Genomic DNA, 230,686 nt, shown 5'->3' with positions numbered 1-230,686 from the left:
GTAGGCCCTCAAGCAACGTGGACCAACCTAGGCCCCGGTGGGATAGCAACCAAACGCAGCCAAATCGCCTGCTATACAGACGCAAACATCATCGACGGGGAGCGAGTGGAAGGCACATTGTGCGCGTTTCCTACGTCCGGATTCCTGAGCGACGGCGAGCCTACCGTGATCGCAAGGATGGGATATGGGCAGAAATACACTTTGGAGTTCAGCAAGACGCTTGAGGGGTTTGAACTACCATTCGGCGATAAGAAGGGAGTTCTGAAATGCGATCCTATGAAGACTGAGCCAGGCAGGACAATGCCTGAGAGCTTTTGCACTCTCACGGTCAACGGCCAGAAATTGGTCAGCGCTAAGATACTTTTTGGTGGCATGTGACAATCACCGGTGCCGCACTCACCTGCGGCACACCTACCCGACCATGATCGCGGTTTGTGAATGAGCTTGCCCGTGTAGTACTGCGACGACAATTCCCTGAGGGAGCCCAGCAGCCTTGGCCGCGTCGATTGCCTTGGCGATGGCGCTATCCAGATCGGTAAGGGCCTTATTGATTTTCTGGCTCATCGGCAGCGCATGGCGCAGGCGAGTTACGTTGCTCACGGCGCTACCTCATACTGAAATGCCCGATCAGCAGGCATGGCCGTCACAAACCGGCAGCGATGGGCGTCGAACTCTTCCTGCGTGGCAATGGTGCGCTCATACCGGGAGTTGGTCTTGCCGGTGAACCGCTCGCGATGAACGACCACACCCTCACGCAGGAACTCGACCTCAGCCGATCCCAGAAGCTTGGTTACGATTACTTTCATGTGATCTGTCTCGCGCCACGATTTGGCGCATTCGAAAACGTGGCGCGGATTAATCGACCTTGCGACTGGGCAACTTGAAGTCAGTCACCCTGTCAGCAATCGACCGGATCTTCTCTACGCCCAGGAAGCCGACCCAGCCACCTGCGAAGGTGGCCATGCTCTGTGGCAGACCGAAGAAGTCCAGGCCACTGATTATGGTCAACGTCAGGCCGCCACAGATCGCGCCCTCCACCAGCATCTGGCGCCGCGTGCCGCCGCCGTAGGTGATGCGCAGGACGGCCATGGCGCAGGACAGCGCAGCCGCATAGAGGATTGGCGAATGCTGGCTCAACCACGCAAGCGCAATCGCCCATGTGTCTGGTTTGTCTGGCATGTTGGACATCTCGGTTCCTCCCCGTCAGGGAGTTATGAATATGACAGGCCATGACCTGCAGATTTGAATCAGCCCCGGCGGCCCCCCCAGCTCAGAGCGAAGGGTGTGGCGGGGCCGAAAACGAAAAGGTCCCCTACCAATGTCGAGACCTGAAAAGGTAGATTTGGAGCGGGCAGAGCTTACCTTCCGCTGGAAAATCTAAATATTTAGCCGAGCACAGGAAGAAAAACATGAAGAGAGGGGTAATTTTCACAGCGCTAACTGTTGTTACTCTGCTCAATATGCAGGGGTGCGAAACCCATGAGGCGCATGCAGTAAAAATGATTCGATGCGCCTTGGCCGGGAGCGGTGATCCAGATATTCCACATGCAGTGATAGCAACGTCGCTGAACAATACTGCTCTTTACATGAAAGAAAGCGGCATCAAGAAAAATCGAGAAGAGATAGTCGCGATGTTTGAGGGCGTAAAAGACGAAATATTGGGCCCTCCTGGTTCGTCGGGAAAGGAGCAAGAGGCCCGAGCAAAGAAAATCCTCGAAACTGAGTTTTGCACGGAATATCTAAATTCACTGCGTCTGGAACTGCGCCTGGAGTAGGTTCGCGGTCTTCCCACGCTGCCAGCCAAAGACCATCACGGCGTCGACGCCCCAGTGCATCGATCGCGCCGTTTCAGTCTCGCGCCACGCTGGAAGTCTGGTGTGAACAGAGCGCAAGGGCTGCCGGTGTTTTTCCGTAGCGCTGCACTACCGGCTTATCAGCGTCCAGGCATCCCCCGAAGGGCCACCCTGGCTGTGGCGAGCCTGAATCAGAAATGAAAAAGCCCAGCGCGACGGCTGGGCTCTATTACGCAAGGAGATAGAAGATCATGGAGTCCAGTAAGCAATCTTGCCGCCTGCACCAACAGCTATAAAATTGCCATTGCCGTAGGCGACGCTCCGGATATCGGTTCCTGCGAAAGTGTTGGCTTGCTGAACCCAGCCGATCCCATCCTCGGAAACGGCTGTCTTGCCGCCGTCGCCGACAGCTACATACTTGCCATTACCGTAAGCAATGTCGCGGATGATGGTTCCACCGAAACTGGTATCTTCAACAGCAGTCCAGCTAAGCCCATAGGATGAATATGCCATCTTGCCATCCGCACCAACGATAAACATTTTCCCGTTGCAAAGCTTCATGGAAAGGATGGTGCTAGTGCCGAAGGTGCTGGTTCTGGGCGTGAAGTTTTGCAGATTATCCGTCGCCACCTTCACAGCGCTAAGCAGCTTCCCATTCGATCCCGCAACCAACACAAAACTGTCAATGACGTTGACGCAGTAGACAGTCTCGCTAGAAGTGAAGGTCGTAGTGCGCCCCACCTGGCCTGACCAATCGCCATAACGGGAAAAGACTTTACCGTTAGACCCAACCAGTATCCAGGTCGTCTCGTTGCCGTTAGTTGCCTGATAAAACACAATGCCTTGCAAGTCTCCGGACGCGCGAACAGTTGCCGTAAGGTCTGTCCAAGCCCTTTCAGGGTGGTCTGCGCTGCCGAAGATCAGATTGCCGGATTGAGAAAGGGCTTGATCCGCCAGGCACCACAGGCCAATGAAAGCCAGCCGGTCAAATGCTGGAAGCTCGACAAGTAGCTCATTGCTGAACAGGCCGGGCTTTACGTTTCGTGCGCGGGCCATTACTTGCCTCCTTTGCCGACAAGGCCGGCCAATTCAAGGAAGCGATCCACATACCAGTGAGGCTGTGTCTCGCGGGGGCACTGGGGGCTGGTGAGATTCTTGCCGTAGGCCATGCCCTTCTCAGTCACGGACCAGAAGTCGACCATTTCCTGCTTGGAGTTTTTGCGCTGGAGCACCTTGAGGAAGCCGTGGGCCTCAAGTTCAAGGTTGAAGGCACGGGCGGTGCTGGCGATGGCGTGATCTTTGATCAGGGCGGTGATTGCCTTGGCGGGCATCGAAGACCCGCCAGCGGCATCAGGGGCGGCGTCCACGGCGTAACCTGGGAGGAATTTGGCATCCAGCCCGTTATTGGCGGCGATCTTGGCCAGCATCATCATCTTGCTAGAGTTGGCAGGCTTCAGCAGGCGGTCGAAGCATTCAAGAATCGCCAGCTCTCCGACGATCTTGGAGTTGTTCGGGCCTTGAGCGGAAAAGGTGCCGGTCTTGCGGATGCTCGGCAGCACCTGCCCGACCACCCACTCTTCAAACTTCTCGGCGGCCGGCAGCTTGGACTTCATCACCAGCCGGTACAGGTCTCGCTCCGGGATGATAGTCATGAAACCACCACCCTGTTTCGGGGTAGTGGTCGCAGCCTTGCAATGGCGGGACACTGCGTTCTCAGGCTTGGAATAGCCGAGGGCGTCAGCGACATCGCGGGCAACAAACCATGGATCTCCGAGCTTGTCGGTGATGACCCTGATTGCAGCGCCGTCGAAGTCGAACGGAATCACCGAGGAATTGCGCGCCACGTTTTCAGATTGCGGAAAACGTGGCGCGTAAGGTGGCGAATTGACAGTTTGGGTAGACATGGGCATTATGCGCTCCAGAACTTAGTTGTAAATGCTGCACAAAGAGCCAGGCCGTGAACCTGGCTTTTTTGTGCCTGCGATTTGGTGCTGCGGGTAAATTGGGTGTCCGGCGCATCCGTGGTAGCTTTCTGCTTCCACACAAGAAGGCCTAGGAGGCCGGACATGACTGAAGTCATTAATCTGAACAACACCGCTGCAACTGCGGCGCTACAGGTCGTTATCGAATTGATTCGTGCTGGCGATCTAAAAACCAACGGGGCTGGAGTAATAACCGCGTCCATTGTTGAGGCGCACACGCAACTCACGGAGCACTTCAAGAGCGCAGCCGGGAAAGGTGCGGGCTCAGTGCCTCTCACTCGGTAGTCGCCGATTTAGATAGCTCTTCAAAAGCGGCCCTGACGGCCTTGGCGTTCTCGATTGCCACGGTCGTCAGATCGTCAACGCCCGTACTTGGTAGCACCTCAATCAGTACGTCCCGTAGTGCTACCAGCTCTTCAAAATGGGGATCTCGATTGCTCATGGTCTTTCTCCGGTCGTGAAATTCAGGCTCTTGCCTTGTGCAACTCAATTACCGCCCCGATAGTCTCGAGGCTCGCCGACATGTACTTGGCGTGCAGGGCGCGGATCTTCTTTGCTTCGTTCGAATCGATTTCGCCGTCTTCCAGGGCGGAAGCCACCATCTGGTCAAGAGCGCCGCGCTGTGCAGATGCAGCCAGAGAGCGCTGATACAGGTCGACGTTGTCCAGCTCCCCCGCCTCCGGGATCTTTACGAACACACCGCCGTACATCGCGCAGATGTAGTCCGGCAGATGCTCGGTCTTTGTTTCGCTTTCCAGCACGAAGATCTCGGCATCGCTCAGCGGCTTGCACCCGGCGGTTTCGTAAATCTGGTTCTCCAGGCGTTTGTCCTTGATGCCAAGGCGAGCTGCCGCGCAATCCATCCCACCAGGGAAAGCGTTGGACACAGCAGCCATTACTTGGCGGCGGGTCTCTAGTACGGGCGTTTTCATGTCCTAGTTTTTCCTTGGGTCGATTGCGGTCAAGATGGCTTCAATGGAACAGCGCACAGGGATGTCGCTTAACATCGCACGCGAGTGGGGGATCACCGAGAGCAACCCGGCCGCCGGCGTGCGAAAGAACAAGGAAGTGCCGCGGGACTTTTACGCAACCGAGGAAATCTGGAGCGCCGTGTATGCGGTCGCGACCTCGGAGTTGCGCGACGCCATGGACCTGGCTTATTTGACTGGCCAGCGCCCGGCGGACGTGCTTTCGATGCGGGAAGCAGACGCGGTTAACGAGTTCCTCCAGGTTGCCCAGGGCAAGACTTCCAAAAAGCTACGAATCCGCCTGACTGCCGCCGGAGTTTTGAATGACTTAGGCGCACTGGTGGAGCGGTTGATAGAGCAGAGGCGTTCCCGCGGCGTGCGGAGCCCGTACCTGATTGTCACTGAGGATGGGCGGCAGGTGACCAAGCCGATGCTGCGGCTGCGCTTTGACGATGCCAGGAACCGGGCGATTGCGACAGCTCGCGAGAAAGGAGACGGGATTCTCGCCGCGAGCATTCGCCAGTTCCAATTCCGCGACATCCGACCGAAAGCCGCCAGCGAGATCCTCGACCTGGGCGATGCCAGCCGCCTCCTGGGCCACACGGACAAGCGCATCACGGAGACGGTCTACAGGCGCGTTGGAGAGATCGTGAAGCCGACTCGTTGATCTCGAATCTGGCAGAGTTGCGGAAACCGCCTGAAATGATGCGGAAACGATCAGATGTTTCACTGCCGACATTCCCAAGCCCCAGAAACGCAAAAGCCCCGCTAGTGCGGGGCTTTCGTGTAAATCTTGGCGGGAAACCAGGGATTCGAACCCTGGGAACGCTATTAACGTTCGCCGGTTTTCAAGACCGGTGCATTCAACCACTCTGCCAATTTCCCTTTTGCATCACAGGATTATAGCAGCCCATCCTGTCTCAGCGGGCGCCATAATACCCGAATGAAACACACTGTCAAACTCTCACCATCGCTTGTTACAGAGCGTCTGTTATGATCTTTGCGACTGAACGTTTCAAAATCGAAGGAGTGTCGCCATGCGCGAACAGAATTACGCAGTGAATGGTAACGCGCAGGCTGAGCAGCTTGAAGTCAGCCGCGTCTTGCGCAACACCTATGGCTTGCTCGCCCTTACCCTCGCATTCAGCGGCGTGATGGCGTTCATGGCCCAGCAGATGCGCGTCGGCTACCCGAATATCTTTGTCGTGTTGATCGGCTTCTACGGTCTGTTCTTCCTGACCAACAAGCTGCGCGACTCGGCCTGGGGCCTGGTGTCGGCATTTGCATTGACCGGTTTCATGGGGTTTATCCTCGGCCCGATCCTTAACCGTTACCTCGGCATGGCCGGCGGCGCGGAAGTGGTCAGCTCGGCGTTTGCGATGACAGCCCTGGTGTTTGGTGGTTTGTCGGCGTATGTGCTGATTACCCGCAAGGACATGAGCTTCCTGGGTGGCTTCATCACCGCCGGTTTCTTCGTGTTGCTAGGGGCAGTGGTTGCCGGTATGTTCTTCCAGATCAGCGGTCTGCAGTTGGCGATCAGCGCAGGCTTTGTGCTGTTTTCCTCCGTGTGCATCCTGTTCCAGACCAGCGCCATCATCCACGGCGGTGAGCGCAACTACATCATGGCGACCATCAGCCTGTATGTGTCGATCTACAACCTGTTTATCAGCCTGTTGCAGATCTTTGGCATCATGAGCCGCGACGACTGATTGCCAGCAGCATAAAAATGCCCCGCATCGCGAGATACGGGGCATTTTTGTTTCAGAGGGCTTTGTTCTGGGCTCAGTACTGGTTGGGCTCCATCTCCAGATCGACCTTGAAACGTTCGGCAATATCCTGCTGGATACGTAGCGCCAGGTTCGCGATGTCATGCCCTGTGGCGCCACCGTAGTTGACCAGCACCAATGCCTGCATCTTATGCACGCCGGCATCGCCATCACGAAAGCCCTTCCAACCGGCCTTGTCGATCAACCAGCCGGCGGCGAGTTTCATATGGCCGTCCGCCTGGGGATAGGCCACCAAGTCCGGATACAAGCCTTGCAGCTCAGCCGCCAACGCCTGGGATACCAGTGGGTTTTTGAAGAAGCTGCCGGCGTTGCCCAGCTCTGCGGGGTCCGGCAGTTTTTCCCGACGAATGCTGCAGACTGCCCGACTGACATCGCTCGGAGTGGCTTCGGTAATCCCCTGCCCGGCCAGGCGCTGTTGCACTGGGCCGTAGTCGAGCTTGAGGTGGCTGACGCGGCTCAAGGCAAACCGTACTCGCAGGATCAACCAACGCCCGATTTCGTGTTTAAACAGGCTGTCCCGGTAGGCGAAGTTACATTCTTCCAGGTTGAAATCACGCAACTCGCCGGTCTGGCGGTCCAGGGCCGTCAAGCCGGCGAACACATCCTTGATCTCCACACCGTAGGCGCCGATGTTTTGCATCGGTGCCGCGCCCACGGTGCCGGGGATCAAGCTGAGGTTTTCGAGACCGCAGAGGCCATGTTCCAGGGTCCACAATACAAACGGATGCCAGGCTTCGCCCGCTTCGGCCTCGACCAGCACGTGCTTGCCATCATCCTGCAGCACCCGAATGCCCCGGGTAGCCATGCGCAATACCAGGGCTGGAATGTCCCGGGTCAGCAGCAGGTTGCTGCCACCGCCGATCACCAGCAGCGGCACTGCCTGCGCAGCGGCGTAGGCCAGGGCTTCGCGAACATCCGCGTCGCTATGGGCCTCGGCGAAGAGCTGGGCACGCACGTCGATACCAAAGCTGTTGAATGGCTTGAGCGATACCTGCGCAAGCACGTGCAAGGTCATAACCGCCCCTTCAATTCGATCACCAATAAATCACAGGCTCGCTCGATCAGGTCCAGGACCCGCTCAAAGCCTTGTTCGCCTTCATAGTAAGGATCTGGCACCTCGTCCACTTCCGAGTCGTAGCGGCGCAGGAACAGGTCCAGCTCGGCCTTGCCCTGCCCCGGTTGCATGGCCTTGAGGTTGCGCAGGTTGCTGTGGTCCATCGCCAGGATCAGGTCGTAGCGCGCAAAGTCGGCGCTGCTGACCTGCTGAGCACGCTGGGCCGACAGATCATAACCCCGCGCCCGCGCTGCACGCTGGCTACGCTGGTCCGGTGGGTTGCCGACATGCCATTCACCCGTGCCGGCAGACGCCACGTCGACCTGGCCGGCCAAACCCGCTTCGTACAATTTATGACGCAATACACCTTCAGCGGTTGGCGAGCGGCAGATATTGCCCAGACAGACAAACAGAACCTCCATCAGGCCCCCAGCAGGCGGCGGACGCGGTCGAGGTCTTCCTGGGTGTCGACACCCGCAGGCGGTGCTTCCAGAGCATCGGCGACGTGGATGCGCACGCCGTGCCACAGGGCACGCAGTTGCTCCAGGGATTCGGTGTTTTCCAGCCAGCACGGGCCCCAACTAACGAAGTCCAGCAGGAAACCGGCGCGGTAGGCATAGATACCGATGTGACGGCGGTACGGCACGCCCTCTGGCAACAGGTCAGGGTTCCTGGCAAAAGCATCCCGCGCCCAGGGCAACGTCGAGCGACTGAACGTCAGCGCCAGGCCGTTGATGTCGCTGACCACCTTGACCACGTTCGGATTGAACAGGGTGTCGATATCTTCGATGGGTTCGGCCAGGGTCGCCATGCGCGCTTCACCATGGGCAGCCAGGTTGGCGGCCACTTGGTCGATCACGCTCGGCGGGATCAACGGCTCGTCACCTTGCACATTGACCACGATGGCATCAGGCGCCAGGCCAAGCTGTGTGGCCACTTCGGCCAGGCGGTCGGTACCGGAATTGTGGTCTTCGCGGGTCAGTACCGCTTCGGCACCGAAGGTTTTGCAGGCGTCGATAATACGTGGATCATCGGTAGCCACCACCACGCGCTCGGCGTTGCTTTTGCAGGCCTGTTCCCATACCAACTGAATCATCGGCTTGTTGCCGATCAGTTGCAGCGGTTTACCCGGCAGGCGGGTCGAGGCGTAGCGCGATGGAATGACAACGGTAAAGGCTGTAGTCATTTATCCAGACGCTCGTCGGTAGTCAGCGTGCGGGCTTCGCTTTCCAGCATCACCGGGATGCCATCACGGATCGGGTAAGCCAGGCCGGCGCCTTTGCTGATCAGTTCGGTCTTGTCAGCACTGAGCTTGAGTGGGCCTTTGCAGATCGGGCAAGCGAGGATGTCGAGCAGTTTGGTGTCCATGAGTGTTTCCTGGAATGAAGCGTTTAAGGCAAGAGACGGGAGGGCAACAGACGCATCAGTTGCGTGTCGAACCAGGCGACAAACGCCGGCGACGGCACCGCATCCACCGCAAGGTACCACCAGTCAGGCTGGGCAAAGACGCGGCACTTCACCGCGTCCTTCTCGGTCATGACCAGCGGCAATGATGGTGTGAAATTCAAGACCTCGGCGCTGTAGGGCGCATGGTCGGCAAAAACATGGGGTATCGGTTGCCAGTGTAGCGTTTCAAGGGTGTTGAAGAAACGTTGCGGGTTGCCGATCCCGGCGACCGCATGCACCTGCTGGCCTGCTGGGAAGTAATCGACCGGCTGGCGCTCGCCGGTTTGCAAGTTGACCAACGCCGTGGGCCGCAGGCAAAAGGCGAAGCCATCTTCGCGATCGGCCCCGGCGCCATTATAGAGCAGCGCATCCACGCTCTGCAGGCGCTCCACCGGTTCGCGCAACGGCCCGGCAGGCAGGCAGCGGCGATTGCCGAGGCCCCGAGCGGCGTCGATCAGCACCAGTTCAAGGTCGCGAGCCAGCCGGTAATGCTGCAGGCCGTCGTCGGAGAGGATCAGGTCCAGGGTTTCGCTGGCCAGCAGCGTCTTCACCGCGCGACTGCGGTCAGGGTCGATCATCAAGGGGACGCCGCAGCGCTGCACGATCAGCAAGGGTTCATCGCCAGCCACTTCGGCACTGTGGCCGGCCTCGACCCGCCACGGCAATTGCGGTGGCTTGGCGCCATACCCGCGACTGACCACGCCCACGCGCAAACCGCTACGTTGGCAGTGCTCAATCAACCACAGGATCAACGGTGTCTTGCCAGTCCCGCCCACGGTGATGTTACCGACCACCACCACCGGCACCGGCGATTGGTAGATCTCGCCCTCGCCCGCCAGGAAGCGCGCGCGCTTGCGCTGCACCACCGCGCGATACAGCGACTCCAGCGGCCGCAACAACGTCAGCGCCGGATGGCCCTCGTACCAGGCCTTGAGCAAACGATCGGACATGGCCATCAGGGTTGGCTCGCCGCCTCGACGGTGCTCATGCGCAAGTGGCTGAACCCCAGCTTGCCAGCAGCGTCCATCGCGGTAATCACCGCCTGGTGCTGGGTCTTGCCATCGGCACTGATGGAGAGTGGCATCTTGGTATCGCCACCGGACTCTTTCTGCAGGGCCTCCATCAGGCTGTTGAGGTCGTTCTTCTCGAGCAACTGGTTATTCACTGAAAACACGCCGTCGGCACTGATGGCGATATCCAGTTGCTTGACCTCCTGGTCCTCGGCCGGCGAGCCGCTGACCGCTTCCGGCAAATCGACCCGCAGCTCGGTCTGCCGTGTAAAGGTGGTGGTCACGACAAAAAACAGCAGCAGGATAAACACCACGTCGATCAGCGACGCGAGGTTGATATCAACATTTTCCCGTTGCTTGCGGCGAAATTTCACGCTTTGCCCCCGACCAGGTCCACGTCACGATCGCCCTGCACCACTTCCACCAGCTTGATGGCTTCCTGCTCCATGCCGACCACGAGCTCATCGATCCGGCGTTGCAGGAAACGGTGGAAGAACACCGAGGGAATACCGACCATCAGACCCGCCGCCGTGGTGATCAAGGCCTTCGAGATACCACCGGCCAGCACCGACGCGTTGGTGGTCATGCCCGAGCCCATGAACGAGCTGAAAATATCGATCATGCCCAGGACTGTGCCCAGCAGACCGAGCAACGGTGCCATGGCGGCGATAGTGCCGAGGGCGTTGATATAACGCTCCAGCTCATGGATAACCCGCGCCGCGGCCTCTTCAATGCACTCTTTCATGATCTCGCGACCATGCTTGGAGTTGGCCAACCCGGCCGCGAGGATTTCACCCAGGGGCGAATTGGCGCGCAGTTCCTTGAGTTTCTGCTTGTCGAGTTGCTTGTTCTTGATCCAGCCCCAGACCTGTCCCAGCAGATGCTCGGGCGTGACGCGACTGGCGCGCAGGGTCCACAGGCGTTCGGCAACGATGCCGAGTGCGGCGATGGAGCTCAAGATGATCGGCAACATCATCCAGCCGCCGGATTTGACCAATTCCCACACAGTGAATGTCCCCTCGAAAAAGTGCGCCACTTTACCATATAGGTCAGGCAGCGGGGCTCGTCGACCCACGACCCGCCTGTCGCAGGCTTCGGTCATTGGTAACGCCCGGTTACGGTAACGCTTCTCGCCAGAAGCGGCGTTGACTGCGCGCAACAATCGGTGGCGCGAAGGTCCCTAATCGCAAACGCACCGCACCCTGTTCGGCGCTGTCATACACCTGACTACCCAATGCTTGATAGCGTTCCACCACCTGCGGATGAGGATGGCCGAACGCATTGCCACGCCCTCGGGAAATCAGCACCGATTTCGGCGCCAGCCGCTGCAGAAAGGGCCCGGATGAAGAGCTGCGGCTACCGTGGTGAGGTGCTTGCAGCCAATCGGTCGGCACCGCCAGGGCCGAGGCCAGAAACGCCTTCTCAGCGGCACGATCGATATCGCCAGTGAGCAGCAGGCGTTCGCCATTGGCCTGCACCTGCAATACACAGGACTTCGGGTTGCTGCTAATGGCGTCGGGCCATTGCCAAAGTTCAAATGACACACCATCCCACACCCACTGCTCACCGCTGATACAAGGCTGAGTGTGAAGAAACGCCGGCAACCCTTCGGTTTCGCCACCGACGACCCGTTTGATCGGCAGCCCGCTGGCGACAGCTGCCGCACCGCCGGCATGATCGGCATCGGCATGGCTCAATAACATCATCTCCAAAGCGTCTATTCCGAGTTTCTTCAGCGACGGCAACACCACCCGCGCGCCGAGATCGGCCGCCCCGGAGCGCGGGCCGGCATCGTAGAGCAAGGTGTGATGGCGGGTGCGCAGGATCAATGCCTGCCCTTGCCCGACATCCAACTGCAACACATCCACCTGCCCGTGGGGCACCGGCTCGCGCGGCGGGAACACTGCCAACAACAGCATCGGCCAGCCCAGCAGCCGAAACGGCACGCCCTTGGGCAGCAGCAGCAACACCGCACCGATCAGGCTTACCAGCCAATACCCCACGGGTACCTCGGCCGGTATCCACGCAGGTAATTGCGCCGCCAGTAGCGCCAGGGCGTTGAACAAGCCGCCCAGCGCCCCACCCGCCAGCCATAACAAGCCCTCGCCCACGAACGGCAGCGCCAGCAGTGCAGTCCCTAGTAAAGCTAGGGGCAACACCACCAGACTGATCCACGGCACCGCGAATAGATTGGCCAGCGGCGCGCTGAGACTGATGGGCAAACCGAGCACCAGCAACACCGGGAAAAGACCGATGGCAATCAACCATTGCGGACGGGTCCATGCCTGCCAGACGCTCCACCGCCCCAATCGCCCACCGAAAGTCAGCGCCAGCACCGCCACCGCCGCAAAGGACAGCCAGAAACCCGGCTGCAAGCTGGCCAAGGGTTCAAGGATCAGCACACCATTGAACGCCAGCAACAGTGGCCACCAGATGCCCAAATGACGGAAACGCAAACGCCACAGCAACACCAGCCCCACCATCACACAGGCGCGCTGCACCGGCACGCCGAATCCCGCCAGCAGGCCGTACCCCAGCGCTGCGCTAAACGCCAGGCCACACGCCCACGGCAGCCACGGCCAGGTGCGCGGCCAGCAGCCGTAGCGCGCCAGAGCGGCGACGAGCGCGTAGATCAACCCCGCCAACAGGCCGATGTGCTGGCCGGAAATCACCAGCAAATGCACCGTGCCGGTGTCCTGCAAGACACGCCAGTCCTCGGCCGCCAGCCCCGATCCGTCCCCCAGCACCAGGGCCGCCAGTCCTGCCTCGCGCCCTTGGGCATCCACCGCCATCAAGCGCTGACGGACCGCGTCGCGCCAAGCATTGCGGGCCGGCGCCAGGCGTTCGCCGTCCTTCACCGAGCCGGTGGCGCCAATACGTTGGGCCAGCAGCCAGGCTTCATGGTCAACGCCATGGAAGTTGAGCAAGCCCGACGGACGTTTAAGCGTCACCGCGAGGCGCCAGCGTTCACCGCTGCGTACCGGTGGCCCACCGTGCCAGGACAGCCGAATCCGCGCGGGCAGCCGGGCTTTGCGCGACCGGCTGTCGGTCAGTTCGAAACGCACGCCGCTGTCGGTCTGCTGCGGCAACCCGGTCACGCGCCCCTCCAGCCAACGTGTCTGGCCGTCGAGCGCCGGACGCAAGCGGTCATCCAGCGCCCACTGCGCGCTCATGCACGCCCAGCTCAAGCCGAATAGGAAAAACGCCAGCGGGTAAGTACGAAACGGCAGCAGCATCAACGCCACCAGCACCAGGGCCAACAGCGCCCCGGTAGGCGGCAGTGCGGGTAGAAATCGCAGCGCAAGCAGCCCGAGTGCAAGCGCAAACATCCCTGTCCTCATGGATCATTCCTTTGAAGTGATCCACTCAGTCTTAGCCGCCGCCCGGGCACCGCCTATGATGTTTTGTCACAAAGTCTGAATTTTCTGTTTATAGAATGCGGGCATACTTGCCCCTCGATCTGACCTGGACCCCTTATGCCCCGGCGCTTATTCAAACGGTACATGCCCGACCCCACGAGTATCAGGGAACACAAGTCATTACAGTTTCTTGGCACTTTGTTGCATGACCCGAACCTCTGGCACCTGAATCGGCACTCGGTGGCACGCGCCATGGCGGTGGGCCTGTTCGCGGCCTTTATCCCGATCCCCTTGCAGATGCTATTGGCGGCAGTGCTGGCAATCACAGTGCGTGGCAATATGCCGATTGCCATCAGCCTGGTGTGGTTGACCAACCCGATCACCATGCCGGTGGTATTTCTGTGTACCTACATGACTGGCGCCTGGCTGATGAATGTGCCACCGCGCAGCCTGCCTCACGACCTGACCTGGGAGTGGATCAGCGGGCAGTTGAGCACGCTGTGGCAGCCGTTCCTGCTCGGCTCGGTGGTACTGGGCGCGGTGCTGGGCACGCTGGCTTATTGCCTGACCATGGGGTACTGGCGCTGGTGGGTCGCGCACCAATGGAAAAAACGCAAACAGCGTCGCGCTTGAGCCCTAGGCTGCCAGCAAACGCACATGCACACGCAAGCCTTGGCCGGTATTTTCCGCCCACAGGCTACCGTCCTGACGCTGCACCGCATTGCGCGCGATGCTCAACCCTAGCCCGAAGCCGCCGTCGCCAGGTCGTGAGCCATCCAAACGGGTAAACGGCGCGAAGATCCGTTCTAGGTCGCGCTCATCAATGCCCCCGCCCTGATCCTCCAGCCACAGGTGCCAGTATTCGCCATCACGGCGCCCATCCAGGCTGACGACACCGTCCACCGGTGAATGCCGTATGGCGTTGCGCAGGATATTTTCCAAGGCCTGGGCCGATGCGTTCAGATTGCCGCGTACCCAACAGTCTTGCCCCAGCAAGCATGGCAGCCGCGAGGCTGGCCAATCGCTTTCGAAACAGGCGTTTTCCTTGAGCATGTCCCAGAGCGCCTGAACCTGAATATCTTCGACAGGCAGCGGCGTCCGTTCGGTATCCAGCCAGGCCAATTGAAGACTGTCCTCCACCAGGCGCTGCATCGCGTCGATCTCTCGCCCCAACCGTTCACGCAGTTGCGCCAGATCCTGCTCGCTGTCACAAGCCACGCGCAAACGGCTCAGAGGGGTGCGCAGTTCATGGGACATGTCCCGCAACAACTGTTGCTGCAACACCACCGTGCCCTGCAAACGCTCGGACATATGGTCAAATGCCCGACCCAGCTCGCCCAATTCATCCTGACGACTGGTGGCTGCGTAGGACAGCCGTGTGTTCAATTGGTCGACACGCCAGGCATTGGCCTGCTCGCGCAGCTGGTTCAGCGGCACGATCAGCAGCCGATAGAGGCCGATGCACAACAACAGGGTAAACAGACCGGGAATCACGCCATTGGTCACCACCCGCCAAAACAGTTGGTAACGTCCCGGCATAAAGCGCTGGGGCAACTCGATCACCAGCGAGCCGACGCTGGGGTCCAGGGGAAACGGGATTTTCAACCATGGCAGGCCTTTGACGTGGCGGCTGACCGGCCAGTCCAGGCCACGCAGGAAGGTCAGGCGCTGACTTTCCTTGTCGGTCAACGGCGTGCTGCCAAGGGACTGCAGGTCGTTGCCGATCACGCCGATCCAGATGCTTTCACGCGCCGCCATCAGTTGCAGCCAGGCGTCCACGCCGGCACTGTCCTGGGTCCTCCAGGCCAACTCCGCTCCCGCCGCATAACCGCTGAGAATCTCGCGAGAGGTTTCGGACAGGTAGGCGTTCTGCTGCTCCATGTACCGACCCCAGGACCAACTGAGCCAGATCATCAACAAACAGAAGGCAATCAGCAGGCAGGCCAGTTTCCAGAATAACGAGTGTTTACCCGGCAGCCGTTTCAAGCCCCCTTCAAAGGCCGTCATCGTGACCGCTCAGCACATAGCCCTTGCCCCACACCGTGCACACTTCACGCTCGCTGTAGCCGATGGCTTTGAGTTTGCGGCGAGTCTGGCTGATATGCATGTCGAGGCTGCGGTCATGCGGCGCATAACCGCGCTGCAGCACATGCTGATAAAGGAAGGCCTTGCTCAGCACTTCCTCGCCGCTGCTGTGCAAGGTGTGCAGCAGGCGGTACTCGCTGCGGGTCAAGCCGGCCCAGTGTCGCTGGTAGAAGACGTCGGACAGTTCGTCGTCAAAGCGCAGGCTACGGGCGTCGTCGCGCACGGGCGGCAAACTCGCCAGCGGGCGGCGATCCAGGGCCACCCGGCGCAGGATGGCTTCGATACGCACCCGCAACTCGACCATGCTGAACGGCTTGGGCAGGTAATCGTCCGCGCCCAGGCGAAAGCCGTTCACGCGATCGGCTTCGGCGCCCAGGGCCGACACCAGGATCACCGGCACCGAATGGCTCTGGCGCAGGTGCGTGAGGATCTCCAGCCCATCCAACCCAGGTAGCAGAATGTCCATCAACACCACGTCGAAGGCTTGCTCGCGGGCCATTTTCAGGCCTTGCTGACCGTTCTGGCACCACGTGACCTGGAAGCCACAGCGCCCCAGATGCTCATGGATATAGGCGCCCAGCACGGGGTCATCTTCGATGGTCAGGATACTGGGTAGGCCAATTGCTGCGGGATTCATTAGCGTCTGCAAGTAATTCTCAATCACTGATTATTCAAGATTCCCCTCCGCCAGGCAATCGCCACGTCGTGCCAAATGGCTCGTAGATTGCCATCCGTGATTAATTTGCAAGATTCCAGACCGCGCAAATGGCTACACTGCGCGGGTGACGCGGGCCGGATGCCTGCACGGACGATTGATAACAACGTGGTTGCAGGAGAGTGGCGTGCTTACAAGAATGGGGATAAAAGGCCGCGTACTGTTGCTGACCTTATTACCGACCAGCCTGATGGCCTTATTGCTGGGGGGCTATTTCACCTGGATGCAGCTCTCGGAGTTGCAGTCCCAGTTGCTGCAACGCGGCGAAATGATCGCCGAGCAGTTGGCCCCGTTGGCGGCTCCCGCCCTGAGCAGCAAGAACACCGACCTGCTGGAACGCATCGCCACCCAATCTCTGGAACAACCGGACGTGCGCGCCGTTTCTTTCCTCGCACCGGACCGCTCGTCCATGGCCCACGCCGGCCCGACCATGCTCAACCCGCCGCCGGCGGGTAACAGCTCACACCTGTTGCAGCGCACCGGCAACGATGCCACCCGCTACCTGCTGCCGGTGTTTGGGCGCCATCGCAACCTTGCCGGCGAGCTGATCCCCGATGAAGCCGACCGCCTGCTCGGTTGGGTCGAGGTGGAACTGTCCCACAACGGCATGTTGCTGCGCGGTTACCGCAGCCTGTTCGCCAGCCTGCTGTTGATCGCCATCGGCCTGATCTGCACGGCGGCCCTGGCCCTGCGTATCAGCCGCACCATCAATTCGCCGATCGGCCAGATCAAGCAAGCCGTGGCCCAACTCAAGGACGGCAACCTGGAAACCCGCTTGCCTGCGCTGGGCAGCCAGGAACTGGATCAACTCGCCTCGGGCATCAACCGCATGGCCGAGACCCTGCAGAACGCCCGGGAAGAACTGCAGCACAGCATCGACCAGGCCACCGAAGACGTGCGCCAGAACCTGGAAACCATCGAAATCCAGAACATCGAGCTGGACCTGGCGCGCAAGGAAGCCCTGGAGGCCAGCCGCATCAAGTCGGAGTTCCTGGCCAATATGAGCCACGAAATCCGCACGCCGCTCAACGGCATCCTCGGTTTCACCCACCTGCTGCAAAAAAGCGAGCTGACGCCGCGCCAGTTGGATTACCTGGGCACCATCGAAAAGTCCGCCGATAACCTGCTGGGCATCATCAACGAGATCCTCGACTTCTCGAAGATCGAAGCCGGCAAGCTGGTACTCGACAGCGTGCCCTTCAACCTGCGGGACTTGCTGCAAGACACCCTGACCATCCTCGCCCCCGCCGCCCATGCCAAACAGCTAGAACTGGTGAGCCTGGTGTACCGCGACACACCGCTGGCATTGGTGGGTGACCCGCTGCGCCTCAAGCAGATTCTGACCAACCTGATCAGCAATGCGATCAAGTTCACCCGCGAAGGCACCATCGTGGCCCGCGCGATGATCGAGGATGAACAGGAAGACAGCGTGCAACTGCGCATCAGTGTGCAAGACACCGGCATCGGCCTGTCCAGCCAGGACGTGCGCACGCTGTTCCAGGCGTTCAGCCAGGCCGACAATTCGCTGTCGCGCCAACCGGGCGGCACCGGCCTGGGCCTGGTGATTTCCAAGCGCTTGATCGAACAGATGGGCGGCGAAATCGGCGTCGACAGCACACCGGGCGAAGGCTCGGAGTTCTGGATCAGCCTGAACCTGCCCAAGACCCGCGACGACGTCGAAGACCTGCCCTCTGCGCCGCTGCTCGGCCGCCGCGTGGCCGTGCTGGAAAACCACGAACTGGCGCGCCAGGCCTTGCAGCACCAACTCGAAGACTGCGGCCTGGAAGTCACGCCGTTCAATACCCTGGAAAGCCTGACCAACGGCATCACCAGCGCGCACCAGACCGAACAGGCGATCGACCTGGCGGTACTCGGCGTCACCGCCAATGACATCCCGCCCGAGCGCCTCAACCAGCATCTGTGGGACCTCGAACACCTGGGCTGCAAGGTACTGGTGCTGTGCCCGACCACCGAGCAAATGCTGTTCAACCAGTCCGTGCCCAACCCCAACAGTCAGTTGCAGGCCAAGCCCGCGTGTACGCGCAAGCTGCGCCGCGCCCTGGCCGACCTGATCAGCCCGCGCCCCTCTCGCTCCGAGCCGGGCGAGCCACTCTCCAGCCGCGCGCCCCGCGTGCTCTGTGTGGATGACAACCCGGCCAACCTATTACTGGTGCAAACCCTGCTGGAAGACATGGGCGCCAAAGTCCAGGCAGTGGAAAGCGGTTACGCGGCCATCGAGGCAGTCAAGCAGGAAACCTTCGACCTGGTGCTGATGGACGTGCAGATGCCGGGCATTGACGGGCGCCAAAGTACCGAGGCGATTCGCCAGTGGGAAAGCGAGCGCCACGGCACGCCGCTGCCGGTGGTGGCCCTCACCGCCCACGCCATGGCCAACGAAAAGCGTGCGCTGCTGCAAAGCGGCATGGACGACTACCTGACCAAACCCATCAGCGAGCGGCAATTGGCCCAGGTGGTGTTGAAGTGGACCGGCCTGGCCCTGCGCAACCAAGGGCCGGAGCGCCCGACCGAAGGCCTCGGCCCAGGCGTGCGATTGCTGGTGCTGGACCACGAGGAAGGCCTGCGGCTGGCCGCGGGCAAGGCTGACCTGGCGGCGGACATGCTCGCGATGTTGCTCGCCTCCCTGGAAGCCGACCGCCTGGCGATTACCCTCGCGCGCGAAGCCAATGACAACCACGCCTTGATCGAACGCGTCCATCGCCTGCACGGCGCCACCCGTTACTGCGGCGTGCCGCAACTGCGCGCCGCCTGCCAACGCGCCGAAACCCTGCTCAAGCAGGACGACGCCAAGGCCATGGCCGCGCTGGACGAGCTGGACATGGCCATTGCCCGGTTGGCCAGTGAAGCGCGGGTCAGCGCCTAACACTTTTTATGGAGGCGAACCCTGTGGGAGCGGGCGCGTTCGCTCCCACAGGGTTCGCGTTACCAAAACGTAGATTGCAGGGAGCATTTTAATGCGCGTCATTCTTTTCAGCAGCCAGACCTACGACCGCGACAGTTTTCTCGGCGTGCCGCTACCGCCCGGCCTGGAACTGCAATTCCAGCCCGCACGGCTCACCCTCGACACCGTGGCCCTGGCCGAACATCACGAAGCGGTCTGCGCGTTTATCAACGATGACCTCAGCGCGCCCGTGCTCGAGCACCTGGCCAAGGGCGGCACCCGCTTGATCGCACTGCGCTCGGCCGGTTACAACCATGTCGACCTCGCCGCCGCCAAGCGCCTGGGCCTGACCATCGTGCGGGTGCCCGCCTATTCGCCGCATGCCATCGCCGAACACGCCGTGGCGCTGATTCTCGCCCTGAACCGGCGCCTGCATCGCGCCTACAACCGCACCCGCGAGGGCGATTTCAGCCTGCACGGCCTGACCGGCTTTGACCTCGTCGGCAAGACCGTCGGCGTGGTCGGCACCGGGCAGATCGGCGCCACCTTCGCCAAGATCATGGCCGGCTTTGGCTGCCACCTGCTGGCCTACGACCCGTTTCCCAACCCGCTGGTCCAGGCTCTCGGCGCTCGCTATGTGAGCCTGCCCGAACTGCTGGCCGAGGCGCAGATCATCAGCCTGCACTGCCCGCTCACCGCCGACAGCAAGCACCTGATCAATGCGCGCTCCCTGGCGCAGATGCAACCCGGCGCGATGCTGATCAACACCGGGCGCGGTGGCCTGGTGGACACCCCCGCGCTGATCGAAGCGCTCAAGGACGGCCAACTCGGCTACCTGGGGCTGGATGTGTACGAAGAAGAAGCCCAGCTGTTTTTCGAGGACCGTTCCGACCTGCCCCTGCAAGACGATGTGCTCGCGCGCCTGCTGACGTTCCCCAACGTGATCGTCACCGCGCACCAGGCATTCCTCACGCGCGAGGCCCTGGCGGCGATCGCCGACACCACCCTGGCCAATATCGCGGCCTGGGCCGATGGCCGTGCGCAGAATCGTGTCGACGGATGATCAGCGGTCACATACCAGGCGCATGATCCGCAGGCGCGCGTGCTAGGATGCCGCGCCTATTTGGAGGAACCATGGCCGAACACGATTTCCGCTTCAGCTTGCTGAGCCCGCAACACACCCTGATCGAATGCCGCGCTCTGGTGCCGGGCCGTTACCAGGTCACCGGCAACGGTGGTTCGATCAAGCATGGCGACGTACTGATCGTCACCCTGCGCGGCAGTAAAACCCTGTCGATGCGCCTCACCGTCGAAGGTGACGCGCGCTACTCCATCCGCCCGGCGGGCCAATGGGTCGCCATGGCCCAAGGGCCGAAGTTCGGCGAACTGGAGATTCACACCTGGAACGTCAACTGCGACAGCTGCGAGGCCGTGCTGGAGTTTGAATTCGCGGTGGAGACCAAGCTGACCAAGGAACCGCTGCAACCGGCCGCCAATGCGCGCATTGCCGAATTGGGCTGGGCCAGCGAAGGCGCCAAGCACCGCTGCCCGAAATGCCAGAAGGCCGCGCAATGAAGGGCCTGCTTCTGCTGGCCGCCGTCGGTGCCGGCCTGATGGGCTGCGCCGGTGATGCGGTAAAGCTCAAGCAGGATCACAGCTACGTGGTGGAATGGATCGGTGAGCGGCCGCTGATGGATTACGCGCACCTGAGTGTCACCCTGGGCGCCGATGGTCGCGCCTACGGCAACGGCGGGTGCAACCACTGGTTTGCACCGTACACCGTGGAGGGCGAAAAACTCAGCTTCGGCAAGATCGGCAGCACCCGCAAACTCTGCGCCGACGCCCTGATGGAGCAGGAACACCGCTTCTTCCAAGCCCTGCAAGGCGTTGAGCGCTGGGACATCTCGCCGATCGAGCAGACCCGTTTCTGGCCTGCCGAAGGCAAACCCATTCGCCTGTGGCTTGAAGAAGGCTGATAGCGAAGCCCGCAGGCTCAATGTGATCTAACTGTGGGAGGGGGCTTGCTCCCGATGACGACCTATCAGTCAGCTCGTGTATCGACTGACACACCGCCATCGGGAGCAAGCCCCTCCTACATATTCAACCGCGCAGGGCCTTGAGTTTGGCCAGCACGCCTTGCGCCGTCTGCTCGCCCATCAACTGCTCACGCACCTTGCCCTTGTCATCGATGATGTAAGTCACCGGCAACGCTTCGCTGCGTGGAATATCAAAGATCCCGTCCGGGTTCTGTGCCAGCACGGTGAACTTGATGCCCAGCTTGTCGCTGGCGTCCTTCAGTTCTGCGCCCTGCACATTGTCGAAATTGACTCCGAACACGCCGACGTTCTGCCCTTTCAACTGTTCCGACAAGGCGTTGAGCTCAGGAATTTCCGTGCGACAAGGGCCACACCATTCCGCCCAGTAGTTGACCACCAGCCATTGCTTGTCCAAGCGCTCGGCCGCTACTTTCTGGCCATATTGGTCAACGCCGTAGTCATTACCGCAGCCGCTGAGCAGCAGGGTTGTGATGATCGCCAATGCACCGATCAGTCGCCTTGTCATGGGGTAATCCTTCGCAAAAATGAACGTTGGCTGCGGCTGATCGCCTCTTACGGTTTAAGGACCGGGCGCAGCGCAGGTAGAATACCCGCCACCTTACGCAAGATGCGACCCGCACATGACCGATCTGACGCTTTATCACAACCCGCGCTGCTCGAAATCCCGCGGAGCGCTCGAACTGCTGGAAGCTCGCGGCCTCGCCCCGACGGTGGTGCGCTACCTGGAAACCCCGCTGAATGCCGCGCAATTGAAAGCCCTGCTGACCAAACTGGGGCTCAGCGCACGCCAACTACTGCGCACCGGCGAAGAGGAATACAAAACCCTCAACCTGGATGACGCGACGCTCAGCGAAACACAGTTGATCGCCGCCATCGCCGAGCACCCCAAGTTGATGGAACGTCCGATCCTCGAAACCAGCGACAAAGCCATCATCGGCCGGCCGCCGGAGAACGTGCTGGAGATCCTGCCGTGAGTACGCCGTATGTGCTGGTGTTGTATTACAGCCGCAACGGCTCGGTCAGCGAAATGGCCCGGCACATTGCCCGAGGTATCGAACAAGGCGGGATGGAAGCACGCCTGCGCACCGTGCCGGCGATCTCCGCCGAGTGCGAAGCCGTAGCGCCGAGCATTCCGGCCGAAGGCGCGCTGTATGCCAGCCTGGATGATTTGAAGAACTGTTCAGGCCTGGCCCTGGGCAGCCCGACCCGCTTCGGCAATATGGCCGCGCCGTTGAAGTACTTTATCGACGGCACCAGTAACCTCTGGCTGACCGGCGCCCTGGTCGGCAAACCGGCCGGGGTATTTACCTCCACCGCCAGCCTGCACGGCGGCCAGGAAACCACGCTGATGTCGATGCTGCTGCCGCTGCTGCACCACGGCATGCTGATCACCGGCCTGCCTTACAGCGAACAAGCACTGCTGGACACCCAGGGTGGCGGCACGCCTTACGGCGCCAGCCACCATGCCGGGCCCGACGGCAAGCGCCTGCTGGATCAACATGAAATCGCCCTGTGCAAGGCCCTTGGCCTGCGCCTGGCGAAAACCGCTGTGCTGCTGGAGAACGGCCGTGGCCAAAAAACCTAAAATCCTGCCACCCCAGGCCTGGCTGGCGCCGCGGGTCAAAGTCGCACGCGCGCTGAGCCTGCTGGCGTTTTTCGGCCTGGTCGGTCTGCTCTGCGTGTATTACCTGTTCATCGCCGACCTGCACGGCGCACGCCCGTGGGTGATCCTGCTGATCGAGTTGGTGCCGCTGCTGGTGCTGGCGCCGGGGATGGTGAGCGGCAGCGCGCGCGGACACTCGTGGATGTGCTTTGTGGTGAACCTGTATTTCATCAAGGGCGCGCTGGCGGCCTATGACCCGAACCGCCAGTGGTTCGGTGTGCTGGAAATGCTCGCGAGCCTGGCGCTGTTCTGTACGGCGCTGCTGTATGTGCGCTGGCGGTTCCAGTTGGATCGGCGCTTGGCGGGCGAGGGTCAGCCAGCCTGACCCGCCGTCAGCGCGAGCAAGCCCCACGCTTGGAATGCAGTTCCTTGTGCTTGTGGGAGTGGGCTTGCCCGCGATGGCGTCACCTCGGTTTCAATGATTGACCGTATACGCCAGCATCATCGACAACTGGCACATCGGCCGCCCACTCTCGGCATGCCACTGGTTGAACGCCCCCTGCACCGTCGCCAGGTCGCGCAGGCTGGTGGGGGCCTTGTCGACGATCTTCTGCGCATGCAGTGCCGCGACCACGTCATCGCTCGGCACGAACGTATCCTTGCCCACCATGCGCAGAAAGCGCGGCGCCGACAGCCCGCCCAACTGATGACCGTGCTTGCTCAAGTATTTCCACAACCCGACGATGTCGGTCACCGGCCAATCGGCGATAAACGCGCCGAAACTGCCCTTCTCCTGGGCGATGTCGAGGATCATCTGCGCGTTGCGCGGCACGCTCTTGAGCTTGCCCAAGTGGCGGATGATGCGCGTGTCCTGCATCAAGCGCTCCAGGTGCTCGGCGCCCATCAGCACGACTTTTTCCGGGTCGAAGCCAAAGAACACCTGCTCGAACGCGGGCCATTTGGCATCCACCACGCTGTGCTTGAGCCCGGCGCGAAAAACCCGCAGCGCCAGGGTCGACAGGTAACGATCATCACTGATCTGGCGTAATTGCGCCGGGGTGTTGGGGACAGGCAGGTGGGCTTCCAGCTCGGCCGCCGAACCGAAGCGGTTCAGACAATATTCGTGCAGCCATTTGTAATCGCGCATGCCCTCTCCTGGGGATTGAAATGAAAACGGCGCCTGTGAGCGCCGTCGTTCAGAGCGTTGAAAAGCGTCAGAGGTTCACTACGTTGACGAAGCGCGAAGCGGCGCTCTCGTCGATACGCAGGCTGGTGAAGTCGAACAGGTTACGGTCGGCTAACTGCGATGGGATCACGTTCTGCAAGCTGCGGAAGATACTCTCGGTCCGCCCCGGGGTCTTGCGTTCCCAGTCCTGGAGCATCTCCTTGACCACCTGGCGCTGCAGGTTTTCCTGGGAGCCGCACAGGTTGCACGGGATGATCGGGAATTGCTTGAAATCGGAGTAGGCCTGGATGTCCTTCTCGTTGCAATACGCCAGCGGGCGAATCACCACGTTGCGTCCGTCATCGGCGCGCAGCTTGGGCGGCATGGCCTTGAGGGAGCCGTTGAAGAACATATTGAGGAAGAACGTCTCGACGATATCGTCGCGGTGATGCCCCAGGGCCATCTTGGTCGCACCGATCTCATCGGCAAACGTGTAGAGCGTGCCACGGCGCAGGCGCGAACACAGCGAGCAGGTGGTCTTGCCCTCCGGGATCAGTTCCTTGACCACCGAATAGGTGTCTTTTTCAACGATGTGGTACTCGATGCCCAGTGCCTTGAGGTAGGCCGGCAGCACCTCTTCGGGGAAGCCCGGTTGTTTCTGGTCCATGTTGACGGCGACGATCTCGAACTTGATCGGCGCGACCTTTTGCAGGTGCAGCAGCACGTCGAGCAGGGTGTAGCTGTCTTTGCCGCCGGAGAGGCAGACCATGACTTTGTCGCCGTCCTCGATCATGTTGAAGTCGGCGACCGCTTCACCGGCCAGGCGACGCAGGCGTTTTTGCAGTTTGTTCTGGTTGACCGTAAGAGTGCCCATGGCGCTTGGATCCGCTAGAGGTGTGTGACGAAAAGCGCGGTATTTTACCGGTAAGGTTGACCAAGTTCCAATGTGGGAGGGGGCTTGCTCCCGATAGCGGGGTGTCAGCCACCCATTTGTTAGTGACAGACTGCCATCGGGAGCAAGCCCCCTCCCACACTTGACTGCATTGCCAACCTACAGACCGCGCCGCGATTAAGCCCGCTGTTTACAGCGCAATTTGCTCTAAAGCCCTACGGTTTTTCCGGTCATCACTTCCTATACTGCGACTTGAGGTCGCACATAACTATCCAGACCTTTCAGGCCATCTGGCCCGTGGGCGCTCCGATGGGGGGCGATGGTAATAACGACAGGAGTGACTGGCATGATCCATCACGTCGTGGGGCTTTTTACCCATCCCGACCAGGAATGGCGGGAAATTCGTGGCGATAAAGAAGAAAGCGTCGGCCACATGTACCTCACACACACCTTGATTCTTGCGGCGATCCCCGCCGTATCAGCCTTTATCGGCACCACCCAGGTCGGCTGGGTCATCGGCAACCGCTCCCCGGTCATGCTGACCCAGGAAAGCGCCTTGTGGATGACCCTCATGTCTTACGTGGCGATGCTCGGCGGCGTAGCGGTCATGGGCGCCTTCATTCACTGGATGGCGCGCACCTACGACGCCAGCCCCAGCATGGCGCGTTGTGTCGCCTTTGCCACCTACACCGCCACACCGCTGTTTATCGGCGGGCTGGCGGCGCTCTACCCGCACATGTGGCTGGGGATGGTCGTCGGCACGGCGGCGATCTGTTACACGGTGTACCTGCTGTATGTGGGGTTACCGACGTTCATGAGCATCGATCCGGACGAGGGCTTCCTGTTTTCCAGCTCGGTGTTGGCCGTGGGCCTGGTCGTGCTGGTGGCAATCATGGCGTTTACGGTGATCGTCTGGGGCTTGGGCGTTGGCCCGATCTATACCAACTAAGCGGTTTCACCCAGCAGGCAAGGCCACCGCAAGGTGGCTTTGTGCGTCATGCACGACCATTCGGCGCCTGACCGATTCGGAAACACCCGCCTTTGCGGCATACTGAGCGCCTCTGGAGATAGGTACAGCATGCCTGAGCAACTCAATACCCGCGTCGAAGATTGTTTCCTGCTAGCCGAATCCTTTTTCAAACGAAACTTCAAACGCCCTCAGGTCAGCCTCAAGCTGCGGGGCCAGAAGGCCGGTGTCGCGCATTTGCACGAGAACCTGCTGCGCTTCAACCCACAGTTGTACCGAGAAAACAGCCAACACTTCCTGAAACAGACCGTGGCCCATGAAGTGGCGCACCTGATCGCCCACCAATTGTTTGGCGAACGCATCCAGCCCCATGGCGAAGAATGGCAACTGATCATGCGAGGCGTGTATGAACTGCCGCCGGACCGTTGCCACACCTATGAAATCAAGCGCCGCCAGGTGACCCGCTATATCTACCGCTGCCCGTGTGCCGACAGCGACTTCCCGTTTTCGTCACAGCGCCATGGGCTGGTGAGGCAGGGGCGGCGTTATCTGTGCAGGCGCTGTCGGCAGACGTTGGTGTTTACCGGGGAAACCCGCGTCGAGTGAAAGGTGCGGTGCCTGTAAGCGCCTCATCGGGGGCTTGCTCCCGATAGCGCCCGCCCAGTCACTACACAATCACCTTGGCGCTGCGCAGTTCGCTGATGCGCTGTGGGCTCAAGCCCAACTCCATCAGCACTTCATCACTGTGTGCGCCCACAGCGACCCCAATATGCCGGGGCGCTGGCAACCCCTCGGAGAACTTAAGCGGGCAAGCCATTTGCGCCTGGGTCGAGCCGTCGGCCCGAGGCACCTGGGCGACCAACTCCCGCGCCTTCAACTGCGGATGCTCCACGCCTTCGCTCAGACTCAACACCGGTTCCACGCACGCATCCACCCCGGCAAACAACTCGCACAGTTCCTCAAAACTGCGCTTCTCGAACTCAACCTGCAGCGCCTGCTTGAGCGCCTTTTGCTGCGCAGGCTTGGGCGACAAGCCTTGTGCCGCCAACTCCGGTCGTCCCAACGTTGCACACAATTGCTGCATAAACGCCGGCTCCAGACTGCCCACCGACATCCAGCGCCCATCACGGGAGCGGTAATAATCGTAGAAACTGCCGCCATTGAGCACATGGGTCTCCCAACCGGGCTCCACGCCACAGGCCAGGTATCCAGCGCCGGCCATGGCATTCAAGCTGAACGAGCAGTCGGTCATGCTCACATCCAGGTATTGGCCGACGCCGCTCTGTTGTCGCGCAATCACCGCCGCGAGCAGGCCCACCACCGCGTGCAGCGAACCGCCGGCGACATCTGCCAATTGCACGCCCAAGGGCAGCGGCCCGCTGTCCTGACGCCCGGTATGGCTGGCTATTCCGGCCAACGCCAGATAGTTGATGTCGTGCCCGGCGCGATCCTTGTAGGGGCCGGTCTGACCGTACCCGGTGATCGACACATAAATCAGCCGCGGGTTGATCGCCTTCAACGCCGCATACCCCAGGCCCAGGCGCTCCATCACCCCCGGGCGAAACTGCTCGAGCACGATGTCGTAGCCCTTGACCAGCTCGCGCACAATCTCCAGCGCCTCGGCCTGCTTCAGATCCAGGGCGAGACTGCGCTTATTGCGATTGAGGTAAGCATGGCTCGCCGAGGTGCCCTGATCATGGGGCGGCAGCACGCGTAGCAGGTCCATGCGCGTGGGCGATTCGATGCGCAGCACCTCGGCGCCCATGTCCGCTAGCATCAGCGAAGCGAACGGACCGGGCAGCAAGGTGGAAAAATCCAGTACTTTAAGGGACGCCAAGGGACCTGACATGGAGACTCCGTTTCCGATTCGACTGACGACAGCGTAGTCAGCCTTCAGCGCCCAGGGCAATCGTCAGAACGATCATCGGACGTGACCGTTTTGATCACGGCGGGCTTTTTCCTGACGGCGGCCTTATCATTGGCCCACGTTTGCTTGCAGGGTGTTCCATGAAATTCGCGATAGCAGTGTTTTCCGCCGCCCATGCGCCCTCCTCGCGTCGCGCCTTGCTGTTCGCCCAGGCGGCGCTGGCCGGCGGGCATGAGATTGTGCGGCTGTTTTTTTATCAGGATGGCGTCTACAGCGCCTCCAACACCATCGTTGCGCCACAGGATGAGCAAGACATCGCCCGCCAATGGCGTGAGTTTGTCAGCGCACAACAGTTGGACGCCGTGGTCTGCATCGCCGCCGCCCTGCGCCGTGGTGTGCTCAACCGTGAAGAAGCCGCACGCTACCAACGCAGCGCGGTGAACGTGGATGCGCCATGGGAGCTGTCGGGCCTTGGGCAATTGCACGACGCGAGCCAGACCGCCGACCGCTTGATCTGTTTTGGAGGGCCGTGACATGTCCAAATCCTTGCTGGTGATCAGCCGCCAGGCACCGTGGTCCGGGCCGAGCGCGCGGGAAGCGCTGGATATCGTGTTGGCCGGCGGCGCGTTCGATCTGCCCATCGGCCTGCTGTTTCTGGATGACGGCGTGTTCCAACTGGCACCGCACCAGGACGCCAAGGCCGTGCAGCAAAAAGACCTCGGCGCCAACCTGCAGGCACTGGGGCTGTTCGGTATCGACGCGGTGTTTGCCTGCGAGCACAGCCTGGCCGCGCGCGGGCTGACGCACCCCGTCAATGCACAGCCGCTGAACAACGAACAGATCTCCCAGTTGATTGACCGTTACGACCAGGTGATAACCCTCTGATGTCGACTTTACATGTGGTGTCCCACTCCCCGTTTACCGATAGCCGCCTCGACAGTTGCCTGCGCATCTGCGGCAGCGACGATGCGATCCTGCTCTGTGGCGACGGCGCCTATGGGCTGCATCACCCGGCCCTGCAACTCAAGGGCGTGAAGGTGTTTGTGCTGGCCGAAGACAGCCTGGCGCGCAACCTGCCGCTGCCCGACTGGGCCGACTGCGTGGATTACCCGGGTTTCGTGCAACTGTCGATCGACTACGACAAGGTCAACACCTGGCTATGAACACCCTGACCGTGGGCGCGCACGCCCTCGAACTGGACAAGGACGGCTACCTCGTCAACCTGAACGAGTGGTCGGTCGACGTGGCCAACGCCCTGGCCGCCGCCGAAGCCCTCGAGTTGACCCCGGCGCACTGGGAAATCCTCGAGCTGCTGCGCCAGTTCTATCAAGAATTCCAGCTGTCCCCCGCCACGCGCCCGCTGATCAAGTACACCGCCTTGAAGCTGGGCACGGACAAGGGCAACAGCCTGCACCTCAATAAACTGTTCAACGGCACTCCCGCCAAACTCGCCGCCAAGCTGGCGGGCCTGCCCAGGCCGACGAATTGCTTATGACCGATTTTGCCCCGCTGACCCTTGAAACCCCCGCCGAGCACCCGTTTGCGCCGTTCGTGCGCATCCTGGGCAAAGGCAAGCGCGGCGCGCGCAACCTGACCCGCGAAGAAGCCCGCGAAGCCATGGGCATGCTGCTTGACGAGAAAGTCGAAGACACCCAGCTCGGCGCCTTCCTCATGCTGCTGCGCCACAAGGAAGAAAGCCCGGAAGAACTCGCCGGCTTCACCGAAGCGCTGCGCGAGCGCCTGCACGCGCCGGCGCTGAAGGTGGATGTCGACTGGCCGACCTACGCCGGCAAAAAGCGCCACCTGCCGTGGTTCCTGCTGGCCGCCAAGTGCCTGGCGCAGAACGGTGTGCGCATCCTCCTGCACGGCGGCGGCGCCCACACCGCTGGCCGGTTGTACACCGAGCAATTGCTGGAAGGCCTGCAGATCCCGTTGTGCCGCAATTGGCAGCAGGTCGAGACGGCCTTCGAGCACGGCAACCTGGCGTTTATCCCGCTGGGCGACTGGGCACCGCAACTGCAACGCATGATCGATCTGCGCAACACCCTGGGCCTGCGCTCGCCGATCCACTCCCTGGCACGCCTGCTCAACCCACTGAATGCCCGCTGCGGCCTGCAAAGCATCTTCCACCCCGGTTACCAGGGTGTACACCGCGATGCCAGCGGCCTGCTCGGTGACAATGTGATTGTGGTCAAGGGCGATGGCGGTGAGATCGAGATCAACCCCGACACCATCAGCCACCTCTACGGCACCACCGGCGGCGAAAGTTGGGACGAAGAATGGCCCGCCCTCTCCGCCCAGCGTCATGTCAAACCGGCCAGCCTGGAGCCCGAGCAGTTGAAAGCGCTGTGGCGCGGCGACGTCGAGGACAGCTACCCGCAACTGGCCTTGATCGCCACCATGGCCCTGGCCTTGCGCGGCCTGGGTCATCCGCGAGAGCAAGCGTTCGAACTGGCCCAGCACTACTGGGACGCGCGGGATAAATCGATTTAATCGATCATTGCACCGCAGTTTTTGCGCTTTTAGTTCGAACTCATCCCTTTAGACTGGGCTCTAACGCTTATTAGCCAAGGAGCCAGTCATGGGTTTGCTGATCGAAGGACGCTGGCACGACCAGTGGTACGAAAGTAGCGCGGATGGCGCTTTCCAGCGGGAACAGGCACAACGCCGCCACTGGGTGACCGCTGACGGCCAGCCCGGCCCCAGCGGCGAAGGTGGCTTCAAGGCCGAAGCCGGTCGCTACCACCTGTATGTGTCGCTCGCCTGCCCATGGGCCCATCGCACACTGATCCTGCGCAAACTCAAAGGCCTCGAAGGTCTGATCGACGTGTCCGTGGTCAGTTGGCTGATGCTGGAAAACGGCTGGACCTTCGACAAGGCCCACGGCTCCAGCGGCGACACGCTCGATGGCTTCAACTTCATGCACCAGCGCTACACCGCCGACACGGCCGACTACACCGGGCGTGTCACGGTGCCGGTGCTGTGGGACAAACACCTCAAGCGCATCGTCAGCAATGAATCAGCGGAGATCATCCGCATGTTCAACAGCGCGTTCAACGGGCTGACCGGCAACACCCTGGACTTCTACCCCGAGGCTCTGCGCCCGAGCATCGACGCGTTGAACGAGCGCATCTACCCCGCCGTGAACAACGGCGTGTACCGCGCAGGTTTCGCCACCTCGCAGCAGGCGTATGAACGTGCGTTCGATGATCTGTTTGCCGAACTTGACCACCAGGAACAGCACCTCGGCGAGCATCGCTACCTGGCCGGTGAATACCTGACCGAGGCTGATGTGCGGCTGTTCACCACGCTGATTCGCTTTGATGCAGTGTATTACAGCCACTTCAAATGCAACCTGCGCCGGATTGCGGATTATCCGAATTTGTCGAACTGGTTGCGGGAGATGTATCAATGGCCGGGAGTGGCCGAGACGGTCGACTTTGAGCACATCAAGGGGCATTACTATGCCAGCCACCGCACCATCAATCCGACGGGGATTGTGCCCAAGGGGCCGTTGCAGGTGTTTGATGCCCCGCATGATCGTGGGCGGTTGAGCGGTAAGGGTGTCTGGAGCTAATCCGGAGGACTGGTTGGATCAAATGGCCTTATCGGGGGCAAGCCCCCTCCCACTTTTTGGAATGCATTCCAATGTGGGAGGGGGCTTGCCCCCGATGCATTTAGGCTCAGACTTGGGCCTGGGCGCCTTCAAACCATTTGAGTTTCTCGCGCAGCACTACCACCTCACCGACGATCACCAGCGTCGGCGCATGCACTTCATGCTCCGCCACCATGCGCGGCAAGTCGGCCAAGGTACCGGTGAACACGCGCTGGTTGGACGTGGTGCCCTGCTGGATCAAGGCCGCCGGGGTGTCCGCCGAACGTCCATGCTTGATCAACTGTTCGCAGATGATCGGCAAACCGATCAAGCCCATGTAGAACACCAGGGTCTGCGACGGGCCCACCAGATCACTCCAAGGCAGGTCCGAGGTGCCGTTCTTCAAGTGCCCGGTGATAAAGCGTACCGATTGCGCATAGTCGCGGTGAGTCAGCGGAATCCCGGCATACGCCGCGCAACCGCTGGCCGCCGTGATGCCCGGCACCACCTGGAACGGAATGCCATGGGCCGCCAGTTCTTCGATCTCTTCGCCGCCACGGCCAAAGATGAACGGATCGCCACCCTTGAGACGCAGCACACGCTTGCCTTGCTTGGCCAGGTCGACCAGTTGCTGGTTGATCTGGTCCTGAGGCACGGTGTGGTCAGCACGCCGCTTGCCCACGTACACGCGCTCGGCGTCACGCCGGCACAGTTCAAGAATCGCTGGCGCCACCAGGCGGTCGTAGAGCACCACATCGGCCTGCTGCATCAGACGCAAGGCGCGGAAGGTCAATAGGTCCGGATCGCCGGGGCCGGCGCCAACCAGGTAGACTTCGCCCGGCGCATTCGGCGGTGCGCCGTTGACCTTTTCAATCAACAGACGCTCGGCTTCATCGCCCTGCCCGGCCAGTTGCCGATCGGCAATCGGGCCCTGAAAGACTTCTTCCCAGAACGCGCGGCGTTGCTGCACATCCGGGTACAACCCTTTGACCTGGGCTCGAAAGCGCGCCGCCAGCCCGGCCAGTTGGCCATACGTGGACGGAATCCAGGTTTCCAGCTTGGCCCGGATCAAGCGTGCCAGCACCGGCGCATCGCCGCCGCTGGACACCGCGATCACCAACGGCGAACGGTCGACAATCGCCGGGAAGATCACGCTGCACAGGGCCGGCGCATCCACCACATTGACCGGCACGCAACGGCGTTTGGCATCGCTGGACACTTGCGCGTTCAGCGGTTCGTCGTCCGTAGCGGCGATGATCAGGGTGCAACCGTCGAGGTCGGCCTCCTGATAACCGCGCACGATCAGTTCCCCGCCACTGCCCTGCACCAGTTCACGCAACTGGTTTTCGATCTGGGGAGCAACCACCCGCAGCAGCGCGCCAGCGTCGGCCAACAGCCGGGACTTGCGCAAGGCAATCTCCCCGCCGCCGACGACCAACACACGACTGCCGCGCAGGTTATGGAACAGCGGCAGAAATTCCATTTAGCCGATGACCTCGATGCCCGCCATGTAAGGCTTGAGCACGTCCGGCACACGGATCGAACCGTCGGCCTGCTGGTAGTTTTCTAGCACGGCCACCAGGGTACGGCCTACGGCCAGGCCCGAACCGTTGAGGGTGTGCACCAGTTCCGGCTTGCCGGTTTCCGGGTTGCGGAAACGCGCCTGCATGCGACGCGCCTGGAAATCACCGCAGTTGGAGCACGACGAGATCTCGCGGTATTTGTCCTGGCTCGGCACCCACACTTCGAGGTCGTAGGTTTTCACGGCGCTGAAACCCATGTCACCCGTACACAGTGCCAGCACGCGGTACGGCAGTTCCAGCAGTTGCAGCACGCGTTCGGCGTTGGCGGTCAGGCCTTCGAGGGCCTCCATGGAGGTCGACGGCTCGACCACTTGCACCATCTCGACTTTGTCGAACTGGTGCTGGCGGATCATGCCGCGAGTGTCGCGCCCGGAGGCACCGGCTTCACTGCGGAAGCATGGCGTGTGGGCGACGAGCTTGAGCGGCAGCTGCTTGGCGTCGAGGATCTCGCCGGCCACGATGTTGGTCAGCGACACTTCGGCGGTCGGGATCAGGTACAGGTCGGCTTCGCCATCGCGGCTGATCTTGAACAGGTCTTCCTCGAACTTCGGCAACTGGCCGGTACCCTGCAGGGCCGGGGCCTGAACCAGGTACGGCGTGTAAGCCTCTTCGTAACCGTGTTCGCCGGTGTGCAGGTTGATCATGAACTGCGCCAGGGCGCGATGCAGGCGGGCAATCGGACCACGCAGCAAGGCAAAGCGCGCGCCGGACAGCTTGGCGGCGGTTTCGAAATCCAGGCCACCGCTGAGTTCGCCCAGGGCGACGTGGTCCTTGATCTCGAAATCAAAGGCCTTCGGCGTGCCCCAGCGGCGCACTTCGACGTTCCCCTCTTCGTCCGCACCGACCGGCACCGACTCGTGCGGCAGGTTCGGAATGCCTAGCAGGATTGAATCCAGCTCGCCTTGAATCTTGTCCAGTTCGACTTTGCCGTCGGACAGCTCGGTGCCCATGCGCTCGACGTCCGCCATCAACGGCGCGATGTCTTCGCCGCGCTGCTTGGCCTGACCGATGGATTTGGAACGCGCATTACGCTCAGCCTGCAGTGCTTCGGTGCGGGTCTGGACGGTCTTGCGCTGTTCTTCCAGCGCTTCGATGCGCGCAACATCCAAGGCAAAGCCACGGGATGCCAGGCGGTCCGCTACGTCCTGAAGGTTGCTACGTAACAGTTTGGAATCGAGCATGTCGGTCTCTCGTTTATCAAAGTTTGGTCAAGGACAGGCCGGCCCAGGTGGCGAGCAGCCCGCCGAATATGCTGATGCCTAGGTACCCGAAAGCGACCAGGGCTTGCCCGCTTTCCAGCAGGCGCAGCGTATCCAGTGAAAAGGATGAAAAGGTCGTCAGACCGCCTACAAAGCCGACAATCAAGCCGGTACGAATTTCAATCGGCACTTCCGGGCGCAGCAGGAACCAGCCGTACAGCAGCCCGATGATCAAGCAGCCCACCAGGTTGACCGCCAGGGTCGCCGCATAAAAATGCTTTGGCCAGTTGGCGTTTACCCAAGTACCGGTGGCGAAACGCAATAATGTACCAGCGATGCCGGCAACGGACACGGCAAGAATCGTCTTGAGCACTACTTTCTCCGCTGTTTGGGGCTGAGGCGATCGAGTTGAGCGAGGTGATTGAGCTTTTCACCGATCTTCAGCTCCAGGCCACGGGGCACCGGTTGGTAGAACGGCTGCGGCTCAAGCTCGTCGGGGAAGTAATCTTCGCCGGCGGCATAGGCGTCCGGCTCATCGTGGGCGTAGCGGTATTCATCACCGTAACCCAGTTGCTTCATCAGCTTGGTGGGTGCATTGCGCAGGTGCAGCGGCACTTCGAGGGAGCCATGTTCGGCCGCCGCGCGCAGTGCTGACTTGAAGCCCATGTACACCGCGTTACTTTTCGGCGCACACGCCAGGTAGGTAATCGCCTGAGCCACCGCCAACTCGCCTTCCGGGCTGCCGAGGCGCTCCTGAACTTCCCACGCCGCAAGGCACAGGCTCAGGGCGCGCGGGTCGGCGTTGCCGATGTCTTCACTGGCCATGCGCACCACGCGGCGCGCCAGGTACAGCGGATCACAGCCACCGTCGATCATGCGCGCGAACCAGTACAACGCGCCGTCGGGGTTGGAGCCGCGTACCGACTTGTGCAGCGCCGAAATCTGATCGTAGAACGCTTCGCCACCCTTGTCGAAACGCCGGCGTGTGTCGCCGAGCAGGCTTTGCAGGAGCTCGACGCCAATCTCGCTGCCGTCCTCGGCCAGGTCGGACGCGTTCTCCAGCAGGTTGAGAAAACGTCGCCCGTCGCCATCGGCGGCGCTGAACAGGATCTTGAAGCCTTCATCGCTGAGGCTCAACTGGCGCTTGCCCAAGCCCTTGTCTTCGCTCAAGGCGCGCTGCAGCAGCTTTCGCATCGCCGCGTCATCCAAGCTTTTGAGCACATACACCCGCGCCCGCGAGAGCAAGGCGTTGTTCAATTCGAAGGACGGGTTCTCGGTGGTTGCACCGATAAAAATCAGCGTGCCGTCTTCGACATACGGCAAGAACGCATCCTGCTGCGACTTGTTGAAGCGATGCACTTCGTCGACGAACAGGATGGTGCGCTTGCCATATTGCCCGGCCTGCTGCTTGGCCACTTCCACCGCCTGGCGGATCTCCTTGACCCCGGCCAGCACCGCCGAGACCGTTTCGAAGTGGGCATCCGAGACTTTCGCCAGCAGCCGCGCCAGGGTGGTTTTACCCACCCCCGGCGGCCCCCAGAAAATCATCGAGTGCAGCGCACCCTGCTCCAGGGCTTCGCGCAAAGGCTTGCCGCGAGCGAGCAGGTGTTCCTGACCGACGTACTCATCCAGGTTGGTCGAACGCAAGCGTGCGGCCAGGGGTTGAGCGATCGGATCACTTCGAAACAGGTCCATGGGCAGCGTTTGAAACCTCTAGGCAGGTTATTCCTGGATCACGTCGGCACCCTTGGGGATGTCGAACTTGAACTTGGAGGCGGGCACCGGCTCGTTGGCCTTGACCCCGGTGAACAGGATATTGGTGCGCTGGCCAACGCTGTCGACCAGTTGCATGTCATTGATCACACCGTTGCGGAACGACAGGCGCAGGCTGTCGAACAGCGTGTCCTTGGATTTCGGCTTGAGGGTGAAGTCGATCACATTACTGGCTTGCTTGGAGGTGATGTCGAAACTGTCGCTGATTTTCGATACATCGCCCGACAGCAGCAGCGCCGGGGTCTGGTTCAGGCGCGGGTCGAGCTTCTTGATGGTCGCCTGTTCCAGGTCCGGGTCCCACAACGTGACTTTTTGGCCGTCCGAGACGATGGTCTGCTCATTCGGCGCGTCGGTCTTCCAGTAGAACAGCCCTGGGCGCTGCACGGCCATTTCACCGGCGGTTTCCTGCAACTGGGTGCCGCCGCCGTCCAGGGTCAACTGGGAGAAGCGCGCAGTCAGGGTCTTGGATTTGTCGAGCAGGTTGGTCAGGCTGGCGACGGAGGCCGGATCAGCGTGAGCAGAAACAGCCGTCAGGGCCAGTACCGGCAACAACAGCATGCGGATAAGACGCATGGGAGTCCTCATTGAGTCGTTAGGGCGCGCCGCGTGCTGCCACGCGGCGCGTGATCAGTCGCGCATCTGCCCGGGAGCGATGACTTCGCGCGAGCCGTTGGTGTTCATTGCGGTGACGACACCGGCATTTTCCATGGATTCGATCATGCGGGCGGCCCGGTTGTAGCCGATTTTCAGCTTGCGCTGCACGGCCGAGATCGAGGCGCGGCGGCTTTCCAATACGAAAGCCACGGCCTCGTCGTACAGCGCGTCGGTTTCGGCATCATCGTCGCCACCGCTGCCGCCGTCGAAGCCGCTGCCGGCCTCTTCAACGCCCGCGAGAATGTCGTCGTTGTATTCCGGCGCGCCGCGCAGTTTCCAGGCTTCCACCACGCGATGGACTTCTTCGTCGGAAACGAACGCGCCATGCACGCGAATCGGCAGGCTGGTGCCCGGCGGCATGTAGAGCATGTCACCGTGGCCCAGCAGCTGTTCGGCTCCACCCTGGTCGATGATGGTCCGCGAGTCGATCTTGCTCGATACCTGGAACGCCATGCGCGTCGGGATGTTGGCCTTGATCAGACCGGTGATCACGTCCACCGACGGCCGCTGGGTAGCGAGAATCAAGTGGATACCGGCGGCACGGGCCTTCTGGGCGATACGTGCGATCAACTCTTCAACCTTCTTGCCGACGATCATCATCATGTCGGCAAATTCGTCGACCACCACGACGATGGTCGGCAACTTGGTCAGCAATGGCGCTTCGTCGTGGATGCTTTCGCGCTTGTACAACGGGTCGGTCAGCGGCGTGCCGGCGTCCTGGGCTTCCTTGACCTTGGCATTGAAGCCCGACAGGTTGCGCACGCCCATCTTCGCCATCAGCTTGTAGCGCCGCTCCATTTCGGCAACGCTCCAGCGCAGGGCGTTGGCGGCGTCCTTCATGTCGGTGACGACCGGGCACAGCAGGTGCGGAATGCCTTCGTAGATCGACAATTCGAGCATCTTCGGGTCGATCATGATCAGCTTGGCGTCTTCCGGGCCGGACTTGAACAGGATCGACAGGATCATCGCGTTGACACCTACCGACTTACCCGAGCCGGTGGTACCGGCCACCAGCAGGTGAGGCATTTTCGCCAGGTCAGTGATCACGGGCTTGCCGCCGATGTCGTGGCCCAGGGCCAGGGTGACCGGCGATTTGAAGTTGTCGTATTCCGGGGTCGACAATACCTCGGAGAAGCGCACGATCTGGCGGTCTTCGTTGGGAATCTCGATGCCCACAGTGGTTTTGCCGGGGATCACTTCCACCACGCGCACGCTGGTCACGGCCAGGGAACGGGCGAGGTCTTTGGCCAGGTTGGAGATACGGCTGACCTTGACCCCGGCCGCTGGCTGGATTTCGTAACGGGTAATCACCGGGCCGGGGTGGATCGAGTCCACCGAGACTTCGACGCCGAATTCCTTGAGTTTGATTTCCAACAAATGGCCGACGGCCGCCAGGGATTCAGGGGAGTAGTTGAGTTGTTTCTTCTCGGCCGGGTCGAGAATCGAGATCGGCGGCAATGTGCCTTCGACCGCGCTGTCGACAAACAACGGCACCTGTTTCTCTTTCTGCACGCGATGACTCGGCTCGGGAGCCTTGATCGGTGCCGGGGCGATGACCGGCGGCACTTGCTTCTCGCGGTCCGACATGTGCTTGCTCAGGGCTTGCTCGCGCTCGATCAGGCGTTCCTTGGCCTTGGCTTGTTCACGCCGGTCCGGCGTGCTCGGGGCCACGACCTCGTTGACGCGGGTGTCCACCTCGCGCAGTTGGGCCACCATGCGCTTGCGCTCGACCCGAGCCGACCACCAGCGGTTGGCGGCGCCCTGGAACAGTTCCAGCAGGTCGAGGGTGATTTTGCCGGTCACATCCATCACCTTGAACCACGACAGGTCGGTGAACACGGTGAGGCCAAACAGGAACAGCGCGATAAACATCAGCGTGCTGCCCTGGATATTCAGGGTCTTGCGGGCCAGGTCACCGAGACTCTCACCCAACGCACCGCCGGCTCCCGCCGGCAGGCCGGTTGGGGCATGGAAATGGATATGCGCCAACGCCGCACCGGACAGCACCAGGAACACCAGGCCGATCAGGCGCCAGGAAAACAGCCAGCCGCTCCACTGCCACGGCTCATGACGCTGGCGGAAGATCTGCCAGGTCTTGATCGCCAGCAGCAACGGGAAGATGTAAGCGAAATAACCCAGCACCATGAACAGAATATCGGCGCTGTAGGAACCGGCAGGCCCACCGAAGTTCTGCACGTCTTCGATCTTGCTGTTGTGGCTCCAGCCCGGATCGTCCTTGCCATAGGTGAGCAAGGCCATCATCAGGAACAGGCACAGGGCGCCGATGGCGATCAGTGCACCTTCCTTGAGCCGATAATGCAGGTGCTGACGCCAGGCCGGCACGACTGTTTTTTGTGTCGCGGTGGATTTCTTCAAAACGGGTCTTTTCCTGCGCCTTTAGCGCGTCCATCTGTTGAATGACTGCACACTGCCGCCCAATCCGAGCAGCTGAAAAAATATACGAACGTCGTTAAATCTACCTTTAACACCGAGCGATTGACGAGTGAAACGGCGATAACGCCAGAATGCCCGCATTGTACGGGTTTGTGTCCCTGATGCCACGCACTTGCCCCTTGCGCGGCAGCCTGAACAATTCAAGTGTCACATACTGTTCAATTTGAGCACGCATTGTCTTTGCTGACAAAGGCTTATGCGCTGTTTATAGCAATCCAGGCAAGGTTGGCAATTGGCCTGCATGGGGCAATCCCAAATACGACCACGTCTCTAAGAGAGAGTTGCAGAAACACCCGTTCACGCTAATCCACACCAATGCCCGATTCGGGCTGGCTCCCTGGCGCAGGGTCGACAATAATCAATCATCTACAGGGCAGGCCCCGTACCTGCCACTCCCCTCCCCTTCCGTAAGCCTGGATGCCATGCTGACCTGGTTACAACGCGACACTCTGACCTTCCCTCCGCTGGCCAAAGCCATGCGCGAACCCAATGGCCTGCTCGCCGCCGGTGGCGACCTGTCGGCCGAGCGACTGATCCAGGCCTATCGCCACGGCTGCTTTCCGTGGTTTTCGCAAGGTCAGCCGATTCTCTGGTGGTCACCGGACCCACGCACCGTGATCTTCCCCGACGAACTGCACGTATCCCGCAGCCTCGGCAAATTATTGCGCCAGCAGCGCTACAGCGTGACCTTCGACCAGGACTTCGCCGCAGTCATCCAGGCCTGCGCTGCGCCACGCGCCTACGCAGATGGCACCTGGATCACCGAGGGCATCCAGAGCGCCTACCAGGAGCTGCACGCGCGGGGTTACGCGCATTCGGTAGAGGTATGGGACAACGGCGAACTGGTGGGCGGCCTGTATGGGCTGGCGATGGGCCGGTTGTTTTTTGGCGAGTCCATGTTCAGCCGCGCCGACAACGCCTCGAAGTTCGGCTTTGCCACACTGACCCGACAGCTACAGGCGTGGGGATTTGTGCTGATCGACTGCCAGATGCCCAACGATCACCTGCACAGCCTGGGTGCGCGCGCCATACCGCGCAGCGACTTCGCCGGCTTCCTGCGCGATTATCTGGACCAACCCAGCACTGGACCGTGGGTTTCCTAGGCGACTTCCTCGCACCTGGCTTACACTTATTTCAAAGCTTATCCGAGGGTTGATCATGACCGAGCTGGCGCGATTGAAGTTTTATGCCACTCAAGCCCACGCTTGCAGCTATCTGCCCGACGAGCAGGCCACCACGCTGTTCCTCGATCCCAGCCAGCCGATGGATGTGCATGTGTATGCCGACCTCTCGGAAATGGGGTTTCGGCGCAGCGGCGATCACCTATACCGACCGCACTGCCAAAACTGCAATGCCTGCGTACCGGCCCGAATTCCGGCGGCGCAGTTTGTCCCAGACCGCAACCAGAAGCGCATCCTCAAGCGCAACGCGGACCTGACTGTCACGGCGGCCAATCCCAGGTTCAGTGAAGAGTATTTCGACCTTTACCAGCGCTACATCGAACAGCGCCACGCCGACGGCGACATGTTCCCACCCAGTCGCGACCAGTTTTCCACCTTTCTGGTGCGTGAACTGCCCTTCTCACGCTTCTACGAATTTCGACTCGACGGGCGCTTGCTAGCCGTCGCCGTGACCGATTTGCTGCCCAATGGCCTGTCGGCGGTGTACACCTTCTATGAACCGGCCGAAGAGCGGCGCAGCCTGGGACGCTTCGCGATCCTCTGGCAAATCAGCGAGGCCCTGCGCCTGGAACTGGAGGCGGTGTACCTTGGATACTGGATCAAAAACTGCAAAAAGATGAACTACAAGACCCAATATCGCCCCATTGAACTGCTGATTAATCAAAGATGGGTCACGCTTAACTAGAACCCCTTGGCTTAAACACCCTTTTTCGGGCACAATGCACGCCGCTTTTGCCTGGCGCAGTTGCACCGGGCCATTCACTGGATACCGAGGGCTTTACTGCATGTCGAAAGAAGACAGCTTCGAAATGGAAGGCACTGTCGTCGACACCCTGCCCAACACCATGTTTCGTGTGGAGTTGGAAAATGGGCACGTCGTAACCGCGCATATCTCCGGCAAGATGCGCAAGAACTACATTCGTATTCTTACCGGTGACAAAGTGCGCGTCGAGCTGACGCCCTATGACCTGAGCAAAGGGCGCATCACTTACCGCGCCCGTTAATCAAGTCAATACAAGACGCCCGGTTATGCCGGGCGTTTTTGTGTGCGCGCAGGATTTACCTGACACCCAAAACCCAATGTAGCAGGGGACTTGCTCCCGATAGCGGTCACTCAACAACAAATTTAGTTGCCTGACCCACCGCTATCGGGAGAAAGCCCCCTCCCACACTGGACTTCCATTGTTCTGGAAATTGCATCTCAAGACAGCAAAAAGGCGCCTTTCGGCGCCTTTTGCGTAGTTGCAGAACAATCAGGCCATTTCGGCCGTGGTTTCGAACTCGAAGGTCAGCTCGCCGTCCTTCAGGTCGATATGCACCACGCCACCGTGGTCGGCAAGTTCGCCAAACAGGATCTCTTCGGCCAATGGCCGCTTGATCTTGTCCTGGATCAGACGCGCCATCGGGCGAGCGCCCATTGCCGCGTCGTAACCACCCTCGGCCAGCCAGTTGCGCGCCGCGTCCGTCACCTCCAACTGCACGCGCTTGTCTTCCAACTGCGCTTGAAGCTCGGTGAGGAACTTGTCCACCACGTTTTTGATGACCTCATGACTGAGGCGACCAAACTGGATAATGGTGTCCAGGCGGTTGCGGAACTCCGGCGTAAAGCTCTTCTTGATCACTTCCATCGCATCGGAAGAGTGATCCTGATGCGTAAAGCCGATCGAAGCCCGCGCGGCGGTTTCAGCACCGGCGTTGGTGGTCATGATCACGATCACGTTGCGGAAGTCCGCCTTGCGCCCGTTGTTGTCGGTCAGCGTGCCGTGATCCATGACCTGCAGCAGCAGGTTGAAGACTTCCGGGTGTGCCTTCTCGATTTCATCGAGGAGCAATACGCAATGCGGTTGCTTGGTGATCGCCTCGGTCAACAGACCGCCCTGGTCAAACCCGACATAGCCCGGAGGCGCACCGATCAGGCGCGACACGGTGTGACGCTCCATGTATTCGGACATGTCGAACCGCACCAACTCAATACCCATGGCCTTGGCCAACTGCCGGGCCGCTTCGGTCTTGCCAACGCCGGTCGGACCGGCGAACAGGAACGAACCGACCGGCTTGTCCGGCGACTTGAGGCCCGCCCGCGACAACTTGATCGCAGTGGACAGCGAGTCGATGGCCGCATCCTGGCCAAACACGGTGAGCTTGAGGTCGCGCTCCAGGTTACGCAGCAGCTCTTTGTCGGAACTGCTGACGTGTTTTGGCGGAATCCGCGCGATCTTGGCCACTATCGCCTCGACCTGAGACACATCGATGCGCTTCACACGCTTCTCGACCGGCTGCAGGCGCTGATAGGCACCCGCCTCGTCGATCACATCGATGGCCTTGTCCGGCATGTGCCGATCATTGATGTAGCGCGACGCCAACTCGGCAGCGGCACGCAGCGCTTCATCGGTGTACTCAACGCCATGGTGCGCTTCGAAACGCCCCCTGAGGCCACGCAGGATACCGATGGTGTCCTCAACCGAAGGCTCGGACACGTCGACTTTCTGAAAACGACGCGCCAGGGCGCGGTCTTTCTCGAAGATCCCGCGAAACTCCTGGAATGTGGTCGAGCCGATGCAGCGGATATCACCGGACGACAATAACGGCTTGAGCAGGTTGGAAGCATCCATCACCCCACCAGACGCCGCACCAGCACCAATGATGGTGTGGATCTCATCGATAAACAGGATCGCCTGCGGGCGTTTTTTCAGCTCGCCGAGCAACGCTTTGAAGCGCTTCTCGAAATCGCCACGGTACTTGGTCCCGGCGAGCAACGCGCCAAGGTCAAGGGAGTAGACGACGCTGTTGGCCAACAGGTCCGGCACCTGGTTGTCGACGATACGCTTGGCAAGGCCTTCGGCAATCGCGGTTTTACCCACGCCTGCCTCGCCCACCAGCAACGGGTTGTTCTTGCGACGACGCGCGAGGATCTGCGCCACACGCTCAACCTCAGACTCGCGCCCCACCAGCGGATCGATCCGCCCCTGGCGCGCCAGCTCATTGAGATTGCTGGCATAGGCATCCAATGGATTGCTCGAAGAAGAAGACTCACCGCCCTCGTCGTCCTGCATATCTTGCTCACCCTCGGAATGTTCGCCGTGCCCAGGCACTTTGGAGATACCGTGGGCGATATAGTTGACGACATCGATACGGGCAACGCTCTGCTGTTTAAGCAGAAACACTGCCTGGCTTTCCTGTTCACTGAAGATGGCGACGAGCACATTGGCGCCCGTAACTTCACGCTTACCGGAGCTCTGCACGTGGAAAACAGCACGCTGCAATACCCGCTGAAAGCCTAGGGTCGGCTGGGTTTCACGGTCCTCGTCATGCACGGGGATCAGTGGCGTCGTGGAGTCGATGAACTCCTGCAGGTCATGCTTGAGTTTGTCGAGGTTGGCGCCGCACGCACGCAGAACGGTGGCGGCAGCTTCGTTATCCAAAAGTGCCAGCAGCAGGTGCTCGACGGTCATGAATTCATGACGCTTCGAACGAGCCTCCTTGAAGGCAAGATTGAGGGTGACTTCGAGCTCGCGGTTTAACATAGCTTCACCTCATACCCAAGTGGTCGGCGTTAACCGTCCTTCTCGATTTCACAGAGTAGCGGATGCTGGCTTTCCCTGGCGTACTGGTTGACCTGCATGGCCTTTGTCTCGGCGATGTCGCGGGTAAACACTCCACATACTGCCCGTCCTTCTGTGTGAACGGCCAGCATTACCTTGGTCGCCAACTCGCGGTTCAGGTTAAAAAACACCTCGAGCACTTCGACGACGAAATCCATCGGTGTGTAGTCATCGTTGAACAAAACCACCTTGTACATCGGCGGCGCCTGTAGAGCAGGCTTAGCCTCCTGAACAGCAATGCCTGCAGAACCGTCGTCATCGTGTTCGTGATCCGGGCGATCCTGATTGAATGTTAGTCGAATCTGGCTGATTGCATGCATGGAAAGAAAGGTTCGTCAGTGGTTCAAATACAGTGGTGGGGGCGACCTGTCAGAATTTCAACTCTGACCGTTCGGTCACCTTGACTATCGGTAAATCGGTGTTACAACCAATAGAACCCACAGTGGGTAAAAAAGGTCCGCGCAGTCAACCTTATTATTCGGGTTAGGACGGATAAACTGGATGATACTCCAGTGATGGAGTCTGGTGCAGAGGGATATGGGTATGTCTGGCGTCAAGATCAGTGGCAAGGTCAAGTGGTTCAATAACGCCAAGGGATATGGCTTTATTAACGAAGAAGGTAAAAGCGAGGACCTTTTTGCGCACTATTCGGCGATCATCATGGATGGGTACAAAACGCTGAAGGCGGGACAAGCTGTGAGCTTTGAAATCATTCAAGGACCGAAAGGGCTGCACGCCGTGAACATTGATGCAGTGAAAGTTGGAACACCTGAAAAGCCCGCAGCATCGCACGCTCATAAAGAAAAGAAACAAACGGCCTGATTCGCCGCCGAGCATGCAGTCTTGCAATACGAAAACGGCCACCCCAGTCAATCCAGGGTGGCCGTTTTTTTATGCCACTTTGCTTACATATGCGAAATCAACGCATCGCCAAACCCCGACGAAGACAGCAACTTGGCACCGTCCATCAAGCGATGGAAATCATAGGTCACGGTTTTGGCCGAGATCGCGCCATTGGTGCCCTTGATGATCAAGTCAGCCGCCTCGGCCCAGCCCATGTGGCGCAGCATCATTTCCGCCGACAGAATCAATGAGCCCGGGTTGACCTGGTCCTTGCCCGCATACTTGGGCGCAGTACCGTGGGTAGCCTCGAACATGGCGATGGTATCGGACAGGTTGGCCCCCGGCGCAATGCCAATGCCCCCTACTTCCGCCGCCAGCGCATCAGAAAGGTAGTCGCCGTTGAGGTTCAACGTGGCGATCACATCGTATTCGGCCGGGCGCAGCAGGATCTGCTGAAGCATGGCATCGGCAATTGCATCTTTAACCACTACGTTCTTGCCGGTTTTTGGATTCTTGAACTGCATCCATGGACCGCCGTCGAGCAGCGTCGCGCCGAATTCTTTCTCGGCGATGCCGTAGGCCCATTCCTTGAAGGCACCTTCGGTGAACTTCATGATGTTGCCTTTGTGCACGATGGTCAGCGACTCACGATCGTTATCCACGACGTATTGCAGGGCTTTGCGCACCAGACGCTCAGTACCCTGCTTGGAGACCGGCTTGATACCGATGCCGCAATCCTGGTCGAAACGGATCTTGGTAACGCCCATTTCCTCCTTGAGGAACTTGATCACTTTGATCGCTTCTGGCGAACCGGCTTTCCACTCGATCCCGGCGTAAATATCTTCGGAGTTTTCGCGGAAGATGGTCATGTCCACGTCGCCAGGCTTCTTGACCGGGCTTGGCACGCCTTCGAACCAGCGCACCGGGCGCAGGCACACATAGAGGTCGAGCTGTTGGCGCAGGGCCACGTTCAACGAACGGATGCCACCACCGACCGGGGTGGTCAGAGGGCCCTTGATGGACACCACGTAATCCTTGACCGCGTCCAGGGTTTCTTGGGGCAGCCAGGTGTCCTGGTCGTAGACTTGGGTCGCTTTTTCGCCGGCGAACACTTCCATCCACGAAATTTTGCGCTTGCCGCCGTAGGCTTTTTCAACAGCTGCGTCGACCACCTTGATCATCACCGGGCTGATGTCGACGCCAATACCGTCACCTTCGATATAAGGGATGATCGGTTGGTCAGGAACATTGAGAGAATGGTCTGCATTGACGGTGATTTTGTCGCCGACTGCCGGAACCTGAATCTTCTTGTATCCCATGCTGAACTCCATCTATGGATTGAACATCTGGCTGCGTTCGAGCCTACTCCAGATAAATGACGACTGAAACCTCACGCCACGCTCATTTGCATCGAAAACAGCATATTTAGTTGCCTACTAGCTTGAAAGCAAAGGGAAAAGCGCCAATCTTGAGCACATCATGCGACTTTAGATGTAACGGGGTCCCTGCGACCTTTAGACCAATGGACGCCCCACCTTTTGTATGAGAGCTCGGCGTAAGCATAGCGACCTATGTATAATGCCGCCGCTGACCAAAGAGTCACGATGGCCGACCGCTTGCTTCTTCAATAGAAAGCATCGCCCTCCGCCTGAAAAAGCCGGACTAAACAATAGTCCACCCGCTTGACGCTCGACTGATGCAACCCAACATCACCGCGAAGAAATCTCGACCTTTCGCTCATGGATGACTTTGAACGAACGCGCTCTACCCGGCGCATCTAGAGTTTCTGCGCACGCTTTCAGCAAAGAAGAGAGTTAATCCGAATATGCCCACCCGCTCGAAGATCATCTACACCTTCACCGACGAAGCACCAGCCCTCGCCACCTATTCACTGCTGCCTATCGTAGAGGCCTTCACCGCTTCCGCTGATATTGCCGTGGAAACCCGCGACATCTCCCTCGCCGGGCGCATCCTCGCAAGCTTCCCCGAGCAACTGGGCGCCAAAGCCGTACCGGACCACCTCGCCGAACTGGGCGCCCTGGCCGTTACGCCTGAAGCCAACATCATCAAGCTGCCTAACATCAGTGCCTCGACCCCTCAACTGCAGGCGGCGATCAAGGAACTGCAGGCCCAGGGCTACGCCCTGCCGGACTACCCGGAAACCGTAACCACCGACGCGGAAAAAGAAACCCGCGCACGTTACGACAAGATCAAGGGCAGCGCCGTGAACCCGGTACTGCGCGAAGGCAACTCTGACCGCCGCGCACCGCTGTCGGTCAAGAACTATGCACGCAAGCACCCGCACAAGATGGGCGCCTGGGCTGCCGACTCGAAGTCCCACGTTGCTCACATGAGCCACGGCGACTTCTACGGCAGCGAAAAAGCCGTACAGATCGAGGCCGCCGACGCGGTCAAAATCGAACTGATCGCTAAAGACGGCACCGCGACCGTACTGAAGGAAAAAACTTCGGTACAAGCTGGCGAAATCATCGACAGCTCCGTGCTGAGCAAGAACGCCCTGCGCAGCTTCATCGCCGCCGAAATCGAAGACGCTAAGAAACAAGGCGTACTGCTGTCGGTTCACCTGAAAGCCACCATGATGAAGGTCTCCGACCCGATCATGTTCGGCCAGATCGTTGCCGAGTTCTATAAAGACGCCCTGACCAAGCACGCCACCGTGCTGGAGCAGATCGGCTTCAACCTGAACAACGGCATCGGCGACCTGTACGCACGCATCAAGGCCTTGCCGGCCGAGCAGCAAGCGCAGATCGAAGCCGATATCCAGGCGGTCTACGCCTCGCGCCCTTCCCTGGCGATGGTCAACTCCGACAAAGGCATCACCAACCTGCACGTGCCGAGCGACGTCATCGTCGACGCCTCGATGCCAGCCATGATCCGTGACTCCGGCAAAATGTGGGGCACCGACGGCCAACTGCACGACACCAAGGCCGTGATCCCGGATCGCTGCTACGCCACCATCTACCAAGCCACCATCGAAGACTGCAAGGCTCATGGTGCTTTCGATCCGACCACCATGGGCAGCGTGCCGAACGTTGGCCTGATGGCACAGAAAGCCGAAGAGTACGGCTCGCACGACAAGACCTTCCAGGTCAAAGCTGACGGCGTCGTCCGCGTCACCGACAGCAAGGGCAACCTGCTGATGGAACAGCCCGTCGAAGCCGGCGATATCTTCCGCATGTGCCAGGCCAAAGACGCGCCGATCCAGGACTGGGTCAAACTCGCCGTCAACCGTGCCCGCGCCAGCAACACCCCGGCCATCTTCTGGCTCGACCCACAACGCGCCCACGACGGTGCGGTGATCGAGAAAGTCCAGACCTACCTGAAAGACCACAACACCGAAGGCCTGGACATCCGCATCATGTCGCCGGTCGACGCGATGAAGTTCACCCTGGAGCGCACCCGCAAGGGCCTGGACACTATCTCGGTGACCGGCAACGTACTGCGCGACTACCTGACCGACCTGTTCCCGATCATGGAACTGGGCACCAGCGCCAAGATGCTGTCGATCGTGCCGCTGATGAACGGCGGTGGCCTGTTCGAAACCGGCGCTGGCGGTTCGGCACCGAAACACGTGCAGCAGTTGCTGGAAGAAAACTTCCTGCGCTGGGATTCCCTGGGCGAGTTCCTGGCCCTGGCCGCATCGCTTGAGCATTTGGGTGTGACATACAACAACCCCAAAGCCCTGGTACTGTCCAAGACCCTGGACCAGGCCACCGGCCAGTTCCTCGACAACAACAAGTCGCCATCGCGCAAAGTCGGCAACATCGACAACCGCGGCAGCCACTTCTACCTAGCGCTGTACTGGGCCCAAGCCCTGGCCGCGCAGACTGAAGACACCGCACTGCAAGCGCAATTCGCCACACTTGCCAAGACCCTGGCCGCGAACGAGGCAACCATCGTTGCCGAGCTCAACGCCGTACAGGGCCAGCCAGTGGACATCGGCGGCTACTACGCGCCGAACCCGGAGCTGATCAGCAAGGTCATGCGCCCAAGCAACACGCTCAATGCGGCGATTGCCAAGCTGAAGTAAGGTTGTAACGCTGCAAACAAGCCCCGGCCCAGTGCCGGGGTTTCTGTTTCCAGCGTTCAACTGAAGAAACCGAATCCAAATGTGGGAGGGGGCTTGCTCCCGATCGCGTTGAGTCAGTTACCAATAAGTCGACCGCCCCACCGCCATCGGGAGCAAGCCCCCTCCCACACTGACTGTAATCCTGCTTGAAGACCGCACCGTACTCAGAATCGAGAGGCATCCAATGACCTGGCAACCCCACATCACCGTCGCCACCATCGTCGAAGACAACGGCCGCTTCCTGATGGTCGAAGAACTCAAAGGCGGCCGTGCCGTGCTCAACCAGCCCGCCGGCCACCTCGACCCGCACGAAACCCTGACCGAAGCCGCCGTGCGCGAAACCCTTGAAGAAACCGGCTGGGACGTCGAAGCCACCGGCATCGTCGGCATCTACCTGTACACTGCCCCGAGCAACGGCGTGACCTACCAGCGGGTCTGCTTCACCGCCAAGGCGCTGAAACACCACCCGGACTATCAACTAGACGACGGCATCGTACGCGCCCGCTGGCTGACCCGTGAGGAGCTGATGGCCCTGCGTGACACCTGGCGCAGCGAGCTGATCATCCGCTGTATCGATGATTATCTGGCAGGCTTTCGCCACAGTCTCGAATTGATCCGACCTTCTCTTTAGCCTTGAAGGCTTGGGCCTGTTAGAATCGCGTCCTTTTTCAAGACACCCGTTGAAACCCTATGCGTGATCCAGCCCCTTCTGACACACAAAAGAAGCGCGTCATCGTCGGTATGTCCGGCGGCGTGGATTCTTCCGTTTCCGCCGTTCTGCTCATGGAGCAGGGTTATGAGGTGGAAGGCCTGTTCATGAAGAACTGGGAAGAAGACGATGGAACGGAATATTGCACCGCCATGGACGACCTGGCAGATGCCCAGGCCGTGTGCGACAAGATCGGTATCAAGCTGCACACCGCCAATTTCGCGGCCGAGTACTGGGACAACGTGTTCGAGCACTTCCTGGCCGAATACAAGGCCGGCCGCACGCCGAACCCGGACATCCTGTGTAATCGCGAAATCAAGTTCAAGGCGTTCCTCGACTACGCCATGATCCTCGGCGCCGACCTGATCGCCACTGGCCACTACGTGCGCCGTCGCGATATCGACGGGCGCACCGAACTGCTCAAGGGCCTGGACCCCAACAAGGACCAGAGCTACTTCCTGCACGCCGTCGGCGGCGAACAGATCGCCAAGACCCTGTTCCCCGTAGGCGAACTGGAAAAGCCCGAAGTGCGCAGGATCGCCGAGCAGCACGACCTGGCCACCGCCAAGAAGAAGGATTCCACCGGGATCTGCTTTATCGGCGAGCGCCGCTTCAGCGACTTCCTCAAGCAATACCTGCCGGCGCAACCGGGCGAGATCAAAACCACCGAAGGCGAGGTCATCGGCCGCCACCACGGCCTGATGTACCACACCATCGGCCAGCGCCAGGGCCTGGGCATCGGCGGCTTGAAAGACGCCGGTGACGAGCCGTGGTACGTGCTGGTCAAGGACGTGGAACACAACGAACTGATCGTGGGCCAGGGCAATGAGCACCCATGGTTGTTCTCCCGCGCGCTGCTCGCTTCAGACATCTACTGGGTCAACCCGGTGGACCTGAGCGCCCCGCGCCGCCTGACCGCCAAGGTACGCTATCGCCAGAGCGACCAGCCCTGCACCCTGGAAAAAACCGCCGACGGCTACCGCGCCACCTTCGATGACCCGCAGCGCGCGGTCACGCCTGGCCAGTCCGTGGTGTTCTACGATGGCGAGGTGTGCCTGGGGGGCGGCGTGATTGAAATCGCCGAACCCTGGAGCAGCCAGGCATGAGCCCGACCCAGGAGCAATTGACGGCGCTTGGCGGGGTATTCCTCGCCGCAGTGCTGGTGGACAAGATCGCCAAGACCGGCCAGGTCACCGAGGCCGGCCTGACCTGCATGCTCGGCAGCCTGCTGATTCGCGACCCCAAGGACACCCTGGAAGTCTACGGCGGTGACGACCTGGCGCTGCGCGAAGGCTACCGTGCGCTGGTCGGCGCACTGGAACGCGACCCGAGTACCTTGCAGCGCGAACCACTGCGCTACGCCCTGTCGATGCTCGGCCTCGAGCGCCAACTGGCCAAGCGTGACGACCTGCTCGAGACCATCGGCAAGCGCCTGCCGCAGATCCAGTCCCAGGTTGAACACTTCGGCCCGGCCCACGAAAACGTCATCGCCGCTTGCGGCGCGCTGTACCAGGACACCTTGAGCACATTGCGCCAGCGCATCCAGGTGCATGGCGATATGCGCAACCTGCAACAACCGAACAACGCCTCGAAGATCCGCGCCCTGCTCCTGGCCGGTATTCGTTCGGCGCGGTTGTGGCGCCAATTGGGTGGTCATCGTTGGCAGTTGGTCATCAGCCGTCGCAAATTGCTCAAAGAGCTTTACCCGTTGATGCGCAACGAATAAGTCGCAGCCACGGGCTATTTTCAAGCCGTTACGCGTAATACGCCGGTCAGTTGGCAACGGACCGGCGGATTTTTTCATGTATGATACGCGCCCCATTTCGTTGCCCGACTGTCCGAGAACACCCCATGCAGCTCTCTTCGCTCACTGCGGTTTCCCCTGTTGACGGCCGCTACGCCGGCAAGACCCAGGCCCTGCGCCCGATTTTCAGTGAATACGGCCTGATCCGTGCCCGCGTACTGGTTGAAGTGCGCTGGCTACAGCGCCTGGCCGCTCACCCTGCCATCAGTGAAGTGCCGGCGTTCTCCGCCGAGGCCAACGCTGCATTGAACACGCTGGCGGAAAACTTCTCTCTGGAGCACGCCGAGCGTGTCAAAGAGATCGAGCGCACCACCAACCACGACGTCAAAGCCATCGAATACCTGCTCAAAGAGCAAGCGGCCAAGCTGCCGGAACTGGCCAAGGTCAGCGAATTCATCCACTTTGCCTGCACCAGCGAGGACATCAACAACCTGTCCCACGCGCTGATGCTGCGCGAAGGCCGTGATGACGTGATGCTGCCGCTGATGCGCCAGACCGCCGAAGCCATCCGCGAACTGGCGATCCGCTTCGCCGCTGTGCCGATGCTGTCGCGCACCCACGGTCAACCAGCCTCGCCGACCACCCTGGGCAAAGAACTGGCCAACGTGGTGTACCGCCTGGAGCGCCAGATCGCTCAAGTCGCTGCCGTCCCGCTGCTGGGCAAGATCAACGGCGCCGTAGGCAACTACAACGCCCACCTGTCGGCCTACCCGGAGATCGACTGGGAAGCCAACGCCCGCGCCTTCATCGAAGACGAACTGGGCCTGGGCTTCAACCCGTACACCACGCAGATCGAACCGCACGACTACATCGCCGAGCTGTTCGACGCGATTGCGCGCTTCAACACCATCCTGATCGACTTCGATCGCGATGTCTGGGGCTACATCTCCCTGGGCTACTTCAAGCAGCGCACCATTGCCGGTGAAATCGGTTCGTCGACCATGCCGCACAAGGTCAACCCGATCGACTTCGAGAACTCCGAAGGCAACCTCGGCATCGCCAACGCGCTGTTCCAGCACCTGGCCAGCAAGTTGCCGATCTCCCGCTGGCAGCGAGACCTGACCGACTCCACCGTACTGCGCAACCTCGGCGTGGGCTTTGCCCACAGCGTGATCGCCTACGAAGCCAGCCTCAAAGGCATCAGCAAGCTGGAACTCAACGAGCAGAAAATCGCCGCTGACCTGGATGCATGCTGGGAAGTACTGGCCGAGCCGATCCAGACCGTGATGCGCCGCTACAACATCGAAAACCCCTACGAGAAGCTCAAAGAGTTGACGCGCGGCAAAGGCATCAGCCCTCAAGCACTGCAAACTTTCATCGACGGCCTGGACATGCCCGCCGCTGCCAAGGCCGAGCTGAAACTGCTCACCCCGGCCAACTACATCGGCAACGCCGTGGCCCAAGCCAAACGCATCTGATCATAGCAAGCCCCTTTGAGACGCCCGGCCGCGCCGGGCGTTTTTATTTCAGTCTGAAAAGTGCTTTTTTTCAATAGGTTACACATGAATCCTGATATCCCTCTTCAACTTCTGGGCGGCATCACGGCACGGGAATTCCTGCGCGACTACTGGCAGAAAAAACCGCTGCTGATCCGCCAGGCCATTCCTGACTTCGAAAGCCCGATCGATGCCGATGAACTGGCCGGCCTGGCCCTGGAAGAAGAAGTCGAGTCGCGCCTGGTGATCGAACACGGCGAGCGTCCGTGGGAACTGCGCCGCGGTCCGTTCGCCGAAGACACCTTCAGCACCCTGCCCGAGCGCGAGTGGACCCTGCTGGTGCAGGCGGTCGACCAGTTCGTGCCGGAAGTCGCCGAACTGCTCGAGCAGTTCCGCTTCCTGCCTAGCTGGCGCATCGACGACGTGATGATCAGCTTCGCCGCGCCCGGCGGCAGCGTGGGCCCGCACTTCGATAACTACGACGTGTTCCTGCTGCAAGCCCATGGCAAGCGCAACTGGAAGATCGGCCAGATGTGCAGCTCTGAAAGCCCGATGCTGCAACACGCCGACCTGCGCATCCTCGCCGAATTCGAAGAGAGCGCCGAATGGGTGCTGGAACCGGGCGACATGCTCTACCTGCCGCCACGCCTGGCCCACTACGGCATTGCAGAAGATGACTGCATGACCTACTCGGTAGGCTTCCGCGCGCCTAGCGCTGCCGAAGTGCTAACCCACTTCACCGACTTCCTGAGCCAGTACCTTACCGACGAAGAGCGCTACACGGACGCCGACATTCAGCCGGCCAGCGACCCGCACCAGATCCAGAGCGACGCCCTCGACCGTCTCAAAAGCCTGCTGGCCGAGCACATGAGCGACGAGCGCATGCTGCTGACTTGGTTCGGCCAGTTCATGACCGAGCCGCGCTACCCGGAACTGGTCGCAGGCCCAGAAGAGCTGCAGGAAGAAGACGTGGTCGGCAGCCTGGAAGACGGCGGCGTACTGATCCGCAACCCAAGCGCGCGCATGGCCTGGTCCGAAGTGGACGACGACCTGCTGCTGTTTGCCAGCGGCCAGAGCCGTTACCTGCCCGGCAAATTGCGCGAACTGCTGAAAATGATCTGCGCAGCCGAAGCCCTGCACATCGACAACCTCGGTGAATGGCTGGCGGACGAAGATGCCCGCGATCTGCTGTGCGAACTGGTCAAGCAAGGAAGCCTGGGGTTTGCCGATGAATAGGATTCACGTAAGTGTCGCGGACTGGCATAAGGATATCGCCGAGATTCGGCGCATTCGTGAAGCGGTATTTATCGCCGAACAATCGGTTCCACCGGAACTTGAATGGGATGCAGATGACGCGGACGCCGTGCATTTCCTCGCGTTCGAGGGCGACTTTCCGATTGGCACCGCACGCCTGCTGCCCAGCGGAGAGATCGGCCGCGTGTCGGTCCTCAAGGACTGGCGCGGGCTGAAAGTCGGCGACAAGCTGATGGAAGCGGTGATTGGCGAAGCCGAAAAACGCGGCCAGCGCAAACAGTTCCTCAGCGCACAGGTCTATGCTGCGCCGTTCTATGAGCGACTGGGCTTCAAGATTGTCAGTGATGAATTCCTCGAAGTCGGGATTCCGCATGTCGACATGGTGCGCGAGGGCTGATCCGGGACCGCGTCGCGGCTATCGGGGGCAAGTCGAATCGTCGCACCGCCCCTCCCACACTTGACCGCATTCCAAGGGATGTCTCGGTCAAAATATGGGAGGGGCGGTGCGACGATTCGACTTGCCCCCAATAGCTATTTCAGCAGCACCACACACCCTGCCATCCATCGATGCCAGGGTGTTTTGCCGTCTACGATTCAACTTGCGACCCGCCAGGCCGACAAACTGGCACTATCAAGCCTTATGACTCGCAGAGATAACGGACATGTCCCTACGCACCCTGCTCACCGCCCTCCTCCTGACCGCCAGCTTCACGGCAGTGGCCGACACCGAAGTCGTCAACCTGAGCAACCGCACCAGCGCCGACCTGCTGCCCGTGGCGCAGAACTTCCTCGGCAAGGATGGCACCGTCAGCGCCTACGGCAATCAACTGATCGTCAATGCCGACCCTGCCAAGATCCAGGGCCTGCGCGCCCTGCTCGCGCAACTGGACACACCGGCCAAGCGCCTGCTGATCACCGTCGACACCAACGAAAACAACCAGCAAAACAGTGGCGACAGTCAAACCCGCATCATCAGCTACGGTACCGCCAGCCGCGACGGCGGGATCCAGCAGATCCAGGCCAGTGAAGGCGTGCCCGCACTGATCCAGGTGGGCCAGAGCGTGCCGCTGACCACCACCCAGCCCGACGCCTATGGCCGCCCGCAAAACCAGACCCAGTACCGCAACGTCACTCAAGGCTTCTACGTGACCGCCAGCGTGACAGGCGACACCGTACACCTGGCGATCAGCACCAACCGTGACCGCATGAGCCAGGAGCGTCCTGATGTAGTGAACGTGCAGAGCACCGACACAAGCGTCAGCGGCCGCCTGGGCGAGTGGATTCCGCTGGCCGGCATCAATCGCGAAACCCAGGCCGACAAAACCTCTCAAACCCGCACCTACACTACCCAGGGCCGCGACGACCTGACTTTACGCGTTAAAGTCGAGACCTTGAACTGAAGCACCAATAACTGACTGACGAGTCGTATGAGACTAAAGATGTAGTGCCAGAAAAAAAGCACTACAAAACATTTGACGATCCAAAAAAGCATGGGCATGATGGCGTCGCTCCCGCTAATCAGAGGCCCTGGCAAGGGCCTTCGGATCGTCACTCTAAGTTACCCACCTGAGCCGATTCGTGTCTGTACCGCCCACAAGGTGTGTTTGACGAGGTTGCGACTGGAACGAAGTTGTCCCGAGGGACGGAAGCTAACCAGGTAACGCGGCTACACACTGATGGATCGCCCAAAGGCCCACGATGCCCGAAGACCGTTCGCAGTTTGCCCTTACCTGCCCAACTCCCCTCTCGCCCTTCGTTCATCCCGTCGCCTCCCCGCCAGACTTGACTTGAACACCGGTGCTTCTGGTCAGCGAGCAGCCATGCCCACGCACTGTATACGTGGCTGGCAAACGGAATTTTCCACCCAGACCTATGCGACGAGGTTTATCTCCATGGCACTGACACGCGAACAGCAAATTGCAGCCCTTGAAAAAGACTGGGCTGAAAACCCACGCTGGAAAGGCGTGACCCGCGCTTACTCCGCTGCTGACGTCGTCCGCCTGCGTGGCTCGGTTCAACCTGAGCACACTTTTGCAAAACTCGGCGCCGAGAAGCTGTGGAACCTGGTCACCCAGGGCGCCAAGCCTTCCTTCCGTCCCGACAAAGATTTCGTCAACTGCATGGGCGCCCTGACCGGTGGCCAGGCAGTCCAACAGGTAAAAGCCGGTATCCAGGCGATCTACCTGTCCGGCTGGCAAGTGGCTGCGGACAACAACTCCGCCGAATCCATGTACCCCGACCAATCGCTGTACCCGGTGGACTCCGTGCCAACCGTGGTCAAGCGCATCAACAACTCGTTCCGTCGCGCCGACCAGATCCAGTGGAAAGCCGGTAAAGGCCCGGGCGACGAAGGCTACATCGACTACTTCGCACCGATCGTGGCTGACGCCGAAGCCGGTTTCGGCGGCGTGCTGAACGCCTACGAGCTGATGAAGAGCATGATCGAAGCAGGCGCTGCCGGCGTTCACTTCGAAGACCAACTGGCCTCGGTAAAAAAATGCGGCCACATGGGCGGCAAAGTACTGGTACCGACCCAGGAAGCCGTACAGAAGCTGACCGCTGCCCGTCTGGCTGCTGACGTTGCCGGTACACCGACCATCATCCTGGCCCGTACCGACGCCAACGCTGCCGACCTGTTGACTTCGGACTGCGACCCATACGACCAACCGTTCGTCACTGGCGAACGTACCCAGGAAGGCTTCTACAAAGTGCGCGCCGGTCTCGACCAGGCCATCGCTCGCGGCCTGGCCTATGCCCCTTATGCTGACCTGATCTGGTGCGAAACCGCCAAGCCGGACCTGGCAGAAGCCCGTCGCTTCGCTGAAGCGATCAAAAAGGAATACCCGGACCAACTGCTGTCCTACAACTGCTCGCCTTCCTTCAACTGGAAGAAAAACCTGGACGACGCAACCATCGCCAAGTTCCAGCGCGAACTGTCCGCCATGGGCTACAAGCACCAGTTCATTACCCTGGCCGGCATCCACAACATGTGGCACAGCATGTTCAACCTGGCGCACGACTACGCCCGCAACGACATGACCGCCTACGTGAAGCTGCAGGAGCAGGAATTCGCTGACGCCTCCAAGGGTTACACCTTCGTGGCTCACCAGCAGGAAGTGGGCACCGGCTACTTCGACGACATGACCACCGTGATCCAGGGCGGCAGCTCGTCCGTGACCGCGCTGACCGGCTCGACCGAAGAAGAACAGTTCCACTGAGTGACTGAGCAAACGGCCATTGCGGGCCCTATGAAAAGCTAACCGCAATGCCGCTCGATCTATGCCCCGACTGGTTCGGGGCGTTTTTTTGCCCGAAAAAACTCCCCCTGACACCACGCAAATCAAAAATATGGGAGGGGGCTTGCCCCCGATTACGGTGTGTCAGTCAATACTTCGTTGCTGATCCAGCGCAATCAGGGGCAAGCCCCCTCCCACATTGGGAAATGTGCCCAACCTAAAATTTTGGGCAAAACATTGATCCAAAGCGGTATTTTGTTCAGATAAATCGGATAAAAGATCCGCTCCGGCAACTAGCGGTATTCAAGCAAGTAACGACAACTTCCTGTGCCGAACCATGACCATCCGCTTAACGCTCACCCAAACAACATTCATTATCATTTGGACCATGAAAGCGTCGTTACAGGTTAAACAAAACATATTTGATAAAAAGCCCGCTAATGCCCGTAAATCAAGGGCTGCAGCCTCAAGGAGGTGTACTATGTGCTTATTCCACCGAATAATTTCGCTATAGGAATTTTACTTGCCCGGTGTTTAGCCATAAAATCACCGCGATTGATTCCGCTGCGACATATCGTCACTGCATTGTTACTTTTTCGAGCTCAGAGACCTTTGCTCTCTGTTAAGGATTACCAGCATGACCGAAGCGACAGGACTCATGGCCCACAACTGGGGCTTTGCCATTTTCCTCCTCGGTGTTGTCGGCCTCTGTGCCTTCATGCTCGGCGTCTCCAGCCTACTCGGGTCAAAAGCCTGGGGCCGCAGCAAAAACGAACCGTTCGAGTCCGGCATGCTGCCCACAGGTGGCGCCCGCTTGCGGCTCTCAGCCAAATTCTATCTGGTCGCGATGCTGTTCGTGATCTTCGATATCGAAGCCCTCTTTCTCTTTGCCTGGTCTGTGTCCGTCCGCGAAAGCGGCTGGACCGGATTCGTCGAAGCCCTCGTTTTCATAGCAATTCTGTTGGCAGGCCTTGTCTACCTATTTCGAGTGGGCGCCCTTGATTGGGCTCCGGAAGCTCGTCGCAAGCGGCAAGCGAAGCTGAAACAATGAGGCTTTGGCGATGCAATACAATCTCACCAGGATCGACCCGGATGCTCCTAACGAGCAGTACCCCATCGGCGAACGGGAAACCGTTTCCGATCCGTTAGAAGACCAAGTCCACAAAAACATCTACATGGGCAAGCTGGAAGACGTGCTGAGCGGTGCGGTCAACTGGGGGCGTAAAAACTCCCTGTGGCCGTACAACTTCGGTCTGTCCTGCTGCTACGTGGAAATGACCACCGCCTTCACGGCGCCCCACGACATCGCGCGCTTTGGCGCCGAAGTGATCCGGGCATCGCCGCGTCAGGCGGATTTCATGGTTATCGCCGGAACCTGCTTTATCAAGATGGCGCCGATCATTCAGCGTCTCTACGAGCAAATGCTCGAGCCAAAGTGGGTTATCTCCATGGGTTCGTGCGCCAACTCCGGTGGCATGTACGACATCTATTCCGTTGTTCAGGGGGTGGACAAGTTCCTGCCCGTGGACGTCTACGTGCCTGGCTGCCCGCCCCGCCCTGAAGCATTTTTGCAAGGCTTGATGCTGTTGCAGGAATCGATTGGCAAGGAGCGTCGCCCACTTTCCTGGGTTGTCGGAGATCAAGGCGTTTACCGCGCCGAGATGCCGTCACAAAAGGAACAGCGCCGCGAACAGCGTATTCAGGTCACCAACCTGCGCAGCCCCGACGAAGTTTGATCCAGAGCCGCTTCTTTTATAGAACGAAAACCTGGCTTCATTCTTTACGTTGACCGAAAGCGATAAAAAACCATGACTACAGGCAGTGCTCGACGCATCCCGCCTTATAAGGCAGACGACCAGGATGTGGTCGTCGAACTCAATAACCGTTTTGGCCCTGACGCCTTCACCGCCCAGGCCACACGTACCGGCATGCCGGTGCTGTGGGTGGCGCGTGCCAGGCTCGTCGAAGTCCTGACCTTCCTGCGCAACCTGCCCAAGCCATACGTCATGCTCTATGACCTGCATGGCGTGGACGAGCGCCTGCGCACCAAACGCCAGGGACTGCCGAGCGGCGCCGATTTCACCGTGTTCTACCACCTGATGTCGCTGGAACGTAACAGCGACGTGATGATCAAGGTCGCCCTGTCCGAGAGCGACCTGAGCGTCCCGACCGTGACCGGTATCTGGCCAAACGCCAACTGGTACGAGCGCGAAGTGTGGGACATGTTCGGCATCGACTTCCCGGGCCACCCGCACCTGTCGCGCATCATGATGCCGCCGACCTGGGAAGGTCACCCGCTGCGCAAGGACTTCCCTGCCCGCGCCACCGAATTCGATCCGTTCAGCCTGACGCTTGCCAAGCAGCAGCTTGAAGAAGAAGCCGCACGCTTCCGTCCGGAAGACTGGGGCATGAAGCGTTCCGGCACCAACGAGGACTACATGTTCCTCAACCTGGGCCCGAACCACCCTTCAGCGCACGGTGCCTTCCGCATCATCCTGCAACTGGACGGCGAAGAAATCGTCGACTGCGTGCCCGACGTCGGTTACCACCACCGTGGTGCCGAGAAGATGGCCGAGCGCCAGTCCTGGCACAGCTTCATCCCGTACACCGACCGTATCGACTACCTCGGCGGCGTGATGAACAACCTGCCTTACGTGCTCTCGGTCGAGAAGCTGGCCGGCATCAAGGTACCGGACCGCGTCGATACCATCCGCATCATGATGGCCGAGTTCTTCCGGATCACCAGCCACCTGTTGTTCCTGGGTACCTATATCCAGGACGTCGGCGCCATGACCCCGGTGTTCTTCACCTTCACCGACCGTCAGCGCGCCTACAAGGTCATCGAAGCCGTCACCGGTTTCCGCCTGCACCCGGCCTGGTACCGCATTGGCGGTGTCGCCCACGACCTGCCCAATGGTTGGGAGCGCCTGGTCAAGGAATTCATCGACTGGATGCCCAAGCGTCTGGACGAGTACCAGAAAGCCGCCCTGGACAACAGCATCCTCAAGGGCCGCACCATCGGCGTCGCGGCCTACAACACCAAAGAGGCCCTGGAATGGGGCGTCACCGGTGCAGGCTTGCGTTCCACCGGTTGCGATTTCGACCTGCGTAAAGCGCGTCCGTACTCCGGCTACGAGAACTTCGAATTCGAAGTCCCGCTGGCGGCCAACGGCGATGCCTACGACCGTTGCATCGTGCGCGTCGAAGAAATGCGCCAGAGCCTGAAAATCATCGAGCAGTGCATGCGCAACATGCCGGCCGGCCCGTACAAGGCGGATCACCCGCTGACCACGCCGCCGCCGAAAGAGCGCACGCTGCAGCACATCGAAACCCTGATCACGCACTTCCTGCAAGTTTCGTGGGGCCCGGTCATGCCGGCCAACGAATCCTTCCAGATGATCGAAGCGACCAAGGGTATCAACAGTTATTACCTGACGAGCGATGGCGGCACCATGAGCTACCGCACCCGGATTCGTACTCCAAGCTTCCCGCACTTGCAGCAGATCCCTTCGGTGATCAAAGGCGAGATGGTCGCGGACTTGATTGCGTACCTGGGTAGTATCGATTTCGTTATGGCCGACGTGGACCGCTAAGCATGAATAACACGCTTATCCAGACAGACCGTTTCACCTTGAGTGAAACCGAGCGCTCGGCCATCGAGCACGAGCTCCATCACTACGAAGACCCGCGCGCGGCGTCGATCGAAGCCCTGAAGATCGTCCAGAAGGAACGTGGCTGGGTGCCGGACGGCGCCCTCTACGCCATCGGCGAGATACTCGGCATCCCCGCCAGCGATGTTGAAGGCGTGGCCACGTTCTACAGCCAGATCTTCCGCCAACCCGTGGGCCGCCACATCATTCGCGTATGCGACAGCATGGTCTGCTACATCGGTGGTCACGAGTCGGTGGTCAGCGAGATCCAGAACAAGCTGGGCATCGGCCTCGGCCAAACCACCCCGGACGGCCGCTTCACGCTGCTGCCGGTGTGCTGCCTGGGCAACTGCGACAAGGCGCCGGCGTTGATGATCGACGACGACACATTCGGTGACGTGCAGCCTGCTGGCGTGACCCAATTGCTCGAGGGCTACCCATGACCCTGACTTCCTTCGGCCCGGCCAACCGCATCAAGCGGTCGCCCGAGACTCACCCGCTGACCTGGCGCCTGCGTGACGATGCCGAGCCTGTATGGCTCGAGGAGTACCAGGCCAAGAACGGTTACGCGGCTGCGCGCAAAGCGTTTGCCGACATGGCTCAGGACGATATCGTCCAGACCGTGAAGGACGCCGGCCTCAAGGGCCGCGGCGGTGCAGGCTTCCCCACTGGCGTGAAGTGGGGCCTGATGCCCAAAGACGAATCCATCAACATCCGCTACCTGCTGTGCAACGCGGATGAAATGGAGCCGAACACCTGGAAAGACCGCATGCTGATGGAGCAACTGCCCCATCTGCTGATCGAAGGCATGCTCATCAGTGCACGCGCGCTGAAAACCTACCGGGGCTACATCTTCCTGCGTGGCGAATACACCACCGCCGCCAAGAACCTCAATCGAGCAGTGCTAGAAGCCAAGGCTGCAGGCCTGCTGGGCAAGAACATCCTCGGTTCGGGTTTCGACTTCGAACTGTTCGTACACACCGGCGCCGGGCGTTATATCTGCGGTGAAGAAACCGCACTGATCAACTCCCTCGAAGGCCGCCGCGCCAACCCGCGCTCCAAGCCGCCCTTCCCTGCCGCCGTTGGCGTGTGGGGCAAGCCGACTTGCGTGAACAACGTCGAAACCCTGTGCAACGTGCCGGCGATCATTGCCGACGGCGTGGACTGGTACAAATCGTTGGCCCGCGAAGGCAGTGAAGACATGGGCACCAAGCTCATGGGGTTCTCTGGCAAGGTCAAGAACCCTGGCCTGTGGGAACTGCCATTCGGCGTGACCGCGCGCGAGCTGTTCGAGGACTACGCCGGCGGCATGCGCGACGGCTACACCCTCAAGGCCTGGCAGCCAGGCGGCGCCGGCACCGGCTTCCTGCTCCCCGAGCACCTCGACGCACAAATGTATGCCGGCGGCATCGGCAAGGTCGGCACCCGGATGGGGACTGGCCTGGCGATGGCGGTGGACAACACTGTGAACATGGTCTCGCTGCTGCGCAACATGGAGCAGTTCTTTGCCCGCGAATCCTGCGGTTTCTGCACCCCGTGCCGCGACGGTCTGCCGTGGAGCGTCAAGCTGCTGATGGCCCTGGAAAAAGGCGAAGGCCGCGAGGGTGACATCGAAACCCTGCTGGGGCTGGTCGGCTTCCTCGGCCCAGGCAAGACCTTCTGTGCTCACGCACCGGGCGCCGTGGAGCCATTGGGCAGCGCAATCAAATATTTCCGCTCGGAGTTCGAAGCCGGCATCGCGCCCACCAGCGCCGCCGTCCCGCCTCTGGCGAGGCCGATCGTAGTCGGCGCGTAACGCTTAAACCGGCGAAGGGTCCGTGCCCCTCGCCTCGTCATGTGCTGACGCCGTCAAGGCTGTGTTGATGCACATGAATAACAAGATTCCATTAGCCACGCCCGCTGACAACGGGCCAACGAAGAACTTTGAACCATGGCCACTATCCACGTAGACGGCAAAGCGCTCGAAGTCGATGGGGCGGACAACCTGTTACAGGCGTGTCTGTCACTAGGCCTCGACATCCCTTATTTCTGCTGGCACCCCGCTCTTGGTAGCGTCGGTGCCTGTCGCCAGTGTGCGGTCAAGCAGTACACCGACGAGAACGACACCCGTGGTCGTATCGTCATGTCCTGCATGACCCCAGCCACCGACAACACCTGGATCTCCATCGACGATGATGAATCCAAGGCGTTCCGCGCCAGTGTCGTCGAATGGCTGATGACCAACCACCCGCACGACTGCCCGGTCTGCGAGGAAGGCGGTCACTGCCACCTGCAAGACATGACGGTGATGACCGGCCACAACGAGCGCCGCTATCGCTTCACCAAGCGCACCCACCAGAACCAGGAGCTGGGCCCGTTCATTTCCCACGAAATGAACCGCTGCATCGCCTGCTACCGCTGCGTGCGTTTCTATAAAGACTACGCCGGCGGCACCGACCTCGGCGTATTCGGCGCCCACGACAACGTGTACTTCGGTCGCGTTGAAGACGGCGTACTGGAAAGCGAATTCTCCGGCAACCTCACCGAGGTTTGCCCAACCGGCGTGTTCACCGACAAGACTCACTCCGAGCGCTACAACCGTAAGTGGGACATGCAGTTCGCCCCGAGCATCTGCCATGGCTGCTCCAGCGGTTGCAACATCTCCCCGGGCGAGCGCTACGGCGAACTGCGTCGCATCGAAAACCGCTTCAACGGTTCGGTCAACCAGTACTTCCTGTGCGACCGTGGCCGTTTCGGCTATGGCTACGTCAACCGCGAAGACCGCCCACGTCAGCCACTGCTGGCCGGCGGCGCGAAGCTGAACACCGACGAAGCCCTGGATAAAGCCGCCGACCTGCTGCGCGGTCGCAACATCGTCGGCATCGGTTCGCCACGCGCCAGCCTCGAAAGCAACTACGCGTTGCGCGAACTGGTCGGCGCCGAACACTTCTACTGCGGTATCGAAGCCGCTGAACTGGAGCGCATCCGCCTGGTCCTGCAAGTGCTGAACGACAGCCCGCTGCCGGTGCCGAACATGCGCGACATCGAAGACCACGATGCGATCTTCGTGCTCGGTGAAGACCTGACCCAGACCGCCGCGCGTATGGCTTTGTCGCTGCGCCAGTCGGTCAAAGGCAAGGCCGAAGCCATGGCCGACGCCATGCGCGTGCAGCCTTGGCTCGACGCCGCAGTGAAAAACATCGGCCAGCACGCGCTGAACCCGCTGTTTATCGCCAGCCTGGCCGAAACCAAGCTCGACGACATCGCCGAAGAATGCGTACACGCAGCGCCAGATGACTTGGCCCGCCTCGGTTTCGCCGTGGCCCACGCCCTCGACGCCAGCGCGCCTGCCGTTGAAGGCCTGGACGCTGAAGCCGTGGCACTTGCCCAGCGCATCGCCGACGCCCTGCTGGCGGCCAAGCGCCCATTGATCATTGCCGGCACCTCGTTGGGTTCCAAGGCGCTGATCGAAGCGGCGGCCAACATCGCCAAGGCCTTGAAGCTGCGCGAGAAGAACGGTTCCATCAGCCTGATCGTGCCGGAAGCCAACAGCCTCGGCCTGGCCATGCTCGGTGGCGAGTCCGTCGACAGCGCCCTGCAAGCCGTGATCGATGGCAAAGCCGACGCCCTTGTGGTGCTGGAAAACGACCTGTACACCCGCACGGATTCGGCCAAGGTCGACGCCGCGCTGAACGCCGCCAAAGTACTGATCGTTGCCGATCACCAGAAGACCGCCACCAGCGAGCGTGCTGACCTGGTATTGCCGGCTGCGACCTTCGCTGAAGGCGACGGTACTTTGGTCAGCCAGGAAGGCCGCGCCCAGCGCTTCTTCCAGGTGTTCGATCCGAAGTACATGGACGCCAGCATCCTGGTTCACGAAGGCTGGCGCTGGCTGCATGCCCTGCGCTCGACCCTGCTGAATCAGCCGATCGACTGGACCCAGCTCGACCACGTCACCGCAGCCGTCGCTGCGAGCGCCCCGCAACTGGCGCGCATCGTTGACGCAGCACCGTCCGCCGCGTTCCGCATCAAGGGCATGAAACTCGCCCGTGAGCCGCTGCGTTACTCCGGTCGTACCGCCATGCGCGCTGACATCAGCGTGCATGAACCGCGTACTCCGCAAGACAACGACACCGCGTTCGCCTTCTCCATGGAAGGTTACTCGGGTTCGGTCGAGCCACGTCAGCAGGTGCCATTTGCCTGGTCGCCGGGCTGGAACTCGCCGCAGGCCTGGAACAAGTTCCAGGACGAAGTCGGTGGTCATATCCGCGCTGGCGACCCGGGCACCCGCCTGATCGAAACCCAGGGCGACGCGTTGAACTGGTTCGCCGCCGTACCGCGTCCGTTCAACCCAGCCCAGGGCACCTGGCAGGTTGTACCGTTCTTCCACCTGTTCGGCAGCGACGAGACCTCGTCCAAAGCCGCACCGGTTCAAGAGCGCATCCCGGAAGCCTACGTGTCCGTGGCCAAGTCCGAAGCCGACCGCCTGGGCGTCAACGACGGTGCCCTGCTCAGCTTGACCGTGGCCGGTCAGACCCTGCGTCTGCCGCTGCGCATCAACGACGAGTTAGGCGCCGGCCTGGTTGCACTGCCAAAAGGCATCGCCGGTATTCCACCGTCGATCTTTGGCCAAACCGTTGACGGTCTGCAGGAGGCAGCGCAATGACCTGGTTCACCCCTGAAGTCATCGACGTGATCATTGCGGTCGTCAAGGCCATCGTGATCCTGTTGGCCGTGGTCGTGGCGGGCGCTTTGCTCAGCTTCGTCGAACGTCGTCTGCTCGGCTGGTGGCAGGACCGTTACGGTCCGAACCGCGTTGGCCCGTTCGGCATGTTCCAGATCGCTGCCGACATGCTGAAAATGTTCTTCAAGGAAGACTGGACGCCACCGTTTGCCGACAAGGTGATCTTCACCCTGGCACCGGTGGTGGCCATGAGCGCCTTGCTGATCGCCTTCGCGGTCATCCCGATCACCCCGACCTGGGGCGTGGCGGACCTGAACATCGGCCTGCTGTTCTTCTTCGCCATGGCCGGTCTGTCGGTCTACGCGGTACTGTTCGCCGGTTGGGCCAGTAACAACAAGTTCGCCCTGCTGGGCAGCTTGCGGGCCTCGGCCCAGACCGTGTCCTACGAAGTGTTCATGGGCCTCGCGCTGATGGGCATCGTGGTGCAGGTCGGCTCGTTCAACATGCGCGACATCGTCGAGTACCAGGCGCAGAACCTGTGGTTCATCATTCCGCAGTTCTTTGGCTTCTGTACGTTCTTCATCGCTGGCGTCGCCGTGACTCACCGTCACCCGTTCGACCAGCCGGAAGCGGAACAGGAACTGGCCGACGGTTACCACATTGAATATGCCGGCATGAAGTGGGGCATGTTCTTCGTCGGTGAGTACATCGGCATCATCTTGATCTCGGCCCTGCTGGTCACGCTGTTCTTCGGCGGCTGGCACGGTCCGTTCGGCATCCTGCCGCAGCTGGCGTTCTTCTGGTTTTTCCTGAAGACCGCGTTCTTCATCATGCTGTTTATCCTGCTGCGCGCTTCCATTCCGCGTCCACGGTATGACCAGGTGATGGATTTCAGCTGGCGCTTCTGCCTGCCGCTGACCCTGATCAATTTGCTGGTGACTGCTGCCGTTGTGTTGTTGAACACGCCAGCGGGCGCGGTTCAGTGAGGATTTGACCCATGTTCAAATATATTGGCGACATCGTTAAGGGTACCGGTACCCAGTTGCGAAGCCTGGTGATGGTGTTCGGTCACGGCTTTCGCAAACGCGACACCCTGCAATACCCGGAAGAAGCGGTGTACCTGCCGCCGCGCTATCGCGGCCGCATCGTACTGACTCGCGACCCCGATGGCGAAGAGCGTTGCGTAGCCTGCAACCTGTGCGCCGTGGCATGCCCGGTGGGTTGTATCTCCCTGCAGAAAGCTGAAACCGAAGACGGTCGCTGGTACCCGGACTTCTTTCGCATCAACTTCTCGCGCTGCATTTTCTGCGGCCTCTGCGAGGAAGCTTGCCCGACCACCGCGATCCAGCTCACACCGGATTTCGAGATGGCCGAGTTCAAACGTCAGGACCTGGTGTACGAGAAAGAAGATCTGCTGATCTCTGGTCCCGGTAAAAACCCTGATTACAACTTCTATCGTGTTGCAGGTATGGCCGTTGCCGGTAAGCCGAAAGGCGCCGCACAAAACGAAGCCGAACCGATCAACGTGAAGAGCTTGCTGCCTTAAGGAAGAAAGATGGAATTCGCTTTCTATTTCGCATCGGGTATTGCAGTGGTGTCCACGCTTCGCGTGGTCACCAACACCAACCCCGTGCACGCCCTGCTCTACCTGATCATTTCGCTGATCGCCGTGGCCATGACCTTTTTCAGCCTCGGCGCACCGTTCGCCGGTGTACTGGAAGTGATCGCCTACGCTGGCGCCATCATGGTGCTGTTCGTGTTTGTGGTGATGATGCTAAACCTCGGGCCGGCCTCGGTCGCCCAGGAACGCGTTTGGCTCAAGCCCGGCATCTGGCTCGGCCCGGTGATCCTCGCCGCGCTGCTGCTGGCTGAACTGCTGTATGTACTGTTCGCTCACCAGAGCGGCCAGGCCATCGGCCACACCACCGTTGACGCGAAGGCCGTGGGCGTTAGCCTGTTCGGCCCGTACCTGCTGGTGGTCGAACTGGCTTCGATGCTGCTGCTCGCCGCAGCCATCACCGCCTTCCACTTGGGCCGTAACGAAGCCAAGGAGCAATGACGATGCCTGCTATCCCTTTGGAGCATGGTCTGGCGGTCGCCGGCATCCTGTTCTGCCTTGGCCTGGTCGGCCTGATGGTTCGCCGTAACATTTTGTTCGTGTTGATGAGCCTGGAAGTCATGATGAACGCTGCGGCACTGGCGTTCATTGTTGCGGGTAGCCGTTGGGGCCAGCCGGATGGACAAGTCATGTTCATCCTGGTGATCAGCCTGGCAGCCGCCGAGGCCAGTATCGGCCTGGCGATCCTGCTGCAACTGTATCGTCGCTTCCACACGCTTGATATCGACGCTGCCAGTGAGATGCGCGGATGAACATGATCTTTCTGACTTTCGTATTTCCCCTGATCGGTTTCCTGCTGCTGTCGTTCTCTCGCGGACGCTGGTCGGAAAACCTCTCGGCCCTGATCGGCGTGGGCTCCATCGGCCTGTCGGCGATTGTCACCGCCTACGTCATCTGGCAATTCAACGTCGCACCGCCCGAAGGCGGTCACTACACCCTGGTGTTGTGGCAGTGGATGTCGGTGGAGGGCTTCAAGCCCAACTTCGCCCTCTACATCGACGGCCTGTCGATCACCATGCTCGGCGTGGTGGTGGGTGTAGGCTTCCTGATCCACCTGTTCGCGTCCTGGTACATGCGCGGTGAAGCCGGTTACTCGCGCTTCTTCGCGTACACCAACCTGTTTATCGCCAGCATGCTGTTCCTGGTGCTGGGCGATAACCTGTTGTTCCTGTACTTCGGCTGGGAAGGCGTGGGCCTGTGCTCGTACTTGTTGATCGGTTTCTACTACAGCAACCGCAACAACGGTAACGCAGCACTCAAGGCCTTTATCGTCACCCGGATCGGCGACGTGTTCATGGCCATCGGCCTGTTCATCCTGTTCCAACAGGTGGGCACGCTGAACATCCAGGAACTGCTGGTGCTGGCACCGCAGAAGTTCCAGGTCGGTGACTTCTGGATCACCCTGGCGACCCTGATGCTGCTGGGCGGCGCCGTCGGTAAATCCGCACAACTGCCGCTGCAAACCTGGCTGGCGGATGCGATGGCCGGTCCTACCCCGGTGTCGGCACTGATCCACGCCGCCACCATGGTGACCGCCGGTGTCTACCTGATCGCCCGTACCCACGGCCTGTTCACCCTGGCGCCGGACATCCTGCACCTGGTGGGCCTGGTCGGCGGCGCGACCCTGGTACTGGCCGGCTTCGCCGCGCTGGTACAGACCGACATCAAGCGGATCCTCGCCTACTCGACCATGAGCCAGATCGGCTACATGTTCCTGGCCCTGGGCGTCGGTGCCTGGGACGCGGCGATCTTCCACCTGATGACCCACGCCTTCTTCAAGGCCCTGCTGTTCCTGGCCTCAGGTGCGGTGATCGTTGCCTGCCACCACGAGCAGAACATCTTCAAGATGGGCGGTCTGTGGAAGAAATTGCCACTGGCTTACGCCAGCTTCATCGTCGGTGGTGCCGCACTCTCGGCCCTGCCATTGGTGACCGCCGGCTTCTACTCGAAAGACGAAATCCTCTGGGAAGCCTTTGCCAGCGGTAACCAAGGCCTGCTGTACGCCGGCCTGGTGGGTGCGTTCATGACCTCGCTGTACACCTTCCGCCTGATCTTCATCGCCTTCCACGGTGAAGCCAAGACCGAAGCACACGCAGGCCACGGCATCTCCCATTGGCTGCCGCTGTCGGTGCTGATCATCCTGTCGACCTTCATCGGCGCCTTGATCACTCCGCCACTGGCCGGTGTACTGCCGGAAAGCGTCGGCCATGCCGGCGGCGACGCCAAGCACAGCCTGGAGCTCGCCTCAGGCGCCATCGCGGTGGCCGGTATCATGCTCGCAGCCCTGCTGTTCCTCGGCAAGCGTCGTTTCGTCACCGCCGTCGCCAACAGTGGCATTGGTCGCTTCCTGTCGGCCTGGTGGTTCGCCGCCTGGGGCTTCGATTGGATCTACGACAAACTGTTCGTCAAGCCTTACCTTGCGATCAGCCACGTACTGCGCAAAGACCCGCTCGACCAGACCATCGGTTTGATCCCGCGCGCCGCCAAGGCTGGCCACACCGCCCTGAGCCGCAGCGAGACTGGCCAATTGCGTTGGTATGCAGCTTCCATGGCGGCGGGTGCCGTTCTGGTGATCGGCGCCATCGTTGTGGTAGCGGTCTGACCATGTCTAAGTACATTGCGAACTTTGCGAACTTGCGAAAGGAAACGAGCCCGTCATGATTCTGCCCTGGCTAATCCTGATCCCCTTTATCGGCGGCCTGCTCTGCTGGATGGGTGAACGCTTCGGCGCCACCCTCCCCCGCTGGATTGCGTTGCTGACCATGTCCCTGGAACTCGCTCTCGGCCTCTGGCTGTGGGCCCATGGCGACTATTCATTTGCTCCGGCGCCTGGCGCCGATCCGACCTGGGCGCTCGAGTTCAAGCACGTCTGGATTCAGCGCTTCGGCATCAACGTACACCTGGCCCTCGACGGCCTGTCGTTGCTGATGATCCTGCTGACCGGCCTGCTGGGTGTCCTCTCGGTACTCTGCTCCTGGAAAGAGATTCAGCGTCACGTGGGCTTCTTCCACCTGAACCTGATGTGGATCCTGGGCGGCGTGGTCGGCGTGTTCCTCGCCCTCGACCTGTTCATGTTCTTCTTCTTCTGGGAAATGATGCTGGTGCCGATGTACTTCCTCATCGCGCTCTGGGGTCATAGTTCTTCGGACGGCAAGAAAACCCGGATCTACGCGGCGACCAAGTTCTTCATCTTCACCCAGGCTTCCGGCCTGATCATGTTGGTGGCGATCCTGGGTCTGGTATTGGTCAACTTCAACAGCACTGGCGTGATTACCTTCAACTACGCCGACCTGTTGAAAACCAAGATGTCCCTGACCACCGAGTACATCCTGATGCTGGGCTTCTTCATCGCCTTCGCGGTGAAGCTGCCGGTGGTGCCGTTCCACTCCTGGCTGCCGGATGCTCACGCCCAGGCGCCGACCGCCGGTTCCGTGGACCTGGCCGGTATCCTGTTGAAGACGGCGGCCTACGGCCTGCTGCGTTTCGCGCTGCCGTTGTTCCCGAATGCCTCGGCCGAGTTTGCGCCGATCGCCATGACCCTGGGTCTGATCGGGATCTTCTACGGTGCGTTCCTGGCCTTCGCGCAAACCGACATCAAGCGCCTGATTGCCTTCTCGTCCGTTTCCCACATGGGTTTCGTACTGATCGGCATCTACTCCGGCAGCCAACTGGCATTGCAAGGCGCCGTGATCCAGATGTTGGCCCACGGTATTTCGGCCGCCGCGCTGTTTATCCTCAGCGGCCAGTTGTACGAACGCCTGCACACCCGTGACATGCGTGAGATGGGTGGCGTGTGGTCGCGCATCGCCTACCTACCGGCGATCAGCCTGTTCTTTGCCGCCGCGTCCCTGGGCTTGCCGGGCACCGGTAACTTCATCGGCGAGTTCCTGATCCTGATGGGTACCTTCGCACAAACGCCGTGGATCAGCGCCATCGCCACTTCCGGCCTGGTATTCGGTTCGGTTTACTCGCTGATCATGATCCACCGTGCGTACTTCGGTGCGGCCAAATCCGACACCGTCCTGCACGGGATGGATACTCGCGAACTGATCATGGTGCTCGGTCTGGCGGTCCTGCTGATCTACATCGGCGTGTACCCACAACCGTTCCTGGACACTTCTGCCGCAACGATGCATGGCGTGCAGCAGTGGTTCGGCACCGCCTTCTCTCAACTCGCTTCGGCCCGGTAAGAGCGCTATGGAATTCACGATCCAACACTTTATCGCGCTTGCGCCGCTGCTGATCACCAGTCTCACCATTGTGGTGGTGATGCTGGCGATCGCCTGGCGTCGCAATCACGCGCAAACCTTCCTGCTGTCCTGCGCGGGTTTGAACCTGGCTTTGCTGTCGATCATCCCGGCACTCAAGGTCGCACCCCTGGCGGTGACCCCGCTGATGATGATCGATGACTTCGCGCTGCTGTATATCGCGTTGATCCTCGTCGCCACCCTGGCCTGCGTCACCCTCGCCCACGCCTACCTCGGCGAGGGCGGCACCGGCTACCCGGGCAACCGCGAAGAGCTGTACCTGCTGATCCTGCTGGCTGCAGCCGGCGGTATCGTGCTGGTCAGCGCGCAGCACCTGGCGGGCTTGTTCATCGGCCTGGAACTGCTGTCGATCCCGACCTACGGCCTGGTGGCCTACGCCTTCTTCAACAAGCGTTCCCTGGAAGCCGGCATCAAGTACATGGTGCTGTCGGCCGCCGGTTCCGCGTTCCTGTTGTTTGGTATGGCCCTGCTCTACGCCGAAGCCGGCAGCCTGAGCTTCACCGGTATCGGCCACGCCCTGGCGGCCACTAGCATGCCTGCGCCGATCGCCCAACTGGGCCTGGCGATGATGCTGATCGGTCTGGCCTTCAAACTGTCGCTGGTGCCTTTCCACCTGTGGACGCCGGACGTGTACGAAGGCGCTCCGGCGCCGGTGGCTGCGTTCCTGGCCACGGCGACGAAAGTGGCGGTGTTTGCGGTGGTGGTGCGTCTGTTCCAGATCTCCCCGGCGGCCAATACCGGCGTGTTGAGCGACGTACTGAGCGTGATCGCCGTTGCATCGATCCTGTTCGGTAACCTGCTGGCGCTAACCCAGAACAACCTCAAGCGTCTGCTGGGCTACTCGTCCATCGCCCACTTCGGCTACCTGCTGATCGCCCTGGTGGCGAGCAAAGGTCTGGCCCTGGAAGCGATCGGCGTGTACCTGGTCACCTACGTGATCACCAGCCTCGGCGCCTTCGGGGTCATCACCCTGATGTCCTCGCCTTACAAAGGCCGTGACGCCGACGCCCTGTACGAGTATCGCGGCCTGTTCTGGCGCCGTCCGTACCTGACCGCCGTGTTGACCCTGATGATGCTGTCCCTGGCTGGTATCCCGCTCACTGCGGGCTTTATCGGCAAGTTCTACATCATCGCGACCGGGGTTGAAGCGCATCAATGGTGGCTGGTTGCCTCACTCATCTTGGGTAGCGCCATCGGCGTGTTCTACTACCTGCGCGTGATGGTCACCCTGTTCCTGATCGAGCCAAACCTGCGCCGTGTGGATGCTGAGCTGCACTGGGAACAGAAAGCCGGCGGCGTGATGCTGCTGGCTATCGCCCTGCTCGCCTTCTTCCTCGGCGTGTACCCACAACCGTTGCTCACGCTGGTGCAGCACGCGGTACTGGGCGTTTGATCGCTTAGCGGTATGTGGTAAACAAAAACGGCACCTTTGGGTGCCGTTTTTGCATTTATGGGGCAGAGAACACGCTATCTCAAAGATTCTAAAGATCGGCCAATACTAAACCATCGAGCGTTTCGCGAAGTCGCTGATGCACCGGCAGGCGAAGGCCAAAGGTGCCGCGCAGCAAATCAAGCAGTTCATCGGCACTCGCTATCGCACGTTTTTCGCTCGGACCTTCCAGGGAGTGCACCGCGTAGTGGCCGTTGTTCAAGGTATGACGCTTACCCGGCGCTAACAGCGCCACTTTCAACTGACCGAGAAACGGCGAACCCGCATGCGTGGAGACATACCAGTTACCGATTTCATAGTCGATGTCTGCCTGCACCAGCAGGTCGAACACATATAAGCCACGCCACTCCCCGCCGACCTGGGCCCACAAGGTGTAGCTGCCTTGCTTGCAGGTCAGGCGATAGGGTTCGTGGGCAGTCGCCTGGATCGCTTCGCTGTCCAGGCGTAACGGGCTGCTCGCCACCATGCCGCCAAAGCCGACGTCGCAGATATAGCGCACACCGTCCACCGTCACCAGACTCAGGCGATGGGTGCGCGCGGTGTGTGCGTCCGGCGGCCCGCCCATCACAACCCGTCCGGTGATACCGCGTGCGTCGAAGCCCAGTTCTTGCAGCAGTTCCAGGAACAGTTGATTCAGTTCATAGCAATACCCACCACGGCCATCGAGCAACACTTTTTGCTCGACACTGGGCAGGTCGATCGGCACTGGCAAGTGCAGCAGGGTCGACAGGCTTTCAAAGGCGAACGTACACACATGCCGCAATTGCAGGTCTTGCAAGGTTTGCAGGGTCGGCGGCGGCGGTGCATCGTAGCCCAGGCGTTGCAGGTACAGCTGGCTATGGGTCAGGCGGGACATAACGCGATCCTTGGGCGCGTGGCGAAGGCCTCACTATGACGCCCGGCGCAGTAATTTGTCATTTTGAATGAACCTTTTTGAACGCTTTCCTATCCATCTATAACAAGACAGGGAGGCAACATGATTACCGCAAAAATCTACACCATTACCTACCAACTGCACGGTCAACCGAAGTCCTTCGTAGTGCGTGCCGAAGTGATGAATAACGCCGAGGCCTGGCACTGGGCAGCGGTTGATGCCGATATTGCGCACGTCAGCCGCATTGGTCGGGTCGGCCATGAACAAGTGAAAAAAACCACCCGGCCCTGGGCCGAGAAGTACGGCATCAGCGACGTCACCTGGACACCGCCCAAATAAGCAAAAGCCCCTTCAATGCGACCTGTACCCTAATGGCACATAGTTTTGTGGATAGGTACAGGAGGTCTAGCAGGCGGAGGCTTTCGAACACCGACACCTTGCGCTGCAAAAACACATCGCAAGCCATTGCAACGTCTAAGCGCTGACAGCGATGTCGGCGCTTTTTATTACGGCTTTCATACTCATGTAGTGCTTTGTGTCCCGACTTCAACCACAGCCCCTCAGTCTCAGCTAAGTGTCTCTGCGTATCTTCCCCTCTACGCAAGTTCAGCGCAGATCAGCAGAGGCTACTCGCACATGAATCACATAAAAGCCGGATGGCTCAATAAAGTGCCCGAAGTGACACTGTCTTTCTGGGTCATCAAGATTCTGTCGACGACCGTGGGTGAAACCGGCGCTGACTTCCTGGCAGTAGATGCAGGTTTCGGCGCGGGCTGGACCAGCATTGGCATGGCGCTGTTACTGGCGGGCGCAGTATTTTTTCAGATGCGTAAAACAGCTTATTCGCCTTGGATCTACTGGTTGACCGTGGTGCTGGTGAGCGTCGTTGGCACGCAGATCACTGACATCATGACCGACATGCTCGACATCAGTCTGTACGTCAGCACGGCGGTCTTCTCGGTCCTGTTGGCGATCAATTTCCTGCTCTGGTACCGCGTGGAGCACAGCCTGTCGATCCGCGACATCGACACCCCACGGCGCGAGTTTTTTTACTGGACCACCGTACTCTGCACCTTTGCCCTAGGCACCGCCGCCGGGGACCTGGCCACTGAAGCGCTGGGGTTGGGTTTCACCGTCGGCAGCGTGATTTTCGGCGCACTGATTGGCGCGACGCTGCTGGCCTGGCGCCTAAGGGCCAATGCAGTGCTGACGTTCTGGATCGCCTACATCCTGACCCGCCCGTTCGGAGCTTCCCTCGGTGACTTGCTGACCCAAGCCAAGACCTATGGTGGTTTGGGTATGGGCGCGGCCTGGACCAGCGCCATCTTCCTGACGGTCATCGTGCTGTTGGTGGCCGTCGCGCAAATCAGCCTCGGCAATCGTAAAACCGTCACTCAATAACCGTTCAGACATCTCTCAAAGGAATCAACATGCGCTCGTTCCAAACAGCTCTTCGCCACGTAGCGATCATCTCGTCTCTGGTGCTGCTCGGCAGCATGGCCGGCTGCTCGAAACCCGCCGACAAACCCGGCACCGGCGCACCCACCACGTCTGTCAGCGTGCCTGCTCAGGCAGGCTCAAAACTGGGTGACCTGAGCGAGTTCCGGGCAATCGCCGTCGACGTTGCCGCGCTCGTCGAGAAGAACGACCTGCCCGGTGCCAAGGCCCGCATCAAGGATCTGGAAACCGCCTGGGACTCCGCCGAAGCAGGCATCAAACCGCGTGCGGCCAGCGACTGGCATGTACTCGACAAAGCAATAGACCATGCACTCGATGCGCTGCGAAGCAATCCTGCGAAGCAAAACGAATGCACGGCGGCAATGGGTGATCTGCTCAAAACCTTCGATTCGATGAAAGGCAAACCGTGAGCATGCACGGAACCGGTGGCGGACAAACACCGGTTCAAGTGCTTCAATACAGCGGCGATGGTTGTGAGCGTCGCGCCTTTTTCTGCCGGAGCGTGCATGCGGACTTTACTGGTCGAAAATGACCTGATGATTGGTGATGCCATCGAGGGTGCGCTCAACGATGCGAGCTACGCCACCGACTGGGTGAAAAACGGCCTCACCGCCTTGGCGGCTCTGGACACCCAGACCTATGATCTGGTGCTGCTCGACCTGGGTCTTCCCGGCAAAGACGGGCTTGATGTGCTGGACGCCATTCGTGCGCGTAACAACCCCGTTCCATTGATCATTATCACCGCACGGGATGACCTCGACGATCGCTTGCGTGGCCTCGATGGCGGCGCTGATGACTTCTTGCTCAAACCGTTCCCGATGGCCGAGTTGTTGGCGCGCATGCGCGCGGTATTGCGCCGCCGGGGCGGTAATGCTCAATCGGTACTGAATAACGGAACGGTGTCGTTAAATCTCGTCTCTAAGCAAGCAACCACCGCCGAAACCACCGACGTGCAACTCTCCAGTCGAGAATTCGCGCTATTGCAGGCACTTTTGATAAGGCCTGGCGCCATTCTGTCTCGCAGCGAACTCGAGGACCGTATTTACGGCTGGGGCAATGAAGTGGAAAGCAACGCAGTAGAGTTTCTTATCCATTCATTGAGACGCAAGCTGGGCAGCCACGTCATTAAAAACGTCAGGGGTATGGGATGGATGGTTTCAAAAGGCGCTTGAGGGACTCGGTACAGTTAAGGCTCTCTATAACGCTGTCACTCGCCATCCTGATCGTCGCCGTCCTGGCCGGTGCATTCGCGTTTGTCTCCGCCTTCGATGAGGCGCACGAAATGCAGGACGACGTCCTACGTCAAGTAGGGGCATTGTTTGATCGACAGCACATGACGCTGCAGTATCCCAGCGCAGACCCGATCGTCAGCGACGACGACGACGCCAAGGTCATCGTGCAATACCTGGCCGACAGCGAGAAAGCGAGCGGCAATAACGACGCCGTCATACCCCTGCCCTTTCCCACAACGCTGGCCGATGGTTTATCGACGTTGACCATCGCGGGCGAACAGTTTCGGGTACTGGTCAGAACCACTGCTGAAGGCCGACGTATCGCGGTAGCCCAAGAAGCAGACGTGCGCGACAAGGAAGCACGCGAAAGCGCGTGGCGCAGTCTTTTGCCCTTCCTCATTCTCTTTCCGGTGCTGCTGGTGGTGGTGGGCGACTTGGTGCGCAAGCTGTTCCGTCCGATCGCGACGCTTTCGGCAGAAATCGATCAGCGCGATAAACAGGCGTTGCATCCTATCAACGAGAGTCACCTGCCGACGGAGATCCGGCCTTTCGTTGTGGCGATCAATCGATTGCTCAAGCGCGTCGAGCAGGCCATGGAAGCACAACGGCGTTTCATTGCCGACGCAGCCCACGAATTACGATCGCCAATGACGGCGCTGTCACTCCAAGCGGAGCGATTGAAGGCTACGCAAATGTCAGCCGACGCCGCAGAACGCTTTTTGCCATTGGCTCAGGGGATCGAGCGCAGCAGAAAACTGATCGAACAACTGCTGGCCTTGGCAGCCGCACAATCGATTACCGAGCGACCACAAGCATCGGTATCCATACATGCCGTTTTTCGCCGGGTGCTGGAGAACTTGCTGCCATTGGCAGAGCACAAGAACATTGATATCGGTGTTGAAAGTCTCATGGATGTTCAGATCATCATCAACGAGATGGACCTGTTCATCCTCCTCAAGAACCTGGTCGACAACGCCATTCGCTATACCCCTTCTGGTGGCCGTGTCGACCTTAAGGTCGGATTGGATCGGGGGACAGTCATTATCGAAATCAAGGATTCGGGGCCGGGCATCAGCGTTGCGGAACAACTTCTAGTATTCGACCCGTTTTACCGCAGCCTGGGTACCGACGAAACGGGTTCCGGGCTGGGTTTATCCATCGTCATGGCGATCGCGGATCGTACCGGAGCACGCATCCAATTGAGCTTTTCAGATGAAGTGAAGCAGAGCGGATTGCGTGTTTCTGTCTGGTTAAAAAGGCGTTAGACCCCATGGGGATTGTGGCCTACACCGATTTAGAGAACGCCGCATCAACCATCGTTCAACTTGTTTAGCGCACACCGCGTCGTCAAGCATGAGAAGATGCCGCCCTGCTCTATCCCCTACAAACGCCAAGGAGATTCCCCCCGGATGTTCGAGCTCAAACCCTGCGACCCCATCACCTACCGCCAGCAGACCCGCCGCAGTACGTTAATCGTGGCTGTGTTGTTCGTGGCCCTGGCGATGCTGTTGTCGAGCCTGGCGGTGATGCTGTTCGGCGAAGCTGGCGGCGACAACTTTCGCTACAACGTGGGTGGGGTGTTTGCCGGGGTGTTGATCACCCTCGCCCTGGTACGCGGCCCGTTCTGGACCCAGCCATGGCTGGCGCCGGCGGTGTATGGCTGGCAGCTCAAGCGCAACCTGATGCGCGTGACCAACGTGATGCACAAGGTCACCGACCGCGTGCAGGCCAATGACCCGATGGCGCTCAAGGTCCTGCGTTTCTATCACCTAGGGTTGACGCAGATGCATGAGCTGGACGCCAACTCCAGCGCCCAGGCGCAGTTGGTCGGCGAGATCGAGGCACATAAGGCGAAGATGCAAGCGTTGGGGCTCGATACCGAGCAAACCCGTTTCGACCCGTCCTGGCTGGTCAGTTTCAAAGGCGCTTAAGCCAACACCCCAATGCGCTGCGCATCCGGCCAGAACAGCGCCGCCTGCCCACACGGCAGGCCGGCGGCATCGAGCAACGTCCACACCACACCGGCATGGATCATGAACGGCTGCTGATGCGCATCCACCCGCCAGCCGCTGTAGCCATCGGCGATGCCGTTGGCGCTGACGTGCTCCAGCAATACCTGGCGCGCGGCGCGGTCAAGTTCCGACGCACTGAAGCGTGACGGCATGCCGATGAAGGTCTCGCGCGGGTATTTGAAGCACTGCAGGGCGCACGCATTGGCGTAGGTAAACCGCGGGTCCGCCGCGCCGTCATGGGCCAGCAGGCTGTAGGGCGCATCAGCGTGCAGCCAGCTCAGGCGTTGCTGTGCGTCCAGATGCTCGGGGGCCGGCAAGCCCTGGCCGGTCCAGTGTCGGTAGGCGTCATCCAGCACGCGCACGAAGTCTTCTTGTCGGCTCACACTCTACCTCTCATTGTCAGTTGGAACGCTTTGCCCGCCAGCAAAACACGGCGCTGACGGCTATCGCTGCGCCCGCCAGGCCAAACACCCAAGGAGCTGCGGCGACCGGCAGTAACAGCCCCGCCAGCAGCGGCCCGAGGCCGGCGCCAATATCGCGCCACACCGCGTTGGAGGCCAATGCCGACACGCGCATCGAACCGGGGTTGCGCTCGGCCACCAAGGTCGTCACCAGGGGCAATTGCAACGCCCGCAACACCAGCACTGCAGCCGCGCCGACGATCACCCAATAACTGCCGAAAGCCGCCAGGGCCAACGCGCTCAGGAATGAAAACAGCAACAGCATCGACGTTGCACCGAAGCGTTGCGCCGCGCGACCGCCCAACGGGCTCAAGAGCATTTCCGAGACATAACGCAAAGCCATCAAGCCACCGGCGATCAACACTGCGTCGCCACCGAGGAGTTTCTGTGCCTGGATCGACAGGCCAAAGATAAACAGCCCATCCAGCGCCACACCTTCGATAAACGACCACAGCGCGACACTGTCGGGCCACTTGAAACGGCGCCCCGGACTGCTGTGCAAATCGTGGCCGACAGTAGGCAACCCCCGCGCCATCCACAAGCCCAGCAGGCAGCACGCGGCGAGAATCAGAAAGATCGGACGCGGCCCGACCGATAAGGTCAGCCAGCCCCCGAGTGGCAATGCAAGCATCGGCCCGAGGGCGATCAATGCCCGCGAGCGCCCCGCCCGGCGCGCGGCGCCCGTCGGCTCGGCGGTCGCCAGCACTTGGGTCGACAGGTTCAACGCCGCAAAACACAGGCCCCAGACCAGCCGCAACCCCAACAATGCAGCGAAGCCCGACAGCATCGAGTTACCCAGGGCACACAGCATCGCGGCACCGGCGGCGATCATGCAGGTCAGACGATCGCCGTGGCGGGCATAGAAATTAAGCACATGCCGGTAACCGAAAATCCGCACCAGTCGGTTGGCCGCCAGCAGCACCCCGGCCTGGGCCAACGTGATACCGAACGCCTGGGATTCCATAGGCAGCAGCAGATAAAGCAACACATCACTGGGTAGGCATAAAGCCAAGGTCAGCGCGGCGCGGCGGGAGGTAATGTCGGCAGTGCGTTGGGCCTGGCTTGACATAAATCTGAAACATCCCGAAATATTCAGGTCGCCACCGTAGCCTTCTCGAATGGCTTTTTACAACGATCCATTAAACCTTTTTGTCATAAGGCAACAACCGCAGGCCGCTGGCCAGGGACCTGCAAGGCGATCGAAGGTATGCGCAGCCATGGAAATGACCGGCAATGTGCGTAGGCCCAACATCGGCGCCAGCAACCCCAGCGGCACATTGATCAGGTACAGCCAGTGCCAGCCCGCGACCGACAGAATCGCCGACGCAGGCAAGTGCCAGGCCTGAGGCGTGATTACATCAACACGGTGCTGAGGTCCAGGCGCCCGTCCTTGAGCGGCGGGCACCAGTAATAGCCGCCGGTCAACGGTGTGCTGATGCGGTACAGGCCGTCGACGATACCGTCTTCCAACCCACTCATGCGGCGCAGTTGTGCTTCAAACGCATCGAAGGAATGCCCGAACGCGAGGAACATCAAGCCGGCCTGGCCGTTTTCCGCCCACGGCATCGAGCGGCGGACCACAAACGCTTCCGGGGTGAAGCTTTCCTGGGCGGTGCGTTTGGTGTGGGCGGATTCGGGCGCATCTTCCAGTTCTTCGTTGTCGCCATGGCGGCGACCGATGATGTGGTCGCGTTCCTGGGCAGGCAACGCGGCGAAACCATCGAGGTCGTGCTGCCATTGCTGGATCGCGGCGAAGCTGGCGCCGCTGTCGGTCAGTGCGGCTTCGACGGCGGCATCGTCGTGGGGGTTTTCGGTGCCGTCTTCGTAATCGGTCAGGTCAAAACCGCTCTTGTAGCGGAAGCCTTCGGTCGACTGCACCAGGCGGAACGCCGGGGCCAGGGCTTTCTCGAGCGCACGGCTACGCAAGAGCAATTCACCGCGATCCACGCCATGCAGCCACACCCACAACGCCTGCTGGGTGGAGGGGTTATGCGCGCCCGGCCCGCTGACGGCAGGAAAGGCGCGCAGCCCTTCAATCTGCGCGCCCAGTGCGTTGACCAGCGGCTCACCCAGGCCGACCACTGCCGCCGAATCCGCCCACTGCACCAGTGCGTCCAACGCGGCAGGGACAGCGGCCAGGGAGTCCACGGCAAAAAACAGATGGCGTGCCTGCAAAGGCACCGGTGCGGCAAGAATGCCCGGCTGGTACTGACTCATGTGAACTCCTTCAAGTAAGCCGCGCAGTTTACCCGCCACGCGCCGCCGTGCGTACAAGAAAGCGCGCAAGCCTTGCCACAGAACCCGTTGTTGGGTGACTCTCTAGTCATGTTTTGCAACTATTCCAGGGGTAGCAACATGACCACCGATAACCTGCTCGCCCAACTGTTTCCCACCCGTGCCGCCGATATTCCCGAGCAATTTCGCCTGGCCGCGCCCATCGAACAGCGTGATTACCTGGTCGACGGCCAGTTGCAGGTCTGGAACGGCCCCTTGGCCCAGGTCCTCAGCCCGGTGCAACTGGGGGACGAACGCGTGAACATCGGCAGCACGCCGCTGCTGGATGCCGACACCGCCCTCACCGCCCTCGACGCCGCCGTGCGCGCCTATGACCGTGGCCAGGGTGAATGGCCGACAATGCGCGTGGTTGACCGCATCCGGCACGTCGAAGCGTTTTTGCGGCGCATGCGCGAACAGCGTGATGCGGTGGTCAAGCTGCTGATGTGGGAAATCGGCAAAAACCTCAAGGACTCGCAGAAAGAGTTCGACCGCACCTGCGACTACATCACCGACACCATCAATGCCCTCAAGGAACTCGACCGTCGCAGCAGCCGCTTCGAGCTGGAACAGGACACGCTCGGCCAGATCCGCCGCGTACCGATGGGCGTGGCGCTGTGCATGGGGCCTTATAACTACCCGTTGAACGAGACGTTTACCACGCTGATCCCGGCGCTGATCATGGGCAACACCGTGGTATTCAAGCCGGCCAAGCTCGGCGTGCTGTTGATCCGCCCGCTGCTGGAAGCGTTCCGCGACAGCTTCCCGGCCGGGGTGATCAACGTGATCTATGGCAGCGGCCGCGAAACCGTCAGCGCACTGATGGCCAGCGGCAAGATCGATATTTTCGCGTTCATCGGCACCAACAAGGCCGCCAGCGACCTGAAAAAACTGCACCCACGTCCGCACCGCCTGCGTGCTGCGCTGGGCCTGGACGCGAAGAACCCAGGCATCGTGCTGCCCCAGGTCGACCTGGACAATGCCGTCAGCGAAGCCGTCACCGGCTCACTGTCGTTCAACGGCCAGCGCTGCACCGCGTTGAAAATCCTGTTTGTGCATGAAGACGTGGTCGACAGCTTCATCCAGAAATTCAACGCCAAGTTGGCGACATTGAAGCCCGGCATGCCGTGGGAAGACGGCGTGGCACTGACGCCGCTGCCGGAAGCCGGCAAGGTCGATTACCTCAACGCGCTGGTGGCCGATGCGGCCCAACACGGCGCCCGCGTGATGAATGCCAATGGCGGCGTCAGTCGCGGTACATTTTTCTACCCGGCGGTGCTGTACCCGGTAAACCCGCAGATGCGCGTGTACCACGAGGAACAGTTCGGCCCGGTGGTGCCGATCGTGCCCTACCGTGACCTGGAAACAGTGATCAATTACGTACTGGACTCGGATTTCGGCCAGCAACTGAGCCTGTTCGGCACCGACCCGGCCGAAATCGGACGGCTGGTGGACGCCTTTGCCAACCAGGTCGGCCGCATCAATATCAACGCCCAGTGCCAGCGTGGCCCGGACGCGTTCCCCTTCAACGGCCGCAAGAACTCGGCCGAAGGCACGCTGTCGGTACATGACGCCTTGCGCGTGTTCTCGATCCGCACCCTGGTGGCGACCAAGTTCCAGGACAATAACAAGGCGCTGCTCAGCGAGATCCTGCGCAACCGCGACTCGAACTTCTTGACCACTGACTACATTTTCTAGAGGACGGCTTGCCGTTGATTAACCTGCATTTGCCTGTGTTTGCGCGGCGCTTACTGCGCCCGCTGCTCGACCCTTACCGCCGCTATCGCCACGCCAAGCTGATCCACGCCGTGCGCGTGTCCATCGGCTTGCTGGCGACGATCCTGCTGACCACCGGCATCAACCTGCCCCACGGCGAGTGGGCGTCGGTGACCATGCTGGTGGTGATCGGCGGCCTGCAGCACCACGGCAATATCGGCAAGAAAGCCATGGAGCGCGCCTACGGTACGCTGATCGGCGCCAGCGTCGGTTTGCTGCTGGTGGTGCAGGAGGCGTATGTGGGGCAGCCGCTGTTGACCTACTTGTTAATGTCGGTGGTGTGCGGGTTCTTCTCCTATCACGCCATCGGCAAGGGCGGGTACACCGCGTTGTTGTCGGCGATCACCGTGTTTATCGTCGCCGGGCATGGCGACAATCCGCTGTCGGACGGGTTGTGGCGCACGGTCGACATCCTGATCGGTATTGCGTTGGCCCTGGCGTTTTCCTTCGCTCTGCCGCTGTATGCCGTGTACTCCTGGCGCTACAACCTGGCCAGCGCCTTGCGCGACTGTGCCGCGATTTATAGCCGCATCATCAGCGGCCAATCGGTCACCGACGACGAACACCTCAAACTGCTCAGCCGCGTGAATACGGCGATGCTGCAATTGCGTTCGTTGATGCCCTCGGTGTCCAAGGAGGTGCGGATCTCCATGACCGAACTGGACACGATCCAGCGGCATTTGCGCATGTGCATCAGCACCCTGGAGATTCTTGGCAACACCCGGCCGGACCCTCGCGACGAACAGGCGATGGCGCGGATGCAGGTGATGTTGAAAGCCGAGCACCGGCAGATTCGGGTGCAATTGGTGGGGATGGCGCGAGCGCTGAGGTCTGGCGTGACACCCCGGTTGGAGCGGCCGAGCCAAGCCGTTGCCAGCGAGCCGACATTGGATGCGCCGGTCTACAGTGCATTGGATGGGTATCGGTTGTTGACCGTGCAATTGGCGGCGAATGTGGATGAGATGCGCCAGCGGTTGGCCAAAAGCGCTGGCCATTGGAAGATCTAATCCTCAGGGGTTTTAACGCGTTTACCCGCGACAACACTTTCACACTTTCTCTTACATATTTTTCACGATTTATTCACATGGCGAGCCGTAGGGTGAAGCCTCATCCGTTACAAACGTTGCACATCAAGCCCGCCGCCCCAGCGGGCTTTTTTTTGCCCCGGATTCGGGCTAGCGCGCCGCCTTGCCGACGGGCGCTGTCGCTTGCTCGCGAATCGCGCGCTGGGTGTCGAGCACCTTGGCCAACGCCGTTTGCGCCTCAGGGCTTTGCTGCGGCACGCGAATCGCCGCCGAGACCAGCGTGATCAACTTGGCCATCACTTCGGCATCCGTGGCCGGGCGGCCCAGGCTCATGGAGTTCATCAACAGGCGCAGTTCGGTACCGGCCATCACGCCGGAAATTGCCTTCAGGGCAAACTGCAGGCGTACCCCCAGTTCGTTGCGCGGCAAGTCCGGCAAGGCCAGGGCGAAGGCTTCGAAGAAGCGCTGGAACACCGGCTGGTAATGCACCTTGAGGTATTCCTGGATAAACGGCGACGTATCGCTGTAGACCCGCCCGAGGAAACGAATGAACGAACGCCCTTCCCCGCTCGCCGGATCACTGCGCTCCAGGCCCATGGCCGGAGCGAACAGTACGCCGAGCAGCGTGTCGCAATCGAGGGGGCCGTCGGATTCGGCTTCACAGCGTGCCAGCAATTCCAGGCGCTGCTCGTTGAGCGGCTCAAGGCGCTGCATCAGCAGGGTTTTCATCAGGGAATCCTTGTCCCCGAAGTGATAGTTCACGGCGGCCAGGTTCACCTGGGCACGTTCGGTAATCTGCCGTAACAAAACGGCGTCATAACCATATTTGATGAAGAGAGCCTCTGTCGCATCCAGCAATCGAGTCTTGGTAATGTTTGGAGAGCTGACTTTCTTCACGACCATAAAAGTTCCACGCGGGAAATATTGTTTTAAAAATAAATTTGATTTTTTATACCGGGGCCATCGTTCGAAAGCAAGCAGTGACACGCCACCATAGCATCGCAAGCCCTTGCAGCCCGGCTCGTTGAAGCTCGCCAACGGGTTTTTGAGCCGTCGATTTCGCCGCCGGTGCATTTATTTCAAAGGGTAAAAACCCTCTACAACGATGGCTGGCGGAGCTGGTTGAACGCGGTTAGTATTCAAACAATATTTTAAAAACAAGAAATCAAACCAGTCCGTGACGCGTTCCAGGCAACCCCCGAACTTGTTACAAATTTTTACCGGGGCGGCACGACGGCGTCGAGACTGCAGGCGTAGTCATGATGACAGACACCCCCGCGCACCCAGGCTTGATCTCCCTGCAAGGCATCGGCAAAAGCTATCAGCTCGCCGGTCAGCACCTGTCCATCCTCAATGATGTGTGCCTGTCCATCGCCCGCGGCGACAGTTGCGGCATTCTCGGCGCCTCCGGCTCCGGCAAAAGTACCCTGCTCAACATCCTCGGCCTGCTGGACTTGCCCGACGGCGGCCAGTACCGCTTTGCCGGCCACGATATTTTCAGTGCCAGCCCCGATGAACTGGCGGCAATCCGCAACCAGCAGATCGGCTTCGTATTCCAGAGTTTCAACCTGCTGCCGCGCCTCAGTGCCCTGGACAACGTCGCCCTGCCTCTGAGTTATCGCGGGGTGTCGCGCCATGAGTCGGTGGAACAGGCGCTGCGTATGCTCGAGCAGGTCGGCCTGGCCGAGCGCGCCCACCACCGCCCCGCCGACCTCTCCGGCGGCCAGCGCCAGCGTGTGGCGATTGCACGTGCGCTGGTGGGCAAGCCCTCGGTCATCCTGGCCGACGAACCCACCGGCAACCTCGACAGCAGCACCGCCCAGGACATCATGGACCTGCTCCTGGCGCTGAACCGCGAGCAACAGGTCACGCTGATCATCGTCACCCACGACGCGCACATCGCCGAGCGCCTGGAGCGCAAAATCCTGGTGCGTAACGGCGTGGTGCACGAGGCCGGCCGCCCATGAGCCTGCGCGTCGAGCAGAGCCTGAGCCAATTGCTGCATGAAGCATTCGTCAGCCTGCGCACCCTGGGTAAACGCTCGATCCTCGCGCTGCTGGGCATCGTGATCGGCAGTTCGTCGGTGGTGGCGCTGATCAATATCGGCCATAACGCGGCGGTGGACGCCGCGCTGATTTTCAAGGAAATGGGCACCGACACCCTGATCGCGCAGTTTCCGCCCAAAGGCGACAGCCGCGCACCGATGCGCTCGCGCCTCGACCTCGACGCCGTGCGCCAGGCCGTGCCCGGGATCGCGCACATCGGCGCGCTGAGCCTGTTCAGCGGCCCCGTCGTGTTCCACGGCCGCAGTGTCAACGCCAACTTCGTCGGCAGCACGCCGGATATCCCGGCCGCCCTGCGCCTGGTGCTGCACGAGGGGCGCTACCTGTCGGCGTTCGACGCCAATGAAACCTACGGCGTGATCGGTGACCAGATCGCCCAAGCCCTTGGTGCCCCCGGTGAGCCGCTGAAACTGGGCGACCGCGTGCGCATCAACGACTACCTGTTCCTGGTGGTTGGCATCCTGCACAACCAGCCCCGGGCGATGCTGATGCCGGTGCAAGCCAACGAATCGCTGTTCATTCCCGCCGACGGCATGCGCCGCATCTACGCCAGCCCGCAAATCGGCAACGTGATCATCCGCGCCGCGCCAGGGCAGGACATGGAACGCATCGCACGGGACGCCGCTGCCGCGCTGCAACGCCAATTGACCGAGCACACCGTCGACATCACGGTGCCCCAGCAAATGATCGACGGCATGACCCGACAAACCCGCACCTTCGCCTACCTGCTGCTGGCACTGGGCGCAATCTCCCTGGTGGGCGGCGGTGTCGGGGTGATGAACGTGATGCTGATGAACGTCTCCGAACGTCGCCGCGAGATCGGCATTCGCATGGCCCTCGGCGCGCGCCAACGGGATATTCGCAACCTGTTCCTGCTCGAAGCCATCACCCTTACCGCCGTCGGTGCGCTGTGCGGCGCGGTGCTCGGCATGACCGCCGCCTGGCTCTATGCCTGGCTGTCGGGCTGGGCCTTTGCCCTGGCGGTCGCCGCCCTACCCCTGGGGGTGGGCAGCACATTGCTGGTGGGCTTGTTCTTTGGCATTTACCCGGCGGTCTCGGCCTCGCGGTTGCAGCCGGTGGAGGCGTTGCGCGATGAATAAACGCCTGCTGCTGCTCCTGGCCCTGTTCAGCCTGCCGAGTATCGCCGCCGACGTGGTGATCCGCCCCGCAGCGCCCAGCACCACGCGCAGTGGCTACGATCGCGGCGTCTCGCTGAATGCCCAGGTCACCGCCCTCACCCTGGGCGACGCGGTATACCTGGGCCTGCGCAACAACCCGGCGATTCGCAGCGCCTACCTGCAGCGGGTCGCGCAGAAGTTCGACCTGCGCGTGGCCGAAGACGTGTTCAACCCCAAGCTCAGCCTCAATAGCTATTACCGCAGCACCCGCGGCTCCGCCGACAACGCACGCAATGCCAACGTGGCACCGGCCACCAGCTTGCTGGGTGAGTACGGCACGCGCCTGAGCATGGCCTGGACCCAGCAACTGAATAACGCCAACCGTGCCGGTCGCTACCGCAGCGACGGCCTCGACCTGGCGCTCATCCAACCGCTGATGCGCGGCGCTGGCTGGGATGCGACCACCGCGCCGCTGCGCCTGTCGCGCCTGTCGGAGCAGGCCAACCGCCTGAACCTCAAGGCCACCGTGGCGCAAACCATCAGCCAGATCATCGCCACCTACCGCGAATTGCTGCGCGCCCAGGAGCAACTGAACATCGTCCAGGACGCACTGAAACGCTCCGGCACCTTACTGGACGTGAACAAGGCGCTGATCAGCGCCGGGCGCATGGCCGAGTTCGAGATCGTGCAGACCGAAGCCGACATCGCCACCCAGCAACTGGGCGTGGAAGAAGCGCAGAACCAACTCGACAGCAACCGCCTGGCCTTGCTGCGCCTGCTGGCCCTCGACCTGTCGACACCGATCCGCGCCACCGAGGCCCTGGAGGCCAAGCCCATGCAGGTCGACAAGCGCGAGGCGTTCAACCTGGCGCAGAACCAGCAACCGGAATACCTCGCCGCCCTGCTCGGCAGCCAGCAGGCCGACCTCAACCTGGTGATCGCCAAAGACTCCGGGCGCTGGCAAGTGGACTTGGTGGCCGGGGCGAACCAGTTACGCGACAACTACAACAACGACGCCGGCAGCGGCAACAACCGCAGTTGGGACAGCTACGCCGGGGTGCAGGTGCAAATCCCGATCGGCGACATCAGCACGCACCAGGCCGAAGTGCGGGCGCGGGTAAATGTGGAGGATCAGGCCATCCGCATCACCGACGCCCGCCAGGAACTGGAACGCAGCGTGAACAACGTGGTACGCGACCTCGGCACGCGCTGGCGCCAGTATGAAATCTCCCAGCGCGCCGTGGAGTTGTCGCGGCGCAAGATCGAGATCGAGCGCGAAAAGCTCAGCGCCGGGCGCTCCACCAACTTCCAGGTGCTGAGTTTCGAAACCGACCTGCGCAACGCCGAAAACGCGCGCCTCAATGCGCTGATCGCTTATTTGAACGCCCAGACCCAGCTCGATCTGACCCTGGGCATGACGCTGGAAAGCTGGGAAATCGCCCTCAATGACTACTAACCAAAAACGCCTGCTGGCGGCTGGATTGATCGTGCTGCTGGCGGGCGCGGGAATTGCCGTGCAAAGCCATCGCAGCGCCGCCGAACCGCTGAACACGACCGAGCAGTGGCTGGCGGTGAAGCCTGACGCGCTGGTGCACCAGATCGGCCTGGTGGGCAAAATCGAGCCCGACACTACCCTCATCCTCACCGCGCCGTTCGACGGCAATGTGCAGGCTAACCTGGTGGAGCAAGGCCAGCGGGTCGACGCCGGGCAAGTGTTGCTGCGCATGGACCCGGCCCTGCTCGAAGTGCAACTGCGCGATGCGCTCTCCGCGCAACTCAAGGCCCGGCGCACCGTGCAGGACATGCAGGACTGGGACAACAGCCCCACCGTCAGCCGTGCGCGCCGCAGCCTGCGCACCGCGCAAATGAGCGCCGGCAACACCCAGCGCAAACTCACCGAAAGCGAAAACCTGTTTCAGCGCGGCATCATCCCGCGCAACGAACTGGACGACCTCAAGCAACAGACCCAGCAACAACAGCTGGACCTGATCGCCGCACGCGATGAACTGCAACATGCACTGGAGCAAGGCAAAGGCGAATACCGACAGATCGCGGATATGGAGCTGACCAATGCCACGGTAAAGTACGACGCCCTGTATCAGCAGCTCGAAGGCAAGGAGGTCAAGGCGCCCTTCTCCGGCATCGTGGTGCCCGCGCCCGGAAGCGGCAACGCGGCACAAGGCGCTGGCAACACCAACGCCCCGGTGCAGGCCGGCAGCAAGGTCAGCCAGGGCCAGGTGCTGTTCGGCCTGGCCAATATCGAACGGCTGAAAATCATCGCCAAAGTCTCCGAGCTGGACATCAACCAACTGCACCAGGGCCAGGCGGTGGAAGTGATGGGCGATGGCTTCGACGGCGAGCGGCTGAACGGCTCGGTGAGTGTGGTCAGCGGCTTGGCGATTACCGGTGATACCCAGGGCAGCGCGCAGTTTCCGGTAACTCTATCGATCCCCAAGCTGACCCCGCAGCAATTGCAGCGGGTGCGGCTGGGGATGAGCGCGCGACTGACCATCGTCACTTACAACAATGCACAGGCGATCGTGATCCCGAGCCAGGCGATCCAGCCGGACATGACGGTCGAATATCGGCCGGCGATGGACAAGCCGGTAGAACGTGTGACCGTGACCACCGGGCAATCGACGCCGCAGGGCGTCGAGGTATTCGGGCTAAAACCCGGCTTTGTGAAGACCCCTAGGTAGAAGGAATTCCCCTCTGGGAGGGGGCTTGCCCCCGATGGCGGTGGGTCAGTCCGCTTGTTTGTAACTGATCCACCGCCATCGGGGGCAAGCCCCCTCCCACATTTGGATCTCCATGGATCAGATAGATCTCATTTGGCTTTTGATATTGGCGAGGCGGCCCTATAGCTGACCTGGTACTGGAAGCCGAGCGCGGTCAAAAAGGTGGGAGGGGGCTTGCCCCCGATAGCGGTGGGTCAGTCCGCTTGTTTGTAACTGATCCACCGCCATCGGGGGCAAGCTGAACTGGTCAACTAATTTTGGACACCAGTTAAGGTTTCACGCCGCCAGTTTCTCCATAGCTACCGGCGACCGGTAGCCGTTGTAGCTGTGGAGCCTGACGTTGTTGTAACGCATCAAATAACGCTGCAAATCCACTCGGGCTTCATGCTCTGAGCTGTAGCCATCTTCTGGTACCCATTCTGATTTAAGGCTCCCAAAGAAACGCTCCATCGGGGCGTTGTCCCAGCACTCACCTTTGCGACTCATGCTTTGCAGGAGTCCATGCTTGCGCATTTCATTCCTGAATTTGTGGCTGGTGTACTGACAGCCTTGGTCGGAGTGAAACAGCACCTCTTTTGGACGGCCTCGCAACTCGACCGCCATTCGCAACGCTTCGCAGGTCAGCGTGGCATCGGAAATCATCGAAAACGACCACCCCACAATCCGGCGAGCGAACAGATCCAGAACTGCCGCGAAATACATCCAGCGCTTGCCGACTTTGATATACGTCACATCGCCACACCACACCTGGTTGATCGCTGTGACATCAAACTGGCGCTTGAGCACATGCGGCGCTACCAGCGCTTCCACGCCGGATGATTTGTACTTATGCCGCCGGCGTTGACGACTGATGACGCCCGCTTCACGCATCAGGCTGCGCGCCATGTACCGCCCGACGCGATGCCCCTTGGCTTGCAGTTCCTTAGCTAAAGTGCGCGATCCAGCAGATGCTCTGGACTCCTTGTGATGCTCGACCAGGGCGGCTTTGAGCTTTTCCCGCTCAGGTTTCACCTTGCCTTGGCGCTGACGCCAGGCGTAAAAGCTGCTGCGGTTAACACCGAACGCCCGACAGCAATTGTTAACGCCGTACTGCTCGTCCAGCTCACAGATCAACGTGAATGATCTTTGGCGTCCAACAGCAAGAGAGCACTGGCCTTTTTTAGGATTTCGATGTCCAGGTCTTTTTGCCTGAGTAACGCTTTGAGCTGCTGAATCTCTCGTTGATCGGCGGTAATAGCCTTGGCGCCAATCGGAGTCGAGCCCAGCCGCTCTTTGCGAACCTGATCGACCCAGCGGCGCAACGCAGTCGGGCCAATATCCAGACTGGCACAGACGTCGGGAACCGACTGCCCCTCGTCCAGCACCATGCTGGCCGCCTTGAGTTTGAACTCACTCGAATAAGATTTACGCATATCCAAACACCTCAGATTTGGGCGCCATCATAGCGCCCGATTGAAGTGTCCAAAATCATTAGGCCAGTTCAGCTTGCCCCCGATGGCAATGGCACATTCAACATCGTCGTTGGCTGACACACCGCTATCGGGAGCAAGCCCCCTCCCACAGTTTGAAGCGCGTTTATTCAGCCACGAATCAGCCCTGCTCATCGTCGAAACCAGGGCGCTGCAACGCAGCCTAATCCACACCACCGAACCCAATGTGGGAGGGGGCTTGCCCCCGATTGCAATGGCACATTCAACATCGTCGTTGGCTGACACACCGCTATCGGGAGCAAGCCCCCTCCCACAGTTTGAAGCGCGTTTATTCAGCCACGAATCAGCCCTGCTCATCCCCGAAACCAGGGCGCTGCAACGCAGCCTACTCCACACCACCGAACCCAATGTGGGAGGGGGCTTGCCCCCGATGGCAATGGCATATTCAACATCGCCGTTGGCTGACACACCGCTATCGGGAGCAAGCCCCCTCCCACATTTGAATCGATTTACACTTGAAAAAACTAGGGTGCCAGCCCTTCCACGATGATGATCTGCGCCTGCCCCACGCCCTCACGGTGGGCCTTCGCCGCCTGATATTCGGCGGATTCGTAACACGCCACCGCCTGCTCGTAGCTATCGAACTCAATCACCACGTTACGCTGCCGTGCCGGCCCGCCTTCCATCGCTTCGCTGCGCCCGCCCCGGGCCAGAAACCGCCCGCCAAACTTCGCAAACGCCGCCGGGGCGCGCTGGGTGTACTGCGTGTACTGCTCTGCATCGGACACATCTACATGGGCAATCCAATAGGCCTTCATCGTGACATTCTCTCGCCTGATTTTGTGGTATACCATAATACATACAACCAACAAGTCGAGCACCCAACATGTCCTTCAACAGCATCGCAGACATCATCGAAGACTACCGCCAAGGCAAGATGGTGCTCCTGGTGGACGACGAAGATCGGGAAAACGAAGGCGACCTGCTGCTGCCTGCAGCGTGCTGCACCGCCGAGACTATCAGTTTCATGGCCCGCGAAGCCCGTGGCCTGATCTGCCTGACCCTCACCGACGAACACTGCCAGCGCCTGGGCCTGGAGCAGATGGTGCCGAGCAATGGCAGCGCGTTCAGCACCGCGTTTACCGTGTCCATCGAAGCGGCCAGCGGTGTGACCACCGGTATCTCTGCCGCCGACCGCGCACGCACGGTGGCGGCGGCCGTGGACGTCAACGCGGGGCCTGCCGATATCGTGCAGCCGGGGCATATCTTTCCGTTGCGCGCCAAAGATGGCGGCGTGCTGACTCGCGCCGGCCACACCGAAGCCGGCTGTGACCTGGCCCGCCTGGCCGGGCATACACCGGCCTCGGTGATCGTCGAAGTGATGAACGACGACGGCACCATGGCCCGCCGGCCTGACCTGGAGATCTTCGCGCGCAAGCATGGGATCAAGATTGGCACTATCGCCGACCTGATTCACTACCGCCTCAGCACCGAACGCACCGTGGTGCGCATTGGCGAACGCGACCTGCCCACGGTGCATGGCACGTTCCGCCTGATTACCTTTGAAGACCGCATCGACGGTGGCGTACACATGGCCATGGTGATGGGCCCATTGCGCCGCGATGAACCTACGCTGGTGCGCGTGCATGTGATCGACCCGCTGCGCGATCTGGTCGGCGCCGAGTACAGCGGTCCGTCCAACTGGACGCTGTGGGCCGCCCTGCAACGCGTCGCCGCCGAAGGCCGTGGCGTGGTGGTGGTGCTGGCCAATCATGAATCGTCCCAGGCGCTGCTGGAGCGCGTACCGCAACTGACCCAGGCACCGCGCCAGTTCCACCGTTCGCAGTCGCGGATTTATTCGGAAGTCGGCACCGGGGCGCAGATATTGCAGGATCTGGGCGTCGGCAAGTTGCGTCACCTCGGCCCGCCCCTGAAATACGCCGGGCTGACCGGCTACGACCTGGAGGTGGTCGAGAGCATTCCCTTCACCGAATGACGGATAACCGGTAAGGCAAAATGCTTGCACAAAGTTTGGAATACCATAATATGATATTCCATAGACCGAACGCTTTCGCCAAGTGCGCCCGCCAGGGACAGCACCAATAACAGCCCTTGGCACGGTCGCCTTTTGGGTCTCGATTAGAGGCTCCGATGGACCTACTGCTCCCGATAGGCGGGCATTACCAAGCCCGCTCAATAACAAAACAAATGAGGGCGTGAAAATGGTGTTGAACAAACGTGCAACCGCTGTGCTGTTCGCGGGTTTATTGGCTACGGCCACTCACGCGGCCCTGGCGGCCGAAAGCGTGAATTTCGTGAGCTGGGGCGGTAGCACCCAGGATGCGCAGAAGCAGGCGTGGGCCGACCCTTTCAGCAAGGCCAGCGGCATCACCGTTGTACAGGACGGCCCGACCGACTACGGCAAGCTCAAGGCCATGGTCGAAAGCGGCAACGTGCAGTGGGACGTGGTGGATGTCGAGGCCGACTTCGCCTTGCGCGCCGCCGCCGAAGGCCTGCTCGAACCCCTGGACTTCTCGGTAATCCAGCGTGACAAGATCGACCCACGCTTCGTCTCCGACCATGGCGTCGGCTCGTTCTTCTTCTCCTTTGTGCTGGGCTACAACGAAAGCAAACTCGGCGCCGGCAAACCCCAGGATTGGACCGCGCTGTTCGACACCAAGACCTACCCCGGCAAACGCGCCCTCTACAAATGGCCCAGCCCTGGCGTGCTCGAACTGGCCCTGCTGGCCGACGGCGTACCGGCCGACAAGCTCTACCCCCTGGACCTGGACCGCGCCTTCAAGAAACTCGACACCATCAAAAAAGACATCGTCTGGTGGGGCGGTGGTGCGCAGTCGCAGCAATTGCTGGCCTCCGGCGAAGTCAGCATGGGCCAGTTCTGGAACGGTCGCATCCACGCCCTGCAGGAAGATGGCGCACCGGTGGGCGTCAGCTGGAAGCAGAACCTGGTCATGGCCGACATCCTCGTCGTGCCTAAGGGCACCAAAAACAAAGCCGCCGCGATGAAGTTCCTGGCCAGTGCCAGCAGCGCCAAGGGCCAGGCCGATTTCTCCAACCTGACCGCCTATGCACCGGTGAATATCGACAGCGTGCAGCGCCTGGATTCAGTCCTGGCGTCCAACCTGCCGACGGCGTATGCCAAGGACCAGATCACCCTCGATTTCGCCTACTGGGCCAAGAACGGTTCGGCCATTGCGACACGGTGGAATGAATGGCTAGTCAAATGAAAATGACGGCAGCCACACCGACCGGGAGCGCCCTCGGCGCTGCCGGCGCGGTTTGCAGCAACGCCGTATCGCCGTCCCTGGCCCAGCGCTGGCGGGGGGCGGGCAACCTGATCCCGGCCCTGCTGTTCCTCGGCCTGTTCTTCCTCGCACCGCTGATCGGGCTGTTGCTGCGCGGTGTACTGGAACCGGTGCCGGGCCTGGGCAACTATGAACAGTTGTTCGCCAACTCGGCCTACGCCCGGGTAATGCTCAACACCTTTTCGGTGGCGGGCCTGGTGACCCTGTTCAGCCTGTTGCTGGGCTTCCCGCTGGCCTGGGCGATTACCCTGGTGCCACGCGGCTGGGGCCGCTGGATCTTGAATATCGTGCTGCTGTCGATGTGGACCAGCCTGCTGGCCCGCACCTATTCCTGGCTGGTATTGCTGCAAGCCTCCGGGGTCATCAACAAGGCGCTGATGGCCCTGGGCATCATCGATGTGCCCCTGGAGATGGTGCATAACCTCACCGGCGTGGTGATCGGCATGAGCTACATCATGATCCCGTTCATCGTGCTGCCGTTGCAGGCGACCATGCAGGCCATCGACCCGATGATCCTGCAGGCCGGCTCCATCTGCGGCGCGAGCCCGTGGACCAACTTCTTCCGGGTGTTCCTGCCGCTGTGCCGGCCGGGGTTGTTTTCCGGCGGGTTGATGGTGTTCGTGATGTCCCTCGGTTACTACGTCACCCCGGCGCTGCTCGGCGGTGCGCAGAACATGATGCTGCCCGAGTTCATCATCCAGCAGGTGCAATCGTTCCTCAATTGGGGCCTGGCCAGTGCCGGTGCCGCGTTGCTGATCTTCATCACGCTGGTGCTGTTCTACTTCTACCTGAAACTTCAGCCGGAATCCCCGGTTGGCGCGAGCAATGCGAGGTAAGCCGTCATGCTGCTGACTCCGAATGCCATGAGCCGCAGGATGCGCCTGGGCCTCTACACCACCACCGGTTTGATTGGGCTGTTCCTGCTGCTGCCGATCGTGTTTATCGTGCTGCTGTCGTTCGGCTCGTCGCAATGGCTGGTGTTCCCGCCACCGGGCTGGACGCTGAAATGGTACGGCCAGTTCTTCTCCAACGCCGACTGGATGAACGCGGCGCTGGCCAGCCTCAAGGTCGCCGTGCTGACCACCGTGTTCGCCGTAGCGCTGGGCCTGCCCACGGCATTTGCCCTGGTGCGCGGGCGCTTCCCCGGCCGCGAGCTGCTCTACGGCCTGTTCACCCTGCCGATGATCGTGCCGCTGGTGATCATCGCCGTGGCGGTGTACGCGCTGTTCCTCAAGCTCGGCTACACCGGCACGATGTTTGCCTTTGTGGTCAGCCACGTGATTGTCGCGTTGCCGTTCACCATCATTTCGATCATCAACTCGCTGAAGCTGTTCGACCAGTCGATTGAAGACGCGGCGGTGATCTGCGGTGCGTCGCGCCTGCAGGCGGTGTTCAAGGTGACCTTCCCGGCGATTCGTCCGGGGATGGTGGCCGGTGCGCTGTTCGCCTTTCTTGTGTCATGGGACGAAGTGGTGCTCAGCGTGATGATGGCCAGCCCGACCCTGCAAACCCTTCCCGTAAAAATGTGGACCACCCTGCGTCAAGACCTGACACCGGTGATCGCCGTCGCCTCGACGTTGCTGATCGGCCTCTCGGTGCTGGTCATGGTCATCGCCGCCGCCGTTCGCCGGCGCACAGAAACCCGCGCTTGAGCGCCCAGGAGCAGAACATGAGTGCAGTGATCCAAGATGCCGCGCAGAACCCGGGCCAACCCCTGGTCAGCCTGCGCAACCTGAACAAGTACTATGGCGAATTTGCCGCCGTGGACAACATTTCGCTGGACATCAAGGACGGCGAATTCCTCACCTTCCTCGGCTCCAGCGGCTCGGGCAAGAGCACCACCCTGTCGATGCTCGCCGGCTTTGAAACGCCCAGCAGCGGCGAGATCCTGGTGAGTGGTCAATCGCTGGTCAACGTACCGCCGCACAAGCGCGACATCGGCATGGTGTTCCAACGCTACTCGCTGTTCCCGCACCTGTCGGTACGCGACAACATCGCCTTCCCCCTGGCAATCCGCAAACTGGCCAGCGCCGAGCGCGAGAAGCGCGTCGACGCCATGCTCAAGCTGGTGCAGCTGGAACAATTCGCCCATCGTCGCCCGTCGCAACTGTCCGGCGGCCAGCAACAGCGCGTCGCCATCGCCCGGGCGCTGGTGTACGAGCCGCGCATCCTACTGATGGACGAACCCCTCGGCGCCCTCGACAAAAAACTGCGTGAAGACTTGCAGGACGAGCTGCGCCAGTTGCATCGGCGCCTGGGCATCACCATCGTCTATGTGACCCACGACCAGGAAGAAGCGATGCGCCTGTCGCAACGCATCGCGATTTTCAGCCATGGCAAGATCGTCGGCCTGGGCAGCGGTTTCGACCTGTACCAGAACCCGCCGAACGCATTTGTCGCCTCATTCCTCGGCAACTCCAACTTCCTCAAGCTCAAGGCCCAGGGCAACGCGGCGGCATCATTCGAAGGCCAATCCCTGTCGATCCGCCTGACCGGCGGCCTGCGCACCGAGCAGGATGTGCTGCTGATGGTGCGCCCGGAAAAAGCCCTGGCGCTGAGCGTCGAACAGGCCGCCGAGCAGCCCCTGGCCGCCGGTTGGAATGAGGTGTCGGCGATCGTCGGCGAAGTGCTGTTCCTCGGCGAAAGCCAGACCTGCAGCGTGAAAACCCTGGGCGGCACCTCGATGACGGTCAAGGCATTGTCCGCCGCCGGCATGCCGCTCAAGGCCGGCGACCCGGTGCGCGTGCGCTGGGCTACGGCGGATGCCTGTGTGTACACCGAGTGGGCCGAAAGCGATCTGAACAAGGCCGCCGGCGCTCATTGAGTCACCCATGTGGGAGGGGCGGTGCGACGGTTCGACTTGCTCCCGATAGCGGAGGAACAGTCAACTTATCTGTAGCTGACCCACCGCTATCGGGAGCAAGCCCCCTCCCACAGTTTGAGAACCTCATCGTGCCCCAGCAGAACGCCGGGCCACTGGTGTATTGCCACGGCAAGATGGGCGCCCTGCCCATGCCGGCCTAAGCCACACACAAAACTTTGTGGGAGGGGGCTTGCCCCCGATTGCGGTGGGTCAGTCAGCTTGTTTGTATCTGATCCACTGCCATCGGGAGCAAGTCGAATCGTCGCACCGCCCCTCCCACATTTTTTAACTGCATTTACCCGTTAAATCCTACGCTCGAAAATCGCCCCCTCGATGCCCAGCACCTCGCAGGTATCGGCATAGATCCCCACGCCCTTCTCCCACACATGCTTGATCGACTGGTCGGCGCAGCGGATCTGGTAATTGAGCTCGAACGGTTCATGGCGCGACAACGCATATTGCACCTCGCGCCACACGTAGTCGGCGTCCTGGGCCAGGATCAGGCTGTTGTAGGTGAATTCATGGTTGTCCACCAGCCGCTCGGCGGGGTAGCCGGTCAATTGCAGGCAGCCGGCACTGACGAACTCCATGGTCCAGTCGCGGTTGTTACGGCCGCGATAGATCAGCCCTGGCATGCTGTCGAGCAAGCTCATGCTGCTGCGCTGGCTGGCTAGCAAGGCGATTTCGCGGCGCTTGTGCGCAGTGACATCCCCGGCCACCAGGTAGAAGCCCTGCGGGCCGCGCTTGAGGCTGATCTCGAACCAGCGCAGCTCGCCGCACGGATGCACGAAGCGCAGGCGCTGGTTGAACGAGGTCTCGGGGCGTCGGCGCAGTTCATGCAAGGCCTGGCGCCACAGCGGGCGGTCTTCCTGGTGCACGTAGTCGACGAGGTTGCGCTCCGCGCCCGGCGCGCCCATCAACTCGGCCCAGGCCAGGTTGAAGTGGGCGATCTGGCCGTTGTCGCGCAGGTGCAGCAAGGCGGCGGGAAAACAATCCATCGGGTACGCGGGCGGTGTCTGTACCAAAGCGTCAGGGCTTTCCCTCATCTAATGACGCTCCTCGTGTTTGAGCAACGCGCCGCTGTGTACCCGGGCCGCCAGCTCCAGGCGCGAATGCAGGTTGAGTTTCTGCAACAGGCTGCGCACGTAGATTTTCACCGTGCCGTCGCTGATCCCCAGCTCCCTGCCGATCTGTTTATTGCTCATGCCGGCGGCGATCAGCGCCAGGGTCTGGCCTTCGCGTTCAGTGAGGTTCTCACCGCCCGGCGTCTCGCCGTGTGGCCTGGGCTCGGCCGGGTCGGCGAGCAAGGCGATCAGGCTTGAGTCGAGCATGATCGCGCCCTTGTGGCAGTTGCGCATATACGCCAGCAATGCCTCGGGCTCGGTTTCCTTGAGCACGTAACCGCTGGCGCCCAGGCGCAAGGCGCTGAGCAATTCGGCGCGGTCCATCGACGCCGTGAGCACCACCACCTGGCAGTCCAGGCGCAATTGGCGCAGTTCGTCCAGCACCTGCAGGCCGCTGAGGCCAGGCATGTGCAGATCCAGCAAGACCTGCTGCGGCGTCAGGCTCACGGCCAGGTTGATGCCTTCTCGGCCACTGGCCGCCTGCCCCACCACTTCGAAGTCGTCGCTGGCATCGAACAGTTGCGCCAGGCCTTTGCGAAACAGCGGGTGATCATCGATCAGTAATAAGGTCGTGCAGTCCATCGAGACTCCCGTGTGGCAGGTCGTGGTGGCGGCGCAGGCCAAGGTGCACGCGCACGCCGTGCGGGCGGATCGCTTCAATGCTCAGCCGCGCGCCGATGCTGGCGGCGCGCTCGCGGATAATTGCCAGGCCGAAATGGTTCTGCTCATCGCACGCCGGGCTCAAGCCGATGCCATCGTCCTCCACCGACACCGAGGCATCGCCGTCCTGGGTCTGGCGCAGTTCAATACGCACATGCCGCGCGTGGGAATGGCGCACCGCATTGGCCAGGGCCTCGCGCACGATCTGCAGGATCTGCAACTCGGTTTCCGGGCTCAGGGCATCGTCGGCCAGGCGGTTGTCCAACTCGAACACGATGATGCAGCGCCGCGAAAACTCCGCGACCGAGTCGGCCAAGGCCTGGCGCAACGAGCGTCCGTCCATGGTCAGGCGCGCGCTGGTGATCAGCTCGCGCACCTGGCGCTGCAACTGGCTCAGGCCGGCGCACAGGTCCTGCAGGACGGGCGCGCCCAACTGTGACTGCAAGCCGTGAGCCTGGAATGCCAGGTAACCCAACTGCTGCGCCACCGAATCGTGCAACTCACGGGCCAGCGCGCCGTGACGCGACGTTGCCTGTCTGCGCTGCTGCTCACGGTTGTCGCTGCGCAGACGCACGGTGACCGCCACGGCGTGCGCCGCTTCCTCCAGCAACTGACGCCAACTGGCACCGGCCCGTCTGGGGGTATCGAGCAGTAACGCGCCCTTTTCACCCTCGGGCAAAGCGCACACCAATCGGTGCACCCCCCGTTGCCGGCAAGGGCCGCAGGCCTGGGGCGTGTCCATCGCACTCGCGTCGCGCCAGGGGCAGTGCGCCACGCCCTGGCAGCCCTCGATCAAGCCACGTCGCGTCGGGCCGAGGTCTTCGCCGCCCAGGATCAGGTTGAGCCTGGCGGCGGGCAGCAGTGCGTCGAAACGGTCCAGAAAACCCGACAAGGCACCGTCAGCGTGCAGGGGCAACCCGGCCAACAGCCTGCGCACGCTACGCGCCTGTTCGGGGCGCACAGGCCCCAACCAGAGCGGCCAGCCCTTCGGTCGTGTTCGCACTCTTCGATAACTCCCCGTCCGGTTGCTGAGCGTTAACGCAAGACCAGCAACTTCCATGCCCCGAACGGTGGTGCGGCAAGGCTTATCTCCAAAGGCATAGCCCTTTTTCCAGATTGAGAAAATTTTCCTCATAGGAAAGTATCTCTCCCAGCAGGAAACAAAACGCACCTTGGAGAGCCCGCATGACGCACACCCACAACCGCCCCATCGTGGTGATGCAATCGGCAACCGCCTTCACGCAGGGGGGCATCGAACTGGACAACCCGTTGCTGCTGAGCGGCGAACAACCCGACTTTGCCCGGCGCTTGCAACAGGCATTGGCCAGCGCCACCGTGGGCTGTCGGCTCTACCTGTTGGGCGACGAAGCCTTTGTCTGGCGCATTCACGCTGAGGCCAGCGCCGCTGGCCTGGAAGACGCCGAGATCCACATGACCTGCACGACGCCCGGCCTGCGCCAGGTGTATTGCGCCCATTGCGGGCTGACCCAGAGCGCAGGCCCAGCGCCGGTGTTGAACTGCATCGGCTGCAACGTCGGGCTGGAAGTGCGCACCCATTTTTCCCGGCGCCTGGGCGCTTACCTCGGCGTGTGCAGCAACCCCGACCAGCCCTATGCGGGGTTCCAGCCATGAGCGCCGCCCTCAAGGTCCGGGTCAGCGCGGCCAGAATGCTCACGCCCGTGGTGCGCGAGTTCACCCTGACCGCCTGCGACGGCGCCCTGCCCGCTTTCTCGCCCGGCAGCCACGTCCAGGTGCATCTGCCGCTGGCCGAGGGCACGCTGCGCAACGCCTACTCGCTGACCGGCGACCCGGCGCACACGCACCACTACCGCATCGCCGTGCGCCTGCAAGAGGCTTCTCGCGGCGGTTCGCAGTACTTGCATCGCCAGGTACAGGTCGGCGACACCTTGCAGATTTCGCCGCCAGCCAATCTGTTCGCGCCCCATGGCACCGCACGCCGGCACATCCTGATCGCCGCCGGCATCGGCATCACGCCGTTCATGGCCTATATCGCCGCGCTGGAACAGCAGCAGGCCGATTTCGAACTGCATTACCTGTTCCGCCCAGGCCTCAGCGATGCCTACCTCGATGAGTTGCAACAGCGCCTCGGCCCGCGCCTGCATGCCTACGACCGCCGCCCGGACCTGAGCCGCATCCTCACCAACCGGGCGCTGGGCAGCCACGTCTATACCTGTGGCCCGCCATCCTTGATCGAGGCGGTCGAGCAACACGCCGATCGCCTCGGTTGGCCGCGCAATCGGCTGCACGCCGAGGCGTTCAAAGGCGCGCAACCGGGCCAGCCGTTCGACCTGCAACTACTGCGCAGTGGCCGCACCCTGCGCGTGGAGGCCGAGCAGAGCCTGCTCGAAGCCTTGGAACACGCGGGGTTGCAGGTGCCCAACCTGTGCCGTGGCGGGGTCTGCGGCCAGTGCATCACGCGCCATCAAGGCGGCGCCATCGAACACCGCGACAGTTTCCTCAGCCCGGCCGAGCAGGCCGAATTTCTGATGCCCTGCGTCTCGCGCGGCAGCGGCCCCTGCGTTTCGCTGGACCTATAGGAGTGAGTGCCATGCCCCTGCAATCGAGCCCTGTGCTGAGCTATCGCGACGACTTCAGCTTTCGCAACAGCCCGGCGGCGATCCGTCGCTTCCCCTTCCCGTTTATCGAGGACAGCTACCTGTACTCGGTGAATATCGAACCGGCCACCTCCCGCGACCCTGGCTCCATTTATGAGCACGCCTTCGACATCGACGAGCACTACCGCTCGGAAATGGCCGAACGCGCGCTGATCCTGGACAACGACCCACGCCGCTACCTGGTGATGCCGCACATGCAAGCGGCGGCCTGGGATGCGCTGCAAATGCTCATGGAAAACCTCGCCATCGACTACCCGCAGTGGTTCAGCCTGGTGCGTGACGGCGACCGCTGGCACTGGCGCAACCACCTGCTGCAGATCGATCAGCCCTTCATCTTCGGCGATGCCGCCAGCCTGCCCTGCGCACCGCTGGAATACATCGGCCGCCAGGTACAAGGGGATTTCGCCCTGCTCGACCAGCGCGACGGCGACCTGTACATGGACGCCGGCCTGGTCACCAGCCCGGCCGACTGGTCGCTGGCGTTCGATGCCGGCATGAGCTTCAAGCAGTGGCATGCACCGGTGCCCATGGCCAACCAGATGGGGGTGTTCGACCGTGCGCTGAAGTACCTGCTCAACCTGCAGGCCGGCCAGCCGGTCCGGCGCCTGAACTGGACCCTGACCATCAACCCGCGCCTGGATTCATCTCCGGAAACCTTCCATCAATGGGGTGCCGACCGCGGTCGGATCACCGCGCAGAACGTCGGGCAACAGGTACACCTGCGGGTCGAACTGCAAGTGATGGCGCGCCTGCCGCGCAGCAACGCGGTGATGTTCAGCATTCGCACCTACCTGATCAGCCTGGACGAACTGGTCACCCAACCCGGCTGGGGCTGCCGCCTGCACCGCGTGCTGCGCGACCTGCCCGATGCCATCGCCGACTACAAGGGCATGACCCGCTATCGACAGCCACTGGTCGAGTGGCTGAGCCAGTTCGATCCATTCGCCTGACCTTCTTTTCCCGACAAGGAACATCACATGACCCACTCCTGGCGTATTTCTGCATTGGCCGAGCGGCACCGCGCCCTCGGCTCGAACCTCGAAGACTGGAACGGCATGGGCACCGCCTGGACCTACAACAGCGCGCTGGCCGACCACCACGAAGCAATCCGCACCCGCGCCGGCCTGATGGACGTATCGGGCCTGAAAAAAGTCCACTACGTAGGCCCGCACGCCGAAAGCCTGTTGCAGTGGGCCACCACCCGCGACATCGCCAAGCTCTATCCTGGCAAATCGGTGTATGCGTCGATGCTCGACGAGGACGGCAAATTCGTCGATGACTGCATCGTCTACCGCACCGGCCCCAACGCCTTCATGGTCGTGCATGGCGCCGGCACCGGGCATGAAATGCTCGTGCGCTCGGCCCAGGGCCGGCAAGTGGCGGTGCTGTTCGACGACGACCTGCACGACCTGTCGCTGCAAGGCCCGCTGGCGGTGGACTTTCTCGCCGAGCACGTGCCTGGCATCCGCCAGTTGCCGTACTTCCATCACCTGCAAACGCGCCTGTTCGAGCGCCCGGTGATGATCTCCCGCACTGGCTACACCGGCGAGCGCGGCTACGAGATTTTCTGCAAGGCGGCCGACGCACCGTTTCTGTGGGACAGCATCCTCGAACAGGGCGCGAGCCTGGGCATTATCCCCTGCGCCTTCACCGCCCTGGACTGGCTGCGGGTGGAAAGTTCGCTGATGTTTTTCCCCTACGACAACTCGCAGATGTACCCCTTCGCCGACCAGAAGGCCGGCGACACCCTGTGGGAAATGGGCCTGGACTTCACGGTTTCGCCCGGCAAGCAAGCGTTCCGCGGCGCCGAGGAACACCTGCGCCTGCGCGGCCAGGAGCGCTTCAAGATCACCGGCGTGCTGCTCGACGGCGTGCGCCCGGCCGAGGCTGGCGACACCTTGTGGCAAGGCAACCAGCAAGTCGGCGTGATCACCTGCGGCATGTATTCGCGCCTGAGCAAACGCTCGATGGCCCTCGCGCGCATGAGCGTTGCCTGTTCCGTCCCCGGCATCGCATTGCAGGTGCGCGGCAGCCTCGAAGGCGCCGCCGCCACCCACGCCTTGCCCTTCGACGACCCGGAAAAAACCAAGCGCACGGCCAAGGGCTGAGTCTTCCTTCATCTTATTCAGGAGCCTTCGATGGACGCCTCCAGCGAACATTACATTCTCAAGATCACCTGCCCGGCAGCGTCCGGGATCGTCGCCGCGATCAGCGCCTGCCTGGCCCGGCAGCAGTGCTACATCAGCGAGCTGGCGCAATTTGACGACGAGTTCACCGGGCAGTTTTTCATGCGCGCGGTGTTCCGTTTCAACACCGGCGTCAGCGGTGATGTCGGCGCCCTGCGCGAAGACCTGGGCGGACTCGCCGGCGGCTTCGACATGCAGTGGCAGTTGTTCAGCTCACGCCAGCCGACCCGCGTGCTGCTGATGGTCAGCAAGTTCGACCATTGCCTCACCGACCTGCTCTACCGCCACCGCAAAGGCGAGATGGACATGACCATCACCGCCGTGGTCTCCAACCACCTGGACCTGCGGGCAATGGCCGAGCGTGAAGGCATCCGCTTCATCTACCTGCCCATCACCAAGGACACTAAGGCCAGCCAGGAAGCCGAACTGATGCGCATCGTCGAAGACACCCAGACCGACCTGGTGGTGCTCGCGCGCTACATGCAGATCCTGTCCGACGGCCTGTGCCAACAACTCTCGGGGCGCGCGATCAACATTCACCACTCGTTCCTGCCCGGTTTCAAGGGCGCCAAGCCGTATCACCAGGCCTATGACCGGGGGGTGAAGCTGATCGGCGCCACCGCCCACTACGTCACCAGCGACCTCGACGAGGGGCCGATCATCGAGCAGGAAATCCAGCGCGTCGACCATACCCACTTGCCCGATTCCCTGGTCGCCATCGGCCGCGACACCGAAACCGTAGCCCTTTCCAAAGCCCTGAAATACCACCTGGAACACCGGGTGTTCATCAACCACGACAAGACAGTGATCTTTCGCTGAAACCCTTCAGGAGACACGTTCATGACGCTACGTGTAGCAATCATCGGCGCCGGCCCATGCGGCCTGGCACAACTTCGCGCCTTCCAGTCGGCCCGCGACAAGGGCGCCGCCATTCCCGAGCTGGTGTGCTTCGAGAAACAGCAGGACTGGGGCGGCATGTGGAACTACACCTGGCGCACCGGCCTGGACGAAAACGGCGAGCCGGTGCACGGCAGCATGTACCGCTACCTGTGGTCCAACGGCCCCAAGGAATGCCTGGAGTTCGCCGACTACACCTTTGAAGAGCATTTCGGCCGGCCCATCGCCTCCTATCCGCCCCGCGAGGTGCTGTGGGACTACATCAAGGGCCGGGTGGAAAAGGCCGGCGTGCGCGACTACATCCGCTTCAACAATGTGGTGCGCCAGGTCACCTTCGACGAACAGACCCAGCGCTTCACCCTGTACGCCCACGACTACACCCACGACACCTTGACCTGTGAAGAATTCGACTACGTGATCAACGCCTGCGGCCACTTCTCCACGCCCATGGTGCCGTACTTCGACGGCTTCGAGCAGTTCGCCGGGCGCATCCTGCATGCCCATGACTTTCGCGAGGCCCTGGAATTCAAGGACAAGGACCTGCTGATCGTCGGCAGCAGCTATTCGGCCGAGGACATCGGCTCGCAATGCTACAAATATGGCGCGCGCAGCATCACCAGCTGTTACCGCAGCGCGCCCATGGGCTATGCCTGGCCGGACAATTGGGAAGAAAAACCGCTGCTGCAGCGCCTGGAAAACAACCGCGCGTTCTTTGCCGATGGCAGCAGCAAGCACGTCGACGCGGTGATCCTGTGCACCGGCTACAAGCACCACTTCCCGTTCCTGCCGGATGAGCTGAGCCTCAGGACCGACAACCGCCTGTGGCCGATGAACCTCTACAAAGGCGTGTTCTGGGAACCCAACCCACGGTTGATCTACCTCGGCATGCAGGACCAGTGGTACTCGTTCAACATGTTCGATGCCCAGGCCTGGTATGCCCGCGATGTGATCCTGGGGCGTATCACGCTGCCCAGCCAGGCCGAGATGATCGCCGACAGCCAACAATGGCAGGCACGCGAACAAACCCTGGAAACCAACCAGCAGATGTTCGAGTTCCAGGGCGCCTACATCCAGCACCTGGTGGACGCCACCGACTACCCGAATTTCGACATCGCCGCCGTCAACCAGACCTTCCTGCACTGGAAGCACGACAAGGCCGAAAACATCATGGGTTATCGCGACAAGTCCTACCGCTCGCTGATGACCGGCACCCAGTCGCCGCCGCACCACACCCCGTGGCTGCAGGCCCTGGACGACTCGATGGCGGCGTACCTGGGTGAGCCTGCGACGCCCATCAAGTCAGTCGGCTGAGCGGGCGCCCATGATGAATGCTCCGCGTGTTTCCCACCCGCGAGAACCCGGGCTGTTTGCCCGGGCGCCGAACCTGGAGCGCTACCGCGTGGCCGCAGGCGGTGTGAGCCTGGTCGACCTGCAGCCCGGCGACGGCCTGCAGGTGATCGACGTCGAAGGCCGGCAACCCTGCGCATTGCTGGCCCTCGACGCTAACGGCCGCAGCGCCCTGGCGAGCTGGGGGCTGAGCGGCTCAAGCGCCTGCCGCGTGCCCCCGCGTGTCGGCCAGGCGCTCAAGCGGCGTGGCATCGACGCCCAGGCATTGCCCCTGGCCGCCGCGCTGTGGGACGACGACAGCCCGCCCGGCCACGCCCGGCAGTTCGTCGCCGATGAGCGCCTGCTGGTGATCGTCGCCGCCCCTGCCAGGCCCACCGCCGTCGACCGGCAATACCGGCCCAGCGAACTGCGCCTGCAGGTGACACGGGCCAACCCGTCGCCCCTGCTGGTGCCCGTCCTGCCCGAGCCATTGGGCGAGGTGCTGGACGAGTTCACCCTGCGCGCGGGCACCGCCCGCAGCTACACCGTCGCCAAGGGCCAGTACGTGCAGGTGCTGGACGTCGCCGGCCGCCAGTGCTCGGACTTCGTCGCCCTCGACCGCCGCGCCCTGGATCGCGGCATGGAGTTGGACCTGGACCAGACCGTGACGCGCACGCTGAACGGCAGCGCCTACCCCGCACCGGGGCTGTTCTCGAAGTTTTTCGACCGTCGGATGCAGCCGATGCTGGAGGTGGTGCAGGACACGGTCGGGCGTCACGACGCCTTCGCCCTGGCCTGCGCGGCGCGCTACTACGAATCCCATGGCTATTTCGGGCACGACAACTGCAGCGACAACCTCAGCCGCGTACTCGCGCCCTACGGCGTGCAGGCGCGCAATGGCTGGCCGGCGATCAATTTCTTCTTCAACACCGGCATTGATGCACACCAACAGATGACCCTGGATGAGCCGTGGTCGCGGCCCGGCGACTACGTGCTGCTGCGGGCCATGACCGAACTGGTGTGTGGCAGTACCTCGTGCCCGGATGACATCGACCCGGCCAATGGCTGGAACCCGACCGATATCCATGTCCGTATCTACAGCGAGAAGGAGCGTTTTTCCATCGCCATGAGCACTCGAACCACGGCCGATGCCGACCCGATACTGACCCGTGAGACCGCGTTCCACTCACGCACCAGCGCCCTCACCGGCAGCTTCACCGACTACCGCAACTGGTGGCTGCCGCTGCGCTACGACGGCTACGGCGCCACCGAGGAATACCTCGGCTGCCGCGAACGCGTGGCCGTGATGGACCTGACCGCCCTGCGCAAGTTCGAGATCATCGGCCCCGACGCCGAAGCCCTGCTGCAGTACTGCCTGACCCGCGACGTGCGGCGCCTGGCGGTGGGCCAAGTGGTCTATTCGGCGATGTGCCACGCGCACGGCGGCATGCTCGACGACGGCACCCTGCTGCGCCTGGGCCCGGACAACTTCCGCTGGATCTGCGGCGAAGACTACGCCGGCGTGTGGCTGCGCGAGCAGGCCGAAAAACTGGGCATGAAGGTGTGGGTCAAGTCCGCCAGCGAGCAGATTCACAACCTGGCGGTGCAAGGGCCGCTCAGCCGCGAGCTGCTCCAGCAGATGGTCTGGACGCCGCCCACCCAACCGAGCGTGGAGAGCCTCGGCTGGTTCCGCTTCCTGGTCGGCCGGCTGGACGGCTTCGAGGGCTGCCCGTTGATGATTTCGCGCACCGGCTACACCGGTGAACTGGGCTTCGAGGTGTGGTGCCAGCCCGAAGACGCCGAACGGGTGTGGGACCGCATCTGGCAACTCGGCCAACCTTTGGGCCTGGTGCCCCTGGGCCTGGAAGCGCTGGACTTGCTGCGCATCGAAGCCGGGCTGATTTTTGCCGGCTACGAGTTCAGCGACCAGACCGACCCGTTCGAGGCCGGCATCGGGTTCAGCGTGCCACTCAAGAGCAAGACCGATGACTTTATCGGCCGCGACGCCCTGTTGCGGCGCAGCGCCCATCCCAGCCACAAGCTGGTCGGCCTGCACCTGCGCGGCAACGAGGCCGCCCATCACGGCGACCCGGTGTACCACGGCCGCGCCCAGGTCGGGGTCATCACCAGTGCCTGCCGCTCACCGTTGCTGGCCAGCAATATCGCGCTGTGCCGGGTGGACGTGAGCTGCGCCGAGCCCGGCACCCTGCTTGAGATTGGCAAAGTCGATGGCCTACAGAAGCGCATCAGCGCCACGGTCAGCGCAGCGATTTTCTATGACCCGGACAAGAGCCGCGTGCGTAGCTGATCGTCCCAATAGCGATGTGTGCCACCCCACTTTGACTGCCCACTTTGATTGCCCTTCTTAACCGCTACTCAGACATGGGAATACGAAGATGGAAGCGACGACGTTCGAGGCTGTACCGCAGGCTGCCAGCTCAGTGGGCAGCCTGCACCGCAAGATCGATTGGCGCGGTGCATTCTGGGTCGCCAGTGGCGTACCCGCGCTGGTGCTGTTCTCCATCGGCGCGATTGCCGCCACGGTGGGCAAACCGGCCTGGATCGTGTGGATCCTGTCGATCCTGTTCGGGTTTATCCAGGCCTTCACCTATGCCGAGATCGCCGGGCTGTTCCCGCACAAGTCCGGCGGTGCCTCGGTGTACGGCGCGGTGGCCTGGGTGCGCTACAGCAAGTTGATCGCACCGGTGTCGGTGTGGTGCAACTGGCTGGCCTGGTCGCCGGTGCTGTCCATCGGCTCGGGGCTGGCGGCGGGGTATATCCTCACCGCGCTGTTTCCCGCCGATGCGCTGATCAACACCTGGCAACTGACCCTGCTCGACCTGGGCTGGGTCAAGAGCGGCCTGTCGTTGCGCATCAACGCGACATTCGCCATTGGCCTGTTGATTCTGCTCACGGTGTTTGCCGTGCAGCATGGCGGCATCCTGCGCTCGGCGCGCCTGACGCTGGTGCTCGGCGTCACCTCGCTGATCCCGCTGTTGCTGGTGGGCGTGGTGCCGTTGTTCACCGGGGACGCGACCCAGGCCAACTTCCTGCCGCTGTTCCCGCTGGCGCATGACGCGGCCGGGCAAGTCATCGACGGCCCTTGGGATATGTCCGGCTGGTCGCTGATGGCCGGCGGGCTGTTCATGGCCGCGTGGTCCACCTACGGGTTCGAAACGGCGGTGTGCTACACCCGCGAGTTCAAGGACCCCAAGCGTGACACCTTCAAGGCGATCTTCTACGCCGGCCTGCTGTGCATCCTGGTGTTCACCCTGGTGCCGCTGGCGTTTCAAGGCAGCCTGGGGCTCGGCCAACTGGTGACCCCGGCGGTGCTCGACGCCAGCGGCGCGGTGGTGACACCGGCGGTGTACAGCGGCCTGCTGTCGCCGGCGATCTACAGCGGCATGGGCGTTGGCCAGGCGATGGCCGACAGCATCGGCGGCGGCAAGGTGGTCGCCAATATCGTACTGATCATGCTGGTGTTGGCCACGTTGCTGGCGATCATGACCTCGATGTCCGGCTCGTCGCGCACCCTGTATCAGGCATCGGTGGACGGCTGGCTGCCCAAGTACCTGGGGCGCACCAACGAACACGGCGCGCCCACGGCGGCGATGTGGACCGACCTGTCGTTCAACCTGCTGTTGTTGCTGATGTCGGACTACGTGTTCGTGCTGGCGGCCTCCAACGTCAGCTACATCATCTTCAACTTCCTCAACCTCAACGCCGGCTGGATTCACCGTCTGGACCGCCCCGACTGGGTGCGCCCGTACAAAGCCCCCACCGTGCTGCTGGCGGCCGGCGGCGTGCTGAGCTTCGTCAACCTGGCGTGCATGGGCCTGGGCGCGGATATCTGGGGCGCGGGCACGCTGGTCACCGGCTTGCTGCTGGCGCTGCTGATCCTGCCGGTGTTCTGCTACCGCCACTATGTGCAGGACAAAGGCCGCTTCCCCGCGGCCATGCTCAGCGACCTGTATATCCAGGCTGATGACGGTCAACGCCGCGCCGGCTGGCTGCCCTATGCCACGCTGATCGCCGGTGTGATGGTGGTGTATGCCTGCCATCAACTGGTAGCCTGAATGCCCTGGGCGGCTTATCGCTGAGGGATTTATCCCTCAGCTCCCCTATTTTTCCAGACATCGGTGACGCTTTTGACCAGCACACTCTCCCCCCTTGCCCGCGATATCGACGGCAAGGCCATTTCTGCCCAGGTTCTCGACGAGGTTCGCGACGAGGTCCTGCTGCTTGCCACGCAAAAAATCTTCCCGGCCCTGGCCGTCGTGCTGGTGGGCGACGACCCGGCCAGCGAAGTGTATGTGCGCAACAAACTGCTGCGGGCCAAGGAAGTCGGGATTCGCTCCCTTGAATACCGGCTGCCGGATGACGCCAGCCAGGCGCAAGTGCTCGACCTGCTTGCCCAGTTGAACGCCGACGCTTCGGTCAACGGCGTGCTGGTGCAGTTGCCGTTGCCGGCGCATATCGACGAGGCAGCGGTGATCCATGCGATTGACCCGATCAAGGACGTGGACGGTTTCCACCGTGAGAACGTCGGCGGCCTGGTGCAAGGCATCGAGGTCCTCACGCCCTGCACGCCCAGCGGCTGCATGCGCCTGCTGCATGAAACCTGCGGCGACTTGACTGGCTTGCACGCGGTGGTGATTGGTCGCTCGAACATCGTCGGCAAACCGATGGCGACCCTGCTGTTGCAGGCCAACTGCTCGGTCAGCGTCGTGCACTCGCGCAGCGTCGATGCACCGGCGTTGTGCCGCTTGGCCGATATCGTCGTCGCCGCCGTCGGTCGGCCGCAGTTGATCGATGCCAGCTGGCTCAAGCCGGGCGCGGTGGTGATCGACGTGGGGATCAACCGCATCAGCACCGAGACCGGTACTCGGTTGGTGGGCGATGTCGACTATGCCAGCGCACGCACCGTGGCCAGCGCGATTACGCCGGTGCCGGGCGGTGTCGGGCCGATGACGATTGCCTACCTGCTGAAGAACACCCTGGTGGCCAGCCAGTTGCAGCGCAGCAAGGCAACTGTGGGAGGGGGCTTGCCCCCGATGGCGGTGGGTCAGCTACAAACAAGCTGACTGTTCCGGCGCCATCGGGAGCAAGTCGAATCGTCGCACCGCCCCTCCCACATTTTGAGCTGCGTTTACTCAGGGAGAGGATCAGTGGTTGTAGGCCCGCCCGTTATGCTCGGCCAGGTCCAACCCCATCCACCGTGGCGCAGCAAGGCAAATGTGGGAGGGGGCTTGCCCCCGATGGCGGTGGGTCAGCTACAAACAAGCTGACTGTTCCGGCGCCATCGGGAGCAAGTCGAATCGTCGCACCGCCCCTCCCACATTTTGAGCTGCGTTTACTCAGGGAGAGGATCAGTGGTTGTAGGCCCGCCCGTTATGCTCGGCCAGGTCCAACCCCATCCACCGTGGCGCAGCAAGGCAACTGTGGGAGGGGGCTTGCTCCCGATGGCGGTGGGTCAGCTACTAACAAGCTGACTGATCCGGCGCCATCGGGAGCAAGTCGAATCGTCGCACCGCCCCTCCCACATTTGAGCTGCGTTTACTCAGGGGGAGAATCAGTGGTTGTAGGCCCGCTCGTTATGCTCGGCGAGGTCCAGGCCCATCTCTTCCACCGACTCATGGGCGCGCAGGCCGACCAGGGCATTGACCACCTTGAGGATGATCCAGCTGACCACGAAGCAGTACACGGTGGTCAGCGCCACCCCTTTGAGCTGTGCCACCACCTGCGCGCCCATGGTCACGCCTTCCACCAGGCCGCCCATGGACGGCACGCAGAACACACCGGTGAGCACGGCGCCGATCATGCCGCCGATGCCGTGCAGGCCGAATACGTCGAGGCTGTCGTCGTAGCCGAAGCGCCGCTTCAATACGGTCACGCTCAGGTAGCAGAACACCCCGCACAGCAAGCCGATGGCCAACGCGCCGCCGACGCCCACATAGGCGCACGCCGGGGTGATCCCCACCAGGCCAGCCAATGCACCGCTGGCCAGGCCCAGGGCGCTAGGCTTGCCGACCTTGAACCACTCGGTGAACATCCAGCCGAGAATCCCCGCACAGGCGCCCAGTTGGGTGTTGAGCATGACAATCCCCGAGGTGCCGTTGAGGCCGCCGCCGGAGCCGATATTGAAGCCGAACCAGCCGACCCAGAGCATCGCCGCACCGGCCATGGTCAGGCTCAGGTTATGCGCGGGCATCGGCGTGTTCTGGTAACCCTTGCGCTTGCCGAGGATCAGGCATGCGGCGAGCGCGGCCACACCGGCGTTGATGTGGACGGCGGTGCCGCCGGCAAAGTCGAGCACGCCCCAGTTATGCATCAAGGCCCCCGAACCGCCCCAGACCATATGCGCCACCGGGGCATACACCAGGGTGAACCAGATGGCCATGAACAGCAGCGCCGCCGAGAACTTCATGCGTTCGGCAAAGGCGCCGGCGATCAGCGCCGGGGTGATGATCGCGAAGGTCATCTGGAAGGTCACGAATACGCCTTCCGGAATATCCCCCACCAGGCTGGCGGGGGTCATGCCCGCCAGGAACGCGCGGCCCAGGCCGCCGACAAAACTGTTGAAGGTCACCTGCCCTTCGACCATGCCCGTGGTATCGACCACCATGCTGTAGCCGTAGATCACCCACAGCACGCCCACCAGGGCGGCGACGCCGAAGCACTGGGTGAACAGCGAGAGCATGTTTTTCGCACGGACCAGGCCGCCGTAGAACAGCGCGAGCCCCGGCAGACACATGAACAGCACCAGCACGGCGGCGGTGATCATCCAGGCGGTGCTGCCGGTGTTCAAGGTCGGAGCATCGGCGGCCTGGGCCAAGGGTGCGAAGGCACTGGCCGCCAATAAGCCGAAGAGGGATTTGCCGAGAAGACGATTGATCATGTTCAAAGCTCCTGCAAAAGATAGGGGAGATGCATGTAGGAGCGAGCTTGCTCGCGAAAACCGTCCAGACAACGCGGTCATCCAGGATGCCCGCGTTATCGTTAACGACCTTCGCGAGCAAGCTCGCTCCTACAGGGGTGGAACGCCGTAGCAGCCGGCAAGCCGGCTCGTAACTCAGTAACCGGAACCCGGCACCCAGTTGGTCCCTGCCAACGGCACCCGTGCCATGGCGGCCGACTCCACCGTCAGCGCAACCAGGTCCTCGGGGTCGAGGTTGTGCAGGTGCGACTTGCCGCACGCACGGGCCATGGTCTGGGCTTCGAGCACCATCACCCGCAGGTAGTTGGCCAAGCGCCGCCCGCCTTCCACCGGGTCGAGGCGTTTCGATAGCTCCGGGTCCTGGGTGGTGATGCCGGCCGGGTCGCGGCCGTTCTGCCAGTCGTCGTAGAAGCCGGCGGCCGAGCCGATCTTTTTCAGTTCCGCGTCCAGTCGCGGGTGGTTGTCGCCCAGGGCAATCAGCGCGGCCGTACCGATGGCCACCGCATCCGCGCCCATCGCCATGGCCTTGGCCACATCGGCGCCGTTACGAATCCCGCCCGACACAATCAACTGGACCTTGCGGTGCATGCCCATCTCTTGCAAAGCCTGTACCGCTTGGGGGATGGCCGACAGAATCGGGATGCCGACATGCTCGATAAACACTTCCTGGGTGGCGGCTGTGCCGCCTTGCATGCCGTCGAGCACGATCACATCGGCACCGGCCTTGACCGCCAGCTTCACGTCGTAATACGGCCGGCTGGCGCCGATTTTCACGTAGATCGGTTTTTCCCAATCGGTGATCTCGCGCAACTCGGCAATCTTGATCGCCAGGTCGTCCGGGCCGGTCCAGTCCGGGTGGCGGCAGGCGCTGCGCTGGTCCACGCCGATCGGCAAGGTGCGCATGCCGGCCACGCGCTCGGTGACTTTCATGCCTAGCAACATGCCGCCACCGCCGGGCTTGGCGCCCTGGCCGAGGACGATCTCAATCGCGTCGGCCTTGCGCAGGTCATCGGGGTTCATGCCGTAGCGCGACGGCAGGTACTGGTACACCAGGTGCCGCGACTGGCCGCGCTCTTCCGGGGTCATGCCGCCGTCACCGGTGGTGGTGCTGGTGCCGGCGATGCTCGCGCCACGGCCCAGGGCTTCCTTGGCGTTGGCCGACAACGCACCGAAACTCATGCCGGCGATAGTCACCGGGATCTTCAGGTGGATCGGTTTCTTGGCGAAGCGGTTGCCGAGGATCACGTCGGTGCCGCACTTCTCGCGATAGCCTTCCAGCGGGTAACGCGACACGCTGGCGCCGAGCAGCAGCAAGTCATCGAAGTGCGGCAGCTTGCGCTTGGTACCGCCGCCGCGAATGTCGTAGATACCGGTTTCGGCGGCGCGCTGGATTTCCTGGATGGTCAGGCGATCGAAGGTGGCCGACTCGCGCAGTACCGGAGGGGTTTGTTCACTCATGTTGTAGCTCCTGAATCAGTAGGCGGAGGCGTTATCGACTTTGAAGTTGTACAGCTGGCGGGCCGAGCCGTAGCGCTTGAAATCCGCAGCGCGGTGGGCGAAACCGGCGCGATCGAGCAGCTCTTGCAGCTCGTGCAGGTGCTCGCTGCGCATCTCTTTTTCGACGCAATCGGAGCCCAGCGACTCCACCGTGCCCTTCACGTAGATGTGGGTTTCGTACAGCGAGTCGCCCAGCGCATCGCCGGCATCGCCGCAGACGACCAAACGCCCGGCCTGGCCCATGAAGCAGCTCATGTGGCCGATGCTGCCACCGACCACGATGTCGATGCCTTTCATGGAGATGCCGCAACGCGCGCCCGCGTCGCCTTCGATCACCAGCAAGCCGCCATGGGCCGTGGCCCCGGCCGCCTGGGACGCGCTGCCTTTGACGCGCACCGAACCGGACATCATGTTCTCGGCGCAGCCCACGCCGACGTTGCCGTGTACGGTGATCGACGCCTGTTGGTTCATGCCCGCGCAGTAGTAGCCGGCGTGGCCCTCGATATCGATGGACACCGCCTGATTCACCCCGACCGCCAGGTTGTGCTTGCCGTTGGAGTGGGTGACGCGCCATTCGTTGTCGATGGCCTGCGCGTGCAGCGCCTGGTTGAGGTCACGCACGGTGGCGGTGGAAAGATCGATGGTTTTCATGTGTGCGCTCCTTAAGCTGACTGGCGTTCCCAGATGTACAAAGTGGCCGGTGCGGGCTCCCAGATGCGGGCGTTCTCGATGCCTGGCAGGCTCGACAGCGCCTGGTACTCGGAGGCCATGGCGACGTAGTCGTCGGTCTCGGCGAGGATCGCCGGCTTGCACGCGATCGGGTCGCGGATCACCGCAAAACCGTTGCGCGTGCCGATGGCGAAGGTGAAGAAGCCGTCGAGGTCTTCCAGGGCGTGGTCCAGCGCCTCTTTGAGCGAGTCGCCCTGTTGCAGGCGCCAGGTCAGGTAGCCGGCGGCGACTTCGGTGTCGTTGTCGGTTTCAAAATGGATGCCTTCGCGCTTGAGTTCCTGGCGCAGGCGGAAGTGGTTCGACAGCGAACCGTTGTGGACCAGGCACAGGTCGGCACCGGTGGAAAACGGGTGGCTGCCTTCCATGGTCACCGCGCTTTCAGTGGCCATGCGGGTGTGGCCGATGATGTGGCTGCCTTGCATGCTCGCCAGGCCGAAGCGCTGGGAAATTTCCTGGGGCAGGCCCATGCCCTTGAGGATCTCGATGCTCTGCCCGGCGCTCATGATGCGCACGCTCGGCGCCAGTTCGGCCAGGGCCTGGCGCACCGGGGCTTCGTCGGCGTGGATCTTCAACACGGCGGCGCTGGCGTTCTGAAACCAGTCCAGCGAACAGCCCAGGCGCCCTTCCAGTGCGCCCATCAGGGCTTTCCAATCGAAGGCCTCGGTGGTCGCTTGCAGGGTCAGCTTGACCCAGCCGTCGGCGACTTCATCACCGTAGATGGCAAAACCCGCACTGTCCGGGCCACGGTCGGTCATGGCCTGCAACATCGGTTCAAACAGCTGGCCGAGCTGGGGTTCCAGTCGGGGGTTTTTCAGGTACAGACCTACGATTCCACACATATCAAGTCTCCGTCACACGGTGTCAGAAAAATTCGGTATAGCGCTGGACTTCCCAGTCGCTCACATGGCGGCTGTATTCCACCCACTCCATGCGCTTGAGCTTGATGAACTCACCCACGATCTGCGGGCCCAGCACCTCGGCGAACAGCGGGTCGGCTTCCAGCGCGTCGCAGGCTTCCTTGAGGGATTGGGGCAAGGTCTTGATGCCGCGCTCGGCGATCTGCTCCAGGCTCAGGCTGTAAAGGTTTTCATTGCAGACGTGGTCGATTTCCAGCTGGCGATCGATACCGTCCAGGCCCGCCGCGATGATCGCGGCGCTGACCAGGTAAGGGTTGCAGCCGGCATCCGGCAGGCGGAACTCCAGGCGGCCGTAAGGCACGCGCACCATGGCCGAACGGTTGTTGGCGCCAAACGCGATAAAGGCCGGGGCCCAGGTGGCGCCGGACAGCGAGTTGCCCACCACCAGGCGCTTGTAGGAGTTGACGGTGGGCGCGGCGAACGCACACAGCGCCGGGCCATGGGCGAGCAGGCCGGCGGCGAAGTGATAGGCCAGTTTCGACAGGCCCATGCCGCTCGGGTCGCTGGCGTCATGGAACAGGTTCTTGTTCTCGGCGCTGCTGATCGACAGGTGAAAGTGCATGCCGTTGCCGGCGCGTTTCGGGTCGGGCTTGGGCATGAACGAACAGATCATGCCCAGGTCGTTGGCGATCTCGCCGGCGGCCATGCGGAAGAAGGTAAAGCGGTCGGCCGAGGTCAGGGCGTCGCTGTAGGTGTAGTTGATCTCGAACTGGCCGTTGGCGTCTTCGTGGTCGATCTGATAGACCTCGAAATCCACCGCCTGCAAGGCTTCGGTCAGGCGCTCCAGGAACACCCGCGAGCGCGACAGGCCCTTGTAGTCGTAGCAGGGCTTGTCGAGGTTGTCGCTGGGGTCGACCAGTTGCAGCTTGCCCTGCTCGTCGCGGCGCATCAGGTTGAATTCGGGTTCCAGGCCGGTGTTCAGCGTCCAGCCCTTGTCTTGCAGGCGCTGCACCTGCTGCTGCAGCACGTAGCGGCTATCAAAGGGATGGGGCTTGCCGTCGACATGCCCGACGCACACCACGCGCCCGTAACCCGGCTGCCAGGGCACCGGGGTCAGCGTGGACAGGTCGCCCCGCGCCATGAAGTCCGGGCCGTGGGGTTCCATGCCCATGCCGCTGATGGCAAACCCGGCAAACCCGGCGCCCTCTTCGGCCACCGTCTTGAGCCCGCAAATCGGCACCGACTTGGTCTTGGCCGCACCGTGTATATCCACAAACTGCGCAAGCACGTACTTGATGCCGTACTTGTCGATGATGCGCTGGGTTTCTGCTGGCAACATTGCGTGTCACTCCTCGCGAAAGGCAAAACCGTGTGGGTGGGCCTAGACTGTCTTTTTATTCTTAAAAAGAAAGTTAGTTTCCCCACAGGAATGCAATACCCTTGCCAGATTCGCGAGCGGCCGATTGAAGTGCCGGTGAAAGCGCTTTTGTGCTGTATATATGGGAAAATTCTTTTCCCCGTGGGAATACGTGCCGGGGCACGGCCGCCAAGCGCCGCCACTTGCACTTTCCTAGTGCGAAACTAATATTACTGAACGGAAAGCGTGCAGGATCTGATGACTATGTCCACCGAAACCGCCCCCCGCCTCAAGCTGGAGCAATACCTGGGTTTGCAGATCAAACGCCAACGCCAGGCCCAGGACCTGAAGCTGTCCGACGTGGCGAAGATTGCCGATATCAGCCAGGGCATGTTGAGCAAGATCGAAAACGCCCAGGTGTCCACCAGCCTCGACACCCTGAGTCGCCTGTGCGACGTGCTCGGGCTGCCTTTGTCGAAATTGTTCGCCGAATACGATCAACAAGATGGCAGTGCCTTGCTGGTCAAAGCCGACCAAGGCATGGAAGTGGTGCGCCGGGGTACGGAAAAGGGGCATACCTACCATCTGCTCAACCATACGCGGGGGCCGAAGAAGAGCTTTGAGGCGTACATGGTCAGCATGGATGACGCCAGCGAGGAGTTCCCGACCTTTGCCCACCCGGGAACCGAGTTTCTGCACTTGCTGGAAGGGGAGCTGATTTATCGGCATGGGAATCAGCTGTATCGGATGGAAGCCGGCGACAGCCTGACGTTCGAGGGCGAAATTCCCCATGGGCCGGAAGAGTTGGTGCGGGTGCCGATTCGCCTGCTGTCGATCATGAATTACGGCAACGACAAGGAATAATCCGGACTCGCGATACACCTGAAGCACAGAGATCCAACTGTGGGAGGGGGCTTGCTCCCGATGAGGGAGTGTCAGTGAATGCATCTTTCATTGACCCCCCCTCATCGGGGGCAAGCCCCCTCCCACATTTTTGACCGCGCTCGACGCCGTCCTCCCCGATAAAAATTCCCCTCAGTTAAAAAACTTTCCCAAAACCCCTAGACGCCCCGCGTCCATTCCCCTATAAAGCCAACTCAGGAATATTTTATTCCTCACAAGAAAATGCGCTCACGGAACGAGCCTGCTGTCCTCTGACATTTTTTCGCTATGCGATGAGCTGCCGCCATCATCCCGAGGACGTGTCATGCAACACGAAAAAAACCATTTCATCATCAAGGTCACTTGTCCCGCGGTGTCCGGCATTGTCGCTGCCGTCACCACGTACCTGGCGGACAACGCGTGCTACATCGGGGAGATGGCGCAGTTCGATGATGACTTCAGCGGTCGCTTCTTCATGCGTGCCGTGTTCCGTTTCAACGATGGGCACGCAGGCGATCTGGAACAGATCCGCGCCGGTTTCGCCGACGTCGCCCAGGCCTTCGACATGCAGTGGGAGCTCTACGACACCCGCGAGCCGATGCGCGTGCTGCTGATGGTGAGCAAGTTCGACCACTGCCTCACCGACCTGCTCTACCGCTACCACAAGGGCGAGATGGACATGACCATCACCGCCATCGTCTCCAACCACCTCGACCTGCGGCCCATGGCCGAGCGCGAGGGCATTCGTTTTATCTACCTGCCGGTGTCCAAGGACACCAAGGCCGCGCAGGAAGCCGAGCTGATGAAGATCGTCGACGACACCCGCACCGAACTGGTGGTGCTGGCGCGCTATATGCAGATCCTCTCCGACGACCTGTGCCGGCAACTGTCGGGGCGCGCGATCAATATTCACCATTCGTTCCTGCCCGGCTTCAAAGGCGCCAAGCCCTATCACCAGGCCTATCAACGCGGCGTGAAGCTGATCGGCGCCACCGCGCACTACGTCACCAGCGACTTGGATGAGGGCCCAATCATCGAGCAGGAAGTGCAACGCGTCGACCACGTGTACAAGCCCGACGACCTGGTTGCTATCGGCCGTGACACCGAGACCGTGGCCCTGTCCAAGGCGGTCAAGTACCACCTGGGGCACCGGGTGTTCCTCAACCAGGACAGAACGGTGGTGTTCCGGTGAGCGAGCCTAAACTGATCGATGGCAAAGCCGCCGCTGCGCGGGTGCTGTTGCAGGTCCGCGAGGACGTAGCGCGTCTGCATGCGCAAGCTATTCATCCGGCCCTGGCGGTGATCCTGGTGGGCAACGACCCGGCCAGCCAGGTCTACGTGCGCAACAAGATCCTGCGTGCCGAAGAAGTGGGCATCCACTCCCTGGAGCACCGGCTACCCGACGATACCAGCACCGAACAACTGCTGATCCTGATCGGCCAATTGAACGCCGACCCGGCGATTCACGGCATCCTCCTGCAATTGCCACTGCCGGCGCAGATGGACGAACTGCGCGCCCTGGAAGCCATCGCACCGGACAAGGACGTGGACGGTTTTCACAGCCAGAACGTCGGCGGCCTCAGCCAGGGACGCGCCGTGCTCACACCCTGCACCCCCAGCGGTTGCCTGTATCTGCTGGAGCAAACCTGTGGCGACCTGCGCGGTAAACACGCGGTGGTGGTCGGTCGGTCGAACATCGTCGGCAAGCCCATGGCGGCGCTGCTACTCAAGGCCGATTGCTCGGTGACGGTGCTGCATTCGCGCAGCCACAACGCCCAGGCGCTGTGCCGCCAGGCGGATATCGTGATCGCCGCCGTGGGCCGCCCACGCTTGATCGATGCCAGTTGGCTCAAGCCTGGCGCGGTGGTGATCGACGTCGGTATCAACCGCATTGACGACGACGGCCGCAGCCGCCTGGTCGGCGATGTCGACTTCGCTGCCGCCCTGCCCCACGTCGCCGCCATCACCCCGGTCCCCGGCGGTGTCGGCCCGATGACCATTGCCTTCCTGATGAAAAACACCGTGACCGCCGCCCTTGCGCAACATCACGCCCTACGCAGCCAATCGGAGGCCGTATGCCATTCAATCTATTGAAATACGGGCTGAGTTCGGAATACCCGGTGGAGGTGGATCTGCCACCGCCCAAAGAGCTCAAGTCGAGTTACGACGTGGTGATCATCGGCGCCGGCGGCCACGGCCTGGCGACCGCCTACTACCTGGCCAAGTACCACGGCATCAGCAACATTGCCGTGCTGGAAAAGTCCTACCTGGGCGGCGGCAATACCGCGCGCAACACGGCAGTGATCCGCTCCAACTACCTGACCAGCGAAGGGGTGCGCTTCTACGCCGAGTCGGTGAAGATGTTCCAGGCGCTGTCCAATGAATTCGATTTCAACATCATGTACTCCGAGCGCGGCCAACTGACCCTGGCCCACACCGACGCCACGGTGCGTTCGTTCCGCCAGCGCGCCGAGGTCAACAAGCATTTCGGCGGGCGCACCGAGATGCTCGACCGCCAGCAGATCCGCGAACTGGTGCCCAGCCTCAACCTCGACCCCGGCCACCTGCCGGTGCTCGCCGGGCTCTGGCACATCGACGGCGCCACCGCGCGCCATGATGCAGTGGCCTGGGGCTATGCCAAGCAGGCGGCCAAACGCGGCGTGGAAATCCATCAGCTCACCGAAGTGCAAGACCTGATCATCGAGAACGGCGCCATCACCGCCGTGAAAACCAATCGCGGCACCATCCGGTGCGGCTGCGCGGTGCAGGCGATTGCCGGGCACAGTTCGCTGCTGATGGCCAAGGCCGGTATCCGCTCGCCGATCCAGACCTTCCCGCTGCAGGCCATGGTCACCCAGCCGTTCAAGCCATTCCTCGACCCGCTGGTGAGTTCCTCGGCCCTGCACTGCTACGTGCAGCAAACCAGTCGCGGCGAAGTGGTGTTCGGCGGCGGTTCCGATCCCTACCCGCTGTTCAACACGCGCTCGACCCTGGACCTCAAGGAAAGCCTGCTGGCCCATGCCATCGAGATGTTCCCGTTCCTGGCCAACGCCAAGTTGATGCGCCAGTGGGCCGGGATCACCGACATGACCCCGGACTACAGCCCAATCATGGGCCTGTCGCCGGTGAAAAATTACTACCTCGACGCCGGTTGGGGCACCTGGGGCTTCAAGGCCACGCCGATCTGCGGCAAGACCATGGCCGAGCTGGTCGCCAGCGGCGGCAAGGTGCCGGAGCTGATCAAACCCTTCGGCCTCGAACGTTTCTCGACCTTCCAGCAAGTCAACGAAATGGGCGCCACGGCGGCCAGCCATTAATGGAGAGCGGACTATGAAAATCATGATGTGCCCGCTCAACGGGCCGCGCAATATCAGCGAGTTCAGCTACGGCGGCGAGTTCAAGCCCATGCCCGATCCGGTCAACTGCAGCGACGCCGAATGGGCCGACTACGTGTTCAACACCGACAACCTCGCCGGTGTGGTGCGCGAATGGTGGATGCACACGCCGTCCAGCTATTGGTTCCTCGTCGAGCGCCACACCGTCACCGATGAAATCCAGCGCACCTTCGACCCCAGGGAAGTGTTCAACACGCGTGTCGACTTCAACACCGCCAAGGAGATCGCCGGATGAACCGCCTCCCCGCCCCCATGGGCTTGCTGATCCAGCGTGATCAGCCACTCGATTTCAGTTTCGACGGCCAACCCTACCAGGGCTTGCAGGGCGACAGCATCGCCAGCGCCCTGCTCGCCAACGGGCGCTTCCTGATGTCGCGCTCGTTCAAATACCACCGTCCACGCGGCCCGCTGAGCATGGCCGGCCAGGACGCCAACAGCCTGGTGCAATTGCCCCAGGAGCCCAACGTGCTGGCCGATGCCCACGCGCTGTCGGCCGGCCTGGCGGTGAGCGCGCAGAACGTCAATGGCACGCTGGACAACGACCGCGATGCCTACCTGGGCAAGTTCTCCAAATTCATGCCGGTGGGGTTCTATTACCGCTCGTTCTACAAGCCCAAAGGCATGTGGAAAGTGTGGGAGCCGATCATCCGTAAAAAGGCCGGCCTGGGCGTGCTCGACCTGAACTTCCAGCCCGAGTACTACGACAAGGCCTACCTGTTCACCGACCTGGCCGTCATCGGCGCCGGCCCCGCCGGTTTGCAGGCGGCGCTGACCGCCGCCGATGCCGGGGCCAAGGTGCTGCTGATCGAGCAGCAGCCGATCCTCGGCGGCTCGCTGACTTATGCGCGCTTTGATATCGCCGGCACCCGCGCCGACAGCCTGCGCCGCGAATTGCTCGGCGCGGTGCAGCAACACGCGAATATCCAGGTGCTCACCGAGGCCACCTGCAACGCCTGGTTCACCGACAACTACCTGCCGGTGATCCAGGGCAAGCGCATGTACAAGGTGCGCGCGCAGCAGTGCCTGGTGTGCAGCGGTTCGTTCGACCAGCCGGTGATCTTTCGCAACAACGACCTGCCGGGGGTGATGCTGACCAGTGCCGCGCAACGCCTGATGAAGCTCTATGCCGTCAAGCCCGGCAAACGCGCGGTGGTGCTGACCGGCAACGATGACGGCTACCTCGCCGCCCTCGACCTGCATGACCAGGGCGTGGACGTCGCCGCCGTGATCGACCTGCGTCATGCCGCCGCCGACCAGGCCCTGGCCGGCGCGCTGGCGCAGCGCAAGATCCGTTGCCTGCCCAACAGCACGGTGTTCGAGGCCTTGCATGAAAAAGGCCTGCGCCATGTGAAGGGTGTCGATGTGCGCCAGATCACCGCTCAAGGCCAGGTCAGCGACAATGGGCAGGTGATCGACTGCGACCTGCTGTGCATGTCGGCCGGCTATATGCCGGTGTACCAACTGCTGTGCCAGGCCGGCGGCAAGCTGGCCTATGAGGACTCGCGTGCGGAGTTCAGCCTCAGCGGCCTGCCGCAGAACCTGAATGTGGCCGGTTCGGTCCACGGTCGGCACCAACTGGACAATGTGCTGGTAGACGCGACCAACGCCGCCAACACCGTCGCCCTCGCCCTCGGTTTGATCACGGCCAGCGCGCCCGTACCGCTGCGCGCCGAAGCCCAGGTCAACTTCAACTGGCCGATCTTCCCGCACCCCAAGGGCAAGGATTTCGTCGACTTCGACGAAGACCTGCAAGTGGCGGATATCGTCAACGCCACCCGCATCGGCTACCGCGATGTGCAACTGGTGAAACGCTATTCCACCGTCGGCATGGGCCCGTCCCAGGGCCGCCACTCGGCGCTGCCGACCGCACGCCTGGTGGCCTGGGCGACCCAGCGCAACATCAGCGAAACCGGCGTCACCACCGCACGGCCGCCGTTTGTCGCGGAGAAACTCGCCCATGTGGCCGGGCGCGCCTTCGACCCTTACCGGCAAACGCCGATGCATGCGCGGCACCTGCAGGCCGGGGCGAAGATGATGCCCGCCGGCATCTGGCAACGCCCGGCCTATTACGGCAAGGCCGAGGACCGCGACGCCTGCATGCAGGCCGAAGCCCTGCATGTGCGCAACAAGGTCGGGCTGATCGACGTGTCGACCCTCGGTGGCCTGGACGTGCGCGGCCCGGATGCCGCCGAACTGCTCAACCGGATGTACACCTTCGCGTTTCTCAAGCAGCCGGTGGGCCGTTCGCGTTATGCGCTGATGACCAATGAACACGGGGTGGTGATCGACGACGGCGTGTGCGCGCGGCTGGCCGACAAGCACTTCTACGTCACCGCCACCACCAGCGGCGTCGACCGCATCTACCAGCAGATGCTCAAGTGGAACGCGCAATGGCGCCTGGACGTGGATGTGACCAACGTCACCGCCGCGATCTGTGCGGTGAACGTGGCCGGGCCGGATTCGCGCAAGGTACTGGAACAGCTGTGCAGCGACCTCGACCTGAGCGCCGAGGGCTTCCCTTACCTCGGTGTACGCCAGGGTACGGTGGCAGGGATCAAGGCGCGGCTGCTGCGGGTCGGCTTCGTCGGCGAACTGGGTTATGAAATCCACGTGCCTGCACGCCACGGCCTGGCGTTGTGGGATGCCTTGATGGCCGCCGGCAAAGCCTTTGACATTCGCCCCTTCGGCGTCGAAACCCAGCGTCTGCTGCGCCTGGAAAAAGGCCATGTGATCATCAGCCAGGACACCGACGGCATGACCCATCCGGCGGAAATCGACATGGGCTGGGCCGTGAGCCGTAACAAACCGTTCTTCGTCGGCCGCCGCTCGGTGGACATCCTCGAAGCCCAACCGCTGAAACGCAAACTGGTGGGTTTCAGCTTGCCTAAGGGCAGCGTGCAACCGCTGGAAGGCCACTTGGTGCTCAACGGCCCGGACATCAGCGGCAACGTCACCTCGTGTGAATACTCCGCCAGCCTGGGCCGGATCATCGGCCTGGCCTATGCCGGAATCGACCAGAGCACGCCGGGGCAACGCATTCCGATTCGCGTCGAGGGCGGCATCGTCGTCCAGGCCGAAGTGGTGCAGCTACCGTTCTTCGACCCCACCAACCAACGCCAGGAGGGTTAAGCCATGACCAGTCTGAAAGCCCACGAATTGATCACCCGGCCCTGCCATCTGGTCGACCAGACCGACCTGCCCCGGGTCGGCTTTCGCGGTGCACACAGCGCCGATTACCTCACGGCGCGCGGCTTCAGCCTGCCCGCCGCGGCCAACCAAGCCAGCGCGCAAGCGGACGGCGGTTGGGTGGCGCGCCTGTCGCAGAACGAATACCTGTTGCTGGGCAGCCCGAAGGATCAGGGCCTGCGCATCGCCGATGAAGAGGCGCGCTGGGAACTGGACCACCGCGCCCTCTACCTGCTGCCGCGCCAGGACAGTCACGCCTGCGTGTTGCTCAGCGGCGGCGCGATTGCCCAGGTGATGGCCAAGCTGTGCGGCGTCGACCTCAGTTTTCCGGCCTTCAAGCCGGGGGCGGTGGCGCAGACGGCGGCGGCGCGGATCAATGTGATCGTCATCCACTCGGGAAGCGTGGACGCGCCAGCGTTCCATATCCTCTGGGACCGCGCCTCGAAGGACTACTTCGAAGGCGCGTTAATGGATGCGTTGGAGGAGTTTGGCGGGAACGGCCTACACAGCAGATGAAGCATGCGTGCCCCCGTGGCCTAGGAACCAATGGGCATCTCATGTCGATATCGGTCAAACATGTGGGAGCGGGCTTGCTCGCGAATGCGGAGTGTCAGTCACTGTATTTAGCGACTGATTCACCGCATTCGCGAGCAAGCCCGCTCCCACATTTGAATCGCGGCGCATCAGACAGATCGCCGTCTTCAGTCGGTATAGCCTGCGTGCGCTGACGCGCCACCAGGCAGCAACCGATGAGGACCACGCCCGACAGCCCCACACGCACCCCAATTTTTTCACAAGACTAATCCGTAGTTCTGGCGCTCATCTGATCTGCTAGTGTGCCGCATGGCCAATAGCCATTTATCGCCTTTGCCTCAGTATTTATTGGTGACAAGACCAAGCACTGACGTTCATCGGGCGCTTGAAAAAGCAGTTGCATGCTTTGTATTACGGTATACCATCATACCTACAATCATATAAAAACCGCTCCACCGCCGAGGACCGTCCCATGATCGATGCCGCTATCTACAAACAAGTGATGGGTTCGTTTCCGTCCGGGGTCACCGTGATCACCACGCTCGATGACGACGGGCAAATCGTCGGGCTGACCGCCAGTGCTTTCAGTTCATTGTCGATGGACCCGGCGCTGGTGCTGTTCTGCCCCAACTACAGCTCCGACTCGTACCCGGTGTTGATCAAGAACAAACGCTTTGCCATCCATGTGCTCTCCGGCGGGCAGCAAACCGAAGCCTATGCCTTTGCGCGCAAGGGCAAGGACAAGGCCCAAGGCATCGAATGGACGCTCAGCGAGCTGGGCAACCCGATCCTGGCGAATGCCACGGCGGTGATCGAATGCGAGTTGTGGCGCGAGTATGAAGGCGGTGACCACGCGATCATGGTCGGCTCGGTGAAGAACCTCATCGTGCCCCAGCAGAACGCCGGGCCACTGGTGTATTGCCACGGCAAGATGGGCGCCCTGCCCATGCCGGCCTAAGCCACACACAAAACTTTGTGGGAGGGGGCTTGCTCCCGATGGCGGAGGAACAGCCAGCTTATCTGTAGCTGACCCACCGCTATCGGGGGCAAGCCCCCTCCCACAGTTTGATTGCGGGGTGTCAGCCCCGTCCCAGTGGCGTGAGCGACCACGCGATCATGGTCGGCTCGGTGAAGAACCTCATGCACGCTGAGGATGATCAGCACAGCCACCAAAATCACCGGTAGGCTGGCAATCACCGCAAAGGCCAGGATCAGTTTTTGTTTTATGTTCATCGAACTCACCGTCCTTGCGAGGTGAGGGTGTAACCGTTGGAGAGAAAAGTTTTGTGGATATTCCATATTATGGTATACCAACAATCAATCCGCCGAACAGTCGTTATCCAAGGCAAGCGTTACAACGGCGAGAGCACTTAAGGGCCCGCGGTCGACAGGCCGATCACAATAGATCCGAGGTAAGCGTCATGAAGTTTTCCCTGTTCGTACACATGGAACGTTGGGACGAGAGCATCAGCCACCGCCAGTTGTTCGAAGACTTGACCGAATTGACCCTGATGGCCGAAGCCGGTGGCTTCAGCACCGTATGGATTGGCGAGCACCACGCCATGGAATACACCATCTCGCCAAGCCCGATGCCGTTGCTGGCTTACCTCGCGGCCAAGACCACCACCATTCACTTGGGCGCCGGCACCATCATCGCGCCGTTCTGGCACCCGCTGCGGGTGGCGGGTGAATGCGCGTTGCTCGATGTGATCAGCAACGGCCGCATGGAAGTCGGCCTGGCCCGCGGCGCCTACCAGGTTGAGTTCGACCGCATGGCCGGCGGCATGCCCGCTTCCAGCGGCGGCCAGGCGCTGCGCGAAATGGTCCCGGTGGTGCGCGCGTTGTGGCAAGGCGACTACGCCCACGACGGTGATATCTGGAAATTCCCCACCTCCACCAGCGTGCCCAAACCCGTGCAGAAACCCAACCCGCCGATGTGGATCGCCGCCCGCGACCCGGACTCCCACAACTTCGCGGTGGCCAACGGCTGCAACGTGATGGTCACGCCGCTGATGAAGGGCGACGAAGAAGTCCTTGACCTGAAAAACAAATTCCAGACCGCCCTCGACAACAACCCCGGCGTGCCGCGCCCGCAATTGATGGTGCTGCGCCACACCCACGTACATGCCGCCGACGACCCGCAAGGCTGGAAAGTCGGGGCCAAGGCGATCTCCAAGTTCTATCGCACCTTCGATGCCTGGTTCGGCAACAAGGAGGTGCCGGTCAACGGTTTCCTGGCGCCGAGCCCGGAAGAGAAATTCGCCGCCCGCCCGGAGTTCGAGCTGGACAGCCTGCACAAGACCGCCATGATCGGCACCGCCGAAGAAATCATCCCGCGTATCCAGTACTACCAGGAACTGGGCGTGGATGAGTTCAGCTTCTGGTGCGACAACAGCCTGCCCCATGCCGAGAAGAAAAAGTCTTTGGCGCTGTTTATCGAGCAGGTCGTGCCAGCGTTTCGTTGATCGCTGAATAACCAAGCCGCTTGCCTCCTCACGGAGCAAGCGGCTTTTTTGCACCCGGCTATCATCACCCTAGCGGTAAGAGTCTATTACCGAGCTAAATGTACTAACCAGTTACTTATCTTGCTAAAATCGCGTTTTTGCCCTTCCCACTCGAGTCCTGTCGACATGAAACGAGCATCGCGCGCCACTGGCGCCTCTAGATTCCTCCTCCTGGGCCTGGGCGTGATCATCGCCCTGCTCGGCCTCGCGCTAGCCGTTGGCGGCTTCAAGCTGGTCAGCCTGGGCGGCTCCTGGTACTTCCTGATCGGCGGCGTGGTCATGGCCGTTTCCGGGCTGTTGATTGCCCAGTGCAAAACCGCTGGCGCGTGGCTGTTCGCGGCGTTCCTGGTGGGCACCGCGATCTGGGCGGTGGCGGACGTGGGGCTGGTGTTCTGGCCGCTGTTTTCGCGGCTGTTCATGTTCGCGGTGGTCGGCCTGGTGGTGGCGTTGGTGTATCCGCTGCTGGCCGGCCGACCTGCGCGCGGTGCTTATGGCGTCACCGCCGTCCTGGCGGTGGGGGTGGCGGTCGCGGCGGGCAATATGTTCGTGGCTCACCCAAGCGTAGCGCCGACAGGTAAAGGCCCTGGCATCACGCCAGTGGCCGCAGCCGATGCGCAGAAAGACTGGGCCCACTACGGCAACACCGAAGGTGGCAGCCGCTTTGCCGCGCTGGACCAGATCAATCGCGACAACATCGACACACTCAAAGTGGCGTGGACCTACCACACCGGCGACGTGGCCATCAGCGACGGCAATGGTGCCGAAGACCAACTGACGCCCCTGCAGATCGGCAACAAAGTGTTTATCTGCACGCCGCACAACAACCTGATCGCCCTGGACGCCGACACCGGCAAAGAGCTATGGAAGAACGCAATAAACGCCAAGTCGGCGGTATGGCAGCGTTGCCGAGGCATGGCGTATTTCGATGCCAGCGCGCCGATCGCACAGCCGACCCAGCCGAACAGCTCGCCGATCATCGCCGCCAGCGTGGCAGCCGGTGCGCAGTGCCAGCGTCGCTTGCTGACCAACACCATTGATGCGCGCCTGATCGCCGTGGATGCCGACACCGGCAAATTCTGCGAAGACTTCGGCACCCACGGCCAGGTGGATCTCAAAGCCGGCCTGGGCGATGTGCCCGACAGTTATTACCAATTGTCCTCGGCGCCGTTGATCGCCGGCACCACCGTGGTGGTCGGTGGCCGCGTGGCCGACAACGTGCAGACCGACATGCCCGGTGGCGTGATCCGTGGCTTCGATGTGATCAGCGGGCAAATGCGCTGGGCCTTCGACCCGGGCAATCCGGACGACAAACAAGCGCCGGCAGCAGGCAGCACCTATGTGCGCAGCACGCCCAACAGTTGGGCGCCGATGTCCTATGACCCGCTGATGAACACCGTGTTCCTGCCGATGGGCAGCTCGTCCACCGATATCTACGGTGTGGAACGCACCCAGCTCAACCACAAATACGGGGCTTCCGTGCTGGCGCTGGACGCCTCCACCGGTGCTGAAAAGTGGGTGTACCAGACCGTCCACAATGACCTGTGGGACTTCGACCTGCCGATGCAACCGAGCCTGATCGACTTCACCCCACCGGGCAGCGACAAAGCCGTACCGGCGGTGGTGATCGGCACCAAGGCCGGGCAGATCTATGTGCTCGACCGCGCCACCGGCAAGCCGCTGACCGACGTGCAGGAAGTGCCGGTCAAGGCGGCGAATATCCCCAACGAACCGTACTCGCCAACCCAGCCAAAATCCCTGGGCATGCCGCAGATCGGCGCGCAGACCCTGACCGAGTCGGACATGTGGGGCGCCACGCCTTATGACCAGTTGCTGTGCCGCATCGACTTCAAAGGCATGCGCTACGACGGCCTGTACACCGCGCCGGGCACCGACAAATCGCTGAGCTTCCCCGGCTCTCTGGGCGGCATGAACTGGGGCAGTATTTCCACCGACCCGGTACACGGTTTTATCTTCGTCAACGACATGCGCCTGGGTCTGTGGATTCAGATGATCCCATCGCAGAACAAGGCCCAGGCCACGTCCGGTGGCGAAGCGCTGAACACCGGCATGGGCGCCGTGCCGCTCAAGGGCACGCCGTATGCGGTGAACAAAAACCGCTTCCTGTCGGTGGCCGGCATCCCATGCCAGGCGCCGCCGTTCGGCACCCTCACCGCCATCGACATGAAGACCCAGAAAATCGCCTGGCAAGTACCGGTCGGCACCGTGGAAGACACCGGCCCCCTGGGCATCCGCATGCACCTGCCGATCAAGATCGGCCTGCCGACCCTCGGCGGCACGCTGTCGACCCAGGGCGGCCTGATCTTTATCGCCGGCACCCAGGACTTCTACCTGCGCGCCTTCAACAGCGGCAACGGTGACGAAATCTGGAAAGCCCGCCTGCCCGTCGGCAGCCAGGGTGGCCCGATGACCTATGTGTCGCCGAAAACCGGCAAACAGTACGTCGTGATCACTGCCAGCGGTGCGCGCCAGTCCACCGACCGTGGCGACTATGTGATCGCCTACGCCCTGCCATAACCCTGCCCTTTCGCGCGGTACCCCCGTACCGCGCGTTGTGTTTCTGGAAGACCACGCATGCCTCCTGCTTCTCACTTTTCACCCAACAACCTCGTTGGGCGCCTGCTGCTGGGCCTGGCGTTTGGTGCCGCCCTGCCCGCCCAAGCCGATGACACCACCCTGACCGGCGACTGGGGCGGCCTGCGCCGTGAGCTCGACGAGCAAGGCATCCGCTTTACCGGCGACTACAGCGGCGAAACCGCGTACAACGCCCACGGCGGCCTACACCGTTCGGCACGCTACTCGCAAAACCTCAAGCTGGGCGTGCAGTTCGACCTGGGCAAGTTGTACGGCTTGAACAACGGCGACCGCATCCAACTGACCATCAACGACCGACGCGGCAACAGCGCTTCCGAGGACCTGGTAGGCAACCGCCTGCCGATCCAGGAAAACTACGGCGGCCTCTACACCCGCCTGACCGAGTTGAGCTACGAGCGCACGCTGTTCACCCCGGCGTTGAACCTCAAGCTCGGTTATATGGCAATGGGCAACGACCTGGGCGGCCTGGACAGCGGCATCCTATGCAACTTCATGAACGCCGGTTTCTGCGGGCACCCGCTGAACATGTCCGGCGGCAGCGGCTGGACCAACTACCCGAATGCCCGCCTGGGCGCGCGGGTGAAATACGACTTTTCGCCGTCCTGGCAACTGCGCGTGGCCGCGTTCAACGTGGACCCGCAGAGTAATGGCAACGCCAGCCGCGCCTGGAAGCTGAGCCCCAAGCACACCACCGGCACGGTGGTACCGATTGAGTTGGTGTACAAACAGGCCGGCACGCTGCCGGGTGAATACAAGCTGGGCTATTACTACGACAGCTCCGATGTGAAACGCATCGGCAGCACGGAGAAGGTCAGCGGACGCGGCGGTCACTACCTGCTGATCGACCAGGCAGTCTGGGCGTCCAGCGCATCGGCAGGTCGCGTGCTCCACGCCTTCGGCCAATACTCCGCCGCCAGCGAAGCGGCCTCGCCGTTCACCAAGTGGTATGGCGCGGGCGTCGTGCTGTACAAACCATTCGAAGACCGGCCACGCGACACCCTCGCCCTGGGTTATGGCCGCGCCGTGCAGAACCCGCGCAGCCGCGATGTGCAGGAGCTGGCCGCCTTCAACGCCGGTACCAGCTACCCCAACCTCGACAACGCCGAACAACTGATCGAACTCAGTTACGGCTACCAGGCCACGCCATGGCTGAACCTGCGCCCGGATGTGCAATACATCCTCGAGCCTGGGGCGTTTTCCGGTAAGGACATCGACAACGCACTGGTATTGGGGCTGCAGGTAAAGGCGGTGTTCTGAATAAGGCTGGACCGGTGCGTGTCAGGAACCCACTTCATCGACGTATGATCGGAAGAACCAATCTGAAACATCTTCTGTGCGGTACTGGAGTCGGGTTCCGCCGGTAATTTCCGCCAGCAGTACGGAACTGTCACCGGAGTTATCGAAGATGTAGGCTCGATCACTCGCGGCAACCGCCTGCGGCAGCAGTTTCAACGATTTTATATATCGCTCACGCACTCTCTCAGGCTCAACCCCATGACCACCTTCCCGAACGCGGATTTCCACACGGTCAATGTTGATGTCTGAGTTTTCCGTTGAAACAAAATAGAGGTAGGTCCGATACCCGCGAGTCTGCGCGTCCTGCATGAACTCAACCTTGCTGGGGTGAGACATCACCGTTTCAAATGTGAAGCTCACACCTTTTTCCAGCAAACGCTGCCGGATGAAGTCAGCGATCACCGACGCAAAATACGAGTCGATCTGGACATTTCGATAGTCAACCTTAGAACCTTGCAGACCTAGCTTTTCAGCCTGGCCCATCAACCCCTTTTTAACGAGCAGATGGTGCTCGGTATGGAACGCGAGCAGTTCAGGCAGTGTAACTTCGATATCAAACGGCGAAAGATCGACGAAGCCACTGGCTTTGGCCTCTTTTTCCAGCTCGTCAGCGTTCACATACGTCTTGATTAAAGCAGGGTCCAATTCACCTTTGATCGTGCTTTTACCTGAGCCGTTAGGACCAGCAAATACACGAAGTCTAGGCACAACCACCTGCCGCATGCCTGTCGACCTTACGCACGGTGATCACTTCATCCACCGTGACTTTGCGACGTGGTTTGGCTTTCTCCACGATGATTTTGCTGCCGTCCTGCGCGACGCGGACCAAATTCCCGGCTTCAATGCATAGAACACCTCGCTGACTAACCGACAGTGCTCGAAAATACGCGGAGTGAGTGGCTTTACTCGCTTGGCTTGGAACCAAAAGTTCCAATGCCTCTATTTCGCGGTCTGAAACCTTCTTCGCTTCTTTTTTCATAGAGATTCTCCCGGCAAGCTGCACTGTTGCACCTCTGGGCTGGATGATAGCTCCGACGCCCCCCTTTAAAAAGGTTCTTCACGGAATCTCGGGAAACACAGAAACAAGAACGCCGATTTGGTTGATGATGTTCGTGCGAGCAAACACATCTAACAAACCGGCGTTCTTATGCGAGATATTAATACTTTCCTTCCCTTTTGGGAGGGCTTTTCTGTCGTCAACATCAAGCCTGACGGCGATGCCCTTCAGATCGACCTGATCCCCCATGCCACCCGGTTCCCATGTTGTGGCGGCTGTCAAAAGCTCTGCTCAACCACTCATGAGTATTGCGAGCGCATCATTCGTGATTTGCCTATTCTCGGCCATGCGGTGCGCTTGAGCGTTTTGCTCCGGCGCGTTGGTTGCCGCGATTGTGGCAAGCGTATGGAGGCCGTTAGTTGGCTGGATCGCTATGCCCGCATGACCCGGCGCCTGGCAGAGGCCGTCATTCAAGCGTGCGAGCGCCTTCCAACGCTGCACGTGGCGCAGATGTTTGGCCTGCATTGGGAGACCGTTCGTTTACTGGAGCGTCGAGCCCTGCAAGCAGCATTAAGCGTTTTGCCAAAGGCGAAACCGCGACGCTTGGTCATGGACGAGTTCGCACTCTTCAAAGGTCATCGTTATGCCACCGTTGTCCTGGATGCGGATACGCGACGGGTGCTGTGGATCGGCGAAGGCCGTAGTCGGGCGGCGGTTAGACCCTTTTTTGAAGAGCTGGGGCCCGAGGGCTGCGCGCTAATCGAAGCGGTGGCGATGGACATGAACACCGCTTTTGATCTGGAGGTTCGTCACCACTGCCCCAAAGCGCGAGTGGTCTACGACCTCTTTCATGTGGTGGCCAAATATGGTCGAGAGGTAATTGACCGGGTTCGTGTCGACGAAGCCAATCGACTGCGCCATGACAGGCCTGCACGCAAAGTCATCAAGCAGGCGCGATGGTTACTGCTGCGCAATCCTGAGAACCTGAAAAACCCAGAGCAACAGGTTCATTTGCAGGATCTGCTGGCGGCCAACCAGTCGCTGATGACGGTCTATTTAATGAAGGCTGAACTCAAAACGCTCTGGACGCCGAGCACCGCCTGGGACTGGAGATCAGCTTGGAACCAATGGCTGCGTCACGCCCATGAAAGCGAGATACCTGCCCTGATGCAGTTTGCCAAAAGACTAAAGGGTTACTGGCGAGGCATCGTCAGTCGGGTTCGCTGGCCAATGCACACCGGTCAGTTGGAAGGAATAAACAATCGAATAAAGGTGATCAAGCGTATGGCGTATGGTTACCGGGATAGCGAATTCTTTTTCATGAAGATCAAGAGCGTCTTTCCCGGTAATCCGTGAAGAACCTTTAAAAAGGGCCGTGCATCGACCTCAGCCAGCCTGGGCGTAAGCGCCTTGCTGATACTCCCGCGGCGTGCAACCAAATTCACGGCGAAACACCGTATGTAGGTACTGCGCCGACTTGAAGCCGCACTTCGCCGCAATATCAGCAATCGCCAGTTCGTGGCTTTCCAGGCCCTTGGCGGCGGCGGCGAGTTTGAAGCGCAGGATCTCGTCATGCACGCTGCACCCGCGCTCCTTGCGAAAGTGCGCTTCCAGGGATGAGCGCGACACGCCGACATAAGCCGCCACCTGCGCGGTCTTGATGCCCTGGCAGGCGTACTGGCGGATAAACAGCAGCGCCTGCATGACATACGGGTTGCCCAACGGCTGATGCAAGCTGGACGCCTGCACATTGATTGCCTCCGGCGGTACCAGGATCTGCGTGCCCGTGCAGGGTTTGCCGTGCAGCATCTGATGCAACAACGCGGCAGCCGTGCGGCCCATGGTTTCAGTGCCCTGGATCACCGAACTCAGCGGCACCCGCGTGAGGGTGCGGGTCAGCGGGTCGTTGTCGATGCCGATCAACGCGACTTGCTCCGGCACGGCAATACCGGCGGTGAGGCAGGCTTGCAGCAGTTGCCGGGCGCGGGCGTCGGTGACGGCGATGATACCGATGGGCTTGGGCAGGCTGTGCAGCCAGGCGATCTGCTGTTCCACGGCGCTGTCCCACAACGGTGCGCTGGTGCCCAGGCCGCGATACACCTCCACCGGCAAGCCGTCGCGTTGCAGCAGATGCTTGAAGGCCTTTTCGCGCTCTTGGGCCCAGCGATTGGCCTCGGCTTGCGGCAGGCTGAAACAGGCAAACCGGGTCAGCCCGGTTTCGATCAGGTGTTCATACGCCAGCTTCATCAGCGCATGGTTGTCGGTGGCCACATAGGGAATGCCCTTGGGGTAGGCGCATGCATCCTCATAGGAACCGCCCACCGCCACCACCGGCAACTTAATGTCGGCCAGCGCCTCGCCGATCAGCGGGTCGTCGAAGTCGGCAATGATCCCGTCGCCCTGCCAGCGCTCGATACCGCGCAGGCGACAGAGGAAATCCTCCTCGAGGAACAAATCCCAGGACGCGCGGGTGCTGCTCAGGTAATTGCCGATGCCGGTGATGATGCCGCGGTCGTAGATTTTGCTGCCGTTGAATAGCAAGGCGATGCGGTGGACGGGCGGTAGGGTTTTCATTGTTTTTGTCCTGAGGCCAGTGGCAACAGACTAGCCCTCGTCACTCAAAATCGCACTACACCTTGGTGATTTTCATAATCAGCAGGCCAGGTGCCGTTGCTAGTATCCAGACACCGCCAAGAACAATAAGGAAAACGCCATGCCGTACTTCCCCGGTGTCGAGAAGGTTCGCTTCGAAGGCCCCAGCAGCGATGCCCCCCTCGCCTTTCGTCACTACGACGCCAACAAGCTGATCCTCGGCAAACCGATGCGCGAGCACCTGCGCATGGCCGCGTGTTACTGGCACACCTTCGTCTGGCCCGGCGCCGATATGTTTGGCATGGGCACCTTCAAGCGCCCGTGGCAGCGCAGCGGCGAGCCGATGGAAGTCGCCATCGGCAAGGCTGACGCGGCCTTTGAGTTTTTCTCCAAGCTGGGCATCGACTACTACAGTTTTCACGACACCGACGTTGCGCCGGAAGGCAGTTCGCTCAAGGAGTACCGCAACCACTTTGCGCAGATGGTCGACCACCTGGAGCGCCATCAGGAACAGACCGGCATCAAGCTGTTGTGGGGCACCGCCAACTGCTTCAGCAACCCGCGTTTTGCCGCCGGCGCCGCCAGTAACCCGGACCCGCAGGTGTTTGCCTACGCTGCTGCCCAGGTGTTCAGTGCGATGAACGCCACGCTGCGGCTCAAGGGCGCCAATTACGTGCTGTGGGGCGGCCGCGAAGGTTACGAAACCCTGCTCAATACCGACCTCAAGCGCGAGCGCGAACAGCTCGGGCGCTTTATGCGCATGGTGGTGGAGCACAAGCACAAGATCGGCTTCAAGGGCGACCTGCTGATCGAACCCAAGCCCCAGGAGCCGACCAAGCACCAATACGATTACGACAGCGCCACGGTGTTCGGCTTTTTGCATGAGTACGGCCTGGAACACGAGATCAAGGTGAATATCGAGGCCAACCACGCGACCTTGGCCGGGCACAGCTTTCATCATGAGATCGCCACCGCCGTGTCCCTGGGGATCTTCGGCAGCATCGACGCCAACCGTGGCGACCCGCAGAACGGCTGGGACACCGACCAGTTCCCCAACAGCGTCGAGGAAATGACCCTCGCGACCTATGAAATCCTCAAGGCCGGCGGCTTCAAGAACGGCGGCTACAACTTCGATTCCAAGGTGCGCCGCCAGAGCCTGGACGAGATCGACCTGTTCCACGGCCACGTCGCCGCCATGGATGTACTCGCCCTGGCACTGGAACGCGCGGCGGCAATGGTGCAGAACGATCGGTTGCAGCAGTTCAAGGACCAGCGCTATGCCGGTTGGCAGCAGCCGTTGGGCCAGGCGGTACTGGCGGGCGAGTTCAGCCTTGAGTCCCTGGCCGAACACGCGTTTGCCCACGAGTTCAACCCGCAGGCCGTCAGTGGCCGGCAAGAAATGCTTGAAGGCGTGGTCAATCGGTTTATCTATCGGTGACATTTGCGCGACAAATCTGCGCACCGGGCGTCGAGGGACGCTCTACAGTTCTACCCGCATCACGCTGTGTCTTTCCAACAACAATAAAAGGACGCACCACCATGAAATCATTCAAACGCACGCTGCTCGCCAGCGCCCTGGCCCTGCTTGCCCTGCCGGTGATGGCCGATTCCGCCCATCCGAAAATCGGTTTTTCCATCGACGACCTGCGCCTGGAACGCTGGTCCCGCGACCGTGACTACTTCGTCGCGGCGGCGGAAAAACTCGACGCCAAGGTCTTCGTGCAGTCAGCCGATGCCAACGAGCAAAAGCAGATATCCCAGATCGAAAACCTGATTTCACGCGGCGTCGATGTGATCGTGATCGTGCCGTTCAACGCCACCGTGCTGACCAACGCCGTCGCCGAAGCCAAGAAAGCCGGGATCAAGGTGGTGTCCTATGACCGTCTGATCCTCAACGCCGACATCGACGCCTACATCTCCTTCGATAACGAAAAAGTCGGCGAGATGCAGGCCAATGGCGTGCTGCAGGCGGCGCCCAAGGGCAACTACTTCCTGCTCGGCGGCGCGCCCACCGACAACAACGCCAAGGTGCTGCGCGAAGGCCAAATGAAGGTGCTGCAACCGGCCATCGACAAGGGCGACATCAAGATTGTCGGCCAGCAGTGGGTCAAGGAATGGAACCCGACCGAAGCCCTGAGCATCGTCGAAAACGCCCTGACCCGGAACGACAATAAGATCGACGCGATAGTCGCCTCCAACGACGCCACCGCTGGCGGCGCGATCCAGGCCCTGGCCGCGCAGAAGCTGGCGGGCAAGGTGCCGATCTCCGGGCAAGACGCCGACCTCGCCGCCGTCAAGCGCGTGATCGACGGCACCCAGACCATGACCGTGTACAAGCCGCTCAAGCTGATCGCCACCGAAGCCGCCAAGCTCTCGGTGCAGCTTGCACGCAATGAAAAGCCCACCTATAGCTCGCAATACGACAACGGCAGCAAGAAAGTCGACACCATCCTGCTCACCCCGACCCCACTGACCAAGGCCAATATCGACCTGTTGGAGAAGGACGGGTTCTACACCAAAGAGCAGATCGGCGGGCAGTGACCGCCATGGCTGACTACCTGCTGCAAATGAACGGCATCGTCAAAAGTTTTGGCGGTGTCAACGCGCTCAATGGCATCGATATCAAGGTGCGGCCGGGGGAATGTGTCGGCCTGTGCGGCGAGAACGGTGCCGGCAAATCCACCTTGATGAAGGTGCTGTCGGCGGTTTATCCCCATGGTACCTGGGAGGGCGAAATCCTCTGGGACGGGCAGCTGCTCAAGGCCCAGTCCATCAGCGAAACCGAGGCCGCCGGCATCGTCATCATTCACCAGGAACTGACCCTGGTGCCGGACCTGTCGGTGGCCGAGAACATCTTCATGGGCCACGAACTGACGCTGCCCGGCGGGCGCATGAACTACCCGGCGATGCTGCACCGCGCCGAAGCGTTGATGCGTGAACTCAAGGTGCCGGACATGAACGTCGCGCTGCCGGTGTCGCAGTACGGTGGCGGCTACCAGCAACTGGTGGAAATCGCCAAGGCCCTGAATAAGCAGGCGCGCCTGTTGATCCTCGACGAACCCTCCTCGGCCCTGACCCGCTCGGAAATCGAGGTGCTGCTGGACATCATCAAAGGGCTCAAGGCCAAGGGCGTGGCCTGCGTGTACATCTCCCACAAGCTCGATGAAGTGGCAGCGGTGTGCGACACCATCACAGTGATCCGCGACGGCAAACACATCGCGACCACGGCCATGGCCGACATGGATATCCCACAGATCATCACGCAGATGGTCGGGCGCGAAATGAGCAACCTCTACCCCACCGAGCCCCATGAGATCGGCGAGGTGATGTTCGAAGCACGCCACGTCACCTGCTACGACGTCGACAACCCCAAGCGCAAACGCGTCGACGATATTTCCTTCGTGCTCAAGCGCGGGGAAATCCTCGGCATTGCCGGGCTGGTCGGCGCCGGGCGTACCGAGTTGGTGTCGGCACTGTTCGGCGCCTACCCGGGGCGCTATAGCGCCGAGGTATGGCTGGACGGCCAACTGATCGACACGCGCACGCCGCTCAAATCGATCCGCGCCGGGCTGTGCATGGTGCCCGAGGACCGCAAGCGCCAGGGCATCATTCCCGACCTGGGCGTGGGCCAGAACATCACCCTGGCCGTACTCGACACCTATGCGCACCTGACGCGCATCGACGCCGAAGCCGAACTGGGCAGCATCGACCAGCAGATCGCACGCATGCACCTGAAGACCGCCAGCCCGTTTTTGCCGATCACCAGCCTGTCCGGCGGCAACCAGCAAAAGGCCGTGCTGGCGAAAATGCTGATGGCCAAGCCCAAGGTGCTGATCCTCGACGAGCCCACGCGCGGCGTGGATGTGGGCGCCAAGTATGAGATCTACAAACTGATGGGCGCGCTGGCGGCCGAAGGCGTGGCGATCATCATGGTCTCCTCGGAGCTGGCCGAAGTGCTCGGCGTGTCCAACCGCGTGCTGGTGATCGGCGACGGCCAGTTGCGCGGTGATTTCATCAATGCAGGCCTCACCCAGGAACAGGTCCTCGCCGCCGCGCTCAGCCAAAATAATAATGATCGGAAGACCGCTTAGATGAATCAGCTCAAACAGCTGTTTACCCGCTACAAAATGCTCGCTCTGGTGATCGCCGTGGCGTTCATCTGGCTGTTTTTCAGTTGGCAGACCGAGGGCGGTTTCCTCACGCCGCGCAACTTGTCCAACCTGCTGCGGCAGATGTCGATCACCGGGATTCTGGCGTGCGGCATGGTGCTGGTGATCATCAGCGGCGAGATCGATTTGTCGGTGGGTTCGTTGCTCGGGCTGTTGGGCGGGCTGGCGGCGATCCTAGATGTGGTCTATCACCTGCCGCTGCTGGCCAACCTGAGCCTGGTGGCGTTGTGCGGGTTGATGATCGGGCTGGCCAACGGCTACATGACCGCTTACCTGCGCATCCCGTCGTTTATCGTCGGCCTGGGCGGCATGCTGGCGTTTCGCGGGATTCTGCTGGGCATCACCGGCGGCACCACGATTGCGCCGGTGTCGCCGTCGCTGGTGTATGTGGGCCAGGGGTATTTGCCGCATGCGGTGGGCATCGGCCTCGGGGTTTTGCTGTTTGCCCTGACCCTGTTCTTGACCTGGAAACAACGGCGCAACCGCGCACTGCACGGGCTGGCCGCGCATTCGTTGGTGCGCGATGTACTGCGCGTGGGGGTGATCGGCGCGGTGCTGGCCGGGTTCGTCACCACCCTCAACAGCTACGACGGCATTCCCGTACCGGTGCTGCTGTTGCTGGTGCTGCTCGGCGTGTTCAGCTACGTCACCAGCCAGACCGTCTTCGGCCGCCGCGTGTATGCGGTGGGCAGCAACATGGAAGCCACGCGCCTGTCGGGCATCAACGTGCAGGCGGTGAAACTGTGGATCTTCGGCATCATGGGCGTGATGTGCGCCCTCGCCGGCCTGGTCAACACCGCCCGCCTCGCCGCCGGTTCACCTTCAGCGGGCAACATGGGCGAACTCGACGCCATCGCCGCCTGCTTTATCGGCGGCACCTCGATGCGCGGCGGCTCGGGCACGGTGTATGGCGCGCTGCTCGGGGCGTTGGTGATTACCAGCCTGGATAACGGCATGTCGATGCTGGATGTGGACAGTTACTGGCAGATGATCGTCAAGGGCAGCATTTTGGTGCTGGCGGTGTGGGTGGATGTGAGTACGCGGGCGGGTCGGCGGTGATTCCCACTCTCACCGACACCGCATAACCCCTGTGGGAGGGGGCTTGCTCCCGATGGCAGAGTGTCAGTCACTGCATGAGTGCCTGAACCACCGCCATCGGGAGCAAGTCGAACCGTCGCACCGCCCCTCCCACATGGACCGTATTCCATTGTTTGAGCGGCGTTGTGGGTGGATGCGAGTACGCGGGCAGGTCGCCGGTGAGTCATTTGCCGGAACGCTGCACCTCCCCCATAAACTGATGCGCTTGGGCCTTGAGCCAATCAAGCAAACGGGCGATATCGGGCTTTGATTGTCGTCCGTTTCGACAAATGATGTAGTACGCAGCAGGCGACATCATTAAGGGGGCCTCCAACGCAACCAATTCACCGTCTTTCAATTGGTCATACACCAGTGCCGTCCTGCCCAACGCAATTCCGCCGCCTTTCACTGCCAAACTGATGGCCAGGCTGGAATCTGGAAAGCGCGGCCCATGGTGATACGGCGGTGCCTCTAGCCCTTGAAATGCAAACCAGCTCTCCCACCCTGGGCATACCTGATCGTCGACGCGATGAATCAGCGGGTACCGCGCTATTTCCTCCAGCGCAATATCACCATTCACACGTTTAAATTCCGGCGAGCACACGGGGAACACCGCATCGCGCATCAGCAGTTCGGCATGATGATCCGGGTAGTCGCCATACCCCATCACCACCGCGACATCGAACGGGTGAGCACTTAAGCTGGCGCTGCTTATGTCCGCGCTGGTCAACACCAGATCAAGGTTGAATGCCGCTTCGGCGTGAGCACCATGCATTCTGGGAATCAGCCAGGTTGCACAAAGAGAGGAGGTGCACGAAAGGTAAAGTGGCTGGGATCTACTCGGGTTGAGCGAATGCAGCACCGTATCCAGTTCTTTGAAAAAACCATCGGTCACTGGCAACAAGGCCTGCCCCGCTGTCGTGAGTTTGACCCCCCGCGAATGCCGCTCGAACAACTGCACCCCCCACCATTCTTCCAGGCCCGCAATTTGATGGCTGATGGCACTGGCGGTGAGGTTCAACTCGAACGCAGCACGCGCAAAACTGCCCGTTTGCGCGGCGCTGACGAAGGCTTGAAGCATGGGAGTGGGTGGCGGGCGCTGGGCCATCAGGTGCTCACTTTGATCAGGATGATCCCGCAGACAATGACGAACGCCGACAGCATCCGTCGCCAGCCGAACCGCTCCCGGAAGAACAGCGCAGCAATGATGGCGCCGATAATAACACTGGTTTCCCGCAGGGCTGAGACCTTGGCCACTGCGTCCAGCGACAACGCAAACAGGACCAAACCGTAGGACGCCAAGTAAAAAACACCGCCCATTGCGCCTACTCGCCAGTGGTCGCGCACAGCCTGGGTGAGTGCTGATCGCGTCTTGAAAAACGCCAGCATCGGAATCGGAATGCTCTGGAACAGCGTGAGGTAGATGATGTACTGCAGCACCGTCTCACTGGCTCTTACACCTTTGGCATCCACCACCGTGTAGGACGCGATGAACACCCCCGCACACACGGCCATCAGAATTGGTTTGAACATCTGCGCGGTCATCCTGCGCACAAACGTCAGGCTGATGATCCCCGCGCAAATCAGCAGCACTCCCGCCATCGACGGGAACGATAGCTGTTCATGCAAAAGGAAGTAGGAAAACAGCGCAACCAACACCGGCGGCACGCCGCGCATCACCGGGTAGACCTGGCCGAAGTCGCCCGTTTCATAAGCCTTGATCAGGAACAATCGATAGACCGTATTGAGCATCACAGAAATCAGCACATAGCCCCACACCTCCAGGCTCGGTACGTTGACCAACGGCAGCGCCGCCAGGCAGATCACTAATGCGGTGCCATCGACCATGGCCAAGGTCATGAAACGGCTGCTGCCGGCACGGACAACGGCATTCCAAGTGGCGTGCATGAAGGCGGAGACCAAGACCAGGGTGATGGCTATGTTGGCGTTGTCCATGAGGGCTCGGCTTTTGAGTGGGTATAAAGGTCGCGCGCCATGCGTGGCATGGGCATCATTGCTTGCGTAACCACATCCGCAACATGTAGCGATTCAAGGCGTTTAATGGCTCTGCATCATCAATTTCCGAGCATGGAGAATGCATATCGATGAAATGCGTTCGGGTATGGAGAAACTTGTTGTCCGCTGAAATAAGCACCTGACCAGGCTCAAGCAATACACGATGCTGAACAGATGATTGATCGAGAACTGTATCCAGAAAATCCAATGCTTGAACCTGCGCCAACGTCAACGGCATTTTCGCTTTAAGGTGAGCCGATTCAATGTAGACGCGAAAGTACCTTATCAAGGGAATACCTTCATTGGAAAAACTCAGGATGGGCGCTTTAAATAGGCACTCGTCCTCTGACATGCCTCTATTTTCAAAATAGAAATCGCATTTAAGCTCCTCGAGAATTTCCGGAAATGCCATCAGCTCCGCATATACCGCGCTTGCATCAATAAGAATGCTCTCGCCTCCCAGAAGCGCTTTCTGTCCACAAGCCAGAATCAAATAGTCGATAGGGAGAGGGTCGCTGACGCCATCGTTATGTACGCAGGCGCCCTGACGGGTCTGATGGTACCTCGCACCCTCTTCAATGCTTTTACCGCCTCGGTCGTAAACCTCAATAACCTTATGACCAAGATGATTTTGCACCATTGGCGTACCAAGCAAAGATCCAAATGCCCACACCAGCGATTTGAAACTTGCAAGGTTATCCGTCCTAAATCCATCAAGGATCAAGACATGACTTTCATGTTCAATAATGTTTCGTATATTGCGCAACGCCTCGCCAAGGGACTGCGAATAAAACGGATCAATGCAAGCGTGTTTTATATCGAATCGACCGGTTTTGGCTTCTGCACCCAACATCGCGCTGGCACTCAGCAACTCTTCAAATGCTGCGTTTGAGAGCCTGATCTTAGATACTGCTTGGCGAAAATTACTGACGTTTATGTTCATCGCAATCCTTTACGGAGGTTAGTTGGCGTCGATATTTAACTCGGCCCACTACACCCTGAAAAAGCGAAAAGTCGTCAGCGCTGCCATCAAATTCCGTCATGGCAGATCTTTCCTACAGATAGAAACCATCACGTGTTCGTTAGTGGCATTTGGTCATGGTTTTTAAAGGGCCAGCAAGCCGTGTCGCTTTAAATTGCAGGACGTTTCCTAGACAATCTGCGCCGCCTTGTGCCTGTTGGAATCGATGGCTAGTCTGCGGTCCGTCACTGCCAAATCAGTGATCGGGTTTAGTCGCCCGACCTCTCATCACGTGCACGGTCTTCCATCAGTTTTTATGGTGGCTGTGCGCAGGGCGCCTTCGGGTGCGCCGGATTTTCGTGATGGCCGGTCGACTAACCTGCGTACAGCCGCCACCCTACGTTTAGTCGCGGCGGGGTGGCGAATCTCAATCCATCACGGAATTACACCATGAATAAAGTCCTACCCGACCCACCCATCGATCCCACCAAAGACCGCGCCGCCTTCAACCGCGCCATCGACCATTACCTGCCCACCCAAGGTTTCCACGCCGTCAACGAAGACCTGAGCTTCGAAGACGCCCTGCTCTACACCGCCAGTTTGCTGGACAGCGCTTCGGCGACGGCGCTGGATTGCGGGGAACTGCTGGAGAAACCGGAGCGGGCGAAGATCCTCGCGGTGTGGCATTTGCTGGAAATCGCCAAAACCACGGTTGACCGCTCCGTCGAGTGCCTCAGGCCCACGAAGACCACTGCCTGACCACGGACAAAAAAATGTGGGAGGGAGCTTGCTCCCGATAGCGGTGGTTCAGCCAAGTCGCTGTCGACTGACACTCCGCCATCGGGAGCAAGCCCCCTCCCACATTTGGATCGGTTTACACCCGATGAAATCAGGCCGGCTATCGCGCTGCCGTTACTGACTCAACACAACATCGCGCATCGCCGGAATGTAACCGTAGTCGTAAGCCTCCTGCACAAACGAGCGATCACCCTTCAATACAATCCGAACAGTAGGCGCTTCGGTGCCGCCAATGCGGTAGTCATCGCCACTGGTGGGCACGCTGTCGATAAACGACGTCACCAGGCCGTTGGGCATCACGCAGTGGGAATAGGTTTGGAACGGCTGCGAAGGCGGGTTGCCCAGTACCAGCCCCGAGGCGTTCATCGGCGTGTAGGGGCCGAACAGATGATCGCCGACGAATCCATAAACGCCATCCGGGCCGGTCACGCCGTCGGCATAAGTGAACTTGTGACTGATGGTGAACAAGTAATACTTGTTGTCCTGGAACACATAGTGCGGCCGCTCGGTTTGATCGTTCACGCCCACGGCAGTGACCAGCGGCGGTAGGATTTCCCACTCGTCACCATTGAGGTCCTTGGCGACTGCTATGCCGATACACCCCACCTGGTAGCGGGCCCCGCCCACATCCTCATGCCCCGGTGGCACCAGGCCCGTCTCGTTCGGGCCCACTTCGTGAGTCCCGCGCTCGCCGGCCACGTTGCCTTCGAACACCATGTACAATTTGCCATCTACCGGATCAATAAAGGGGCTGGGATCGCGAAAGTTCCAAGTCGCATTCTGTGCTTCCGTTTGGTAATAGGTGCCGTCGGCATCAAACAACGATTTGACCTGATCAAAGCCCTGCAGGGTGACACCGGTATCCGACGTGATGACCTGGCCTCTGACTTTGGCAATCGTGGCGCCCGGCGTGACACAGGTGTAGTACAGGTCAATATCACCGTTGTTATTCAACAGGATCGGCGTACCCGCCCATTCACGCGTGGTCGGCGAAACCCCTTCGGCCATGACGCGGCCGCCGAAGATCCAGTCCTTGCCGGTGCGCGAATACCAGTAGCAGATACGCGCATGGCCATGGCGGTCTTCCCAATCGCGCTTGATGTCGTAACGGCCATCGGCATTGATGAATTGTGGATCATGGGGGCGACGATCGGCGGTCAGTGTGAAAATCACTGACCAGCCATTGACCGATACCACCGTGCCATCCAGTTCACGCAATGGCATGGTGTCCCAAATAAAGATCGTGTCACTCATGACAGGAAAGTCAGAACTCACTAACGGCTGTGTGGTCGTCGGGTCATTCTCATTAACTTTCAGCGCATCGGCCCGTGTCCAACGAGTGGGTGTGTAATTCGTATGTTTCATGATGATGTCCTTTTGCTGGCGCTTATGTGACAAGCGAAGATTAAATAGCACATGACAGCCAGCAAATAAATTGCGACTGAAAGAGCAAGCGGTAGTTGGCTCTGATAGTGCGAAACAAGGTTTAACATGGAAGTCTGCTTATCGCAACATGAAGAATCATTTAGACTACAAAGGCCATCACTGTATTTATATCCTTGATATAATTACAGTGGCACTTGCAACAAATGAGACTCGGTAGGAAGCTAGCTAATCAACTACCAAACACCAGCACCCCGGCCTGGGCCCCGGCATTTTTCTGCGCGAACTCCTTGGCTTGTGCCGCGGTTTTCAAGGTATAGCCATAGTTGGACAGTGCCGTCCATTGCGCTTTCGGCGACTTCTGATTGGTGATAGGGGGCACACTGTTTGTATCAGTGAAGGTCCCAGTTCCTTTGTCATCCAACATGCCTTTGTTTTGGCTGCCTTCGCCAAAGTAATTACTTTCAGAAAGAATATTTGCGTTCTGCGCCAGGGTAAAACCGAGGTGGAAGTTGTTGATGTAGTTGTTATAGACATGAAAGTAGCCGTAACGCATCAGGCCGGGCGCACGCACTTCCAGACTGTCGAAACGGTTATGGCACAGCGTCAGGCGTGGGTAACCATTGAATGCCTTGTCATTGTCATCCGCTGGATGACCAAAGATCAAACCGTACTTGTGGTTGCCAAAAAAGCAGTTGCTGATAGTGGCGTAATCGGCCTTTTCGCCGATATATAGCAGTTTGTCGGCACTGCCGTCGGAGGTTGACCAGCTATGGCCGACGAAAGAGCAGTGATCGATCCAGTACTGGCTGCCGTAATTCAGGTAGACCTGAATATCGTCGTTCTGCTTAATATTCGCCGAATGCTTGAAGACAATATTCTGCAGAATAATATTCTGCGACTGCGCTGTTGCACGCAGGTGAATATTCTCCAGGGTTCGGTTCTGGAACGAGCCGATCAGGGTCTTGTTGGCGCCCATGTTCACTTTGGTCAGGCTCGACGCCGAGATATTACTGTTGATCACCAATACCCGAGGGGTGGTGTCGCCAATATTAGCCTTGAGTTGATCCAGGGTCGTAATACTGACCACGGGGCCGGTCCATCCGCCGGTGACTTTTGCCGCTAGGGCAAAACCGGTCAAACCGGTGAGTTTGCTTTCTGGATACGACATGAGTTCCCTCTCTATAAATAAAAACGGCTCGGAATGACGAGCCTGTGCATCAAGTTAATCCGTTAACTTGCACACAGTGTTTGGCATGGCTGAAGTTGCCGAGTGTTGGTCGATCAGCGCTTAAACACTGTGTTTATGTACAGTATTCGGTATAAATGAATCCGTCAACCATCAAGTGACAAATAACAAAAGTGGGAGGGGCGGTGTGGGTGGATGTGAGTACCCGGGCAGGTCGGCGGTGAGCCCCGTTCTCACTGACACCGCATAACCCCTGTGGGAGGGGGCTTGCCCCCGATGGCAGCGGGTCAGCCAAGTCGTTGTCGACTGATACTCCGCCATCGGGGGCAAGTCGAACCGTCGCACCGCCCCTCCCACATTGACCGCATTCCATTGTCTGAGCGGCGGTGAGCCCCGCTCTCACGGATACCCCCCCACAGTGGATAGGCGTTGCGTTAAAGGCCGTCGCCCCACGACATTTATCACGTTTATTTGACGTTTTTTTCTCATTCCCACCTCTACATTCGCCGCGCCCAAACATGCAAATGATTCCTATTGATCTAATCTAAATCGACCTCAAACAGATTTCCCGTGCAGCCATAAAAACCCGGAGCGTTCACCGCATGACCACCCGCCTTCCTTCGTTCGTCAAAAAAGCCCTGCTCGCCACCGCCCTGGTCAGCGCCGGGCATGTTTATGCCGCCAGCGAGCCGGTCGGCATCGTGGTCTACAACGCCCAGCACGAAAGCCTCACCAAGGCGTGGGTCGAAGGGTTCACCCAGGAAACCGGGATCCCGGTGACCATCCGCAATGGCGACGACACCGAGATGGGTAACCAGCTCGTGCAGGAAGGCGCCGCCTCTGCGGCTGACGTGTTCCTCACCGAAAACTCCCCGGCCATGGTGCTGGTGGACAACGCAGGCTTGTTCGCGCCGGTCGCGCCGAGCACCCTGGAACAGGTGGATGCCGCCTACCGCCCGGCCCACGGCAAATGGGTGGGCATCGCCGCGCGCTCCACGGTGTTTGTGTACAACCCGAGCACATTGAAACAAGGCGACCTGCCCAAATCCCTGCTGGACCTGGCTTCGCCAAGCTGGAAAGGCCGTTGGGCAGCCTCGCCGGCCGGTGCCGACTTCCAGGCAATCGTGGCCGCCGTGCTGGAGCTCAAGGGCGAGGCCGCTACCCTCGACTGGCTCAAGGCAATGAAGGCCAACGCGAGCATCTACCGTGGCAACAGCGCCGTGCTCAAAGCCGTCAACGCCGGCCAGGTCGACAGCGGCGTGATTTATCACTATTACAGCTTCGTCGACCAATCCAAGACCGGCGAAAACAGCAAGAACACTCAACTGCACTACTTCAAGCACCAGGACCCGGGCGCGTTTGTGAGCATTTCCGGGGCGGGTGTGTTGGCTTCCAGCAAGCACAAGGAACAGGCCCAGGCCTTCCTGAAGTGGATCACCGGCAAAGACGGCCAAGCGGTCCTCAAGGACGGCAATTCGTTCGAATACGCGGTCGGCCAGAACGCCCAATCCAACCCCAAGCTGACCCCACTGGCGCAATTGGACGCACCTAAGGTCGACGCGTCGACGCTCAACAGCAAAAAGGCTGTCGAGCTGATGACCCAGGCCGGACTGCTCTGATTGCTGCCTGAATCGTCGATACCCGGCATCGCCCACGCGCAGCCACGCAAACGCCCCCACGGACGGTTCAACAACCGTGGGGGCACGTGGGTCACCAGTTTGTCGGTACTGGTTTCGTTGTTGGCGCTGCTGCCGATTGCGTTTGTGATCGGCGTGTCCTGGCAAATCGGCTGGGCACAGATCGAAGCGTTGGTGTGGCGCCCGCGCGTCGGTGAGTTGCTGGTCAACACCGTGTTGCTGGTCCTGTTCACCCTGCCGTTGTGCGTGGCGCTGGGCATTGCACTGGCGTGGTTGACCGAGCGCAGCAATCTGCCGGGGCGCCGCGCTTGGTCGTTGTTGGCGGTCGCGCCGCTGGCGGTGCCGGCGTTTGTGCACAGTTACGCGTGGGTCAGCCTGGTGCCGTCGATCCACGGCTTGCCGGCCGGTGTGCTGGTGTCGGTGATTGCCTATTTCCCCTTTCTGTACCTGCCGGTGGCGGCGACTCTGCGCCGGCTTGATCCTGCGATTGAAGACGTGGCCGAATCCCTGGGTCTCAAGCCCTGGGCGGTGTTCTGGCGGGTGGTGTTACCCCAGTTGCGCCTGGCGATCTGCGGCGGCGCGCTGCTGGTCGGCCTGCATCTGCTGGCCGAATACGGCCTGTACGCGATGATCCGCTTCGACACCTTCACCACGGCGATTTTCGATCAATTCAAATCCACCTTTAATGGCCCGGCGGCGAATATGCTGGCGGCCGTGTTAGCCCTGTGTTGCCTGGCGATGCTCACCGCTGAGGCCTCGGCACGTGGCCATGCACGCTATGCGCGGGTCGGTTCCGGCAGCGCCCGCGAGCAACGCATCGTCAGGCTGAGCCCCATCACCACCCTGCTCGCCCTCGGTTTGCAAGCCGTGACCTGTGCGTTGGCCCTGGGTGTGCCGCTGTTCACCCTGGGCAAATGGTTGATCGCCGGTGGCCGCGAGGTCTGGCAGTTCAGCGAATTGCTGCCGGCGCTGGAGCAAACCGTCCTGCTGGGCGTTGCCGGTGCCGTGCTGACCACCTGCGCGGCGGTGCCGATCGCCTGGCTGTCGATTCGCGCACCGGGGCGCCTGCAGCGCATCCTGGAAAGCTGCAACTACATCACCAGCTCATTGCCCGGCATTGTCGTGGCACTGGCGCTGGTCACGGTGACCATCCACTTTGCCCGGCCGATCTACCAGACCACGATCACCGTGCTGCTCGCCTACCTGCTGATGTTCCTGCCACGGGCGCTGGTCAGCCTGCGGGCGGGTATCGCCCAGGCCCCGGTGGAGCTGGAAAACATGGCGCGCAGCCTTGGCCGCTCGCCGGGCCGGGCACTGTGGCTGATCACCATGCGCCTGGCGGCGCCCGCCGCCGCGGCGGGAGCGGCGCTGGTGTTCCTCGCGATCACCAACGAACTGACCGCCACCCTGTTGCTGGCGCCGAACGGCACGCGCACCCTGGCCACCGGGTTCTGGGCGATGACCAGCGAAATCGACTACGCCGCAGCGGCGCCTTACGCGTTGATCATGATTCTGCTTTCACTGCCGTTGACCGGCCTCCTCTACCACCAATCCAAACGCACGGCCGGCCGATGAACGCCCTCGAACTCACTGCACTCTGCAAAACCTTCGGCACCCAACCGGCCTTGGCCGACGTCAGTCTGGCGGTGCCCAACGGCAGCCGCATGGTGATCGTCGGGCCTTCTGGCTCCGGCAAGACCACCTTGCTGCGGATGATTGCCGGCTTCGAATTTCCCGACAGCGGCAGCCTGACCCTGAACGGCCAGGTGCTGGTTGACGCCACCCACGCCGTGCCGGCGCACCAACGCCAGATCGGCTATGTGCCGCAGGACGGGGCGCTGTTCCCGCACATGACCGTGGCCGACAACATCGGCTTCGGGCTGGCGGCCAAACATGCCTCGCGACACGCACGCATCGCCGAACTGATGGACAGCGTGGCCCTCGACGCCAACATGGCCCGACGCTGGCCCCACGAGCTGTCCGGCGGCCAGCAGCAACGGGTAGCGCTGGCGCGGGCGTTGGCGCAACAGCCCCGGTTGATGCTGCTGGATGAGCCGTTTTCCGCGCTGGACACCGGCCTGCGCTCGGCCATGCGCAAGATGGTGGCGCGGTTGCTGAGCGACGCGGGCATCACCACGATCCTGGTCACCCACGATCAAAGCGAGGCGCTGTCGTTCGCCGACCAGTTGGCGGTGATGCGCCAGGGGCGCTTGGTGCAATCGGGCCGGCCAATGGACCTGTACCAGTACCCCGTCGATGAGCAGACCGCGTTGTTTCTCGGTGAAGCCGTGGTATTGCCCGCCAGGATCGAGGCCGGTTGGGCCCACTGTGCACTGGGTCGCGTGCCGGTCGACAGCCAAGCCAACCAAGGTACGACACGGATCATGTTGCGCCCGGAGCAACTGCTGCTGAGTACCACCGACGGTTCCGGCTGCCGTGGCGTGGTCACCGAACGCGAATTCGGCGGCAATACCTGCACCCTGACCGTGGCGTTGCAAACGGATGAAGGCGTGCCCGGCCAAGCCATCCTGGTGCGCAGCTCAGGCCTGCAAGCCCCAAACATCGGCAGCGTGGTACACCTCACCACGATGGGCACGGCCCATGTGCTGAAAAAACCAGCGGCGCTCAACCCCAGCTAAGTTTCGGCGCCTACCGTGGGCGAAACCGGCGCAGATTACCTCGCCACCGGCTGCTCCAAACCCGCCGATAAGCCCAAGGACAGCGCCGGCTCAGCGACCAGCCAACACCCGACAACCCCTCGGGCGAGTGGTTGTAGGGGGAGTGCTTACTTCGACACCGGCATCGCAAACTCCGCGCCCTGCTCGATGCTCTCCGACCAGCGCTGCATGATCGACTTCTGCTTGGTGTAGAAGCGCACCCCTTCGGTGCCGTAGGCATGCATGTCGCCGAACAGGCTTTTCTTCCAGCCACCAAAGCCGTGCCAGGCCATCGGCACCGGGATCGGTACGTTGATGCCGACCATGCCCACTTCGATACGCCGCGCGAATTCGCGGGCGATGTTGCCGTCGCGGGTGAAGCAGCTGACGCCGTTGCCGAACTCGTGGTCGTTGACCAGCTTTACGGCCTCGGCAAAGTCATTTACCCGGACACAGGCCAGCACCGGGCCGAAGATTTCTTCGCGGTAGATGCTCATCTCTTGAGTCACATGGTCGAACAAGGTCGCGCCGAGCCAGAAGCCGTTTTCCAGGCCCAGTTCGGTCGGCACGTAATCGCGCCCGTCGAGCAGCAACTGCGCGCCGGCCTGGACGCCTTGTTCGATGTAGCCGCTGATACGTTCCAGCGCGGCGCGCGAGACGATCGGGCCCATTTCGGCCTTGAGGTCGCGGCCGTCGGTGATGCGCAATGTCTTGGCCCGCTCGGTCAGGGCGGCGATGACTTTGTCACCGACATCGCCCACCAGCACCGCCACCGAGATCGCCATGCAGCGTTCGCCGGCACTGCCGTAGGCTGCGCCCATCAGCGCGTCGACGGTGCGTTCGATGTCTGCGTCGGGCATCACCACCATGTGGTTTTTCGCGCCGCCCAGGCCTTGGACGCGCTTGCCGTGGCGTGCGCCGGTTTCGTAGATGTATTGGGCAATCGGCGTCGAGCCGACAAAACTCACGGCCTTGACGTCCGGGTGTTCGATCAGCGCGTCCACCGCTTCCTTGTCGCCCTGCACCACGTTGAACACGCCTTTGGGCAGGCCGGCTTCACGCAGCAACTCGGCCATGAACAGCGCGGCGCTCGGGTCGGTCGGGCTGGGCTTGAGGATGAAGGTGTTGCCCGCCGCGATGGCGATCGGGTACATCCACATCGGCACCATCACCGGGAAGTTGAACGGCGTGACGCCGGCGACCACGCCCAGGGGCTGGCGCATGGTCCAGTTGTCCATGCCACGCGAGACCTGGTCGGAGTGTTCGCCCTTGAGCAGGTTGGGAATGCCACACGCGAATTCGAGGATGTCGATGCCACGGTCGACTTCGCCCTGGGCATCGGTAAAGACCTTGCCGTGTTCGGCGACGATGATGCGCGCCAGGTCGTCCTTGCGTTCGCGCAGCAGGTGCAGGTATTGGAACAAGACGCGGGCGCGGCGGATCGGCGGGGTGTCGGCCCAGTCGGCGAAGGCGGCTTGCGCGGCGGCGACGGCTTCGCCGACGGTCTGGCGGCTGGCCAGGGCGACGCGCGCGGTCACGGCGCCGGTGGCCGGGTTGTAAACGTCCTGATAGCGATCATCGCGGCTCACGCGCTGGTCGTTGATGTAGTGCTCGAGGGTTGTGGTCATGGCAGTCGATCCCTGGTGGGTAGCGTTGGGACACACGATAGGCTTTCGGTTTGTTCCAAACCAGAGCAGAATCCAGAACTGATTGTCCTCACAAGCGAACAATAAACCCCATGGAAAAGTCTGAGATCGAAGGGCTGTGGACCCACATCCACTGGCTCTCGGTGCTGGAAGAACACGGCACCTACACCGCCGCCGCCGCGCGCCTGGGGGTGAGCAAGTCGGCGGTCAGCCAGCGCATCAGCGACCTGGAAAAAGCCACCGGCACGCGCCTGGTCACCCGCACCACCCGTAGCGTGCGCCTGACCGACGCCGGGCAGTCACTGACGCGGGACGTGCGCAGCGCCTACGCACAGATCGCCCGCAGCTTTTCCTCGGTACGCGACGCCGCCGGGGAAATCCGCGGCCTGGTGCGCCTGACCGCACCGGTCGCGTTCGCCCGGCAGCAACTGGTGCCGCACCTGTCGGAATTCCTGCAGCTGTACCCGCAGGTACGTATCCAGCTGGAGGTGTCGGATGCCTTGAGTTCGCTGGCGGCCGAAGGCTACGACCTGGCGGTGCGCCACGGTTTTCAGGTGCCGGAAACCCACGTGGCGTGGAAGCTGTGCGACACCGCCTCGGTGCTGGTCGCCACCCGCGACTACCTGCAACGCCACGGTGAACCGCGCACGCCTGGCGACCTCAGCGCGCACAACTGCCTCTACTATCCGCGCGGCACCGATCAGCCCGCCTGGACCTTCGAGCGCGGCAGCAAAAAGCTCGAGCGGGTCACCGTGCCGATCGCCGGGAGCTTTTCCACCAACAACAGCGAAGCCTTGCGCGACTCGGCGCTCAATCACCTGGGCATCGCCCTGCTCCCGGATTTCAGCGCCCACGCGGCGCTGGCCGGCGGCACACTGGTGCAGGTGCTCAAGGGCTGGACGCTCAAGGGCGCGTTTGCCGATGAGATTTACCTGATACGGCCCTACTCGCCCCATGTGCCCAAATCCGTGAGTGCGTTGGTGGGCTATTTGAAGGAAAAACTCTCCGGGGGATTTCGCTTCGAGGGTTAACCGCGTACATCACGCGGCCTCATCGCGCAGAGGCTGCCGGCGGGTTCGCTTGGATGGGCGGCAGATAGGCGGAGCGCTCGATGACATCCGTGCGTACCGCCGAAGGTTGCCCCGCCGGGTTACGGGCAAAGCTGCACAGGGTGACCGGGAGCTGCGATACCGGGTAGCTCGCACCGCCATTGGCCAGGCGATAGCGGACGTCGTCGTTGTCACGGCAGGCGGCTTCAGCCGAAGTGTCCACATAGAAGTAATGATGGGTGAAAGCGGTTTGCGGGTCGTCCCAGGAAACGCTGTAGTTCAGGCCGATGCGCGGCACGGGCGCTGGGTCGGTCAAGAAAACCGAGTGGGTGAACGCATTGTGCAGCAAGGCCGGCGTCAACGCCTCGGCGAGGGTTTGGACGCCGATGATGCAAAGCACATAAGCGCCCAGCGCTGGGCCGATGGCTTGGTTGATGTAACCCTCGGCTGACGCGGTAGCACTTTGATAACCACTGGGCACCCTGCACTCATTGACGTTGCGCACGGCCTTGAAGCGATAGAACGGGTCCTGGATCGAGAACCTGATGTTCCACGTGGGCGGCACACTCTGCCCAAGTTCGCCCAGTTGCATATGGACATAGGGGTTCAGCGTCCAGGGTTCCTCAAGGAGGATATCGACGGCGTTGAGCTGGCAATCAGTCGTATTGTTCAAGAATTGGCCCTCGACAAAACAGCGGTGCAGGTCGTTGGCCGGATAGCTGTAGTTGAACTTGGCCGCGTCACACGCCGAGACGTTCTGGCAGTTGTTGAGGATGTCCTTTTTGATGACTGCAGCGACTTTGCTGACAATGCCAGTGACTTCGTTGCTATGCCGGTCCAGCATCGGGCTGCCGGAACTGCCGTATTGCAGGTCGTTGCAGCGGTTTTTCAGCGCCCCGGGAAACACCCCGGGATGCTCGACAAAGCTGTTGGTCGGCGTTTCCTTGCAGGCGCTCATGCGCAAACCCTTCTGCCGAAAGCCACTCGGGGCACCGACATTGACGACCTCACGCTCCCCCGTACTTTGATGGGTGGCGAGCTTGAGCGGCATGATGCCGTCGGTGATCAGGTGGGCGAGTGACGTATCCAGTTCGAGCACCGCCAGATCAGTGCCGACCATACTGGTCCAATGCGCCGTTTTAATGCGAAACCTGCGCTGTTGCGCCAGCGTATCGTGGAAATAGTTGAACGTGATGCTCGCCTCTATGGCTTGGTTGATATGGGCCGTGCCGAAGCTGAAGTACACGCAATGCCCACTGGTCAAAACATACGCCGGGCCGACGGCCTTGCCCTGGCGGTTGCGGGTATCCAGCAGCACCGCGGTGCAGGTTTGGCCGATAGCGTTTTTCAACAAACCGATACCGGACCACAACGCATAACGCTGGTCGCGGTTCTGCAGCGCGATAGAGGCGCTGCCGTCGCTCAGGCCCTGGGCCAGGTCTCTGGCTTGGGTGTGGCCGACAAGGCACGGCAACAGCAGTAACAAAAGCGGAAAGATACAGCGGGTCAGCATGATCGAGCGTCCGTATGGCAACAGGGGTGGTGCCGAACGTACTGGAGGCTTGGCGAAGGGGTGACCTATATAGATAGGGGGAGACCGTGGCGGATGCCGACGTGCTCCTCGTCGGCTCGCCCGCCATGGGCCAGGCCAGCGCGGCATGGGTGCGCGATTACCAGGCTGGCTTCCCCAAAAATTTCGCACGAATGGCTTGCCTTCGCCTCATAGAGTGGTAACGCTTAGCCATTTTGGGCAACGGTCAAAGGGCAAACGCATGCACAGAGTCACCACGAGCCGTTTTTTCACCGGGCTGTTCGCCCTGCTGATGCTGTGCGCTACGTTGCCCGCCCTCGCGCAGGCTGCGCCCTCCCCAACCAGCGACCCGCGCAGTGTGCCGCTGCTGGCTGAAGACGCCAGTGTGCAAGACCTCAACGAGCAACTCGACCTGATCCGCCAGAAAGTCTCGGGCAGCGCCAATGACGACCTGCTCTCGACCTTGCGCCAGGCCGCCTTGCAGGTGCAAAAAAAGGCCGACACCCTGGCCGCCAAACAAGCCATCGATCTTGAACACCTGGATGACCAGCTCAACGTGCTCGGCCCGCTACAGGCCGATGCGCCCCCGAGCCTCACCCAGCAACGCACCGCACTGACCCGGCAGAAGAACGCCCTGCTCGCCGAGCAGCGCCAGGCCAGCACCCTGAGCCAATCAGCCAGCGACCTCGCCGCGCAGATCTTCAGCCTGCGCCGCAGCCTCTTCGACTCACAGATCAGCACCCGCTCGGCGAGCCCGATCAGCGTGGTGTTCTGGTCCAACATCATCCGCCCGACCGACGACGACCTCAGCCGTTTACGCAACCTGTACGTCGATGTACGCAGCGTGACGGACACCGCCGTGGCGCCGGGAAACCGCTGGTTTTTCGTGAGCATGCTGTTAAGTGCGCTGCTGGTCTGGGTGGCGGGAAGACGGGTGTTGGAGCACGCGCTGGTGCGGCTGACAGTGCGTTGGCTGCCCGAAGGCCGCCTGCGGCGCAGCGCGCTGGCGCTGGCGGTGGGGTTGGCCAGCGTGCTGACCATCAGCGTGGCTGCCTCACTGCTGCGCTGGGGCCTGACACGCGACACCGTGCCCAGCGCCGACATGCTCACGTTGCTCGACCAATTGCAGACCCTGGTGGTGTTCTGTGCCTTCATTGTCGGCCTCGGCCGCGCCCTGTTGATGCGCGCACATCCGTCCTGGCGCCTGCCCCAGATCCCCGACCAAATCGCCGTCGCCTTGGGCCCGTTCCCTGTGCTGTTGGGGCTGGCCCTAATGGTGATCGGCACCCAGGAACGCATCAACAGCGTCATCGACAGTAGCCTGGCACTGACTGTGGCGGTAAACGGCCTGACCGCGCTGACCGTCGCGCTGGTGTTCTTCTTTGCCCTGCTGCGTTACCACCGCACCCGCCGCCGATACACGCTTGAACGCATGAGCGGCGTCGCCGGGCTGATTCCGTTTGTCGTCGGGGCCTGGATCGGGATCAGCCTGCTGGCGCTATTGGGCGGCTACCTGACCCTGGCTTACTTCCTCACCGTCAAACTGCTGTGGATGAGCGTGGTTGCGGCGACGGCTTACCTGCTGATCGCCTGCTTCGGCGATTTCTGCGAGACCCTGCTCTCGCCGAAACAACCTGGCGGTCTGGCGCTCGGCTCGGCCCTGGGGCTGTCCGAGCGCCACCAGGCACAGGCCAGCACGCTACTGGCGGGCGTGGGCCGCACCCTGTTGATGTTCACTGCGGTCCTGTTGGCGTTCCTGCCCTCCGGCTCCAGCCCGGGCGAGCTGCTGGCGGGCCTGACGCAACTCGACCTGGGCAGCAAGCCGCTGGGCAACCTGACCATCGCCCCCGGCGATATTCTACTGGCCCTTGCCCTGCTCGTGATCGGCCTGTTCGGCGTGCGCGTGCTCAAAGACTGGCTCGGCGAACGGCTGCTGCCGGAAACCAACATGGACGCCGGCATGCGCGCCTCGCTGGTGACCCTGGTGGGTTACATCGGCTTCGTGCTGGTCGCGGTGGTGGTGATGTCCACGCTGAATATCAGCCTGACCAACTTGACCTGGGTGGTCAGCGCCCTGTCGGTGGGGATCGGTTTCGGCCTGCAGGCAATCGTGCAGAACTTCATCTCGGGCCTGATCCTGCTCACCGAGCGCCCGGTCAAGGTCGGGGATTGGGTCAGCCTCGCGGGTGTCGAAGGCGATATCCGCCGCATCAACGTGCGCGCCACGGAAATCCAGATGTCCGATCGTTCAACGGTGATCGTGCCCAACTCGCAGTTCATCACCCAGAACGTGCGCAACGTGACCATGGGCAATGCGCTGGGCGTCGTCGGCATTACGCTGACCCTGCCGCTGGAAACGGACGTGCTGCAGATCCGCGAGCTGCTGTTGAGCGCGTTCACCGAACACGAAGACGTGCTGGACACGCCGGCGCCTTCGGTGACGTTCAAGGACCTGACCGTCAACGGACTGGTCATCGCCGTCAGCGGTTACGTCAACAGCCCGCGCTCGGTGGGGACAGCCCGCAGCGACCTGCTGTTCACCGTCCTCGGGCGCCTGCGCGAGCTCGGCGTGGCGCTGTCTTCGCCGCAGAGTATGGTGCTGATCAATGAGGCGGCGGAAAAAGCGCCGCCGGCAGATTAGAGTCCCCCAAAGCCAAGCGCCAACACTACGCCAGTCGATTACACCTGGAAGCTATGGTGAGTGACCACCCAGTGATTCACCTGGGCTGGGCGGATCGTTCAAATGTGTCCGTCGGATAGGCCTTCTGGACCCACAAAAAACCGGCCTCGGGCCGGGTTAACCATCCCGCCAAGACGCAGACAATGGATCCACAAACACAGAAGTGATCGATAATCGCCCAAATAAATCTCGATAAAACTACACCACATGTTGACTCAAAGTGATGCACTTCATTTAATGGATCCATTAAATAAGAATAATCACTCGCCCGGAGAGTTGCCATGTACCCCAAGAACACCTGGTATGTCGCCTGCACCCCCGATGAAATCGCGCAAAAGCCGCTGGGTCGACAGATCTGCGGTGAAAAAATGGTGTTTTATCGCGGGCTCGAAGGCGCCGTCGTGGCTGTCGAGGACTTCTGTCCGCATCGCGGCGCGCCGCTTTCGTTGGGCTATGTCGAAAACGGCAAGCTGGTCTGCGGCTACCACGGCCTGGTCATGGGTGGCGACGGCAAGACCGTCGAAATGCCCGGGCAGCGGGTGCGCGGTTTTCCCTGCAACAAGACCTTCGCCGCAGTGGAACGCTACGGTTTCATCTGGGTGTGGCCCGGCGATCAGGCCCTGGCCGACCCTGCGCTGATCCACCACTTGGAATGGGCCGTGAGTGACCAGTGGGCCTATGGCGGCGGCCTGTTTGACATCCAGTGCGACTACCGCCTGATGATCGACAACCTGATGGACCTGACCCACGAAACCTACGTCCACGCCTCCAGCATCGGCCAGAAGGAAATCGACGAAGCGCCCCCCGTGACCACAGTCGAAGGCGATGAAGTCGTCACCGCCCGCCACATGGAAAACATCATGGCCCCGCCGTTCTGGCGCATGGCCCTGCGTGGCAATAACCTCGCCGATGACGTGCCGGTGGACCGCTGGCAGATCTGCCGCTTCACCCCGCCCAGCCACGTACTGATCGAAGTCGGCGTGGCCCACGCTGGCAAGGGCGGCTACCACGCCGCGCCCGAGCACAAGGCCGCGAGTATCGTGGTGGACTTCATCACCCCGCAAACCGAGACGTCGATCTGGTACTTCTGGGGCATGGCGCGCAGCTTCAATCCTCATGACCCGGCACTGACCGCGAGCATTCGCGAAGGCCAGGGCAAGATTTTCAGCGAAGACCTGGAGATGCTTGAACGCCAGCAACAAAACCTGCTGGCCCACCCGACGCGCAATCTGCTCAAGCTCAATATCGATGCCGGCGGCGTGCAGTCACGCAAGATCCTCGAGCGGCTGATCGCCAAGGAACGCGCCCTCGCAGCGCAACTGATCGCCACCACCAGCGCCTGAACAGCGCGATAACTCTACGAGGACTGAACATGATCGATGTGGTGGTGGTATCGCGAAACAACGAAGCCCAGGACATTTGCAGCTTTGAATTGGCCAGCGTCGATGGCCAAGCGCTGCCGGCCTTCAGCGCCGGCGCACATATCGACGTGCATCTGCCGGACGGGCTGATCCGCCAATATTCCCTGTGCAATCACCCTGAAGAACAGCATCGCTACCTGATCGGCGTGCTCAAGGACCCAGCCTCTCGTGGCGGCTCCCGCTGCCTGCACGAACACATACACCCCGGCGCCCGCCTGCAGATCAGCGAACCGCGCAACCTGTTCCCGCTGGCGCACGAAGCCCGACGCAGCCTGCTGTTCGCCGGCGGCATCGGCATCACCCCGATCCTGTGCATGGCCGAGCGCCTGGCCCATGTCGGCGCCGATTTCGAACTGCATTATTGTGCCCGCGCCAGTGAACGCGCAGCCTTTGTGCAACGCCTCAAGGACGCATCGTTCGCCGAGCGCGTGTTCCTGCATTTCGACGAGCAGCCCCCTACGGCAATGAACACCGCCCAGGTGCTGGCGGCGCCCGACGCCAACGTCCACCTGTATGTCTGCGGCCCCGGCGGTTTCATGCAGCATGTGCTCGACAGCGCTCGGGCCCAGGGCTGGCAGGAGGCATGCCTGCATCGCGAATACTTCGCGGCGGCGCCAGTGGATAGCCGCCTCGACGGGAGTTTTTCGGTGAAGCTCGCCAGCAGCGGCCAGGTCTTCGACATACCGGCCGACCGGAGCGTGGTCCAGGTCCTGGAAAGCCAAGGTATCGAGATTGCCGTGTCGTGCGAACAAGGAATTTGCGGAACCTGCCTGACCCGCGTGCTGGAAGGCATCCCGGAGCATCGCGACCTGTTCCTCACCGAGCAGGAGCAAACGCAGAACGACCAGTTCACCCCCTGCTGCTCGCGCGCAAAAACCCCGCTGCTGGTGCTCGATCTCTGAAAGGCGTCACGCCGTGGGCAAAATGACCTTCATCCGCGCGTTGGCGGTCGCCGAACCGAAGATCTCGGCATAACGCAAGGTCGCGTTGGCGTGCTCGCGCATGATCGCTTCGGCCCGCGCGCCCTGGCGATTGACCAGGGCATCGAAGACCGAGTGATGTTGCATGTGGGCATAGTTGAAACGCCGGTATTCGCGGACCATGTCCTCGCGATCCACCGCCAGCGCGGTGACCGACGCGAACGGCAGGTGATCATTGCGTGCCAGCGCGTCGGCGATCGCCGGGTTGTGGCTGCCTTCAACGATGACGTGGTGAAAGCGCATGTTCAGGTCGTGATAGACCTCAAGGTCGTCCTCGGTCACGTAGCCCTTGTCGAACAGTTGATCGCCTTCCACCAGGCAGCGCTCAAGCGTCGCACGCGCCGCGTCGGACAAACCGCGCTCGGCGGTTTGACGCGCAGCCAGGCCCTCAAGCACGCCACGCACTTCGACGGCGCCGGCAATGTCGTCCGGGCTGACCGAACGCACCTGATACCCGCGCCCGCCAAACGGCACCAGCAGCCCTTCCTGCTCGAGGGTACGGAACGCCATGCGCACGGGCATGCGTGACACACCGAACAACTGCGCCGTGGGAATCTCCATCAGCCGCTCGCCCGCCGCCAACTCGCCGCTGGCGATCATCTTGCGCAGTGCAACCAGCACCAATTGACCGGGTTTACTCATCCAGGCAACTTCCAGAAAACGTGGGCCGTCATAGTACCGTAAGCCTCGCTCCCCTCGGCAACCATCGCGGGTAATCTATCCATTCGCAGAACAAGCCACTATAGTCAACAACAGTCTTTTTGCCGGTGGTGGTCACTTATGAACGCTATACCTGCCCAGGAAGTCGCCGACCATTGCCTGCAGGCTTTCACTCAGCTTGTTCATGTCAGTCAGGCCGCGTTTTACTGCGTCGATCGACAACTGCAAGCTCGTGATTTTCGATTGCACGGCATGAGCGGCGAGATGCATCGCGACTATTTAGACAACTACCAGCAGTTCGATCCGCTGCAACCGAGTAACTGCGCATCCAGCGGGTTGAACGTGGTGCCACTGGGCTTTGCCATGGCCAGGCAGCCTCAAAGGGACAATCACCGTTATCAGGATTTCCTGTTACGCTACGGGGTTGTCGATGTCGTCGAAATCCTCGCCCATCGCGCCGGCCAGCCTCAAGCGGCGATCTCTCTGTTACGCACCGCCGAACAAGGCGCCTTCACCCCTGATCAGCTAAGCCAGCTCAACGCCTTGCAGTCCCTGCTGCAACTGGCCGTCGCGAACATACAACCCGATGAAGACCCGCTGATCGACCTGACGCCCAGAGAGCGGCAGATCGCCTTATTGTTGCGCCAGGGCGCGAGCAACAAACAGCTGGCACAGGAACTGAACGTCGGCTTGCCGACCATCAAGACCCACCTGATCAACCTATTCCGCAAGACCCACGCAAGTAGCCGCACCGAGTTGGTGGGGATACTGTTTCTCTAGCTCAACCATCCGGTTGATAGGCGAGACCTTCTGCGAACTGCATGCTCCAGCGTGTTAATTCACGCAACCGGAGTATTGCAATGACAACTTCTTCTGACTGGATTACCGTCGGCGCACTGGCCGACGGTTTCGCCCCTGAAGCCTTCATCCTGCCTAATCTGGCCGACCTGAGCGACAAAGCCTTCACCCTGAACTTCGCCGATGGCAGGCAGATCGAACATCGTTTCAACACCGAAACGCTGTCATGGTCTGCAGCCGATGGTCATTCCAGCGGCACGGCGCCCTACCGGGCCACGTCGATCCGCCCTGGTTTGTACCTGGTGGATTTCATCAAGCATCAGAACGGCTTGAGCTGGTCCATCAGCCTGGTCCTGGACACTCACAGCGCTTCGTTCACCGCAGTCATCGGCCGTATGCCGACTCAAGTAAACAACGCTGAAGGCCTCTACAGCCGAGCCCTGGCCGGCAAACCCCTGACATCCGTTGAGGTGGACTTCGTCCACGGCAGCCTCGACCGACCCTGGCTGGCAGGCCAGTGCCCGCACGTTCCCACCAACGAGCTGACCGGCCTGCGCAACCTGTATTGCTACAGCCCCAGCGAGGTCTACGAGCACATCTACCTCAACGATCAGTTCTATGCCTGGCAATGCCTTGAAGGTGTTGAAAAAGGCTTGTGTGATACCGATCGCTGCCATTACTACAAAATCGCCGATCAACTCTACCTGTTCGTCTGGCGCGAAAAGATCATCCCGACCCTCGGCCTGGTACTGATCGATATGCAACAACACCGCAGTGACGGCAAGATTTTCGGTTACGCCTCAGCGTCCTTCGATGAGTTGTCGAACTTCCCGGTCAGCTCTTACTGCCAGGTACTTAACCGCACGGAGTATCCTGATGCGTGAACCTCGTACCGTCGTTATCACCGGCGCCGGCACCGGCATCGGGGCCGCCTGCGCCCGACTGTACGCCACCGAAGGGGCCAACCTGGTGCTGATCGGCCGTCGTCGCGAACCGTTGGAGCAGGTAGCTGAAGAAACCGGTGGCTGGGTGCTCGTGGGCGATGCCGCCTGCCCAGCGACCTGGGAAGCGTTTGTCGCGCAGATCAGCCAGCGCTATGGTCGGCTTGATGTGTTGCTGGCCTGTGCCGGCGGCCACGGCTTGGGCAGCGCCACGCAAACCAGCCCACAGACGTGGGAAGCGGCTCTGCGCAGCAACCTTGACAGCGCCTTTTATAGCGCACGAGCCTGCCTGCCGCTGCTGCTGGAGAGCGCAGGCAACATCGTACTGATTGGTTCAATCGCCTCCCTGGCTGCCGGGCCCGAGGTCTGCGGCTACACCACCGCCAAGCATGCACTGCTCGGTCTTAATCGCTCGCTGGCCCGGGATTACGGCCCTCGCGGCGTGCGGGTAAATGCGGTATGCCCGGGCTGGGTGCGCACGCCGATGGCCGATCAGGAGATGGAACCCCTGATGGAATTTTATGGCGAGACGCTGCAGCAAGCCTATGACCGGGTCTGCGCCGACGTGCCGCTACGCCGGCCGGCCAGCGCCGAGGAAATTGCCAGGGTCTGTCGCTTCCTGGCGTCCAGTGAGGCATCGATTATCACCGGCGCGACACTGGTGGCCGACGGCGGTTCGACCATCGTCGATGTGCCGACCCTGGCTTATGCCCACATGGAGCCTTCTCATGATTAAAGATCTGGATTTCAGCGGCCGCACCATACTGGTAACCGGCGGCGCTCAGGGTATTGGTCGCGCCATTGTCGAAGCCTTCGCCTTGCGCGGCGCTCGTGTGGTAATCGCCGATCTGCAATTGCCCGCGGCCCAGGAACTGGCCAACGAGCTGTCAGGTCGCGCTTGCCAGGTTGAAGCGGTGAGTGTCGATCTGGCGGAATCTACGGCCGTGTTCAACCTGGTTCAAACGTTGGAAGAACGTATGGGGCGGCTGGATATTTTGGTGCATAACGCCGGATATTTTCCGCTGACGCCATTCGCCGAGATTACACCCGCAATTCTTGAACGCACCCTGGCGGTCAACCTCTCGGCGTTGTTCTGGCTGACCCAGGCAGCGTTACCCATGTTCCGCCGTCAGGGTCGCGGCTGCGTGCTGGTGACCTCGTCGGTCACCGGCCCGCGTGTGGCCTATCCGGGGCTTAGTCACTACGCCGCATCAAAGGCCGGGGTCAACGGATTCATCCGCAACGCGGCGCTGGAGCTGGCGGGGGTGAATGTGCGGGTCAACGGCGTGGAGCCCGGAATGATCGCAACGCCTGCCATGGGGAATTTGGGGGATGATCAGCTGAACGACACAATCACCAGCCGGGTCCCCTTGGGCCGACTGGGCAAGCCAGCCGATATCGCTGGGGCCATGTTGTTTCTGGCGTCAGACCTGGCGACTTACATTACCGGGCAGACGCTGGTGGTCGACGGTGGATCCACCTTGCCGGAAGTTTGAAACCAGGCGACTGAGCGTGGAGAAGGGGCTGCACAAGCCCCTTCTCCCCTTCCGTCACTATGAGTGTTTGTGCTCGTGCAGCATCGTCTGAATCTGCTGCGTAGCCTGACGGGTATTCTCCGCCAGCTTGCGCACCTCATCGGCCACCACCGAAAACCCGCGCCCGGCATCACCCGCCCGAGCCGCTTCAATGGCCGCGTTCAACGCCAATAGATTGGTCTGGTCGGCAATGCCTTTGATCACGCCCACCACCGTTGCAATCTGGCTATAGGTCGCCTCATTTTGCTCAAGCATTTGCTGGTGGGTCGCCTTGGCCGAACGCTCATCACTGATGTCCCGTACCGCGCCGATCACACGGGTCAAACGTCCCGACTCATCACGCACTGCACGCCCTCGTTCACGACACCAGATGTAGTCGCGAGTTTTGTGGCGCATCCGGTATTCGAAGACGTACTCGGCGCTACCGTGAGAGCTGAGGATTTCCCGGTCGAAGATCGCCATGATTTTCGGCAAATCCTGCGGATGCGTGATACCGACCTGCGCATCCCAGCCATCGGGTAACTCATGGGGCGCATAGCCCATCAGCAGGCGAAACTGATTGGAAAAGCGCATGCAACTGGCCGGGTGCTGAATATCACCGTTGACCACGCAGATGTCCCAGCAGCCTTCAGTTAGCGTCGATTGCAACAACTCCCAGATTTGCGCCTCATGTTGATGTTGCAGGGTCCGTTGAATGTGCTGGCTCAACTCGACCTGAAGATTTTTTTCGCGATGCCGAGCCTGCTCGAGCTCCTCACCAAGCGTTTCCAGCGCTTGCCCGCTGAGCTCCAGCCGGACGGCCTGATCCGTCGCCAACTCCGCAGCCAACAGTTGCTGCTGCGCGAACCGGGCCCTTTCACACGTGAACTGTTCCAGTTGCAAGGCCTCATCAAGTGCCTGCTGCTGTTTATGCGTTTTGAAGAACATCAGCCTGTCCTTTGTTGATCGAGTCGATCCACTGGATCTGATCGCAAACCAAGCATGATTGCTTGCACCAGGTTGCGGCCCTGCTTGTTCCAGCCTGCCATAAGAAAAACGGCGCCCTCAGGCGCCGTAAACAATCGATAGTTATCAGCAATGACTGATCACAGTCGTGCAGACGACCGCTGACAAGCATTGAATGGCGGCACCTGACCACGCCAGGGTTGAGCACGCTCAAGCTGTGCGGCGAGTGCCAATAACGTACTTTCCTCGCCAAAGCGCCCCGCAAAATGCGCGCCCATCGGCAGTCCATCGGCGCTCCAATACAACGGCATCGACATCGCCGGCTGACCACTGGCGTTGAACAGCGCAGTGAACGGCGAGTAACTGTGGAAACGTTCGATCAGTTCTTCAAGGCTGATGCTGTCGTCTTGCAAATCAAGTTCGCCAATGAGTACCGGCTCACGTGTCAGGGTCGGCGTCAGGATCACATCGTAGTTCTGCATGAACACCGCCAACTGCCGGCCCAAGGCATGAATCCACTCCACCGCGCCCGCATATTGCGCGCCGCTGACGTCGCCCTTGCTACGCAAGATAATCCGCGTCCGGGCTTCCAATTCTTCAGGCTGCACGGCAAACCCGCGCATCTGGCCCAATACATCGACATAGTGACGAGTACTCGCACCAATGATGGTAAAGACCTGATCCAGAAACTCCGGCAACGCCACCGGCAAGCTGACCGGTTCAACACGGTGGCCGAGGGACTGGCACAATCTGGCGGCCCGGCGCACCGCTTCCAGGCTCTCAGTCGAGGTCGGCCAGGGCCCTAACTGCTCAACCAGCCCGATACGCAGTGGACGCGGATCACGCTGCACTGCCGCGAAGTACGGTAGCGTCTGCACCGGCGCAGCGTAAGGCGCACCCAGATCAATCCCCGCTGTCGCATCAAGCAACGCCGCGCTGTCACGCACCGATAAGGTGACAGCATGCGGTGTACCCATTCCGGCCCAGCCCTCTCCGACCATCGGCCCCGAAGGCAGCAGCCCGCGACTTGGCTTGAGCCCGAAGACCCCACAGCAGGAGGCTGGAACCCGCAATGATCCGCCGCCATCATTGCCATGGGCGAAAGGTACTACGCGTGCGGCAACCAGCGCGGCTGCCCCGCCGCTGGAACCACCCGCACTGTGCGCGAGGTTCCAGGGGTTGCGCGTGGCGCCAAAACGGTTTGATTCGGTGGAGTAAGAGGTACCGAACTCAGGGGAGGTGCTGGTCCCGACAATCAAGCAACCCGCACCTCGCAAACGGGTCACGATTTCAGATTCAAAATCTGCCCGAAAACCTCCCAGCGACTGCGAGCCATTGGTCATCGCAGCCCCATTGACTGGAGAGAAAAGGTCTTTGATCAGCGTCGGTACGCCGCTGAAAACACCCTCCAAGGACCTCGACTCGCGTGCCGCCTGACGCGCCGAGTCGTAAAGCCGTTCGGCCACCGCGTTAAGCTGCGGCTCAACCAGTTCAATACGATCAATGACCGCTTCAAGTAGCTCGCCGGGCTGCACTTCACCGCGCTTAACCCACTCGGCCAGACCTGTGGCGTCTTCACTGTCCAGCAAGTTCTGGATGTCTTGCATACCCATGCTCCTAGTACCTATAAATTACGAATGACTTGATCCGCCAACAGTGACAATGGTTTTACGTCGCGCCTGCGCGCCGGCCAGTGCCCAAAACAATGCTGAGGCAAAGCTGGCGACCGCCAACCACTGGATCGAATGACGCAGGTCACCCGCAAAAGCACTGATCAGTGCCACCACCAGCGGGCTGACAAATTGGCCAAAATACAGAAAGGCAGTGAACCCACCCAACCCGCGCCCGCGGGTTTTGGCAGTCAGGGCATTCATCACGGGGGCCATCGCATTGGGCACCAAAAGCCCGGCACCCAGACCGTGGATGAGCACTGCCACCAACACCTCGTTGTAGCTTTGCGCGCGCATCAGCAGCCATAGCCCGAGCCCCAGCATTGCCAGCAACAACGCATTGCAACCAGCGACACCGATACGTCGGCGCAACAGCGGCCACATCAACGACCCGCCCAACGTTGCCAGCAGGCTCAATCCTGCCGACAGCCCGATCAACGTGCTCGAGGTGACGCCCAGACTGACCAACAGAACAGGGGCCTGAATCGGTACGATAAAACTCAACACCATCCCGCTGAGGATCAGCATGTATCCGATGATCAATGGCACCACAGCGACCTTTCCTGTATCGGGCTCCTCGAACTGTTGTTTACCAGTCGCAGGTTCCCACAACACGTTCATCATCACCGGCACCAACAGCAGCGGCAGCAAGTAGAGCAAGAACGGGAGCCGCCAGGAGTGCTCGCCCAACGCCCCGCCGACGACAAAAAACAGCGAACCCACCAGGCCAATGGTCACCACTTGGCGATTGACATAGCGCAGCCGTTCCTCGCCCTGCCAATAGTCTGCAATCAACGTGGCGCAACAGGTCATCACCGCCGCTTCGGCGCAGCCAAACAGCAGGCGTACACCCACAATGGCCGACAAGTTATCCAGGACTGCCGGCACCGCACCCAGCAAGGCATACAGCAGGGTTGCGATCACAAGTAACGCCTTGCGTCCGACCCGATCGGCTAACCAGCCAGCCAAGGGGGCGCACAAAGCGATGGCCAATGCCGGTCCAGTGATCGCCAGCGGCACCAGTAAACCCGCCTGGGGGTTAAGGGGGCCAAACTCGGCGCCGAGCTTGGGCAGGATCGGCGCAACCATCACCGACCCCATGATGGTCAGGCTGCTGCCAAGCATCAGTACCAGCCCCTCACGTCGCCCAGTGGCTTGACGCGGCGAAGACAGGGGCGCGGGTGAAACAGCGTGTGATTGATTCATAGCACCTCCTCAAAAACTTTGAGAAACACGCAACGCCACGGTATAGCCCTGGGCACGGTTTTGCGCGTCGAACTCTTTGTAGGCGTGGAGCCAGACAGGTGGCAGCCCGGGCTTGAAGTAACTGACGGCAGGGCCCACAGCCAGCACACGCGCGCGATTTCCCGTTTCCAGGCCGGGTGCATTGTCATCAGTGAACTGGCGGTAGTAGTAGCCACCCAGCCCCACCGTCCATGGCCCTACGTGCTGGCCCACCGCAAATTCGTGCCGGTACTCAATACCGTTTTTGTAATCGGTGGCGTTGTTACGTGTATTGATGTCGGCTTCAAAGCTTGAAGACACTTCGAAGCCGCTGTCGCTGATATAGGTGGCGTTAACTATTGGCGAGAAGGTCCAGTGATTCAGGCCCGGGGACACCAAACGGTTCTTGTCGTAGTCACCGGTAGGCGCCTGAATTTGGAACTGCGTATTGATGAACAGGTTCGGCGACACGTTCCATTGCAGGATCAATGGCAGAAACTGCACATCGGCCAAACGGAACGGGTCGGCTTCCAGACTCAGCGGCCCTGCAGGCGTGGGCACTTTGATCGAAGCGTCCATTTTGAAGAACGGCACGATAACGCCAAACCCATACTTGGCGCCCAGGACAGTGTTATCCGTCATGCGCATATAGGCGACGCCGATGGACAGCACGTCCAAGGAAAAATGGTTATCGACTGAGCGCCCTTCACGGTCCTTCTGAACATTGGTCGAGTAGAACCCGGTTCGCAGACCAAGCGTGCCGAACGGCGTCGCCGGGGGCGACATTCCCGCACCAAAATCATAAACGCCGACGGCGGTGGTCGGAGAGCCGTTTTCAGTGCCATGAGCACTGGTGCACAAACCCACCAGCCCCAAAGTGATCAACGTAAATTGTCTGATGCTTGCGTTGTTTTTATGGTTCATCGAATGCCCTCCCACCCCATTGGTGTAGGAGTCATCCTAGTAAGCGAAACCTTTAACTTGTTATCCGATTTCAGCAGAGTTGAGTGCGGCGCAATGTCTGTGAAGGGTTTTCTCCGAACATAATTCGGTAGTCACTGGAAAACCGGCTCAAGTGCCAGAATCCCCAACGTGCGGCGACTTGCTGGACGCCATGAAGTTGAGTGCTCGTTCGCAGTTCACGACGCACCGCATTGAGGCGCAATGCACGCAGATAGGCCACCGGATTGATCCCCAGGGTTTCCTGGAAACAGTATTGAAGTTTACGGCGACTGGCGCCGATGTGATTACACAGGTCAAGGATCGACAACGGCTCGTCGACATGAGACAGCGCATACTCACGCGCCCGGTCGACCATCCGTTTGCGCGCCGTGGGGTTAAGTGGCGGCGCGTGATCCGGTGCAACCAGCTCAAGCACATGCAGCATGACTACATCACGAATACCCCGGCGGATAGAGTCATAGCCGAGCAGCACATCATGCGCCTGATCACTGCTCGTAAGCTCCTCGAACAACATAGCAAGTTCTGTTCGAACAGTTGAGTTGCCCAAGCGGTAACACTTGGGAAGATCGGTAATTCGAAAGTGACTACCCTGGCGCTCAAGCACCTGCTCAAGCGTGCGCTCATCAATCGCCACACCCAGCAAGTCCAGATGCTGCGGCGTGCTCAATTCAGGAAGATTGTCACCGTGGGCGACCAACATGCTGGGCTCGTGAATCGGATGCCCAGAGCAAAAAACCGGGCCATGAGCACTCAACGGTATGCTGAAGGTAATAGCGCCTTTCCAGGCCACGCCGCTTTTGGTCATGGCCTGATTAGAGCGGTCTCGCACCAGTTGCATCCAGTCTGCACGAAACTCAATCAGCTCACCCTCGAAGCGCCCGGGGGTCAGTTGATCGTAGCGAACTTGCCACCCCGCCATGTTCTGCGCGTGCTCATCAATGTCACTCGCGATAAAACGATGGATGGGTAATACAGGCATTGAGGGCGCCGAAATCAGCAAATTATTATTGTTCATGACCCAACCCTTACCAGTTCAGGAGCTTGCATCCCTACCCTATGCAAGCGCCATTCCGAACGGTCCTGTGAACCTTCACTTGTGCCAAAATGGGATAGTCCACGCTGCTCGGCTTAACGTGCACAGGGTATTTTGTATCGGGTATTACCGCTGATACGCTGACTGGCGGTGGAATGCGCCACCGGGAACGTGGCGCAGCTCCCTTCATACAAACGGTAGCGCTTCGCAGGCGTTCTCTATCGCCACCCGATACTGCGCTACCCGAGACGGCAGATAGTTGAAAAAGAACCCGGCGCTTTGCAGCTTGGCGGCGCGCAACGGATCGTCTTCGGGCAATGCCCTGGAAACCCGTGCGGCCCGCGCCCATGCCAGGGCCAGCAGGGCCACGCCACATAACTGGAGAAAGTCCGGCGCGGCCCGATAGGGGTACTCGCTGTCCTCCCGCGACCGTTCACGGATGGCCTCGACCACACTGGCCAGCGCGTCACACAGGGTGTCCAGCGCCTGGGCGAAACCTGCACACGCGGCGCATTGGCCGCCCTGCCCGGCCTCGTCGCGCAGCACTGCCAGCAGCAGGCCGAAGGCACGTCCCTCATCCCCCAGCACCTTGCGCAGCAGCAGGTCATTGGCCTGGATCTCGTTGCTGCCCTCATAGATCATCGCGATGCGACTGTCGCGCAGCGTTTGCTCGATGGCGAACTCGGCGACATAGCCGTAACCGCCGAAGACCTGCAACGCATTGCTCGCCTGACGAAACCCCTGTTCGGTGAAAAACGCCTTGATGATCGGCGTCAGCAACTGCGCCAATTGGCCGGCGCGCTCCCGCGCCTGCGGGTTGGGATCATGCTCGGCCTGATCGAGCAAATGCGCGGCCCAATAGCCGATGGCGCGCATCCCCTCGCTGGCTGTGCGCAACTCCAGCAACACGCGGCGCATGGCCGGGTGATAAAGGATGGGGTCAGCCGCTTGCGCAGGCACCCCTTGCGGCCTTGCTGGCGCGCGCATTTGCACGCGCTCGGCGGCGTATTGGCGGGCGTTCTGCCAAGCCGCCTCGACATGCCCCAGGCCTTGCAGGCCGACATGCAGGCGCGCCGAATTCATCATCACGAACATCGCCGCCAAGCCACGGTTGGCGTCGCCGATCAGCCAGCCTTGGGCGGCGTCGAACACCAGGGAGCACGTGGCGCTGCCCTTGATGCCCATCTTGTGTTCAATACCGTCGCAATGCACACCGTTGGCCTGGCCATCGTCCAGCAGCTTGGGCACCAGGAACAGTGAAAGGCCACGACTGCCCGGCGGCGCATCGGGCAGGCGCGCCAGCACCAGGTGCAGGATATTGGCCGTGAGGTCGTGCTCGCCGCCGGAGATAAACAGTTTGTTGCCCTGCAGGCGATAACGGCCGTCGCCCTCGGGGGTCGCGCGACAGCGCAGCAGCCCGACATCGCTGCCGGCCTGGGGCTCGGTCAGGCACATGGTGGGTAAGGCATGCCCACTGACGATCTCGGGCAAGTAGCGCGCCTGCAACCAGGGCGCGGCATGGGTCTTGAGGCAGAGGTAGGCGCCGTGGGCGATCCCGGTGTACATGGCCCACGCATGATTGCTGGCGTAGAGCATCTCTTGCAGCGCCGCGTCGAGCAGTTGCGGCAACCCTTGGCCGCCCTGCTCTTCGGCGCACGCCAAGGCAGGCCAGCCACCGTCGACATAGGCGCGATAGGCCTCGGCGAAACCGTCTGGCGTGCTGACCTGGCCGGCGTTCCAGCGGCAGCCTTGACGATCGCCGCTGCCGTTCAGGGGCGCCAGCACCCGCTGACTGAAGCGCGCCGCTTCCTCCAACACCTGCACGGCGAGTGACATGTCCAACGTCTCGAACGCCGAACATTGGCTCCACGCCTCGGGGGCTTGCAGCCAATGTTCAAGCACAAATTGCATATCGCGCAGCGGCGCCTGATAGCTCCACATGGCAAACCTCATCGAATAAAAAGGAGTTACACCGTTGAACGCTCAACCGCGATAGGCCGGGTTCTCGATCAACAACGCCATGCCTTGCCCACCGCCGACACACGCAGCGGCAATCCCGTAGCGCAGGTTGTGCCGGCGCAATTGCCGGGCCAGCGTCATGACCAAGCGCAGGCCGGTGGCGGCCAGTGGATGCCCCACCGCCAGCGAACCGCCCTGGACGTTGAGCCGAGCGTTGTCGAGCTGCAGCTCCTGGGCCACTGCCAATACCTGGGCCGACTGCGCTTCGTTGATCTCGAAACGGCCGATCTCATCCAGGCTCAACCCGCTGCGCTGCAGCAGCAGACGGATCGCCGGTGCCGGGCCGATGCCCATGAACTCCGGCGCCACGCCGACCACCGCGCTGGCCAGCAGTTGGGCCAGGGCCGGACGCGTGCAGGCCGAAGCGCGCCCGACCAGAGCCGCCGCCGCGCCATCAACCACCGCGCAGCTGTTGCCGGCGGTTTGCACCCCATTGGCATGCACGGCGCGCAAGCGCGACAGCGCCGCCAGGTCGGTGGGCAGTGGGTGGCTGTCCTGGGTGACGGCAGCGGCCCGGCGCGCCAGGCTGATGCCTCGCGGCTGGTACCCCTCAAGCTCGAACACTTGGTTATCGACCGTCACGATCTCTTCAGCCCAAGCGCCGTCACGCTGCGCCTGCAATGCGCGTTGATGGCTCTCGCAGGCGTAACGGTCCACGGCCTCGCGGCTCAGGCCATAGCGGCGCGCCAGGTGGTCGGCGGTGGCGATCATGTCCAGTCCCGGGGCCGGGTCGTAAAGGGCTTCCCAGAGAAAATCCTTGAATTGCACCTCGCCACCCAGACGAAACCCATCCCGGTGGGTGTAGGCCGCAATCGGGTTGCGTGACATGGACTCACTGGCCACGCACAAGGCCAGTTGCACCTCGTCGCGCAGTTGCTCAGCGGCCTGGCGCAACAGCTCGAAGCCCGTGGCGCAGATGCGCTGCACCCCCAGCGCCGGAACCGATTGCGCCACGCCGCTGTACAAGCCGACATGTCGCGGCAGCAAATACGCATCGAAGCTGGCCTGGGCCATGGACCCAGCCAGTACGCTGTCCACCGCCAGCGGGTCGACACCGGCACGGGCCAGGACTTCACGGCCGACCTTGATTCCCAGGTCGATGGGCGACACCTGGGCCAGGGCGCCACCAAGGTCGACCCACGGCGTGCGTACCGCCGCGTAAATCGCCACGTCGGCAAACGCCGAATACTGCCCGACGCCGCTCAAGGCCTGGGCTCGGCGCGCAGAATCGCAACATCTTCACCGCGATACAGCGCCTCGACCTTGGCCGCGCGCCATTGCAGTACCGCACGCTGGTTGATCGAGCCCTTGTCGGTAATTTCACCACGGTCAATAGACGCCGGCTCGTCGAGCAAGGCAATCCATTCCAAACGGCTGGCATTGCCGGTGGCGTCGCGATTGAGGCGCTGCAACCAGTCGCCGAACCACTCGCGCACCGGCGCGCTGGCGAGTACTTCGGCGTCGCTCGCGTCGGGGTTCAAGCCCGCCAGCCGGCGGCATTCGTAGAGCCTGGGGAAGACCAGGGCGCCCAGGCATTCGCGGTCCGGCGCGGTAATCACCAGGTCCTGCACATAGGGCGAGCCTTCCAGCACCGCACGATTGCGCAACGGACCGACGCTGACAAACACCCCGGAGGACAGTTTGAAATCCTCGGCAATGCGCCCGTCGAACATCAGCCCCAGTTGCGGCTGATTCGGATCGGCGAGCTTGATCGCGTCACCCGAACAGTAGAACCCCTGCTCATCGAACACCTCGGCGGTTTGCTCGGGCGCCCGCCAGTACCCCGGCATGATGTGCGGCCCGCGAAAGCGCCCTTCGAACTTGCCGTCCACCGGCACCAGGCGCACCTCGCAGCCCGGCGCGGGCAAACCGATATACCCGGCCATGGACAACGGCCCGGTGGTGAAGGTGCAGGACGGCGCGGCTTCGGTCATGCCCAGCCCGGCCATCATGCGGATGCGTTCTGCGCAGTGCTGCTCGGCCACACGGTCGAGGCGGTCCCAGACACTTTGCGAAAGGCCGGCAGCGGCGAAGAAAAACAATTTCATCCGCGCAAAAAAGCACTCGCGCAACTCGGCGTCCTGCTCCAGGGCGCTGACCAATTCTTCCCAGCCCTTGGGCACCGTCAGATAGGCCGTGGGCGATACCTCCTTGAGGTTGCGCAGGGTCTCGGCAAACCCCTGGGCCGTGGGCTTGCCAGCGTCGAGGTAAAAGGTGCCACCGTTGTAGAGCACGATGCCGACGTTGTGGCTGCCACCGAAGGTGTGATTCCACGGCAACCAGTCCACCAACACCGGTGGCTCTTCACCGAACACCGGAAATGTCTGCAACAGCATTTGCTGGTTGGCGCAGAGCATGCGTTGCGTGGTAATCACGGCCTTGGGCAACTTGGTCGAGCCCGAGGTGAACAGAAACTTGGCGATGCTGTCGGGGCCGGTGGCATTGAACGCCTGATCGGCCGCACTGCCGCCTGGGGTTTGCAACAGGCTCGCGAAGCTGACCTGGGCGCGTCCGGGCACCTGGCCACGCACGCTGATCAGCGGCGTCTCGGCCGGCAATACCGCGTCGATCGCACGCTGGTAGGCCGCTGCATCGCTGACAAACACCAGCCCTGGTTGCAGCAGGTCGCAGACATGCCGCAGCTTGGCGAAGTCCTGGGACAACAACGAATACGCCGGCGACACCGGGCAATAAGGGATACCGGCGTACATGGCGCCGAGGGCCACCTGTAAATGCTCGATGTCGTTGCCCGACAGCAACGCCAGCGGCTTGTCTGCCGACAGGCCGTAATTCAGCAGGCCCTGGGCAATCGCCCGCACACTCTCGAGCATCTGCGCGTAGCTGACGCGACGCCAGTCACCATCGGCCTGGCGCGCGGCAATAAAGGTCTGCTCGGGACGCACCCGGGCCCAATGCACCAGACGATCGAGCAAGCGCGCCGGCAACTCGGCCAATGGCTCCAGGGAACGCATATGCAGCACGCCCTGTTCTTCAGTGACCTCCACCGGCGCATGACCGATGGACACCTCGCGGTAGCGCGGCGCACGCGGCGCGGGCTGGGGTTGCGGTCTGAATTCGGAACTCACAGGGTTCTCCTCCATCAAGGCACGTCTACGGGCACCCGGTTGGGGGCGGCTCGTGGCGCGGCTGGGCAGCCTGAGGCTGCCGCCTTGTTATTGTTAGGTATGGCCAACGCGAAGCGGCGCCGCCGACTCAGATCGGGTAATGCCGCGGCCCGTTCTGCAAGGTCACCCAGCGCAATTGCGTGAAGTGTTCAATCGACGCCTTGCCGCCAAAGCTGCCGTAACCGCTGGACTTGACCCCGCCAAAGGGCATCTGCGCCTCGTCATGCACGGTCGGGCCGTTGATGTGGCAAATGCCCGATTCCACCCGCTGCGCCAACGCCAGCGCACGCCCGGTGTCGCGACTGAAGATCGCCGCCGACAGGCCGAACTCGGAGTCGTTGGCCAGGCGCAGCAGTGCTTCATCACCGTCACCGCGCAGCAACACCGCCACCGGGCCGAAGGATTCTTCGCGGTACAAGCGCATGTGCTCGGTGACGCCATCGATCAGGGTCGGCTGCAAGATGCTGCCCTCCAACTGGCCGCCCGCGACCAGCCGGGCGCCCTTGGCAAGGGCATCGTCGATCAGCGCCTTGATGCGTGTGCCGGCACTGGCGTCCACCAGCGAACCCAAGACCGAATCCGCCGCCGCGGGGTCACCCGCGCGCAGGCTGGCGACCTTGGCGGTCAGCTTGGCGATAAACGCATCGGCGACCTTGGCATCGACAATCAGGCGTTCGGTGGACATGCAAATCTGGCCCTGGTTGAAATAGGCCCCAAACGCCGCTGCGGCAACCGCCGCATCCAGATCGGCGTCGTCGAGCACCAGCAACGGCGCCTTGCCGCCCAACTCGAGCAAGGCCGGCTTGAGGTGACGCGCCGAGAGTTCGCCGACAATCCGTCCGACATGCGTCGAGCCGGTGAAGTTGACCCGGCGCACGGCCGGGTTGGCGATCAGCCGTTCGACAATCGCGGCGGCATCGGCCGGGGCATTGCTGATGACGTTGACTACACCGTCGCCCAGGCCGGCATCCTGCAACACCTGGCCAATCAGGCGATGCACCGCCGGGCTCAGCTCCGAGGCCTTGAGCACCACGGTATTACCGCAGGCCAGCGGCATGGCGATGGCGCGTGTGGCGAGGATGACCGGGGCATTCCACGGCGCGATACCCAGCACCACACCGCAAGGCTGACGCAGGGCCATGGCGAAACTGCCGGGGACATCGGAGGGGATCACTTCACCGGTGATCTGGGTGGTCATCGACGCCGCTTCACGCAGCATGTTGGCCGCCAGGCGCACGTTGAAGCCATACCAGTTGGCCATGGCGCCGGTTTCGCCGGCGGCGGCGATGAATTCGGCGCTGCGCGCCTGCAATTGCTCGGCAGCGTTGAGCAAGCGGGTACGGCGTTCATTGGGCGCCAGTGCGGCCCAGCCGGGGAAAGCCGCCTGGGCCGCCGCCACGGCGGCGTCGGCATCTTCCAGGGTCGCGGCGGCAACCCGCGAAACCACTTCACCGGTCACCGGGTTGCGACGCTCAAAGGTTCGACCGTCACGGGCGGGGCACGACTGGCCGCCGATCAACAGGGGCACGTCCAGCATGGTGATTCCTCTTTATTGTCTTTATGGGGAATGCATTCAAGCGATGTCACAGTAGCGCCAGCGTGAGGCCGCGAACAGCGGGATGCGGCCCGCTATTCGCCGGCAAGCCTCAGCGCTTGTACGTCTGCAGGCCGGGTTTGATGCTCTTGTCGTCGAGGAACTGCTTCATGCCCTGCTCGCGGCCGCCTTCGGTGTCGAGCAAACGCGACTGATCGAGCTTGGCGTAGAGGTAATCCTCGTTCTGCTCCCAGGTCAGTTCGCGGCAACGCTTGAAGCCATGCTTGGCCGCCCGTAGCACCACCGGGTTTTTCTCCAGCAGGTTGCGCGCCAATTCAATCGTCACTTCGCGCAGTTGGGCCAGCGGCACGCTTTCGTTGACCAGGCCCATCTCGGCGGCCTTCTGCCCGCCGAAGGTCTTGCCGGTCATGATGTAATACAGCGATTGGCGATGGCCTACGGTGTCGGCCATGGCCTTGCTCACCAGGTTGCCCGGTGGGATGCCCCAGTTGATTTCCGAGAGACCGAAGGTCGCTTCGTCGGCACAGATCGCCAGGTCGCACGCCACCAAGGGGCTGAAGCCGCCGCCGAAGCACCAGCCATTGACCATGGCGATGGTCGGCTTGGCGTACATGCGCAGCAGTTTCCATTGCCATTGCGAGGCTTCGCGGCGGATTTTCTCCTGGAGGATTTCCGGGCCGGCATCCACCTCGCGAAAGTATTCCTTGAGGTCCATGCCGGCGGTCCAGGCTTCGCCGGCACCGGTCAAGACCAGCACGCCAGCGGCAGGGTCCTGCTCCAGGGTTTCCAGAACGTCGATCATTTCGCGGTTCAGGGTCGGGCTCATGGCGTTGCGTTTTTCCGGGCGATTGAGAATGACCCAGGCAATGCCTTCCTCGATTTCAACCTTGACGGTGGTCCAACGGCCTTCGTAATTACTCATGACGGTACGCTCTTGTTCTGGGTTGGAAGATGATTCGAAATTAAACCGCAAATATAGTTATGTCAATTAACTATTAACCTTGATAACAAATATTCTGCCCCTGTAAAACCTAAGCTGCTCGGGTGTTATGAAAAGCCGGCATAGCCATGGCTCGCCAACCTCGGCAAACTAGATAGCTTTCTTAACCTCCACCTTCTGAGGATTGCACTGTCAATGGCCAAGCCTTCCAACCTCGCCGACGCCAACCTGGCCCTGCCCGACACCACCGAGGGGCGCGCGCCGCTGGATTCGGCCCTGGACGACCTGATCGGTTACGCCATGCGTCGCGCCCAGCTCAAGCTGTTCCAGAACCTGATCGGTCGACTTTCCGAACACGACCTGCGCCCTGCTCAGTTCTCGGCCCTGGCGATCATCGAGCAGAATCCCGGCCTGATGCAGGCCGACCTGGCCCGCGCCCTGGCGATTGAGCCGCCCCAGGTGGTGCCGCTGCTGAACAAGCTGGAAAGCCGCGCCCTCGCCGTGCGTGTGCGCTGCAAGCCGGACAAGCGCTCGTATGGGATCTTCCTTAGCAAGACCGGCGAAACCCTGCTCAAGACGCTCAAAGAGATCGCCGCACAGAGTGACCTTGACGCCACCGCAGCCCTGGACGGTCAAGAACGTGCAGAGCTGCTGCGCTTGCTGAAGAAGGTGTATCAGGACTGACAGGCCTACCAGAGCGCCACGGTGTAGAGCACCAGGAAACGGGTCTGGTTTTCATCGCGAAACGCCGCGCCGCTCGGGAAGTCATTGCGATAGATCGACTTGCGCGCCATCAGCCCGACGTTCTTCAGCGGGCCGCTCTGGATCACGTAGCCCAGTTCCATCTGGAACTCGCGCTCCTTGCGATCCTCGGCATTGAACGCCGCCAGCTCGATGTTATCGCCGCGCACATAACGCAGCCGGCCCTTCAGGCCCGGTAAACCGGATGCCGCGAAGTCATAGTCGTAGATCGCCTGCCAGGTGCGTTCCTTGGCATTGAGAAAGTCCGAACTCATGGTCAGTTCGCTCATGCCCATCAGCTCAGTCCCCGAGATATAGGGCGTGGCCGTCTCGCCACTGGAATGCATGTAGCCCAGGCTGAATTTGTGACCGCCCAGGCGGTAGCCAAACAACGCCGAGAGATTGCGGTTATCCACGTTCCCCGCCTTGGCACTGCCGTCCTCGCGACTGAAGAAACTGCGCAGGTCGCTGGTGAGCACGCCATCGCCCAGAGGCATAGTGTGCAGCAACGCCAGGGTGTCCTGCTGGTAGAGGTCGGCGATCTGCGAGTGATAGACGCGCAGGCTGAGGTCTTTGTTGACCTGGTAGTCACCGCCGACGTAAGCCAGGTGCGAGGTGGTGGCGGTGGCATTGAAACGCCGGTTGGGCGAGGCGATGGTCATGGCCTCGTAGTTGGTGGAGTCGCGCTTGTTGATGCGGTCGATGTAGCCCGTATTAAGGGTCAGGCCGTCGATATCCTTGGAGCTCAAGGTGGTGCCGCGAAAGGTTTGCGGCAGCAGGCGCGACGGGCTGGCAAAGGCGAACGGCAGGAAGATCGACACGTCACCGGTCTTCACGGTGGTTTGTGCAAACCGCAGCTTGGCGGTCGGCGCCAGGCGCGAGTATTCATCGGCGGCACGCTTGTCGCTGGCCGACACCGGCAACAACTCGGTGCCGCTGCGGTCCGGCGAAGAGTCGAGCTTGACCCCCATCAGCCCGCGCACATCCAGGCCAAAGCCCACCGGCCCTGGGGTGTATCCCGATTCCAGGTTGAGGATGAACGCCTGAGCCCATTCCCGCGCAGCGGTCTTCGCACCGTCGTCCTTGTAGTCGCGGTCCAGGTAGTAATTGCGCAGGGTCAGGGTGCCGTGGCTGTCGTCGACAAACCCTGCCGCCCACAGCTGGGTGGGCAGCACGCTCAAGGCCAGCAACGCCATGACCAGGCTCGGCTTGGGGTTCGACACACAGGAGACGGACGCCACAGCAACGGCGTCCTTCATAGGGAGTTTTGGCATGTTCATTGTCCATTTGTTGTTGTTGTTTTTGGGGTGACACACGCTCGGCCCAGTCGGCTTCGCGAACAGAGAATGGAAACAGCCGACGGTGCTCGTCAACCGCAAATGACCGATAATCGAACATTAATAAAGCTATCTACTTTTCAGATCAGCACAGATACATATCTCAACACTATGAATTTAAAGTACTTATTTATCGATTTTTGCATTTTTAATACGCCATTCATTTTTTAGTTATATTTGTTATCTTAATCGCAGCAGCCACTTGCGCTTGCCACCACAACAAAAACAACAACAATGAGGTTTGCCCATGGACAGTCCATCGCGTCGTTCGACGCTGACTATCGCGTTGTGCTTTATCGTTGCGCTGATCGAGGGGTTCGATCTGCAAGCCGCCGGAACCACCGCCGCAGGGTTGCGTCAGAGTTTTGCCCTGGACCCAAAGATGCTCGGCTGGGTATTCAGCATCGGGATCATTGGCCTCCTGCCGGGGGCGTTCTTCGGCGGCTGGGTCGCCGACCGAATCGGGCGCAAGAAAATCCTGGTGATCGCCGTGCTGCTGTTCGGGCTGTTCTCCCTTTGCACCGCGTTTGTCGAAAGCTACTCGAGCCTGCTGTTGGTGCGTTTTTTGACCGGCCTGGGGCTGGGCGCCGCGCTACCCAACCTGATCGCCCTGTGCGCCGAAGCGGCCAGCGAACGCAACCGTGGCACCGCCATCAGTGTCATGTACTGCGGCGTGCCATTGGGCGGCGCATTGGCGGCGGTGGTGGCGATGTTTTCCAGTGAACACTGGCAGACCACCTTTATCATCGGCGGCCTGGCGCCCTTGTTGGCCGTGCCCTTGATGATCCTGCTGCTGCCTGAATCCAACGCCTTTCGCCAACAGTTCGACAAGACCCTCAGTGCTCGCCCCTCCACCCGCCAGGCGCTGTTCAGCGAAGGCCGCGCGCGCACCACACTGGCGTTGTGGCTCAGCTACTTCTTCACCCTGACCGTGATGTACATGCTGCTGAACTGGCTGCCGTCGTTGTTGCTCGAACAAGGTTTCAGCAAACCCCAGGCGGGCATGGTGCAGATGCTGTTCAACATTGGCGGCGCCCTTGGCTCGCTGCTCGGCGGTGTCCTGCTGGACCGCTGCAATCCCTTCAAAGTGGTGCTGTTCGTGTATGCCGGGTTGCTCGCCGCCTTGGCCGGGGTCGGGCTGTCGGTGGGCATCGTGCCCATGGCCATCGCGGGTTTCGCCGCAGGCTTGTTCGTGATGGCCGCGCAGTTGGTGCTCTATGCGTCGGCACCGCCTTCCTATCCAACGGCGGTGCGTGCCACCGGCGTCGGTGCAGCCGTGGCCATCGGCCGGCTGGGCTCGGTGGCCGGACCGCTGGCGGCTGGACAACTGCTCGCCGCAGGTGCGGGCACCACGGGAGTCCTGCTGGCGACCTCCCCCGGGGTGGCGATCGCGGCGCTGGCCATCATCACCGTCATGGTGCGTAAGGCGCCACTGAACCTGCCCGAACTTGGCACTGCCGGGCACACTAAAGCCTAGAATGTGGGTGGCCAATCGAGCAGCCGTTGGTTGCCCTCGGTGCGGATATCAGCCGGTTGCTCGCAGTCAGCGTTCAGCGACAGGACGTTTTACTAGTAGATGACGTCGAGCAGGTCTGGGCCAGTGGCCCAGACCTTTTTTCAACGCTCATTGGCGGCGTGCCCACCCCCTTCGGGTCGGTGATCCGCGTCAACCAGTCGCCGCCTCAACCACGCTCTCTACCGCAGGCGCCAGTGCCTGCGCGTTTTACCGCCTGCCGGTGGCACGCTCAGTCAAATCTGGCCGTTGCACTCAAGCATTGCGTGTGTCCGGGCACTACAGTCGAAGTGCCAGGGGTGTTAACCCCCGCTCACAATTCCAATAATAGAGCCATCGCAATGAACTTGACTCGATCCCTGCCGGCTTGCCTGGCACTCAGCCTCATCGCCTTTACCGTGCACGCCGCCGATGGCCCACCACCGCCCACGGTCAGCCAACCCAGCGGCATCAACCTAGGCGGCACCAGCTTCTACGACGGGTTCGCCGGACCACCCGGGCTGACGCATCAGACCTATCTGAAGTTCAGTACGGCCAGCAGCATTCGTGACAATGGCGGCAAGGACAACCGCAACTTCGATAACCCGAAGATCAATGTCATTACCTTGATCAACCAGTTCAGCTATTACTCACCCGACACCATCGGCGGCGGCGCGCACTTGGGCTGGAGCCTGTTGGTACCGGTGGTCTCCCTGGACGGAAACTTTGGCGACAACGGCGTCAAGCTCAAGGACAACGGCGTCGGCCTGGGTGACGTCACCGTCGGCCCGCAGATCCAGTTCGATCCGATCGTCAACGCCGAAGGCCGGCCGGTGTTTGTGCAGCGCGTGGCGTTCGATACGATCCTGCCCACCGGCAAGTACGACAAACACAAGGACTTGAATCCCGGCTCCAATTACTTCTCCTTCAACCCCTACTGGGCCGCGACCTTGATGCCGGCACCGCGCTGGGAAGTGAGTTGGCGCCTGAATTACTTGTACAACTTCAAGAACAACGACCCGGCAAGCAGTTCGACGCAGGTTTTTGAAGGACGGCCGGTGCGCGACACCCAATCAGGGCAATCGGCCTGGGCCAACTTTACGGCTTCATATGAGGTGTTCCCGAAGGTTTCAGTCGGGATCAACGGCTATTACTTCAGGCAGATTTCGGATGACCAGGTCAACGGCGACCGCCTGAGTAATTCTCGCGAAAAAGTCCTCGGCATTGGCCCTGGCCTGTTCTGGAAAATGACCGAAGACAAGGCCTTCTGGCTCAATACCTATAAAGAGACCGGTGTGGAAAACCGCAGCAAAACGGATTACGCCGTGCAAGTCCGCTATGTTCACAAGTTCTGACTGAGGTGATGTGTGATGAATGCGCTCGACTCCATCGACAGCAAGAAATCACTGGGCGCTATTTGCCTGATGATGGTCATTTCCCTGGGAACGCTGCAGATCCAGCCGATCCTGGGCGGCGCGCTGATTGATCAACTGGGGCTGCCGCTCAATGCCATCGGCGCGATCTTCGCCGCCGAGCTGATAGCGATGGCCATGGCTTGCGGCGTCTGTGCGCTGTTTATGGCACGGGTCGACCGCCGCCGCTTTGCGCTGGTTGCCTTGCTGATCCTGGCAGCCGGCAACCTGGCAAGCACGCAACTGCACAGCCAGGCTTGGCTGGTGGTGTTCAGGATCATCTGCGGCGCCAGCGGTGGCGCGGTCATGGCGGTGGTGTATGCGACCGCTGCGCTGCGCAGGTCGAAAGACGCGACGTTTGCCGTGATCAATATCGGTAACCTGCTCTGGGGCATGCTGCTGGTGACGTCCATGCCCACGCTCTTGCAGGCGTTTGGTGTGCAGGGCGCGTTTTGCTTGCTGGCCATCACCAGCCTGCTCGCGGCGCTGGGTTGCTGGAAAATCCCCAGGCACTACCCCGATGCCCATCGCATCGCCCATGGTGCGGCTCAGCCGTTCGGGCTGACCGCCGTGCTGCTGATCATGCTGTTTGCACTGTTGTTTTTCGGGCACTCCGCGCTGTGGGTGTATCAGGAACGCATTGGCAAAAGCATTGGCCTGGAACCCCAGCAAATCGGCGCCATCCTCGGCGGCAGCATCCTTGCCGGTGCTCTGGGCGCCGGGCTCTCCGGGCTATTGGGGCGCCGCCTGGGTCTGTTGTTTCCGCAACTGCTGAGCTTTGGTACTGCGTTGCTGGCGACCCTGGTCATGGTCTACGGCGACAGTACCGTCGCGTTTGCCGCCACGGCGTGCCTGATCCATATGGTGTGGTTTTTCAGCCTGCCCTACCTGCTGTCGATGGCGGCCGAACTGGACCCTTCCGGTCGATTGGCCGGCCTGGGCAATGCGGCGATTTTTGTCGGTCAAGGGCTGGGCCCGTTTGGCGCCGCGCTGGTGGTCGGCGAAGGGCATTTTCGGGCGGTGGGATGGCTGGCAGCCTCGGCGTATGTCGTGGCCTTGATCATTTCGTGCCTGGTGGTGGCGCGCTTTCGTCGAGGCGTCAAACCGCGCACACCGGCCCTGTCGCCGCAATCTGCCTGAATACCCTGCCCTGACGTGAACCCACTGGATCAATGAGATGACGCAATGAATATTCCATTTCCCCAAACCCCCGAGTTTTCCGGCGCGCTGTACGCCCCCAGCCGCGTAGAGGGCGAGGTGTTCGACCTGGAGATCGAAGGCGTTGTGCCTGAAGCGATCTGCGGTACCTTTTATCAAGTCTCGCCGGACCCGCAATACCCGCCCATGCTGGGCACCGATATTTTCTTCAACGGCGACGCCATGGTCAGCGGCTTCTATTTTGCCGATGGCCGGGTCTCGCTGCGTCGGCGCTATGTGCTCACCGATCGGTTGGTCGCCCAGCGCCGTGAAGGGCGTTCGCTCAACGGCGTCTATCGCAATGCCTACACCAATGACCCGCTGGCGGCAAAAAACAACACCACGGCAAACACCTCCGTGATCCCGCACAACAACGTCCTGCTGGCACTCAAGGAAGATGCCATGCCGTGGGCGCTGGACCCACAGACGCTGGAAACCCTCGGCGAGTGGAATTTCGACGGGCAGATCGACTCAGCCACCTTCACCGCCCATCCCAAGCTCGACCCGCTGACCGGAAACCTGCTGGCCTTCAGCTACGAAGCCAAAGGCGACGGCACACCGGACATGGCGTATTTCGAAATTTCACCGCAAGGCAAACTGCTGCACGAGATCTGGTTCCAGGCGCCCTACGCCGCTATGGTCCACGACTTCGCGGTCACCGAGCACTATGTGGTGTTCCCGCTGATCCCCCTGACGGTGGACGTCGAGCGCATGAAAAAAGGCGGCCAGCATTTCCAGTGGCAGCCAGAGCTGCCCCAACTGTTTGCCGTGGTGCCGCGCCACGGCGACGCGCGCGACGTGCGGTGGTTCAAAGGGCCCAAGGACGGCTTCCAAGGCCATACCCTGAATGCGTTCGACGAAGACGGTAAGGTCTATCTGGACATGCCGGTCACCGGCGGCAACATCTTCTACTTCTTCCCCCAGGCGGACGGTTTCGTACCGCCGCCGGAAACCCTGGCGGCCAGCCTGATGCGCTGGGTCTTTGACCTGAGCAGCGCACAGGACGAACTGCAACCGCAGGCGCTGACGGACTATCCCTGTGAATTTCCCCGTTGCGATGACCGTTACATAGGTCGCAAGTATGAACACGGATTCCTGCTCGCCTTTGATCCGCAGCGCCCCTATAACTCGGCGAATGGACCGATGCCGTTTCAATTCTTTAACCTGCTGGCGCACATCAACCTGACAACCGGCGTCACCGATGCCTGGTTTCCCGGTGACAGCGGGTGCTTTCAGGAACCCATTTTCATTCCACGCACAGCTGAGGCCGCTGAAGGCGATGGCTACGTGGTCTGCCTGCTCAACCTCATTGCCGAAGGCCGCAGCGAGCTGGTGGTGCTGGACGCCACTGACATGGCGGCCGGCCCCATCGCCCGCATCAAAGTCCCATTCCGTATGCGCATGTCGCTGCACGGCTGCTGGGCACCGCGCTAAAGCGGCATAGCGTTCCCCCCCTCCTCCAATCGCCACGCCCGTAGCCATCCACTTGCTGGAATGGCACGGGCTGTTTGGCGTTTCAGGCCGCGATCCGATCACCGAACAGAAAAATCATACTTATTCCGAAATGCAGGATTTATACAAAAATCTCACTTTACAGGATTAATTCGCAAGACTAGATTAAGTCCATTGCAGCCCATCCCCGCTCCCCTTTCCGAGAGGACACTTCATGAAATTCGCGAGTTTTATCGTTCAAGGCCGTACCACCTACGGCGTGGTTGAAGCTGATCAGGTGATTGACCTGGAATCGGTCAAAACCACCTTTGGCACCGACCTCAAGCAGGCCATCGCCATCAATCGCCTGGGTGAACTGACGCCGGCCGTCCTGGCCCCGCTGCCACGCGTCGCATTGGCGGACGTAACGTTCCTGCCGGTGATCGAGAACCCGGGCAAAGTGCTGTGCATTGGCATCAACTACGCCACCCACGTGCGTGAAACCGGTCGTGAAATGCCGACCTACCCGATGATTTTCACGCGTTTCGCCGACAGCCAGGTTGCGCACCTGCAACCGATCATTCGTCCGAAGGCTTCGCACAAGCTGGATTTCGAAGGCGAACTCGCCGTGGTCATCGGCAAAACCGCGCGCCACGTCAAGGCCGAGGATGCGCTGGAGTATGTGGCCGGTTATGCCTGCTACAACGATGGCAGCGTCCGTGACTGGCAGAAGCACACCATCCAGTTCGTGCCGGGCAAGAACTTCCCGCACACCGGCGGCTTCGGTCCCTGGTTGGTGACCTGTGATGAGATCGGCGACCCGCAGGACCTGGAATTGACCACGCGCCTGAACGGCCAAGTGATGCAACACACCCGCACCAGCGACATGATTTTCGACGTGCGCCACCTGATCGAATACTGCTCCACCTTCACCGAACTGGCGCCCGGCGATGTGATTGTCAGCGGCACCACCGGTGGCGTCGGCGCCTTCCGCGAACCGCCGGTATGGATGAAGCCCGGCGATACCGTCGAGGTCGAGATCTCGGGCATCGGCATCCTGCGCAACAGCATCGCCGATGAGCAGTAAGCCATGAAGCCATTACCTGAATCAGAACCCCTGCCAGAGCAGGACGCCGAGAGCAAAGGCTCAAGCCTGGAACGCATGCTGCGGGTGCTGGATTTATTTACCGAGGCCAGCCCGATCTGGGCGGTCGACGAGATGGGCACCGCGCTGGGTTACACGCGGTCGACCATCTACCGCTACGTACGCGAGTTGGCCGAGGCGAACCTGTTGTTTCAGGTCGAAGCCGGCCGCTACGCGCTGGGCGCGCGGATTATCACCTGGGACCGCCAACTGCGCCTGAGCGACCCGCTGGTGCGCGCGGCACACGCCCTGGAGCAGGACCTGCCACGCTGGAGCGAGCAACAGGTGTGGCTGATCTGCCGACTGTTCAAGGACCAGGTGGTGTGTATCCACCAGCACGGCGACTTGTTCAGCGAGGTCAGCTACTCCCGTGGTTCACCCAGGCCGCTGTTCCTTGGCGCAACCTCGAAGGCGATCCTCGCCAACATGACATCGCGCCAGCACAGCCAGCTGTTTCTGGAAAACCCCGATGAAGTGCGCGCCAGCCATCTGGGGCAGACCTGGGAACAATTCCGCCGCTCACTGCAGCAACTGCGCCGCCAGGGGTATGTCGCCAGCGCGGCTGAAATTGATCCCGGCGTCTACGGCCTCGCGGCACCGATCTTCGACAGCGACGGCAAGGTGGTCGGCAGCATCAGTTGCCTTCGTCCGATTCAGGAGCGCGACAACGCACAGGAAGCGCAACAAGGGGCACACATGCAGGCCCTCGCGCAGGCGTTGTCGCAGCGCATGGCGACGCTCACCCACCGCCCCGCGTAGCCAGACTGAAAACTTTGGAAGGGAATAACAATGACAACCCTCAACAGCTTCAGCACCCAAGTCTTGATCATCGGTGCCGGGCCTACCGGACTGACCCTGGCCAACATCCTCGGCCAGGCCAATGTGGACACCCTGATCATCGACCGCAAACCCGGCACTGTGACCGAACCACGCGCCGTCTCGATCGACGATGAATCCTTGCGCACCATGCAAGCCATCGGGCTGGATGACGCCGTGTTGCGTGATGTGGTGCCCGGTTATGGCGTGCATTACTTCACCCGCGCGGGCGGGCGTTGCTTCGGCAAGGTCGAGCCCACCGGCAGGTTATATGGGTTTCCCAAGCGTAATGCGTTTCGCCAGCCGCTGTTCGAAAGCACGCTGAAGGTCGGCCTTGAACGTTTTGCGAACCTGACAGCGCGCTTCAATCACGAACTGCTCGAGTTCACTCAAGACCCGCATGGCGTGCGCGCGTTGATCAAGGATGCCGATGGCCAACTGCTCGACGTCAAGGCCAGCTACCTGATCGCCTGCGACGGCGGTCGCAGCCCGGTGCGCAAGCAACTGGGGATCGAGATGGTAGGGTCGAGCTTCTCCTCACGCTGGCTGGTGGTCGATACCGACCAGGATGACGACCCCTTCTGGCAGACCCGCGTGTATTGCGATGCCCGCCGCCCGGTGGTGGAAGTCCCCGGCCCGCACCGTACTCGGCGCTTTGAGTTCCAGCTCAAGCCGGGCGAAACCGATGCGCAGGTGCTCACCCCCGAATGCCTGCACACGCTGCTGCGTCCGTTCAAGGGCGATGCCCCGGTGTCCATTGTGCGCAAGACGGTCTACACCTTTCATGCCCGCGTCGCCGAGCGTTGGCAGGTCGGCCGTGTATTTCTCGCCGGCGATGCCGCGCACTTGACCCCGCCCTACGCTGGGCAAGGGATGAACAGCGGCGTTCGCGATGCGCACAATCTGGGCTGGAAGCTGGTCGCCGTGCTCAAGGGCCAAATGGCCGCGACCGCCCTGCTGTCTTACGAAAGCGAGCGGCGCGACCATGCCTGGGCCTTGATCAAGCTGGCCCTGAACCTTGGCGTGGTCATGGCGCCGGCCACCGTGCTGCGGGCTCGCCTGATCAGCACGGCATTCGCGCTAATCGGCCTGGTGCCGCCGCTGCGCGACTATTTCCTGCAAATGCGCTTCAAGCCCAAACCGCGGTTTACCAAAGGCCTGGTATTGCCCGAAGGCAAGGCCGGGAAGCTGGCCTGCGGGCAAATGTTTCCTCAGCCATTGCTGACCGATGCCCAAGGCCACACACAACTGCTGGACACGACCATCGGTGCCGGTTTTGCCCTGATCCACTATGGCGACCCGACCCACCAACGCCTTGATGAACTACGGCACGGTCTGTGGGACCACCTGGAGGCCAAACGCATCCTGATCCTGCCCGCGCACGTTCAGACGCTGCCGTCGATCCCCGGCTGCACCGTGCTGCAAGACCGTGAGAGTGCGCTCAAGGACCTGCTCGGCGACAGCCAGAAGTTTCTGCTGCTGCGCCCGGATCGCTATGTCGCCGCCATCTTCGACAGGACCACGCACGATCAGGTCGCCGAATCCTTGCAGGCGTTGTTCGGCATCACGCTGACAAGCCACTGCGCAGCTGAGCCGGGCATGGCGCCCGTCTACCCCTGAACCTTCAGACCCAGAGGTGTTTATGCAAACCTTGCAGACTTCCACCCCCGCCCGCCTGTGCTACCTGCACCTGGCGAGCAAAGATCCACAGCAGCAAGTCGACTTCTATCGGCGCCTGCTGGACATGGACGGCCTGGCGCAGGCTGACGGCAGTTGGCTGCTCCAGGGGCCTCAACGGGCCATGCTGATCTCGCCCGCCGACCATAGCGGCCTGCTCGCGGCGGCGTATGACCTGGGCAGCCAAGCGCACTTGAGCGCACTGCGCACGCGCCTGCTCGGCAACGGTTGTAACGTCGAAGCGCTCGACTCGCCGCTGCTGGAAGCGGGCGCCTTTCAAATCCGTGACCCCCAGGGTCGGCAAACCGTATTTGGCGTGTCTCGCGGCGCGTCCACGCTCGACCGCAACGGCATGCCGGGCCGCCTGCAGCACGTGGTGTTCCAGACCACGGAGCTGGAAGCGATGATCGACTTCTACGTCAACACCGTGGGCTTCACCGTCTCGGACAATGTCGTCGACGAGCCAAGCGGCCAGCTCACCACCTGCTTCCTGCGTTCGGACGACGAACACCATTCGCTGGCGTTCTTCCGTGGGTCGAAAAACGAGTGGGATCACCACTGTTACGAAACCAACGAATGGAACGACATTCGCGACTGGGGCGACCGCTTCGCCAAGGAACGGATCACCTTGTTCTTCGGCCCGGGTCGCCATGGCCCAGGCAACAACCTGTTCTTCATGGTGGTCGATGCCGATCGCAACCGCCTGGAGTTCTCGGCCGAGCTGGAGATTACCGAGGCCACGCGCCCGCCTGGCGTCTGGCCGCAGGAGGAATACACCCTCAACTCCTGGGGACGCGCCTGGATCCGAAGCTGAATACGCACAACCTAAAGGGTCTGCCCTCACCCACCCTCAATCGACGCGGCTACCTGCCTCTAAGGTAAGACTATGACAACTCCAATACTCGCGGCCTACGCCATCAACGGCGATCAATACATCAACGGCACCTGGCGTGCAGGTCGCTCTGCACGACGCCTGGACGACCGTAACCCCTTCAACGACGAACCCTTGCTGGAAATGCCCCTGGCCTCGGTGGCCGACCTGGATGACGCGTACCAGGCTGCCCTGCGCGCGCAAACCGACTGGGCAGCGCTGCACCCGACCCAGCGCAGTGCGCAGCTGGAAAAACTCGCCCAGGTCATCCAGAACCGCAGCGAAGAAATCATCGACTGGCTGATCCGCGAGTCCGGCAGTACCCGCATCAAGGCGGGCATGGAATGGCAGTTCACCCTCAACCTGGTTCGCGAGTGTGCAACGCTGCCGATGCAGGTTGAAGGCCGGATCCTGACCAGCTACAAGCCTGGCGAACAGAGCTTCGTGTTTCGCGAGCCGCTGGGGGTGGTCGGTGTGATCAGCCCATGGAACTTCCCGCTGTACCTGAGCATGCGCTCGGTGGTGCCGGCCCTTGCGCTGGGCAATACCGTGGTGCTCAAGCCCGCCAGTGATACGGCGGTTACCGGCGGCCTGTTGATTGCCCATCTGTTCGAAGAGGCCGGGTTCCCGGCGGGCTCGCTGAACGTGGTGGTCGGCGCGGGTTCGGAGATTGGCGATGCGTTCGTCGAGCACCCGATACCGAGCCTGATTTCCTTCACCGGCTCCACCGACGTGGGACGCAATGTCGGGCGCATCGCCACCGGCGGCAAGCACATCAAGCGCGTGGCCCTGGAGCTGGGCGGTAACGCGCCGCTGGTGGTGCTGGAAGATGCGGACATCGAGATAGCGGCGCATGCCGCAGTCGTCGGACGCTTCCTGCATCAGGGCCAGATCTGCATGAGCGTCAACCGGGTCATTGTCGACCGCTCGCTGTATGCCGACTTCGCGGCCCTGGTGGTGGAGCGTGTACGCAAACTCAAGACCGGTGACCCGGCCAAGGCCGACACGGTGATCGGGCCGGTGGTCAACCAGAGCCAGCTCGACGGTCTGTTGGGGAAGATCGCGGCCGCCGAGCGCGCCGGTCTCAAGCAGTTGTGTGGCGGCCAGGCTCGCGGGCTGGTGCTGCCGGCTCATGTCTTCGGCGAAGTGGGCCCCGACCAGGCCTTGGCCCGCGATGAAACCTTCGGGCCGTTGCTGCCGCTGCTGATCGCCGACAACCAGGCCCATGCCCTGGCGTTGGCCAACGCCAGCGAGTACGGTTTGTCCAGCGCGGTGTTTACCCGTGATATGGCGCGCGGCCTGAGTTTTGCCCGTGGCATCGTGGCGGGCATGACCCATATCAACGACATCACCGTCGACGATCAGCCCAACGCACCGTTTGGCGGCGAAAAGAATTCCGGCCTTGGGCGCTTCAACGGTCACTATGCCCTGGATGAGTTTACCCGGGCCCATTGGGTCACCTGGCAAGCCGGGAGCCATAATTACCCTTTCTGATCGTCTGTCCGGAGCGGGCAAGGCTCACACCTTGCCCCTTCAGCCCAAAACAAAAAACAAAAGGCGAAACAATGAATAATCTAGCCTGCGTGTCCACCGATCAGGTCGTTCGCTCTGATCGGCTGATGAAGTGGAAGGAGTTCATGAGCGATCACCTGGGTCGCACGCCGGAGTATATAAAGCGCCTGGAGTCCACCAACATCGACCCGTTGCACAACGGCAACTTCCAGGGCCGCCTGGAATACGGTGACTTGGGCCAGTTGCGTTTCTGCCGCCTGACCGCCAGTGCCCATCGCTATTCACGCCACCTGAGCAAGGCGCTCGATGTCGTCGACACGCCGCGGATGTTGATACTGCAAGTCGCCGGCGTCAGCCACTTCGAGCAAGGTCAGCAAAACAGCAGCGTCGCGCCGGACGAAATGCTCCTGGTCGACTGCGGCAAACCCTTCAGCGTCACCAGTACCCAGGGCTGCGAGCACTTTATCCTGTTATTCCAGGGCCCCGCCGGGCAACTGACGCAGACCGGCGACATGCACTTGAACGGCCGTAACGGGCTGGGGCGCATGTTGATGCACTTGATCAGCGACGCTTACCACCAATACCCCTTGCTCAACAGCCAGTCGGCCGGGCTGATCGGCGACAGTATCGCGGGGCTGCTGAACAATGCGCTGAAGAACAAGCAAGATGAAAAGCAACTCGACCACGACTTCCGCTTCTTCAAACAGAATCGCCTCAAGGCGTATATCGAGCGTCACCTGGCTGACCGCGACTTGAGCATAGAACGCATCGCCAATGCCGAGCAGTGCTCGGTGCGCAGCTTGCATCGGGCATTTCAGGACGAACTGGGGTGCAGTGTCAGCGAGTACATCTGGCAGCGGCGGTTGTCCCGTTGCGCCGAGGACCTGCGCAACCACGACCAGGCCCATCGCTCACTCACCGAGATCGCCTATGCCTGGGGCTATGGCAGCAGCTCTCACTTCAGCCGGCATTTCAAATCGACATTCGGCATGTCGCCCCGGCTGTTTCGTGAAACCGCCAGCGACGCCCGCGTGAAACCTACTGCGGCATGACGCCAGTCGCCGGCCATCGAAGCCTAGGCTTTGATGGCCGGTGCAGTTGGATCGTGTCAGCGCGTATCTTGATCTCAAGGTGCAAAACGCACCGATCAAAAGTCGTCCTTCACGTTTCCATCGTTAATCTTGAACTCTCGGTGTTGTAGATAAACACTTCGAATGAAGTTGTATTTATCACCGGTGATGAGCTTTTCAGATTTCATATATTGAGCGCGTCCGTCGATCATGCCCACGGCGTACAGGCTATTACGCGTAGGCACGTCGCCGATATAACGAACCGGGTTGGCGTAGATATCGGGAAAGATCGCCGGCGCATCGCGAAGTGTGCTTGGCCCCAAGAGCGGCAGTACAAGATAAGGACCACTACCTACCCCCCAGTAACCGAGGGTTTGACCGAAGTCTTCGTCATTGCGCTGCAGCCCCATGGGCGTCGCGACATCGATCAATCCCGCCAGGCCAAGGGTGCTGTTGAGTAAGAGGCGACTGGTATCAACCCCGGCGCTATGGAACTTGGCTTGAAGTACATTGTTCGCGAGGTTCTTGACCTCTCCCAGGTTGTTGAAAAAATTATGAATGCCGTCTTGCGCAATGCGCGGGGTGACAAATTGATAACCCTGGGCAAGTGGTTTCAGTGCGTAGGTATCCAGCGTGTCATTGAATGAAAAGATCGGGCGGTTAATGCGTTCCCAGGGGTCCTTGTCGGAGTCCGCCCGGGAAAGGGGTGAAAGCGTGATGAAACAGGCGCAGGTCAGTACCTGAACGCAACGGCTTAAATTGGAACGATAGGCACGCATGTTTATTTCCCATTGAATGAAGTTAGCCGATTTGACGCACGCAAGCCGTTCCATCGCTGCGCTTCTGTGTGCAACTGGCAGAGCCATTAATTCCAACCGCCCCCCAACACTTTGTACAACGTGATGCGGTTACTCTGCTCGGTCAGACGCAGGGTGATCAGGTCCTGTTGGGCGCTGTAGAGCGAGCGTTGCGCATCCAAGGCTTCCAGGTAGCTTTGCGAGCCGCCCCGATACAAGGCATCCGAGAGTTCGAAGCTTTTGCGACTGGCGTCGGTCAGCGCCTGTTGCGCGGCGATCCGGCGATCCAGGGTGCTGCGCACGGCCAGCGCGTCGGCCACTTCGCGGAACGCGGTCTGCAGGGTTTGCTGATAGGTCTGTATCTGGATGTCGCGCTCGACCTTGGCCGAATCCAGGGTCGCGCGGTTACTCCCGCCGTCGAAAATCGGCACGCTGATGCTCGGGGCAAAGGTCCAGGCACCGCTGCCGGATTTGAACAGGCCGGCCAATGCCGAGCTGGACGAGCCAGCGTCGGCGGTCAGGCTGATGCTGGGGTAAAACTTCGCACGGGCCGCGCCGATGTCGATATTCGCCGACTTGAGCGTGTGTTCCGCCGACAGCACATCCGGGCGTTGTTGCAAGAGGCTCGAAGGCAGGCCCGCCGGTATGTCCACCAGCACCGCCGCCGACGCCAAGTGCGTGCCCGGCAAGAGTGCCTCGGGAAGGTCACTGCCGACCAACAGGCGCAAGGCATTGCGGTCCTGCAGAATCTGGCTCTCGTAGGACGCCACATCGCCGCGCGCCGACTCGACCGTGGTCTGGGCTTGCGCCACCGACAGCGCGGAGGAGCCGCCCAGGGCATAGCTGTTTTGGGTCAGGTCGTAGGTGGCCAACTGGCTGGTCAGGGTTTCCTGGGCCAGCAGCAGCCGTTCGTTGTCGGCGGCCAGGGTCAGCCAGGCGGTGGCCACTTCGGCCACCAGGCTGATTTGCGTACTGCGTCGGGTTTCCGTCAGCGCCAGGTAGTCTTCCAGCGCCTCATCCCGAAGGTTACGTACCCGACCAAACACGTCCAGTTCATAACTGCTCAGCCCCAATTGCGCGCTGTAATCGTGGGTGGTGGCCGCCGTACCGGTGTTGGACAACGACCCGGGTGTACGGCTGTGGGTGCCGCTGACGCTCGCATCAAGGGTGGGAAACAGGTCCGCGCGCTTGATGCGGTACTGCGCCTGAGCCTTTTCGACATTCAGGCTTGCCAGGCGTAAATCACGGTTATTGGCCAGCGCCAACGTCTGCAACTGCGCCAGGCGGCTGTCGGTAAAGAACTGCTGCCATTTGACATCGGCGCCCACCTGCCCTTTCGGCAGGCTGGCCGCCGGCAGCCATTGCCCGGAGACGGGCGCTTCAGGACGCTCATACTGGGGCGCCAGGTTGACGCAGCCACCCAGGACCATGGCAGCCAGCAAAGGCCAGTGTGACTTGATCATGCATCACCTGTCGGAGCAGATTGATTAGCGCTGCGCTCGCGCCCGAAACGGCGGCGGATCAGCACAAAAAACAGCGGTACAAAGAAGATCCCCAGCACCGTGGCGCTGAACATACCGCCCAGCACGCCCGTACCGATGGCCTGGCGCCCGGCGGAGCCTGCGCCGGTACTCAAGGCCAGCGGCAACACGCCGAACATGAAGGCCAGGGACGTCATCAGAATCGGCCGCAGGCGTTGGCGCACCGCGATCAGCGTCGCGTCGATCAGGCTGTTGCCCTGCTCTTGCAGGTGCTTGGCGAACTCCACGATCAGGATCGCGTTTTTCGCGGCCAGGCCCACGGTGGTCAACAGCCCCACCTGGAAATACACGTCGTTGCTCAACCCGGCGACGCGGGTCGCCAGCACCGCACCGATCACCCCCAGGGGCACCACCAGAATCACCGAAAACGGCACCGACCAACTCTCGTAGAGCGCAGCCAGGCACAGGAACACAAACAATACGGAAAGTGCATAGAGCAGCGGGGCCTGGGACCCGGACAGGCGTAATTGATAGGACTGCCCTGTCCACTCGTAGCCGATGCCCTGGGGCAATTGCCGGACGATGGCTTCCACCGCGTCCATGGCGTCGCCGGAGCTCACGCCTGGCGCGGGGTCACCGACGATTTCCAGGGAGGCGTTGCCGTTGTAGCGTTCCAGCAAGGGTGAGCCGTAACTCCAGGTGCTGCTGGCAAACGATGAGAACGGCACCATTTCATTGCTGCTGTTGCGCACGAACCAATGATCAAGGTCCGCGGCCTGCATGCGCGCGGATGCCTGACCCTGCACATAGACTTTTTTCACCCGACCCTGGTTGAGAAAATCATTCACATAAGTACCGCCCAACGCCGTCGACAAGGTGGTGTTGATATCGCTGGTACTCAGGCTCAGGGCGCCGGCCTTGCGGTCGTCAATGCTGACCTTGAGCTGCGGCGCATCGTCCAGGCCGTTGCTGCGAACCCCCAGCAAGCGCGGATCTTTTCTGGCCAGCTCAAGAAACTGTTCGCGGGCCGCCACCAGCGCATCATGGCCCAGGCCACCGAGGTCCTTGAGTTGCAGGTCGAACCCCGAGCTCTGGCCCAGACCGCGCACGGTCGGAGGCTGCATGACGAAAGCGTCGGCATCGCCGATGCTGGAGAGCGCCATGGTCGCCCGTTGGGCAATCGCCGCCGCACCCTGGCCAGGCCCACCGCGTTCGCCCCAGTCCTTGAGGCGGATAAACGCCCGCGCGGTGTTCTGGCTGTTACCGCCCATGCCCAGCCCGCTGATGCTGATCATCGCTTCGACTTCGGGCTGTTTGAGGATGTAGTCCTCGAACTGCTTGACCACGGCCTGGGTACGGCTGTCCGTCGCGCCGACCGGCAACTGGATCTGCGCCAGGAGGATTCCTTGGTCTTCGTCCGGCAGAAACGACGTGGGTAGGCTCATGTAGCCCACCGCCATGACCACCAGCACTCCGCCATAGAGCAACAGGCTGCGCCCCCAGCGCCGCAACACCGCACCCACCCAACACTCGTAACCGACGCTGGCACGTTCAAAGGTACGGTTGAACCAGCCGAAGAACCCGTGCTGAGCACCCTGCCCCTGGCCGTCGTGCGTTTTGAGCAACGAGGCGCAGAGCGCGGGTGTCAGGGTCATCGCCACCAACACCGACAAGACCATGGCCGAGACAATGGTCACCGAAAACTGCCGATAGATAATCCCGGTGGAACCGCCGAAAAACGCCATGGGGATAAACACCGCGCTCAGCACCATCGTGATGCCGACCAGTGCGCTGGTGATTTCACGCATCGATTGACGCGTGGCCGCCACGGGCGATAGTCCCTGGCCCATCAGCCGCTCAACGTTTTCGACCACCACGATGGCGTCGTCAACCAGCAAGCCGATCGCCAGGACCATGGCAAACATCGTCAAGGTATTGATCGAATAGCCAAACACCGCCAACACGCCGAACGTGCCCAGCAGCACCACCGGCACGGTAATCGCCGGGATCAGCGTCGCGCGCAGGTTTTGCAGGAACAGGAACATGATCAACACCACCAGCACGATGGCTTCGCCCAAGGCCTTGACCACTTCCTCAATGGAGAGGCTGACAAATGGCGTGGTGTCGTAGGCAATCACATTTTTAAGCTGCATTTCTGTCGGGTAGAACGGCTCCATTTCTTTGAGCTTGGCCTTGACCGCCTTGCCGACGTTCAGCGCATTCGCGCCTGCCGCCAACTGCACCCCCATGGCAGCGGCGGGCTTGCCGTTGAGGGCGGTGCTGATGTCGTAGCTTTCACTGCCCAACTCCAAGGTCGCGACATCGCCCAGCAACACCACGGCGCCATCGCTGTTGGACTTGACCACCACATTGCGAAACGCTTCGACGGTCTGCAGTTTGCTGCGGGCGCTGATCGTCGCGTTCAACTGCTGCCCCTTGATCGCCGGCAGGGCACCGAGCTGCCCGGCGGAGACTTCGGTGTTCTGCGCCTCCAGGGCACTGCTGACGTCCGAAGGCATCAGCGCGTATTTTTCCAACAGGGCCGGGTCCAGCCAGATACGCATGGCGTAGCCTGATCCCAACGTTTGCACATCACCGACGCCGTCAATGCGGCTGATGGAGTCCAGCAAGGTGGTGGAAATGTAGTCACCGATCTGAGTGCCGGTAACGCTGGGGTCATCCGAGGCCAGGGCAACAATCATCAAGAAATCCGAGCCGCCCTTGGTCACGGTCAGGCCTTCGCTTTGTACCGATTGCGGCAGCCTCGACTCGGCTTGTTGCAGCTTGTTCTGCACCTGCATCTGGGCCACATCCGGGTCGGTGCCGGCGGTAAAGGTCAAGCTGATGCTGGCGCTGCCCGCCGAGCTGCTGGTGGCCGACATGTAGGTCAGGTTATCCAGGCCTTTCATCTGCTGCTCGATGACCTGGGTCACCGAGTCTTCCACGGTCTTGGCCGAGGCCCCGGTGTAGGTCGCGGAAATCTTCACCGTGGGTGGCGCGATGTCCGGGTATTGCTCCAGCGGCAACTGGCTGATGGACAGGCTGCCACCGAGCATGATCACGATGGCGATGACCCAGGCGAAAATCGGTCGATCAATAAAAAAGTGCGCCACGCTTAACCCTCCTTCGCAGGGGTGGACGGCGTGGCCGCCGGAGCATTGGCGTCCTGCACCTGGACGGCGGCGCCGGCACGGACTTTTTGTCCGCCTTCGACGACCAACTGATCACCGGCCTTCAGGCCCGCCGTGATCCACCACTGATTACCCACCGCGCGATCGACGGTCAGCTCACGCTGTTCAACCTTGCCATCGACCACCAGCAACGCCGTGGTCACACCGCTGGCGCTGCGGTTCACCGCTTTTTGCGGGATCAGAATGGCTTGGTCATTGCGCGCCTGTTCCAGCACCGCGCGCACATACATGCCCGGTAACAGCAGGTGGTCCGGGTTGGCAAATTCGGCACGCAGGGTGACGGTGCCCGTGCCTTCGTTGACACTCACCCCGCTGACCTTGAGCCGCCCAGTCTGGTTGTAGGTGCTGCCGTCATCCAGCTTCAGGCTGATCCGCGCCTCGCCGTTGCCATTGGACTGCAACACGCCGCTGGCCAGGTCACGCTTGAGCCGCAGCAGTTCCGTGGTCGATTGGGTCACGTCCACATAGATCGGATCGAGTTGTTGCACGGTGGTCAATGCGCTGTCCTGATTGGCCACCACCAGCGCGCCCGGGGTCACCGTGGACGTTTCAATGCGCCCGCTGACCGGCGAGGTGATGCGCGTGTAAGCCAGGTTGATCCGTGCGGTTTGGACTTCCGCCTCGGCGACTTGCACGTCGGCGGCGGCCGTCAGCAAGGTCGCCTGAGCGTCTTCGTTAGTTTGCTGACTGATGGCATTGATCTTCACCAGTTCGGCGTCGCGCTTGGCGGTGGTCTGCGCCGATTTAAGCGTGGCGCGGTACTTGACCAGGCTCGCCTCGGACTGCGCCAGCGCGGCGGTATAGGACGCCGCATCCAATTGGTACAGCGCTTGCCCGACCTTGACATCCGCGCCCTCGACGAACAACCGCCGCTGGACGATACCGCCGACTTGCGGACGAATCTGCGCCACCATGAAGGCCTGGGTGCGTCCCGCCAACTCGGTGGTCAGTACTTGGCTCTGGGGTTTTACGCTGATCACCGAGACTTTGGGGGTGATCGCTTGAGGTTCCGGCTTGCCACCGGAGCAACCGCCCAGCAGGACCAGGATGAACAAAGACAGGCAAACCGCGGCGGTTACCAGGTATTTGGCGATGATTTTCGTCGACATAACGGCCTCTACAAGACGGGATTGCTTGAGTCAGCGCTATCGTGCAAGGCAAATGTGCAGGAAAATTGAAGATTGCCCGACCGGGTTGAATCTTTTCGTCGCCAGGGCCTAAATGGTTCGATCCATTCTTAACGGCCCTCCTGCATGAAGCTGAGTATCTCCACCAAGCTGTTTATTGCGGTACTGGCCGGTGTGCTGCTGGTCATCCTGAGCATGGGGGTGGCGACGAGCTGGAGTTTTGGAAGGGGCTTTCTCGGCTATCTCAATGAGCAGGCGCTGGACCGCATGGCGCCCGTGCTACCGCGCCTGGCCAGTGCCTACGCGCGTGAAGGCAGCTGGGAGTTCCTGCGCAACCGGTCGGATCGCTGGTTCGACATTATGCGGCCCGAACTCGGCGAAGATCCGGCGAAGAACGATTTGCGCACGCCCATGGCGTCGGACCTGACAGGCGCGCTGTTTCGCATGGCCTTGCTGGATGAACACAAAAAACGCGTGAACGGCTACCCGGATATCGGCGACGACGCCCTGTTACGTCCGATTGTGGTGGCCGACGAAACCGTTGGCTGGCTGGCCGTGACCCCGTTCCAGAGCGTGACCGAAGCCGGCGGCGAACGGTTCCAGCAATACCAGTTACGCACCAGCCTGGTGATGGGCGCCTTTTCGCTGGTGCTGGCGATGCTGATTGCCTGGTGGATCGCCCGCACGCTGTTGGAGCCGGTCAAACGGGTGGCCGCGGCGACCCACCGCCTGGCCAGCGGCGACTACAGCGGCCGGGTGGCGGTGGCCTCCAATGATGAAGTGGGCCAATTGGCCCGTGACTTCAACCAACTCGCCTATACCCTGGAGCGCAATGAACAGATGCGCCGCGAATTCATGGCTGATGTCTCCCACGAGTTGCGCACCCCGCTGTCGGTGTTGCGCGGCGAGTTGGAGGCCATCGAGGATGGTGTACGCACCCTGAACCCAGGCTCGATGAAGTCTTTGCAAGGTGAGGTCAGCATGCTCAGCAAGCTGGTGAATGACCTGTATGAACTGTCCCTGGCGGATGTGGGCGCGCTGACCTACCGCAAGAGCGCGTGCGCAGTGGATCAACTGCTGCAAGCCAGCGTGTCGATGTTCCAAGAGCGCCTGAACGACCGGCACCTGCGCGTCGAACTGGACCTGCCGTTCCAGCCTATGGAATTGTTGGCCGATGCCAATCGCCTGCAGCAACTGTTTTCCAACCTGCTGGAAAACACCGTGCGCTACACCGACCCAAACGGGCTCATACGCATCCGCGCCGTCGTGGATCGCACCCACGTGTGCATCGACTTTATCGACTCCGGCCCCGGGGTTTCGGCCGAGCAGTTGCCGCGCCTGTTCGAGCGCTTCTATCGCGGCGAATCATCGCGCAACCGTGCCAGTGGCGGAGCCGGTCTGGGCCTGGCGATTTGTCACAACATCGCCCTCGCCCACGGCGGCAGCCTTAGCGCCGCTCACTCGCCCCTCGGCGGCCTTTGGCTGACCCTGCGCTTGCCACGGAATATCTGAACCATGAGCGACAAAAACCCGATCCTGATCGTCGAAGATGAACCGAAGCTGGCCGCCTTGATGCAGGATTATCTGGTCGCGGCAGGCTACTCGACCCAGTGCCTGGACAACGGCTTGCAGGTAGTGCCGACAGTGCGTGCGCAAACACCGCGCCTGATCTTGCTCGACCTGATGCTGCCCGGCCGAGACGGCATGCAAGTCTGCCAGGACCTGCGCAGTTTCAGCGCCGTGCCCATCATCATGATCACCGCCCGCGTCGAAGAGGTGGACCGCCTGCTGGGCCTGGACCTGGGCGCCGACGACTACATCTGCAAGCCTTTCAGCCCACGGGAGGTGGTGGCCCGGGTCAAGGCCATCCTGCGCCGCGGCCCCCAACTGCTGGTCAACTCCGCGCCGCGACTGCTGATCGACGAAGCGCAATATCGCGCTTCAATAGACGGCATCGCACTGGACCTCACCCCCCTGGAGCTGCGACTGCTCAGCACCTTTGCACGTTCCGCCGGGCGAGTGTTTTCCCGTGACCAACTGCTCGACAAGATCTACTCCGACCACCGCGTGGTCACCGACCGCACCGTGGACAGCCATATCCGCAACTTGCGGCGCAAGCTGGAGCAGGCGTGCCCAGGGGAAACGCCCATCGAATCGTTGTATGGGGTCGGTTATCGGTTTCAGCTTTCCGAGGCCTGAGATCTCGGAATAATACACATCGGCACCGTCAACGAGGCGCAAGCGGAACGCCTGCAACCACCTCCAGATACCGGAGCACGCTAAACCTAGGTCAGATTCAACCCGCCGTCAGAGAGGAGTATCTCGCCGGTTAAGTAGTCCGACTCGACCAGCATTACAACAGCGTTTGCGATGTCGTCTGGGCTAGCGGCCCTGCGCATAGGTGCGCGAGTTCGCCACAACTCTTGGGCCTCTGTCCACTCGGCGGTCAGAGGCGTATCGACCAAGCCAGGCGCCACAGCGTTTACGCGAATGTCTGGCCCCAGCGATACCGCGAGCAAGCGGGTCATGTGATTAAGCGCAGCTTTGCTTACCGCATAGGGAATCGATGCGCCCTTAGGACGGATACCGGCATGCGAACTGATGTTTACGACACAACCTGCTCGACGGTAACGGGCGGCATCGCGCAATGCCGACTCGGCCAATGCGACGAGGTGGAACGGCGCCACGACATTAATCTCGTTAAGTTCGTGCCACACCGTCGAATTGGCCGAGGCAAGGTCGCCGTGCGGAATGACTCTGCTAATACCGGCGTTATTGACCAATACGTCGAGCTGCCCCCACGCGGCGATCGCCTCGTTAATAAGCCTGGCCCTGTCAGCTTCGAACGCAAGATCCGCTTGCACGTAAATAGCCTGCTTCATTTCGGCAACCATAGCGCGTCCCGTATCCGCAGAATTTCGCGAATGGAGCACCACTGCATAGCCTGCCCGGCTTAGTGCACGTGCAATGGCTGCGCCGATACCGGAAGTGGACCCTGTAACCAACGCGACGCGTAATACGTTATCGATTGTCGGATTGGGTTTCATAGGGACATCTCGAATGGGTTGCTAGAAAGCCATCACCGTAGCACCCAGCGGGCAACGTCGGCATCAGGCGGTCACGATAGGCAGGTATCCATTTTCAAAATGGATTTTTCTCGCTCAAACCGGGCGATCCGAGCTTCCAGCCCCTGAATTTCCTGCTGTTCTGGGGTCAGCTTCTTGCTCTGCGGCGTGACGCCTTGGCGACCTTTCTGGACCTGGTCAACCCAGCGGCGCAGCGCTGACTCACCCCTGCCGAGTGAGCGGCTGGCTTGGATGTAGCGGCAGTTTTGCTTGAGCACGAGGTCGGCAGCCTCGCGTTTGAATTCAGCCGTAAAGGAGCGGCGTTGTTTGCTCATCTGACACCCCTTTAGGCGAGCATTCTCGCCTAAAGGGGTGTCAGGTTTCATTAGACCACTACATTGGCAGCCGCCTAAGCGGCTGCCAATGGCCCGTTAATGACTCAAATCAATCACCATGCGGCCTTTGATTTTTCCCTGCTGCATTTCATCGAAAATCTGATTGATATCTTCGATCGGACGCAATGTTACCTTCGGCACCACCTTTCCTTGCGCGGCAAACTCGAAGGCTTCAACGAGGTCTTGTCGAGTGCCGACCAGCGAGCCAACCACCTCGATCCCGTCAAGCACCAACCGAGGAATATTGAGGCTCATGGCTTCAGGCGGAAGGCCGACTGCGACCAGGCGTCCACCGGCACGCAGGGCATCCACCGCAGAGTTGAACGCGACTTTGGCGACGGCCGTCACGACAGCCGCGTGAGCTCCGCCGACCTTCTCCTGGATAACTTTTGCGGCATCCTCGTCGCGGGAGTTGATGACCAGATCGGCGCCCATTTCCCTGGCGAACTGCAGTTGATCGTCGTTAATGTCCACGGCAATAACCCTGGCGTTGAAGACATTTTTTGCATACTGCAACGCCAGATTCCCCAGGCCGCCCAGCCCGTAGATCGCAATCCATTGCCCCGGGCGAATATTGGAAACCTTGACGGCTTTATACGTCGTGACGCCAGCACAGGTCACGCTGCTCGCCGCCGCAGAATCAAGCCCGTCAGGTACTTTCACTGAGTAGTCGGCGACGACAATGCACTCTTCGGCCATTGCGCCATCCACGGTATAACCGGAGTTTTTGACGTCGCGGCAGAGTGTCTCGTTGCCGCTGTTGCAGTATTCACAGTGCCCGCAGCCTTGGAAAAACCACGCTACGCTGGCACGATCACCGGGCTTCAGCGAGGTGACGCCCGGTCCTACCGCCTGCACGATACCGATGCCTTCATGGCCCAGGATTACCCCGGTTTTATCACCGAAATCACCGTTCTTGACGTGCAGGTCAGTATGGCAGACCCCGCAGCACTGCATTTTGAGGAGCGCCTCACCATGTTTCAGGGGCCGTAATGTTTTTTCGGTCACGTTCACGCGTTGCCCTTGGGCAACAACAGCAGCTTTCATACTTATCTCCTTGTATCCGTGAGTGAGCTTGCGTTGTAGTAGGTCCAACAAGTGACAAAGGCTGACAGCAGCCAACCGCCATAAGCGTCATCCGCAACCCCAACCGCTCAAGCAGTCCGAGGTCTGGCGCAATGCTCGCCACCGCTGACGGCGGACAACTGGCGATGCTGATCGGCAGAGCGACACGCATCTTTCAGTGATGGTCGTCGCAGCCCTTGAAGTCAAGTGAATTCCCCTGCATATCGTGTGTCTATGGACATGCGACCTTTCGCTCCATGCTTGAAACCCGTTCCTCGTGTACCTTCATCAGTCCCGGCACATGCGCTCAGCGGCGGGTAGGCCCACTAGTCGAAACGGTTCTGGAGTAGCTTTTACATGGCATATGCAACGATCAATCCCTATACCGGCGAGACACTGCAGACCTTTCCCGATGCGACCGATGCAGAAGTGACCGCGGCCATCGCCAAGGCCCATGAGGCCTTCCTGGCCTGGAAGGACACGCCTTTCGCCGAGCGTGCACGCATCCTGCAGAATGCCGCCGATATCCTGCGCAAGGACAGCGACGCCTTTGCCAAGGTACTGACGCTGGAGATGGGCAAGCTGTTTGCCGAGGCGAAAGCCGAGGTCGAGCTGTCGGCAAAAATCTTCGAATACTACGTGCGCAATGCCGAAACCTTGCTCAAGCCGGAGAAACTCCCGGTTCTCGATCCTGCCGAGGGTGAGGCGGTGGTCGTGTGCGAACCGCTCGGCGTGCTGCTGGCGATTGAGCCGTGGAATTTTCCTTATTACCAAATCGCACGCATTCTGGCGCCGCAGCTTTCTGCCGGTAATACCGTGCTGCTGAAACACGCGGCGAATGTGCCGCAAAGCGCCGCGCGCTTTCAACAGTTGATGAAGGATGCCGGTTTGCCTGATGGCGCCTTCCGTAATTTGTATGCCACGCGTTCGCAGATCGAGCTGATCATCAACGATGCCCGCGTGCAGGGCGTCGCCTTGACCGGCTCGGAAGGCGCCGGCGCGGTGGTTGCGTCACAAGCAGGCAAAGCGCTGAAAAAGTCCACCCTGGAACTCGGCGGCGCCGACGCCTTCGTCGTGCTGGCTGACGCGGACCTGGCAAAAACCAGCCAATGGGCGGTGTTCGGCCGGCATTGGAATGCCGGGCAGGTCTGTGTGTCCTCCAAGCGCATGATCGTGGTCGATGCGGTCTATGACGACTTCCTCGCGCTCTATCGCAAGGGCGTCGCGGAATTGGTCGCAGGCGATCCCTTCGATGCGAAGACGACCCTGGCGCCGCTCTCCTCGCAAAGCGCCGCCAATGAGGTCAAGCAAAAAATCCTCGACGCCGTGAAGCTCGGCGCCAAGGCCGAAGAAGTCGGACCACCCGTGCCGGTCGATGGGGCATTCGTGCAGCCGACGATCCTGACCAATGTCGCCGAGGACAACCCCGCTCGCTACTGGGAGTTCTTTGGCCCGGTGTCCATGGTGTTCCGCGCCAAGGATGAAGACGATGCAGTACGCATCGCCAACGACTCGCCGTTCGGCCTCGGCGGCTCGGTGTTCACCTCGGATACGGCGCATGGCGCAGAAGTCGCGAAGAAAATCTCCACGGGGATGGTGTTCGTCAACCATCCGACCAAGGTCGAAGCCGATCTGCCTTTCGGTGGCGTGCGCCGCTCGGGGTACGGCCGCGAGCTGATCGGGCTGGGGCTCAAGGAGTTCGTCAACCACAAGCTGATTGTCGTGGTCGATATCGACGCACCGTTCTGAGTTTCAACGCAGCCCTTTGTCCCTGGAAACCGAAATCGAAATCGAGGAGACCTGACATGGTGAACGTCATCGGGATCGATCACTTGGCCATTCGTGTCAGTGATCTGGAACGCTCCAGGGCGTTCTATGATCAGGTACTCGGTTTCCTGGGATTCACCATCGAGTGGGAGTTCGACCGGGTTATTGGCTGGACCAACGGCGAAACCCTGTTCTGGATCACCGAAGCCGATGCCCAGGGGCGCAAACATAAGCACCGGACCGGCGATGTGGGCTACCACCACTATGCGTTCGAGCTGGGCGCGCGTGAGGACGTCGATGCGCTCTACGCATTCCTGCTGGATCAGGCGGTTACGATTGTCGACGCACCCGCTGATTATCCGGATTATGGCGAGGGCTACTATGCCGTTTATTTCCTCGACCCCGATGATCTGAAGCTCGAGGTGATGTTTTTCCTGGAAAAACAAAAGCGGCGCTTGCTTGGAAAATCGCGAAGAAGTGATCACCGCAAATAAAATCGCTTCAAAGGGCCCGGCTCATGCACTGGAGCGTCCCTGAACACGAACGCCTGACTATCTATTTCGGCCATTGCCTCGGTGCGTTCATTCTTGTCGTTGAAGTAGCGATGTTGCGTTCGGCCACCACTGGCAGCCGTTTCAGTTATGCCTTCGATATTCTTTTCGTGGTCTTCATGCTGATGTTCTTCGTGCATGTCTACGGTGCAATCAAAAACACCCAGCCTATTACCGAAACACTGGAAATCGGTTTCTGGATGATCCTCTTCGTACTCAATGTTTTGTTCTACCCCTCCACCCGTATCACACGGTAAACCTTCGCCGAACGCTCCGCCATGCCGGGTCAAGGAGTGAACATGATCGAGTCCTGGTAAGACGCTGCGCTCAAGCCAGTCTTTAAGCGATGTGGTGCTCGACATCGGTTGTGGTCCAGCCAGCCTGCTGCCGCAAGTGGCGCGGCTCAATCCCAGGGCTGAATTCATCGGTACGGACCTATCGCACAACAGGCAGAACGTTGCCCGCGAGTCCAATCATCAGTACCTCCATCGCCTCGCCGTTGATCCGCCTGCTGACAAATGAGGAGCGCCGCGGGCGTGTAGGTCTCCCAGCAGTAAAACTGGACTGGAGAGGTAAACGCAGAGCGCCGACGAATGCAAAAATAACACTTTTCCTGCTATATGGGATTTTTACATATTTTCTCTTTACAGGATTTTTGCTTAGTAATAGATTTGGCCGTAGTCGAGGACACCTGCCTGCCCCAGACAATAAAAACAATAAGAGGTACGTTCATGCACACCCCTACCCCCAGCAATATCCTCTGCGACGTAGTGGACGCCCGGCCTGTCAGCCGCTTGCAATGGGAGCTGCTCGCCCTCTGCGTCCTGGTTGCAGTGCTTGACGGATTCGACACCCAGATCGTCGGATTCCTGGTGACGGCCATGGCTTCGAGCTTGAACGTGACGCCCCAAGCCCTGGCCCCAGTGTTCGCGGCAGGTTTATTTGGTTTGATGCTCGGCGCCCTGCTACTTGCCCCTATGGCGGATCGCCTGGGTCGCAAGAAGATTCTGGTGTTGTCGATCCTGTTGTTCGGCACGTTCGCGTTACTGACTGCTTTTGTTAACAGCGTTGCGCAATTGCTGGTCGTGCGCTTCCTGACCGGTATAGGTCTCGGCGGTGCGATCCCCAACCTGGTGGCGCTGATCTCTGAATACAGCCCACGGCGTTATGCGCGCAGTGCCGTCACGCTGCTGTTTTGTGGCATGCCACTGGGCGCGATGCTGGCAGGCTTGACGGTCGACCAACTCCTCGCCACCTGGGGATGGGAAAACCTTTTCCTGATCGGTGGCGCGCTGCCCTTGCTGGTCGCCGGCGTCGTGGCAAGGCGGCTTCCGGAGTCGGTTGAGTTCCTCAGTCGCAAGCCCGGCAGTCGCCCTGCCCTGAGCGCGATCATCAAGCGACTTGCACCCGATCTTGCCGAACTGCCCGCCAACCTTGGCCGTCCGCGCCAACAGGCAATCGCCTCTACTTCCCTGAGCCGTCTTTTCACCGCCGGCATGTGGCGCCGCACGCTGTTACTCTGGCTGCCGTATGCAATGAACCTGCTGATTTTGTACTTCATCATGAGCTGGATCCCGACGCTGCTGGTGGCAGCCCATGCACCGCTAAGCATGGGGATCCGCGCGATTATTCTGTTCAGCCTGGGAGGTGTGATCGGCTCAGTTATACAAGGCTGGCTGATGAACCGCTGGGGCTCGGTCAACGTGCTGACCCTCGAGTTTATGGGCTACCTGGCGGTCGTGCTGGCGCTCAGCCAATTGCCGGTTTCGCTTTATTCGCTTTTCCCCGCGATGCTGGTGCTGGGCATTCTGGTGCAGGGCGCGCAGGCAGGTCTTAACGCTTTAGCCGCCGAGTTGTACCCGCAGGAAATACGCTCCACAGGCATCGGCTGGGCATTAGGCGTCGGGCGAGTGGGTTCCATTACAGGGCCTGTTTGCGGAGGCTTGATGCTGGCGGCCGGTTGGGTTTTGACAGAGATCCTCATCGCAGCGTTGATCCCGGGCGCCATCGCGCTGACGGCGATTACCCTGTTGCGACTGGACCCCGCAAGCAAGCAACAACCAACACGCTCACAGAGCGAACGGGCGCTGATGCGCTCAAAGACCTGCCCGCCTGGGATTGAGTGAAATCTGCTTCTGCCGGTTATTGCCAGCCCAGGCAAAGTGCTCTGCATCGGGATTGGCAGAAGCACACCCTCCAGTTCATTCCGGCCGGCCACCGGCCTGGATGAAGCCGAGTGATATCGTCAAAATCGAAATCGCGCGAATTGGTATCCTGCGCAACAGTAATGTAGACGAGCGCTGACATGCAAAGACCGTTTGATTCCGAAGACAACGCCGAACATCTGGTTGACAGCAAAGGCTCCAGCCTGGAGCGGATGTTGCGAATCCTGGACCTGTTTACCGAGCGCCATCCAATCTGGACGGTCGACGAAATGGGAAATGCGCTGGGGTTCACACGCTCCACCGCCTACCGATATGTACGTGAACTGGCTGAGGCCAACTTGCTGTTTCAGGTAGAGGCCGGTCGCTATGCCCTGGGCGCGAGAATCATCACTTGGGATCGCCAACTGCGCGTCAGTGATCCGTTGGTTCGCGCCGCACACTCATTGGAGCCCAGCTTTCCACAGTGGGGTGCTGAGCAAGCGTGGCTGGTGTGCCGATTGTTCAAGGATCAAGTGGTCTGCGTCCATCAAACCGGTAATCTGTCCAATCAGGTGAGCTATTCACGAGGTTCGCCAAGACCGTTGTTCATGGGAGCCACTTCCAAAGTAATCCTGGCCAATATGGGCTCGCGGCACCAAAGCCAACTGTTTCTGGAAAACCCGAGTGATGTCGAATCCAGCAATCTGGGCAAGACGTGGGCGCAATTCCGACGCTCGCTCCAGCAACTGCGCCGCCAGGGATATGTGCTGAGCATCAGCGAAGTGGATGCTGACGTCTTCGGCCTCGCGGCGCCCATATTCGATGGCGACGGCAAAGTCGTGGGGAGCATCAGCTGCGTGCGCCCGACCTCGCAACGCGACAGCGGGCAGGATGAAATGCAAGGCCAGCAGATCCTCACCCTTGCCGATAATCTTTCACAACTCATGACCGCGTTGGCGCACAGAGCAGAACTTGTGGACTGACCTGCGTGGAGTTCAATGAAGGAATAAAAATGGTTACACCCGTGAATACTGACCGGCCCGACAGGACTCACGTAAGCCGACCTAATCGGGCAGGCGTGCGCACCACCAGCATTTTAAGGCACTACGCAATCAGCCCCTGTCGGGGCTGATTGTCATGTAAGGCAACAAGGTGAGTTGAAGTTATTCTTTGGGGAAGAAGCGGAAGACAAATTGTTCATGAATCGCCGTGATAATCAGGTTGCCACGCTCACGCTTCGATTTCGGCGCATTTTCGAAGGCTTCGCAAAACTCAACGAGCGCGTCAAAACTATCCGCGTATCCTGTGATCGGCTAATCGTTTTCAGCGCAAAAAAGTTTGCACAGGTCACGCCAGAATAGGTGGGCGTCAATCTTCTCGTTGGCGGAGAGGCCCGGGGCGATTCAATTCAGTGCGCGTCCGAATTCAAGACTCTCATACAGAACTTAAAAACACTGGATAGTGCTGGATTTCAGTGGTTTCCGCCGGAATGAAAAAAGGACCCGAAGGTCCTTATTTCAATCGCTTACAGAATTCAGTGGAACTCTGCAGCGCTATGTTTGGAGCGGGAAACGAGACTCGAACTCGCGACCCCGACCTTGGCAAGGTCGTGCTCTACCAACTGAGCTATTCCCGCGTCTTGGTGGTGCGCATTCTATAGAATCCTCAGCACCCGTCAACCCCTTGATTCAAAAAAGTTTTATTTTTTTTCAACGGTGGTCCGCAGGTGAGGCCAGGCAGCGCGTAAATACTGGAGCATGGACCACAGCGTCAGGCCGGCGGCGACAAGTAGCAAGGCGTAGCCCAGCAAGACCCAGAAGGAGAAGTCCGACGGGTTGGCCAGCAGGATCACCAGCGCGAGCATTTGCGCGGCGGTTTTCCATTTGCCCATGTTCGACACGGCGACGTGGGCGCGGGCGCCGATTTCGGCCATCCATTCACGCAGGGCAGAAACGACGATCTCGCGGCCGATGATCACCGCAGCCGGCAGGGTCAGCCACAGGTTGCCGTGTTCCTGCACCAGCAGCACGAGTGCGACAGCCACCATCAGTTTGTCGGCCACCGGGTCGAGGAACGCACCGAACGGCGTGCTCTGTTCCAGGCGGCGGGCCAGGTAGCCGTCAAGCCAGTCGGTGGCGGCAGCAACAGCGAAAACCGAACTGGAGGCCATGTAGCTCCATTCGTAAGGCAAATAGAACAACAAAATGAAAATCGGGATAAGCAGGACGCGTAGAACGGTGATCAGATTAGGGATATTCATCGGCACAACTGGCTGCGAGGTGAGTAGGCATTCTACTCGCTGTGCAGATTTGCATAAATCAACTCAGCGAGCTTTTTACTGATACCGGGTGCTTTGGCTATTTCGTCAATGCTGGCACGGGAGAGCTCTTGCAAGCCACCAAAATGTTTAAGCAGGTCGCGTCGGCGTGTCGGGCCTACCCCGGCCACGCCTTCCAGGGTTGAGGTTCGCCGGGTTTTGCCGCGACGGGCGCGATGGCCGGTAATGGCAAAACGGTGGGCTTCGTCACGGATCTGTTGGATCAGGTGCAGCGCAGGCGAGTCGCCCTTCAAAGTGAACTCATGGGCGGCATCATTCAAGTACAACGTCTCGAAGCCGGCCTTGCGCGTGGCGCCCTTGGCCACACCGAGCAGGATCAGGTCGGGCACCGCCAGTTCGTTGAGCACGTCGCGGGCCATGGACAGCTGGCCCTTGCCGCCGTCCACCAGCAGGATATCGGGCAGCTTGCCCTCCCCGTCCTTCAATTTACTGAAGCGGCGGGTCAAGGCCTGGTGCATGGCGGCGTAGTCGTCGCCGGCGGTGACGCCTTCGATGTTGTAGCGCCGGTAATCGGATTTGATCGGCCCCTCCGGCCCGAACACCACGCAGGACGCCACGGTGGCCTCGCCGCTGGAGTGACTGATGTCGTAGCACTCCAGGCGCTGGGGCGGCTCGTCCAGGTTGAGGACTTCGGCCAGTGCCTCGAAGCGCGCGGCCACGTGCTGTCGATTCGCCAGGCGCGCGCTCAGGGCCTGCTCGGCGTTGGTCACGGCCAGTTGCTGCCAGCGCGCACGCGTGCCGCGCACGCGGTGGCTGATGTCCAGTTCACGGCCACGCAACGCGTGGATGGCCTCGATCAACGTCGGGAAGTCTTCATGCACGACGTTGACGATCAGCTCCGACGGCAAATCGCGCTCAGGGCTGCTGACGTAATACTGGCCCAGGAACGCAGCCATGACTTCAGCGACCTCCTCGTCGATACCGGTCTGCGGGAAGAAGTTCTTGCTGCCGAGCACCCGCCCGCCACGCACGCTGATCAGGTGAACACAAGCGCCACCCGGGTTGACGAACGCGGCGATCACATCGACGTCGCCGGTTCCGCCTTCCATGCTTTGCTGGTCCTGCACACGGCGCAGCAGGGAGATCTGGTCGCGCACCTCGGCGGCTCGCTCGAAATCCAGGGTGCTCGCGGCTTGCTCCATGGCGCCGGAGAGTTCGTCGGTGAGGGCATTGCTACGCCCTTCGAGGAACATCACCGAATGGCGCACATCCTCGGCGTACTCCGCCGGCTCAACCAGGCCGACACAGGGCGCCTTGCAACGCTTGATCTGATATTGCAGGCACGGCCGGGTGCGGTTCTTGTAGAAACTGTCTTCGCACTGACGCACGAAAAAGGTCTTTTGCAGCAGGCTCAGGCTTTCGCGAATCGCACCGGCGCTTGGGTAAGGTCCGAAGTATTTGCCCTTCTGCTTCTTCGCGCCCCGATGAATACTCAGGCGCGGGAAGTTGCCGTCAGATAAAAACACGTAGGGGTAGGATTTATCGTCACGCAGCAGGATGTTGTAGGGCGGCCGCCATTCCTTGATCAGCGTCTGCTCAAGCAGCAGCGCCTCGGTTTCATTCGCGGTGATGGTGGTTTCGACCTGGGCGATACGCGCCACCAGGGCGGCGGTTTTCGGCGTGAGGCCGGTCTTGCGAAAGTAACTTGCCAGGCGGCTTTTCAGGTTCTTGGCTTTGCCCACATACAGCAGGCGCGCCTCGCTGTCGAACATGCGGTACACGCCGGGGCGGCCGCTGCAGGTCGAGAGAAAGGCACTCGGATCAAACGGTGTGGTCATGTCAGGCGCTGGCGTCCACCATGCCGTGGCGCACTGCGAGCAGGGTCAATTCAACATCACTGCTGATGGCGAGCTTCTCGAAAATGCGATAGCGGTAGGTGTTGACGGTCTTGGGTGACAGACACAGCTTGTCGGAGATGACCTGCACCTTCTGGCAGCCGACAATCATCAAGGCGATCTGGATTTCCCGCTCGGACAGCACATCAAACGGCGAGTCGCTGGTGGGCTGGAAGGATTTGATCGCCAACTGCTGAGCGATCTGCGGGCTGATGTAGCGCTGGCCGGCAAATACCAGGCGAATGGCTTGTACCATCTCCGCCAGGCCTGCGCCCTTGGTCAGGTAACCCGCTGCACCCGCCTGCAGCAGGCGTGTAGGAAACGGGTCTTCTTCGCACACGGTAACCACCACGACTTTGATATCCGGATGGCTGCGCAACAATTTGGTAGTGGCACCAAGACCGCCGATCCCAGGCATCTTGACGTCCATCAACACCACATCGGGTTTCAACTCCCGGGCCTTGATCAGGGACTCCTCCCCCGATTCAGCCTGGCCGACTACTTGCAGGCCATCGATGTCAGCCAGCATTCGTGTAATGCCTGTACGAACGAGATCATGGTCATCGACTACTAGCACCCTAATCAAGCAGACACCTCGCGATATGGTCTTATAGGTTGCTGAACACCTTAGCAAAAAACCAAGGCGCAGACCTAGTTGCAAGTGTCATATATATAGCGTTTGAGCGCGAAGAGCGTGCCCGTCGAACGACGAGCAGCGCTGTTTTCTGGGCGAAAGGTCAGGAATTGCGGGCTATAGCTTGAATTTGCCGTTCACTTTCAGGGTTGCCGAATGTTCGGCCAAGGTGGAGGTCAACCGGCTGATTGCATCCTGGTCCTCTTTGAACATCGACCGGTAGTTGCCCAGCACTTTTTCTTCTATCTGACTCAGATTATCCATTTGAGCCGGCGTGGGAGCTCCCGTTAATACGTAAAGGAGATCCACGCCTCTTTCGGCCACACGCGATAAATAATCGGCTTTCGGGGCACGCCCACCGTTTTCATATTTTCCTTGTGCGTTCGCTTCTACGCCTCCAATTTCGCCAAACACTTTTTGCGACAAGCCAAGCCGCTCTCTTTCTTGCCTTAAACGCGAACCGATTCCACTCATTTGGATGTATGATCCTAAATTGGCACCCTTCAAGAGGTGATACGTTCATCCCTTGATTAAACAAACTTGAACGGTTTTGAACTATGCCCGGAATTCGTACTGCTGCACAAGCCAAGGCTTGGCTTGAACATCAAGGTAAGTCAGTTCAAGCGTTCGCCCGGGAACACGGTGTCGACCCCGCAACCACTTATCAGGTGCTCGCCGGGCGCAAGAAAGGACGGCGTGGAGAGGCCCATAAGGTAGCGGTCCTTCTGGGCATGAAAGAAGGCATCATCCTTGCCGATGAATGAGCCCCTGAGGCAGGAACAGGAAATTTTATCCTAAACGCAGTATGCGCTTATTAAACAGCTGTGCCTGTTTTGCGCAAATGAGTCACTTATTGGTCCACAGGTTTGGGCCGACAATCGCGCTCCATGCGCCAGAAGCATGCTTCCTCACCCGCAACTTGCAAACCCTTGCGCTGATAAAGCCTTTTTGCCGGATTGGTTTTAAACACGGTCAACCGTAAAAGACCGCGACCTTGGCCGCATGCCTTGAGCGCCATTTGCTCCAGTACCCAGTTGCCTGCTCCGCGCCCACGCAAAGATTCGAGAATATGCAACTCGCGAATATACAGCGCCTGGCTATCGCGACTCAGGCTGATGAAGCCCATCACGGTGTCGTTGCTACAGATCAACCAATTCTCGCGCCCCGCCCAGGCGACGTCGAAACCATCGTTGGACCACAGCAAATCGTATTGCGCGTAGTAGCCGCGCATGGCCTCGTAGGTCAGCGTCCGGGCAAATGAGCGATCCTGGTCAGTCGCCGCGCGCAAGTGAAACGTCATGTCATCGAACCTCTTCAGCACACAGCGCTACCGATCGGCCGGTCCAGCGCCCGCTGTCGCGATGAGCAATGACCAGTGCATCGCCCACACCCGGCGCGGCAGCAAGCAAATGCCCATCGGCAGCCCAGATAGCACTGCGCCCCGCGCACGCCCAGCCGCCCGATGGGCCACCGTGATTGGCCATCAACACCACGAGGCCATGCTCGGCGGCATAGCCCTGAAGCAGCGCACTGTCCGTTGCGTAGCCGCCTTCGCTGATCAGCACGCCGGCGGCGTATACCGTGGCTCCCGCTTGGGCGGCCTGACGTGGATGGCTGGCGTGGGAGCAGTCTGCGCAGACCGCCAGCGCAATTCGGTCATCCCCCCACTCGAGTGCAACACCGCCCTGCCCCGCGACAAACGCCACCTCTTCGCCGGGATGCAGATGCTGCTTGGTGTAAACCGCAAGCGAACCGTCTGCTCCCAGCACCAATGCGGCGATCAACACGCCCGCCCCTGGCGTCAAGCGGATCGGCATGCCCACCACGGCGGTCAAGCGCAGCGCCCGCGCCATCTCGCGCAGAGGCGTTAAAAGCGCGTCCTCGGGTGCTATCGCCAATTCACCCGCCAAGGACGGCTCATAGCCGGTCAACGACAACTCCGCAAACACCAGCAGTTGCACGCCCTGCTCAGCCGCTGCGCGCATGAACGCCAGGTGCCGCTGGATATTGGCCGGCACGTCGCCCGCGATGGAAATGGATTGAGCAACCGCAAGGGTCAAGGCAGTCATGGTCGCGTCCCAGCAATCATTATCGAGTGGCGACCAGCATATCGGCACTCACCCCATAGCCGTAAGTACCTCCACGCAATAGAAATTACTGATTGAATCCAACCGGGCGCCTCTAGTAAGCTCACACCATCATTTGGAGAAACACCATGTTGCAACTCACCCACACTCAGGTTTGCCCTGCTGCCAGCGCCTCGCGCTCGGTGTTGGCTACCCGTGTGAACGGTTTGAGCGCACGAATTAGCTTTTATTTTGGGTATTGGTTTAGCCACTGGCGCGCCTGATACCTGAAATCGGCGCCCACTGCTCAAGGGGTCGCCTACCAGAGAAATCTAACCCCCGGTCGGCTCCCCGATCGGGGGTTTTGCTTTTTCAGCCCTGAACACTTTGTTTGATCAAGAACATTTAAAGGAATCACGACATGAACTACGCCACCTATTACCGCTACGACACCTGCACCGCATGGCGATTTAGCAAGCTCCGCTCGGGACAGCCTGCCGCCTCCGATCGGTCACCTATCGGTGGCAAGCCAGCACTCGTAGCCACTACGGCCCATTGTCGAACACCCCAGTAGGGCAGAGCGCGCGGGAATCGCCCGCCGCTTGCCCAGGAAGCCTTGAAGATGAACTCCTCCGTCGCCGCTTTGCCCGTTTCTGCCCTGACCAGCGCCAATGAAGCACTGACCTTGCGCTTGCCCAGCGCCCTTGAGCTCAAGCACCAGTTGCCGCTCAGCCCATTCCTCAATGAACAAATCCACGCCCATCGCCAAGCCGTGCGCGCCATCCTCAATGGCGAAGATTCACGTTTGCTGGTGATCGTTGGCCCGTGTTCGATCCACGACTCGGAATCGGCCATGGAGTACGCACGCAACCTGAAGAAACTGGCGTTGGAAGTCAGCGACCAGATGCTGCTGGTGATCCGCGCCTACGTCGAAAAACCGCGTACCACCATCGGCTGGAAAGGTCTGGCCTACGACCCGCACCTGGATGGCAGCGATGACATGGCGGCTGGCCTGCGCCTGTCCCGCGAACTGATGCGCGAAATGCTACGCCTGGGCCTGCCAGTCGCCACCGAGCTGCTACAACCCATGGCCGCCGGCTACTTTGAAGACCTGCTCAGTTGGGTCGCCATCGGTGCGCGCACCACCGAGTCGCAGATCCACCGCGAAATGGCCAGCGGCCTGGGCATGCCCGTCGGATTCAAGAACGGCACCGACGGCGGTGTCGCCATTGCCTGCGATGCGATGCGCTCGGCGTCCCACCCGCACCGGCACTTCGGCGTCGACAGCCAGGGCCACCCGGCGATCATCCAGACCCCGGGCAACCTCGACACGCACCTGGTGCTGCGCGGCGGTCACCGTGGGCCGAACTACGATGCGCAGAGCGTGGCCCAGGTGAAACAAGACCTGGCCAAGTCCAAGGTAGCCGCGCGGATCATGGTCGATTGCAGCCACGCCAACAGCGGCAAAGACCCGCTGCGTCAGCCGGCGGTATTCAATGAAGTGCTGGAACAACGCCTGCAGGGCGACACTTCGCTGATCGGCATGATGCTCGAAAGCCACGTGTTCGAAGGCTGCCAGCCATTAGGCCCGGCGATGAAATACGGTGTGTCGGTGACCGACGGTTGCCTGGGCTGGGACAGCACCGAGCAGTTGTTGCGCAGTGCGACTAAACGCTTGCGCGAACATGCCATCGGCTGAGCAATGGGCACCGGCTTGCCTGCAAAGTGCGGGCAAAACGGACGGCCACAGTGGCGCGCCAACCTGTAAAGCAACCTCAAAGCCGTGTATCTGACCTTGAGCGCTGCCGACATGGCGCAAATCGCCGGGCTGGAACGGGGCCAGCGCCTGACCAGCCCCAAAGGTATCGCGCCGAAGTGGGACTAAACCCCAGCCACCGGCATGCGCGATAACTCCCGCAGCCATGGCAATACCCGCAGGCCAGTGGTGGCCTCGGGTGGGTCGATGATGTCCATGAAGTGTTCAAGATTGACGTTATCCGGTACGCCGGGCAAGCGGACCAGCACCTGCGGTATCGAGCCGACGGGTACGTCCAAGTCCAGGTGATCATAGACCAGCACGTGGCGCACCTGGGCCTGCGGCCCTCCGGTATGGGCCACCAACCCAGCATTGACGATCAGCACGTCAAAGGGTTCAGCCGGGATCGCCGTGAGGATCTGGACCTCCTCAAACGTTTGCACCGGCATAATCCGGTGATACCCCAACCGGTTGAGCATTTTTTCGATATACAGCCGTTGCAGGTGCTGTTCATCGGCAATCAGGATGGTCAGTGCTTTGTTCGGCATGGCAAACCCCTGGCAGGCAGTGCTCGTTGAGTGAGAGCGGCCCATTTTCCAGACATATCCCGCAGACAAAATCAGGCATGTTCCCCCTTCGTGTAGGAGTTGTCCCAAATCCACCGAATGACATCTCCCCGCGTCAAGGCTGATTGCAATAAACGCTCAGGCTGTGATGCAAATCATTGATCGCCTGGTCGACGCCCTCAACTGCCCCACCCAGCGCCTGGAGGTCGTGCCGTTCACACACGCCCTCCAAGGTTTCGCAACAGGTGATCAGCGCGTGCGCCTTGACCATCCGCGCACCGCCTTTGGCGCGGTGTGCCAGGTCATGCAACTTGGCGAAGTCGGCCTGGCGTCGCAACGACGGCAATAGCCTGTGATCGGCTTCCAGACTGTCGAGCAGCGGCATCAACAATTCGTTGAGCGCGGCGCGATCGTCCCCCGTCAGGATGATCAGCGTCCCCAGATCAAACGCCGGTTCGGCTTGCGGCTCGCAGGGGCTTGCCATGCGCGGGGCCAGGGCCGATCGCAAGTCTTCGAGCCCGGTAGGCTTGAACAGGCACCCGTCCATGCCTGCCTGGCGGCAGCGCTCGGCTTCTTCGGGTTGGGCATTGGCGGTAAACCCTAACAGCAGGCACGGCACCAGGCCTCGCTCGCGCTCTTGTGTACGAATATCCCGGGCCAATGTGTAACCGTCCTTCAGGGGCATATTGCAGTCGGTTATCACACCATCGAAGTGCCCGGCCTGCCACAGCGCGAGTCCCTGAACACCGTCCTCCGCCGTGGTGATGCTATGCCCCAGGAAGCTCAATTGCCGGGCCAGCAGCAAACGGTTGGCCGGGTAGTCATCCACTACCAGGATACTCAACGCGCGCGTCGGCGGGCTGTGCGGCACAGGTGCCGAAGCCGGCGCCGGCATCGCGGCCGCCAGGGTCAGCGCCACGCTCACGTCCACTCGGGTGCCGTGCCCCAGCACACTGCTCAGGTGCAACTGACCACCCATCATCTCGCACAAACTGCGGCTGATCACCAGCCCCAGTCCTGAACCGCTGCGTGCCGACTGTTCAGCGTTGCTGCCCTGGATAAACGGGTTGAACAGCCGCTGCTGATCCTGAGCACTGATTCCCATACCCGTGTCTTGCACCCACAACCTGAGCAGCAGTTGATCCTCAGAAACGTCCCCCTGGGCGCCCAGTTGCACCTGGCCTTTGCTGGTGAACTTGATGGCATTGCTGAGCAGGTTCGAGACCACCTGCTTGAAGCGCAGCGGATCGATCAGCACCGGGCGATCAAGCGCCGGATCGAGTGTCACGCGCAGCGCCAACCCCTTGGCTCGCGCGAGTCCTTCAAATACCCGCACCACCGAAGCCAGCAACTCATGCAGGTTGGCCGGCTCCTGGGCCAGGGACAGGTGCCCGGATTCGATCCGTGCGATATCCAGAATATCGCCGATCAATTCCAGCATGCCGCGCGATGCCACCGACGCCACCTCCAGCGCATCGCGATCCGCCCGACCTTGCTCGGCGCTTTTGAGCGCCAACTCGATCATGCCGATCACCGCGTTCATCGGTGTCCGGATCTCGTGGCTCATAGTGGCCAGGAACGTCGTCTTGGCGCGGTTGGCGGCGTCGGCATCGTCCTTGGCTTCCTGCAACTGGCCCAGCAAGCGGTGGCGTTCACTCACATCCACCCAGCCAGCAATCATGCCCACGACCTTCTCGTCGCCGTCGCGGTACGGCAGCATCCAATGGTAAATCGTGAGAACTTCGCCCCCCGGCACCCTGAGGATTCGGTCATGAATCTGCGGCTCGCCCCGCGCCATCAACTTCAGGTAGTCGTCATGGTAAGACTGGGCTTGCGGCGGGTTGCCAGTGTCGGTTTCCACCACGGTCTTGCCGATCACGTCTTCCAGCTTGAAACCGAATACGTCGAGGTAGGCATTGTTGCAGGCCATCAACCGCCCCTGGCGATCGCGCACGTAAATCGGGTGAGGCGTGCCGTCGATCAACACGCTCATAAAGCGCATCTGATCGCTCAACGCGCGTTCGGCCTGGGCGCGCTTGCGAATCAGGCTGCGCAGGTAAAAGGCCCAGCACAGGGTAATCAACAACAGCACCGCGGCGAGACTGAAGCCCTGGATGATTGCGTTGCGATGGCGCAGCCAGTAGCTGTCTTCAATGATGATCTCGCTGCGCCAATGATTGGTCAGCTCATCCAGCTCTTCAGGCGTGATACTCAACAACGCCTTGTCGAGGATCGAATACAACTCCAACTGGCTACGGTTGACGCCAAACGTGATCCGCGCCGGCTCCGTGCCGACGGTGCTGGTCATACGCAAGCGGTCACGGTAATGACGCGCGATCATATAGCGCGCACTGATGAGCGAAATCACGGTCGCATCGGCCCCACCATTGGCCACCAGCTCCATGGCCGCCTCAGGGTTCGCGCTGTCGACAAACTCGATGCCGGGATAATCCCGCGCGATTTGCTCACCCAGGCTGTTGCTGCGAATGAACGCCAGGCGTTTTCCGGGCAAGTCTTCCAGGGTCACCAGCCGCTCGTCTTCGGCGCGAACCACCAACACATAGGGGCTGGACAGGTAAGGCCGGGTGAAGCGCAGCTTCTCGGTCCGCTCGACGCTGGGGGTAATCACCGCCAACATGTCCGCCTGGCCAGCATTGACCTCGTCAATTTGTCGAGGCAGCGAACTGCCCTTCACCACATCGAACTTCAGGCCCGTGCGCAGGCTGATCCGCGACAGCACCTCGGAGCTCAATCCTTCGAATTGCCCTTGCTCATTGAAAAACGACAACGGCACGAACTTGTCGAGCACCGCCACTTTCACACGTGGGTGTTTCTCCAGCCAACGCTGCTCACTGTCACTCAGGCGCAGCCGTTCCGCTTCCATGTAACCGCTGCCGCCAGCACTCCAGCGCCGCAGAATATCCATCTGCTGGTTGAACGGCACGGTGGCCAACGCTGTGTTGACGATGTTACGCAGGCGAACATTATCCTTGGTGAACGCGAACCCGAAAGGGTTGACCTCCAGGCCGGAAAAATCTGCCACACGCACGTTATTGAGGTGGTTCTTGTTGATCAGGTACCGGGTGCTGATGGCATCCCCCAGGTAGACATCGGCCCGGCCGAACGCCACCGCACCGATGGCTTCGAAGGTCGAGGCAAATAGCTGCAACTGCGCGTGGGGGTAGAACTGCTGCACGGCATCGGGCTGCATGTAGTGATACAGCATGGCCACGCGCTTGCCGGCCAAGTCTGCGCTCAGGGCCTGGGTGTCGCCGATACGGGTGACCAGGGTGGGTTGATCGTTGGCGTATGAACGCGACAACACCAACTGCGAGTCCGCGGCTTCATAGCCGTTGGCCGAGCCAACGAAATCCACCGCGCCCTGCTTGAGCGCTTCAATCACTTCATCGCGGGTTTGGTAGCGCCGCACTTCGACGGTGACATTCAACGCCTGCGCCACCAGCGCCGCATAATCGGCGGTAATGCCTTCAAGCTCGTCGTTGTTGTTGCTCAGGTCGAATGGCGCATAATCCGGCGCCGACACCCCCATCACCAACGTGCGCCGCTCACGTAGCCAGCGCCAGTCGGTTTCATCCAGCATCAGGCTCGCGTTTTCGAGCTGAGAGTGCCCCAACAAGCGCAGTGCGTGTGACTCATCGACGGCCGCTGCGATCATGGGCAACAGGCCCATCAACAAGATCGCGGCGAACCGCTTAAACGCAGTGGCGGTCATTTCAGATCAGATGATTGCGCTGGGCGAACTTGGATAAATGCACCACCGACGACATGCGCAACTTCTCCTTGAGGCGAGTCTTGTAGGTGCTGATGGTTTTGTGGCTCAGCAACATGTCTTCGGCGATTTCCTTGTTGCCCAGGCCCAGGGCCAGTTTCTGCAGCACCGTCAACTCGCGATCCGAGAGGGCTGCCACCAATTCGCACTCGGTCGTTTGCAAATCATCGCGGCGCACCGAACTGGTGGGCAGGCTGGGAAAGCAGCTGTAGTTGGACATCACGGCCTTGATTGCTTTTTGCAGCTCGTCCAGCTCACCGGTCTTGGCGACAAACCCCATGGCGCCAGCCCGCATGCAACGGGTCGAAAAAAACACCGCCAAGTAGGATGTAAGCACCAGGATCTTGCATGGCAGGCCCAAGGCCTTGATCCGACTGATGACCTCCAGACCACCCAACTTGGGCATCGCCAGGTCGAGAATCACCAGGTCCGGGCGCCCTTCCCGGGCCTTCTGCACGGCATCCGCGCCATTACCGGCCTCATCGATTTCAGTAAAACCTTCCTGTTTCAACAAAAATTTGACAGTGGCACGGATAAACGGGTGGTCATCCACTATTAACGCTTTGCTCATAAAAACCCCTGACAGGACAAAGTACGCTGACACATCACACGGAACCCAGCCACCTGTGAGAATTGACAGTTCCGACGAACGGTACTGCCCCTCAGATCGCCAGAAGGCGGGTGCCTGGTCCCTTCCTTTGAAAATCACCACGAACACTTGAAGCCATATCATCGCTGCCGCAAAGCCGCAGCGATCAACCTTAGCAATGGGGTGATGTTTCTTGTGAAGGGATAATCCTGACTGCATGTAGGACTTTTCCTCTCTAGAGCATAGCCAACCCTTGGCAGGGCTAGCCTTGGCAAGGGTCGATCAGTCGGTGGTACTTGGGCTCCAGAAGGCCTGCACCACCAGACTCGAGGTGGAAATACGCGCCACCAGGGCGTCCAGTTCGTCACCGTCCACCGACGTGGCGACCAGGGTTGCTTCGATCTCCACTTCTTCACTGCCAAACGGTCGCACATCGACATCACTGGCCGGGTAGTTGCTACGCGCCAGCTCGGCTTCCAGCAACACCATGACCGCCTGTTGCTGGCTGCGCTGTGCAATCACATAGAGGATGTTGGTCACCTCCGCTGACACCACATCCAGCGGCTGACGATTGATGTTATTGACGATCGGCCGCAGCAACGTGTTGGCCGCCAGCACAAACAGCGTGCCCAGCAGCGCTTCGAGGATCAGGTCGGCACCGGCACAGGCGCCCACCGCCGCCGAGGCCCAGAGGGTGGCGGCGGTGTTGAGCCCGCGCACATTGCCTTCTTCGCGCATGATCACGCCCGCCCCCAGAAAGCCGATGCCCGACACCACATACGCGACCACCCGCACCGCGCCTTCCGCGCCGCCCAGGCGGTTGGCCATGTCGACGAAAATCGCCGCGCCGACTGCGACCAGCACGTTGGTGCGCAAGCCCGCCGTGCGCTGGCGGTACTGGCGCTCGAAGCCGATCAAGCCACCGAGGATAAACGCCGCAGTAAGGCTGACCACGGTATCGATCAGGGAGTCGAGGTTGATGTTGTTGATTGCCTGCATAAAAAACTCCATGAATGCTGCGGCAAATTGAAACCACCCCTGGCCCCGCCGGGAGCCGGGTCCAGGTGCGTTTGATACAGCGTGTTATTGCCAGCCAAACTTACGGATGTAGTAGCCCTTCACCGCCTGGGTCAACGCCATGTACCCCAACAGAATCACCGGCAGGAACACAAAGTACAGCGACGGCAGCGCCTGCAGTTTGAAGTAGTGCGCCAGCGGCCCCATCGGCAGGAAAATCCCCACGGCCATGATCACCCCCGTCATCACCATCAACGGCATTGCCGCACGGCTTTGCAGGAATGGGATTTTCGGGGTGCGGATCATGTGCACGATCAGCGTCTGGGTCAGCAGCCCCACCACGAACCAGCCCGACTGGAACAGGGTCTGGTGGTCCGGCGTGTTGGCATCGAACACATACCACATGAGTGCGAACGTGGTGATGTCGAAGATCGAACTGATCGGCCCGAAGAACAGCATGAAACGGCCCACATCCCCCGGTTGCCAGCGTTGCGGCTTGGCGAGCATTTCCTCATCGACGTGATCGAATGGAATCGCGATCTGCGAAATGTCGTACAACAGGTTTTGCACCAGCAGGTGCATGGGCAGCATCGGCAGGAACGGAATAAACGCACTGGCGACCAACACCGAAAACACGTTGCCGAAGTTGGAGCTGGCGGTCATTTTGATGTACTTGAGCATATTGGCGAAGGTGCGCCGGCCTTCGAGCACGCCCTCCTCTAGGATCATCAGGCTCTTTTCCAACAGGATGATGTCAGCCGCTTCCTTGGCGATGTCCACCGCGCTGTCCACTGAAATACCGATATCGGCAGTGCGCAGCGCCGGTGCGTCGTTGATTCCGTCACCCATGAAGCCCACCACATGGCCGTTGGCCTTGAGCAGGCGCACGATGCGCTCCTTGTGCGACGGCGTCAGCCTGGCGAACACATTTGTGGTTTCCACGGCCTTGGCCAACTCGGCGTCGCTCATGTCCTCGATGTCGTTGCCCATCAGCAGGCCTTGCTGCTCCAGGCCCACTTCGCGGCAGATCTTGGCGGTGACCAGTTCGTTATCACCCGTCAACACTTTGACGGCCACGCCGTGGGCCTTCAGGGCCTTGAGGGCAGGCGCAGTGCTTTCCTTCGGTGGATCAAGGAAGGCCACGTAACCGATCAGGGTCAGGTTGTTTTCATCCGCCAGGCTGTAGGTATCGCGCCCGTCGGACATCGGCTGCGCGGCGACCGCGACCACCCGCAAGCCTTCTTCGTTGAAGGCCGCGGTCACTTGGCGGATGCGCGCCAGCAACTCATCGGTCAGCGCTTCATTGGTGTCGCCGTGGCGCACCCGGTCGCACACCGACAGAATCTCCTCCACCGCGCCTTTACAGATCAACAGGTGCGGCTGGCCTTGCTCGGCCACCACCACCGACATCCGGCGACGGTTGAAGTCGAACGGAATCTCATCGACCTTCTGGAACGCGGTGGCGACTTTCAGCTCGCGATGCACCTCCACGTGCTCCAGCACCGCCACGTCCAGCAGGTTTTTCAGGCCAGTCTGGTAGTAACTGTTGAGGTAGGCCATTTCCAGCACATCGTCGGACTCTTCGCCCCATACGTCCACATGGCGCGCCAGGAAAATCTTGTCCTGGGTCAGCGTGCCGGTCTTGTCGGTACACAGCACGTCCATGGCGCCGAAGTTCTGGATCGCGTCCAGGCGCTTGACGATGACCTTCTTGCGCGACAGAAACACCGCGCCCTTGGCCAACGTCGAGGTAACGATCATCGGCAGCATTTCCGGGGTCAGGCCCACGGCAATCGACAGCGCGAACAGCAGCGCCTCGGTCCAGTCGCCCTTGGTGAAACCGTTGATGAACAGCACCAGCGGTGCCATCACGAACATGAAGCGGATCAGCAGCCAGCTGACTTTGTTGACGCCATGCTGGAACGAGGTGGTCGCACGGTCAGTGGCGGTGACGCGCTGGGCCAGCGCGCCGAAATAGGTGCTGTTGCCGGTGGTCAGAATCACCGCCGTCGCCGCGCCGGACACCACGTTGGTGCCCATGAACAGGATGTTTTCCAGGTCCAGCGGGTTGCGCGTCTTGGCGTCCTGCTGCTGGGCGAACTTCTCCACCGGCATCGATTCGCCGGTCATTGCCGCCTGGCTGACGAACAGGTCCTTGGCGTTGAGCACGCGGCAGTCGGCGGGGATCATGTCGCCGGCCGACAGCACGACCAGGTCGCCCGGCACCAGTTGCTTGATCGGCAGTTCAATGGGTTTGGCCGCCTCGCGACGCAACACCGTCGCGGTGTTGCTTACCATGGCCTTGAGCGCGTCGGCAGCCTTGTTCGACTTGGCCTCCTGCCAGAACCGCAGCAGGGTCGACAGCACCACCATGGAAAAAATCACCGTGGCGGCCTTCATGTCTTCGGTCAGCCAGGAGATTACCGCCAGCAAGGTCAGCAGCAGGTTGAAGGGGTTTTTGTAGCAGTGCCACAGGTGGACCCACCAAGGCAGCGGCTGCTCATGCTCGACTTCGTTGAGGCCGTATTGCTCCCGTAGCGCGTCGGCTTCCTGGGCGTTCAAGCCTTCGGCATGACTGCCCAGGGTGCCCAGCAATTGCTCCGCGCTGCTGTTGGCGGCGACCACCAGGGTCTGCGCCAGGGTCGGCGGGACTTCGCGGCTGACGCTGGCGTCGGTGACGCTGTCGAGCAGTGCCAGGCGCCGGAAATGCCGGGCGATATGCCGGGTCCGCAGGAAGCCGGCGAAGAACTCTTTCAACAGAGTGAAGTTCATGGTGTTACTCCTGCGCGAGGAAACCGTCGTGCAGGTACGGCCGACGGCACTGCGCCCAATTAAGAAGGCACAGCCAGCCTGGCCCGCCTGCCGCAAAAAGGCAGGCGCGTCCATAGCAGCCTGAGGTGAATCAGGTGCTGGTCAGCGTCGATGAGAGGGGATCAGGACAGGCGCCAGAACTGGTCGCTGCCGGGATGCCGCTTCTCGCTGTTTGGCGAGACAACGGCATCGAAAGAATGCGCGTTACCTTGCCAAGTCTGTGCCGGTTACCGAAACCGGCCGACAACTGTCACTTGAACAAGTACCCACTGAGGGTCTCCGCTATTGATGAAAACGCGCGAAGCTTACGCCCCGACTACAGGAGAGTAAACCGCAGGAAAGTACATACATGATGAATAGAAGGATTCTTCAGGATGGGTTCAGGAACCCCTATCTTGAAGCCCTCCGACGCTTAAATGTGGGAGGGGTATATCCGCAGCTAAGGTGCAACGGGTCGATCTCGCGGCACCTGCCTCAAGTAATCATCCACCTGCCCACCCGCCAGCGCCTTGACCTGAATCGACACCGTATTGAGCTGCCGCCCCATCCTGATCCCCTCGCGAGTACGCACTGGCACATAGCCCAGTTTGGGCCAGAAGCGCTCGGCCTTGTGATTGCCAACCACCACCGTCAGGCGCAGCCACTCGGCCCCCCGCGTGACGGCCCACGCTTCGAGGTCTGCATGCAGCCGCTGCGCCAGCCCGCTGCCATGCAGGCACGTATCCACCAGCAACAAGCCGATATGCCACACCCCGGTCGCGAGCAAATCCGCCGCGATATTCACCACGCCAACCAGTTGCTGTTCGCTATCGCGATAGCCCAGCCAATACATCCGGCTGCAACACCAGCCTGCCGGCAACTGGCTCTGTAATTCCTCGCGAGCTTCGGTCGGCGTGGCCGGTTCACCGTTCACCGCCAGGAAGTAACCCGGCGACCGTTCAAAAAAAACCTGCAGCTCGGCTTCATCAGCGTCCAGCAGCTCAACCACCGCGACGCCCTCGATGGAACAGCCAGGTAACGCGTGCAAATCAACGTCCATGTTCAGTCGCCCTCAATCATCGCGCGTCAGCACTTCCAACAATTCAATTTCAAAGCGCAAAGGGCTGTTGGGCTTGATATGCACGCCCATCGAGCGCTCGCCATACGCCAGGTGCGCCGGCACGAACAATGTGCGCACGCCGCCGACTTGCATGCCCATTAACCCCTGATCCCAGCCCTTGATCACGCGGCCCGTTCCAATCACACACTGAAACGGCTTGCCCCGTTCCCAAGACGAATCGAACACCGTGCCGTCTTCCAGGGTGCCGGTGTATTGGGTGGTGATCAACGCACCCTTGACCACGGCCTTGCCGGTGCCTGGGCGGATGTCGGTGATCTGGAGTTGTTCGTCGCTCATGGGGGGGACTCTCGTTGACTGCGCAAAGGCTGGGTTTTCCCAGAATTAGCGGGGGTTGGCAAGTTGCGCAGGCGATCCTATGTCGCAGCAACCCGAGGGTCTGGCTCGTTGTAGCGAGTAAGCACCGCAGGTTTTCGGGAGCCGGCTGACACCTCAACCGGAAGCGCCCGATTTTCTCTCGCCCGTCAGATCACCTCTTATGGAGCACCAGCCACTCCGGCGGTATCCACCCAAAGAGGTCACCCGCAATGAACCAAACCACAAGCCCTGTACGTGTTTCTGTCGTGCAATTCGATCCCCAGGTCGGTGTGGACCACCGTGCCGCAAACCTGCGACGTAGCCTGGAGCTGGCAGCCGAGGCGGCGAACGGCGGCGCCAATCTGATCGTGCTGCCAGAGCTTTCCAACTGCGGCTATTTTTTTTCCAACCGCAACGATGCGTTCGATCACGCCGAAGCGGTACCAGGCGGTCCAAGTATGCGGGCATGGATCGACTTTGCCGGCAGGTACCAGGTCTATCTGGTGGCGGGCCTGAGCGAAATCGACGGCATGCAATTATTCAATACGGCGGTGCTGCTGGGCCCGGGCGGTTTTATCGGCAAGTACCGCAAGGCCCATCTATGGAACCTCGAGAAGCTGTGGTTCACCCCGGGAAGCACGGGCTTTCCAGTCTTTGAGACACCCATCGGCCGGATCGGCATGCTGATCTGCTGGGACATCTGGTTCCCCGAAGTACCGCGCATTCTGAGCCAGCAAGGTGCCGATATCATTTGCAGCCTGAACAACTGGGTCTGGACGCCGCCTCCGTTGTTCGACGACGCCGGCAAGTGCATGGCGTCTTACCTGACGATGACGGCTGCGCACGTCAATAACGTGTTTATCGCCGCCGCCAGCCGAATCGGCGAAGAACGCGATGCCCGTTACCTGGGGTGTTCGTTGATTGCCGGGACCAATGGGTGGCCGATCGGCAAGGTGGCATCCGCCAATCGTCAGGAAATTCTGTTCGCCGATATCGACCTGAGCACCGCGCGCAGTGCGCCCATCTGGAACAGCCTCAATGATCTGCAAAGGGATCGGCGGGTTGACCTGTACGATCAGATGCTCGGCTACATGCAGCATCGTGCATTACCGCGTTGAGCACGAGTGCCCTCACAACCAATGCCAAAACCGGCTCCAAAACCCGCGCCCCAAGTCATTCTTGCAGCCCGCATATTGCTGCGCATACAACTGCGAACGGGCCTGCACCTTGCTGGCCACGGGAGGTAGCCAGGCTTTGCCGGCGTAGGTGCGCTGGCGATAGCCGCCCCAGCCTTCGTGGTAATTCAGGTATTGGCCGTAGGCGTCGTACTTGTACACACCGTTGAGGGTGTAGGTCTTGTCCATGTACCAACCGACGAAGTCGATGGCGTCGTCGAAGTCCTGGCGACTGGCACCGCTGCGGCCGGTGCTTTTGCGGTAGTCGTTCCACACTTCATCCTTGGCCTGGGCGTAGCCGGCGGCGGTGGAGACGCGGCCCCAGGGGATGATCCACAACAGGTAGTTACGCGGGGCCTTGGCGTCCTGCCGGAAGGCCGACTCCTGGTACATGATGGCGAACGGTAACTGGATCGGCACACCCCAGCGCTTTTGGGTAACTTGGGCGGCGTCGTACCAGTCCGCCTTTTCGCGAAAGATGCCGCAAAGGTCGTTGGGCGTGCGTGGCGGCGAGGTGCCGCAGGCCGCCAGTAGAGAAGTGAGTATTAACAATCCGACGGCTTTGCCTGCGCTCAAGATGCACCTTTGCGGGATACGCTAAAAAGGCCGGCATCTTACGCCTTCAATGCGGCAGGTGGAAAAACAGCCTCGCCAACGGGCGCCAGGTCGCACGGCACAATTGCTCTGCACTATCCCAAAGCCCGGGTGTCGTAACTCCCATGTGCCCATTCCCCGGAGAAACCATGAGCCAGGACGTCCTCGCCAAAGAAACCAATCGCCGCCAATTGCAGCAGATCATCTCCGGGTTGTCCGACGGGGTGATCTTGGCCGAGGTCGACCAGACCATCCTCTGGGCCAACGAGGCGGCGCTGAGCATGCACGGGGTCAGTGCGGTCGAGCACCTGGGCGCGAACAATCAGGCGTATGCCGAGCGGTTCGCCTTGCGCTATCGCAATAACCACCCGCTGTTGCTGGACAGCTACCCCCTCAGCCGTTTGGCCGCCGGCGAAGAGTTCAGCGACGTGGTCGTGGAAGTCACGTCCACCGGCGACGGTGAGCGCAGTTGGGTCCATCGCCTACGCAGCCTGGTGCTGACCGATTCACGCGGTGAACCGGAGTTGCTGGTGTTGATCCTCAGCGACGCCACCGAATGGGCGAGCGCCGAGCAGCGCTTCGAGAAGACGTTCAACGCCAACCCCGCTCCCGCCGTGATCTGCCGCCTCAGCGATCTGCGCTATATCAAGGTCAACCAGGGCTTTCTGGAGATGACCGGCTTCAACCGCGACCAGGTGATCGGCCGTTCGGTGTACGAACTCGACGTACTCGAACACGCCGAGCGCAAAGACCTGGCCATCCAGCGCCTGGCCGAAGGTGCAACCATCCCGCAGATGCAGGCCGAATTGAGATTGCCCGAGGGCGGCAGCAAGTTGGTGATCGTGGCCGGCCAGCCGTTGGACATGAACGAGGAAGACTGCATGTTGTTTTCCTTCACCGACCTGGAGCCTCGGCGCAAGGCGGAAATCGCCCTGCGCCAGAGTGAGGAGCGCTTCGCCAAGTCGTTCCGCCTTTCGCCCGTGCCGACCCTGGTGTGCAGCGCCGCCAACCAGCAAGTGGTGGATATCAACGAAGCCTTCATGAACATGACAGGCTACACCAGCGAAGAGCTGATCGGCAAAGCCATCGAAGACATCAACTTCATCGACAGCGCCCAGGCCTGCGCGCAGTTGTTCGCCACCCTGAAAAAAGCCGGCAACCTCGACGGGCTGGATCTGAAGGTGCGCAAGAAAGGCAATGAGGTGATCGACTGCGTGGTGTCTGCCGATACCGTAAGCATCCAGGATGTGCCCTGCTACCTGCTGGTACTGATGAACATCACCGAACGCAAACGCTCGGAACTGGAGCTGGTGGCGGCCATCGAGGAAGTGATGCAGGACGCCTCCTGGTTCAGCCAGACCCTGATCGAAAAACTGGCCAACGCCAAAAGCGTCAACCGCCCCAACGTGCCGGGCATTGCCTTCACCGACCTCACCGCGCGCGAGCGCGATGTGCTGGGTTTGATTTGCGAAGGCCTGGCCGACAAAGAGATCGCCTCGCGCCTGAAGCTGGCGCCCAACACAGTGCGCAACCATGTGGCCACGGTGTATTCCAAACTGGGGGTGCATAGCCGCAGTGCGGCGATCGTCTGGGCCCGTGAACGCGGGCTGTTCGCCGGTGAATTGCGCCTTAAAAACAAACGTTGAACGT

General features: G+C 61.1%; 212 protein-coding genes, 2 tRNA genes and 5 pseudogenes (1 of these 219 running past the window's edge). 125 read left to right on the top strand and 94 right to left on the bottom strand.

Features of this window, described 5'->3' with window-relative positions:
* Positions 1–378 carry the 3' portion of a hypothetical protein gene (locus P3S72_RS12480; RefSeq protein WP_276197560.1) on the top strand. It extends 69 nt beyond the left edge of the window, so the window shows 378 of its 447 coding nt (coding positions 70–447); its start codon lies off the left edge, out of view; it ends in the stop codon at positions 376–378.
* Positions 379–411: 33 nt separating this feature from the next.
* Here the strand turns inward: P3S72_RS12480 and P3S72_RS12475 are convergent, their stop codons facing one another.
* The 3 genes from P3S72_RS12475 to P3S72_RS12465 are packed head-to-tail and all read right to left on the bottom strand — an operon-like array spanning position 412 to position 1,188.
* Positions 412–600: a hypothetical protein gene (locus P3S72_RS12475; protein WP_276197559.1), complete on the bottom strand. Its 189-nt coding sequence runs from the start codon at positions 598–600 to the stop codon at positions 412–414.
* Positions 597–806 (bottom strand): hypothetical protein, encoded by a 210-nt coding sequence (locus P3S72_RS12470; protein WP_276197558.1) that lies wholly within the window; start codon positions 804–806, stop codon positions 597–599. Before P3S72_RS12470 ends, P3S72_RS12475 begins: the two co-directional genes overlap by 4 nt.
* A gap of 49 nt (positions 807–855) precedes the next feature.
* Entirely contained in the window at positions 856–1,188 is a 333-nt protein-coding gene (locus P3S72_RS12465) for a phage holin, lambda family (protein ID WP_104902921.1), read from the bottom strand.
* Between the two features lie 221 nt (positions 1,189–1,409).
* Here P3S72_RS12465 and P3S72_RS12460 point away from each other — a divergent pair, with 221 nt between their 5' ends.
* Positions 1,410–1,775 carry a hypothetical protein gene (locus tag P3S72_RS12460; RefSeq protein WP_247404715.1) on the top strand — a complete coding sequence of 122 codons (366 nt, stop codon included), beginning with the start codon at positions 1,410–1,412 and terminating at the stop codon, positions 1,773–1,775.
* A 267-nt stretch (positions 1,776–2,042) separates the two neighbouring features.
* On the opposite strand, the gene P3S72_RS12455 is transcribed toward P3S72_RS12460, so the two are convergent.
* Both P3S72_RS12455 and P3S72_RS12450 read right to left on the bottom strand, forming a co-directional pair.
* Entirely contained in the window at positions 2,043–2,849 is an 807-nt protein-coding gene (locus P3S72_RS12455) for a hypothetical protein (protein ID WP_276197557.1), read from the bottom strand.
* Positions 2,849–3,703: a BRO family protein gene (locus tag P3S72_RS12450; protein ID WP_247404720.1), complete on the bottom strand. Its 855-nt coding sequence runs from the start codon at positions 3,701–3,703 to the stop codon at positions 2,849–2,851. The genes P3S72_RS12455 and P3S72_RS12450 overlap by 1 nt, the downstream gene beginning before the upstream one ends.
* A 156-nt stretch (positions 3,704–3,859) precedes the next feature.
* Here P3S72_RS12450 and P3S72_RS12445 point away from each other — a divergent pair, with 156 nt between their 5' ends.
* Complete coding sequence (locus tag P3S72_RS12445; protein WP_247404722.1) at positions 3,860–4,060, top strand: hypothetical protein; 201 nt, start codon at positions 3,860–3,862, stop codon at positions 4,058–4,060.
* Here P3S72_RS12445 and P3S72_RS12440 read toward each other — a convergent pair.
* Both P3S72_RS12440 and P3S72_RS12435 read right to left on the bottom strand, forming a co-directional pair.
* A complete protein-coding gene (locus tag P3S72_RS12440; protein ID WP_247404724.1) occupies positions 4,050–4,217 on the bottom strand; it encodes a hypothetical protein in 168 nt (55 codons plus the stop codon). The genes P3S72_RS12445 and P3S72_RS12440 overlap by 11 nt on opposite strands.
* Positions 4,218–4,239: 22 nt before the next feature.
* Positions 4,240–4,707 (bottom strand): YmfL family putative regulatory protein, encoded by a 468-nt coding sequence (locus tag P3S72_RS12435; protein WP_247404728.1) that lies wholly within the window; start codon positions 4,705–4,707, stop codon positions 4,240–4,242.
* Positions 4,708–4,777: 70 nt separating this feature from the next.
* On the opposite strand from P3S72_RS12435, the pseudogene P3S72_RS12430 reads away from it, so the two are divergent.
* Positions 4,778–5,410 (top strand): annotated as a pseudogene (locus P3S72_RS12430) (tyrosine-type recombinase/integrase); the annotation flags it as partial.
* Positions 5,411–5,537: 127 nt separating this feature from the next.
* Here the strand turns inward: P3S72_RS12430 and P3S72_RS12425 are convergent.
* Positions 5,538–5,628: transfer RNA gene (locus tag P3S72_RS12425), tRNA-Ser, on the bottom strand.
* Positions 5,629–5,780: 152 nt separating this feature from the next.
* Here P3S72_RS12425 and P3S72_RS12420 point away from each other — a divergent pair.
* Positions 5,781–6,452 (top strand): Bax inhibitor-1/YccA family protein, encoded by a 672-nt coding sequence (locus P3S72_RS12420; RefSeq protein ID WP_247404731.1) that lies wholly within the window; start codon positions 5,781–5,783, stop codon positions 6,450–6,452.
* 73 nt (positions 6,453–6,525) lie between these two features.
* Here P3S72_RS12420 and murB read toward each other — a convergent pair whose 3' ends face one another.
* The 8 genes from murB to P3S72_RS12380 all read right to left on the bottom strand — a co-directional run bounded on the left by murB (position 6,526) and on the right by P3S72_RS12380 (position 13,381).
* The gene (gene murB, locus P3S72_RS12415) at positions 6,526–7,545 is read right to left on the bottom strand and encodes a UDP-N-acetylmuramate dehydrogenase (protein WP_276197556.1); all 1,020 of its coding nucleotides are present in this window, start codon (positions 7,543–7,545) and stop codon (positions 6,526–6,528) included.
* Positions 7,542–8,006: a low molecular weight protein-tyrosine-phosphatase gene (locus P3S72_RS12410; protein ID WP_276197555.1), complete on the bottom strand. Its 465-nt coding sequence runs from the start codon at positions 8,004–8,006 to the stop codon at positions 7,542–7,544. Before P3S72_RS12410 ends, murB begins: the two co-directional genes overlap by 4 nt.
* On the bottom strand, positions 8,006–8,770 hold the full coding sequence (kdsB, locus tag P3S72_RS12405) for a 3-deoxy-manno-octulosonate cytidylyltransferase (RefSeq protein ID WP_276197554.1): 765 nt from the start codon (positions 8,768–8,770) through the stop codon (positions 8,006–8,008). The genes P3S72_RS12410 and kdsB overlap by 1 nt, the downstream gene beginning before the upstream one ends.
* Positions 8,767–8,952: a Trm112 family protein gene (locus P3S72_RS12400; RefSeq protein WP_003174668.1), complete on the bottom strand. Its 186-nt coding sequence runs from the start codon at positions 8,950–8,952 to the stop codon at positions 8,767–8,769. Before P3S72_RS12400 ends, kdsB begins: the two co-directional genes overlap by 4 nt.
* A gap of 23 nt (positions 8,953–8,975) precedes the next feature.
* Positions 8,976–9,986: a tetraacyldisaccharide 4'-kinase gene (gene lpxK / locus P3S72_RS12395; RefSeq protein WP_276197553.1), complete on the bottom strand. Its 1,011-nt coding sequence runs from the start codon at positions 9,984–9,986 to the stop codon at positions 8,976–8,978.
* The gene (locus P3S72_RS12390) at positions 9,986–10,414 is read right to left on the bottom strand and encodes a biopolymer transporter ExbD (RefSeq protein WP_024076131.1); all 429 of its coding nucleotides are present in this window, start codon (positions 10,412–10,414) and stop codon (positions 9,986–9,988) included. Before P3S72_RS12390 ends, lpxK begins: the two co-directional genes overlap by 1 nt.
* Positions 10,411–11,046: a MotA/TolQ/ExbB proton channel family protein gene (locus tag P3S72_RS12385; RefSeq protein WP_276197552.1), complete on the bottom strand. Its 636-nt coding sequence runs from the start codon at positions 11,044–11,046 to the stop codon at positions 10,411–10,413. The genes P3S72_RS12390 and P3S72_RS12385 overlap by 4 nt, the downstream gene beginning before the upstream one ends.
* 109 nt (positions 11,047–11,155) lie before the next feature.
* On the bottom strand, positions 11,156–13,381 hold the full coding sequence (locus P3S72_RS12380; protein ID WP_276197551.1) for a DNA internalization-related competence protein ComEC/Rec2: 2,226 nt from the start codon (positions 13,379–13,381) through the stop codon (positions 11,156–11,158).
* 135 nt (positions 13,382–13,516) lie between these two features.
* Here P3S72_RS12380 and P3S72_RS12375 point away from each other — a divergent pair, with 135 nt between their 5' ends.
* A complete protein-coding gene (locus tag P3S72_RS12375; protein ID WP_276197550.1) occupies positions 13,517–14,032 on the top strand; it encodes a DUF2062 domain-containing protein in 516 nt (171 codons plus the stop codon).
* A 3-nt stretch (positions 14,033–14,035) separates the two neighbouring features.
* Here P3S72_RS12375 and P3S72_RS12370 read toward each other — a convergent pair whose 3' ends face one another.
* A complete protein-coding gene (locus tag P3S72_RS12370) occupies positions 14,036–15,406 on the bottom strand; it encodes a sensor histidine kinase (protein WP_276197549.1) in 1,371 nt (456 codons plus the stop codon).
* Positions 15,393–16,121, bottom strand: coding sequence for a response regulator transcription factor (locus P3S72_RS12365; RefSeq protein WP_276197548.1), 729 nt, complete (start codon positions 16,119–16,121; stop codon positions 15,393–15,395). The genes P3S72_RS12370 and P3S72_RS12365 overlap by 14 nt, the downstream gene beginning before the upstream one ends.
* 205 nt (positions 16,122–16,326) lie before the next feature.
* Here P3S72_RS12365 and P3S72_RS12360 point away from each other — a divergent pair, with 205 nt between their 5' ends.
* The 4 genes from P3S72_RS12360 to P3S72_RS12345 all read left to right on the top strand — a co-directional run bounded on the left by P3S72_RS12360 (position 16,327) and on the right by P3S72_RS12345 (position 21,074).
* Positions 16,327–19,080, top strand: coding sequence for a response regulator (locus P3S72_RS12360; protein ID WP_276197547.1), 2,754 nt, complete (start codon positions 16,327–16,329; stop codon positions 19,078–19,080).
* 91 nt (positions 19,081–19,171) lie between these two features.
* Positions 19,172–20,161 carry a 2-hydroxyacid dehydrogenase gene (locus P3S72_RS12355; protein WP_247405166.1) on the top strand — a complete coding sequence of 330 codons (990 nt, stop codon included), beginning with the start codon at positions 19,172–19,174 and terminating at the stop codon, positions 20,159–20,161.
* 71 nt (positions 20,162–20,232) lie between these two features.
* Positions 20,233–20,673 (top strand): hypothetical protein, encoded by a 441-nt coding sequence (locus P3S72_RS12350; RefSeq protein WP_169881558.1) that lies wholly within the window; start codon positions 20,233–20,235, stop codon positions 20,671–20,673.
* Positions 20,670–21,074 carry an META domain-containing protein gene (locus tag P3S72_RS12345; protein WP_276197546.1) on the top strand — a complete coding sequence of 135 codons (405 nt, stop codon included), beginning with the start codon at positions 20,670–20,672 and terminating at the stop codon, positions 21,072–21,074. The genes P3S72_RS12350 and P3S72_RS12345 overlap by 4 nt, the downstream gene beginning before the upstream one ends.
* A 124-nt stretch (positions 21,075–21,198) precedes the next feature.
* Here P3S72_RS12345 and P3S72_RS12340 read toward each other — a convergent pair whose 3' ends face one another.
* A complete protein-coding gene (locus tag P3S72_RS12340) occupies positions 21,199–21,660 on the bottom strand; it encodes a TlpA disulfide reductase family protein (protein ID WP_247405160.1) in 462 nt (153 codons plus the stop codon).
* Between the two features lie 115 nt (positions 21,661–21,775).
* Between P3S72_RS12340 and arsC the strand changes: the two genes are divergently transcribed.
* From arsC to P3S72_RS12325, 3 genes are read left to right on the top strand one after another with little or no spacing between them, the layout of a single operon-like run.
* A complete protein-coding gene (gene arsC, locus P3S72_RS12335) occupies positions 21,776–22,129 on the top strand; it encodes an arsenate reductase (glutaredoxin) (RefSeq protein WP_247405158.1) in 354 nt (117 codons plus the stop codon).
* Positions 22,126–22,740, top strand: coding sequence for an NAD(P)H:quinone oxidoreductase (gene wrbA / locus P3S72_RS12330; RefSeq protein WP_276197545.1), 615 nt, complete (start codon positions 22,126–22,128; stop codon positions 22,738–22,740). Before arsC ends, wrbA begins: the two co-directional genes overlap by 4 nt.
* The gene (locus P3S72_RS12325) at positions 22,724–23,143 is read left to right on the top strand and encodes a DUF2069 domain-containing protein (RefSeq protein ID WP_276197544.1); all 420 of its coding nucleotides are present in this window, start codon (positions 22,724–22,726) and stop codon (positions 23,141–23,143) included. Before wrbA ends, P3S72_RS12325 begins: the two co-directional genes overlap by 17 nt.
* A 90-nt stretch (positions 23,144–23,233) precedes the next feature.
* Here the strand turns inward: P3S72_RS12325 and P3S72_RS12320 are convergent, their stop codons facing one another.
* Complete coding sequence (locus tag P3S72_RS12320) at positions 23,234–23,905, bottom strand: DNA-3-methyladenine glycosylase I (protein WP_276197543.1); 672 nt, start codon at positions 23,903–23,905, stop codon at positions 23,234–23,236.
* A 67-nt stretch (positions 23,906–23,972) separates the two neighbouring features.
* Positions 23,973–24,797 (bottom strand): tRNA 2-thiocytidine(32) synthetase TtcA, encoded by an 825-nt coding sequence (gene ttcA / locus P3S72_RS12315; protein ID WP_276197542.1) that lies wholly within the window; start codon positions 24,795–24,797, stop codon positions 23,973–23,975.
* A gap of 364 nt (positions 24,798–25,161) precedes the next feature.
* Here ttcA and P3S72_RS12310 point away from each other — a divergent pair, with 364 nt between their 5' ends.
* Together P3S72_RS12310 and P3S72_RS12305 are read left to right on the top strand one after the other, a co-directional pair.
* Positions 25,162–25,764: a Yip1 family protein gene (locus P3S72_RS12310; RefSeq protein WP_276197541.1), complete on the top strand. Its 603-nt coding sequence runs from the start codon at positions 25,162–25,164 to the stop codon at positions 25,762–25,764.
* Between the two features lie 129 nt (positions 25,765–25,893).
* Positions 25,894–26,388: a SprT family zinc-dependent metalloprotease gene (locus P3S72_RS12305; protein WP_247405138.1), complete on the top strand. Its 495-nt coding sequence runs from the start codon at positions 25,894–25,896 to the stop codon at positions 26,386–26,388.
* Between the two features lie 61 nt (positions 26,389–26,449).
* Here P3S72_RS12305 and P3S72_RS12300 read toward each other — a convergent pair whose 3' ends face one another.
* The gene (locus P3S72_RS12300) at positions 26,450–27,631 is read right to left on the bottom strand and encodes a CaiB/BaiF CoA-transferase family protein (RefSeq protein ID WP_276197540.1); all 1,182 of its coding nucleotides are present in this window, start codon (positions 27,629–27,631) and stop codon (positions 26,450–26,452) included.
* A 158-nt stretch (positions 27,632–27,789) separates the two neighbouring features.
* On the opposite strand from P3S72_RS12300, the gene tusD reads away from it, so the two are divergent.
* The 6 genes from tusD to P3S72_RS12270 all read left to right on the top strand — a co-directional run bounded on the left by tusD (position 27,790) and on the right by P3S72_RS12270 (position 31,226).
* Positions 27,790–28,182, top strand: coding sequence for a sulfurtransferase complex subunit TusD (gene tusD, locus P3S72_RS12295; RefSeq protein WP_276197539.1), 393 nt, complete (start codon positions 27,790–27,792; stop codon positions 28,180–28,182).
* 1 nt (position 28,183) lies between these two features.
* Positions 28,184–28,534 (top strand): sulfurtransferase complex subunit TusC, encoded by a 351-nt coding sequence (gene tusC, locus P3S72_RS12290; protein WP_276197538.1) that lies wholly within the window; start codon positions 28,184–28,186, stop codon positions 28,532–28,534.
* Positions 28,534–28,812: a sulfurtransferase complex subunit TusB gene (gene tusB / locus P3S72_RS12285; RefSeq protein WP_253396735.1), complete on the top strand. Its 279-nt coding sequence runs from the start codon at positions 28,534–28,536 to the stop codon at positions 28,810–28,812. The genes tusC and tusB overlap by 1 nt, the downstream gene beginning before the upstream one ends.
* A complete protein-coding gene (locus P3S72_RS12280) occupies positions 28,809–29,144 on the top strand; it encodes a TusE/DsrC/DsvC family sulfur relay protein (protein WP_276197537.1) in 336 nt (111 codons plus the stop codon). Before tusB ends, P3S72_RS12280 begins: the two co-directional genes overlap by 4 nt.
* Positions 29,141–30,142, top strand: coding sequence for a glycosyl transferase family protein (locus P3S72_RS12275; RefSeq protein ID WP_276197536.1), 1,002 nt, complete (start codon positions 29,141–29,143; stop codon positions 30,140–30,142). Before P3S72_RS12280 ends, P3S72_RS12275 begins: the two co-directional genes overlap by 4 nt.
* Positions 30,143–30,230: 88 nt before the next feature.
* Positions 30,231–31,226 (top strand): glutathione S-transferase family protein, encoded by a 996-nt coding sequence (locus P3S72_RS12270; protein ID WP_276197535.1) that lies wholly within the window; start codon positions 30,231–30,233, stop codon positions 31,224–31,226.
* Between the two features lie 106 nt (positions 31,227–31,332).
* Here P3S72_RS12270 and cysG read toward each other — a convergent pair whose 3' ends face one another.
* From cysG to P3S72_RS12240, 6 genes are read right to left on the bottom strand one after another with little or no spacing between them, the layout of a single operon-like run.
* Positions 31,333–32,727, bottom strand: coding sequence for a siroheme synthase CysG (cysG, locus tag P3S72_RS12265; protein WP_276197534.1), 1,395 nt, complete (start codon positions 32,725–32,727; stop codon positions 31,333–31,335).
* Positions 32,728–34,008: a serine--tRNA ligase gene (gene serS / locus P3S72_RS12260; protein ID WP_276197533.1), complete on the bottom strand. Its 1,281-nt coding sequence runs from the start codon at positions 34,006–34,008 to the stop codon at positions 32,728–32,730.
* 16 nt (positions 34,009–34,024) lie between these two features.
* The gene (gene crcB, locus P3S72_RS12255; protein WP_276197532.1) at positions 34,025–34,399 is read right to left on the bottom strand and encodes a fluoride efflux transporter CrcB; all 375 of its coding nucleotides are present in this window, start codon (positions 34,397–34,399) and stop codon (positions 34,025–34,027) included.
* The gene (locus P3S72_RS12250) at positions 34,399–35,721 is read right to left on the bottom strand and encodes a replication-associated recombination protein A (protein ID WP_276197531.1); all 1,323 of its coding nucleotides are present in this window, start codon (positions 35,719–35,721) and stop codon (positions 34,399–34,401) included. Before P3S72_RS12250 ends, crcB begins: the two co-directional genes overlap by 1 nt.
* Before the next feature lie 27 nt (positions 35,722–35,748).
* Positions 35,749–36,372 carry an outer membrane lipoprotein chaperone LolA gene (gene lolA, locus P3S72_RS12245; RefSeq protein WP_276197530.1) on the bottom strand — a complete coding sequence of 208 codons (624 nt, stop codon included), beginning with the start codon at positions 36,370–36,372 and terminating at the stop codon, positions 35,749–35,751.
* Between the two features lie 54 nt (positions 36,373–36,426).
* Complete coding sequence (locus P3S72_RS12240) at positions 36,427–38,829, bottom strand: DNA translocase FtsK (protein WP_276197529.1); 2,403 nt, start codon at positions 38,827–38,829, stop codon at positions 36,427–36,429.
* A gap of 500 nt (positions 38,830–39,329) precedes the next feature.
* Here P3S72_RS12240 and aat point away from each other — a divergent pair, with 500 nt between their 5' ends.
* From aat to infA, 3 genes are all read left to right on the top strand, one after another.
* Positions 39,330–40,010: a leucyl/phenylalanyl-tRNA--protein transferase gene (gene aat / locus P3S72_RS12235; protein WP_276197528.1), complete on the top strand. Its 681-nt coding sequence runs from the start codon at positions 39,330–39,332 to the stop codon at positions 40,008–40,010.
* A gap of 55 nt (positions 40,011–40,065) precedes the next feature.
* A complete protein-coding gene (locus P3S72_RS12230) occupies positions 40,066–40,773 on the top strand; it encodes an arginyltransferase (RefSeq protein WP_276197527.1) in 708 nt (235 codons plus the stop codon).
* A gap of 100 nt (positions 40,774–40,873) precedes the next feature.
* A complete protein-coding gene (infA, locus tag P3S72_RS12225) occupies positions 40,874–41,092 on the top strand; it encodes a translation initiation factor IF-1 (protein ID WP_002553999.1) in 219 nt (72 codons plus the stop codon).
* Positions 41,093–41,341: 249 nt separating this feature from the next.
* Here the strand turns inward: infA and clpA are convergent, their stop codons facing one another.
* Together clpA and clpS are read right to left on the bottom strand one after the other, a co-directional pair.
* Positions 41,342–43,612 (bottom strand): ATP-dependent Clp protease ATP-binding subunit ClpA, encoded by a 2,271-nt coding sequence (gene clpA, locus P3S72_RS12220; protein ID WP_276197520.1) that lies wholly within the window; start codon positions 43,610–43,612, stop codon positions 41,342–41,344.
* 29 nt (positions 43,613–43,641) lie between these two features.
* Positions 43,642–44,010, bottom strand: a complete 369-nt coding sequence (clpS, locus tag P3S72_RS12215) for an ATP-dependent Clp protease adapter ClpS (protein ID WP_010567912.1) — start codon at positions 44,008–44,010, stop codon at positions 43,642–43,644.
* 223 nt (positions 44,011–44,233) lie between these two features.
* Between clpS and cspD the strand changes: the two genes are divergently transcribed.
* Positions 44,234–44,512 (top strand): cold shock domain-containing protein CspD, encoded by a 279-nt coding sequence (gene cspD, locus P3S72_RS12210; RefSeq protein WP_276197519.1) that lies wholly within the window; start codon positions 44,234–44,236, stop codon positions 44,510–44,512.
* Positions 44,513–44,595: 83 nt separating this feature from the next.
* Here the strand turns inward: cspD and icd are convergent, their stop codons facing one another.
* Complete coding sequence (icd, locus tag P3S72_RS12205) at positions 44,596–45,852, bottom strand: NADP-dependent isocitrate dehydrogenase (protein WP_276197518.1); 1,257 nt, start codon at positions 45,850–45,852, stop codon at positions 44,596–44,598.
* 506 nt (positions 45,853–46,358) lie between these two features.
* On the opposite strand from icd, the gene P3S72_RS12200 reads away from it, so the two are divergent.
* The 22 genes from P3S72_RS12200 (at position 46,359) to nuoN (ending at position 72,654) form a co-directional block, all read left to right on the top strand.
* Positions 46,359–48,584, top strand: coding sequence for an NADP-dependent isocitrate dehydrogenase (locus tag P3S72_RS12200; protein ID WP_276197517.1), 2,226 nt, complete (start codon positions 46,359–46,361; stop codon positions 48,582–48,584).
* A gap of 223 nt (positions 48,585–48,807) precedes the next feature.
* A complete protein-coding gene (locus P3S72_RS12195; protein ID WP_276197516.1) occupies positions 48,808–49,254 on the top strand; it encodes an NUDIX hydrolase in 447 nt (148 codons plus the stop codon).
* A 59-nt stretch (positions 49,255–49,313) separates the two neighbouring features.
* Entirely contained in the window at positions 49,314–50,438 is a 1,125-nt protein-coding gene (gene mnmA / locus P3S72_RS12190) for a tRNA 2-thiouridine(34) synthase MnmA (RefSeq protein ID WP_276197515.1), read from the top strand.
* On the top strand, positions 50,435–51,058 hold the full coding sequence (gene hflD, locus P3S72_RS12185; RefSeq protein ID WP_010172715.1) for a high frequency lysogenization protein HflD: 624 nt from the start codon (positions 50,435–50,437) through the stop codon (positions 51,056–51,058). Before mnmA ends, hflD begins: the two co-directional genes overlap by 4 nt.
* Before the next feature lie 125 nt (positions 51,059–51,183).
* The gene (gene purB / locus P3S72_RS12180; protein ID WP_247397111.1) at positions 51,184–52,554 is read left to right on the top strand and encodes an adenylosuccinate lyase; all 1,371 of its coding nucleotides are present in this window, start codon (positions 51,184–51,186) and stop codon (positions 52,552–52,554) included.
* 84 nt (positions 52,555–52,638) lie between these two features.
* A complete protein-coding gene (locus tag P3S72_RS12175) occupies positions 52,639–53,808 on the top strand; it encodes a cupin domain-containing protein (protein WP_276197514.1) in 1,170 nt (389 codons plus the stop codon).
* Entirely contained in the window at positions 53,801–54,223 is a 423-nt protein-coding gene (locus P3S72_RS12170; RefSeq protein WP_276197513.1) for a GNAT family N-acetyltransferase, read from the top strand. Before P3S72_RS12175 ends, P3S72_RS12170 begins: the two co-directional genes overlap by 8 nt.
* 265 nt (positions 54,224–54,488) lie before the next feature.
* A complete protein-coding gene (locus P3S72_RS12165; protein ID WP_247397103.1) occupies positions 54,489–55,226 on the top strand; it encodes a secretin N-terminal domain-containing protein in 738 nt (245 codons plus the stop codon).
* Between the two features lie 492 nt (positions 55,227–55,718).
* Positions 55,719–57,044, top strand: a complete 1,326-nt coding sequence (aceA, locus tag P3S72_RS12160) for an isocitrate lyase (protein ID WP_276197512.1) — start codon at positions 55,719–55,721, stop codon at positions 57,042–57,044.
* Between the two features lie 655 nt (positions 57,045–57,699).
* Complete coding sequence (locus P3S72_RS12155) at positions 57,700–58,113, top strand: NADH-quinone oxidoreductase subunit A (RefSeq protein WP_003219575.1); 414 nt, start codon at positions 57,700–57,702, stop codon at positions 58,111–58,113.
* Between the two features lie 10 nt (positions 58,114–58,123).
* On the top strand, positions 58,124–58,798 hold the full coding sequence (locus P3S72_RS12150) for an NADH-quinone oxidoreductase subunit B (RefSeq protein WP_003219572.1): 675 nt from the start codon (positions 58,124–58,126) through the stop codon (positions 58,796–58,798).
* 72 nt (positions 58,799–58,870) lie between these two features.
* Complete coding sequence (gene nuoC, locus P3S72_RS12145) at positions 58,871–60,655, top strand: NADH-quinone oxidoreductase subunit C/D (RefSeq protein WP_276197511.1); 1,785 nt, start codon at positions 58,871–58,873, stop codon at positions 60,653–60,655.
* 2 nt (positions 60,656–60,657) lie between these two features.
* Positions 60,658–61,155, top strand: a complete 498-nt coding sequence (gene nuoE, locus P3S72_RS12140) for an NADH-quinone oxidoreductase subunit NuoE (RefSeq protein WP_017848059.1) — start codon at positions 60,658–60,660, stop codon at positions 61,153–61,155.
* Positions 61,152–62,507, top strand: a complete 1,356-nt coding sequence (nuoF, locus tag P3S72_RS12135; protein WP_276197510.1) for an NADH-quinone oxidoreductase subunit NuoF — start codon at positions 61,152–61,154, stop codon at positions 62,505–62,507. The genes nuoE and nuoF overlap by 4 nt, the downstream gene beginning before the upstream one ends.
* 135 nt (positions 62,508–62,642) lie before the next feature.
* On the top strand, positions 62,643–65,357 hold the full coding sequence (gene nuoG, locus P3S72_RS12130) for an NADH-quinone oxidoreductase subunit NuoG (RefSeq protein WP_276197509.1): 2,715 nt from the start codon (positions 62,643–62,645) through the stop codon (positions 65,355–65,357).
* Positions 65,354–66,361 (top strand): NADH-quinone oxidoreductase subunit NuoH, encoded by a 1,008-nt coding sequence (gene nuoH / locus P3S72_RS12125; protein WP_088426354.1) that lies wholly within the window; start codon positions 65,354–65,356, stop codon positions 66,359–66,361. Before nuoG ends, nuoH begins: the two co-directional genes overlap by 4 nt.
* A gap of 11 nt (positions 66,362–66,372) precedes the next feature.
* Positions 66,373–66,921 carry an NADH-quinone oxidoreductase subunit NuoI gene (gene nuoI / locus P3S72_RS12120; protein ID WP_003174725.1) on the top strand — a complete coding sequence of 183 codons (549 nt, stop codon included), beginning with the start codon at positions 66,373–66,375 and terminating at the stop codon, positions 66,919–66,921.
* A gap of 9 nt (positions 66,922–66,930) precedes the next feature.
* Complete coding sequence (gene nuoJ, locus P3S72_RS12115; protein ID WP_247396832.1) at positions 66,931–67,434, top strand: NADH-quinone oxidoreductase subunit J; 504 nt, start codon at positions 66,931–66,933, stop codon at positions 67,432–67,434.
* A gap of 2 nt (positions 67,435–67,436) precedes the next feature.
* The gene (nuoK, locus tag P3S72_RS12110) at positions 67,437–67,745 is read left to right on the top strand and encodes an NADH-quinone oxidoreductase subunit NuoK (protein WP_026140165.1); all 309 of its coding nucleotides are present in this window, start codon (positions 67,437–67,439) and stop codon (positions 67,743–67,745) included.
* A complete protein-coding gene (gene nuoL / locus P3S72_RS12105) occupies positions 67,742–69,595 on the top strand; it encodes an NADH-quinone oxidoreductase subunit L (protein ID WP_276197508.1) in 1,854 nt (617 codons plus the stop codon). Before nuoK ends, nuoL begins: the two co-directional genes overlap by 4 nt.
* 55 nt (positions 69,596–69,650) lie before the next feature.
* Positions 69,651–71,183: an NADH-quinone oxidoreductase subunit M gene (nuoM, locus tag P3S72_RS12100; RefSeq protein ID WP_276197507.1), complete on the top strand. Its 1,533-nt coding sequence runs from the start codon at positions 69,651–69,653 to the stop codon at positions 71,181–71,183.
* Between the two features lie 7 nt (positions 71,184–71,190).
* Positions 71,191–72,654 (top strand): NADH-quinone oxidoreductase subunit NuoN, encoded by a 1,464-nt coding sequence (gene nuoN, locus P3S72_RS12095; RefSeq protein WP_247396845.1) that lies wholly within the window; start codon positions 71,191–71,193, stop codon positions 72,652–72,654.
* Between the two features lie 88 nt (positions 72,655–72,742).
* Here nuoN and P3S72_RS12090 read toward each other — a convergent pair whose 3' ends face one another.
* Positions 72,743–73,567 carry an arylamine N-acetyltransferase gene (locus P3S72_RS12090; RefSeq protein ID WP_276197506.1) on the bottom strand — a complete coding sequence of 275 codons (825 nt, stop codon included), beginning with the start codon at positions 73,565–73,567 and terminating at the stop codon, positions 72,743–72,745.
* Between the two features lie 120 nt (positions 73,568–73,687).
* On the opposite strand from P3S72_RS12090, the gene P3S72_RS12085 reads away from it, so the two are divergent.
* The 6 genes from P3S72_RS12085 to P3S72_RS12060 all read left to right on the top strand — a co-directional run bounded on the left by P3S72_RS12085 (position 73,688) and on the right by P3S72_RS12060 (position 78,206).
* Positions 73,688–73,924 (top strand): DUF6555 family protein, encoded by a 237-nt coding sequence (locus tag P3S72_RS12085; protein WP_276197505.1) that lies wholly within the window; start codon positions 73,688–73,690, stop codon positions 73,922–73,924.
* Between the two features lie 297 nt (positions 73,925–74,221).
* Positions 74,222–74,986: a hypothetical protein gene (locus tag P3S72_RS12080; RefSeq protein ID WP_276197504.1), complete on the top strand. Its 765-nt coding sequence runs from the start codon at positions 74,222–74,224 to the stop codon at positions 74,984–74,986.
* Positions 74,987–75,015: 29 nt separating this feature from the next.
* Entirely contained in the window at positions 75,016–75,453 is a 438-nt protein-coding gene (locus P3S72_RS12075) for a hypothetical protein (protein WP_276197503.1), read from the top strand.
* Between the two features lie 96 nt (positions 75,454–75,549).
* Entirely contained in the window at positions 75,550–76,215 is a 666-nt protein-coding gene (locus P3S72_RS12070; protein WP_276197502.1) for a response regulator transcription factor, read from the top strand.
* On the top strand, positions 76,191–77,540 hold the full coding sequence (locus P3S72_RS12065; RefSeq protein ID WP_276197501.1) for an ATP-binding protein: 1,350 nt from the start codon (positions 76,191–76,193) through the stop codon (positions 77,538–77,540). The genes P3S72_RS12070 and P3S72_RS12065 overlap by 25 nt, the downstream gene beginning before the upstream one ends.
* Positions 77,541–77,684: 144 nt before the next feature.
* Positions 77,685–78,206, top strand: coding sequence for a DUF3087 domain-containing protein (locus tag P3S72_RS12060; protein ID WP_276197499.1), 522 nt, complete (start codon positions 77,685–77,687; stop codon positions 78,204–78,206).
* On the opposite strand, the gene P3S72_RS12055 is transcribed toward P3S72_RS12060, so the two are convergent.
* The 4 genes and pseudogenes from P3S72_RS12055 to P3S72_RS12040 form a co-directional block, all read right to left on the bottom strand.
* Positions 78,203–78,670: an MEKHLA domain-containing protein gene (locus tag P3S72_RS12055; RefSeq protein ID WP_276197498.1), complete on the bottom strand. Its 468-nt coding sequence runs from the start codon at positions 78,668–78,670 to the stop codon at positions 78,203–78,205. The genes P3S72_RS12060 and P3S72_RS12055 overlap by 4 nt on opposite strands.
* Before the next feature lie 16 nt (positions 78,671–78,686).
* Entirely contained in the window at positions 78,687–79,817 is a 1,131-nt protein-coding gene (locus P3S72_RS12050; protein ID WP_276197497.1) for an MFS transporter, read from the bottom strand.
* Positions 79,818–79,937: 120 nt separating this feature from the next.
* A pseudogene (locus tag P3S72_RS12045) lies at positions 79,938–80,075 on the bottom strand (MFS transporter); the annotation flags it as partial.
* A 26-nt stretch (positions 80,076–80,101) separates the two neighbouring features.
* Positions 80,102–80,965: a Dyp-type peroxidase gene (locus P3S72_RS12040; RefSeq protein WP_276197496.1), complete on the bottom strand. Its 864-nt coding sequence runs from the start codon at positions 80,963–80,965 to the stop codon at positions 80,102–80,104.
* 138 nt (positions 80,966–81,103) lie between these two features.
* Between P3S72_RS12040 and P3S72_RS12035 the strand changes: the two genes are divergently transcribed.
* Positions 81,104–82,720 (top strand): NADP-dependent glyceraldehyde-3-phosphate dehydrogenase, encoded by a 1,617-nt coding sequence (locus P3S72_RS12035; RefSeq protein WP_276197495.1) that lies wholly within the window; start codon positions 81,104–81,106, stop codon positions 82,718–82,720.
* A 23-nt stretch (positions 82,721–82,743) separates the two neighbouring features.
* Entirely contained in the window at positions 82,744–83,805 is a 1,062-nt protein-coding gene (locus P3S72_RS12030) for an FUSC family protein (protein ID WP_276197926.1), read from the top strand.
* A gap of 168 nt (positions 83,806–83,973) precedes the next feature.
* Here the strand turns inward: P3S72_RS12030 and P3S72_RS12025 are convergent, their stop codons facing one another.
* Complete coding sequence (locus P3S72_RS12025; RefSeq protein WP_247406090.1) at positions 83,974–84,726, bottom strand: TetR/AcrR family transcriptional regulator; 753 nt, start codon at positions 84,724–84,726, stop codon at positions 83,974–83,976.
* Between the two features lie 356 nt (positions 84,727–85,082).
* On the opposite strand from P3S72_RS12025, the gene P3S72_RS12020 reads away from it, so the two are divergent.
* Genes P3S72_RS12020 through P3S72_RS12005 form a run of 4 tightly spaced genes read left to right on the top strand, consistent with a single transcriptional unit; the run spans position 85,083 to position 89,703 of the window.
* Complete coding sequence (locus tag P3S72_RS12020; RefSeq protein ID WP_276197494.1) at positions 85,083–85,790, top strand: ABC transporter ATP-binding protein; 708 nt, start codon at positions 85,083–85,085, stop codon at positions 85,788–85,790.
* Positions 85,787–86,986 carry an ABC transporter permease gene (locus P3S72_RS12015; RefSeq protein ID WP_276197493.1) on the top strand — a complete coding sequence of 400 codons (1,200 nt, stop codon included), beginning with the start codon at positions 85,787–85,789 and terminating at the stop codon, positions 86,984–86,986. The genes P3S72_RS12020 and P3S72_RS12015 overlap by 4 nt, the downstream gene beginning before the upstream one ends.
* Complete coding sequence (locus P3S72_RS12010) at positions 86,979–88,460, top strand: TolC family protein (protein WP_276197492.1); 1,482 nt, start codon at positions 86,979–86,981, stop codon at positions 88,458–88,460. Before P3S72_RS12015 ends, P3S72_RS12010 begins: the two co-directional genes overlap by 8 nt.
* Entirely contained in the window at positions 88,450–89,703 is a 1,254-nt protein-coding gene (locus P3S72_RS12005; RefSeq protein WP_276197491.1) for an HlyD family efflux transporter periplasmic adaptor subunit, read from the top strand. Before P3S72_RS12010 ends, P3S72_RS12005 begins: the two co-directional genes overlap by 11 nt.
* A 315-nt stretch (positions 89,704–90,018) precedes the next feature.
* Here the strand turns inward: P3S72_RS12005 and P3S72_RS12000 are convergent, their stop codons facing one another.
* The 3 genes from P3S72_RS12000 to P3S72_RS11990 all read right to left on the bottom strand — a co-directional run bounded on the left by P3S72_RS12000 (position 90,019) and on the right by P3S72_RS11990 (position 91,990).
* Positions 90,019–90,855 carry an IS3 family transposase gene (locus P3S72_RS12000; RefSeq protein WP_276193551.1) on the bottom strand — a complete coding sequence of 279 codons (837 nt, stop codon included), beginning with the start codon at positions 90,853–90,855 and terminating at the stop codon, positions 90,019–90,021.
* A complete protein-coding gene (locus P3S72_RS11995) occupies positions 90,852–91,154 on the bottom strand; it encodes a transposase (RefSeq protein WP_276193552.1) in 303 nt (100 codons plus the stop codon). Before P3S72_RS11995 ends, P3S72_RS12000 begins: the two co-directional genes overlap by 4 nt.
* 542 nt (positions 91,155–91,696) lie before the next feature.
* Positions 91,697–91,990, bottom strand: coding sequence for a DUF1330 domain-containing protein (locus P3S72_RS11990; RefSeq protein ID WP_247407894.1), 294 nt, complete (start codon positions 91,988–91,990; stop codon positions 91,697–91,699).
* A 68-nt stretch (positions 91,991–92,058) separates the two neighbouring features.
* Between P3S72_RS11990 and ribBA the strand changes: the two genes are divergently transcribed.
* The 6 genes and pseudogenes from ribBA to P3S72_RS11960 all read left to right on the top strand — a co-directional run.
* Positions 92,059–93,168, top strand: a complete 1,110-nt coding sequence (gene ribBA / locus P3S72_RS11985; RefSeq protein WP_276197490.1) for a bifunctional 3,4-dihydroxy-2-butanone-4-phosphate synthase/GTP cyclohydrolase II — start codon at positions 92,059–92,061, stop codon at positions 93,166–93,168.
* A gap of 226 nt (positions 93,169–93,394) precedes the next feature.
* The gene (locus P3S72_RS11980; RefSeq protein ID WP_247408482.1) at positions 93,395–94,420 is read left to right on the top strand and encodes an ABC transporter substrate-binding protein; all 1,026 of its coding nucleotides are present in this window, start codon (positions 93,395–93,397) and stop codon (positions 94,418–94,420) included.
* Positions 94,417–95,334, top strand: a complete 918-nt coding sequence (locus P3S72_RS11975) for an ABC transporter permease (RefSeq protein WP_276197489.1) — start codon at positions 94,417–94,419, stop codon at positions 95,332–95,334. The genes P3S72_RS11980 and P3S72_RS11975 overlap by 4 nt, the downstream gene beginning before the upstream one ends.
* A gap of 6 nt (positions 95,335–95,340) precedes the next feature.
* Entirely contained in the window at positions 95,341–96,150 is an 810-nt protein-coding gene (locus tag P3S72_RS11970) for an ABC transporter permease (protein ID WP_247406707.1), read from the top strand.
* A 17-nt stretch (positions 96,151–96,167) separates the two neighbouring features.
* On the top strand, positions 96,168–97,322 hold the full coding sequence (locus tag P3S72_RS11965; protein WP_276197488.1) for an ABC transporter ATP-binding protein: 1,155 nt from the start codon (positions 96,168–96,170) through the stop codon (positions 97,320–97,322).
* 119 nt (positions 97,323–97,441) lie between these two features.
* Positions 97,442–97,522 (top strand): annotated as a pseudogene (locus P3S72_RS11960) (flavin reductase); the annotation flags it as partial.
* 141 nt (positions 97,523–97,663) lie between these two features.
* Here the strand turns inward: P3S72_RS11960 and P3S72_RS11955 are convergent.
* Genes P3S72_RS11955 through P3S72_RS11945 form a run of 3 tightly spaced genes read right to left on the bottom strand, consistent with a single transcriptional unit; the run spans position 97,664 to position 100,148 of the window.
* Positions 97,664–98,407 carry a PAS domain-containing protein gene (locus P3S72_RS11955; RefSeq protein WP_276197487.1) on the bottom strand — a complete coding sequence of 248 codons (744 nt, stop codon included), beginning with the start codon at positions 98,405–98,407 and terminating at the stop codon, positions 97,664–97,666.
* Positions 98,408–99,067 carry a response regulator gene (locus P3S72_RS11950; protein WP_276197486.1) on the bottom strand — a complete coding sequence of 220 codons (660 nt, stop codon included), beginning with the start codon at positions 99,065–99,067 and terminating at the stop codon, positions 98,408–98,410. It abuts the gene before it with no gap.
* Positions 99,036–100,148 (bottom strand): ATP-binding protein, encoded by a 1,113-nt coding sequence (locus P3S72_RS11945; protein WP_276197485.1) that lies wholly within the window; start codon positions 100,146–100,148, stop codon positions 99,036–99,038. Before P3S72_RS11945 ends, P3S72_RS11950 begins: the two co-directional genes overlap by 32 nt.
* Positions 100,149–100,330: 182 nt before the next feature.
* Between P3S72_RS11945 and P3S72_RS11940 the strand changes: the two genes are divergently transcribed.
* From P3S72_RS11940 to folD (P3S72_RS11900), 9 genes are all read left to right on the top strand, one after another.
* On the top strand, positions 100,331–100,777 hold the full coding sequence (locus P3S72_RS11940; protein ID WP_276197484.1) for a dimethylamine monooxygenase subunit DmmA family protein: 447 nt from the start codon (positions 100,331–100,333) through the stop codon (positions 100,775–100,777).
* Entirely contained in the window at positions 100,774–101,703 is a 930-nt protein-coding gene (locus tag P3S72_RS11935) for a PDR/VanB family oxidoreductase (protein ID WP_276197483.1), read from the top strand. The genes P3S72_RS11940 and P3S72_RS11935 overlap by 4 nt, the downstream gene beginning before the upstream one ends.
* An 11-nt stretch (positions 101,704–101,714) precedes the next feature.
* A complete protein-coding gene (locus P3S72_RS11930; protein ID WP_276197482.1) occupies positions 101,715–102,731 on the top strand; it encodes a DUF3445 domain-containing protein in 1,017 nt (338 codons plus the stop codon).
* A gap of 27 nt (positions 102,732–102,758) precedes the next feature.
* Complete coding sequence (locus P3S72_RS11925; RefSeq protein WP_276197481.1) at positions 102,759–103,889, top strand: aminomethyltransferase family protein; 1,131 nt, start codon at positions 102,759–102,761, stop codon at positions 103,887–103,889.
* A 30-nt stretch (positions 103,890–103,919) separates the two neighbouring features.
* Complete coding sequence (purU, locus tag P3S72_RS11920; RefSeq protein WP_276197480.1) at positions 103,920–104,786, top strand: formyltetrahydrofolate deformylase; 867 nt, start codon at positions 103,920–103,922, stop codon at positions 104,784–104,786.
* A 21-nt stretch (positions 104,787–104,807) separates the two neighbouring features.
* Entirely contained in the window at positions 104,808–106,175 is a 1,368-nt protein-coding gene (locus P3S72_RS11915) for an NAD(P)/FAD-dependent oxidoreductase (RefSeq protein ID WP_276197479.1), read from the top strand.
* A gap of 13 nt (positions 106,176–106,188) precedes the next feature.
* Positions 106,189–108,498, top strand: a complete 2,310-nt coding sequence (locus tag P3S72_RS11910) for an aminomethyltransferase family protein (RefSeq protein ID WP_276197925.1) — start codon at positions 106,189–106,191, stop codon at positions 108,496–108,498.
* 88 nt (positions 108,499–108,586) lie between these two features.
* Complete coding sequence (locus P3S72_RS11905) at positions 108,587–110,266, top strand: APC family permease (protein ID WP_276197478.1); 1,680 nt, start codon at positions 108,587–108,589, stop codon at positions 110,264–110,266.
* Positions 110,267–110,329: 63 nt separating this feature from the next.
* A complete protein-coding gene (folD, locus tag P3S72_RS11900) occupies positions 110,330–111,274 on the top strand; it encodes a bifunctional methylenetetrahydrofolate dehydrogenase/methenyltetrahydrofolate cyclohydrolase FolD (RefSeq protein WP_276197477.1) in 945 nt (314 codons plus the stop codon).
* 488 nt (positions 111,275–111,762) lie between these two features.
* Here folD (P3S72_RS11900) and P3S72_RS11895 read toward each other — a convergent pair whose 3' ends face one another.
* The 5 genes from P3S72_RS11895 to glnT all read right to left on the bottom strand — a co-directional run bounded on the left by P3S72_RS11895 (position 111,763) and on the right by glnT (position 117,549).
* Positions 111,763–113,088, bottom strand: a complete 1,326-nt coding sequence (locus tag P3S72_RS11895) for an ammonium transporter (protein WP_276197476.1) — start codon at positions 113,086–113,088, stop codon at positions 111,763–111,765.
* 174 nt (positions 113,089–113,262) lie between these two features.
* Positions 113,263–114,585 (bottom strand): FMN-binding glutamate synthase family protein, encoded by a 1,323-nt coding sequence (locus P3S72_RS11890; protein WP_276197475.1) that lies wholly within the window; start codon positions 114,583–114,585, stop codon positions 113,263–113,265.
* A gap of 15 nt (positions 114,586–114,600) precedes the next feature.
* A complete protein-coding gene (locus tag P3S72_RS11885) occupies positions 114,601–115,275 on the bottom strand; it encodes a protein glxC (protein WP_276197474.1) in 675 nt (224 codons plus the stop codon).
* An 11-nt stretch (positions 115,276–115,286) separates the two neighbouring features.
* On the bottom strand, positions 115,287–116,192 hold the full coding sequence (locus tag P3S72_RS11880) for a glutamine amidotransferase family protein (protein WP_276197473.1): 906 nt from the start codon (positions 116,190–116,192) through the stop codon (positions 115,287–115,289).
* Positions 116,193–116,214: 22 nt separating this feature from the next.
* Complete coding sequence (glnT, locus tag P3S72_RS11875; protein ID WP_276197472.1) at positions 116,215–117,549, bottom strand: type III glutamate--ammonia ligase; 1,335 nt, start codon at positions 117,547–117,549, stop codon at positions 116,215–116,217.
* 282 nt (positions 117,550–117,831) lie between these two features.
* Here glnT and P3S72_RS11870 point away from each other — a divergent pair, with 282 nt between their 5' ends.
* The 8 genes from P3S72_RS11870 (at position 117,832) to P3S72_RS11835 (ending at position 126,522) form a co-directional block, all read left to right on the top strand.
* Positions 117,832–118,431, top strand: coding sequence for a helix-turn-helix domain-containing protein (locus P3S72_RS11870; RefSeq protein ID WP_046383917.1), 600 nt, complete (start codon positions 117,832–117,834; stop codon positions 118,429–118,431).
* A gap of 343 nt (positions 118,432–118,774) precedes the next feature.
* Positions 118,775–119,641, top strand: a complete 867-nt coding sequence (gene purU, locus P3S72_RS11865; RefSeq protein WP_247405642.1) for a formyltetrahydrofolate deformylase — start codon at positions 118,775–118,777, stop codon at positions 119,639–119,641.
* Positions 119,638–120,543: a bifunctional methylenetetrahydrofolate dehydrogenase/methenyltetrahydrofolate cyclohydrolase FolD gene (gene folD, locus P3S72_RS11860; protein WP_276197471.1), complete on the top strand. Its 906-nt coding sequence runs from the start codon at positions 119,638–119,640 to the stop codon at positions 120,541–120,543. Before purU (P3S72_RS11865) ends, folD (P3S72_RS11860) begins: the two co-directional genes overlap by 4 nt.
* The gene (locus P3S72_RS11855; protein ID WP_276197470.1) at positions 120,525–121,766 is read left to right on the top strand and encodes an FAD-dependent oxidoreductase; all 1,242 of its coding nucleotides are present in this window, start codon (positions 120,525–120,527) and stop codon (positions 121,764–121,766) included. The genes folD (P3S72_RS11860) and P3S72_RS11855 overlap by 19 nt, the downstream gene beginning before the upstream one ends.
* Before the next feature lie 13 nt (positions 121,767–121,779).
* Positions 121,780–122,079, top strand: a complete 300-nt coding sequence (locus P3S72_RS11850) for a sarcosine oxidase subunit delta (RefSeq protein WP_276197469.1) — start codon at positions 121,780–121,782, stop codon at positions 122,077–122,079.
* The gene (locus P3S72_RS11845; protein WP_276197468.1) at positions 122,076–124,973 is read left to right on the top strand and encodes a 2Fe-2S iron-sulfur cluster-binding protein; all 2,898 of its coding nucleotides are present in this window, start codon (positions 122,076–122,078) and stop codon (positions 124,971–124,973) included. The genes P3S72_RS11850 and P3S72_RS11845 overlap by 4 nt, the downstream gene beginning before the upstream one ends.
* A 3-nt stretch (positions 124,974–124,976) precedes the next feature.
* On the top strand, positions 124,977–125,546 hold the full coding sequence (locus tag P3S72_RS11840; protein WP_276197467.1) for a sarcosine oxidase: 570 nt from the start codon (positions 124,977–124,979) through the stop codon (positions 125,544–125,546).
* 490 nt (positions 125,547–126,036) lie between these two features.
* Positions 126,037–126,522 (top strand): flavin reductase family protein, encoded by a 486-nt coding sequence (locus P3S72_RS11835; protein WP_010566648.1) that lies wholly within the window; start codon positions 126,037–126,039, stop codon positions 126,520–126,522.
* Here the strand turns inward: P3S72_RS11835 and P3S72_RS11830 are convergent.
* Positions 126,519–126,797, bottom strand: coding sequence for a hypothetical protein (locus P3S72_RS11830; protein ID WP_276197466.1), 279 nt, complete (start codon positions 126,795–126,797; stop codon positions 126,519–126,521). The two genes, P3S72_RS11835 and P3S72_RS11830, sit on opposite strands and share 4 nt — an antisense overlap.
* A gap of 188 nt (positions 126,798–126,985) precedes the next feature.
* Here P3S72_RS11830 and P3S72_RS11825 point away from each other — a divergent pair, with 188 nt between their 5' ends.
* From P3S72_RS11825 to P3S72_RS11815, 3 genes are all read left to right on the top strand, one after another.
* Entirely contained in the window at positions 126,986–128,029 is a 1,044-nt protein-coding gene (locus tag P3S72_RS11825) for an LLM class flavin-dependent oxidoreductase (RefSeq protein WP_276197465.1), read from the top strand.
* 165 nt (positions 128,030–128,194) lie between these two features.
* The gene (locus P3S72_RS11820) at positions 128,195–130,603 is read left to right on the top strand and encodes a glucose/quinate/shikimate family membrane-bound PQQ-dependent dehydrogenase (protein WP_276197464.1); all 2,409 of its coding nucleotides are present in this window, start codon (positions 128,195–128,197) and stop codon (positions 130,601–130,603) included.
* A gap of 57 nt (positions 130,604–130,660) precedes the next feature.
* Positions 130,661–131,938 (top strand): carbohydrate porin, encoded by a 1,278-nt coding sequence (locus P3S72_RS11815; protein ID WP_276197463.1) that lies wholly within the window; start codon positions 130,661–130,663, stop codon positions 131,936–131,938.
* A 21-nt stretch (positions 131,939–131,959) separates the two neighbouring features.
* Here the strand turns inward: P3S72_RS11815 and P3S72_RS11810 are convergent, their stop codons facing one another.
* Complete coding sequence (locus P3S72_RS11810; RefSeq protein ID WP_276197924.1) at positions 131,960–132,691, bottom strand: zeta toxin family protein; 732 nt, start codon at positions 132,689–132,691, stop codon at positions 131,960–131,962.
* Complete coding sequence (locus tag P3S72_RS11805) at positions 132,678–132,956, bottom strand: hypothetical protein (protein ID WP_276197462.1); 279 nt, start codon at positions 132,954–132,956, stop codon at positions 132,678–132,680. The genes P3S72_RS11810 and P3S72_RS11805 overlap by 14 nt, the downstream gene beginning before the upstream one ends.
* Before the next feature lie 168 nt (positions 132,957–133,124).
* On the opposite strand from P3S72_RS11805, the gene P3S72_RS11800 reads away from it, so the two are divergent.
* On the top strand, positions 133,125–134,330 hold the full coding sequence (locus tag P3S72_RS11800; RefSeq protein WP_276192863.1) for an ISL3 family transposase: 1,206 nt from the start codon (positions 133,125–133,127) through the stop codon (positions 134,328–134,330).
* Between the two features lie 30 nt (positions 134,331–134,360).
* On the opposite strand, the gene P3S72_RS11795 is transcribed toward P3S72_RS11800, so the two are convergent.
* Complete coding sequence (locus P3S72_RS11795; protein WP_276197461.1) at positions 134,361–135,548, bottom strand: XylR family transcriptional regulator; 1,188 nt, start codon at positions 135,546–135,548, stop codon at positions 134,361–134,363.
* Positions 135,549–135,687: 139 nt separating this feature from the next.
* On the opposite strand from P3S72_RS11795, the gene xylA reads away from it, so the two are divergent.
* The 4 genes from xylA (at position 135,688) to P3S72_RS11775 (ending at position 140,794) form a co-directional block, all read left to right on the top strand.
* Complete coding sequence (xylA, locus tag P3S72_RS11790; RefSeq protein ID WP_276197460.1) at positions 135,688–137,004, top strand: xylose isomerase; 1,317 nt, start codon at positions 135,688–135,690, stop codon at positions 137,002–137,004.
* Positions 137,005–137,105: 101 nt separating this feature from the next.
* Positions 137,106–138,107, top strand: coding sequence for a D-xylose ABC transporter substrate-binding protein (gene xylF, locus P3S72_RS11785; RefSeq protein WP_276197459.1), 1,002 nt, complete (start codon positions 137,106–137,108; stop codon positions 138,105–138,107).
* Between the two features lie 5 nt (positions 138,108–138,112).
* Entirely contained in the window at positions 138,113–139,657 is a 1,545-nt protein-coding gene (gene xylG / locus P3S72_RS11780; protein WP_276197458.1) for a D-xylose ABC transporter ATP-binding protein, read from the top strand.
* Entirely contained in the window at positions 139,658–140,794 is a 1,137-nt protein-coding gene (locus tag P3S72_RS11775; RefSeq protein WP_276197457.1) for a sugar ABC transporter permease, read from the top strand.
* A gap of 202 nt (positions 140,795–140,996) precedes the next feature.
* On the opposite strand, the gene P3S72_RS11770 is transcribed toward P3S72_RS11775, so the two are convergent.
* Genes P3S72_RS11770 through P3S72_RS11760 form a run of 3 tightly spaced genes read right to left on the bottom strand, consistent with a single transcriptional unit; the run spans position 140,997 to position 143,771 of the window.
* On the bottom strand, positions 140,997–141,920 hold the full coding sequence (locus tag P3S72_RS11770; RefSeq protein WP_276197456.1) for a LysR substrate-binding domain-containing protein: 924 nt from the start codon (positions 141,918–141,920) through the stop codon (positions 140,997–140,999).
* Positions 141,920–142,768: an EamA family transporter gene (locus tag P3S72_RS11765; protein WP_276197455.1), complete on the bottom strand. Its 849-nt coding sequence runs from the start codon at positions 142,766–142,768 to the stop codon at positions 141,920–141,922. Before P3S72_RS11765 ends, P3S72_RS11770 begins: the two co-directional genes overlap by 1 nt.
* 55 nt (positions 142,769–142,823) lie before the next feature.
* Positions 142,824–143,771, bottom strand: a complete 948-nt coding sequence (locus tag P3S72_RS11760) for a TauD/TfdA family dioxygenase (RefSeq protein ID WP_276197454.1) — start codon at positions 143,769–143,771, stop codon at positions 142,824–142,826.
* Positions 143,772–144,239: 468 nt separating this feature from the next.
* Between P3S72_RS11760 and P3S72_RS11755 the strand changes: the two genes are divergently transcribed.
* Complete coding sequence (locus P3S72_RS11755) at positions 144,240–144,548, top strand: hypothetical protein (RefSeq protein ID WP_276197453.1); 309 nt, start codon at positions 144,240–144,242, stop codon at positions 144,546–144,548.
* 153 nt (positions 144,549–144,701) lie between these two features.
* Here P3S72_RS11755 and P3S72_RS11750 read toward each other — a convergent pair whose 3' ends face one another.
* Positions 144,702–145,952 (bottom strand): glycoside hydrolase family 68 protein, encoded by a 1,251-nt coding sequence (locus tag P3S72_RS11750; protein WP_276197452.1) that lies wholly within the window; start codon positions 145,950–145,952, stop codon positions 144,702–144,704.
* Between the two features lie 250 nt (positions 145,953–146,202).
* Positions 146,203–147,141 carry a pectate lyase gene (locus tag P3S72_RS11745; protein WP_276197451.1) on the bottom strand — a complete coding sequence of 313 codons (939 nt, stop codon included), beginning with the start codon at positions 147,139–147,141 and terminating at the stop codon, positions 146,203–146,205.
* A gap of 620 nt (positions 147,142–147,761) precedes the next feature.
* On the opposite strand from P3S72_RS11745, the gene P3S72_RS11740 reads away from it, so the two are divergent.
* The 3 genes from P3S72_RS11740 to P3S72_RS11730 are packed head-to-tail and all read left to right on the top strand — an operon-like array spanning position 147,762 to position 151,435.
* Complete coding sequence (locus P3S72_RS11740; RefSeq protein ID WP_276197450.1) at positions 147,762–148,778, top strand: iron ABC transporter substrate-binding protein; 1,017 nt, start codon at positions 147,762–147,764, stop codon at positions 148,776–148,778.
* Positions 148,779–148,796: 18 nt separating this feature from the next.
* A complete protein-coding gene (locus P3S72_RS11735) occupies positions 148,797–150,371 on the top strand; it encodes an iron ABC transporter permease (RefSeq protein WP_276197923.1) in 1,575 nt (524 codons plus the stop codon).
* Positions 150,368–151,435, top strand: a complete 1,068-nt coding sequence (locus P3S72_RS11730) for an ABC transporter ATP-binding protein (protein WP_276197449.1) — start codon at positions 150,368–150,370, stop codon at positions 151,433–151,435. The genes P3S72_RS11735 and P3S72_RS11730 overlap by 4 nt, the downstream gene beginning before the upstream one ends.
* A 146-nt stretch (positions 151,436–151,581) precedes the next feature.
* On the opposite strand, the gene P3S72_RS11725 is transcribed toward P3S72_RS11730, so the two are convergent.
* Positions 151,582–153,081: a CoA-acylating methylmalonate-semialdehyde dehydrogenase gene (locus P3S72_RS11725; protein ID WP_276197448.1), complete on the bottom strand. Its 1,500-nt coding sequence runs from the start codon at positions 153,079–153,081 to the stop codon at positions 151,582–151,584.
* Between the two features lie 110 nt (positions 153,082–153,191).
* Between P3S72_RS11725 and P3S72_RS11720 the strand changes: the two genes are divergently transcribed.
* Positions 153,192–154,130, top strand: coding sequence for a LysR family transcriptional regulator (locus tag P3S72_RS11720; RefSeq protein WP_276197447.1), 939 nt, complete (start codon positions 153,192–153,194; stop codon positions 154,128–154,130).
* Positions 154,131–154,149: 19 nt separating this feature from the next.
* On the opposite strand, the gene P3S72_RS11715 is transcribed toward P3S72_RS11720, so the two are convergent.
* Positions 154,150–155,661, bottom strand: a complete 1,512-nt coding sequence (locus P3S72_RS11715; RefSeq protein ID WP_276197446.1) for a trypsin-like peptidase domain-containing protein — start codon at positions 155,659–155,661, stop codon at positions 154,150–154,152.
* Positions 155,662–155,920: 259 nt separating this feature from the next.
* Here P3S72_RS11715 and P3S72_RS11710 point away from each other — a divergent pair, with 259 nt between their 5' ends.
* The 3 genes from P3S72_RS11710 (at position 155,921) to P3S72_RS11700 (ending at position 160,682) form a co-directional block, all read left to right on the top strand.
* Positions 155,921–158,320: a DUF3772 domain-containing protein gene (locus tag P3S72_RS11710; RefSeq protein WP_276197445.1), complete on the top strand. Its 2,400-nt coding sequence runs from the start codon at positions 155,921–155,923 to the stop codon at positions 158,318–158,320.
* Between the two features lie 320 nt (positions 158,321–158,640).
* Positions 158,641–159,702 carry an aromatic ring-hydroxylating dioxygenase subunit alpha gene (locus P3S72_RS11705; RefSeq protein WP_276197444.1) on the top strand — a complete coding sequence of 354 codons (1,062 nt, stop codon included), beginning with the start codon at positions 158,641–158,643 and terminating at the stop codon, positions 159,700–159,702.
* Positions 159,703–159,731: 29 nt separating this feature from the next.
* Positions 159,732–160,682 (top strand): PDR/VanB family oxidoreductase, encoded by a 951-nt coding sequence (locus tag P3S72_RS11700; protein ID WP_276197443.1) that lies wholly within the window; start codon positions 159,732–159,734, stop codon positions 160,680–160,682.
* Between the two features lie 6 nt (positions 160,683–160,688).
* On the opposite strand, the gene P3S72_RS11695 is transcribed toward P3S72_RS11700, so the two are convergent.
* A complete protein-coding gene (locus tag P3S72_RS11695) occupies positions 160,689–161,402 on the bottom strand; it encodes a GntR family transcriptional regulator (protein ID WP_247406362.1) in 714 nt (237 codons plus the stop codon).
* Between the two features lie 138 nt (positions 161,403–161,540).
* Here P3S72_RS11695 and P3S72_RS11690 point away from each other — a divergent pair, with 138 nt between their 5' ends.
* The 4 genes from P3S72_RS11690 to P3S72_RS11675 all read left to right on the top strand — a co-directional run bounded on the left by P3S72_RS11690 (position 161,541) and on the right by P3S72_RS11675 (position 164,655).
* Positions 161,541–162,200, top strand: a complete 660-nt coding sequence (locus P3S72_RS11690) for a LuxR C-terminal-related transcriptional regulator (protein ID WP_276197442.1) — start codon at positions 161,541–161,543, stop codon at positions 162,198–162,200.
* Between the two features lie 80 nt (positions 162,201–162,280).
* Positions 162,281–163,102, top strand: coding sequence for a molybdenum cofactor biosynthesis F family protein (locus tag P3S72_RS11685; protein WP_276197441.1), 822 nt, complete (start codon positions 162,281–162,283; stop codon positions 163,100–163,102).
* Positions 163,095–163,895, top strand: a complete 801-nt coding sequence (locus P3S72_RS11680; protein WP_276197440.1) for an SDR family oxidoreductase — start codon at positions 163,095–163,097, stop codon at positions 163,893–163,895. The genes P3S72_RS11685 and P3S72_RS11680 overlap by 8 nt, the downstream gene beginning before the upstream one ends.
* Positions 163,888–164,655, top strand: a complete 768-nt coding sequence (locus P3S72_RS11675) for an SDR family oxidoreductase (RefSeq protein WP_276197439.1) — start codon at positions 163,888–163,890, stop codon at positions 164,653–164,655. The genes P3S72_RS11680 and P3S72_RS11675 overlap by 8 nt, the downstream gene beginning before the upstream one ends.
* A 57-nt stretch (positions 164,656–164,712) precedes the next feature.
* On the opposite strand, the gene P3S72_RS11670 is transcribed toward P3S72_RS11675, so the two are convergent.
* The 10 genes from P3S72_RS11670 to P3S72_RS11625 all read right to left on the bottom strand — a co-directional run bounded on the left by P3S72_RS11670 (position 164,713) and on the right by P3S72_RS11625 (position 178,150).
* Positions 164,713–165,621 (bottom strand): methyl-accepting chemotaxis protein, encoded by a 909-nt coding sequence (locus P3S72_RS11670; RefSeq protein ID WP_276197438.1) that lies wholly within the window; start codon positions 165,619–165,621, stop codon positions 164,713–164,715.
* A gap of 158 nt (positions 165,622–165,779) precedes the next feature.
* Entirely contained in the window at positions 165,780–167,252 is a 1,473-nt protein-coding gene (locus tag P3S72_RS11665) for an amidase family protein (RefSeq protein WP_276197437.1), read from the bottom strand.
* Between the two features lie 18 nt (positions 167,253–167,270).
* A complete protein-coding gene (locus P3S72_RS11660; RefSeq protein ID WP_276197436.1) occupies positions 167,271–168,515 on the bottom strand; it encodes an MFS transporter in 1,245 nt (414 codons plus the stop codon).
* Positions 168,516–168,524: 9 nt separating this feature from the next.
* The gene (locus P3S72_RS11655) at positions 168,525–169,457 is read right to left on the bottom strand and encodes a transporter (protein WP_276197435.1); all 933 of its coding nucleotides are present in this window, start codon (positions 169,455–169,457) and stop codon (positions 168,525–168,527) included.
* A 70-nt stretch (positions 169,458–169,527) separates the two neighbouring features.
* Complete coding sequence (locus tag P3S72_RS11650) at positions 169,528–170,511, bottom strand: helix-turn-helix domain-containing protein (protein WP_276197434.1); 984 nt, start codon at positions 170,509–170,511, stop codon at positions 169,528–169,530.
* 204 nt (positions 170,512–170,715) lie between these two features.
* Positions 170,716–172,470, bottom strand: a complete 1,755-nt coding sequence (locus P3S72_RS11645) for an acyl-CoA dehydrogenase family protein (protein ID WP_276197433.1) — start codon at positions 172,468–172,470, stop codon at positions 170,716–170,718.
* Positions 172,471–172,512: 42 nt separating this feature from the next.
* Entirely contained in the window at positions 172,513–173,754 is a 1,242-nt protein-coding gene (locus P3S72_RS11640; protein WP_276197432.1) for a thiolase family protein, read from the bottom strand.
* The gene (locus P3S72_RS11635; protein WP_276197431.1) at positions 173,751–175,634 is read right to left on the bottom strand and encodes a feruloyl-CoA synthase; all 1,884 of its coding nucleotides are present in this window, start codon (positions 175,632–175,634) and stop codon (positions 173,751–173,753) included. The genes P3S72_RS11640 and P3S72_RS11635 overlap by 4 nt, the downstream gene beginning before the upstream one ends.
* A gap of 127 nt (positions 175,635–175,761) precedes the next feature.
* A complete protein-coding gene (locus P3S72_RS11630; RefSeq protein WP_276197430.1) occupies positions 175,762–177,210 on the bottom strand; it encodes an aldehyde dehydrogenase in 1,449 nt (482 codons plus the stop codon).
* A gap of 109 nt (positions 177,211–177,319) precedes the next feature.
* Positions 177,320–178,150 carry a p-hydroxycinnamoyl CoA hydratase/lyase gene (locus P3S72_RS11625; protein ID WP_046483783.1) on the bottom strand — a complete coding sequence of 277 codons (831 nt, stop codon included), beginning with the start codon at positions 178,148–178,150 and terminating at the stop codon, positions 177,320–177,322.
* A 213-nt stretch (positions 178,151–178,363) separates the two neighbouring features.
* Between P3S72_RS11625 and P3S72_RS11620 the strand changes: the two genes are divergently transcribed.
* On the top strand, positions 178,364–178,852 hold the full coding sequence (locus P3S72_RS11620) for a MarR family transcriptional regulator (protein WP_276197429.1): 489 nt from the start codon (positions 178,364–178,366) through the stop codon (positions 178,850–178,852).
* A gap of 5 nt (positions 178,853–178,857) precedes the next feature.
* On the opposite strand, the gene P3S72_RS11615 is transcribed toward P3S72_RS11620, so the two are convergent.
* On the bottom strand, positions 178,858–180,183 hold the full coding sequence (locus tag P3S72_RS11615; RefSeq protein WP_276197428.1) for an OprD family porin: 1,326 nt from the start codon (positions 180,181–180,183) through the stop codon (positions 178,858–178,860).
* Between the two features lie 310 nt (positions 180,184–180,493).
* Between P3S72_RS11615 and mhpT the strand changes: the two genes are divergently transcribed.
* The 10 genes from mhpT to P3S72_RS11565 all read left to right on the top strand — a co-directional run bounded on the left by mhpT (position 180,494) and on the right by P3S72_RS11565 (position 192,850).
* Complete coding sequence (mhpT, locus tag P3S72_RS11610; RefSeq protein ID WP_276197427.1) at positions 180,494–181,723, top strand: 3-(3-hydroxy-phenyl)propionate transporter MhpT; 1,230 nt, start codon at positions 180,494–180,496, stop codon at positions 181,721–181,723.
* A 377-nt stretch (positions 181,724–182,100) separates the two neighbouring features.
* Positions 182,101–183,093: a transporter gene (locus P3S72_RS11605; protein ID WP_276197426.1), complete on the top strand. Its 993-nt coding sequence runs from the start codon at positions 182,101–182,103 to the stop codon at positions 183,091–183,093.
* A gap of 15 nt (positions 183,094–183,108) precedes the next feature.
* Entirely contained in the window at positions 183,109–184,290 is a 1,182-nt protein-coding gene (locus P3S72_RS11600) for an MFS transporter (RefSeq protein ID WP_276197425.1), read from the top strand.
* A gap of 45 nt (positions 184,291–184,335) precedes the next feature.
* Positions 184,336–185,781 (top strand): carotenoid oxygenase family protein, encoded by a 1,446-nt coding sequence (locus P3S72_RS11595; protein WP_276197424.1) that lies wholly within the window; start codon positions 184,336–184,338, stop codon positions 185,779–185,781.
* Positions 185,782–186,013: 232 nt separating this feature from the next.
* A complete protein-coding gene (locus P3S72_RS11590) occupies positions 186,014–186,865 on the top strand; it encodes a fumarylacetoacetate hydrolase family protein (protein WP_276197423.1) in 852 nt (283 codons plus the stop codon).
* 3 nt (positions 186,866–186,868) lie between these two features.
* Complete coding sequence (locus P3S72_RS11585) at positions 186,869–187,681, top strand: IclR family transcriptional regulator (RefSeq protein ID WP_247396551.1); 813 nt, start codon at positions 186,869–186,871, stop codon at positions 187,679–187,681.
* 30 nt (positions 187,682–187,711) lie between these two features.
* Complete coding sequence (locus P3S72_RS11580; protein WP_276197422.1) at positions 187,712–189,358, top strand: bifunctional 3-(3-hydroxy-phenyl)propionate/3-hydroxycinnamic acid hydroxylase; 1,647 nt, start codon at positions 187,712–187,714, stop codon at positions 189,356–189,358.
* A 22-nt stretch (positions 189,359–189,380) separates the two neighbouring features.
* Positions 189,381–190,229 (top strand): VOC family protein, encoded by an 849-nt coding sequence (locus P3S72_RS11575; RefSeq protein ID WP_276197421.1) that lies wholly within the window; start codon positions 189,381–189,383, stop codon positions 190,227–190,229.
* A 72-nt stretch (positions 190,230–190,301) separates the two neighbouring features.
* Positions 190,302–191,780, top strand: coding sequence for an aldehyde dehydrogenase family protein (locus tag P3S72_RS11570; RefSeq protein WP_276197420.1), 1,479 nt, complete (start codon positions 190,302–190,304; stop codon positions 191,778–191,780).
* Positions 191,781–191,851: 71 nt separating this feature from the next.
* Positions 191,852–192,850 (top strand): helix-turn-helix domain-containing protein, encoded by a 999-nt coding sequence (locus P3S72_RS11565; RefSeq protein ID WP_247396543.1) that lies wholly within the window; start codon positions 191,852–191,854, stop codon positions 192,848–192,850.
* Between the two features lie 95 nt (positions 192,851–192,945).
* On the opposite strand, the gene P3S72_RS11560 is transcribed toward P3S72_RS11565, so the two are convergent.
* From P3S72_RS11560 to P3S72_RS11545, 4 genes are all read right to left on the bottom strand, one after another.
* Complete coding sequence (locus P3S72_RS11560; RefSeq protein WP_276197419.1) at positions 192,946–193,647, bottom strand: VacJ family lipoprotein; 702 nt, start codon at positions 193,645–193,647, stop codon at positions 192,946–192,948.
* Between the two features lie 86 nt (positions 193,648–193,733).
* Complete coding sequence (locus P3S72_RS11555; protein WP_276197418.1) at positions 193,734–195,128, bottom strand: efflux transporter outer membrane subunit; 1,395 nt, start codon at positions 195,126–195,128, stop codon at positions 193,734–193,736.
* Positions 195,125–198,259: an efflux RND transporter permease subunit gene (locus P3S72_RS11550; protein ID WP_276197417.1), complete on the bottom strand. Its 3,135-nt coding sequence runs from the start codon at positions 198,257–198,259 to the stop codon at positions 195,125–195,127. The genes P3S72_RS11555 and P3S72_RS11550 overlap by 4 nt, the downstream gene beginning before the upstream one ends.
* 2 nt (positions 198,260–198,261) lie before the next feature.
* The gene (locus P3S72_RS11545) at positions 198,262–199,446 is read right to left on the bottom strand and encodes an efflux RND transporter periplasmic adaptor subunit (RefSeq protein ID WP_276197416.1); all 1,185 of its coding nucleotides are present in this window, start codon (positions 199,444–199,446) and stop codon (positions 198,262–198,264) included.
* 144 nt (positions 199,447–199,590) lie between these two features.
* Between P3S72_RS11545 and baeS the strand changes: the two genes are divergently transcribed.
* Positions 199,591–200,976 (top strand): sensor histidine kinase efflux regulator BaeS, encoded by a 1,386-nt coding sequence (gene baeS / locus P3S72_RS11540; RefSeq protein WP_276197415.1) that lies wholly within the window; start codon positions 199,591–199,593, stop codon positions 200,974–200,976.
* A gap of 3 nt (positions 200,977–200,979) precedes the next feature.
* A complete protein-coding gene (locus tag P3S72_RS11535; protein WP_276197414.1) occupies positions 200,980–201,663 on the top strand; it encodes a response regulator in 684 nt (227 codons plus the stop codon).
* 86 nt (positions 201,664–201,749) lie between these two features.
* Here P3S72_RS11535 and P3S72_RS11530 read toward each other — a convergent pair whose 3' ends face one another.
* The 3 genes and pseudogenes from P3S72_RS11530 to adhP all read right to left on the bottom strand — a co-directional run bounded on the left by P3S72_RS11530 (position 201,750) and on the right by adhP (position 203,971).
* The gene (locus P3S72_RS11530; protein WP_276197413.1) at positions 201,750–202,511 is read right to left on the bottom strand and encodes an SDR family oxidoreductase; all 762 of its coding nucleotides are present in this window, start codon (positions 202,509–202,511) and stop codon (positions 201,750–201,752) included.
* A 92-nt stretch (positions 202,512–202,603) separates the two neighbouring features.
* Positions 202,604–202,864, bottom strand: a pseudogene (locus tag P3S72_RS11525) (transposase); the annotation flags it as partial.
* Positions 202,865–202,960: 96 nt separating this feature from the next.
* Positions 202,961–203,971 carry an alcohol dehydrogenase AdhP gene (gene adhP / locus P3S72_RS11520; RefSeq protein WP_276197412.1) on the bottom strand — a complete coding sequence of 337 codons (1,011 nt, stop codon included), beginning with the start codon at positions 203,969–203,971 and terminating at the stop codon, positions 202,961–202,963.
* A gap of 375 nt (positions 203,972–204,346) precedes the next feature.
* Between adhP and P3S72_RS11515 the strand changes: the two genes are divergently transcribed.
* Entirely contained in the window at positions 204,347–205,738 is a 1,392-nt protein-coding gene (locus P3S72_RS11515; protein WP_276197411.1) for an NAD-dependent succinate-semialdehyde dehydrogenase, read from the top strand.
* A gap of 56 nt (positions 205,739–205,794) precedes the next feature.
* Positions 205,795–206,250, top strand: a complete 456-nt coding sequence (locus P3S72_RS11510; RefSeq protein ID WP_276197410.1) for a VOC family protein — start codon at positions 205,795–205,797, stop codon at positions 206,248–206,250.
* On the opposite strand, the gene P3S72_RS11505 is transcribed toward P3S72_RS11510, so the two are convergent.
* Positions 206,238–206,732 carry a hypothetical protein gene (locus P3S72_RS11505; protein ID WP_276197409.1) on the bottom strand — a complete coding sequence of 165 codons (495 nt, stop codon included), beginning with the start codon at positions 206,730–206,732 and terminating at the stop codon, positions 206,238–206,240. The genes P3S72_RS11510 and P3S72_RS11505 overlap by 13 nt on opposite strands.
* On the opposite strand from P3S72_RS11505, the gene P3S72_RS29560 reads away from it, so the two are divergent.
* The 3 genes from P3S72_RS29560 to P3S72_RS11495 all read left to right on the top strand — a co-directional run bounded on the left by P3S72_RS29560 (position 206,656) and on the right by P3S72_RS11495 (position 209,434).
* Complete coding sequence (locus tag P3S72_RS29560; protein ID WP_346429965.1) at positions 206,656–206,829, top strand: class I SAM-dependent methyltransferase; 174 nt, start codon at positions 206,656–206,658, stop codon at positions 206,827–206,829. The two genes, P3S72_RS11505 and P3S72_RS29560, sit on opposite strands and share 77 nt — an antisense overlap.
* A gap of 209 nt (positions 206,830–207,038) precedes the next feature.
* Positions 207,039–208,433 (top strand): MFS transporter, encoded by a 1,395-nt coding sequence (locus P3S72_RS11500; RefSeq protein WP_276197408.1) that lies wholly within the window; start codon positions 207,039–207,041, stop codon positions 208,431–208,433.
* 179 nt (positions 208,434–208,612) lie between these two features.
* Entirely contained in the window at positions 208,613–209,434 is an 822-nt protein-coding gene (locus tag P3S72_RS11495; protein ID WP_276197407.1) for an IclR family transcriptional regulator, read from the top strand.
* A 577-nt stretch (positions 209,435–210,011) separates the two neighbouring features.
* Here the strand turns inward: P3S72_RS11495 and P3S72_RS11490 are convergent.
* The 5 genes from P3S72_RS11490 to P3S72_RS11470 form a co-directional block, all read right to left on the bottom strand.
* Positions 210,012–210,087: transfer RNA gene (locus P3S72_RS11490), tRNA-Gly, on the bottom strand.
* Positions 210,088–210,150: 63 nt separating this feature from the next.
* Complete coding sequence (gene pgsA / locus P3S72_RS11485) at positions 210,151–210,711, bottom strand: CDP-diacylglycerol--glycerol-3-phosphate 3-phosphatidyltransferase (RefSeq protein WP_247406081.1); 561 nt, start codon at positions 210,709–210,711, stop codon at positions 210,151–210,153.
* Positions 210,712–210,743: 32 nt separating this feature from the next.
* Complete coding sequence (gene uvrC / locus P3S72_RS11480; RefSeq protein WP_276197406.1) at positions 210,744–212,567, bottom strand: excinuclease ABC subunit UvrC; 1,824 nt, start codon at positions 212,565–212,567, stop codon at positions 210,744–210,746.
* A gap of 1 nt (position 212,568) precedes the next feature.
* Entirely contained in the window at positions 212,569–213,210 is a 642-nt protein-coding gene (uvrY, locus tag P3S72_RS11475; protein WP_247407148.1) for a UvrY/SirA/GacA family response regulator transcription factor, read from the bottom strand.
* 165 nt (positions 213,211–213,375) lie between these two features.
* Positions 213,376–213,732 (bottom strand): helix-turn-helix transcriptional regulator, encoded by a 357-nt coding sequence (locus P3S72_RS11470; RefSeq protein WP_247407151.1) that lies wholly within the window; start codon positions 213,730–213,732, stop codon positions 213,376–213,378.
* 83 nt (positions 213,733–213,815) lie between these two features.
* Here P3S72_RS11470 and P3S72_RS11465 point away from each other — a divergent pair, with 83 nt between their 5' ends.
* The gene (locus P3S72_RS11465) at positions 213,816–214,022 is read left to right on the top strand and encodes a DNA-binding protein (RefSeq protein ID WP_247407154.1); all 207 of its coding nucleotides are present in this window, start codon (positions 213,816–213,818) and stop codon (positions 214,020–214,022) included.
* 86 nt (positions 214,023–214,108) lie between these two features.
* On the opposite strand, the gene P3S72_RS11460 is transcribed toward P3S72_RS11465, so the two are convergent.
* Positions 214,109–214,558: a GNAT family N-acetyltransferase gene (locus P3S72_RS11460; protein ID WP_247407157.1), complete on the bottom strand. Its 450-nt coding sequence runs from the start codon at positions 214,556–214,558 to the stop codon at positions 214,109–214,111.
* A gap of 1 nt (position 214,559) precedes the next feature.
* A complete protein-coding gene (locus P3S72_RS11455; RefSeq protein WP_276197405.1) occupies positions 214,560–215,327 on the bottom strand; it encodes a carbon-nitrogen hydrolase family protein in 768 nt (255 codons plus the stop codon).
* Between the two features lie 619 nt (positions 215,328–215,946).
* Here P3S72_RS11455 and P3S72_RS11450 point away from each other — a divergent pair.
* Positions 215,947–217,023, top strand: a complete 1,077-nt coding sequence (locus P3S72_RS11450) for a 3-deoxy-7-phosphoheptulonate synthase (protein WP_276197404.1) — start codon at positions 215,947–215,949, stop codon at positions 217,021–217,023.
* Between the two features lie 54 nt (positions 217,024–217,077).
* Positions 217,078–217,209 (top strand): annotated as a pseudogene (gene dkgB, locus P3S72_RS11445) (2,5-didehydrogluconate reductase DkgB); the annotation flags it as partial.
* On the opposite strand, the gene P3S72_RS11440 reads toward dkgB, so the two are convergent.
* From P3S72_RS11440 to P3S72_RS11410, 7 genes are all read right to left on the bottom strand, one after another.
* The gene (locus tag P3S72_RS11440) at positions 217,206–217,628 is read right to left on the bottom strand and encodes a chemotaxis protein CheY (protein WP_276197403.1); all 423 of its coding nucleotides are present in this window, start codon (positions 217,626–217,628) and stop codon (positions 217,206–217,208) included. The pseudogene dkgB and the gene P3S72_RS11440 overlap by 4 nt on opposite strands.
* Before the next feature lie 133 nt (positions 217,629–217,761).
* Positions 217,762–221,379: a transporter substrate-binding domain-containing protein gene (locus tag P3S72_RS11435; RefSeq protein ID WP_276197402.1), complete on the bottom strand. Its 3,618-nt coding sequence runs from the start codon at positions 221,377–221,379 to the stop codon at positions 217,762–217,764.
* 1 nt (position 221,380) lies between these two features.
* Positions 221,381–222,007, bottom strand: a complete 627-nt coding sequence (locus tag P3S72_RS11430; protein ID WP_276197401.1) for a response regulator transcription factor — start codon at positions 222,005–222,007, stop codon at positions 221,381–221,383.
* Positions 222,008–222,307: 300 nt separating this feature from the next.
* Positions 222,308–223,024 carry an MgtC/SapB family protein gene (locus tag P3S72_RS11425; RefSeq protein WP_276197400.1) on the bottom strand — a complete coding sequence of 239 codons (717 nt, stop codon included), beginning with the start codon at positions 223,022–223,024 and terminating at the stop codon, positions 222,308–222,310.
* Positions 223,025–223,108: 84 nt separating this feature from the next.
* Entirely contained in the window at positions 223,109–225,814 is a 2,706-nt protein-coding gene (gene mgtA, locus P3S72_RS11420; protein WP_276197399.1) for a magnesium-translocating P-type ATPase, read from the bottom strand.
* A gap of 478 nt (positions 225,815–226,292) precedes the next feature.
* Positions 226,293–226,892: a GNAT family N-acetyltransferase gene (locus tag P3S72_RS11415; RefSeq protein WP_276197398.1), complete on the bottom strand. Its 600-nt coding sequence runs from the start codon at positions 226,890–226,892 to the stop codon at positions 226,293–226,295.
* Positions 226,893–226,904: 12 nt separating this feature from the next.
* Positions 226,905–227,249: an FKBP-type peptidyl-prolyl cis-trans isomerase gene (locus P3S72_RS11410; RefSeq protein WP_276197397.1), complete on the bottom strand. Its 345-nt coding sequence runs from the start codon at positions 227,247–227,249 to the stop codon at positions 226,905–226,907.
* 248 nt (positions 227,250–227,497) lie between these two features.
* Between P3S72_RS11410 and P3S72_RS11405 the strand changes: the two genes are divergently transcribed.
* A complete protein-coding gene (locus tag P3S72_RS11405; protein WP_276197396.1) occupies positions 227,498–228,385 on the top strand; it encodes a nitrilase family protein in 888 nt (295 codons plus the stop codon).
* Between the two features lie 12 nt (positions 228,386–228,397).
* On the opposite strand, the gene P3S72_RS11400 is transcribed toward P3S72_RS11405, so the two are convergent.
* A complete protein-coding gene (locus P3S72_RS11400; protein WP_247398239.1) occupies positions 228,398–229,018 on the bottom strand; it encodes a transglycosylase SLT domain-containing protein in 621 nt (206 codons plus the stop codon).
* Positions 229,019–229,185: 167 nt separating this feature from the next.
* Here P3S72_RS11400 and P3S72_RS11395 point away from each other — a divergent pair, with 167 nt between their 5' ends.
* Complete coding sequence (locus P3S72_RS11395) at positions 229,186–230,682, top strand: helix-turn-helix transcriptional regulator (RefSeq protein ID WP_276197395.1); 1,497 nt, start codon at positions 229,186–229,188, stop codon at positions 230,680–230,682.
* Positions 230,683–230,686: the final 4 nt, after the last annotated feature.

This window comes from Pseudomonas sp. D3 (assembly GCF_029320995.1).
In the GTDB taxonomy this organism is placed as follows: Bacteria; Pseudomonadota; Gammaproteobacteria; order Pseudomonadales; family Pseudomonadaceae; genus Aquipseudomonas; species Aquipseudomonas paraveronii.
The sequence above is the reverse complement of the archived record's forward strand: the minus strand, read 5'-3'. Positions and strand labels throughout refer to the sequence as shown.

Coding starts and splice junctions, on each gene's coding strand:
- P3S72_RS12470 (WP_276197558.1), bottom strand. CDS start 806: ATGAAAGTAATCGTAACCAAGCTTCTGGGATCGGCTGAGGTCGAGTTC.
- P3S72_RS12465 (WP_104902921.1), bottom strand. CDS start 1,188: ATGTCCAACATGCCAGACAAACCAGACACATGGGCGATTGCGCTTGCG.
- P3S72_RS12460 (WP_247404715.1), top strand. CDS start 1,410: ATGAAGAGAGGGGTAATTTTCACAGCGCTAACTGTTGTTACTCTGCTC.
- P3S72_RS12455 (WP_276197557.1), bottom strand. CDS start 2,849: ATGGCCCGCGCACGAAACGTAAAGCCCGGCCTGTTCAGCAATGAGCTA.
- P3S72_RS12450 (WP_247404720.1), bottom strand. CDS start 3,703: ATGCCCATGTCTACCCAAACTGTCAATTCGCCACCTTACGCGCCACGT.
- P3S72_RS12445 (WP_247404722.1), top strand. CDS start 3,860: ATGACTGAAGTCATTAATCTGAACAACACCGCTGCAACTGCGGCGCTA.
- P3S72_RS12440 (WP_247404724.1), bottom strand. CDS start 4,217: ATGAGCAATCGAGATCCCCATTTTGAAGAGCTGGTAGCACTACGGGAC.
- P3S72_RS12435 (WP_247404728.1), bottom strand. CDS start 4,707: ATGAAAACGCCCGTACTAGAGACCCGCCGCCAAGTAATGGCTGCTGTG.
- P3S72_RS12420 (WP_247404731.1), top strand. CDS start 5,781: ATGCGCGAACAGAATTACGCAGTGAATGGTAACGCGCAGGCTGAGCAG.
- murB (WP_276197556.1), bottom strand. CDS start 7,545: ATGACCTTGCACGTGCTTGCGCAGGTATCGCTCAAGCCATTCAACAGC.
- P3S72_RS12410 (WP_276197555.1), bottom strand. CDS start 8,006: ATGGAGGTTCTGTTTGTCTGTCTGGGCAATATCTGCCGCTCGCCAACC.
- kdsB (WP_276197554.1), bottom strand. CDS start 8,770: ATGACTACAGCCTTTACCGTTGTCATTCCATCGCGCTACGCCTCGACC.
- P3S72_RS12400 (WP_003174668.1), bottom strand. CDS start 8,952: ATGGACACCAAACTGCTCGACATCCTCGCTTGCCCGATCTGCAAAGGC.
- lpxK (WP_276197553.1), bottom strand. CDS start 9,986: ATGGCCATGTCCGATCGTTTGCTCAAGGCCTGGTACGAGGGCCATCCG.
- P3S72_RS12380 (WP_276197551.1), bottom strand. CDS start 13,381: ATGAGGACAGGGATGTTTGCGCTTGCACTCGGGCTGCTTGCGCTGCGA.
- P3S72_RS12375 (WP_276197550.1), top strand. CDS start 13,517: ATGCCCCGGCGCTTATTCAAACGGTACATGCCCGACCCCACGAGTATC.
- P3S72_RS12370 (WP_276197549.1), bottom strand. CDS start 15,406: ATGACGGCCTTTGAAGGGGGCTTGAAACGGCTGCCGGGTAAACACTCG.
- P3S72_RS12365 (WP_276197548.1), bottom strand. CDS start 16,121: ATGAATCCCGCAGCAATTGGCCTACCCAGTATCCTGACCATCGAAGAT.
- P3S72_RS12355 (WP_247405166.1), top strand. CDS start 19,172: ATGCGCGTCATTCTTTTCAGCAGCCAGACCTACGACCGCGACAGTTTT.
- P3S72_RS12350 (WP_169881558.1), top strand. CDS start 20,233: ATGGCCGAACACGATTTCCGCTTCAGCTTGCTGAGCCCGCAACACACC.
- P3S72_RS12345 (WP_276197546.1), top strand. CDS start 20,670: ATGAAGGGCCTGCTTCTGCTGGCCGCCGTCGGTGCCGGCCTGATGGGC.
- P3S72_RS12340 (WP_247405160.1), bottom strand. CDS start 21,660: ATGACAAGGCGACTGATCGGTGCATTGGCGATCATCACAACCCTGCTG.
- arsC (WP_247405158.1), top strand. CDS start 21,776: ATGACCGATCTGACGCTTTATCACAACCCGCGCTGCTCGAAATCCCGC.
- P3S72_RS12320 (WP_276197543.1), bottom strand. CDS start 23,905: ATGCGCGATTACAAATGGCTGCACGAATATTGTCTGAACCGCTTCGGT.
- ttcA (WP_276197542.1), bottom strand. CDS start 24,797: ATGGGCACTCTTACGGTCAACCAGAACAAACTGCAAAAACGCCTGCGT.
- P3S72_RS12310 (WP_276197541.1), top strand. CDS start 25,162: ATGATCCATCACGTCGTGGGGCTTTTTACCCATCCCGACCAGGAATGG.
- P3S72_RS12305 (WP_247405138.1), top strand. CDS start 25,894: ATGCCTGAGCAACTCAATACCCGCGTCGAAGATTGTTTCCTGCTAGCC.
- P3S72_RS12300 (WP_276197540.1), bottom strand. CDS start 27,631: ATGTCAGGTCCCTTGGCGTCCCTTAAAGTACTGGATTTTTCCACCTTG.
- tusD (WP_276197539.1), top strand. CDS start 27,790: ATGAAATTCGCGATAGCAGTGTTTTCCGCCGCCCATGCGCCCTCCTCG.
- tusC (WP_276197538.1), top strand. CDS start 28,184: ATGTCCAAATCCTTGCTGGTGATCAGCCGCCAGGCACCGTGGTCCGGG.
- tusB (WP_253396735.1), top strand. CDS start 28,534: ATGTCGACTTTACATGTGGTGTCCCACTCCCCGTTTACCGATAGCCGC.
- P3S72_RS12280 (WP_276197537.1), top strand. CDS start 28,809: ATGAACACCCTGACCGTGGGCGCGCACGCCCTCGAACTGGACAAGGAC.
- P3S72_RS12275 (WP_276197536.1), top strand. CDS start 29,141: ATGACCGATTTTGCCCCGCTGACCCTTGAAACCCCCGCCGAGCACCCG.
- P3S72_RS12270 (WP_276197535.1), top strand. CDS start 30,231: ATGGGTTTGCTGATCGAAGGACGCTGGCACGACCAGTGGTACGAAAGT.
- cysG (WP_276197534.1), bottom strand. CDS start 32,727: ATGGAATTTCTGCCGCTGTTCCATAACCTGCGCGGCAGTCGTGTGTTG.
- serS (WP_276197533.1), bottom strand. CDS start 34,008: ATGCTCGATTCCAAACTGTTACGTAGCAACCTTCAGGACGTAGCGGAC.
- P3S72_RS12250 (WP_276197531.1), bottom strand. CDS start 35,721: ATGGACCTGTTTCGAAGTGATCCGATCGCTCAACCCCTGGCCGCACGC.
- lolA (WP_276197530.1), bottom strand. CDS start 36,372: ATGCGTCTTATCCGCATGCTGTTGTTGCCGGTACTGGCCCTGACGGCT.
- aat (WP_276197528.1), top strand. CDS start 39,330: ATGCTGACCTGGTTACAACGCGACACTCTGACCTTCCCTCCGCTGGCC.
- P3S72_RS12230 (WP_276197527.1), top strand. CDS start 40,066: ATGACCGAGCTGGCGCGATTGAAGTTTTATGCCACTCAAGCCCACGCT.
- infA (WP_002553999.1), top strand. CDS start 40,874: ATGTCGAAAGAAGACAGCTTCGAAATGGAAGGCACTGTCGTCGACACC.
- clpA (WP_276197520.1), bottom strand. CDS start 43,612: ATGTTAAACCGCGAGCTCGAAGTCACCCTCAATCTTGCCTTCAAGGAG.
- clpS (WP_010567912.1), bottom strand. CDS start 44,010: ATGCATGCAATCAGCCAGATTCGACTAACATTCAATCAGGATCGCCCG.
- cspD (WP_276197519.1), top strand. CDS start 44,234: ATGTCTGGCGTCAAGATCAGTGGCAAGGTCAAGTGGTTCAATAACGCC.
- icd (WP_276197518.1), bottom strand. CDS start 45,852: ATGGGATACAAGAAGATTCAGGTTCCGGCAGTCGGCGACAAAATCACC.
- P3S72_RS12200 (WP_276197517.1), top strand. CDS start 46,359: ATGCCCACCCGCTCGAAGATCATCTACACCTTCACCGACGAAGCACCA.
- P3S72_RS12195 (WP_276197516.1), top strand. CDS start 48,808: ATGACCTGGCAACCCCACATCACCGTCGCCACCATCGTCGAAGACAAC.
- mnmA (WP_276197515.1), top strand. CDS start 49,314: ATGCGTGATCCAGCCCCTTCTGACACACAAAAGAAGCGCGTCATCGTC.
- hflD (WP_010172715.1), top strand. CDS start 50,435: ATGAGCCCGACCCAGGAGCAATTGACGGCGCTTGGCGGGGTATTCCTC.
- purB (WP_247397111.1), top strand. CDS start 51,184: ATGCAGCTCTCTTCGCTCACTGCGGTTTCCCCTGTTGACGGCCGCTAC.
- P3S72_RS12175 (WP_276197514.1), top strand. CDS start 52,639: ATGAATCCTGATATCCCTCTTCAACTTCTGGGCGGCATCACGGCACGG.
- P3S72_RS12170 (WP_276197513.1), top strand. CDS start 53,801: ATGAATAGGATTCACGTAAGTGTCGCGGACTGGCATAAGGATATCGCC.
- P3S72_RS12165 (WP_247397103.1), top strand. CDS start 54,489: ATGTCCCTACGCACCCTGCTCACCGCCCTCCTCCTGACCGCCAGCTTC.
- aceA (WP_276197512.1), top strand. CDS start 55,719: ATGGCACTGACACGCGAACAGCAAATTGCAGCCCTTGAAAAAGACTGG.
- P3S72_RS12155 (WP_003219575.1), top strand. CDS start 57,700: ATGACCGAAGCGACAGGACTCATGGCCCACAACTGGGGCTTTGCCATT.
- P3S72_RS12150 (WP_003219572.1), top strand. CDS start 58,124: ATGCAATACAATCTCACCAGGATCGACCCGGATGCTCCTAACGAGCAG.
- nuoC (WP_276197511.1), top strand. CDS start 58,871: ATGACTACAGGCAGTGCTCGACGCATCCCGCCTTATAAGGCAGACGAC.
- nuoE (WP_017848059.1), top strand. CDS start 60,658: ATGAATAACACGCTTATCCAGACAGACCGTTTCACCTTGAGTGAAACC.
- nuoF (WP_276197510.1), top strand. CDS start 61,152: ATGACCCTGACTTCCTTCGGCCCGGCCAACCGCATCAAGCGGTCGCCC.
- nuoG (WP_276197509.1), top strand. CDS start 62,643: ATGGCCACTATCCACGTAGACGGCAAAGCGCTCGAAGTCGATGGGGCG.
- nuoH (WP_088426354.1), top strand. CDS start 65,354: ATGACCTGGTTCACCCCTGAAGTCATCGACGTGATCATTGCGGTCGTC.
- nuoI (WP_003174725.1), top strand. CDS start 66,373: ATGTTCAAATATATTGGCGACATCGTTAAGGGTACCGGTACCCAGTTG.
- nuoJ (WP_247396832.1), top strand. CDS start 66,931: ATGGAATTCGCTTTCTATTTCGCATCGGGTATTGCAGTGGTGTCCACG.
- nuoK (WP_026140165.1), top strand. CDS start 67,437: ATGCCTGCTATCCCTTTGGAGCATGGTCTGGCGGTCGCCGGCATCCTG.
- nuoL (WP_276197508.1), top strand. CDS start 67,742: ATGAACATGATCTTTCTGACTTTCGTATTTCCCCTGATCGGTTTCCTG.
- nuoM (WP_276197507.1), top strand. CDS start 69,651: ATGATTCTGCCCTGGCTAATCCTGATCCCCTTTATCGGCGGCCTGCTC.
- nuoN (WP_247396845.1), top strand. CDS start 71,191: ATGGAATTCACGATCCAACACTTTATCGCGCTTGCGCCGCTGCTGATC.
- P3S72_RS12090 (WP_276197506.1), bottom strand. CDS start 73,567: ATGTCCCGCCTGACCCATAGCCAGCTGTACCTGCAACGCCTGGGCTAC.
- P3S72_RS12085 (WP_276197505.1), top strand. CDS start 73,688: ATGATTACCGCAAAAATCTACACCATTACCTACCAACTGCACGGTCAA.
- P3S72_RS12080 (WP_276197504.1), top strand. CDS start 74,222: ATGAATCACATAAAAGCCGGATGGCTCAATAAAGTGCCCGAAGTGACA.
- P3S72_RS12075 (WP_276197503.1), top strand. CDS start 75,016: ATGCGCTCGTTCCAAACAGCTCTTCGCCACGTAGCGATCATCTCGTCT.
- P3S72_RS12070 (WP_276197502.1), top strand. CDS start 75,550: ATGCGGACTTTACTGGTCGAAAATGACCTGATGATTGGTGATGCCATC.
- P3S72_RS12065 (WP_276197501.1), top strand. CDS start 76,191: ATGGATGGTTTCAAAAGGCGCTTGAGGGACTCGGTACAGTTAAGGCTC.
- P3S72_RS12060 (WP_276197499.1), top strand. CDS start 77,685: ATGTTCGAGCTCAAACCCTGCGACCCCATCACCTACCGCCAGCAGACC.
- P3S72_RS12050 (WP_276197497.1), bottom strand. CDS start 79,817: ATGTCAAGCCAGGCCCAACGCACTGCCGACATTACCTCCCGCCGCGCC.
- P3S72_RS12040 (WP_276197496.1), bottom strand. CDS start 80,965: ATGAGTCAGTACCAGCCGGGCATTCTTGCCGCACCGGTGCCTTTGCAG.
- P3S72_RS12035 (WP_276197495.1), top strand. CDS start 81,104: ATGACCACCGATAACCTGCTCGCCCAACTGTTTCCCACCCGTGCCGCC.
- P3S72_RS12025 (WP_247406090.1), bottom strand. CDS start 84,726: ATGGTCGTGAAGAAAGTCAGCTCTCCAAACATTACCAAGACTCGATTG.
- P3S72_RS12020 (WP_276197494.1), top strand. CDS start 85,083: ATGATGACAGACACCCCCGCGCACCCAGGCTTGATCTCCCTGCAAGGC.
- P3S72_RS12015 (WP_276197493.1), top strand. CDS start 85,787: ATGAGCCTGCGCGTCGAGCAGAGCCTGAGCCAATTGCTGCATGAAGCA.
- P3S72_RS12010 (WP_276197492.1), top strand. CDS start 86,979: ATGAATAAACGCCTGCTGCTGCTCCTGGCCCTGTTCAGCCTGCCGAGT.
- P3S72_RS12005 (WP_276197491.1), top strand. CDS start 88,450: ATGACTACTAACCAAAAACGCCTGCTGGCGGCTGGATTGATCGTGCTG.
- P3S72_RS11995 (WP_276193552.1), bottom strand. CDS start 91,154: ATGCGTAAATCTTATTCGAGTGAGTTCAAACTCAAGGCGGCCAGCATG.
- P3S72_RS11990 (WP_247407894.1), bottom strand. CDS start 91,990: ATGAAGGCCTATTGGATTGCCCATGTAGATGTGTCCGATGCAGAGCAG.
- ribBA (WP_276197490.1), top strand. CDS start 92,059: ATGTCCTTCAACAGCATCGCAGACATCATCGAAGACTACCGCCAAGGC.
- P3S72_RS11980 (WP_247408482.1), top strand. CDS start 93,395: ATGGTGTTGAACAAACGTGCAACCGCTGTGCTGTTCGCGGGTTTATTG.
- P3S72_RS11975 (WP_276197489.1), top strand. CDS start 94,417: ATGAAAATGACGGCAGCCACACCGACCGGGAGCGCCCTCGGCGCTGCC.
- P3S72_RS11970 (WP_247406707.1), top strand. CDS start 95,341: ATGCTGCTGACTCCGAATGCCATGAGCCGCAGGATGCGCCTGGGCCTC.
- P3S72_RS11965 (WP_276197488.1), top strand. CDS start 96,168: ATGAGTGCAGTGATCCAAGATGCCGCGCAGAACCCGGGCCAACCCCTG.
- P3S72_RS11955 (WP_276197487.1), bottom strand. CDS start 98,407: ATGAGGGAAAGCCCTGACGCTTTGGTACAGACACCGCCCGCGTACCCG.
- P3S72_RS11950 (WP_276197486.1), bottom strand. CDS start 99,067: ATGGACTGCACGACCTTATTACTGATCGATGATCACCCGCTGTTTCGC.
- P3S72_RS11940 (WP_276197484.1), top strand. CDS start 100,331: ATGACGCACACCCACAACCGCCCCATCGTGGTGATGCAATCGGCAACC.
- P3S72_RS11935 (WP_276197483.1), top strand. CDS start 100,774: ATGAGCGCCGCCCTCAAGGTCCGGGTCAGCGCGGCCAGAATGCTCACG.
- P3S72_RS11930 (WP_276197482.1), top strand. CDS start 101,715: ATGCCCCTGCAATCGAGCCCTGTGCTGAGCTATCGCGACGACTTCAGC.
- P3S72_RS11925 (WP_276197481.1), top strand. CDS start 102,759: ATGACCCACTCCTGGCGTATTTCTGCATTGGCCGAGCGGCACCGCGCC.
- purU (WP_276197480.1), top strand. CDS start 103,920: ATGGACGCCTCCAGCGAACATTACATTCTCAAGATCACCTGCCCGGCA.
- P3S72_RS11915 (WP_276197479.1), top strand. CDS start 104,808: ATGACGCTACGTGTAGCAATCATCGGCGCCGGCCCATGCGGCCTGGCA.
- P3S72_RS11910 (WP_276197925.1), top strand. CDS start 106,189: ATGAATGCTCCGCGTGTTTCCCACCCGCGAGAACCCGGGCTGTTTGCC.
- P3S72_RS11905 (WP_276197478.1), top strand. CDS start 108,587: ATGGAAGCGACGACGTTCGAGGCTGTACCGCAGGCTGCCAGCTCAGTG.
- P3S72_RS11895 (WP_276197476.1), bottom strand. CDS start 113,088: ATGATCAATCGTCTTCTCGGCAAATCCCTCTTCGGCTTATTGGCGGCC.
- P3S72_RS11890 (WP_276197475.1), bottom strand. CDS start 114,585: ATGAGTGAACAAACCCCTCCGGTACTGCGCGAGTCGGCCACCTTCGAT.
- P3S72_RS11885 (WP_276197474.1), bottom strand. CDS start 115,275: ATGAAAACCATCGATCTTTCCACCGCCACCGTGCGTGACCTCAACCAG.
- P3S72_RS11880 (WP_276197473.1), bottom strand. CDS start 116,192: ATGTGTGGAATCGTAGGTCTGTACCTGAAAAACCCCCGACTGGAACCC.
- glnT (WP_276197472.1), bottom strand. CDS start 117,549: ATGTTGCCAGCAGAAACCCAGCGCATCATCGACAAGTACGGCATCAAG.
- P3S72_RS11870 (WP_046383917.1), top strand. CDS start 117,832: ATGTCCACCGAAACCGCCCCCCGCCTCAAGCTGGAGCAATACCTGGGT.
- purU (WP_247405642.1), top strand. CDS start 118,775: ATGCAACACGAAAAAAACCATTTCATCATCAAGGTCACTTGTCCCGCG.
- P3S72_RS11855 (WP_276197470.1), top strand. CDS start 120,525: ATGCCATTCAATCTATTGAAATACGGGCTGAGTTCGGAATACCCGGTG.
- P3S72_RS11850 (WP_276197469.1), top strand. CDS start 121,780: ATGAAAATCATGATGTGCCCGCTCAACGGGCCGCGCAATATCAGCGAG.
- P3S72_RS11845 (WP_276197468.1), top strand. CDS start 122,076: ATGAACCGCCTCCCCGCCCCCATGGGCTTGCTGATCCAGCGTGATCAG.
- P3S72_RS11840 (WP_276197467.1), top strand. CDS start 124,977: ATGACCAGTCTGAAAGCCCACGAATTGATCACCCGGCCCTGCCATCTG.
- P3S72_RS11835 (WP_010566648.1), top strand. CDS start 126,037: ATGATCGATGCCGCTATCTACAAACAAGTGATGGGTTCGTTTCCGTCC.
- P3S72_RS11830 (WP_276197466.1), bottom strand. CDS start 126,797: ATGAACATAAAACAAAAACTGATCCTGGCCTTTGCGGTGATTGCCAGC.
- P3S72_RS11825 (WP_276197465.1), top strand. CDS start 126,986: ATGAAGTTTTCCCTGTTCGTACACATGGAACGTTGGGACGAGAGCATC.
- P3S72_RS11820 (WP_276197464.1), top strand. CDS start 128,195: ATGAAACGAGCATCGCGCGCCACTGGCGCCTCTAGATTCCTCCTCCTG.
- P3S72_RS11815 (WP_276197463.1), top strand. CDS start 130,661: ATGCCTCCTGCTTCTCACTTTTCACCCAACAACCTCGTTGGGCGCCTG.
- P3S72_RS11805 (WP_276197462.1), bottom strand. CDS start 132,956: ATGAAAAAAGAAGCGAAGAAGGTTTCAGACCGCGAAATAGAGGCATTG.
- P3S72_RS11800 (WP_276192863.1), top strand. CDS start 133,125: ATGCGAGATATTAATACTTTCCTTCCCTTTTGGGAGGGCTTTTCTGTC.
- P3S72_RS11795 (WP_276197461.1), bottom strand. CDS start 135,548: ATGAAAACCCTACCGCCCGTCCACCGCATCGCCTTGCTATTCAACGGC.
- xylA (WP_276197460.1), top strand. CDS start 135,688: ATGCCGTACTTCCCCGGTGTCGAGAAGGTTCGCTTCGAAGGCCCCAGC.
- xylF (WP_276197459.1), top strand. CDS start 137,106: ATGAAATCATTCAAACGCACGCTGCTCGCCAGCGCCCTGGCCCTGCTT.
- xylG (WP_276197458.1), top strand. CDS start 138,113: ATGGCTGACTACCTGCTGCAAATGAACGGCATCGTCAAAAGTTTTGGC.
- P3S72_RS11775 (WP_276197457.1), top strand. CDS start 139,658: ATGAATCAGCTCAAACAGCTGTTTACCCGCTACAAAATGCTCGCTCTG.
- P3S72_RS11770 (WP_276197456.1), bottom strand. CDS start 141,920: ATGGCCCAGCGCCCGCCACCCACTCCCATGCTTCAAGCCTTCGTCAGC.
- P3S72_RS11765 (WP_276197455.1), bottom strand. CDS start 142,768: ATGGACAACGCCAACATAGCCATCACCCTGGTCTTGGTCTCCGCCTTC.
- P3S72_RS11760 (WP_276197454.1), bottom strand. CDS start 143,771: ATGAACATAAACGTCAGTAATTTTCGCCAAGCAGTATCTAAGATCAGG.
- P3S72_RS11755 (WP_276197453.1), top strand. CDS start 144,240: ATGAATAAAGTCCTACCCGACCCACCCATCGATCCCACCAAAGACCGC.
- P3S72_RS11750 (WP_276197452.1), bottom strand. CDS start 145,952: ATGAAACATACGAATTACACACCCACTCGTTGGACACGGGCCGATGCG.
- P3S72_RS11745 (WP_276197451.1), bottom strand. CDS start 147,141: ATGTCGTATCCAGAAAGCAAACTCACCGGTTTGACCGGTTTTGCCCTA.
- P3S72_RS11740 (WP_276197450.1), top strand. CDS start 147,762: ATGACCACCCGCCTTCCTTCGTTCGTCAAAAAAGCCCTGCTCGCCACC.
- P3S72_RS11730 (WP_276197449.1), top strand. CDS start 150,368: ATGAACGCCCTCGAACTCACTGCACTCTGCAAAACCTTCGGCACCCAA.
- P3S72_RS11725 (WP_276197448.1), bottom strand. CDS start 153,081: ATGACCACAACCCTCGAGCACTACATCAACGACCAGCGCGTGAGCCGC.
- P3S72_RS11720 (WP_276197447.1), top strand. CDS start 153,192: ATGGAAAAGTCTGAGATCGAAGGGCTGTGGACCCACATCCACTGGCTC.
- P3S72_RS11715 (WP_276197446.1), bottom strand. CDS start 155,661: ATGCTGACCCGCTGTATCTTTCCGCTTTTGTTACTGCTGTTGCCGTGC.
- P3S72_RS11710 (WP_276197445.1), top strand. CDS start 155,921: ATGCACAGAGTCACCACGAGCCGTTTTTTCACCGGGCTGTTCGCCCTG.
- P3S72_RS11705 (WP_276197444.1), top strand. CDS start 158,641: ATGTACCCCAAGAACACCTGGTATGTCGCCTGCACCCCCGATGAAATC.
- P3S72_RS11700 (WP_276197443.1), top strand. CDS start 159,732: ATGATCGATGTGGTGGTGGTATCGCGAAACAACGAAGCCCAGGACATT.
- P3S72_RS11695 (WP_247406362.1), bottom strand. CDS start 161,402: ATGAGTAAACCCGGTCAATTGGTGCTGGTTGCACTGCGCAAGATGATC.
- P3S72_RS11690 (WP_276197442.1), top strand. CDS start 161,541: ATGAACGCTATACCTGCCCAGGAAGTCGCCGACCATTGCCTGCAGGCT.
- P3S72_RS11685 (WP_276197441.1), top strand. CDS start 162,281: ATGACAACTTCTTCTGACTGGATTACCGTCGGCGCACTGGCCGACGGT.
- P3S72_RS11680 (WP_276197440.1), top strand. CDS start 163,095: ATGCGTGAACCTCGTACCGTCGTTATCACCGGCGCCGGCACCGGCATC.
- P3S72_RS11675 (WP_276197439.1), top strand. CDS start 163,888: ATGATTAAAGATCTGGATTTCAGCGGCCGCACCATACTGGTAACCGGC.
- P3S72_RS11670 (WP_276197438.1), bottom strand. CDS start 165,621: ATGTTCTTCAAAACGCATAAACAGCAGCAGGCACTTGATGAGGCCTTG.
- P3S72_RS11665 (WP_276197437.1), bottom strand. CDS start 167,252: ATGGGTATGCAAGACATCCAGAACTTGCTGGACAGTGAAGACGCCACA.
- P3S72_RS11660 (WP_276197436.1), bottom strand. CDS start 168,515: ATGAATCAATCACACGCTGTTTCACCCGCGCCCCTGTCTTCGCCGCGT.
- P3S72_RS11655 (WP_276197435.1), bottom strand. CDS start 169,457: ATGAACCATAAAAACAACGCAAGCATCAGACAATTTACGTTGATCACT.
- P3S72_RS11650 (WP_276197434.1), bottom strand. CDS start 170,511: ATGAACAATAATAATTTGCTGATTTCGGCGCCCTCAATGCCTGTATTA.
- P3S72_RS11645 (WP_276197433.1), bottom strand. CDS start 172,470: ATGTGGAGCTATCAGGCGCCGCTGCGCGATATGCAATTTGTGCTTGAA.
- P3S72_RS11630 (WP_276197430.1), bottom strand. CDS start 177,210: ATGCTGGACGTGCCCCTGTTGATCGGCGGCCAGTCGTGCCCCGCCCGT.
- P3S72_RS11625 (WP_046483783.1), bottom strand. CDS start 178,150: ATGAGTAATTACGAAGGCCGTTGGACCACCGTCAAGGTTGAAATCGAG.
- P3S72_RS11620 (WP_276197429.1), top strand. CDS start 178,364: ATGGCCAAGCCTTCCAACCTCGCCGACGCCAACCTGGCCCTGCCCGAC.
- P3S72_RS11615 (WP_276197428.1), bottom strand. CDS start 180,183: ATGCCAAAACTCCCTATGAAGGACGCCGTTGCTGTGGCGTCCGTCTCC.
- mhpT (WP_276197427.1), top strand. CDS start 180,494: ATGGACAGTCCATCGCGTCGTTCGACGCTGACTATCGCGTTGTGCTTT.
- P3S72_RS11605 (WP_276197426.1), top strand. CDS start 182,101: ATGAACTTGACTCGATCCCTGCCGGCTTGCCTGGCACTCAGCCTCATC.
- P3S72_RS11600 (WP_276197425.1), top strand. CDS start 183,109: ATGAATGCGCTCGACTCCATCGACAGCAAGAAATCACTGGGCGCTATT.
- P3S72_RS11595 (WP_276197424.1), top strand. CDS start 184,336: ATGAATATTCCATTTCCCCAAACCCCCGAGTTTTCCGGCGCGCTGTAC.
- P3S72_RS11590 (WP_276197423.1), top strand. CDS start 186,014: ATGAAATTCGCGAGTTTTATCGTTCAAGGCCGTACCACCTACGGCGTG.
- P3S72_RS11585 (WP_247396551.1), top strand. CDS start 186,869: ATGAAGCCATTACCTGAATCAGAACCCCTGCCAGAGCAGGACGCCGAG.
- P3S72_RS11580 (WP_276197422.1), top strand. CDS start 187,712: ATGACAACCCTCAACAGCTTCAGCACCCAAGTCTTGATCATCGGTGCC.
- P3S72_RS11575 (WP_276197421.1), top strand. CDS start 189,381: ATGCAAACCTTGCAGACTTCCACCCCCGCCCGCCTGTGCTACCTGCAC.
- P3S72_RS11570 (WP_276197420.1), top strand. CDS start 190,302: ATGACAACTCCAATACTCGCGGCCTACGCCATCAACGGCGATCAATAC.
- P3S72_RS11565 (WP_247396543.1), top strand. CDS start 191,852: ATGAATAATCTAGCCTGCGTGTCCACCGATCAGGTCGTTCGCTCTGAT.
- P3S72_RS11560 (WP_276197419.1), bottom strand. CDS start 193,647: ATGCGTGCCTATCGTTCCAATTTAAGCCGTTGCGTTCAGGTACTGACC.
- P3S72_RS11555 (WP_276197418.1), bottom strand. CDS start 195,128: ATGATCAAGTCACACTGGCCTTTGCTGGCTGCCATGGTCCTGGGTGGC.
- P3S72_RS11545 (WP_276197416.1), bottom strand. CDS start 199,446: ATGTCGACGAAAATCATCGCCAAATACCTGGTAACCGCCGCGGTTTGC.
- baeS (WP_276197415.1), top strand. CDS start 199,591: ATGAAGCTGAGTATCTCCACCAAGCTGTTTATTGCGGTACTGGCCGGT.
- P3S72_RS11535 (WP_276197414.1), top strand. CDS start 200,980: ATGAGCGACAAAAACCCGATCCTGATCGTCGAAGATGAACCGAAGCTG.
- P3S72_RS11530 (WP_276197413.1), bottom strand. CDS start 202,511: ATGAAACCCAATCCGACAATCGATAACGTATTACGCGTCGCGTTGGTT.
- adhP (WP_276197412.1), bottom strand. CDS start 203,971: ATGAAAGCTGCTGTTGTTGCCCAAGGGCAACGCGTGAACGTGACCGAA.
- P3S72_RS11515 (WP_276197411.1), top strand. CDS start 204,347: ATGGCATATGCAACGATCAATCCCTATACCGGCGAGACACTGCAGACC.
- P3S72_RS11510 (WP_276197410.1), top strand. CDS start 205,795: ATGGTGAACGTCATCGGGATCGATCACTTGGCCATTCGTGTCAGTGAT.
- P3S72_RS11505 (WP_276197409.1), bottom strand. CDS start 206,732: ATGAATTCAGCCCTGGGATTGAGCCGCGCCACTTGCGGCAGCAGGCTG.
- P3S72_RS11500 (WP_276197408.1), top strand. CDS start 207,039: ATGCACACCCCTACCCCCAGCAATATCCTCTGCGACGTAGTGGACGCC.
- P3S72_RS11495 (WP_276197407.1), top strand. CDS start 208,613: ATGCAAAGACCGTTTGATTCCGAAGACAACGCCGAACATCTGGTTGAC.
- pgsA (WP_247406081.1), bottom strand. CDS start 210,711: ATGAATATCCCTAATCTGATCACCGTTCTACGCGTCCTGCTTATCCCG.
- uvrC (WP_276197406.1), bottom strand. CDS start 212,567: ATGACCACACCGTTTGATCCGAGTGCCTTTCTCTCGACCTGCAGCGGC.
- P3S72_RS11470 (WP_247407151.1), bottom strand. CDS start 213,732: ATGAGTGGAATCGGTTCGCGTTTAAGGCAAGAAAGAGAGCGGCTTGGC.
- P3S72_RS11465 (WP_247407154.1), top strand. CDS start 213,816: ATGCCCGGAATTCGTACTGCTGCACAAGCCAAGGCTTGGCTTGAACAT.
- P3S72_RS11460 (WP_247407157.1), bottom strand. CDS start 214,558: ATGACGTTTCACTTGCGCGCGGCGACTGACCAGGATCGCTCATTTGCC.
- P3S72_RS11455 (WP_276197405.1), bottom strand. CDS start 215,327: ATGACTGCCTTGACCCTTGCGGTTGCTCAATCCATTTCCATCGCGGGC.
- P3S72_RS11450 (WP_276197404.1), top strand. CDS start 215,947: ATGAACTCCTCCGTCGCCGCTTTGCCCGTTTCTGCCCTGACCAGCGCC.
- P3S72_RS11440 (WP_276197403.1), bottom strand. CDS start 217,628: ATGCCGAACAAAGCACTGACCATCCTGATTGCCGATGAACAGCACCTG.
- P3S72_RS11435 (WP_276197402.1), bottom strand. CDS start 221,379: ATGACCGCCACTGCGTTTAAGCGGTTCGCCGCGATCTTGTTGATGGGC.
- P3S72_RS11430 (WP_276197401.1), bottom strand. CDS start 222,007: ATGAGCAAAGCGTTAATAGTGGATGACCACCCGTTTATCCGTGCCACT.
- P3S72_RS11425 (WP_276197400.1), bottom strand. CDS start 223,024: ATGCAGGCAATCAACAACATCAACCTCGACTCCCTGATCGATACCGTG.
- mgtA (WP_276197399.1), bottom strand. CDS start 225,814: ATGAACTTCACTCTGTTGAAAGAGTTCTTCGCCGGCTTCCTGCGGACC.
- P3S72_RS11415 (WP_276197398.1), bottom strand. CDS start 226,892: ATGGACGTTGATTTGCACGCGTTACCTGGCTGTTCCATCGAGGGCGTC.
- P3S72_RS11410 (WP_276197397.1), bottom strand. CDS start 227,249: ATGAGCGACGAACAACTCCAGATCACCGACATCCGCCCAGGCACCGGC.
- P3S72_RS11405 (WP_276197396.1), top strand. CDS start 227,498: ATGAACCAAACCACAAGCCCTGTACGTGTTTCTGTCGTGCAATTCGAT.
- P3S72_RS11395 (WP_276197395.1), top strand. CDS start 229,186: ATGAGCCAGGACGTCCTCGCCAAAGAAACCAATCGCCGCCAATTGCAG.